Origin of the sequence: Proteus sp. G2609 (assembly GCF_963896135.1) — a bacterium.
Taxonomy (GTDB): Bacteria; Pseudomonadota; Gammaproteobacteria; order Enterobacterales; family Enterobacteriaceae; genus Proteus; species Proteus mirabilis.
Genome location: NZ_CAWQNB010000040.1, coordinates 230,687 through 423,464, shown reverse-complemented (window position 1 = coordinate 423,464; position 192,778 = coordinate 230,687). Strand labels below are relative to the sequence as shown.

The window sequence follows — 192,778 nt, the reverse complement described above, 5'->3', positions numbered from 1 at the left end:
TCGGCAAAAGGTACGACAGAACGGCATGGACGGAACGTAAAAGCTAAATCTGGTTTAAACCGCGCAATACTGGAGCAGGGCTGGTATGAAATGCGCCGTCAGCTTGAGTACAAGCAGCTCTGGCGAGGTGGTCAGGTACTGGCAATACCCCCTGCCTACACCAGTCAGAAGTGCGCTTACTGTGGTCATACAGCAAAGGAAAACCGCCAGTCACAAAGTCAATTCGAGTGCCTTGAATGTGGATATACAGCGAATGCTGATATCAACGGGGCACGTAACATTTTAGCGGCAGGACATGCCGTGCTTGCCTGTGGAGGGAGGGTGCAGTGAGACCGCCCGTCGAATCAGGAACCCGCCGAGGTGATTCAGACATCAGTCTGAACGCAGTAGGGATCCACGTCCTTTAGGGCGTGGAGGATGTCAATTATCTTAGGAGACATCTTGTTTCTCTATTACAGGAAGTCTCCACATAAATATCAACAGACAGGCTAAAATTATCAGCAATAAAATTCTCACCCACCACATTGAGACCAACCACAGCGAGATAGCAAAAGTTACTAAAATGACTAAAATAGCTTTCGGCTTAGCCCCCTTAGGCATGGCGCGATAAGTTTGCCAATAACGCAAATAACCACCAAACCAAGAGCGATATAGCAACCAGTGATGAAAGCGTGTTGATGAGCGAGAAAAACACCATGCAGCTAATAACAAAAATGGTGTAGTGGGTAACACGGGTAAAACAACACCTAATGTGGCTAATCCAACACATAACCACCCTGCTATAATCAATAATATCCGTTTCATGTTATGCTTTCCAAATTATGCTTGGTCGCTCTAGGGTAAAGAGTAAATAAAAAAGCTCCTCATTCTCAATAACAATTTTAAAACATAAGGCGGGTTTATGCACTGGATCACTGACTATTGGTGGGTTATTTTAATTCTTTTAGTTGGAATAATTATTAATGCCATAAAAGATATGAATAAAATAGATCCAAAACAGTTTCTAAAAAATAAACGGAAACTGCCTCCCCATCGCGATTTTAATGATAAATGGGATGATGAGGACGATTGGCCCAACAAAAATGACCAGAAGAAGTAGTCGTTAACCAATGTTGGTAAGCCTGTGCTAATTGCTCATCTTTTTCTGCCATCAGTTGTTGGCATTGCCGACGTAGTGTCGTGACAAGGGCTTTCTTGCCCGATAACGAAAATTGTTTTACACAGGCCTCTACAGATTGCTTATCAATAAAAAATGCCACTAATAACGGGTAGCGTGATCTATCACCTTGCAGAAAATAACCAACACTTTGATATACCGTTAATATAGAGCGATGGGCGAAAGCAAAACCTGCCATCATCAGCCAGTGATCTGCTTCACTGACGCTAGGCAATGCAGTAGCAAGAGAGATACCTGTTTGCTGAGTGATATAATCACTTTGTAATGCGAGTGCTTGTTGTGCAACTTGTAATAATTGCTGCCCCTGAGCACTGATTGGGTAAATAGCCATAGCAGTATAACAGCCACTACTGGCTTCTTTATGAACGCCTAATCTCACCAGATAAAAACCACATTGTTGCCAAAAATTGGCTAATGCGTCGGTATAGCCAAAACTGACAGAAAGGTAATCAATATTCTGTTTCTGGCACTGCTTAGCAATATCCGCAACTAATTTTGCAGCGACTTTTTGACGTCGATATGCTGGCAATACCGCAATTCGGCTGATGCGTAATGAAGTTAAACACATTGCCTCAATGGATAAGCCGTAAGTGACTAACGATTGGGCGACAAGATTACCTCTTGGTCGACGTATACCTCGCCAAACATCTTGTGCTAAGGCTTTCGCTAGTCCCCCTTCTTCAATACACCACACCGCCCCAACAAGATGCCGATGAATAAATGCAGACCAATAGTGCTGTTTTTGTCCATCGAATAAACGTCGAAGATCTAAAGGCGTGGTTCGATAATGAGCACTGGTTAAAAGTTGATAAAAATTGGCTCGTTGTTCACTATCGAAATGCTGGCATGAGGTGATCACCACCTCACCAGATTGGTTAGCATGATGAAAAGAAGGCTCATCAAGTAACAACAGTTGATTAAGCCAATTTTCGAGTGGATCGTCCTGCGCCCAGCGAATAGGTACGGTGAGTTGATAATTTTGTAACTTTGGAATGCTATCACCCAGTTTTAAAATAAAGCCGCGCCCTGTTCCTTCATAGCCTTGTACCGTGGTGGTCATTAACACTCGAGGAAAGTGCTGACAAAGTGTTATCAGTTGAGCAATGGGTATAGTCGCCGCTTCATCAATAATTAACCAATCTCGACACAAATGCTCTGTATGACAAAGGGCTAACAAATTATCCGGTGAGTAGAACTCGATAGTTTTATGTGTATGAGATAATAGCACTTCAATACTGTTTCTCGCAGGGGCACAAACCGTTACTGAGCCAGGCCATTGCTCTATCAACATTCCTGCTAACGCTGATTTTCCTCTGCCTCTTGGTGCCGTGATACTCCATACGCCGGATTTTGCCTGTAAAAGATGCGCTAATAACTGTCGCTGTTGTATGGTTGGCATCCCTTGAGGCAACCCCCACTGTTGGCCTGTATTTTTTATTTTAGGTAGAACAAGGGGCTGCGATGCTTGCCAAATAATGGCCTGTTTATCTGCTAGTGTAATTTTTGCTAACCAAGCCATAAAATGGGGAGTAGATATAACCCCTTGCGCATCATTCCAGCGCTGACTATCGTTATCAATATAATATTGCCACTGAACAATATCGGGTAAACATAAGATAAGCCAACTTCCTGCTTTCAACGTTCCCGTTAGCATCGCTAGTGCATCAGCATTAAAAGCATGGTTAGCGTCAAATACAGCGTGAAGATATTCACGGCCTAATAGTTGATGAGCATGTTCTGGTTTTATCGCCTCAGACATCTCTGAAGAGAGTATTAGCCAATCGCCTTTACACTGCTGTTGGATTGCTCGAAGTTGTTCCCTTTGCCATGTATAGCTCCCCGCTAGAAGGAGTAATCGCCGCTGGCCTAGTCGAGCGAAGGCTTGTTGATAGCGCAATAAATCTAAAGATGGCACTACTATGACTTACCTATCAATAACGAAAGGATCCCCGCAGCAATCAGTGGACCTACTGGAACCCCCCTAAATAGGGCGACACCAATAACGGTTCCTACGAGTAAACCCGCTACCGTTGACGGTTGGTTATTCATAAGTGACACCCCCCGTGCTCCTAACCAAGAGACGATGATACCAATTGCAATCGCTAGTAATGATTTCCAATTTAAAAAAGAATTGAAAACTTCTTGTGCGGAAATGCGGCCTGTGGCAATCGGTGTCATAACACCTACGGTGAGGATCAAGATCCCAATGGTCATACCGTATTTTTCGACTAACGGAAAATATTGGTTTAACGGTGTGATTTTAATAACCAATAAAAAGATCATTGCTAAAGTGACAGTCATATTATGACTAATAATGCCCAGGCCTGCGAGTACCAGCAAAATTAGCAATGAGGGATCAACATTACTCATCTATTTTTATAATCCTTCTCTTTCTCTGAATCATTCTAATATCATTTAAGCGTGAGATGGTATTAGTTCAATGACGAAGAAGCAAATGTATCACAAGATTTAATATCGCCACTATTGTAGCCGCGCATAAACCATGTCTTACGTTGTTCTGCAGTGCCGTGAGTAAAGCTATCCGGTACAGCGTAACCCTGTTGTTGGCGTTGCAGCCTATCATCACCGATAGCTTGTGCGGTTTTAATGGCCGTCAGTAAGTCCGCTTCATCAACACGGCCTTCACCGGCAATAAAGCGCCCCCACATACCCGCAAAACAATCAGCTTGCAGTTCTAGTCTTACTGATAAGCGATTTGCTTCCACTTTTGAACGCGCCATTTGCTGTTTTTCACGCATTTGTGTGGTGATACCGAGTAGATGCTGAACATGATGTCCCACTTCATGAGAAATCACATAACCTTGAGCAAACTCTCCACCTCCACCAAGGCTGTTTTTCATTTCATTATAAAAAGAGAGATCGAGATAAATTTTTTGATCTGCAGGGCAATAAAAAGGCCCCATCATTTTAGTGCCAGTACCGCATTGCGTTGTGGTACTGTTGGTATATAGCACTAATTTAGGATCACGATATTGTTCGCCGGCTTTGGCAAACATCCCTTGCCAAAAATCTTCCGTACTGGCTAATACAACACTGCTAAAATCTGCCGCTTCATTATAAAGAGCGGATTGTTGTTGGCTATTTTGTGTTGGTTGTGATGTTTGCCCTGTAAGCGAATTAAAATCAAACCCCATAAAGCTTGCGATCACCAAAATAATAATGATCACAAAGCCATATTTTGTACGTAATAATAGTGCAATTAATCCTAATGGGAGATTACCACCACCGGATGCAGAAGAAGGCTGCCCTCTTCTATCTTCAACATTATTGCTTCTTCGGCGATCATTCCAACGCATAACCCTTCCCCATTATGTAATTCACTTAATTTTAATTGCTAGGTCATTTTGATGACAACTTATCTTAGATAATAACAAAAATTATCTCATCGCTATTGCCTATTTTTTAAGAGCAAAATAATAGCACCCATTAGTCACTTTCAATTCATCTTAGTTAATTTTTCTTTATAGCATATTAAAAAGGTCAGTTTTTAAGCTGACCTTTTTCTTTTATGGATAATATTGCTGACGTAATCGATTGCGCGATTAGTCTAAAGAAACACCAATTCGACGTGCAACTTCTTCATAGGCTTCAATTAATCCACCTAAACTTTGACGGAAGCGATCTTTATCCATTTTATCTAAGGTGTTTTTATCCCATAAACGGCTACCATCTGGTGAGAATTCATCCCCCAGCACAACTTTACCGTTAAAGAGGCCAAACTCTAATTTAAAGTCAACGAGGATCAGACCGGCTTTATCAAACAGTTCACTGAGAACATCGTTTGCTTTATAACTAAGGCGTTTCATTTCTGCGAGGTTTTCTTTTGATACCCAACCAAAAGTTTCACAGTAAGATTCATTAACCATCGGATCATGACGGGCATCGTCTTTTAAGAAGAGATCAAAAATAGGTGGGTTTAAGACAGTACCTTCTTCAATACCTAAACGTTTAACCAGTGATCCAGCCGCTCGGTTACGAATAACACATTCAACAGGCACCATATCGAGTTTTTTTACTAGCACTTCATTATCAGAGAGCAAACGTTCCATCTGCGTTGGGATACCCGCTTCTTCCAATTTGTTCATAATGAAATAATTGAACTTATTGTTCACCATTCCTTTACGATCAAACTGTTCAATACGTTGGCCATCTAACGCTGATGTATCGTTTCTGAATTCAAGAATAAGATAATCAGAAGACTCAGTGGTATAAACCGTTTTCGCTTTACCACGATACAACTCAGCTTTTTTTTGCATCTGACACACTCCAAAGATGTGATAGGTTTAACAAGAAACTTGCTTTCCATACTCTACTCTAGATTGGATAAAAAAGCTTTTAAAACGTGGAGGGGATCACTAAAAAATATCACTGTCGACTATTTTTTAGCGGCTCTAATCAATAAGAGAAATAAGTGAATTGAGTGATAAAAAGGCCGCACATTTTCTGTACGGCCTGATATTTAATAGATAAAAAGAGCTTTTATTTTATTGGCTTACTAAAGGCCGCTTTCATTGCAGCAACCATCTGATCATTTTCAGACTGTGTAAGAGGTTTACCTTTATCACTGATAAATTGCAAACTACTGCGGTTATTTAAGTCACCAACTTGTAGTTTGTAATCCCCTTCATTAATTGTTGGTTTATCAACCCCTAACGTGCTCCAACTTGCACTACTTAAGCCTTTATAAGTCACTTCAATTGAACCTTTCGAACGAGTACGATCGCCCATTTTCATACCCACGCTTTCTAGCGCGATAGGTAATCTATCCCACACAACATCAAATGGTGCTCGAACAATAATGACAGGCAGTCCGGCATTATCACTTCCCGTTTGTACGTCGATAATACCTTGCAAATTACTCGTTGCGCTATTTTCACTTAAGTTACGCATGCGGTTTAAACCGTCAACCACTTCATTTAATAGTAAGGTGTTATAACGCTTCACTTCCATTGGATCGGAAATCTCGTTTTCACCTTGGCGTAACCCAGTATTCGTAATCGTTAATATCACAACATTACCTGACTGGCTTATCGCTAAATTATGGCGACTTTGGAAAGGCACATTTTCATCAGCACGAGTCCAAGTGATCCAATCGGTAACAATCTGTTTTTGTCCTGCATCACTTTTAGCCAGTGCCACACCTTTATCCGCTAAAACAGCAGAAACTTGCTCGTATAAGGTGGTATTTTCGGGCGTGTTGGGTAATAACAGTCGGCTATTATCCGCATTATTCTCACTACGTGAGCCACTTAATAAGTTTAAAGCCTGTGTTGGTGGGCGAATATCTAATGCTAAACCCACAGGCTCACTCTTTTTAGGCGTAGGAATATCATATTCCCCATTTTGCAAAGGCAACACCATACCCGCTGGGACAACTAAATTTTTTAGCGCTGCTGACTCTAAATACGACTCGTCACCACTGACTTGACGTTTATAGCGCTGATCACTGGAACAGGCTGCCAATAAAACCACCAGCGACAGACCCGCGACTTTCATAATCTTTGATTTATGCAATAGTGTTGCCATTAAAATTCCCTAAGTTTTACAGTATTCCCGCTGTTAACAGCGCTTTCTCTACGATATCCTGACCCGCTGATGTTAATGGAGTCATCGGTAAGCGCAATGTGGCGTCTTCAATCAATCCAATACGTTGACACGCCCATTTAGCTGGGATTGGGTTAGGTTCAACAAATAACTGATGATGTAAGTCCATCAGGCGTCGATTAAGTTCACGTGCTTTTGCAAACTCACCCGCTTTTGCCAATCGACATAATTCTACCATTTCTAACGCAGCAACGTTAGCAGTAACCGAAATAACACCATGACCGCCAAGTTGCATAAAGTCTAATGAGGATGCGTCATCTCCACTTAATAAGATAAAACTATCATCATTAACTAACTGTTGGATTTGACTAACACGACTTAAGTTCCCTGTCGCCTCTTTAATTGCCACAATATTATCCAACTGAGCTAAACGTGCAACTGTTACTGGCAATAAATCACATCCTGTACGGCCGGGCACATTATACAAGATTTGGGGTAAAGCCGTGCTTTCAGAAATCGCTTTAAAATGTTGATAAAGCCCTTCTTGGGAAGGTTTATTATAGTATGGAGTAACCGTTAAGCACCCTGCAATACCTTTATTTTCAAACTGTTGTGTAAACCAAATAGCTTCAGAAGTTGCATTAGCCCCCGTGCCTGCAATCACAGGAATACGACCATCAGCCATATCCAGAGTCATTAATACGACATCAACATGCTCATCATGGCTTAATGTTGCCGATTCTCCCGTTGTTCCCACAGAGACAATAGCATCTGTACCTGCTTTAACATGATAATCGACCAACTTGCGTAAACTAACTCGGTCAACATTGCCTTTCGCATCCATAGGGGTGACTAATGCCACCATACTGCCTGTAAAATCAAAATTGTTACTTACCATAATTCATTGCTCCGAGATAGACTTATACACAATGGTACTCATTCATTGCTCTATTGAAAACTACTTAACTCTAGGTTTCTAATGAAATTTGCTAATATTCTTTGATTTGAATTAAAGAGAGATAATAATGAAAGATAGTGCGCTTCTGATCTTGGCAGAAATCAAATTTTGTGTTTACCTGTTAGGAATAAACTGAAAGTCAAAAGGAAGCCTATTTTGCCTATACCTGATAAACATTTTCTCGTACTCACTGCATTAGGGACTGACCGTCCTGGTATCGTTGATACCATTACGCAATTAGTTAGCCAATGCGGGTGTAATATCGAAGACAGCCGGCTTGCGATGTTCGGTCAAGAATTTACGTTTATCATGCTACTTTCTGGTGGTTGGAATGCGATTGCCCAACTTGAAGCATTACTGCCGATAAAAAGTGCAGAACTTGATTTATTGACTGTGATGAAAAGAACTAAAATGGGTGCGCCAGTCTCTTACCCATCAACCATTACTGCAAAAGTAGATATAGAAGATGCCCCCGGCATTGTTGAACGTTTTACCAATTTATTTAGTCAACATCACTTTAATCTTGCAGAATTAGTTTCTAAAACTCATCCTTCTGAGGATGGTACTCCTGCTCGTTTAGAAATTCAGATCACGGCCCATAATCCGTTAGATGATCATGGTCTCGTTATTCATGAGAAATTCAATCAATTATGTACAGAGTTAAACGCTCAAGGCACAATAAGTATCGTAAATAGTCTGATGATGAAACAATAAAAGAATGGAGAATTAGGTAATGAACCCATTAAAAGCCGGTGATAAGGCACCTCAATTCAGTCTGCCTGATCAAGATGGAGAAATCATTAATCTGTCTGATTTTGCTGGCCAACGTGTGCTCGTTTATTTTTATCCAAAAGCGATGACACCAGGCTGTACAACGCAAGCTTGTGGCTTACGTGATGAGATGGATACACTAAAAAAAGCCAACGTCGAGGTATTGGGAATTAGTACTGATAAGTCAGAAAAACTTTCCCGTTTTGCCGAAAAAGAGATGTTAAACTTCACCTTACTTTCTGATGAAGATCATAAAGTTGCAGAGCAATTTGGCATTTGGGGTGAAAAACAATTTATGGGGAAAACTTACGATGGTATTCATCGTACAACGTTCCTAATTGATAAAAACGGTGTGATTGAACATGTGTTTGATAATTTTAAAACCAGCAATCACCACCAAGTGGTTATCGATTATTTAGCTGCACACCCATAGTTTATGATCACAGCTTAGTGCTGATAAATAAAACAGACAGCCATTAACTATCGCTGTCTGTTTTTTTATTATCAATAAGTTGATGATAAATCGCGTCTATGATTACTTTATTACTTTTTCTTTTCTAATGTTTCTAAAGGCGGCTCATTGGCAATTTCATCAGGCAGCGCATGTAATACTGCTTTGATTAACGTCGCTAAAGGAATGGCGAAAAACACCCCCCAAAAGCCCCACATACCACCAAATATAATCACAGATAAGATAATGACTAAGGGGTGCATATTGACAGCTTCAGAGAACAATATCGGTACTAATAAGTTGCTATCTAAACCTTGAACCACTAAGTAAGCGATAAATAGCGCCCAAAAATCAGAGCCTAATCCCCATTGAGAAAGTGCAATTACAATGACTGGAATAGTCGCGAGTACCGCCCCCACATAAGGCACTAAAACCGAAACGCCAACTAAAACCGCTAATAAGACTGAATAACGCAAATCAAAAAAAGCAAAGACAAAATAGGTAAATACACCAACAATCACCATTTCGGTAACCTTACCACGAATATAGTTGGTGATTTGCTGATTAACCTCAATCCACACTTGTGCTGCAAGAATTCTATTTTTGGGTAATACCCGACGGACAGCATTGAGCATTTGTTGCTTATCTTTTAATAAAAAGAACGTCATTAATGGCACAAGGATCAGATAAATAGAGAGCGTGATAACGCCGATTAAAGAGGCTAAAGAGACTTTTAACACTGACTCTGCCACCGTTGAAAATTTACTGCGCAAGTTTTCCGCCATCATATCCACGATGCCAACATCCATTAATGCGGGGAATCGCTCAGGTAATTCACGAGCAAATGCATTGAATTTATTGATCATATTAGGGATATCTGAAATTAACGTCATGGCTTGTTGCCATACCGTTGGCGCTAAAATCAAAATAACAATGGCACTAATACCTATAAATAGTGTCAGAACGATTGATACGGCCCAAATTCGTGCACATCCTAGCTTCTCAAGTAAGTGTGTTGGCCATTCCAGCAAATAAGCTAATACAATGGCGACTAATAATGGTGCAAGTATGCCACTGAAAAAGTAGATAATTGAAAAACCGGCAATTAAGATCACCACCAGCGCGATAACTTGGGGATCAGCAAATCGACGTTTATACCATTGAACAAGCAAGTCCAGCATGAAAATAGAGGTCCTTTATAATAATAAGTCAAATATATCTATATGTATTGATTTACATAATCAATAATCTTTTGACGGATTTTACGTTAGCTTTTGCTATGATACATCATTAATTATAAATTTTTCGTTAAGATAGCTATCAGGATGTTGTTGTATGAAACTCAGACTTAAAAAACCACTGGTCGCGCTTCTTGTTTCTACTTTGCTATCAACATCAGTGTTGCCTGCTCACGCTGCGATTGATATTGAAGATACCCTGCCCGATATGGGAACGACAGCAGGCTCAACATTGAGTATCAATCAAGAAATCGCTATGGGTGATTACTATACTCGCCAATTAAGAAATAGTGCACCATTAGTTTTTGACCCTCTACTTTCTAATTACATCAATAATTTAGGTCAAAGATTAGTCTCTAATGCCAGTTCGGTAAAAACCCCCTTTCACTTCTATTTAGTGAATAACCCCAATATTAATGCCTTTGCTTATTTTGGTGGCAATATCGTATTGCACTCAGCACTATTTAGATACAGTCGCAATGAAAGTGAATTAGCTTCTGTTATCGCCCACGAAATTTCTCACGTTACCCAACGTCATCTTGCAAGAATGTTAGAAGATCAGTCTAAAACCACGCCACTCGCCATGGCTGGAATATTAGGCTCTATTTTAATATTTATGGCTAACCCCAATGCCGGTTTAGCCACCTTTACGGGAAGTATGGCGGGGATGCAACAAAACATGATCACCTTCACGCAAATGAACGAACAAGAAGCTGATCGGATAGGAATACAAACTCTTTATCGTGCAGGGTTTGATCCACAAGGTATGCCTAATTTTATGCAGATCTTAGCAGACCAAGTGCGCTATAGTTCTAAGCCACCTGAAATGCTATTAACGCACCCCTTACCTGACAGCCGTTTATCTGATGCACGTAGCCGAGCAGCGCAATATGCTCCGCGCAAAGTGCCACAATCGGCTAATTTTCTCTATGCTAAAATGCGGGTATTGACCATGCTAGAGAAAAACCCCGCATCAAGTAACGCTTTGCAAACCACGCTGGATCAGTTTAGGCAAGGAACGGAATTAGAAAAATCAGCCGCTAATTATGCACAAGCCTTACTCTATTCTCGTGATCGTAAATTTAATGACGCGAGAAAAATACTCGCCCCTATGCTGGCAAAAGAGCCAAATAATATCTGGCTTATTGATGCCATTACCGATATTGACGTAGAGCAAAACCGTGCTGCGGAAGCGATAACACGTTTACAACAAGCGCTTAAGCAATCACCTAACAACAAAGTACTGACGGTTAATTTAGCTAATGCTTATATGCAAAATAAGCAATATAACGAAGCTAATCGATTATTATATCGCTATACCTTTGACAATCCTGACGATCCTATTGGTTGGCAATTGGTGGCTGAAAATGCGGCAAAACAAGGTAATCGAGCCCAAGAGCTTGCAGCTTACGCTGAAGATTTGGCATTACGAGGAGATTTTGAAACTGCCATTCGTTATCTTGGTGATGCGAGTCGTCAAGTAAAATTAGGCAGTAATGAGCAAGCTCGTTTTGATGCACGTATTGATCAATTGCGTAAACTTCAACATAAAGACAGTCAATTTAAATAAGGGATAATATGACCAACAAAGTAACGATTTATCATAATCCGCGCTGTTCTAAAAGCCGTGAAACCTTACATTTATTAGAAGAGATGCATATCACCCCTGACGTTATTCATTATTTAGATACGCCGCCTTCTGTCGATGAGTTAAAAGCATTACTCAAAGCGCTAGATTTTGACGATGCAAGAAAATTAATGCGCACCAAAGAAGAAATTTATAAAACCCTAAAGCTTGCTGATGAGAGCTCACAAGAAGCACTAATTCAGGCCATGCATAATCACCCTAAATTAATTGAACGTCCTATTGTGGTCGTTGGCAATAAAGCGCGTTTAGGTCGTCCACCTGAGCAAGTTACCGCCCTTTTTAAGTAGGCTAAATTGGCAATTGCCGACATTGACGGTATGGCGCATCACTAAAACGTAATCTGAGTGATTTCAGAGCATTGAGACGAGAAACCTTACGGCTGTTTTCAAAGATCGGTGATGCGCCCTAATAACTCATTATCTGCAGTGCGCTCAAAATGACAGAAAACCAACACGTTATACCTATTAACTTACTTCACTCCTCTTCATATCGATAACACAATTCTCTACTGCTTTATTATCACATCACAACGGTGTTACCGCCATCTGTATATTCTAAAGGTCACTAATGTTAATTTTCTGTTACAAACAATAAGGAAACACGATAGTTATTTCCATTAGTAGAATAAGGTAGTTTATTGCTTGCTTTCAAAATATTTCATCTTAATTTCATTTTTTTTATAGTGAATATTTTACCAAGATCAAAAATATCTATCACGATCACATTATCCTGTTACAAATAACAGCCAACAGAAAAAATTTATGAAACGTTTCATTTGTATTGTGACAAAAGTCTCTTTACACGAGTGAATTCCTACTTATTATGGTCTTCAGAAAATATGATGGCAGATTTGATTTGCGATACACTTCGAACCATTTTTATTTTCGTTATCATCCAATTCAGAAATTAATATTAGAGATACAATTTAAACAATACTGCAACATAGCAAAATACGTTAATTCGCCACTTCTTTTACACATGCCTACTCGCTATCTCACTAGAGATAGTGCGTTATATTTTTTTTAAAGTGTATAGATATCGGCAAACTAACTGAAAATATAGCCAACATATGGGCGACTAAAACTAATCAATCATCAAAATACCAGATGATTGCCAGGCTAATAGGAAATTTAATGAACATCGTACATAGACTCAAACTTGTTTCATTCCTCCAATTTTTTATTTGGGGCTCTTGGCTTGTTACGTTTGCTTCATATCTATTTGATAAATTACATTTTAAAGGTACTGACGTTGGGCTAATTTTTAGTGCTTTAGGATTAGCATCACTGATCGCACCGGTGATCATGGGATTTATTGCGGACAAGATAAATAACCGTAAGCTGGTCTTTATTACCCTGCATATTTTATCCGCGTTTGCTTTAGTACTGATGTCTCAAATGACCACAGTGACTACCCTCTTCTTTGCGACACTTCTGCATTTATTGTTCTTTATGCCAAGCATTTCTATGGCAAACAGTATTATTTTTGAGTTACTAGAGCAAAAACACCTAGAGCCAAATGACTATTTCCCCAAAATCCGTGTTTATGGCACCGTGGGTTTTATTGCTGCAATGTGGGTTATTAGCTTCTTAGGTTTCGGTAATAGCTACGATCAACTGTTTGTTGCTGCAATAGCCTCTATTATCTTAGCGGTATTTGCGATGTTTTTACCGGCGACAAAAGCGACAGATAAAACAGAAGCAAAAGAAGAAGTGGCCGCTTTTAGCTTATCGAATACCTTACAAGTGTTTAAAAAGAAAAATGTGGTTATTTTCCTTTTCTTTGCCACATTGTTAGGTTCAGTATTGCAAATTACCAATACATTTGGGGTTCCATTCTTACAAGATATGGCCAAAGCACCTAATGCTGATGACTCTTTCTTGGCTCATTATCCTTCTGTTTTCTTATCCATTTCTCAAATTTCTGAAGTGGTCTTTATTCTATTTTTACCCCTGCTATTAAAACGAGTTAGAATAGAAACTATCGTATTATTTAGTATGATTGCATGGATCTTACGTTTTGGTTTCTTCGCTTACGGTGACTATTCATCATTAGGCCAAATCGTTCTGTTGTTATCCATGATTGTCTATGGTTGTGCTTTCGATTTCTTTAATATCTCCGGCTCGCTATTCCTAGAAAAAGAGATCCCATTACAATATCGCTCTACCGCACAAGGTATGTTTATGACCTTAGTGAATGGTTTTGGTACTTATTTAGGTGCGATGCTAAGTGGCTGGGTTATTGATTTGTATACCACAGATGGTGTTATTGATTGGCAGTCATTCTGGTTGATCTTTACGGGTTACACTGTGGCTATCACCGCACTTTATCTGATTTACTTAGTGGTTCCGCAGAAGAAAACAAAAGTTGTAGAAGCACATTAATTATTTCCCCCATTCTTTATTTGTTGCACTCACCGCTTATCTTTCGAGATAAGCGGTTTTTTATTACTGGTTATCTATTGCATAATGCGTTGTTTTAAATAGCTTGCGATTAAAGCTTAAGAATATCTTTTACGAAAGGAATGGTCAGCTTACGTTGAGCCACAATAGAGGCGTGATCGAGTTCATCTAGCATTTCAAATAATGTGCGCATTTTTCTATCTAAGCGCTTTAATACAAAACGACCCACATCTTCGGGTAATTCAAATCCACGTAGTTTCGCTCTTAATTGTAGTGCTTGAATTTTTTCTTCATCGCTTAGCGGTTGTAAGCGATAAATTTGCCCCCAATCTAGGCGAGAAGCGAGATCAGGAAGTTGTAAATCAATTTGACGGGGAGGTCTATCCCCTGTGATTAATAGACAGGTGCGACCAAGTTCTAATACGCGATTATACAGATTAAACAGAGCAAGTTCCCACTCTTCATCACCCGCAATACATTGAACGTTATCGATACAAACTAATGAAAGATGCTCCATACCTTCAAGCACATCTGGTACGAAATAAGCCCGTTTATCAAGAGGAACATAACCAACTGCATCTCCGGCTAAAGAAAGCTCTGCACAAGCTGCATGCAACAAGTGGCTTTTTCCGCCCCCATCACGAGACCAGAAATAGATATAACTGCCATGTGATTGGTGAATAGCAGTTTGGATCGCAGCAACGAGTGATGCATTTTCCCCTGCGTAAAAGCTATCGAATGTCTCATCATCGGGCAGAGATAGTGGTAATGATAGCTGTGATGGCGTATTCAGAAGCACCTCACCTGAATAGTTTAATAAACGTCGTGATTCTAACACAAATTCTATCAATGACAGAATCAATATTAAAAAAGCAAGACGAGCTGCTTAAGATGACAGCAATAAATAGCGAAACTGTTTATTTTGACATCAATATAAGATCAGTTTAGCCATTCTATTTCACTATTTAAACGTTATCTTAGAGAGATCGTGACCTGATGGTTGCTGATAAATATCTAATTTAAAATACTTAGCACAAGCATTTATATACTCAAAAATTTCTGATTGTGTCTCTTCATATTCCACCCATGTGGTAGCACGAGTAAAACAATATAATTCAACGGGTAGTCCCATTGGTGTGGGGGGCATTGTTCTTATCACCAAATACATATCCGGCCTAACATCACCACGCATTTTGATCCAATTTAACATATACTTTCTAAAAAGTTGTAGATTGGTCACCCCGTTGGTTTCTAACCAAGTATTAATATCACCTATCTCTTCTTCTTTACCTTCTAACATCGCTTCAATGCTTTTTTTAAGTGGCGCAGTATTTTTTAGCTCCTGCACTAACTGTTCTGTAGCAAATGAAATAGAGGATTGATCAATATAGAAACTACGCTTGATACGACGGCCTCCTGAAGAGAACATCGGTTGCCAGTTAGTATATTTTTCGGTTAAAAAGTCCTTTGTGGGTATACGAGAAATCGTGTTATCCCAATTACGTACTGTAATTGTGTGCAGTGCAATATCAATCACTTCACCACTAATATTACTGCTGGGTAATTCAATCCAATCATATAGTTTTAACACTTTACCATTTGAGATCAGAATATTAGCGACGAATGAGATAAGGGTATGTTGGAAAACAAACATCAATACCGCAGCGATCGCACCAAAGCTGGAAATAATAATCAGTGGGGATTGTTCAGTAAATAGCGCGATAATAAGAATAAAGGCGATGATCCACACCACTATCTTAGCAATTTCAATATAACCTTTAATCGAATTGTTACGGTGCCACGATTTTTTAGCATGCCTGATATTAAAAATATCTAACGCGTTATTAAGAAGAGAAGCAATATTGATGACGATAAAAGCACGACAAACCGTTTCAAAGATAATATTCATCTGTGCTGAAAACGAAGGCAATAACTGGTTTATATAGAGAACCAGAGTGACTGCAACAATAGAGGCACTTTTTTTCGCAATATCTTCTATCGTCTCTTCATCTGAGAGTTCGGTGAATAAAAACAATAGACGCTTGGCTATACGACGAAAGATCATCTTTGCCAGAAACCACACCACCAGCAACGTGATCACTAAAAACAGCGTGGTGAAAATCTGCTTAGATACGATAAAATCGTATATATCAACAAGTTTTTCCATAACTAGCGTCGTCACCCTTTTAAAAGCTTTGTTACAACCTTAAAACAATTTTTAGCTCAATAATAGCTAAAAAGTATCGCTATCACTAAACCACTAATAATTTCATTGTCTCATTTATTTGCGTTAAATAAATATTATTATTAAGTTTATTTTCTTTTTCTAAGTTTTAAACGCTTTTTATAACAAAAGTGTTTTTGTTTATCTTATAAGAATAAAAAACAACCAATAAAAAAAGCAGTCTATGACTGCTTTTTAGTTCAATGACGAAATATTAGCGAAAAGAGCTCATCAATGATTACTTGGTGTTTGTATGTTTGTTAATTGACTCCAGAGTATCATCCACTAACTCAGTTTCTGGGCGAATAATACTCACCAGCTTAAACACTAAACTTAAAACAATACCGACTATCGTTGCTAAGGCCATGCCTTTTAGTTCAGCTGCGCCAATTTGAATTGATGCACCACTTACACCGACAATTAAAATGATCGCTGTTAATATCAAGTTTTGTGGTTTGTTATAATCAACTTTCGAATCTAATAATACGCGAATACCGGACGCCCCTATTACACCATACAGTAATAAAGAGACACCGCCCATTACCGGTACGGGAACCGCTGCAATCGCGGCTGCCAGTTTACCAACACAAGAAAGTAAGATAGCGATAATTGCTGCACCACCAATGACCCAAGTGCTATACACTTTAGTAATAGCCATAACACCGATATTTTCACCGTAAGTCGTGTTAGGTGTAGAGCCAAAAAATCCGGAGATAATGGTTGAAAAACCATTTGCAAACATAGAGCGATGTAAGCCTGGGTTTTTCATGAGATCACGTTGAACAATATTCGCGGTTACCACAAGGTGCCCTACGTGTTCGGCAATAACCACTAATGCCGCCGGCAAGATAATAAAAATAGCACTCCACTCAAAACGCGGCGAATAAAAGGTAGGCAGAGCAAACCAATTGGCTTCTTTAATCGGTGTCACATCAACAACGCCCATAAAGAAAGAGAGTGCGTAACCGACTAACACGCCAATAAGAATAGGAATAATAGCCAAAAATCCCCTAAACATCACTGAGCCTAAAATAGTCACACCCAGTGTCACCATAGAGATTATCAATGTTTGACTATCAACGGGATTATCTGCGCTAGGTAATAATCCAGCCATATTAGCGGCGGTTCCGGCCAACTCAAGACCTATTACGGCAACGATTGCGCCCATTGCCGCAGGAGGAAACATCACATTAATCCATCCGCGTCCGGCGATTTTCACAATGCCAGCAACAAGGCAAAATAGCACCCCACAGACAATAAACCCGCCCAATGCTAATTCATAGCCTAAAGGAAGTAGCAATAACACCGGAGAGATAAAGGCGAAACTTGAACCTAAATAAGCAGGAATACGACCTTTACAGATAAAGAGATAAAGCAGAGTACCGATACCGTTAAACAATAATATGGTGGCCGGATTAACCTTAAACAAAATCGGCACAAGTACAGTAGCACCAAACATGGCAAACAGATGTTGAAAACTCAATGGGATTGTTTGTAATAATGGTGGGCGCTCTTCTACCCCGATTGCACGACGAGTCATGCTTACGACCTCTCTTTAAAATAGATATAAATGGAATTTAAATTTCAGCGATAAAACAAACCAATAAGGGATCCAAAAAAAAGCCGACTATCAAAGTCGGCTTAATCATTATTTTGTACCAAATATCTTATCACCCGCATCACCAAGGCCTGGGACAATGTACCCATGCTCATTAAGATGCTTATCAATCGATGCAGTATATAACTCAACATCAGGATGAGCTTCTTCTAATGCTTTGATCCCCTCAGGCGCAGCCACTAACACTAAAACTTTAATTGAAGTACAGCCTGAATTTTTTAATAAATCAATTGTGGCAATCATAGAGCCACCAGTTGCTAACATTGGGTCAACAACAAGTGCCATACGTTCTTCAATATGAGAGGCTAGTTTCTGGAAGTAAGGGACGGGCTTTAAGGTTTCTTCATCGCGGTAAACACCAACTACACTGATCCGGGCGCTAGGAATATTTTCTAATACTCCATCCATCATCCCAAGACCGGCACGGAGGATAGGTACAACAGTAATTTTTTTTCCTTTAATCTGTTCTATCTCAACCGGGCCACACCAACCTTCAATTGTTACCGTCTCTGTTTCTAAATCGGCGGTAGCTTCATACGTCAGTAGACTGGAAACTTCTGAAGCCAATTCACGAAAGCGTTTAGTGCTTATATCATGATCTCGCATCAGCCCCAATTTATGTTGAATGAGTGGGTGTTTTACCTCAACGATCTTCATAATTTCTCCTAATGTACGACGCAGCCAGACAAAAAAATCGCGAGATTATACCGCTTTTTTAGTGACTTTCCATCGTTTTTCTATTGATATTGATCAATCGCACAGCTTTTAACCACACTAACATGAATAATTGTGATCTAAAAAGAAGATCCTCGCAAACGTTTGCTTTGCCTGTTAGAATAGCCACCGCACACATTTTTTCTTAACAGCAACTTGCCGTGAGGGCTAGACGTGACTAACAAATCCTCTCTCAGCTATAAAGATGCCGGTGTCGATATTGATGCAGGTAATGCTTTAGTCGATCGTATTAAAAGTGTAGTAAAAGAAACTCGCCGTCCTGAAGTTATGGGGGGTTTAGGTGGTTTTGGTGCATTATGCGCTATTCCCACTAAATACCGCGAACCTATTTTAGTGTCAGGCACTGACGGTGTCGGTACTAAACTTCGCCTTGCGATGGACTTAAATCGCCACGATGATATTGGTATCGATTTAGTCGCAATGTGTGTTAACGATTTAATCGTTCAAGGAGCTGAGCCTCTCTTCTTTCTTGACTACTATGCCACAGGCAAGTTAGATGTCGATACTGCCGCACGGGTTGTAACGGGTATCGCTGAAGGTTGTAAGCAATCCGGCTGTGCCTTAGTGGGTGGCGAAACAGCGGAAATGCCCGGCATGTATCATGGTAACGATTATGATATCGCCGGTTTTTGTGTTGGTGTCGTTGAGAAATCACAGATTATCGATGGTAGCAAAGTTAAAGCGGGTGATGCATTAATTGCTCTCGCTTCAAGTGGCCCTCATTCTAATGGCTATTCACTGATCAGAAAAATTCTTGAAGTCAGTGGTGCCTGTGCTGAAACTACCCCATTAGGTGATACATCACTGGCTGATAAACTCTTAGCGCCAACCCGTATTTATGTAAAATCACTCCTGTCATTAATTGAAAACGTTGATATTCACGCAGTGGCACATATTACTGGTGGTGGATTTTGGGAAAATATTCCGCGCGTGCTACCTGAAAATACGCAAGCTCGTATTAATAGCCAAAGTTGGCAGTGGCCTGAGGTCTTTAACTGGCTACAACAGGCAGGTAATGTCAGCACTCATGAAATGTATCGTACCTTTAACTGTGGTGTCGGCTTATTAATCGCCGTGAGCCAAGCTGATGTTGAAAAAACGCTATCACATCTTAATGCCTGTGGTGAAAAGGCATGGTTAATTGGTGATATTGCCCCGCAAGCAGCGGGTGATGCACAAGTGATTATCAATTAGTAAAAGTACCCCCATGAAAAATATTGTGGTCCTGATCTCAGGAAATGGTAGCAACCTACAGGCGATTATTGACGCCTGTAGGGCGCATAAAATCGCAGGCCAAGTTGTGGCTGTTTTCAGCAATAAAGCACAAGCTTATGGGCTTGAACGAGCGAGACAAGCGGATATCCCTGCTTACTTTATCGATCCGGCTGATTATCCTGATAGAGAAGCTTATGATAAAGCGTTAATCACTCAAATTGATGGCTATCAGCCTGATATTGTGGTTCTTGCTGGCTTTATGCGTATTTTATCGCCGTTATTTGTCAACCATTATCAGCATAAGCTATTAAATATTCATCCCTCTTTACTTCCCAAATATCCCGGTCTGCATACACATAAACAAGTTATTGAGAATAAAGATACTTTTCATGGTACTACCGTACACTTTGTCACGGAAGAATTAGACGGTGGCCCGATGATCATTCAAGCGCGTATTCCCGTCTCTCCTGATGATACCGAACAAAGTTTGCAAGCAAAAATACAAACACAAGAGTATCGCATTTATCCTCTCGCAATTAGTTGGTTAGCAGAAGAGAGATTAAAAATGATAGATAATCGGGCGCTACTTGATGGTAATGTTCTGTTTGACAATCTTGATTAACGGTTTCACTTAAGATAAAAAGTCACTTTGTGCTACACTGTAGCCCGCGGTGACTTTTATTGTGTCACCCTTTTCTCTTTTTATTCAATGCATTTTCACCGAGGTGCTTATGTCCGGTGGTAAGAAAGTTCCACCTATAAAATTACGTCCTCTCGAAAGAGAAGACCTTCCTTTTGTCCATAAACTTGATAATAATGCTAGCGTTATGCGCTACTGGTTTGAAGAGCCTTATGAAGCTTTTATTGAGTTAAGCGACCTATATGAAAAACATATTCACGACCAAAGCGAACGACGTTTTATTGCTGAAAGTGAAGGCACAAAAGTCGGTTTAGTTGAGCTGGTTGAAATTGATTATGTTCATCGTCGTGCTGAGTTTCAAATCATTATCGCCCCTGCTCATCAAGGCCATGGTTATGCAGCCCGCGCGGCAAAGTTAGCGATGGACTACGCTTTTTCTGTACTTAATTTATACAAACTCTATTTAATCGTCGATAAAGAGAATGCTAAAGCGATTCATATTTATGAAAAGCTTGGCTTTAAGAAAGAAGGTGATTTAATAGATGAGTTTTTTGTTAATGGCTCTTACCGTTCTGCGATTAGAATGTGTACATTCCAAGCCCCTTATTTTGAACAAAAAGCCAAAGCAGCAAGACCGGAAAATTTTGTTAAACCGGGTGCAACGATAAAACAATATGTCTGATTGATTCAGATAATAAGATTTAACTTTAACCCATGTTGGAGTTCAGATGTCCCAAGAACGACTCTATATTGATAAAGAGATCAGCTGGCTTGCGTTTAACGAGCGAGTATTGCAAGAGGCGGCAGATAAACGTAACCCGCTAATCGAAAGGGTCAGGTTTTTGGGGATCTATTCAAATAATCTTGATGAGTTTTATAAAGTTCGCTTTGCGGATGTAAAACGGCGTATTTTAATTAATGAGGAGCGCGGCTCACGCTCTGGCTCTAGTCACGCTCGTCATTTAATCAAAAAAATCCAATCTAAAGTTGCCAAAGCCGACCAAGAATTCGACGCACTGTATAACGACTTGCTTTTAGAAATGGCGCGTAATCAGATTTTTTTAATCAATGAACGGCAAATCTCACCTAACCAACAAATTTGGTTACGCCAATATTTTCGCCAAAACTTAAGAAAACATATCACGCCGATCCTTATCAACCCTGAAACTAATTTGGTTGAGTTTTTAAAAGATGATTACACATATTTAGCCGTTGAAATTGCTCAGGGGCAAACTATTCACTACGCTTTGTTAGAGATCCCCTCCGATAAAGTCCCTCGTTTTGTTATTTTGCCTACAGAACAAGGCCGAGGTAAGAAAAAGTCAATGATTTTGCTGGATAATATCTTACGCTATTGTCTTGATGAGATTTTTAAAGGCTTCTTTGACTATGATTCTTTAAATGCTTATTCCATGAAAATGACACGTGATGCTGAATATGATTTAGCCACTGAAATGGAATCCAGCTTATTAGAAATGATGTCATCTACCTTAAAACAGCGCCTTACCGCTGAGCCTGTTCGTTTTGTCTATCAACGTGATATGCCCGATGAAATGGTTGCTTTACTGCGTAGCAAATTAGGTTTATCTAATAATGACTCGGTCATTGCTGGTGGGCGTTATCACAACTTTAAAGACTTTATTAATTTTCCTAATGAGGGTAGTAAGTTTCTATTAAACAAACCTATTCCTCGTTTACGCCATGTTTGGTTTGATAATTTCCGTAATGGCTTTGATGCGATCCGTGAACGTGATGTGTTACTTTATTATCCTTATCATACCTTTGAGCATGTATTGGAATTATTACGCCAAGCGTCTTTTGATCCCAGTGTCATTTCGATAAAAATCAATATCTATCGCGTAGCAAAAGACTCTCGGATTATCGATTCGATGATCCACGCCGCCCACAATGGTAAGCGTGTCACTGTGGTCGTTGAATTACAAGCTCGCTTTGATGAAGCCGCGAATATACATTGGGCTAAACGCTTAACCGAAGCTGGCGTCCACGTTATCTTTTCAGCACCCGGCTTAAAAATTCATGCGAAATTATTTATTATTTCTCGTTTGGAAGAAGGTGAAATCATTCGCTATGCGCATATTGGTACTGGGAATTTTAATGAAAAAACCGCACGCCTTTATACCGATTATTCTCTGTTAACCGCGAATACAGAAATTAATAATGAAGTACGTCGAGTGTTCAATTTTATTGAAAACCCTTATCGTCCGGTGACTTTTGAACATTTAATGGTATCACCGCAAAACTCACGTATTTTGTTAAACCAGTTGATCACAAATGAAATTCACAATGCTCAAGCGGGGCACCCTGCGGGTATTACCTTAAAAGTTAACAATTTAGTCGATGAAGAGTTAGTTAATCGTCTTTATGATGCCTCACAAGCAGGTGTTAAAATCCGCCTATTAGTACGCGGTATGTGCTCTTTAGTCCCTAATCAGCCCGATTTTAGTGAAAATATTCAGGTCACCAGTATTGTTGACCGCTTTTTAGAGCATGATCGTGTTTATGTCTTTACCAATAAAGGGGATGAGAAAATTTTCCTATCATCCGCAGACTGGATGACTCGTAACCTTGATTATCGTATTGAAGTTGCCGTACCACTACTCGACCCTCAGCTAAAACAGCGTATTTTGGATATTCTTGAGATCCAGTTTAATGATACTGTAAAAGCACGATATTTAGATAAAGATCTAACAAATAGCTATGTTCCTCGAGGAAATAAACGTAAGATCCGCGCCCAACTTGCTGTATATGAATACCTTAAATCATTAGAACAACCAGGATCACGAGCGTAATCAATGCCTTTATTACAAGATGACTCTTCTTCACCACGTCCTTTAGAAATTGCGGCTATAGACCTTGGTTCTAATAGTTTTCATATGATCATAGCCCGTGTTGTCAATGGTGCCTTACAGGTATTAAGTCGTTTAAAACAACGGGTATATCTTGCCGATGGCCTTGATGATAATGATAAACTCAGTGAAGAAGCAATGTTGCGGGGGCTTTCTGCACTTTCCCTTTTTGCTGAAAGGTTACAGGGATTTCCAGCAGAAAATGTCACTGTGGTCGGTACACATACGTTACGGGTTGCTAGCAATGCCAAAGTCTTTTTGCAACGCGCAAAAGAGGTGATGCCCTATCCTATTGAAATTATTTCTGGTCACGAAGAAGCACGCCTGATCTTTATGGGCGTTGAGCATACGCAATCTGAAAAAGGGCGTAAGCTAGTGATTGATATTGGTGGAGGCTCTACCGAATTAGTGATCGGAGAAAATTTTGAACCCATCTTGATCGAAAGCCAGCGTATGGGGTGTGTCAGCTTTAGCCGTCAATTTTTCCCGAACCAAAAAATTAGCGAATCCGCTTTTCGTAAAGCTCGCGAAAAAGCAGCACGTAAAATGGAAAAAATTGCTTGGCAATATAAAATGACCGGCTGGGATGTCGCATTAGGCGCATCGGGTACTATCAAGGCTGCACATGAAATTTTGGTTGAATTTGGTGAAAAAGATGGTGTGATCACCCCTGAACGCCTATTAATGTTGACCAAACAGGTACTACGGTTTAAAAAATTTAAGGATATCACCCTACCGGGATTATCCGATGAACGTAAACACAGTTTTGTACCTGGTTTAGCCATTTTATGCGGTATTTTCGATACCCTAGGCTTAAAGGCTCTCCATTTATCTGATGGTGCATTACGTGAAGGTGTATTGTATGAAATGGAAGGCCGTTTTCGTCATCAAGATATTCGCCAGCGTACCGCCAAAAGCCTTGCTGAACACTATAATATCGATCGTGAACAAGCTAAGCGCGTCCTCACCACAATGCAATCACTGTATGCTCAGTGGGCGGAACAAAATCCTAAACTGGTTCGTCCTGATCTAGAAGCGATTTTAGTATGGGCGGTGATGTTGCATGAAGTGGGATTAAGTATCAATTTAAGTGGTTTGCATCGTCATTCTGCTTATATTCTTTCGAATACAGATTTACCCGGTTTTAATCAAGAACAACAACAATTATTAACTACATTAGTTCGTTATCATCGCAAAGCAATTAAGTTTGATGAGTTACCTAAATTTAATCTATATAAAAAGAAACAGTATTATCCATTAGTACAAATACTTAGGTTAGCAACACTACTTAATAATCAGCGTCAATCAACCACTAAACCGGTTTCTTTACGTTTAGTGACCGATGATAATCACTGGACACTCTATTTTCCTAAAAATTATCTTGCCGATAACACATTGATGGAATTGGATTTAGAAAAAGAACAGGAGCATTGGCAGGCCGTTCCGGGCTGGAAACTGGATATAAAAGAGGAATCTGCTTAACAATATGATATTATACAGAAAAAGACGCGGTATAATGCGTCTTTTGTTGCATTTATCATACAACAACTATCACATAACAACGTAAGGTTTGATTTGTGACGATAATATGAAAATACCCAATGTAATATTTTCAAGATCGCTATTTTTTTATATGGAGAAGACCGATAATCATCCTAAAATGGAATAATGAATACTAATGGTTATCTCCCTCGTAAGAATTAAAAAGGAATAACATGTCTCAATCAGCTATCAATAATGATACTGCGGCTGCCATCAATCCATATTCACAAAAAGTGGCACACCTGCGTCAGCAAATTCTGAACATCTTTCTTGAAGATGACCGTTTTGTTGAAACAGTGTTAGGTGAAGCAAGTGAAAGTGATAGGCTGAGCCACCATGAACTTCATGAAAAAATCACCACTGTTAGAGAATTACTACAAGATCTACACGCGGCAGATATTGCAGATATTCTTGAAGCCCTTCCCTATGATGAACGTTTAGCCCTATGGCATTTGGTTGATAATAATGAGCGTGGTGCGGTTTTAGTCGAAGCCTCTGTCGCCGTTTGGGACAGCCTAATTAAAGATATGACGGATCGTGAATTATTACGCTCAGTCGCTTCTTTGCATGTGGATGAACAGGCCTATATTGCGGAGCATTTACCCCGTGATACCATGCGTCGTCTTTTGACCTATTTAGAACCAAGTCTGCGTAATAGGATCAGAGAAGTCCTGCAATATCCGAAGGATAGTGTTGGACAGATGATGGATTTTGAGTTTGTCACCGTGCGTGGCAACGTAACATTAAAAACGGTTCAACGTTATTTACGCCAACGTGGCTCTATTCCTGAAGCCACGGATAAAATTTTCGTTATTGATAATGCCAATCATCTGTTAGGTGAATTACCCTTAACCACAGTATTAACCCAGTCGCCGGATAAACGGGTCTCTGATGTCATGAAAACCGATACTGTCAGCTTTATGCCCGAAGAGAAAGGCGAAGATGCAGCGGGTGCGTTCGAACGTTATGACTTAATTTCGGCTGCAGTTGTTGATAGTAATGGCCTGTTAATGGGACGTTTAACCGTTGAAGATATCGTCGATAATATGCATGAAGAGAGCGATACCAACATTCGTCGTATGGGGGGGTTAAGCCCAGAAGAGGATGTATTCGCCCCTGTCGGGCAAGCGGTTAAAACACGTTGGACATGGCTTGCTATCAACTTATGTACTGCTTTTGTCGCTTCTCGTGTTATTGGTGTGTTTGAGCATACCATTTCCCAATTAGTCGCCTTAGCAACTTTAATGCCCATTGTTGCAGGTATTGGGGGAAATACCGGTAACCAAACCATTACTATGATTGTGCGTGCATTAGCACTACATCAAATTCAGACTGGTAGTTTCTCGTTCTTAATTTTAAGAGAGTTAGGTGTTGCCCTTATCAACGGTATTGTTTGGGGGGGAATAATGGGAGTTGTAACTTACTTCCTTTATGGTGATATTGCGATGGGCGCCGTAATGACAATGGCCATGGTACTCAACCTGTTGATGGCTGCCATGATGGGGGTATTAATACCAATGACCATGATAAAACTGGGTAAAGATCCGGCCATTGGCTCAAGTGTGATGATCACCGCGATCACCGATACCGGTGGCTTCTTTATTTTCTTAGGCCTAGCCACTATTTTCTTAGTTTAACAAAACAGATAAAAACGCCACTGCAGAGTACATCACAGTGGCGTTTTTGTTTTTATAGATTTTTTAGGTTGTTGTTGAAAGAAAGTAATAGACCAGTAGTAATGCGACAACAAGCGATACCATAAACGTTCTTCTTACCGCAACACTGACTGATAAATTATCTTGTTGCAGACTCCCATACAGCGTTTTTTTTAGTAGCAGACTGCTGACTAAAGCGACAACAAGCACAGATGCAAATAGCACAATCGCGGTTAACAACACCGCACTTATCGAAATTGAATTCATCATTTCCCCCTGCTATATCCACCGACATCTGATGTAATTATAACCAGATAATGACGCTTTGAGATGATTTTTGCTGTTTTTCCCTATTTATCATTTAACTATTTAAAATCTATATTTTAAATAAAAATGCGTAACCATGCTTACAATAACCAAAGTTGTTGACATTTAATATCAATTACTTTCAATTTTAAGAAATTTAAAACCAATGAGTAACTGAGTTTATTTTAGATGAATACCCTAAAAATAATACCAATAACAGGTTATATTGCTACAAAACATCAATATTTATTAATTAATAATCTAATTATTATTTAATTAACAAGAAATAATAAATTAAAATAACGCTAATTTTATTATTTAATTCAATTTAGAAAAATTGAAATGATATTCAATAAATCGTTTTTTTAACCATAACTAATAAATGAAAATAACGGTAAGAACAAAACCTCTAATTTTATTAAAAAACTACACAAGAAAATAAAAACCGCCCTAAAAATCACAAAACAAACAAAACTTAGCATTAAAAACTACAGATGCTCACAATGACAACTTATCAGATTGTTTTATTTTATGCTCTTTACTTCATAAAGAGCTTCCTGATATAACTATTTACATCATTACAATATTATTCTTTCTTGTATAAAAGACGATAAATAACTTTTTAACGTTATTTATTGCCACCTTTGTGATCAACTTTTTTAAGAATTTTATTGATGGTTTGGTTATTTACTCTTTTTTATCACGATGATTAATATAGGTTGTTATTATGACATCACAATCACACTCCACTCAGCCGTTGAGTCAACCTACGGCAAGACCTTTAAACCGCAACGACTATAAAACGTTGGGTTTATCCTCACTAGGAGGAACATTGGAGTTCTATGATTTCGTGATCTTCGTGTTCTTTACGAAAACATTGAGCCATTTATTCTTTCCTGGTGATAACGCTTTTATCGCTCAGATGCAGACATTAGGTATTTTTGCTGCCGGTTATCTTGCTCGTCCTTTAGGTGGCATCATTATGGCTCACTATGGCGATATTATCGGCCGTAAACGTATGTTTACCTTAAGTATCTTTTTAATGGCTGTACCAACTTTGGTGATTGGCTTATTACCTACCTATGCCAGCATCGGTGTGGCTGCACCGTTATTACTGTTATTGATGCGTATTATGCAAGGGGCGGCTATCGGTGGTGAAATGCCCGGGGCTTGGGTATTTATTGCCGAACACACCCCGAAACAGCGTTATGGCTTAGGGGTGGGTACCTTAACATCCGGTATTACTGGTGGCATCTTATTAGGCTCTATCGTCGCTATTATTGTACAACGCAGCTATAGCGCTCAAGAAGTGAATGATTTTGCATGGCGAATTCCCTTTATTTTAGGTGGCATATTTGGCTTGATCTCGGTTTATTTACGTCGTTTTTTACAAGAAACACCTATCTTTAAAGAGATGGCGGCTAAAAAAGCCTTAGCACAAGAAATGCCGGTGGTTTCGGTTATCAAAAACCATAAACAAGCCTGTTTAATTACTGCAGCATTAACATGGTCTTTATCTACAGCTATTGTTGTTACTATTTTGATGACACCCAGTGTCATTGTTGAAGGGATCTACAAAATAGACAGAACAACATCGTTAGAAGCTAACTGTGTTGCCACTTTAACGCTGACCTTAGGATGTATCTTCTGGGGCTGGTTGGGGGATAAATTAGGAACCCGTGCATCCATGACCTTATCATGGGGTGGATTAATTGTTACTGCATTCCATTTTTATGGAAGCTTAGATGCCAATATGTCTGGTATCCAATTAGCATTTAACTATGGTTTGATGGGCTTTTTTGTCGGTGCAATTGCCACAACGCCAATTGTGAGTACTAGAGCATTTCCTCCTTCAATTCGTTTTTCTGGCCTCTCTTTTGCTTATAATATGGCCTATGCCGTATTTGGTGGCTTAACGCCAATGTTAACGGGTGCTTGGTTGGAAAAAACGGCAATGGCAGGAGCTTATTATGTTGCAGCTGTTTCTGCATTAGCCATTGTTATCGCATTCTTACCTTTAGCTTATAAAGGCTGGATCGCGGTAAACACCAGCTCACGGGAAAAAGAGATAGCATTGCAAGTTGATAAAGTCGCTAGTTAATCGTTGCTAGCAAGAAATATTTTACTCTCCTTAGAATTTATTATTCACAACAACACCACCCTAATAGGTGGTGTTGTTGCATCAATATAATTAATCTAATCACTGTAGTTTATCTGAATTTAATCTTGTTATATATCAATCAATTGATAAGATTGTAAAAAAGAAAATTTTCCGCAAAATTGGCCCTATCAAGACATTACAGGACTTGAGATCATTACTGAAACATTACATTTTAAGATCAACGATAATGAGTAGATTTTTATTAGTTTGAAATATGTTTTCCAAAAAGTTTAGCTTGATGAATAATTTCTTGCATTTGTTCACTCATGCGTCCATATTTTTTAAGCGCATCAATAACATTAATATCTTGTTCATCCTCAAAAAAATACATACTCGTTAAAAATGATACTTTTGTTGTTGAGCTTAAACTATCCAATAAAATTAAGATCTCATCTAATCCATCCACTAATCGATTACCATCAAATTGAAAAATAGGTAATCGATATTCTCCTCCCACTTTAACCGCTAATAGTTTATTAGCCTTTAACCGATTATTAATCGTTTGACGTTTTACTCCCAAAATAGCTGCAGCTTGGCTAGCTCTACATGTGCCTCCAAGCTCTTTTAGCCGTTCAGAAAACTTAATAGCGCCTTCGTTTAAACGGGCTATTTTACGTTGTTCTCTTGGTGAAATTGCAGACGAACGTATCAGTTGAGTTTCAAAAATTAACTGAGCCAATTCGTTATCACTCATTTTTAAAGCACTTGCTAAACTTTTCTTCTCTGCTAATTCATTAACCAATTCTTTTGTAAGAACAGTCATTCTTTCTAGAACAGCCACTCTCTCTACCGATAATTGTTGTGATGTTCGTTTTTGTATTACGCTGTTCATACCCACCTCTCTTTTACACTTTACTCATTATATAATGAGTAAAGTGTATAAAACAAGTATAAATAAAAAACAACATTATCAAGTACTATAGATATTTTTTGTTAAAATTAACTTTATTTTTAAATAGATATAAAAAAGGATGCCCTAGAGCATCCTTTTATTGTCTGACAATAAATTTCACATATTACTGTGTCATTTTACTCAGCATAGGGGCAGTAAATAGCATTAACAGTGCAATAACACCTGTTACGATACCTATTTGTAAAAATACACTGCTATAAATTTCTAATGAAGCGTGTGCATTTTGTACGTCTTCAGGAACGGCCATTAAGCTTGCCACTTTACCAGCAATAATTGCAGCTGCCGCAGATGTTAAGAACCATGCGCCCATAATAAAGCCCATTAAACGCTGTGGCACTAGTTGGGCCACCATCGCAAGACCTAATCCTGAGATCATCAGCTCACCAATACTTTGAAAGCCATAACTGGCAACAAGCCACCATGATGAAACGATACCAGCTTCATTTGCCATACTTGCACCCAATGGTAATACTAAGAATGCAGTTGCACTCAAAAACATTCCCACTGTGAATTTATAAGGCATGGGTAATTTATCACCCATAAAGTTATATATAGCAGCCAATAATGGACTAGCTAGCATGATCCAAAATGGGTTAAGTGATTGAAATTGCTCTGGCTCAACACTAAAGCCTAAAATAGCGTGTTCAACATTATGGATCGCAAAAAAGTTTAATGATGTTGGCATTTGATCATAAAGAACAAAAAATACCACGGCTTCCACCATCAGTAAGAAAGCGACGATCATTTTACGCCGTGCAACCCCTTTCATCATAAAAGTTTCACGGGCAAAAATCAGGATAATACCTAATGAAATAATCGCTAAAGACCATGTTGCCACTTCATTATTATGTAATAACCACGTTGATACCGCAGTTAAAGCAACAATCCCCAACAGCGTTAATAACAGTTTCAGGTAGTTTAGTGGCTCAAAGTCAGGCCTAGAGCCTTTATCTTTGATCCAACCGCGACATAGCATAAAGTTTGCCAGTGTGATCAACATCCCCACCACACTTAATGCGAAAGCGACATCCCAACCATAATTCGCCGCTAACCATGGTGTCGCTAACATGGATAAAAATGATCCCACATTAATCGACATATAGTACATGGTAAATGCACCATCTAATTGTGGATCATCTTTCTCATAACAGGTGGCTAATAAAGAGGAAGGGTTGGCTTTAAATAAACCATTACCCACCGCAATAGTGGCTAAACCCCAGTAAATCATATCTTTATCATGATCGGAGAAAGCAACCATGGCATAACCAATTGCCAGCACAATAGCCCCTAGGACAATAACCCTTTTTGTCCCGAGAATTTTATCGCCAAGCCAGCCACCAATTGCCACAAAGCCATAAACTAATGCGGTAAATGCGGCAAAAACAGTGATAGCTTCCGCCTCACTCATACCCAGCATTTTAACCAGATAAACGGCCATGATCCCTTGTAAGCCGTAATATCCAAAACGTTCCCATAATTCGATTGAGAAGATGAGATAAAATGCACGAGGCTGTTTAAACGCATTCAGACTCGGTTTCTGTTCATCTTCAGGTGTGTTTGCAGTTGACACTAAAAACCTCTAGTTATTCTATTATGCCCTTATTTTTGGGCTGCTTTTACCAAAAACATTGTGATTCAAGACAGAGTTAAAGCGCGGTGTTATTCATACTGAATTGTTATTCTTAACAAAGAGTTCAATACAGAGAAAAACAAGGTTGGCATTCTATCACCGGAAAGAATAATTATCTAAGAATTATAACTAACTATTGCGTTTTATCATAGTTGACGCCATTTGTACAAAATAGTTATGCGCTCAAAAAATCAACAAACAAAATAACTCACTGATTATTAATCATTTATTTTATGCTGGTTTATTCATCATCACTATATAAAAATAAAGTACGCCGAGATAGCTAGCTAGAAATCGTTTTTCTCTTTATAAAAAAGAGATAACTCCAGCATATTATTGCTAAGTGACAACAACTGATTAGAATATAATCAATAAACACATTCCTTGACTCAATTTTCATATTTCCTCCATTTTTACCCCTAAAGAAATAGGTAGAATGTCATAATTGATTGTGTCATTTCATTTTTTCTCAATTAGCGAGTTGTCAGTAGGATCACCAACGCAATGAATAACAACAAAAAGACCAAAAAAAGATTTTCTCTTATTATCACCCTGCTTATTGTTATCGCTGGCGCTATCGCCTATTGGCAATACTCTTCAAACAACAGCGCACCTTCTGTGAGTAAAGATACCCCTACTGCGAACACACCAAATAGAAGTACAGCTGGCTCAAGACGACCACCGATGCCACCTGTACAAGTGGCGACATCTGCACAAGAAGATGTGCCGCAATTTTTAACCGCTTTAGGCACAGTGAAAGCCGTCAATAGTGTGACCGTGACAAGCCGTGTGGAAGGGCAATTAATGGCGTTGCATTTCACCGAAGGCCAACAAGTGAATCAAGGCGATTTGTTAGCAGAAATCGACCCACGCCCTTTTGAAGTGCAATTAGCACAAGCTAAAGGGCAATTGGCAAAAGATCAGGCCACACTGGCGAATGCGCGCCTTGATTTAGCTCGCTACCAAAAACTGGCAAAGACCCATTTGGTTTCACAACAAGAATTAGACAACCAAGCGGCTTTAGTCAAACAATCTGAAGCCAGTATTAGTATCGATAAAGCAGCAATTAATAATGCACAATTACAATTAACCTATAGCAAAATAACGGCCCCTATTTCAGGACGGGTGGGATTAAAGCAGGTTGATGTCGGTAACTATATTTCTGGTGGCTCATCTACGCCAATTGTCGTTATTAACCAGATGGATCCTGTTGATGTCCTCTTTACATTACCAGAGCAAGATCTATCACAGGTTATCTTAGCCCGTAAAAATAGCCCTACATTACCTGTTATTGCATTAGACAGAAATAATAAAATTGAATTAGCACAAGGGGCACTATTTAGTATTGATAATCAAATTGATGCCACTACAGGGACTATCAAATTAAAAGCCCGTTTTCCTCAACAAGAAAGTACGCTATTTCCCAATCAATTTGTCAATATTCGTTTATATGTCACTACATTAGAAAAAGCGGTAGTGATCCCCAATGCAGCATTACAAATGGGAAATGAAGGACACTTTGTTTGGGTCGTTGATGAGGAAAATAAAGTCAGCAAACTCGCTGTTGAGGTTGCATCACAAAATGCAGATAAAGTTGTCATTGCCTCAGGGTTATCCGCTAATCAACGTGTTGTCACCGATGGTGTGGATAGATTAACGCAAGGTGCCAAAGTCGAGATTGTAACACCGCTGGCACCTAAAGCTAAAACCACAGATCCCGTTGTTGCGGAGAAAGCATAATGAGCGAAAAAATCCCCGCTACAGGTGGTGGGCCATCTCGTTTATTTATTTTACGTCCAGTGGCAACAACGCTGTTTATGGTCGCGATTTTATTAGCAGGAATTGTCGGTTATCGTATGCTGCCAGTGTCTGCATTACCTGAAGTTGATTATCCGACCATTCAAGTCGTCACACTCTATCCTGGGGCAAACCCCGAGGTGATGACCTCTGCGGTAACAGCACCGTTAGAGCGTCAATTTGGACAGATGTCAGGCTTAAAACAGATGTCCTCACAAAGTTCAGGTGGGGCATCAGTCATTACATTGATGTTCCAACTCACATTACCGTTAGATGTCGCAGAGCAAGAAGTACAAGCGGCCATTAATGCAGCAACTAACTTATTACCTACTGATTTACCTTATCCGCCCATTTACAGCAAAGTAAATCCGGCTGATCCGCCAGTGCTAACCTTAGCCGTCACCAGTTCTGTATTGCCGATGACACAGCTACAGGATATGGTAGAAACGCGAATATCGCAGAAAATATCGCAAGTTAACGGCGTTGGTTTAGTCTCTTTAGCCGGCGGACAACGCCCTGCTGTGCGCGTAAAATTGAATGCCCAAGCAGCCGCCTCTTATGGGTTAGATAGTGAAACAATCCGCGTGGCTATTAATAATGCCAATGTTAACTCTGCCAAAGGTAGCCTTGATGGCCCCACTCGCTCGGTAACGTTATCCGCCAACGATCAAATGAAATCATTAGATGATTATCGCAAACTGATTGTTAGCTATAAAAATGGTGCCCCCATCCGCCTTGCCGATATTGCCACCATTGAACAAGCCCCAGAAAATAACCAGCTTGGTGCTTGGGCCAATAATCAACAAGCCATTATTATCAATGTGCAACGCCAACCGGGTGTTAATGTTATTGAAACAACGGATAATATTCGTAATTTATTACCGGATTTAGTGTCTAATTTACCTAAGTCGGTAAATGTTGAGATCTTAACCGATAGAACCACAACCATTCGGGCATCAGTGAAAGATGTCCAGTTTGAACTGGGCTTGGCGATTGCACTTGTGGTCATGGTTATCTATCTATTTTTACGTAATGGTGTTGCCACTCTTATTCCTAGCATTGCCGTCCCCCTCTCCTTAGTGGGTACTTTTGCGGTGATGTATTTTTGCGGTTTTTCTGTCAATAACCTCACCTTAATGGCACTTACCATTGCGACAGGCTTTGTGGTTGATGACGCCATTGTGGTGATAGAAAATATCTCCCGTTATCTAGAGCGAGGAGATAAGCCGTTAACCGCAGCCTTAAAAGGGGCGGGAGAAATCGGCTTTACTATTATCTCACTGACTTTTTCTTTAATTGCCGTACTGATCCCGCTGTTATTTATGGGAGATATTGTTGGTCGTTTATTTAGAGAGTTTGCCATTACCTTAGCCGTGGCGATTTTAATTTCCGCGGTAGTCTCTTTAACCTTAACGCCGATGATGTGCGCGCGCTTACTTAAACCAGAAAGTCAAATTAAGCACAATCGTTTTGAAATGGCTTGTGAGCGCTTTTTTGAAAAGATGATCGCCGTGTATGCGGTTTGGTTAAAACGTGTATTAAATCATCAATGGATAACATTAGGTGTTGCCCTCAGTACATTAGCACTAACAGTTTTGCTCTATCTATTTATCCCTAAAGGCTTTTTCCCTTTACAAGATAATGGGTTACTACAAGGTACAATAGAAACCTCACAATCCATCTCTTATCAAGCGATGGTTGAAAAACAACAACAAGTGGTTGAGAAACTGATTGACGATCCGGCTGTTGAAAATATTGCGAGCTTTGTGGGTATCGATGGCAGTAATGCCACCCTCAATACAGGTCGCTTGCAAATTACCTTAAAACCCCTCGATCAACGTGATTCACGCATTGATGAAATTATTCCTCGTTTACAAGCACGAGTCGCGTCTATTGCAGGTATTACACTCTATTTACAACCCACACAAGACTTAACTATTGATACACAAGTTTCCCGTACTCAATATCAATTTACCTTACAAGCAACCTCCCTTGATGAGCTTGCCTATTGGGTGCCTAAATTATCACAGGCACTACAAGAGAGTCCGGAACTTACCGACATCAGCAGTGATTGGCAAGCTGATGGGATGATGGCCTATATCAATGTAGATAGAGATTCAGCCAGTCGCTTAGGGATCTCAATGAGTGCCATTGATAATGCGTTGTATAATGCCTTTGGACAGCGACTTATTTCAACGATTTACACCCAAGCAAATCAGTATCGTGTTGTCTTAGAACAGAATATGCACAATAGTGAAGGACTACAGGCACTTTCTGCAGTTCATTTAACCGGCAAAGAGGGTGCTATGGTGCCACTCTTATCTATTGCCTCTGTGGAGCAACGTCTCGCGCCTTTATCTATCAATCACCAAGAGCAATTTCCTGCTACCACATTCTCATTTAATGTCGCGAAAGACGCATCTCTTGAAGCTGCTGTTAATGCCGTTAAGCAAGCAGAAGAGCAAATTGCGATGCCAAAAGATATTACGACACAGTTTCAAGGGGCTACATTAGCTTTTGAAAGCGCCCTTTCGAGCACGCTGTGGCTTATCATTGCGGCCATCGTTGCTATGTATATTGTATTAGGCGTGTTATACGAAAGTTTTATTCACCCAATTACTATTTTATCTACCCTACCTACTGCGGGTGTCGGTGCTTTATTGGCACTGATGGCAGCCGGTAATGAGCTAGATATTATTGCGATTATTGGCATCATTTTGTTGATTGGTATTGTTAAGAAAAATGCCATCATGATGATCGATTTCGCCCTGGCCGCTGAAAGAGAACAAGGACTATCTCCTTACGAAGCAATTTATCAAGCTTGTCTGCTACGTTTTCGCCCTATTTTAATGACCACTATGGCTGCGTTATTAGGTGCATTGCCTTTAATGCTAAGCACTGGCGTAGGGGCTGAATTACGCCAACCATTAGGTGTATGTATGGTGGGGGGCTTAATTATGAGTCAAATACTCACCTTATTTACCACCCCTGTTATCTATTTGCTGTTTGATAAGTTATCACTTTACCTTAATCGCCATAAACGCGTTGAACATGATAATGGAGCGGTGTCATGAAGCTGTTTGCTCTATTTATTCAACGCCCTGTTGCTACCACACTACTTAGCCTAGCCATTTCTCTTTGTGGTGCGTTAGGTTTTATGTTGTTACCTGTCGCACCACTGCCACAAGTTGATTATCCGGTCATTAATATTTATGCCTCATTACCGGGGGCATCACCTGAAACGATGGCTTCTTCTGTTGCCACTCCCCTTGAACGCTCCTTAGGGCGTATTGCGGGGATTGATGAGATGACGTCAAGTAGTGCTTTAGGTAGTACCAGTATCACATTAGTTTTTGACTTAAATAAAGATATTAATACCGCAGCTAGAGATGTACAGGCTGCGTTAAATGCCTCACAAAGCCTATTACCTTCAGGTATGCCAAGTCGCCCGCGTTATTACAAATCAAATCCTTCTGATGCACCGATTATGATCTTAACGCTGACCTCTGAAACACAAAATACCGGTGAGCTTTATGATCTCGCATCAACACGCTTGGCACAAAAAATTTCGCAAATTGAAGGAGTAAGTGAAGTTTCCGTAGGGGGAGGTTCACTGCCGGCTGTGCGTGTTGCACTCAATCCTGATGCGCTATTTAATCAAAATGTCAGTCTTGATGATGTACGCAAAGCCATTAGTCAATCCAATGTAAGAAGACCACAAGGCTTTATTCATAATGATGAAAATCGTTGGCAGATACAAACTAACGATGAGTTAAGCAAAGCTCAAGATTATCGCCCAATTATTGTGCATTATAATCAAGATGCTATCGTACGTTTAAGTGATGTTGCCCAAGTGACAGACTCTGTACAAAACGCACGGGCGGCAGGAATGAGTGGTGGTGAACCGGCTATTTTACTGGTTATTCGCCGTGAAGCAGGCGCCAATATCATCGAAACTGTCAACCGCATTCGTGATGAACTCCCCGAATTACGTGAGCTACTCCCTGCCAGTGTCAATTTAAAGGTAGCTCAAGATAGAACCCCCACTATTCGTGCCTCGTTAGCAGAAGTTGAACGCGCATTAGCGATCGCCGTAGCACTGGTTATTTTAGTGGTATTCTTATTTCTACGTTCAGGGCGTGCTACCTTGATCCCCGCTGTTGCCGTACCTGTTTCATTAATTGGTACTTTTTCAGCCATGTATTTATGTGGCTTTAGCTTAAACAATCTATCATTAATGGCATTAACGGTTGCAACCGGCTTTGTCGTGGATGATGCGATTGTCGTACTCGAAAATATCTCTCGCCATATCGAAAATGGCTTAAAACCTAAACAAGCCGCCCTAAAAGGGGTTAGCGAAGTGGGCTTTACGGTACTTTCAATGAGTATTTCATTGGTGGCGGTATTTATTCCTCTCTTGTTAATGGATGGCCTTGTCGGACGACTTTTTAAAGAATTTGCCATTACCTTAACCACTGCGATTGGGATCTCTTTATTTGTCTCCTTAACATTAACCCCAATGATGTGTGCCCATTTATTAAAAGGCATAAAACCCAAAGCACAGTCACATTTACGCGGATTTGGTAAGTTAATTTTTCGCTTACAACAAGGTTACAGTGTCACACTACAAGCGGCATTACGGCATAAACGCTGGATCATGGCTATTTTTATTACCACCTTAGGACTGAATGCTTATTTATATATCAGTGCGCCGAAAACCTTCTTTCCAGATCAAGATACCGGTCGTTTAATGGGATTTGTACGTGCAGACCAAAGTATTTCATTCCAATCGATGAAAGAAAAAATGACCCGTTTTATGCAGGAGATTAATGCAGATAAAGATGTCGATAGCGTCACGGGATTTACGGGGGGAGGACGTATTAATAGTGGATTTATGTTTATTTCACTTAATCCGCTCTCAGAGCGCACAGATAGTGCAAATCAAGTGATCAATCGCCTTCGTATCAAACTGGCTAATGAACCCGGTGCAACACTATTTTTAATGCCTGTACAAGATGTACGTGCAGGAGGACGCCAAGCCAATGCCAGTTATCAGTTTACTTTACTCGCTGATGATTTAAGTGAATTACGTAAATGGGAGCCATTAATACGTAAAGCGTTAGGCGAATTACCTGAGCTGGTTGATGTCAACTCAGATAAAGAAGATAAAGGTGCCGAAATGGCACTCACTTATGATCGCGATACTATGTCGCAATTAGGCATTAATGTCAGTGATGCCAATAATTTATTAAATAACGCCTTTGGGCAGCGGCAGATCTCTACCATTTATGCCCCGCTAAATCAGTATAAAGTCGTGATGGAAGTGTCTGAACAATATACGCAAGATGTCTCTGCACTAGATAAAATGTATGTGATGAATACACAAGGTGAACGTATTCCATTATCTGCATTTGCCAGTTGGTATCCAGCTAATGCACCTTTAAGTGTTAATCACCAAGGGTTATCTGCCGCCTCTACCATCGCTTTTAATGTGCCAGAGGGCTATACCTTATCTGATGCTATTAACGCCATTGAGCGAACCATGACAGAGTTAGGTGTACCTAACACGGTACGAGGCACCTTTGCGGGTACAGCGCAAATTTTTCAAGAAACCATTAAGTCACAGCTTATCTTGATCTTAGCGGCTATTGTCACCGTCTATATTGTCCTTGGTGTGCTTTATGAGAGCTATATTCATCCATTGACTATTTTATCCACATTGCCTTCTGCCGGTGTTGGCGCATTATTAGCACTGCGCTTGTTTGATACCCCCTTTAGCTTAATTGCTCTTATTGGCATTATGTTGTTAATTGGTATTGTGAAGAAAAATGCCATTATTATGGTGGATTTTGCGATTACGGCTCAACGAGAAGGAAAACTATCCGCTCAAGAAGCGATTATTCAAGCCAGTTTATTGCGTTTCCGCCCTATTATTATGACTACCTTAGCCGCGCTCTTTGGCGCTTTACCTCTGATGCTAAGTAGTGGTGATGGTGCGGAATTAAGGCAGCCATTAGGCATTACCATTGTGGGTGGCTTGCTTATGAGCCAATTATTAACCCTGTATACCACTCCGATTATCTATCTGTTTTTTGATGGTGTTCGCCAACGTTGGCAACAGCGACGCCATAACAAAAAAGAGGCAAATGCATGAAACTAAGAAGTAAGCTATTTTTGGTGATCTTCGCGACTTGCATGATAGTGGTATTTGCTATGCATATCGGTATTCGTAGTAGCTTCCAGCAGGGGTTTATTGGCTATATCAAGAAGAACAGTGAACAGCGGGCAACCTTGTTAGCCGAAGCGTTAAGCGATCAATATCAATTAACCGGAGATTGGCGTTTTCTCAATCGAGACGATCGCTCTATTTATCAGATACTACGAACCATTGACCAAATAAGTCAAAGTGGTGAAGGCCCTGCCCCTCGAGGATGGCGTACTCAGTTTTGGATCGTCGATAAACAGATGAAACGCTTATTTGGCCATGATAATCAATTTCCCGCAGAAACCTTTAAAAAACCTATTACTTATCATGATGAAATTGTCGGCTGGGTGATTGTCAGTGCAGCGGACAAAATCAGCAACGAAGCAGATATTAGCTTTGATAAGCAACAGTTACGCACCAGTTGGATCATTGCCGGCTTAACGGTGCTTTTTGCGCTATTAATTACGTTAATACTGTCACGCAGCATGATCCGCCCAGTAAAGCGATTAGTGGAGGCAACCCATAAATTAGCCGCTGGCGATTTTGCTGTTCGCGTGACCCCAACCAATAAAGATGAAATCAGCCAGCTAGCAACGGATTTTAATCAACTTGCCAGTACACTGGAAAAAAATGAGCAAATTCGCCGTGATTATATGGCAGATATCTCCCATGAGTTACGTACGCCATTGGCTATCTTAAAAGGAGAGCTTGAAGCGTTACAAGATGGTGTAAGAAAGCCAACAGCAGAAACCTTAAATTCATTACTCTTTGAAGTAACAAATTTAACTAAACTGGTAAACGATCTACATCAGCTATCATTATCTGATAGAGGCTCTTTGACCTATCGTAAGGATTTTATTGATATTAATGAAATTATTTTGTTAGCTGTCGCCTCTTATCGGCATATTTATCAAGCCAAAGAGATTGCTTTACAGACTGATTTAGATGATAACGTCAAACTGATTGTACAAGCTGATCCGGATAGGTTGATTCAACTTTTTCATAATCTATTAGAAAACAGTGTTCGTTATACCAATTCTGGTGGTCAATTGCATATTAGTAGCAAAAGAGAACATAATAATGTGTTGATTGTGTGGGAAGATAGTGCCCCGGGGCTAGATAAAGCACAATATGAAGCGGTATTCCAGCGTTTTTATCGGGCCGAAAGCTCTCGTAATCGTTCCAGCGGTGGCTCTGGTTTGGGGCTTGCGATTTGCGAAAATATTGTCGAAGCTCATAATGGTAAAATTACGGCTATGCCATCCGCTATCGGTGGAGTAAAAATACTTATCGTATTACCTGTCTATTCTGAAGATAATTAAATTTTGCTCTATTGATTATACTGAATATTATTGTCCTAATTGATAACTATTGAGCCATATAGACAATGACCACGACCACATCTACATATTCAATTTTAATCGTTGAAGATGAGCCGAAATTGGCACAATTACTTATTGATTATCTTCAAGCATCTGATTATCAAACGCAGTGGCTGGCAGATGGTACTGAGGTTATACAACATATCAAACAATCTCATTACGATTTAGTCCTGCTTGATCTGATGCTACCGGGTAAAGATGGTATTACCCTATGCAAAGAGTTACGTCAGTTCTCCGATATTCCTATTATTATGGTCACCGCAAAAACAGAAGAAGTAGACCGACTATTAGGGTTGGAAATTGGTGCTGATGACTATATTTGCAAACCTTATAGCCCTCGGGAAGTGGTTGCCCGTGTAAAAACATTATTGCGTCGCTATTATCGGCCACAGGATATTGTGCAAAATAGCGCCTTAGTTATTATTGATGAGCAGGCTTACCAAATTCAATATCATAATAAAATTCTTGATTTAACTACCGCTGAATTTCGTCTTATTAAAGCATTAGCTACACAACCGGGCAAAGTGTTAAGCCGTGACCAGTTAATGGATCATCTGTATGATGATTATCGCATCGTAACCGACCGTACTATTGATAGCCATATAAAAAACTTACGGCGCAAACTTGAGCAACTTAACGATCAAATTGAATTTATTCGTTCAATTTATGGACAAGGCTATCGTTGGGAAACCGCAGCCTATCGTTTTCGATGATATTTTTTCAGGAATACATTGAACCTCGCTACAGTTAAGCGCTAGAATCCTCCCCTTTATGATATACCCTTACCTTTTGTGTAGGGGACTGACTTGAAATCAGAACCAGGAAATTAATCATGTTTACACCCGAATTGCTCTCTCCTGCAGGCTCATTAAAAAATATGCGCTATGCATTCGCTTATGGCGCAGACGCGGTCTATGCAGGTCAGCCTCGCTATAGTTTACGCGTACGTAATAATGAGTTTAACCACGAAAACCTTGCTAAAGGAATACAAGAAGCGCATGAATTAGGTAAACGCTTCTATGTTGTGGTTAACATCGCCCCCCATAATGCAAAATTAAAAACCTTTATCCGTGACTTAAAACCAGTTATTGATATGGGGCCTGATGCGCTGATTATGTCTGATCCGGGTTTGATCATGATGGTGCGTGAAGCTTTCCCTGATATGGATATCCACCTTTCAGTACAAGCTAACGCCGTTAACTGGGCTACCGTAAAATTCTGGCGTCAAATGGGCTTAACTCGCGTCATTCTTTCTCGTGAGCTATCTATTGACGAAATTGCAGAAATTCGTAAACAAGTCCCTGATATGGAGCTTGAAGTCTTCGTTCACGGGGCCTTGTGTATGGCTTATTCGGGTCGTTGCTTATTATCAGGCTATATCAATAAACGTGACCCAAACCAAGGTACATGCACAAATGCCTGCCGTTGGGAATACAAAGTTGAAGAAGGCAAAGAAGATGAAGTGGGGAATATTGTCGAGAAGTACCAACCTATCCCGGTAAAAAATGTTGAGCCAACGTTAGGTGTAGGTGCCCCCACTGATAAAGTGTTCTTAATTGAAGAAGCTAAACGTCCGGGTGAATATATGACTGCGTTCGAAGACGAACACGGTACTTATATTATGAACTCAAAAGATCTGCGCGCTATCGAACACGTTGAGCAGTTAACTAAGATGGGTGTACATTCACTGAAAATTGAAGGTCGTACTAAATCTTTCTATTATTGCGCACGCACAGCACAGATGTATCGCCGTGCTATTGATGATGCTGTTGCAGGTAAACCTTTCGATCCGACACTGCTGACAACGCTAGAAGGTTTGGCACACCGCGGTTATACCGAAGGTTTTTTACGTCGCCATACCCATGATGCCTACCAAACCTATGAATACGGCTATTCTGTATCAGATACACAACAGTTTGTAGGGGAATTTACAGGTAAACGTGTTAACGGTTTAGCTGAAGTGGATGTTAAAAATAAATTTATCTTAGGTGATAGCTTAGAGCTAATGACACCAACAGGAAATATTCAATTCACTTTAGATGCGTTATTTAATAAAAAACAACAGCCGACAGATGTTGCTCCGGGTAATGGCCATGTGGTTTATTTACCTGTTCCTGACGATGTTGATTTAAACTTTGCACTGCTTATTCGTAATCTGCCAGGAACGACAACCCGTCAACCTCATAAAATTGATGCGGTAGAAGTGAAGTAAATCATCATTATCTGATTTGATGTGGTCAATTTCAAAGATAGATCACATCAATACCTATTCATTTGCCGTATCATCTATTTCGAAAAATAAAGAACTAGAATGAATACAGTAAGACTAGGAACCACCTCCTTGGCAAATCCAATCTCCCTTGGATTTGCCTTTTCTTTTTTTATCCCCCGCTATTTTTATTATTATTTTTTGAGTAACGTAAATTGCTTTTGGCTTTGGTGATACTTTGTAAAAAAAATGGTAATTCGCCTAATATCCATTATCTTTAAATAAGTCATATTAATTAAGGAGTCATATTGATGGGCCAAATCAGTTTGCTGATTATCAATGGAAAAAACTCAGGCAATGAGGCTCTGCGACAAGCGGTTTATCAACAACGCAAGGAAGGTAATGATATCCAAGTCAGAGTGACATGGGAATCAAGTGATATTCAACGCTTTGTGCAAGAAGCACTACATATTCAAGCGCAAACCATTATCGCCGCAGGGGGTGATGGTACGATCAACAATGTCGCCTCTGAGCTGGTTCGTTTAGCCCCCTCTTCGCCCCCCGCGTTAGGCATTATCCCTTTAGGGACTGCAAATGATTTTGCCACCAGTGCACAAATCCCATTAGAGATGGACAAAGCGCTCAGTTTAGCGATTAAAGGTCGCGCCGTTCCTGTCGATATTATTAATGTGAACAAAACACATTACTTTATCAATATGGCCTCAGGTGGCTTTGGTACCAAGATCACCACTGAAACCCCTGAAGCACTAAAATCTGCCTTAGGTGGTGCTGCTTATTTTATTAATGGTTTATTGCGTATTGATACCTTAAAAGCGGATCAATGCACCGTTGAAGCTGAAAATTTTCATTGGAAAGGTGAAGCTTTAATTATCGGTATTGGTAATGGACGCCAAGCGGGAGGTGGACAACAACTTTGCCCCGAAGCACTGATTAATGACAATAAACTCAATATTACCCTTGTTGAAGCCCGTGAATTGCTTCCTTCTCTATTAACCAGTCTGTTCGATCGTAAGAAAAATGACAAAATTATTGAGCGAGAAAGTGATTGGGTCACTATTAGTGCGGCTCATGAAATGGTATTTAATTTAGATGGTGAACCCCTTTTAGGGGATAAATTTGAATTTATTGTACTACCTGAAGCGATCCACTGCCGGTTACCGCCCCAATGTGACTTGTTATCTTAATGTAGATAAATGACAATCACTATCATCTCATCGTGAACTGGAGTAAGTAATGACTGATATAGTAAGTTTGTTAGGTGCTGATGCTAACTCATTATTGGAACATCGCTGCCAAACCATCCCAAGCGAAAATCTCTACCTGCCAGGTTCTGACTTTGTTGATCGTGTGATGATTGATAACAATCGCCCTAATACCGTATTGCGTTCTATGCAAACCCTGTTTAACCATGGTCGTTTAGCAGGAACCGGTTATCTTTCTATTTTACCTGTCGATCAGGGTGTTGAACACTCTGCCGCTGCCTCATTTGCCGCGAACCCACTCTATTTTGATCCCAAAAATATTGTTGAGCTTGCCATTGAAGCCGGATGTAACTGTGTTGCTTCCACCTATGGTGTTCTGGCTTCTGTTTCTCGTCGTTATGCACACAAAATCCCATTTTTGGTAAAACTTAATCATAACGAAACATTAAGCTATCCAACTCAATACGACCAAACGCTGTATGCCAGTGTTGAACAAGCCTTTGAAATGGGGGCTGTTGCTGTAGGTGCGACTATCTATTTTGGTTCTCCAGAAAGCCGCCGCCAAATCGAAGAGATCTCGATGGCATTTGAACGTGCCCATGAATTAGGCATGGTTACCGTATTATGGGCATATTTACGTAATCCAGCCTTTAAGAAAGATGGGGTTGATTACCATGCAAGTGCTGATTTAACGGGTCAAGCCAACCATTTAGCATCAACCATTGGTGCCGATATTGTTAAACAGAAAATGGCTGAAAATAACGGTGGCTTTAAAGCGATTGGTTTTGGTCATACTGATGAGCGTGTTTACACTAAACTGACGAGCGAAAACCCCATTGATTTAGTGCGTTACCAATTAGCTAACTGCTATATGGGACGTGCAGGATTAATTAACTCAGGTGGAGCATCGGGTAATAACGATCTTGCTGATGCAGTACGTACTGCAGTCATTAATAAACGTGCTGGGGGCATGGGGCTTATCTTAGGTCGTAAAGCCTTTAAGAAATCCATGAAAGACGGTGTTGCTCTAATAAATGCCGTACAAGATGTCTATTTAGATAAATCTGTGACTATTGCTTAATTTTTACGATTAAATTACGCATTGAAGCCCCTTTAATAGGGGCTTTTTGATATCACCACCAGCGATGAAAATGATGTACAGGGCCGAAACCTTGTCCCACCTCTAAACTGTCTGCCTGTTCTAACGCTTGCTGTAAATAGGCTTTTGCTTGTTTAACACAACTTTGCCAATCAGAAACTTGAGGACGAATAGCAGCTAAAGCGGCTGAAAGTGTGCATCCCGTACCGTGAGTGTTTTTTGTATTGATGCGCGGTGAAGTAAATCGCCATTGCCCATCTTGGGTCAATAACCAATCAGGACTTTCTTTCTCGCTTAAATGGCCCCCTTTCATCAATACCGCCTGACAACCTTGATGAAGTAATGCCTCACCTTGTTGTTTCATAGTTGTTTCATCTGTCGCGATATCACAACCTAATAGTGCTGCCGCCTCAGGCAGATTTGGCGTGATCAAATCAACGCGGGGTAATAACTGAGTGAACATTTTATCGATAGCATCAGGTTGTAACAGTGGATCGCCACTTTTGGCAAGCATAACAGTATCAAGTACGACAAAAGGAATGGGATATTGCTGCAGTTTATCGCAAACGACATCAATAATACTGGCATTAGAAAGCATACCAATTTTAGCGCTATCTATTCTGACATCAGAAAGTACCGCATCTAATTGTGCTGCGACAAAATCAGGGGATAAATCATAGACAGAGTGTACACCACAGGTATTTTGCGCTACCAGTGCAGTCATGACTGTTGTGCCATATACACCCAGTGCGGAAAATGTTTTCAGATCAGCCTGTATCCCCGCCCCACCACTCGGATCGGTGCCGGCGATAGACAATGCGTTATATCTCACTGATTAACTCCTCCTTTACCAGTTACAGAAAAGTCGGGCTCTGTTAATCAGCACAGTGACCTTGACTTCCCTACGCTGGCATTATCCAGATCAGGTTATACGGGTTCATCTCAGCCAATAGGCGCCCCGAGCCAAAGCTTATATGATATAAGCCACAAGAGTATCGCATGCAGAAGATAAAGAAGCTAGATAATGACAACCTTTATCAGCTCACTTAACGTGCTTTAAGTTAACTTTTCTATTTTAGAAGATAAATTAATCTAGCTTGTCTATAATAGAGGCAGGATCGATGATTTATATTTTATTAGCTATCAATCTTGAATATATATTCTCATCATAAGACAATGATAAGCATAAAATAAAATATTTTGCTCGTTTTAACGACAATCGATATATAATCTGCTAAATGAGGTATTTATAATGCATTTCTTGACCACCACTGATATGCGGAGGGGCTAAATGAAAAATGAACCATCGCAACAACAAAATGGACAATCAATGCCTTATCTTATTCCTGATGCAGATTTTAATGCGAAATTAAAACTACCAGCCAAAAATATTGAACATACAATACAATTTATAACCCAAGGGGTAAAAGATATTTCTTTAGACGGTTTTGAAATTCCTACGGGCTATCGGTTAGTTAAAGCTGTTCATAGAGATCAATATAGACTTATTACTACTAATAAAGAAAGCGAAACAGCCTATTTAGTTGAACTAAGATTTCGACAAGATATCGTTTATGGACAAACAACATGTACTCAAATAAAAGTATGGCGTTCTCGCCTTCCTAAACATCGCAATGTAATAAGAGATTTACCCCGCACTTTCTTTTATAACCTATTAAAAGTACACAATATTGTTGTGACTGATGAGGAACAAACCTCTGATGGTAAAGGTTTTTGGATTGATATGATTTTATGGGCTTTTAGTGAAGGATATTATATTTATGCTTCAGATGGCACTGAAATGGATCGACCATTACATTTAATTGATAGTGTGGAAGACTTTTATAATAAATGGGATGCGTTTTGCTGGGGAAAAGATCGCGATATTCATACTAATCGACTATTAGTTATTAGTAAAGAACCGTTATCTCAATAATTAAACGATTTTTTCTTAAAATCTGTGGGTTTTCCCCTCGTTACTCACAACTCACAGATTTACTCCTTCTTTAGGGGTGCTATAGTGAAGTGATCACTTTATCCAGCAGCCATAAAACTTAAACACTTTATAAACACATCTTCGTTTTTTGCTTTTTTTATTTAACTCTCATTATTAATTACTCTATTATCCTGCTTTTTTGCAATTTTGCCCATATAACAAACACTATTCATTATTAACGTTATATTAATATTTCAATATGCGATAAAAAAACCGATGGATATGTAATCGTTATATTATGTTATAATGTTTTTTAGATAATATTTAATCGTTATTATCTTGCTTAGTTTGTTTTATTCTAAAATCTAATAAATTATGTATCATTATTAAGCTTAATAAATCCTCAATTATATTAACTAATACTATAAATAATTATCTTTTAAATGGGAGCAACTGAGATACATCTCTTTGTAACCATTTGAAATTAAATATAATGTTATTAAAATAGTTCAATTTCGGATAGCTCTTATCTGAATATTTCACTAATTAAATAACACTATGACACAAATTTTTTTAACATTACCAGAACCACCGCAATGCCGTATTCGGAGTTATATATGTCATCTACCTATTTTCACTCTAGCCTATTAGCAGCTACACTGTTTTCAGTTACGTTAACAGCACCTGCTTTTGCTTCTGAAAATACGCAAAACACACCTCAGACTATTACGACAAAAAAACCTCAGCCAGCAGAGAACACTTTCTCAGAAAAAAATGAGGAAAGCTATTGGGGAAAATTTAAACGTAATCTTACCCAAACTTGGGATAATGACCAATATAACTACTATTTACCGGTATGGACTTGGCATAACCGTTTTACTTACGATAAAGAAAAAACCAATCGTTATAACGAAACGCCTTGGGGATTTGGTATGGGTAAATATCGTTATGATAATGAGGGTGATTGGCATGGCTTATATGCTATGGCCTTTATGGATTCCAATAATCGTGTACAACCTATTATGGGCTATGGTTTTGAAAAAATGTGGTATCCCGGTGGAGATAGAGAGGGTTTTCGCATGGGGGCGGGCTTTACCTTAAGTGTGACTGCTCGTCATGAGTATAACTATATTCCGATGCCATTACCTCTACCGCTAGTGTCAGTCGGTTATGGACACTTATCATTACAGGCGACTTATGTACCAGGAACCTATAATAACGGTAATGTTTTATTTGCTTGGTTACGTTGGCAGTGATCGATTGCCCTAATAAAAAAATAAAGTGACCCTTTTTAGAGTCACTTTTTTAATATCGCGTTTTTCTTATATTTCACTTAGGCTAACTTAGCCAAGATAATTTAACTATCTTGCCTTGCTTGTATGGCTGTCAGCGATTTTTTAGTTCTTGAGATCTTAAAACCTATCCAGAGCAAGCCTACCCAAAATGGCATCAAAATAACGGAAATATTAATTTTTGGCATCATTAGAATAATGACCAAAATCATACATAAAAAGGCTAAACACAGATAGTTACCATAAGGATACCAAAGTGCTTTAAATGAAGGCTCTACACCCTCTTTAATTTTAGCTGCTCGGAATTTTAAGTTTGCTAAACAGATCATGATCCAGTTAAGCACTAATGTTGTTACCACTAATGCCATTAATAGCTCTAAAGCTTGATCAGGGAGTAAATAGTTAACCAAAATCCCGAGTGATGTGGCTATCGCAGATAACCCCAAAGAAATAACAGGTACACCACGTTTATTAACCTTAGATAATGAATGCGGTGCATTGCCTTGTTTGGCTAAACCGTACAGCATCCGGCTATTAGAATAAACGCCACTGTTATAGACAGATAATGCCGCGGTTAAAACCACCGCATTTAAAATATGGGCAACAACAAAATTATCTAAATTATGGAAAATAAGTACGAAAGGACTTTCTCCTTTCACCACTTGGGTCCAAGGATAAAGAGAAAGCAGTACAATCAATGAACCAATATAGAAAATCAAAATTCGATAAACAACTTGGTTAGTTGCTTTGGGAATACTTACTTTAGGATTTTCTGCTTCTGCGGCCGTGATCCCTACCAGCTCAAGTCCCCCAAATGAGAACATCACAATAGCTAATGCAGACATAAACCCAGTAAAGCCATGAGGGAAAAAACCTAGCTCCCATAAATTGCTCACAGAAGCTTGCGGACCACCATTACCACTGACCAATAAATAGCTACCAAATAAAATCATACCAACGATCGCCAAAACTTTTATAATGGCAAACCAAAACTCGGTTTCACCATACATTCTGACATTAATTAGGTTAATTAAATTAATAGCAACAAAAAACACCGCTACCGAAACCCACACCGGAATATCAGGTAACCAATAATTAATATATTTTCCTGCGGCGGTTAATTCAGCCATACCGACAAGAATAAACATAACCCAGTAGTTCCAACCTGATAAAAAGCCAGCAAATGGCCCCCAATACTTATTGGCAAAGTGACTAAATGAACCCGCAACCGGCTCTTCGGCAACCATTTCACCAAGTTGGCGCATGATCATAAACGCAATAAAACCACCAATCGCATAGCCTAATATAACTGATGGCCCAGTCATATTAATGGTTTGCGCGATACCAAGAAACAGACCAGCGCCGACAGCCCCACCCAGCGCAATCAGCTGGATATGTCGATTTTTAAGACCGCGCTTTAATTCTGCTTGTTGCGACTCTTTCGCCATACATCCTCTTTTCTTCATCTATCAGGTAAAAGTGTAAATCAATGTTTACGATTTTGTTTATTTCAAGCCACCATTAAAACACTAATCTGACTTGAATAACAAATACATTTTGTGATAGAGGGGAAAAAGCATAGAAAGCGGGTTTTTTACGGCTGCTTAGAGGGGAATAAGATGGTAAAGCGACAGATACCTTGCTGAAAATCTTCGCCTTGATCGCAAAAATTATCTAACGCCACAAGGTACAACCCCAAGCTGATAGCTAATATAATTATTAAGCTAATAATTATTTTCTTTGCGTTCAAATTAAAATCCTTTAAATACATTTTGTTAATAGTACTTATTACAAAATAGGCATTCGCTTTAATACGATAACAACGCCTATCACTGTTGTTATAAAATTCGCAATAAGTTATCTCTAAGATTAAATTTAGCATAGTTTTCATAAAGAAAGTTAAATGCTTCCTCGACAGAAAACAGATAATTGGCACTATTTTTTCTTAATTGTACGCAAAATAGGCATTTTTATTTTAATTACACATTTTGCCAACACATAGAAACAGCAATCAACTAATATGGATTTCTCTGTTTGCCACTTTTTGTATAATATTAAGGAGTTAATTTTGTTTTTTACCTTAACTTCATCGATAGAATGGAACTGTAATGCCACAAGATAATCATCTCGCATTAGTTTGCGCGCTAAGTAAATGGATTGAGGAGCATTTAGGTCGCGTAATACACCTTGAAGAGCTAGCGGCTTACTCCGGCTATTCCCTTTGGCATATGCAGAAAATTTTTAAAGAAGTCACGGGCACCTCTTTAGGAAAGTATATTCGCCAACGCCGTTTAGCGGGGGCTATCCATCTTTTACGCACCAGTGACCGCTCAATATTTGATATTGCATTAGATTTCGGCTTTGGCTCGCAATCACACTTTACTTATATGTTTCGTAAAGAGTATGGCATCACTCCATTTGACTTTAGGCAAAATCAAAATATCGAGTTAGAGACAAAACAGCCCTTACATTTGCAATCACTTTGTTGTGATTAGACTGACTTTTATGTGGCATAGAGATATTCTCTTTCGTGTCACATAAATAAAGCCCCAGTTATGTGATGATAATGCCTCGCCCTTACCAACCATTAACTGCTTTACTTTAATATGGGGATGATAATGAGTATTAAGCTTATCGTTATTGATTTAGATGGAACGTTACTAAACGAACAACATGAGATCACACCTGAAGTACATCAAGCGATCCAACATGCTAAAAATTCTGGAGTGCATATTGTTCTTGCATCTGGGCGATCTTTTAACGGCATCTCTCCCTATTTAAAAGCACTTAATCTTGATACATCTGATAACTTTTGCATTAGCAATAATGGTAGCCAAATTCACCAAGCAGAAAATGGTGAAATTATCACCGAAGACTTGCTCAATTTTGAAGATTACCTCTATTTTGAAGATCTCTCCCGTGAGATAGGTGTTCACTTTCATGTTTTAAGTGATAATAAAATTTATACCACCAATCGCCATATTAGCCATTTTACTTGTCGTGAAGCATTCTTAACGTGGACACCTCTCTATTATCGCCCCTTAAGCGAAATGCAAAGAGATATGCGCTTTAGTAAATTTATGATCGTTGGTACACCTACGGTATTAGATAACGCAATGCAATATTTACCTGCTAATATCTATCAACAATACAGCATATTACGTAGCGCTCCTTATTTTATTGAGATATTAAATACCGATGTCAATAAAGGAAACGCGGTACAAAAAATAGCAGAACATTTAAAAATCACTCCAGAGAAAATAATGTGTATTGGCGATCAAGATAATGATTTAGCGATGTTACAGTACGCAGGATTGGGTGTTGCGATGGGAAACGCCCCTGAAGAGATCAAAAAAGTGGCGAAATTTATTACATTATCTAATAAAGAACACGGTGTTGCCGTCGCTATCAATAAATTTATTTAAACACGATATTTTTTGTGTTTTATCACTAATGTCTACAAAATTATATAGCAATTGTGATCCTAGCTAGAGGATCACACTGCTTGCCCCCCTGCTTTATAGCCATTTATTATGCTCCTTTTCCTGCTGGATCAGGATTAAACACCTATTTCTTCTTACATCTCCGTCAGAATTTGTTACTATCAATTCTCTTTTCGTTATTCAAACACTATTTTTACAAGATAATTACCTAGTAATTAGGCTAAATATAGAATAACAAGTATAAATTATTAATATATTCTCTCTCAGACAGGTAGTATTAGTTATGCTTTCAACAAAAGACATGCTAGTCCTTGGAATGATGGTTTTTGCTCTTTTCCTTGGCGCTGGTAATATTATTTTCCCTCCAATGGCAGGTTTCCAATCTGGAAACCAATGGTTTAGTACGTCATTAGGATTTTTGGTTACGGGTGTCTTACTCCCTTTTTTAACCTTAGTCACCGTAGCTATTCGTGGACGTGGTGAACGCCTTTCTATCGACTTGCCATCATGGTTTGCGGTGTTATTTTGGATTGCACTTTACCTGATTGTCGGTTCTACCTTTGCAATGCCTCGGGTCACGAACACCGCCTATGAGATGGGATTTTTACCTCTTGGTCTTATTGAAAAAAATACTACGACCCATCTGACTTTCGCATTAATATTTAACCTATTAAGTATGTTCTTTATGCTTAAACAAGGTACGATGATCAGTGCCATCGGTAAATTCATGACCCCAGCGCTCTTAATACTCCTGGTTGTCGTTGGTATTGCTGTGGTGGCTAAACCGCTTTCCCCTATTGAAGAGCCTACCGGCCTTTATGCGGTAAATGGCTTCTTCTCCGGTATTATTGACGGTTATCAAACCATGGATGTGCTATCTGCTATGGCTTTTGGCGGGATCGTCGCTCGTGCGTTATATACCAAAGGGATCACCAATCCTAAACAAATTGGTTTTATCACCATAAAAGCGGGGATGATTTCGGTTTTACTCTTAGCCGCCCTTTATTTATGTTTATTCTATTTAGGTGCCACAAGTCACGCGGTATCTGTTTTTGCTGATCCGGCACTAAATGCCACTAACGGTGGTCAAATTTTCTCACGCTACGTAGACGCTTTATTTGGCTCTGTCGGTACTTGGTTGATGGGCGGGATTGTTTTATTAGCCAGTATGACAACCTTAGTCGGGGTTACTAGTGCTGCAGCAGACTACTTTGCGACATTCCATCATCGTTTAGGCTATCGCTTCTGGGTTGTAGTATTTACACTGTTAACGACGTTAGTCTCTACTTTTGGTCTTGATACCTTATTACGTGTCACTATTCCTGCATTATTAATGATTTATCCAACATCAGTGACACTAGTCTTACTACAATTTGTTCGCCATAAACTAAAATCACCGCGTTTTACTTACCGCTTTACAATCTGTGTCATTGTTTTAATGAGCCTACTTGACACATTAAAACAGTTAAAATGGCTAAATGGAGATTTATTACAACTATTTAGTTACATTCCACTGTCTGAGTATGGCCTAGGTTGGTTATTACCGGGTATTATTGCATTCGCAATTTCATTACTAATTAGTCTCAGTTTTAAAGAAACCGACACAGAAATTGCTACACCTAATACAGTAAAATAAATCTATTATTGCAAATAGCCCCAAAGTAAATAGTCACTTTGGGGCTAGTTTTTATCCTTAATAACTATCAATTATCTGAATGTTTTATTGGCTCAGTTGATGGCTGTATCCACTTAGTTCGATATTTATCAATTAACGCCATTAAAATAGCTTCTGACTGCGCATCAGGAATACCTTTAATATCACTTGGTCTAAAATGCATTTGAAATGCGCTAACCACTTTTTGCGTTTCAGGATCTAATATCCCTGTTGTTGGTGTTTGATAACCATACTTCGCTAACAAGGTTTGAAAATTAGCAATATCAACAGGCTCCGATGCAGCTCTTCCCGCTAAATAGAAAGTGACTGTTTCATCATCTGGCCAAGCGCCTATTCCTTGTTTCGCTAATTCAGCCCATGGGAAAAGTGGTCCCGGATCAACTTTACGTTGTGGTGCAATATCACTATGCCCGACTACATTTTGAGGTTCAATACCATAGCGTTGAATAATATCTTTCATCATCATAGTAATGGTTGAGAGTTGTTCTGCGGTATAAGGTAACCACTCTCTTAATGTACCCTGATCTTTATAACCATAATTCACTATCTCAATACCAATTGAACCATCATTCAAACCTGCACTATTTCCCCACTGACTTAGCCCTGCATGCCATGCTCTTTTATCTTCACTCACTAAAGCAAACACAACCGGCTTACCATCAACATAATTTGGTTTGGTAGGAATTAAATAATGACTGCTTACATTTCCCGAAGTTAACGTTTTTAACGATTCTTTATCGTCAACGGCGGTGTAGTGCATAACTAAAAATTTTACGCGATTATCTTGCCCAGGGTTATTGGGAACAACTTGTGCAAAATAATCCCCCCTATCAATAAGCTGAGGTTGCTGAACACAACCTGAAAGCAACCCCAAAGTAACAAGTAAAAAGAGACTGTAGCGACTAAAGATCATTATCCATCCTGAATACATTAGACTATAAATTTAAGGCTAAATTGTAGACAAAAAACCCATATTAAAAAATATGGGTTTTGTATTTTGGTTTTTTTTTAATAATTTTTTAATGAATACCGTACTTGCTCAATTATTGCCTCACCTTTTCACAGCGGACTAACGGCTCATTAGGTAAAGGCTCTTTATCCCAAATACCTTGCTCTATATCATTTTGTAATTCAGGGTATTGGCGAATATTGAAAGTGGGTAATACACCAGCTTGTCGCTGTTGGTTATAATCTTTAATTAACTTCAAAGCGACGCCTGAAAGTAAAATAATGGCAATTAAGTTAGTGACAGCCATCAATCCCATCGAGAGATCAGCCATTTTCCACACTAACGGCATTTCAGCCAAAGCGCCAAACATCACCATCGCCAGTACGGCTGATCTGAGTAAGAATAGCCCTGTCATATGATTGCGGCCTAAAAAAATCATATTACTTTCAGCATAGGCATAATTTGCAATAATCGATGTAAAGGCAAAGAAAAAAATCGCAACAGCAATAAAAGTACTCCCCCAACCACCGACAGTTGACGATAATGCTAGCTGGGTTAACTGAATACCATTAATACCATCTTGATAATTATCTAACACACCTGAAGATAAAATAATCACTGCAGTCGCACTACAAATCACCAAGGTATCCATAAATACCCCTAACATCTGAATATAACCTTGCGATGCTGGATGAGGTGGGTAAGGTGTTGCAGAAGCGGCGGCATTAGGTGCAGATCCCATACCTGCTTCATTAGAAAATAGGCCGCGTTGAATACCTTGGGTCATCGCTTGACTAATACCATAGCCAATTGCCCCTGCTGCGGCTTCCTGTAAACCAAATGCGCTTTTAAAAATTAGCATAAACACTTCAGGTAAACGTTCAAAATGATCTGCAACGACCCAAAATGCTAATAATAAATAGGCTATAGCCATAATGGGAACAACCAGCTCAGCAACACGCGCAATCCAACGTAGACCGCCAAAAATAATAAAGCCGCTCATCACCACCAGTCCAATACCAACATATAATGGATCGAAATTAAATGCTGATGCAGCAGCTTGCGCTATTGAGTTAGCTTGTACCGCATTAAAAACAAGTCCGAAGGCAATGATGAGGAAAATGGCGAATAATACGCCCATCCAACGCATATTGAGGCCTTTTGTCATATAATAAGCAGGGCCACCGCGATAGTTACCTTCATCATCTTTAGTTTTATACAACTGTGCTAATGTACTTTCTATTAAGGAAGTCGCCATACCTATAATTGCAACTACCCACATCCAAAAAATGGCCCCAGGGCCACCTGCGGTCAGCGCAATTGCTACACCGGTTAAGTTACCTGTTCCAACACGTGCAGCTAAACTGGTACATAAAGCTTGGAATGAAGAGATACCTGATTTATCTGACTTATGACTATTTTTTAAAATAGAAAACATATGACCAAAATGGCGGATTTGAATAAATCCTGTTCGAATAGTGAAATAAATACCCACACCAAGGAGTAAGTAAATAAGTACATATCCCCATAAAATGTTATTTGCAAAGTTAATTAGCCCTGTCAAATTAATCCCCTTATGTAATAACGTATATAACCTATCCTTACATCGCTATTGAAATAAAAAACAGATAAACACCTATAATTGAACCAATAAATGGCTTATGTATGTCTTTATCTCATATCAAAAATGATTGTCTAAAAAGCGACTTAAATGTAACACAAGATTATACGATATGTATATTTTTTGTTTATTTTTTTATTATTTAATCATTCTATTTAATTATCTTATTAACTAGAAACTTTAGCATAACAAAATAAAAAACCTATAAATATCATTTAGATAAATAATTAAAACATTCTATATTATATAATAAAATAAATTTACTGATCTACAAAATATTGTTAATTGATTATTTAACAACATGCTAAAAGATGAAAAAAACACCAATAAGAATTGATTGCCAAATATACAATTTTCATTTTAAAGTGAGATTTAAATCAAATAAGTGGATTTATTAATTAAATATTCTCTTAGTAGTAATGCTAATAAGAATTTGAAAAGCGCATTAGCATTATAAGAAATGCATAGTGAAAAAATAATATAACTTTAACGAACGAAATTATTATTTTTTAACAAAATATTAATAACTTTACTTTAGGGACAGGACTATTACGAACTCTATTAATAAAAAATGTTTTAAAGTACTCCTTTTTTCTTCTCTATCTTCTTTGTTTTTACTTAAATTTTATTTTACTTATTTCCATTTTCTGCTTATTTATTATCGCCTTTTCCCTTTTGTTTCCATAACAATTTAATGTTGATTATTTTTTGATTAATAAAAAAATCAATATTCACGTAAATTTACTTATTAACCATTTAGTTAATTTTATTTATAATACATTTTTCCCTGGTGTTGTATTATTTTTTGCCCTGTTTCCCCAACAGGGCTTTTTTTTATCCTTATTTTTCATTCTGTTAGTGATTACTCAATCGTTTTTATAAAAATTAACTTAAAAAACAAAACATAAAATAGACAATATTAACATTTTATTAAAATTTAATTATTACTTTATCTATAATGTGAAAATAATTGATATAAATAAAATTGATCTAGATCAAATACAAAACTCGTCAAAATTGGTTACTGACTCAGAGAAACATTAAAAAAACTAATTTTAAATATAATTAATTCAATATAATAAACATGTTACCTTAGCTAGCCAAAAAATGTACCAGTAGAATAATTTATTTAAAGACAATATTATTTACTACTAATAACTATTAGTAATAAAGTTTTTTATCCATTATCTATACAATTGCTTTCTATTTCTTTTTTTAAAATTTTTTAAAATAATTTCTTTTAGTTACTTGCATTACTCATCGCTCTCTTTTACTTTACTCTCATATAACAAGGGAGAAAGTACGATGGGTTATAACCTTGCTGAACTTACACAAGAAGAAAAAGATAAAATTAATGTCAACCTAGCCGCTTCAGGGGTTGCCTTTAAAGAGCGTTATAATATGCCAGTAGTGGCTGATGCGATAGCAAGAGAGCAACCTCAAGCTTTACAAAGCTATTTTCAAGAAAGAGTGACCTTTTATCGAGCACGAAGCCAACACTATTCTCGCTTACCTTTTGAGTCGAAATAAATACCGTGCTCAGTATTAAAAAAAGAGATAAACATTTACGTTTATCTCTTTTTTATTTTCAAGTAATGATATAAAAATGGGCGAAAAATCGCTATTTCTTATCAGTTAAATGATACTATTTACTTGATATATAGGTGATTTTATTATCATCACAATTAACTTCAACATTGTAACGTAGATCGGTACGAGCACCTCTTACATCCAAGATAACATGATAGCTATTATCTCTTTTGATAACATCGTTCGCATTAATATTCGCCACAGGTTTTGGTCCTAGCGCTTTTTTATCATCCTGCCAGCGAGGTAATCGATTGAGTAAATAATCATTTTTCACTCTAGTGGCAAGTTGTTCTTTATCAAGATTAACACAACTAGCAAAAGGGGCTGAGCGCACAACATTATTATCATTATTCACATTTGTGACACTTTCTGCAGAGGCTCCAAAAGAAACCGCAAGAAAAAGACCTGCACCAAGTATCCCTGTTTGACCAACTAATTTGCTTAATTTCATAATAACCTCCCGAAAATATCCCTTAAAGCAGGACGAGTTTCTATTAAGCATAGCATAAGCAAAACAGGGTATTTGTGACATTTGTTAAAAAAATGTTTTAATCATTGTCATCGTCAAACACAATAGAGACTGATTCACGAGTCGTGTGTTTTTCTCTTAATTCTTGAGCGACCAATTGGATCGCCTCACCACTACTCATACCTTCGGACATCAGATGTTGAATTTTTTCTACTGCTTTTTGTTGTTCTTCATGTGTTAATGTAGGCATTCCTAGAAACATAATGTTACTCTTATCTTAATCGATTTCTATGTTGGTCTTTACAATAATGCAATCACTGAACTAATGATTGATAGTGTAAATGATACAGAATACTTGTTTAAATGGTCATAAAATGGATATGCAATTACAGCAACGTGAATTAACTTATACCCCTGATTTAGCATTACGGGTATTTGCACCTATCGCCTCTTTGTCTTGGTCTAGTTTACTGCATTCAGGTTTTGCCGAACATCACCATAATCGTTTTGATATTGTTGTATCCGATCCTGCTATTACCTTAGAAACACGCAAACAAATTACCACTATTAAAGAGAAAACCGGTCGAGTCAAACGCTCTAAAAAAGATCCCTTTACGCTTATCCAAACAGCATTAGACGCTTTTAATTTTCATCCAGTCAGTGATGAAACGCTTCCTTTTCTAGGTGGCGCATTAGGTATATGGAGTTACGATTTAGGTCGTCGCATTGAAATATTACCAGAATTAGCAAAAAATGAACTTAATTTCGCTGATATGACTATCGGTATTTATGATTGGGCACTAATTGTTGACCATCAACTGAAAAAAGCCACATTAATAAGCTACCAAGATATTGACGCACGTCTCCAATGGCTAGCAAAGCACGCTGATAATAACACAATAGAAAAAAAAGAACCTTTTGTCTTAACTTCTCCATGGCAATCAAACATGAGTAGTGATGAATACAATGAAAAAATTGCTAAAATTCATCAATACTTACTTTCAGGGGATTGCTATCAAGTCAATTTAGCGCAACGTTTTTGTGCTAATTATAGCGGTGATGAATGGAATGCATTTTTAACACTAAATCAAGCGAATAAAGCGCCATTTTCTGCTTTTATGCATTTACCTCATCATTTTGTTATGAGTATTTCTCCTGAACGTTTTATTCATTTAAGTGATCATAAAATTGAAACACGTCCAATAAAGGGTACCCTTCCCCGTAAAGCGCATCCTGATGAAGATGATGAACAAGCACAATTGTTGGCAAATTCTCGTAAAGATCGTGCTGAAAACCTAATGATTGTCGATTTAATGCGCAATGATATTGGTAAAGTTGCCACAACAGGATCAGTTAAAGTACCTGAATTATTCGTTGTTGAACGCTTTCCCGCCGTGCACCACTTAGTCAGCACCATTACCGCTGAACTTCCAGAAAATTTAAACGCAACTGACTTATTACGTGCTGCCTTCCCCGGTGGTTCAATTACTGGTGCACCTAAAATTAGAGCAATGGAGATTATCGAAGAACTAGAGCCACATCGTCGCCATGGATATTGTGGTGCCATTGGCTATATTAGTTTTTGTGGTACGATGGATACTAATATCTCAATTAGAACCCTACTGACGGAAAAAAATAAAATTTACTGTTGGGCGGGGGGTGGAATTGTCGCTGATAGCGTTGCCGAACAAGAGTACCAAGAAACCTTTGATAAACTTGGTCAAATATTAACTGTTTTAAGTGAAGTTTCTCCCGATGACACTTATTGATACCTTTATCAATCGCTTTCAACTTACTTTACCCGAGCCGGTAAATCAGCCTATTGATGCTAAAAAATCGGCAGCGGTTTTACTGCCGATTATCAATAAGCCTAATCCAACGATCCTCTTAACAGAGCGCGCATCAACGTTGCGCTCTCATGCCGGACAAGTTGCGCTCCCCGGAGGGAAACGCGATCCACAAGATAAAAGCCTCATTGAAACGGCATTACGTGAAGCCCATGAAGAGGTCGATATTCCGCCCAGTATGGTTTCTGTGATCGGCCAATTAGCCCCATTACGCAGTTCAGAAGGTTATTTAGTGACCCCCATTGTCGGGGTGATCCCCCCCAATTTATCTTTACGGCATAATCCCACAGAAGTCGCTTCTGTCTTTGAAATGCCATTAAGTTATGTACTCAATACTCAGCGCTATTTACCGTTAGATTTTCGTCGTGCCGGTAAAATGCATCGCATCTATTTTTACCCTTATGAAGGGCATTTGGTGTGGGGACTAACCGCAGCTATTTTACATAACCTCGCGTTGCATATTACTTAATTTATTATTTTATTACCCTACGCTATCTTTTTATCGTCACCACTACAACTGTACTTAGCTATTTTAAAAAAATGTTGTAAACTAGACTATTAACGGGACGATATAATCGTAAAAACGCTCCCCTTACTATAAATAACTATATTTTTATTATTTTTTTAACCCTCACTCTTATTAAGGAGTCTGACGTGATTAGCGTTTTCGACATGTTTAAAGTGGGCATTGGGCCATCTAGCTCTCACACCGTAGGCCCCATGAAAGCGGGGAAAGAATTTGTCGATGATTTAGTCAGCCAGGATCTGATTGCGTCTGTCACTCGCGTAGCTGTTGATGTATACGGCTCATTGTCATTGACAGGCAAAGGTCACCACACTGATATCGCAATTATTATGGGCTTAGCAGGTAATGCACCCGCTACTGTCGATATTGACAGCATTCCCGGTTTTATTCGTGAAGTTGAAGAAACTGGCCGTTTACCATTAGCAAATGGATTAAAAGTTGTCGATTTTCCAGCTGAAAGTATGCATTTTAGCAATGATAATCTTTCATTACATGAAAATGGCATGACAATTCATGCCTTTGCAGGTGACAAAGAAATTTATCGTAAAACCTACTACTCTATTGGTGGTGGATTTATTGTTGATGAAGAAAACTTCGGCAAATCTGTGCTTGACAGCCAACCTGTTTCTTATCCTTATGCAAGCGCTGAAGAGTTATTAAAACATTGTAAAGAAACCGGATTATCAATCTCTAGCTTAATGATGAAAAATGAGCTAGATCTTCATACTCAAGCCGAAATTAGTGCCTATTTTGCTGATGTTTATAAAACCATGCAAGAGTGTATCGAGCATGGTTTAAATACCGAAGGCGTATTACCGGGACCACTTCGTGTTCCTCGCCGTGCTGCGTCACTAAATCGTTTATTAACTTCCAGTAATAGCCTGTCTAACGATCCGATGAAAGTCGTTGATCTTATCAATATGTTTGCACTGGCAGTGAATGAAGAAAATGCCGCAGGTGGACGAGTGGTCACCGCACCAACGAATGGCGCATGTGGTATTGTTCCAGCTGTATTGGCTTATTACGATCGCTGTATTGAAAAGGTCACGCCTGAAATTTATACCCGTTATTTCTTAGCCTCAGGGGCGATTGGTATTCTTTACAAAATGAATGCTTCTATTTCTGGCGCTGAAGTGGGTTGCCAAGGCGAAGTGGGCGTTGCTTGCTCAATGGCTGCCGCAGGACTTGCTGAATTACTCGGTGCTAGCCCTGAACAAGTCTGTGTTGCTGCTGAAATCGGTATGGAGCATAACTTAGGTTTAACTTGCGATCCTGTTGCAGGACAAGTACAAGTTCCTTGTATTGAACGTAATGCAATTGCCTCTGTTAAAGCGGTAAATGCTGCTCGTATGGCATTACGTCGTACCAGTGAACCACGAGTTTCACTTGATAAAGTGATTGAAACCATGTACGAAACAGGTAAAGACATGAACGCAAAATATCGCGAAACCTCTCGTGGTGGATTAGCAATAAAAGTTCAATGTGACTAATTAGCCTGATTTTATTTCTAAAGTCCATTTATAATAAATGGACTTTTTTTATTTAAATAATAGTTAAATCGATTAAAAATAATAACCCTATAAATAACACCTATATTATTTATCTATAAATTACTTATCTATTTTAAAATGTCAGTTAATAACTATATACCTACCAAATATAGGTTTATTTAACTTTCATTTAATTTATTCTCATTTTTATAACTTATAATTTATGTGTGTATTAATTTTTTATTTTATCTAAAAAATAAGATAAAAATAAATAAACACATTGTTTATTATATGGTTAATATTTCATCATATTGAATTTTATCATTTTTTTAACATGATAATAATATAAAAAATATATTTTCAAACGAAAAAATAATAATGATAATTATTATCAATATCATCTTTTAAATATATGAAATAATATGTTGCCTTTCATAAATAATATGATATCTTCTGCATCAAGTCATTGGGGAGTAGCCTGTCTTAAAATAAATCTCATTATTTTAAGAAGTCTGTATCAACATACTCGCTTATTTTTATTTAGCGTGGTACAGACGCCATTATTTGGTTGGCAAGACCATAGACACATAATTGTACTTCTTTGGTTGGGGGTCAATTGTGTGTATATGGAAACACTCCAACCGAGGCTATTGTTATGAGTTTTTACGCCACAATTATTCTCGCCCTTGCTCTTTCTATGGACGCATTTGCCGTCGCTGTCTGTAAAGGCGCCACCTTACATAAACCTCATTTTCGTGAAGCCCTCCGCACCGGTTTTATCTTTGGTATTATTGAAGCAAGCACCCCGATTATTGGTTGGGCATTAGGTTTATATACCAGTCAATATATTATTCAGTGGGATCACTGGGTCGCCTTTGGTTTATTGGTTATCTTGGGTGGACGAATGATTTATCAGAGTTTAAAGCGTGGTGATGATTGCATTTGTGAAGAGGCTCCTCAACGTCACGGTTCACTCTCTTTAATTGCGACAGGTATTGCCACCAGCCTTGATGCGATGGCAATTGGTGTCGGCTTAGCCTTTCTACAAGTCGATATTGTCCATACCGCGATGACCATCGGTATGATGACCATGATTATGGCAACACTGGGTATGCTGATCGGTCGCTATATTGGCCCTGTGCTTGGCAAAAAAGCTGAAATTATCGGGGGTATGGTGTTGATTGCTATCGGCTTTAATATTCTTTTTGAACATCTTGATCTGTTTATGTACGCACATTAAGTCGTCATAATATGAAAAAGCTTAGGTATGAACACAACCTAAGCTTTTTTATTCTAAACACGTTGATAAACACGAATTAAAAAATCAGTTTCACAAGCAAATTGCTCTGTTTTATCTAATGTCTCTTTTACCTCTTCACTCGCACGCCAAGCAAAAGGCGTCATTTGTAATAAATCAACCGCTTGTTTACCTGTTAACGCCATATTATAAGCAACTTTATGCTGTGCTATTAGCTTGAACCCAGCAAATATTTCATCTTTTAGTGGATGAAGATGCACTGTTGAATAAATCAACGCTTTAAGTTGATAAAGATGGCGCGGTGCGGGTGTCACCGTAATAATATATCCACCTTGAGCAATAACTCGTGTTAATTCGCCGGCATTGCAAGGGGCATAAATACGTACCACTGCATTTAATGACGCATCACAAAAAGGCAGACGTTGGCTGGACGCAACACAAAACTGAATAGGGGCATAGCGTTTTGCTGCATATTTAATGGCAACCTTCGCCACATCTAAGCCATAGACTTGTGGATTTTTTGACTTTAGTTGTTGATATATCTGATAGGTATAATACCCTTCTCCACAACCAATATCTAACACCTGAGGATTATCTTCCGGTAAATGTTCAGCCACTAATTGAGCCACTTTGTCTCGCATTGGTTGATAAAAGCCCGCATCTAAAAAATCACGCCGAGCACTAATCATCTCTGCACTATCCCCCGGCTCTTTAGAACGTTTAAATTGTACCGGGAGTAAATTAACATACCCCTCTTTAGCACAATCAAATTGATGGTGATTGTCACAAACCCAACTATGGGCTTTAAGAGCAAGTGGCTGGGAGCAAAGTGGACATTGATAAGACATAATATTTTTACATATTCCAAAATAAAATTGGGAGAGATAATAACATATCTCCCCCAATCATGCGGAAAACCTTAATGCACAGAGACTATTCAATGCATTGTTGACATATTGTTATTCGGTTAGCTTCGTTTTAATTTTTCGGTATTTGCAATAAATAACGCGATAACGAGCAATAAAATGGCGCCGGACTGAATCAAAGTATCTACCGAGTCTTTATGTTCAACAATAATCAGACGCACAATAGCTGTAATACCTATATAAATAAAATACCTTAAAGGAAAATGACCACCGGATAAAAAATATTTTACAATCAATGCGATAAACTCAAAATAGAGGAAGTAGATCAAAATTCCTTCTAATAACTGATAAGAAGATTCTTCAGCAGCTAAGTTAAATAATAAAGAGGCGATAACATAAGTTTCTTTGATCAAAAAACTGACTAATACGATGGCTAGAATAAGTAATCCGCAATTCAGCACCCATTGTAATATTGTTGCAATACATTTTAATAATTCTTCGCTTGATTTTCTCATAGCTTTATAACCTAAGGTTATCATTTATTGATAACAAATAATGATAGTAAACTACCTGTCGTTAACTTGGCACAAGTTTAATAGAACAATCTTTTTTCCACACCTATTTTTTATCTTTTAGGGCTAAAAACCCCAAAATAATGGCGCCATAATCGCAATATTCATCTTTAAATTTCAGCTTAGCCACTAAATTACCTATACTACTCGAGTGAAAAGGTTAATTTTTTACAGAAGGTAAATTATGGCTAAAACAATACTGGTAGCAATTGACTTATTAGAAGATGATAGAATTCACCGTATGGTTAAAGATATTCAATTTCTAGCAAGAAAAGCTGATCACTATTTTCATTTTGTCACAGTCATGCCTAATTTACGTTCTCTTGAAGCTTATGGGCTTGATTGTGATAGCCCTTCAGTTATAGAGAAAAAACATCAAGCCGTTATTTTGTTAACTGAAAAACTAGCACACTGTGTGCAACAACAATTCCAATTACCTAAAGAGCAGTACCAATGCCATGCCCTTATAGGGACACCAAATTATAATATTCTCGAACTCGCCAATAAGATGGATGTAGACACTATTGTCATTGGCTCTAGCTCTCGTAATAGACATAATATATTGCTTGGCTCTACTGCAGATTATATTGTTAACAACACCAATTGTTCTGTTTTAGTGATCCGTTGATAATTGACGATACATTGTTAATAAAAAATGCTAGGATTAAAATCAAAAACCTTTTTTTAATCCCACACTAAAATCAACCATCCCATTTTTGATTAACATATTGATGTATCATTTAAAAAATAATCTTTGCCCTGTATTAAAATCTTTGGCATTAAGATAGCTACGGCCAAGCGCACCGGTACAATGGCAACCATAAACCTCAACATGGTGACCTATTGCTTTTTTCGCTCTTTTTAACGCCGCCAGTGAGGCACAGCGAAGATGTAGCCCTCCGACAATAGCTTGGATCTTGTCATTTCCTGTTATTTTTTTCGCATGGCGAATAATCGCATCAATACCAGAATGGCTACATCCTGTAATAATCACCAGTCCTTGCTGACCTTGCCAAATTAGAAAACTATCATCAAGTACATAATCATCCGTTTCGCTACTTTCACTGACAATAACGCCATAACGTTTATGTATTTGACGCTCTGTCACTTGACCAGAATAGATAAATCTTTTATCGATAGCTTTAGGTGTCACTGTTAACTGAAATGAAAACTGCTGTTCTAGCTGCTGTCGGTTAAAAAATGGAGTAAGGCGCTTAAATTTAATAGACTGGCGCCCCATAAAAAGTGCTGAATAACGTACTGAAAATAAATCAGGATGGGCAATAATATGTGGCTTAGTAATAAAGAAATCTTCATTTAAATGAGTTAATCCACCAAAATGATCATAGTGCCCATGGGAAATAACAATTGTCGTTAATGACGTCAAATCAATCGCCATTTTTTTAGCATTATTGATAAAAGTGAGATCTTTACCAGTATCAAATAAAATTTTACTTTCGCTTTCAGTGTCTTCTAATAGCAGTGAAAGGCCTGGATAATGGCTAAGGGCGGGATCGCTTGTCTTATTTTCTAGTAGTGCCGTAATAGTAAGCATAAATTTTAATTATTATCTTATAGGGGATAATGCATGATAATTAAAAACAGCTAGAGTGCCAAATTAAAAAAGCAGTTGATGAGACGCCATCAACCGCTTAATGGTATTGCTAATAAAATAAAGAGTCGGCTATCTTGCTACCATCACTGAACGTTTCGCATAACGGGTAATATCTGCCGCTGTTGAGCCTAAATGATAGCTGTCTGCTTCAGGATTATGTGAGCTAACAACAATTAAATCAGCATTAACCTGATCGGCTATCTGCAATATGCCATCCCGTGGTTTACCAATACAGATATGCGTTTCAATACGATCTTCCGGTAAATCAAATCGAGCAATAATTTTTTTTAACTCTTTTTCTGCTGATTTTTTTAAACATACTTGGTCAAGTTGATCGCCATTCATCACTAAGCGATAATAAGAAGATTGTGGCAACTTTGGTAAAACATACAAAAAATGGACATAGGGATCTTCTCTTTTGGCAATGTTCTCCACTAATGTAATGGCTTTATTTAGTAAGTTATCTTCATCGATATCAATGGGAACCAAAATAGTCTTATACATATCGCCTCCTATTATTTTTTAATTGTAGGATAGTCTATTTTGAAAAAAATACCGGATATAGTTAACATATTTAAGAAATAGATTAATAATAATAGATATGTATAATTTACATGCACTTAAAGTTTTTTAATTAAATTATACTTAGAGAAAATAAAATTTATTTTAAAATAATACATTGCTTTAAATTTTCAATTAAAAAAATAAAATAATAAATTTATATTCAAAATATTCTGACTAATGGTTTAACTCAAATTAAAATATAACCCTATCGAAAAAGATAGGGTTATATTTATCCAATGACCATCAATTCAACTAAAAAAGATTAATTTTTTAATTGTGCTTTTTGTTTACGCTTTTTCACAAAATGATACCCTATTCCTAAAGCAATAAACCAAATGGGCGTTACCATCAGTGCTTGACGGGTATCATGTTCAAATGCCAATAACACGACCATAAACACAAAAAATGCTAAGCATAGCCATGACATCACTATCCCTAATGGCATTTTATAAATAGATTGTTGATGTAATTGAGGACGTTTCTTACGATATGCTAAATAGCAGCATAAGATCATACTCCAAATAAACATAAATAATAACGCAGAGACCGTTGTTACTAACGTAAATACCCGCATCACATCTGGAATAAAATAAATTAGCACAATACCGCAAGATAAACAGAGACTCGTAAAGAGTAAACCATTGGCAGGTACTGAACGTTTTGATAGCTGGCTAAACTGTTTTGGTGCCTCCCCCTCTTTCGATAAACCAAATAGCATACGACTGGTTGAGAAGATACCACTATTTGCTGAAGAGGCGGCTGCCGTTAATACCACAAAGTTAACTAAACTGGCTGCGGCTGGAATACCAATCATGACAAAGAGTTCTACAAACGGGCTTTTGTCTGCCAAAATCGAACGCCACGGCGTTACTGACATAATAATCGCCAAAGCCAAAACATAAAAAGTAATAATACGAATAGGAATAGCGTTAATCGCCTTAGGTAATGATTTCTCAGGATCACGTGTTTCAGCCGCTGCTGTACCTACTAGTTCAATCCCCACAAAGGCAAAGATAGCAATTTGAAAACCAGCAAAAAATCCGCTGATCCCTTTAGGGAACATACCGCCATCATTCCAGATATTTTCAATAGTTGCCGTGTGGCCGGCTGGAGATTGAAAATTTATGCTAATCAATACGATACCAACAATAATTAAAGAGACAATAGCGGTGATTTTGATCATCGAAAACCAAAATTCCATTTCCCCAAATAATTTTACTGTGGCTAAATTCAAAATAAGTAGTGTCAGCACACAAATAAAAGACGTTCCCCATTCAGGAAAATTGGGCGCCCAATAACTAATATAGGAGGTAATGGCAACAATATCAGCGATACCGGTGATAACCCAGCAAAACCAATAACTCCATCCAACAAAAAAGCCAGCCCAAGGCCCTAATAAATCCCCGGCAAAATCGCTAAATGATTTATATTCTAAATTTGATAATAATAGCTCTCCCATTGCTCGCATAACAAAGAACAGGACAAAGCCGATTATCATGTAAACAAAAATAATCGATGGCCCAGCTAGCGAAATGGTTTTCCCAGAACCCATAAATAAACCAGTACCGATAGCACCACCAATAGCGATTAATTGGATATGACGATTGGTTAGCCCGCGTTGTAGAGTGGCATTTTTCACTCTAACGGGCTGAGTAACTTCTGTTTGCTCTTCCATACAATACCTGAAATGTTTTCATATTTTTGATGTTGTTACGCCACTTTTTTATTTTTTCGCCGTGGCTAAGTTTGCGAAATTATTGTGACACAAATCTCAGAATAAGTAATGAAAAGATCACTTTTAGTAAAATGAGTGACGATTTGATAACCAAATAATATCCTTTCTTCATTTTAATAGACGATATTTTATACATTTGGAAAAAATTTCAAATTAAGGGTTGACCCGCCCTTAAGAGAGGAGAATAATTAGCGCATCGGGTTGTTAGCTCAGTTGGTAGAGCAGTTGACTCTTAATCAATTGGTCGGGGGTTCGAGCCCCCCACAACCCACCAAATTTACGCTGAGTAATCAGGCAGATAGGCCACTTAGAGATAAGTGGCTTTTTTGTTTCTATCGCTGAGTGTCGCAAAAGTGTCTAAACATATAATGATTATCACGCTCATTAATTGCGTTATATAGCTGACTAACATTTAACCTATAAATTGTAACTGTAAAATAAGTGTCTTACAAAATATTAAACCAATAATAATATTAGTATCAGTATTATTGACTAATAACAGTATCAATGAAATTTGATGGGTTAAATATCGCTTTGATTAAGCAATCTTAATGCTATTAATATCATGCTAAACAAAACTCTTTAATGGTTAATATTTACTGTTATTTTGCCAAAAAAATACCACCTATATTTTTATATAGATGGTATTTCATTAAATAAAATCTCACTGCTTATTAATAATTAAGTGTTACGATATTCCGCTTCTGCTTCATCAAAACGTTGTTGATTTTCTGCCGTTGGTGACTTACCCATTAAACTGACAATAACAATGGCTATGGATGCGAAAATAAAGCCCGGAATAATTTCATAAAGACCGAACCATTTATATTGCATCCATACCAGTACCGTTAATGCACCAATTAACATTCCCGCAAAAGCACCATTACGAGTCATACGTTTCCAAGTGACAGAGATAAGGATCACCGGACCAAATGCAGCACCAAATCCTGCCCAAGCATTACTCACCAAATCAAGTACTTTATTTTCTGGATCACGGGCTAAATAAATAGCGATAACCGCAACTAATAACACCATGCCACGACCAACCCAAACTAGCTCTTTTTGACTGGCATTTTTACGAATAAAAGGCTTATATAAATCTTCAGTTAATGCACTGGCGCAGACTAATAATTGGCAGCTTAACGTACTCATTACCGCAGCTAAAATCGCAGATAACAAAATACCAGCTATCCACGGGTTAAAAAGTAACGAAGCTAATTCCATAAAGATACGCTCATTTTTAGCCATAACCGGACCTGCAACGGCCGGATTAACTTCAAAATAAGCAATACCAAAGAAGCCCACCGCCACCGTTCCGCCTAAACAGAGGATCATCCAAGTCATACCAATACGACGCGCTTTACGAATAGTTTGATTTGAATCTGCAGCCATAAAACGCGCGAGAATATGAGGCTGTCCAAAATAACCTAATCCCCAAGCTAATAATGAAACAATAGCAATAAAATCAAGCCCTTTAAACATATCAAGATAAGCCGGATCTTTCGCTTTAATGATCTCTATAGAGGTGTCAATTCCACCAATTGAGAAAATAACAATAATTGGTGTCAGAATAAGTGCGAAAATCATTAATGTGGCTTGTACCGTATCCGTCCAACTTACCGCTAAAAAACCACCTAGGAAAGTATATGCAATGGTTGCTAGTGCACCATAGATCATCGCTTCATGATAAGGAATGCCAAAGGTAGACTCAAAAAGCATACCTCCTGCGACGACACCTGATGCACAATAAATAGTGAAGAAAATAAGAATAACTAACGCAGAAATAATGCGTAGCATTTTGCTTTTGTCATCAAAGCGAGAAGTTAAATAGTCTGGTAAAGTCAGTGCATTATTGTTTTTTTCTGTTTGTAAACGTAAGCGCCCTGCAACTAAACGCCAGTTAAGCCATGCACCTAAACATAAACCAATGGCTATCCAACTTTCGGAGATCCCCGCAAAAAAAACCACACCTGGTAACCCCATTAATAGCCAGCCACTCATATCAGAAGCGCCCGCAGAAAGTGCCGTTACTACACTACCAAGCCTTCGGCCCCCTAAAATATAATCATCAAAATTTTTTGTTGATCGATACGCTAGATAGCCGATAAAAAGCATCCCCAATATATAGATCGTAAAGGTAATTAGCATTGGCGAATTTAGAGCCATAATCGCAGTTCTCCATATATCTGTTACGATCAATTGCTATGCTTTCAACTTATGCAGGAACGTTGCACTTCGTTGCACACCAATGACCTTATCAGTTTTTATTTAAAATAATTTCTTACTGTAACAAATAAAACATTCATATCAATCCTAGAATAGGTTATAAGCATTTAACAAGAAATTAACGTATTGGTGTTTAATTTTTGTATGTAACTTCACACTATTTGCTTCTGTTGAAAGAGATTAATATTATCTCTTCATTGAAGAAAAACATATAACCAAATGAATTATAAGTATTATTTATTTATCCATCTAAGATAATATTTTTTAACCATTTATAAAACCTGACAACTTTCACATTATTTATAAATTTATTGTTAACAATGTTGCACAAAGTTGCAACATGGCTGATATTAAGAAAAATAACTGGTCAATGTGCCGTATAAGTAAGATGCACGATATGAGGAGCACTGCATGAGTAGCACAACAATGGGTGTTAGACTTGATGAAGAAACCCGTAATAGATTAAAAGATGCTGCACAAAAATTAGATAGAACATCTCATTGGCTAATTAAACAAGCCATCTTCAATTATCTTGAACAAATTGAAAATGATCAGCTCACCCTAACCCCTATCACACAGGCTGAGCAAGATATTGAAGAAAGCACTGATCCCCTAACGGCACATTATCAACCGTTTTTAGAATTTGCAGAGCAGATCCACCCACAATCGGTGTTACGCTCGGCAATTACTTCTGCTTATCGTATACCTGAAACACAAGCAGTGCCTATGCTACTACAGCAGGCAACGTTACCTGAACATGAGGCTCAAGCCACGCATAAACTGGCTTACTCCATTGCAGAAAAATTACGCAAACAAAAACAGGGTGTTGGACGCTCAGGTCTGGTACAAGGCTTACTGCAAGAGTTTTCTCTCTCTTCCCAAGAGGGGGTTGCCTTAATGTGTTTAGCCGAAGCTTTATTGCGTATTCCTGATAAAGCAACCCGTGATGCCCTGATCCGAGATAAAATTAGCCATGGCAATTGGCGCTCGCATTTAGGGCAAAGCCAATCTATGTTTGTCAATGCCGCCACTTGGGGTCTACTGTTTACAGGCAAACTCGTCTCTACCCATAACGAAGAGAAATTATCTAATTCTCTAAATCGCATTTTAACTAAAAGTGGTGAACCTTTAGTGCGTAAAGGCGTTGATATGGCGATGCGGTTAATGGGGGAACAATTTGTCACTGGTGAAACTATCTCCCAAGCGTTAGCCAATGCACGCAAACTTGAAGAAAAAGGCTTTAGATATTCCTATGATATGCTAGGAGAAGCGGCCTTAACGGAAAAAGATGCGCAAGACTATTTAGTCTCTTATCAACAAGCCATCCATGCCATTGGTAAAGCCTCTAATGGACGAGGTATTTATGAAGGACCGGGGATCTCCATTAAACTTTCAGCGTTACATCCCCGTTATAGTCGAGCTCAATATGATAGAGTGATGTCGGAGCTTTACCCTCGCTTACTCTCTTTAACGCTACAAGCCAAGCAATATGATATTGGTATTAATATTGATGCAGAAGAAGCGGATAGACTGGAAATATCCCTCGATTTATTAGAAAAACTCTGCTTCGAGCCTGAATTAGCGGGTTGGAATGGTATAGGATTTGTTATTCAGGCCTATCAGAAACGCTGCCCTTTAGTGATTGATTATATTATTGATTTAGCTCGCCGCAGTCGTCGCCGTTTAATGATCCGTTTAGTAAAAGGGGCTTATTGGGATAGTGAGATTAAACGCGCGCAAATGGATGGACTGGAAGATTACCCTGTTTATACCCGTAAAGTGTATACTGATGTCTCTTACCTTGCGTGTGCGAAAAAACTGCTTGCTTCACCGAATTATATTTATCCGCAATTTGCCACGCATAATGCCCATACTTTATCAGCCATTTATCATCTAGCGGGTCAAAATTACTATCCTGGTCAATATGAATTCCAATGCTTACACGGTATGGGTGAACCCCTCTATGCACAAGTTGTGGGTAAAATTGCTGATGGTAAACTTGGTCGCCCTTGTCGTATCTATGCGCCAGTAGGTACTCATGAAACCCTACTGGCTTACCTTGTGCGTCGATTATTAGAAAATGGTGCAAATACCTCGTTTGTAAATCGTATCGCTGACACCACCATCTCCTTAGATGAATTAGTTGCCGATCCGGTTAAAGAGATCAATAAAATTGCGCAAGCTGAAGGACAAATCGGACTTTCACATCCTAAAATCCCGCTCCCAATGCAGCTTTATGGTGATGAGCGTAAAAATTCACCGGGGATTGATATGTCTAATGAGCATCGTTTAGCCTCATTATCCAGTGCATTACTGACCTCTGCGATGGAAAAAATTCACAGCCATCCGCTCATTGGTGGTGAGTGTAATAGTGCAGAAGAAGTGATTGCACCACAATCTATACTCAATCCGGCAAATCACACCGATGTCGTCGGTACAGTACGTGAAACAACGGCCGCCGAAGCTAATTTTGCTTTAGATATTGCCCAAGAAAATGGTGAAATTTGGTTTGCAACCCCACCTGCGGAAAGAGCGGCATTTTTAGTCCGCACGGCTGAGCTGATGGAACAGCAAATGGGCCCATTAATGGGGGTCTTAGTAAGAGAAGCGGGCAAAACCTATAGTAATGCTATTGCAGAAGTGCGTGAGGCGATTGATTTTCTTTATTATTACTCAGCACAAGTGGCAAATGATTTTGATAATAATACCCATCGTCCTTTAGGCCCTGTTGTCTGTATTAGTCCTTGGAACTTCCCATTAGCCATCTTTAGTGGACAAATTGCAGCGGCGTTAGCGGCAGGTAATACCGTACTGGCCAAACCTGCGGAGCAAACCCCTCTGATTGCTTTTAAAGCCGTAGAACTATTTTATCAAGCAGGAGTACCTCGCAGTGCATTACAACTCTTACCGGGTCAAGGGGAGACTATTGGTGCACAATTAGTGGCTGATGAACGCGTGCGTGGTGTGATGTTTACAGGCTCTACCGAAGTTGCCCACATTTTGCAAAAAACCTTAGCGGGCAGACTCGATAGCGAAGGTCGCCCTGTTCCTTTAATTGCTGAAACAGGTGGCTTAAACGCTATGATTGTCGACTCTTCTGCCTTAACGGAACAAGTGGTCACTGACGTTATGGCCTCTGCTTATGATAGTGCGGGTCAACGTTGTTCTGCTTTGCGTATTCTCTGTATTCAAGAAGAGGTGGCTGATAGCACGATTGAAATGTTAAAAGGCGCAATGGCTCAAGCGATAATAGGTGATCCAAGTCTCTTATCAACAGATATTGGCCCTGTAATTGATAAAGAGGCAAAAGCGGGTATTGAAAAACATATTCAAACTATGCGCACAGCGGGTTTTGACGTTTATCAAGCAACCTATAATCAACTTACTAAACAGGCTGAAAATAACAGTACTTTTGTTCCTCCTACCTTAATTGAGTTAGATAAAATTAGCTCACTTAAAAAAGAGATTTTTGGCCCTGTACTGCACGTCGTACGTTACTCAAGCCAAGATCTGCCTGCTTTATTAGATGAAATTAATGCGACTGGATATGGATTAACGATGGGGGTTCATACCCGTATTGATGAAACTATCGCTTATGTAGCGACTCATGCAAAAGTAGGAAATTTATATGTGAACCGCAATATGGTAGGTGCTGTTGTCGGGGTACAACCTTTTGGTGGTGAAGGCTTATCAGGTACGGGGCCAAAAGCTGGAGGCCCTGCTTATCTGTATCGTTTATTATCAAAACGTCCTGAAAATGCCATAACACAAACCTTAGCACGTCAAGATGAAACATTACCCCTTGATGCCTCTATGCGACAAAAGTTATTACAAACCTATCATCACTATATGACGTGGTTAGCAAATAAAACGGAACCTGCACATTATCAGGCGCTAGAAGAATACGCCAATGCATCACAAGCCGGGACATTGCGCGTATTGCCGGGGCCTACTGGCGAGCGTAATACCTATCAATTAGTCCCTTGTGGCAAGGTGCTTTGTCTCTCAGATAATGAGCAAGATATATTTACTCAGTTAGCGGGAGTCTTTGCATCAGGATGCCATGCTATTGTCCATAATGCTGTTTTCTCCCAAAAAACCTATCGTGAATTGCCTGATATGATCAGAAAAGCAATCACACTCACGGACAACTGGCAAGATGAGTCACTAAGCATTAATGCCGTTATTTATCATGGTGATAGTGATCAGTTAAAAGAGACTTGTCAGCAAATTGCACAACGTAAAGGGGCTATTATTTCAGTACAAGGCTTCTCACGTGGTGAGACAGCATTGTTATTAGAGCGTTTATTGCATGAACGAGCATTAAGCGTCAATACCGCCGCTGCCGGAGGCAATGCCAGCTTAATGACGATTAGTTAAACCCAACGTTCTCTTTCTCACTTTATTTTTGAGACCACCTTTAACTTACTTATCTATTAAAGGTGGTTTTTTTATTTCTGGAACAAAAAATAAAAAGGAGCAACATAATGTTACCCCTTTTTTTAGGTCTCTCTTGAATGCGATTAGTGACCACTACTCATCGAGGTTGGCGCTTGGCACCAATCAAGATATTGCTCATACTTACGTAGGGCAATGTTGTAGTTACTAAATGCGGAGGGAGTGAGCTTTTTACTCAAGTCTGACTGAATTTTCTCTGTCGTAAATTCTTGACGAGGAAAATTAGTGGAAGTCAGCAATTCATCGAGTCGACGTAAACGAACCACATACCCACGAACAGTACTGTGGCTCATCTCCGTTTGTTCGAACAAATACTGCTTAAAAGACATAATGTCAAAGTAATCAGTTTCACTATTACAGTAAATCTCACTACAAAAACGGCACAGCGCAGAAAACTTTCCTTGCAAGGTTTCCCATGTTTCATCATCAATTAAATCTGTCATTTCAGAAATGGCTTCTTTATTGATAACTTGGCGATTGAATACGAGAGAAATCCGATCAAGCGCCTTATGGCAATGCAAACAATGAGTTTGGCTGTGTTTATAGTCTTTAATGTAACGGCTTAGCGGCCGTTTCTTTTGTGTTGAAACAGACATAAGAGATAAAGCCCTGTGTTGTAGTCTTAATAAATAAAAACAAAAATAAGCAAAACTTCTATTTCTCTGGGTTTAAGCGTGCTCGCAGCCTTTTGATTGCTTGGCTGTGTAGCTGACTTACGCGGGATTCCCCGACATTAAGCACTGCGCCTATTTCTTTCAAATTAAGTTCTTCCTGATAATACAGGGTAAGAACCATTTTTTCCCTTTCGGGAAGCAATTCTATCGCGTCTATGACTCTTTGGCGAATATCACTTTCCAATAACATTTGTAAAGGATTGTCATCGTGATCTTCGTCTTGAGACGGTTCACAGCTTTCACCGTAAATTTCATGCCATTCGTCATAAGAGAACAACTGGCTGTTATTTGTATCCAATAGGATCTGCCGGTATTCTGCTAACTCAATCTGCAAATGATCAGCAACTTCCTGTTCTGATGGTGGTCGTCCTAGATCCTGCTCTAACTGATGAATGGATTGTGTCACTTCTCTTGCATTACGGCGCACACTGCGGGGCGCCCAATCACGACTTCGTAGCTCATCTAACATAGAGCCTCGAATACGTTGCACAGCATAAGTAGTAAAGGCGGCACCTTGCATTGAGTCATAACGCTCAACGGCATTCAGTAGGCCAATCCCCCCTGCTTGCAAAAGATCATCCAATTCAACACTCGCAGGTAACTTGACCTGTAATCGTAATGCTTCATGGCGAACCAAAGGGACATATCGCTCCCAGAGGCTATTTTTGTCCATCACGCCTTCGGCGGTATACAAATCACTCACAACAAAAGACACCTTTGGATAAAAGACCGGAAACCATTATCCGACGAAATAGTGTTAGCAATCGGCTGAACAGTGAAGCAAAAGCCCCTCTTTTTCACCTATGCTAAATTTTCAGCGAAAATTGGGTTTTCATTGATAATTTAATTTGTTATTGCATTACAAGTACATACTGTACCTTAAGATGGGTCATACTAATCCGCAGAAAAACCGTTAAATAAATTGATATTTTGTCTTATTGAAAGAAATGTATTCATCAAATATGTATTTTGTTGATAAAAAAATAACATATAAATCATATTACTTATCTTTTATCTATTTTTTATCTACAACCTATCGATGGAAATACTTATCCATGATTAATAAAAAAAACGATTGTTTTGATGAAAAAACACCCACAGCAAAAATAGCTGTGGGTGGGATCTGAAGATGAGTTTAATGAAGGATTAACGTAACAGAGACAGAACAGTTTGTGGTACTTGGTTTGCTTGAGCAAGCACAGCAGTACCTGCTTGTTGCAAGATTTGGTTTTTACTCATATTGGACACTTCTGTCGCATAGTCAGCATCTAAGATACGGCTACGTGAAGCAGATAAGTTATTAACAGTGTTGTTTAAGTTATTGATAGTAGATTGGAAACGGTTTTGAATTGCACCTAATTTAGAGCGGCTTTCATCAACCTTACTAATTGCGTTATCTAAAGTTGCTAAAGCGTCATCCTTAACATTTAAAACTTTAACATCTTTACCTGCATCTGCTGTAAATTTAGTGGTTTTACTACCAGTAAACTCAACTTCACCAGTAGTAGTACCTGATTTTAATGTAAAGTCTGATTTGCTTACTATGTAGTCGTCGCTACCATCATTTAAGACAACTTTATCAGAAGAAACCTTACCATCTACTTTATACTCTTTTACTGAAATACCAGTCACGTATTTTTTACCGCCCGAAATGCCCAGAGCGTTTGCATCGATAGCATCACCTGCTGCTGTAACCCCTTTTTTCTCTGTTTTAGCATCAAACAGTTTATCACTAGCCACACCTAATGTGTCGTTATCAATTTTATCTAAATTGAATTCAATCACTTCATTGTCATTAGTACCCACTTGAATGGTCATTTTTGACTTTTCACCACTCAACACTTTTACACCGTTAAACTGAGTTTGTTCTGAAACACGATTGATTTCATCTAAACGTTGATTAACTTCGTTTTGGATAGAGTTGATATCTGAGTTAGAGTTAGTCCCGTTTTTCGCTTGAACGGTTAATTCACGAATACGTTGTAAGTTATTGTTGATTTCGTTCAATGCACCTTCAGTGGTTTGAGACACTGAAATACCATCATTCGCATTACGAGATGCTTGAGTTAAACCGTTAATATTTGAAGTGAAACGGTTAGCAATAGCTTGACCTGCCGCATCGTCTTTCGCGCTGTTAATACGCATACCTGAAGATAAACGTTCAATCGCATTACCTAGCGCACTTTGTGAACGATTTAGATTATTTTGAGTGACTAAAGACAGATAATTAGTATTAATAACTTGTGCCATACAATATTCCTTCAATTTTATTTGAAAATTTTTAATAAATAGGTTTGTTATTACACTCCTGTAATAACGTTGCCTAAACACTATCGTCATTAAATCGAAGGTATTTATGTGTTTTCGCGTCGCGAAAATAGTAAAAAAAGCCAATTAATTAATTTATAAGAGATAATGACTAGCAGAAAAAACAAAAATAGATGGGGAGAAAAAAATAAACTAAAACAGAGTGAGTTTAAATATAAAATAAAATAACAAAAAAGACCCTCAGATGAGGGCCTTTGATATAGAAAGGTATCTTTTGTGTCAGGGTACGAATTAACGTAACAGAGACAGAACAGTTTGTGGTACTTGGTTTGCTTGAGCAAGTACTGAAGTACCCGCTTGTTGCAAGATTTGACCACGGCTCATGTTAGAAACTTCTGTTGCATAGTCAGCATCTAAGATACGGCTACGTGAAGCAGATAAGTTGTTAACAGTGTTGTTTAGGTTGTTGATAGTAGATTCAAAACGGTTTTGAATCGCACCTAATTTAGAACGGCTTTCATCAATGGTGTTGATAGCTTTGTCTAAAGTTGCTAAAGCGTCATCTTTAACGTTTAAAGTTTTAACGTCTTTACCTGCAACAGCAGTAAATTCGTTACCAGCAACAGCTGAACCTGCTTTTAAGTTGATTTGTGTAGCAGTAGTACCATCAGCTTCAAAATCTGAAGCAGAAACTAAGTAGCTTTTACCACCTTCAGTTGCAACGAATTTACCATCAACAACTTTGCCATCTTCTTCGTATTTTTTAACTGTTAAACCAGCTTTTAGAGTAGTACCACCAGCAACACCTAAATCAGCAATAACAGCATCATCAGCACTTGCTTTCTTCTCACCTTTAGAAACGGTAGCTTCAGTGAACAGTTTATCGCTAGCAACACCTAATGTATCGTTATCAACTTTATCTAAGTTAAATTTGATAGTTTCATTATCGTTAGTACCAACTTGGATAACCATTTCTGATTTCTCACCGCTCAGTACTTTAACGCCGTTAAACTGAGTTTGTTCAGAAATACGGTTGATTTCGTCTAAACGTTCTTTCACTTCGTTTTGGATAGAAGTGATATCTGAATTAGAGTTAGTACCGTTTTTCGCTTGAACAGTTAACTCACGGATACGTTGTAAGTTATTGTTGATTTCGTTCAATGCACCTTCAGTTGTTTGAGCGATAGAGATACCATCGTTCGCATTACGTGAAGCTTGAGTTAAACCATTTACGTTTGAAGTGAAACGGTTAGCAATTGCTTGACCCGCTGCATCGTCTTTTGCACTGTTGATACGTAGACCAGAAGACAGACGCTCGATTGCACTTCCTAAAGTTCCCTGAGATTTGTTCAGGTTGTTTTGAGTTACCAGGGATAGATAGTTGGTATTAATGACTTGTGCCATAGCTAGATTCCTTTAAAATCAAGTCGATAAAATAAAAGTTTGCCTATTCATTTACGGTGTCAATCACCGGCAACAAGTTTATCGGCACCCCAGATACAACCTTTAACTTTTCCAACAAATTTTTCTGTCATTTTTTATAGAATCGCCATTAACCAAATGATATATAAAGAAATTAATTTATTATTTTTTTATATTATTTTTATCAATTCTCGCCATGAACCATTTTTCTTAATGCAAAATTCGACTTTAGTATTCAATGACAATAAAAGGCTTCTATATGGAGGTCTGTTTCCCTCATCAAAAATAGTAAATAGACGTAAACTTTTCGCCAATTCTTCCGATAACGCTGTGTAGGGATTATTTTACGAACACAGAAAGGAGACCAGTATGGCTGGTATTAGTGCACTAGGAGTAGGCGCCAAGATGCCGCTTGGCGAAACATTGATGCAATTAGAGGCTGCGGAAAATAAACGCCTTGAACCTTTAGACAAACAGATGAAAAGCTACGATGCACAAATTACTGCATATGGAAAAATTCGTAGCCAATTAGATAAATTACAGAAAGCATCTGAAGAATTAAAAAAATTCGATAAAATCGTCGCCACCAAAGTTGATGATGAGTTTGATGCCTTTAAAGTAACCACTGATGGTAAAGCAAGCATTGGTAATTATACGGTCTCTGTAACAGAGCTTGCCCATGCTCAAACACTGAAATCAAAAGCCGTCAGTGATATCAAAGATCCTATTGGTGAAACATTAGGTGAAGGCAAAACACGGACTTTAGTGATCACCCAAAAAGGTGAAAAAGAGCCTTTAAAAATAGAGTTAACAGACAGCCAAACTTCTATTATTGAATTACGTGATGCTATCAATAAAAAAGAAGGCAACGTTTCTGCCACTATTGTAAAAGCTCAAGATGGCGTTAACCATTTAGTTCTGACTTCTCGTAAAGAAGGTACAGATTCTCAAATGGAAATCACTGTTGAAGGTGATAGTAAGCTTAACGATTTTATTAGCTACTCAACTAAAACAAACAGTGGTGCAATGACAGAGATCGTTAAAGCAAATAATGCAAAGTTAACGATTAATGGGATTGAAATTGAACGTCAAACTAATGAAATTAAAGATGCGCCTGAAGGGATCACGTTAAATCTTAAGAAAAAAACCAATGATAATAAAGATGGCGTAGATAAGCCTGAAATTATTGCGGTTGCGCGTGATATTGAGCCAATGAAAAAGGCCATAAAAGCCTGGACAGACGCCTATAATGAATTAAATAAAACCTATAAAGATTTCACCAAGTACACCCAAGTTGAAAAAGGTGAAGATGCCTCTAAAGACAATGGTGTGTTATTAGGTGATACCACTAGCCGGATGATTATGTCTGAGCTAAAAAGCTTTATCACTCGTTCTCAATCTTCATCTGAGATTGATACCCTTAATAAAATGGGCATTAAATTTAAAGTTGATGGCACATTAGAAGTTGATGATAAAAAACTCGATAAAGCATTAAAAGAAAAACCCGCTAACGTCAAAGAGTTTTTTATGGGGGATGGTAAAGAAACAGGTTTTGGTACTCAAACCTATAATTACCTGAAAAAAACGCTGCAATCAAACGACGGAACACTTGATATTGCCACTGATGGTGTTAAAAAACGTAAAAAATCGTTAGATAACCAAATTAAAAATACCAAACGTACTATTGAAGCGACGATGGAACGTTATAAAAAACAGTTTCAATTATTAGATAAAATGGTCAACTCCATGACTAACTCAAGTGCATCAATTGAACGTTTATTACGTTAATTTTTAAGTAGGATATTAGGATATTATGTATCAACAATCAGCCAGTAAAATGTATGCTCAAATTGATGTTGAAAGTGAGATTTTAAATGCTTCACCTTACCAGCTGATCCAAATCCTATTTAATGGGGCGCTAAGCGCCCTTCGCCGTGCATTAATATTAATGGAACAAGGAAATATCGCCGGTAAAGGAGAAAATATTTCTAAAGCCATTAACATTATTGGCAACGGCTTAAAACAGGGGCTGGATAAAGAAAAAGGGGAGGAGCTTGCTGAAAATTTAGCATTACTTTACGACTATATGATCACTCAACTACTCGATGCCAATTTAAAAAATAATCCAGAAAAAATTCATGAAGTCATCAAGTTATTAACTGAAATTTCTGATGCTTGGCAACAAATTGGCACACAGATTAATTCTTATTAAAAAGCGTGGACAGCAAATATGGATATAATGGCAGCTTACGAGCAGGTTTTGAAATTAAGTGAGCAAATGTTAACGCTTGCCAAAAATCAGCAGTGGGATCAGCTGATAGAAATGGAAATGGATTATTTAAAAAGTGTAGAAATTATCACTAAGATGATAAAACCCACTGAGGGTGAGCTGATAATACAACAGCAGCTCACCAATATGTTAAAGAAAATACTCGAAAATGAAAATGAGACGCGAAATTTATTACGAGCAAGATTAGATAAGCTCGCTGTTTTAATAAGACAGACTGAACAAGAGCAGAGGGTACAAAATAGCTATGGTCAGTTTTCAGAGCATAGTTATTATCCTGATCTCAATCTAAAATAACTTTCCTCTGCGCCAAAAGCGGTTTTATTAGCTAATGGCGTCTTTATTTACCGAGTTATATCTTGCTATACGATATTATTTGTTATCGGTAACGTTGTAGCAATTAAACGATATGATATAAAAATAACATGATAAAAACTCAATTTATTACACTATATCATTAGACTATCGCTATCATCACCTACTCTTCCCCATCTATTTGTTCTCCATTTACTGATATCATCACCGATAAATAAAAATCGCCTACACATGGCAGGCGATAAACTTACTGTTTCAAATAGATAATAAATGATTTATTTGATCACATCGTAGAGTTGAGGGTTTGCAAAATAGTCTGCGGTTAATGCCATAGAAGGCTCATATTGTGCCCCATATATATCAGAGAATGCTTTACCCTCTTTACCTAATGAAACTTTACGTTCATCATCACCGCTACTTTCATATATGGAATAAGTTTTACGGCGCATAGCAATATATTTATCCGCATCATTTTTAATATCAGTATGATGCTCAAATATCTCCTTATCAGTTAATTCTAGCTTGTTCGCTAATTGACATCCCCAACGTGTTAAACATCTTTCTGCAAAATGTCGCACAATTAACCCCGGTGAAAATAGTGCATTTTTACCTTCACTACCATCAATAGCAGCATTGCCTACTAAGGTCGCATGACGTCCAGAAAGCGGGAAAATATGCATTTTCGTCTCAGCAGTCACCGTTGGAATAACGCAAGCAAATCCTTTTGAACGTTCATCAATGGCATAAAATCCGACATATTCCTTAACATTACTACCTAGTGTCACCTTTTCTGGTTGGAAATTAAGTGGCCCTGGAACTGGGTCAATAGCAAAAATATTGACTGGAATATCTTTTAATAGGGGATCTTTTAACATGGCATTGGCAAGCATATGACAGGTGATGCCACCACGGCTCCAACCAATTAAATTCACTTGGGTGGGAATGATGCCATCTTTGCGAAAGGTACGAATAATTTGTTGCTGAAGTTGTTGTTGAGTGACATAGCGGTCACCATAATTATATTTACGCCATAAAAAAGAGCCGGTCACTTCAACATCTTCAATGGGAATACCCGCTTTTTTCAGTTGATTATATTGTTGTTCTGTTAACTTTTCACGTTGCCAGTCAAAGTTGCCTTTCATTAAGCACAGTGCATGTTCAACATTTTCTTCCCATCCACTGCCAAATAAAGAGCCTTTTAAATCTGAATAATTAGGGCTTTCAACCCATAAATCATCTTCTTGCAAATTACCGCTACCTGGGCCATCTACAATAAACCACTGAGCAAATTCGCGATCTTGATTATTATGCGCCAAGGTGGAAACAAGCTCACCTTGCCAATAAACAGGATTATTATGATTATTATTATCAAAAGATGAAGCGCCGGTACCACATAAATAAACGGTTAATACTGTCATAATTAAAAATTCCTTGTATGTTTTACTAAAAAATCAAAATATGATCTCTATTTCCTTGTATCGAGCTATTCCTTAGCTCAAGTAAACTTTAACGACGACACTTTTTTTATTCAAATATAAAAAAGTCATTATCACAGTTCAGATCACATAATTAATAACTATTTAAGTTAAGTCGTATATTAATTGTTGTATAGCCATCTTAATTAAACTAATGCTATTCATTATCTGCTTTTTTAGCGAAAAAATTACTCTGATAATAGACACAATACCGAATCTTTCACTAAGTTAAGAGACTAAATCTTAATAGATTTATTATTTATTGTGATAGCGAATTGGGATAGTGAAGAGAGTGATTAAAAATAAATCATTAACGAAGTGTTTATTTTTCTTCTTACCGTTGAAGTTGAGATAAAAACAAAAAATCTCGCTAATGATCTTAACGAGATTTTGATTAATTGATACGCTTATAAACGATTAAATGCCACAACTCTCACCGCAGGAATATCAGCTTGAGCCCCTTGTGCAACTTCCTGACATGCTTTTTCTAACGCAATATGGGGTGTGATCCCACTCTCAGTTTCTACTATTTTATGCCCGGCGTAGGTATCACCATTTCTGGAACGCACTTTATACGCAATAAACCAATATTCCATATCATCACCGTTTACGTTATTAATCATAAAATTACCATAACGGTTTATGACTGACGTTAATGTGATAATAATCAATAATTTTCAGTTTTTTCGTATCAGGTTGATAAAAATGATAACAGCGTACAGATCTAGCGATTAGCGTCCATTTCAGTTTGTATCATTTTCTTAATTTTTATGGCTTTTTCAAAATGATCTAATTTATGCGTCATTATCCACCAAGTTGCCGCTTCCATTAATAATTCAGGATCATCATTTTTATTAGCAAAAAAAGCATAAAAAGAGAGGCCTACCCCTTCTCCCTTTTGCGCTATTTTTGTATCACATACTTGGATGATTTTTTGCTGCAACATTCTGCGCATCGTTTGTGTCACTCAGTGCGTTGTTAGTTAGTACAGCTTACATAGGAAATGTTGTCTTGTGAATACGAAAATGACGGAAAGGATTTTATTAAAAATGAGTGTTTTAAAGTTGATTAATTTAATTATATTTATATAAAAATATAAAATAATCTAAATAAGAGTATCTAATTACAAATCTTGTTTAATTAATATAAAATCCACATTTACCTATCAGGATTAAAACACTATTTTTAATTATCTCTTTTAGAGAATATCGGATAGTAAAATAAACTCACTTTAAGAAAGTCTAAATTAGATATATTAAAAAACATATTTATTTAACATTAAATAAATGAATAAAAGGTGTATTATATAATATTGTTTTGTTATTTATCCTCTAAAAAAGAATAAAGGAATAATGATATGAAAAAAGTATTACTCAGTCTTGCTATGCTGAGTATAATATCAACGCCGGTATTGGCTAAAACGCCTGTGGCTAACTTAAAAATCAATGGTGATATTAAGCCACCTACTTGTACTATTAATGGTGGCGATGCTGATTTAGTCTATAATTTAGGGAATATTTCACCGTCCGTGATACCTAACGATATGACCTATAATCAACTTCCATCTATTTCAAATACACTGACAGTGACATGTGACACATCAACTTTTTTAACTTTTAGAGCAACTGACGGCTATCCTAATTCCTTTATCCAAACTCCCGATATGAATATCAATTTTAGAGCACACGCTTTTAATTTAGTGGATAGTGCCGATACATCTAAAACCGTAGGTGGAATTACATACCGGTGGAAAGATGTAACAGTTGATGGAAAAGATGCTTATCTTTCACGAGCTAATGATGGTGATTCCGGTTATGATAATGGTAAGTGGTCTAATGAGTCCCAAATAGTAAAAGGTGCTACCGTTGGATGGACAGCAGAACAGCAACAATATGTCTCGCCTGATAAGCTTAACTTATTATCTGGAAAGGCTTTTAAAGCTACATTCTATAATGAAAATAAAATAGTGTATAATGTTGCGCTAACTTATTTGCACTCAAAAAAAATGTTAACTGAAGATGGTACTGATCTTACAATGGGTCTTGATTATACAGGCCAAGTGATCCTCACTTTTAACTTTGGGGTCTAATTTTAACATATTGATAATCACATTATAATTAACCTTTATATTGTGATTATCTTTTACGTTAAAAAATAAAGAGGCCTAATTTATATAATTAATCAATTATCAATTTCTGCTGCGCTATTGATGCCCTTATTTTCTTCCTCTTCTTTTTGTCTGGGTTCCTCTTTCACCTTCTGTGCTTGTAGTAGCATAAGTAAATTGGTCCCCCATTCAGAGATAATATTATCACTTCATCAACAGATGGGGGACCCATCAGCAAAAATGGTACAGGATAATATGATGCTTAGATGCATGAATACGAGCAAAACCCAATATTGCTATTAAGCCAAACATTGAATGCTCCTATCCCCTATATGTCCCCATCGAGCCACAACAAAGATAATATTCTTTTATCTCAATGAGTTAATTTTATCACACCTGCATTGACATAATCTCTTGATAAGCGGCGACCAGCTTATTACGCACTTGTACGCCCATTTGTAATGAGATGCTGGATTTTTGCATATCCACCATCACATCATTTAATTCAACACCGGGCGTACCTAACGTAAATGCTTGTACTTTGTTGGTTGCATTAACACGAGTTTCGTTAATTTTACCTACTGCTTGAACCAACTGAGTTGCAAATCCTGCCTGTACTGGCTGGGGTTTGGCAATATTGGATGCTTGTAAAGTTTGAATTTGCATTTTATCCAGAACACTTTCAATAGCTGGAATTGACATATAAACCTCTGCGTTAATCATCTAATTCAATTTTTGAATCAATGTCATAGTAAGTAGGTGAACCAACACGCTTACCGAGTAATACCCTAACACAAGGGCTTCATTCCAAAGCGAGTAATTAACGCAAAAGTTAAAGGCTAATTACGCCATTAAATGAAACGCAAAAGGCCAATAATGAGACACCTGAGAGTAGGTTTATTTATTTGCGTAAGGGGAGTCTGTTTTGTTACGCCACGCTTTTAGTATTCATCCCGAACTACAAGGCAAGGATTGTCTATGAATGCCGAAAAAACCGACGTTGTGAACCAGAAAAAAGGTTTTAACGCCATTATTAACCGGATAAAAGCCGATCCGAAAATTCCGCTTATTATTGCGGGATCGGCGGCGATTGCCATTTTTGTTGCTGCTTTTTTATGGCTACAAAGCCCTGATTATAAAGTGCTTTATAGTAATCTTAGCGATAAAGATGGTGGCGAAATTGTCACACTGTTAACACAAATGAATGTACCCTATCGCCTATCACAAAATGGTTCTGCGATTATGGTACCTGACAATCAGGTTCATGAATTACGCCTGAAACTCGCACAAGCGGGGCTTCCAAAAGGTGGAGCTGCCGGTTTTGAACTACTTGATAAAGAAAAGTTTGGGATCAGCCAGTTCAGTGAACAGATTAACTATCAACGTGCACTTGAAGGGGAGCTTGCTCGTACCATCGAAACCTTAGGTCCAGTGCAAAATGCTCGTGTTCATTTAGCATTGCCTAAACCCTCTCTTTTTGTTCGTGAGCAAAAATCACCTTCTGCTTCTGTAACAGTAGGTCTGCTACAAGGTAGAGCCTTGGACGAAGGTCAAATTAATGCCATCGTACATATTGTAGCAAGTAGTGTTGCAGGTATGCCCGATAGTAATGTGACCATTGTTGATCAAAGCGGTAAGTTATTAACACAGCCCGATGCTTTAGGTCGTGATCTTAATTCTATTCAACTCAAATATGTCCAAGAGTTGGAAAGTCGCTACCAGCAACGTATTGAAACACTATTAGGCCCTATTGTTGGACGTGGTAATGTTCATGCGCAGGTCACCGCTCAAGTTGATTTTTCTCATACAGAAGAAACCGCTGAAGAGTACAAGCCTAATCAGCCCCCTAACCAAGCTGCAGTACGCTCAAAACAAGTGAGCCAAAGTGAGCAAAATGGAGGCATGTTAGCTGGCGGTGTGCCCGGTGCGTTATCTAATCAACCTGTTGCACCACCGCAAGCGCCAATTGAAAAAGCCAAAGACACGGCGGCTGATGAGAAAGCAACATCAACCAATGCTAATCGTTCAATGACGCGTAATCCAAACAGCAATAGCCGTTTAGATGAAACAACCAACTATGAAGTAGATCGTCGTATTCGTCATGTTAAACGACCTGTTGGCAATATTGAGCGCCTTTCTGTTGCGGTAATCGTCAATTACAAAACCGTAGAAGACAAGAAAAAAGCAACAGAAGGTGAAGAGCCTATTGTCGAAAATAAACAAGTTCCGTTAACCGATGAACAGCTTCAACAAATTGAAAGTTTAGTACGTGAAGCGATGGGTTATTCCCAAGAGCGCGGTGACTCTTTAAGTGTGGTTAATTCTCAATTTAACGATACCGAAGAGCCAGTGATTAGCGTTCCTATGTGGGAAAATCCACAAATATTGGCTAAAGCATTAGATTTAGGCCGCTGGTTATTGCTTGTTATCATCGCGTGGATCTTATGGCGTAAATTAGTGAAACCTCAACTTGAAAAACGCCGTGAAGCAGAAGTCGCCGCACAAAAAGCGATTTTGAAAACCAAGCTTGAAGTGACAGATGATGTCAACGAAGCCGAATTAGATGAAGAATCAAGACGTAAACAAGCACGTCAACGTGTTAGTGCCGAATTACAAAGCCAACGTATTCGAGAGATGGCAGAAAAAGATCCTCGTGTTGTAGCCATGGTAATTCGTCAATGGATGAGTAAAGAACAATGAGTAATGACTTAACTGGAACCGAAAAAAGCGCCGTTATGTTACTGACATTGGGTGAAGATCGCGCAGCAGAAGTATTTAAACATCTAACGACACGTGAAGTGCAACAACTGAGTATTGCGATGTCTTCTATGCGTCAGATCTCCAATCAACAACTCATTGATGTGATGGCAAGCTTCGAAGAAGATGCTGTTCAGTATGCAGCATTAAATGTGAATGCTAATGATTATTTACGCTCTGTACTTGTTAAAGCCTTAGGTGAAGAGCGTGCTAATAATCTGCTCGATGAGATCTCAGAAACCCGTGAAACCACAACAGGTATTGAGACACTTAACTTTATGGAGCCACAAATGGCTGCCGATATTATCCGTGATGAACATCCACAGATTATCGCCACCATTTTAGTTCACTTAAAACGTGGTCAAGCTGCTGATATTCTTGCTCTGTTTGATGAAAAATTACGTAATGACGTTATGTTACGTATCGCAACATTCGGTGGTGTTCAGCCATCAGCCTTAGCTGAATTAACAGAAGTACTGAACAATTTACTTGATGGTCAAAATCTCAAACGTAGCAAAATGGGTGGTGTTCGTACTGCAGCTGAAATTATCAACTTGATGAAAAGTCAGCAAGAAGAAAATGTTATCACCGCAGTACGCGACTACGACGGCGAATTGGCACAGAAAATTATCGACGAAATGTTCCTGTTCGAAAACCTTATCGATATCGACAACCGTTCAATTCAGCGCATTCTACAGGAAGTGGAATCCGAATCCTTGGTTGTGGCATTAAAAGGTTGCGATCAAGAACTACGCGATCATTTCCTCAACAATATGTCACAGCGTGCTGCTGAAATTATGCGTGATGACTTGGCGTCTCGTGGACCTGTTCGCATGTCTCAAGTGGAAGCTGAGCAAAAAGCAATTCTGCTTATTGTACGTCGCTTAGCTGAGAGCGGTGAAGTTGTTCTTCATGGAGGAGACGATACCTATGTCTGATAAAAATACTGATACAAACTGGAAGCCTTGGGTTCCAAAAGAACTTATTGACTGGGAATTAAAAGTCAAGGAAGACACTGAATTAGACGAGAAGGAAGACGAAAATCAAGAAAAAGAAGTCGTTCAGCAACAGAAAGTCCTCGAGCAAATTAATATGCTTGATGACATGAAAGAAAAGGCTCAAAAACTGGGCCATGCTGAAGGCTTTGAGGCAGGGAAAAACCAGGGTTATCAGGAAGGCTATCAGGCAGGATTACAATCGGGTATCGAAGAAGGTATCCGTCAAGGCATTGCTAAACAAGAACCTTTTATTAATGAATGGCAAGGCTTATTAGCTGAATTTAGGCATTCATTAAATGGTTTAGATAGTGTTATTGCCTCACGATTAATGCAGATAGCACTCACAGCGGCCAAAGAAGTACTTGGACAACCTGCGGTCTGTGATGGCTCTGCATTACTTGCTCAAATTACACTAATGTTGCAACAAGAGCAGATGTTTGCAGGGGATCCACAGCTACGGATTAACCCTAAACATATCCCTCTGATTGAAAAGGAATTAGGCGATTCTCTTACCGCCCACGGTTGGAAAGTGGTGGCTGATAATAGTATCCATGTAGGGGGATGCCGTGTTGTAACCAATGATGGTGATCTTGATTCCACAATTGCGACACGTTGGCATGAATTGTGTCGTCTTGCTGCACCGGAGGCGTTGTAATGACCGCAAGATTGGGGCGTTGGTTAGAAAAGCTCAATGAAGCAGAATCTCGTTTAAATAAAATTCCACGCATTCGCCAATATGGTCGCTTAACCCGTGCTACAGGCTTAGTCATGGAAGCTAAGGGGCTAGTTATGCCCCTTGGCTCAACCTGCTTAATAGAACGTACCATTGGTAAAACGGTTGAAGAAGTTGAAAGTGAAGTCGTCGGATTTAACGGTAGCCAAATGTTACTCATGCCACTACAAGAAGTGGAAGGATTAACCCCAGGTGCTCGAGTCTACGCTCAATCGATCCCCGGTCGTGAAGGCGAAGGCCGACAATTGCCTCTTGGAGATGCTCTATTAGGCCGCGTACTTGATGGCTCAGGTGATCCCCTAGATGGTTTACCGCCGCCAGATACCAGTTATCGAGCACCACTGATTACGCCACCTATCAACCCATTACAACGAACCCCCATTACAGATGTACTTGATGTGGGTGTACGTGCCATCAATGCACTACTTACGGTCGGTCGTGGCCAACGTATGGGACTCTTTGCCGGCTCGGGTGTCGGGAAAAGTGTTCTATTAGGTATGATGGCGCGTTTTACTCAAGCCGACGTCATTGTCGTGGGGCTTATTGGTGAGCGTGGTCGTGAAGTTAAAGACTTCATAGAGAATATCCTAGGTAAAGAAGGATTAGCACGCTCGGTGGTAGTAGCAGCACCTGCTGATGTTTCGCCACTCTTACGAATGCAAGGTGCTTCTTATGCAACCCGTATTGCCGAAGATTTTCGTGATCGCGGTAAACATGTTTTATTAATTATGGATTCGTTAACTCGCTATAGCATGGCGCAGCGTGAAATTGCCTTAGCCGTTGGTGAACCGCCGGCGACAAAAGGTTATCCCCCTTCTGTATTTGCAAAATTACCCGCACTTGTTGAGCGTGCCGGTAATGGCGTTGATGGTGGTGGCTCCATTACTGCTTTCTATACCGTGTTAACAGAAGGTGATGATCAGCAAGATCCAATCGCTGATTCTGCCCGTGCTATTTTGGATGGCCATATCGTGCTTTCGCGTTCACTGGCGGAATCGGGTCACTACCCTGCTATTGATATTGAAGCGTCCATTAGCCGTGCGATGACCTCACTGATTGATAAAACACATTATCGCCGAGTACAAGTATTTAAGCAGCTATTATCCAGTTATCAGCGCAATCGCGACTTAATTAATGTAGGGGCTTATGCCGCAGGCAGTGATCCTATGCTGGATAAGGCGATTGCCCTTTATCCATCATTAGCAAAATTCTTACAACAAGATATTCAAGAGCAATGTAGCTATCAACATGCTTGTGAACAACTTAATCAACTGATCACACTAGATTCATTCTGAACATAATCAGGAAAAGTAAAGAGGGTTCCAATGCGGGAGCAGTCACCTTTAGTGACACTGAGGGAACTGGCACAGACAGCGGCAGAACAAGCCGCTGTCCAACTAGCCCAAGTCCGCCAGAGTCATCAACAGATGGAACAGCAACTCAATATGTTGATCGGGTATCAGGATGAATACCGTATTCGTCTCAACCAGACGTTAAATGTGGGAGGCATGTCATCAGCATCATGGCAAAACTATCAACAATTTCTCAAAACACTTGAATTAACTATCGAGCAACATAAACAGCAACTTCGTCATTGGCAAGCGCAACTCGACCTTGCAACGGAACATTGGCGAGAAAAACAGCAACGACTCAATGCGTTTGAGACATTGGAGCAACGCGCTGAAGATAGCCGTAAGCGACAACTTGATCGTATTGAGCAGAAACAAATGGATGAGTACGCACAGCGTAGTACTTTACGGAGAACAACTTGATGGAGATAACGCTTCTGACCATGGATGTCACAGCAACCTCTCCGGGAACGACATCCGCTACAACAAGTCAACCCGGTGATAATGCGTCGACATTTGCACAACTTCTGAGTACTCAACCTCAGAATACACCCAGTGATAAAAAAAACGCCTCTATTTCAGGCCATTCCTCAAAAGAGAATAAGGCGCACAATCACACTGAAAAAAATAAAGACCAACAAAATGATGACGATATTAATACTATTGTCACTGAATATGCGGCATTAGAGGCGCCAGCAACGAAAAATACCCATCTTGCCCTCTCGTTACCTGATAATGAGCAATTTAGCTCAATTCTTGAAAATAAAACGGCCTCTTCATTAATGTCCGCAGAAGAATTAGCGGCAGAGCTTCCTGTACAACTTGCCGGACTTGCAGGGTTAAAATCTACATCGCTTTCAGCCAACCAAGCTCATCAGCCACATTTATTGGGAACCTCGTTAAAGCATGCTGGGAATGGAAACGAGTTATCTCACCTTATGGCAGAAAATGCCCGTGCTGAACGTGATCTTGTCGATAAATGGCAACAATTCAATACACAAGCTAACGCAGATGACAAATCATTACTTGCTCAATTACGCCCTGAAACAGCGTCATTAACCCAACTTGCAACACATGAAGCTCGCCATTTAACGAATGGGCATTCAGCAAAGAAAGTTGATAACGCTTCACTGTTATCTTCCGTGGCAGAAAAAGCGGATGGATTGTTAGCCGATGACAAAGCATCAGCCAATACAAAATTAGCCGATAATCTGGCAAACCAAATAATCGGTAATAACCGTATTGCTGAACGCGATCTACACAATAGATTATCGACCTCTTCGGTGTTTGCCTCTTCATCAGTAGCAAGTCATACGCAACCGTCATCAATGATGCAAGCGCAAATGCACTTTCCTTCGATGCCTACCCCGATGTTAAATGCACAAATAGGCACACCGGAATGGCAACAGCAACTCAATCAGCAAATTGTGATGTTTAGTCGTAATGGTTTACAAAAAGCTGAGCTACGTTTACATCCCGAAGAGTTGGGTTCATTACATATTCGCATGAAAATTGAAGATGGACAGGCTCAATTACATCTTGCCTCTCAAAATGGACAAGTGCGTACTGTGTTAGAAAATTCCCTGCATCATTTGCGTCAAGCGCTCTCTGAAAATGGGATACAACTCACACAAAGTCAAGTGTCTAGCGACAGTCATGACGGTTGGCAACAACAAAATATGTCAGATTCCTCTCAATTTAGTGGAAATGGTGCCGATAATCATCAAAGAAGCGAGGGTAATTCTATGCAATTAGCCTCAGAAACGGCACAAAAGATAACCCTTACGCCTCAAGAGTTAGCCTCTGCTCGTGGTGGTGTCGATATTTTTGCCTAATACAAATGTATTGGGAGGACACACTATGTCAATAAACGTAAGAGTTAATGGTTTTTTCCCTATCTGTTTCTGCCATTAAAAAACAGAAATAGCGGGATAATTAAGGTTGATTTAGATGGATATGGAAGTCCACAAAAGTGAACACGTATCCACTACAAAACAGGAATTTAACTGTCCATGTCTAATTACAGCAATGAACGTAAAAGCTATAGCTTAATTCTGATCATCCTATTATTGGTGATCGCCATTATTGCAGCGGCATTCGGTGGATATAGTTGGTGGGCATTGAAGCATGCTAAATCAGGTACTACGGGCACTAGTCAGCAAAAAGTTATACCGGCCCCCGTTTTTATGTCATTAGAGCCTTTTACCATCAATCTGATTGATGAAGAAGAACATTTAGATCGCGTACTCTACATAGGGATCACGTTACGCTTACATGATGAGAATACACGTAAGCGCTTACATGATTATTTACCCGAAGTTCGTAGTCGCTTGCTACTACTTCTTTCTCGTCAACACGCTAATAAAATTGCAACAGATGCGGGGAAACAACAACTCATGACAGAAATAAAAGAAACGCTGAGACCGACTCTTGTACCGGGTGAATCTGAACAGATCCTCTCCGATGTACTGTTTACCACGTTTATTCTGCGATAATCATTATGAGCGATAATATCCTTTCACAGGCAGAGATAGATGCTCTGCTGAATGATGACACATCAGGTGACGACGCCCAAAAAAGCGCGAACAGGGAACCTGCGATAGCGAAGGATCCGAATGAACCGGATATTCAGCCTTATGACCCGAACACGCAACGTCGTGTCGTTCGAGAACGGTTACAGTCGTTAGAAATTATTAACGAACGTTTTGCGCGTCAATTCCGTATGGGGCTGTTTAATATGCTTCGCCGAAGCCCTGATATCACGGTTGGTGGCATAAAAATTCATCCTTATCATGACTTTGCCCGTAACCTACCTGTACCAACTAATCTAAATTTGGTGCATTTAAAACCGTTACGCGGCACAGCATTATTTACCTTTGAGCCGAATCTGGTTTATATCGCGGTTGATAACCTGTTTGGTGGCGATGGGCGTTTTCCAATTCCCGTTGAAGGACGCGAATTCACCAATACAGAGCAGCGTATTATCAACAAAATGTTAAAACTGGCACTTGATGCCTATCGTGATGCTTGGGACTCCATCTTCAAAATTCAAGTTGAATATGTTCGTTCTGAGATGCAGGTAAAATTTACCAATATCACCTCATCACCAAATGACATTGTGGTGACGACACCTTTTCAAGTAGAAATTGGCTCTATGGTAGGGGAATTTAGTATCTGTATTCCTTTTGCCATGATTGAACCGCTACGTGAACGGCTAATCAATCCACCAATTGAAAACCTTCGCCAAGAAGATAGCGTTTGGTTAGACAGTTTAGTAAACCAAGTTAAGCACTCAGAGCTTGAGTTGGTTGCTAACTTTACTGACATTCCGCTGCGTTTATCAAAAGTCCTTACCCTGAAAAAAGGGGATGTGCTCCCTATTGATAAACCAGAAAGATTGATTGCACATGTTGATGGTGTGCCGGTATTAACAAGTCAATACGGTACAGTCCATGGGCAATACGCCCTTCGTGTTGAACATTTAATTAACCCTGTTTTAAACGCTCTGGATGAGGAACAAACCAATGAGTGATGAAAATCGCCCAACTGATAATTCACAATCGGCTGAGGATATGTGGGCTGATGCAATGGAACAGCAAACTGGCAAAAGCCAAGATAATAGTTCCGACGTATTCGAACATCTGTTACCTGAAGATGATACGCTTAATCATCTATCTGATATCAATTTGATTATGGATATTCCTGTCAAATTGACAGTAGAGTTAGGGCGTACCAAAATGACGATTAAAAAACTCCTAAGCCTATCACAAGGCTCTGTAGTGTCATTAGATGGGCTTGCGGGTGAACCCCTTGATATTCTTATCAATGGCTACTTAATCGCCCAAGGAGAAGTCGTGGTCGTTTCTGATAAATATGGTATTCGCATTACCGATATCATCACTCCTTCAGAACGTATGCGCCGTCTGAGTCGTTGATCTATGGAACAGATCCCTTCCTTTTCCAGCCAAGGTGCGGTTAATACTGCCGCACCCGCCACAACGCAAGTTATCCAAACACCGGCGCAACCTTTACCCGTTGGACAAAGCCTTGTGCAAGTCAGCACCGCGCTTGCGGGTATTATTGTACTGATTATTGTTGCAATGTGGCTTTTCCGCCGTTTTGGCTTTGCTCGCGGTACATTTAAAGCTAATCAAGCCCAACTCACGGTTAAAGCGAGCTGTTCATTAGGTACCAAAGAGCGTGTTGTCGTTGTTGAAATCGAGCAGGAATGGCTTGTATTAGGGGTTACGGCATCGCAGATTAATCTGTTACACACCTTACCCATTCCTAATCATGCCTCGCAGGAAGCGCCTATACCACCTTCTTCACCGTTATTTATTCAATTATTACAAAAAACGCTAAAGCGAGATAAAGGCAACTCATAATGCATCAGTGTGTCTCTTATTTTAACGCATTAAAGCGCTGGCCTCTCTTCGCTAGTGTCCTTATTTTGTCACTATTGCCAAGCCATGCGTTTGCTCAATTCCCCAGTGTTATTTCACACCCATTACCGGGAGGTGGCCAAAGCTGGTCATTGCCAGTACAAACACTGATTTTTATCACAGCCCTAGGTTTTATTCCCGCCGTATTACTGATGATGACGAGTTTTACTCGGATTATCATTGTGCTGGGTTTATTACGTAATGCGTTAGGGACACCTTCTGCTCCCCCTAACCAAGTGGTACTGGGTCTTGCGCTATTTATGACATTTTTTATTATGGCACCGGTGTTTGATAAAATTTATCAAGATGCTTATCTCCCTTTTAGTGAAGATAAAATTACTTTTGAACAAGCACTCGATAATGGCTCACAACCACTGCGCCAGTTTATGATGCAACAAACGCGCGAAACCGATCTTGCACTCTTTGCTCGTCTTGCTGATGCCCCCGCATTTGAAACACGCGATAGCGTACCCATGCGAATTTTAGTACCTGCTTATATTACCAGTGAGCTAAAAACCGCTTTTCAAATTGGTTTTATGATTTTTATCCCTTTTCTCATCATAGACTTAGTAGTTGCCAGCGTCTTGATGGCACTCGGTATGATGATGGTGCCACCCGCCACCGTTTCACTGCCTTTTAAACTCATGTTATTTGTATTAGTCGATGGCTGGCAGTTAATACTTGGCTCATTGGCTCAAAGCTTTTTTAACTAGCAAAGAGGTTCTTTATGACGCCTGAATCTGTTTTAGCATTAGGAACGGAAGCGATGAAAATTGCCTTATCCCTTGCTGGACCTCTATTATTGTCTGCACTGGTTACCGGTTTAGTAATAAGCATGCTGCAAGCAGCAACACAAATAAACGAAATGACACTGTCGTTTATTCCTAAGATCCTTGCTGTATTAGCGGCTATTTTAGTCGCAGGCCCGTGGATGCTCAGTTTGTTATTAGACTATATGCATAACTTATTTACTGGCATTCCAGGAATGATTGGCTAATAACAATGATAACCTTGACCAGTGAAATACTTAATGGCTACATCAGTGATTTTTTCTGGCCATTTGTGCGTATTTTGGCACTCTTTAGTACCGCGCCTTTGTTTAGTGAAAAACAGACACCTAAAAAATTTCGTATTGGACTCGCCTTTTTAACCACGGCGTTAATTGCACCAGGACTACCGCAAAGTCAAGTACCTCTCTTTTCTATCATGGCTTTTTGGGTACTGATCCAACAAATTTTAATTGGCACAATTTTAGGCTTATCTATGCAGTTAGCTTTTGCTTCTGTACGTCATGCAGGAGAAGTGATTGGTTTACAGATGGGGCTGTCATTTGCGACTTTCGTCGATCCTTCAGGTGGCCCGAATATGCCTATTCTTGCTCGTATCTTTAACATGTTAACCATGTTGCTTTTTATGGTGTTTGATGGGCATTTATGGCTGTTATCGGTATTAGCAGATACTTTCTATGTTGTTCCTATTGGAAATCAGACCTTTAATTCATTGGGTATCCTTACTTTAGTACAAAGTGGTGGCACTATATTTATTAACGGGATGATGTTAGCCATGCCATTAATTACTCTACTATTAGTGCTCAACCTTTCATTAGGTATTTTAAACCGTATGACACCACAGCTTTCTGTTTTTGTGGTCGGTTTCCCTCTTACCCTCACGATCGGTATGTTGGCGTTATCACTGATTATGCCGGCATTACCTGTGTTTACTGAGCGTGTCTTTAGCGATACATTCAATCGTATTACCTTAATATTGCAGCAATTAGTTTCTTGAAAAACCTGATGATTGAGATTGTGTTATCTATTTTTCCATTGGCTAATTAAATCTGCTTTTTGTCACTTGTTTTGTTTATTCCACAATTAATATATCATTTGCTATAAACCAGTGATGAATAAAGTCAGCTAGATAACTTAATATTCGTGCTAAAGGATCAGCACGGGCACTTACTGCTACTGCGACTAAAGTCATGCATAAACCTTGTACTGACTTCATTCGTTACAGATAAAAAAATCCCCTGATAAATATCAGGGGATAATCGCTTATTTTATAGAATAAGATGCTATTTACTATTGCGACTAAATTAACGATACATCTTAAACATCGACATCTCTTTCATGTCATTAAAGACTTTATAAGATGCCTGTAATACCGACTCTTCTTGATAATAATCTGAAATTGCTTGTGTCCAATCTAAGTCACGTAACTCACTTAAGCGTTTAGCATTTCTTAATGAGGTATCTGCACCTAAATCATCTAAATTATCAAGTTCTTGAAGCTGTAAACCTAATTTAGCTTCCACACTAGAAATATTATTTAATGTGGCGCGATTAACACGGTTAGCCGTATTAATCTTATCTAATGCAGCATCACGATCAGCTTGTGGTTTTCCAACTAGAGGTTCACGTAGTGCACTGATGGCCTCATCTAAGGCATTAAAAATATCTGGCTCTGTGCCTTTTCCTCCCGATGATTGTAACGTTTCTATCCCTGTAAAGTTGGATACCATTTCAATATTGCTATCAACTTTTTGAGTAATTTGCTTGTCTCCACCTTGATAGGTGATTTTACCCGTTTTGTCTGCAACAAAAGGTGGTTTATCTGTTTGGAAACCAGCAAAAACATAACGTCCAACACCATCTTTCGTATTGCCAATCCCCACTAACTGATCTTTTAAACCACTTAATTGTTCCGCAAGAGAGGCACGATCTTCATCACTTAATGCGCCATCATTACCGGCAGCCACTAATGTTTCTTGAATTTTTGTGGTGATATTGACCATTTGGCTTGAAAGGCTCATTTGCAATGACATGCTGTTTTTAGCAAATCCACGTGCTGTCGCGTATTGCTGATTACGCGCTTCAGATTGCTTAACCATTACCGCTTGTGAGGCCGCCATCGGATCATCAGAAGGTTTTTCAACACGTCGACCACTGGAAATTTTATTCCCTTCTGTCATCCATCTACTTTGCGAGCTAGTAATATTATCCACTCGCTGAGTGTAAATTTGATTTGAACTTAAACGCACGATTTATTCCTTAATCAAAGAGGGTTTATAAGACCTGCATAATCGCATCAAACATGGTATTTGCAGTTTGAATAACTTTTGCATTTGCCATGTAATACTCTTGGATACGATACATTTCGCCGTATTCTTCATCCAAGTTGACCCCTGAAACCGATTGTTGCTGTGTTAAAATACTGCTGGTGATCGCATTTTGCGCATCATAATCAACTTGCGCAGTATTCACTTTATTACCCACCATACTTATTAGTGAGCCATAACCACCAGCAATTGTTGCTTTACCATCGATAAGTTTTTCATCGGGTAATTCGAACAATTTTTTCATGTTCTCATTATCACTAGGTCCAGAGTCTTTTGTACCCGCGGCAGCTATTTTGCTTGGATCGCTGATTGCAACACTCATTCCTGCAATCACGTTGCCTACAGATTGAACAACGATAGAATCGCCCTCTTGTGCAGCTCCATTGACTTTGATGCTCATTCCTTCGAATTCTAATTCACCCGTTGTTGCATTAGGTGTTGCTGTAAATTTACGATTCCCCGGCTCTACAGTGACATTCCATTTACCACCTTCATACTTAACCGTATAATCCGCAGCTTTAACTTCTCTTGTGTCAGTGTATTTGACATCAAAAGTCGCATCACCTTTGTTCTTACCATTAGGCATGGTATGTGCCCCACCTAGGTTGAAGAACTTATCACCTTTATCGCCGTTTAAATCAAAACCTTGCTCATGTTGTTTATTAAATTGATCGCCCAACACTAAAGCTAATTGGTTTAATTGATTTCGGCTTGCATCTAATACTTCATTACGGCTACGGTAAGCGCCACCTAATTCACCGCCATTAATACGTTTAGCATCAACCTCACGAACTTCATCAATACCGTTGCTATAACCAACAACAAGGCGTTCACTGTTTTTATTGGAAGGAATAGCAGAGACTTCATAAGAGCGCGTCCCCGCAACAAGAGGAAGACCATTGGCAAAGCTGACATTAACAAACCCGCCATCTTGTTGGGTCACCTGTACATCAACTAGCGTATTTAGCTCTTGAATTAAACGGTCGCGTTGGTCGAGCAGATCATTAGGCTCGGCACCATTAAAACCTTGTGAGCGGCTAATTTCTTGATTTAATTTAGCTATCTGCTTGGAATATTCATTAATATTCTTAGTGGTATTAGTGACTTGGCTATTAATGTCTTTTTCGAGATCGCGTAATGATTGATCCGCTTTGTTAAACATATTCACCATTGCTTCCGCTTTACCCAGTATGGTGGTACGAGCTGGGTTATCTTCCGCATTGTTCGTTACATTAGGTAAGCTGGTAAAGAAGTCATCAATTGCACTGGAAACATCATTGCCTTTATCCGCTAATAAATTATTTATTTGCGAGATATTTTTGTTATAGCTATTTAAAGCACTCTGTTTTGTTACCGCACGATTCATTTGCCCCGCAAGGAACTCATTATATTCGCGATGAATACGACTCACATTAACACCATTTCCAATATAACCATTACTGGTCATCGTGCCACCGTTTTCATTAAATACGGTCATTTGACGGTTATACCAATTTACTTTTTGGTTAGCGATATTATTACTAATTGTGCTCATCGCAGCTTGTGCTGCATTAAGCCCGCTCATCGCTGTATTAATTAAATTGTTGGACATTTGTCTATCCTTTTACGTTTAGTCATCTCCTGTATGTTCGGAGCATAACTAGGCAATTGATATGGATGCTCTGCTATTTGTTATCGGTTATTCCCCCCTAAACTTGAGGGGAGAATAGTTAAAAGAGTTCACTTAAATCATGGGTATAAGTTTTCGCAACTTGCTCACCCTGTCCCTTTAATTGCCCTATAATAGAAACAAGTTTTTTGGCATACCCCGGATCGGTCGCATAACCGGCTTCTTGAATATGAAAAGCTGCCTGTTCTGGTGTTTTGGCTTGCGGTACTTTGGCATAGCGCGGGCTTTCCGTAAGCAATCTTAGATAATCTTGGATAGCCTCCACATAAGAGCCGTAGACACGGAAATTATCACGCATCTTGATCGATTTACCGTCAATCACTTCCGTTGTCATAATATTAGTGACAGGCCCTTTCCAATAACGCCCCGCTTTAATACCAAACAGGTTGTAGCTCGGTTTTCCATCACCCGTTAAAATTTCTCGTTTACCCCAGCCAGATTCTAGTGCCGCTTGTGCTACAACTAAAAGATGATGAATACCTGTACCTTGTGTCGCTTGTTTAGCAGGCCCTAACAATTTAGCGGCAAAAGAAGCGCTACTTTCAGACAGTCCTTTTAACTTGCCTACCGTACTTTCAACTGCATTTTGTAACGGTTGCATCGCACGATAGAGCTGGCCTAATGCTTGTGTTGGCATTGATTGAAAAATATCACTGCTGTCTAATGGCATCGGCGTTTTACCGGCCAGTTCGCTCGGTTCCATCGTTACTTTAGCTGACAGTTGTTTTTCAATCATGTCAGCAAACCCCAAGCCTTTTTTGGATAAATCTTGAGCAATTTGCTGATCATAAAGAGAGGTGTACATTTTAGTGCTTTCTGAATTGAACATACTCTCTTGTGGAATAGCTTCACGCATACTTTTTAACATCATTTGCACAAAAACCCCCTCAAGTTGCTGCGCCACTTGGCGCAGCCCTTGCTGATCGGCATTTTGTCCAACCTGATATTTAAGTTTATTCAATGCGTTACTATCATATGCTGGCGTTGAAATATTCGGCATTGAAGAAAGCAGAGATAACTCTTTCATCAGATAATCTCCAATCTCGCCCGTAAACAACCCGCACTTTCCATCGCTTGTAATATCGACATGAGATCTGTTGGGGTCGCACCTAGCGCATTGAGTGAACGGATCACTTCATTGAGGCTAGCACTGGCGTTGACTTTTTGTAATGAACCACCCTTTTCATTGACATTAACACTCGTATTACGTGACACAACCGTACTGCCACCTGCAAAGGGAGTATTCGGTTGACTCACATTCACTTGGCTATCTACCGTAACAGATAAGTTGCCTTGTGCGATGGCACAGCTACCTAATACCACATTACGGTTCATTACAACGGAACCTGTTCTTGCATTGATAATCACTTTAGCATCAGCAATAACTCGTTTTACCTCAAGGTTTTGCACATCTGCTAAGAAACGAACTTGTTCACTTTTACCAAGAGGTACACGTAATTGCACCGTACGGGCATCAAGAGGAAGAGCTGTTCCTACCCCTCGTAGTTTATTAATCGCATCAGCAATACTTTGTGCTAGCGTGAAGTTTTCTTCGTTAAGCTGTAAGTTTAATAATCCCGTCTGACCAAACTGAGAAGGTAACTCACGCTCAATAATGGCACCGTTACTAATACGTCCACCCGCTAACTGATTGACTTTTACGCTACTGCCTCCCGCAGAAGCACCAGAGCCACCGACAACAATGTTCCCTTGGGCTACCGCATAAACCTGACTATCTACCCCTTTAAGTGGGGTCATCAGTAACGTACCACCTCGTAAACTTTTGGCATTACCTAATGAAGAAACAACCACATCGATAGATTGCCCAGTACGACCAAAAGGAGGTAGTTTTGCTGTCACCATCACTGCCGCGACGTTTTTTAACTGCATATTGGTGCCCGCAGGTACGGTGATCCCCAATTGTGAGAGCATGTTATTTAGACTTTGCGTGGTAAAAGGTGTTTGCATGGTTTGGTCACCCGTACCATCGAGGCCGACAACCAAACCATAACCAATCAGCGCATTTTCTCTTACCCCTTCAACCGAAGTAAGATCTCTGATCCGTTCGGCATGGGCAGAAAAGCCGACACATGTCATCACGATAAAGAAAAGGCTAATCGCTAATTTTTTCATCTAGATCCTACTCGTTAAAAAGGTGATACATTTAAGAAGAAACGTTGTAGCCATCCCATGGATTGCGCTTCATTAATATAACCGTCTCCGATATATTCAATACGCGCATCAGCAACTTGGGTTGAATTGACCGTGTTTGAGCCACTGATAGTGCGCGGATTCACAACGCCTGAAAATCGAATAAATTCAGTGCCTTGGTTTATCGCAATTTGTTTTTCACCTACAACGTGTAGATTGCCATTTGCCAATAACTGATCAACCGTTACCGTAATGGTGCCTTTAAAGGTGTTATTCGCATTAGCACCACCTTTACCACCGAACTCACTGTTTCCTTCCATGCCCATATCAGTACGGCTATTCCCTAATAATCCTTCTAAGAACCTTGGTGTAATAGAAGCAAGGAAACCAGCTTTACCATTGCGACTGGCATTCGCCGACGAGTTTTTACTGGCACTGACATTTTCTTGCAAGGTGATAGTCAATGTATCGCCAATATTTCGCGGTCGCCTATCTTCAAATAATGGCTGATAACCAAAATAAACCGGCTGGGTAGCCTGAAAAATAGAGCCATTAGGTGCTGGTGTGGTAGGCGCAGTAGGTATTGCCGTGGTGTGTCCTTCAACCAATGGTTTTTTCGGTATCTGAGCGCACCCTGCTAGTGTCAGTACCAACAGGGCGGTACCTAAACGTTGATGACGACGCCATCTGACACTAAGCTTGCTTGCCCCAGAATTGTCAGTAATGACCTTTGTATCCATCTTCGATACTCTTTTAGTAATACGCCTGACAGAAATTCTGTCAGGCTAATGAATCAACGAAATTAGAGTTGCGTGAGTTTCTGTAACATCTGATCAGAAGTTGAAATCGCTTTACTATTAATTTCATAAGCACGCTGAGTTTGGATCATATTGACCAATTCTTCCGCGACATTAACGTTAGAGGTTTCAACATATCCCTGATATAACAAGCCCGCACCGTTAATACCCGGCGCATTTTCAGTGGGTGCTCCGGAGCTGGCTGTTTCTAAGTACAGATTTTCCCCAACACTTTCTAACCCGCTATCATTAATAAATGTGGTGAGTGTTAATTGCCCTACTTGTTGAGGTGCAGGCGATCCTTCAATCTCCACACTGACAATACCATCACGACCTACCATCACCTTTTTAGCGGTTTCTGGCAAAATAATCGCTGGGACGATTTGAAAGCCACTGGAGGTCACTAATTGCCCATTTTGGTCCATTTGAAAAGAGCCATCACGAGTATAAGCATCCGTACCATCAGGTAATTGAACATGGAAAAAACCTTGCCCTTTGATAGCAACATCACGCGTACCATTAGTTTGGGCTAAATTACCTTGGCTATGTAAACGCTCTGTCGCCACTGGGCGAACACCAGTACCAATTTGTAAACCAGAAGGCGCATTCGTCTGCTCGGATGTCATCGCTCCCGGTTGACGAATAGTTTGATAGAGTAAATCCTCAAAAACCGCACGTTGGCGTTTAAAACCATTTGTGCTGACGTTTGCGAGGTTGTTGGAAATCACATCCATGTTAGTTTGTTGTGCATCCAACCCTGTTTTAGCAATCCATAAAGAACGGATCATGGTTTTCCCCTTACACTATTTAACTCATTGATAGCAATTGGTTAGCGCGTTGCGCATTATCATCTGCACTGTGGATCACCTTCATTTGCATTTCGAAACGGCGGGCATTGGCAATCATATCGACCATGGCTTCAGCAGGATTGACGTTGCTACCTTCTAATACACCAGCAAGGACTTTGACGTTATCGTCCGCAGGTAACGTTTCACCCACTCGTGCTGTACCTTGAGGTGATAGGTGAAATAGACCATCATCGCCTCGTACCAAATCATTTTGTTCTGGCTTCACCATTTTTAGGCGACCAATTTGCCCTAGCATTTTCGGTGGATCGGTAGGGACATGAGCCGTGACAATGCCGTTATTAGCAATGCTAATTTCCGCTTGTGGTGGCACTTCAATTGCGCCATTATCGCCCATCAAAAGACGCCCTTGTACCATCAACATGCCATCAGCGTTACGCTCAATATTGCCGTTTCGGGTATACGCTTGCGTACCATCTTCAAGTTGAACAGCCAAATAGCCATTATCACTTAAAGCAACGTCCATCGGTCTGCCGGTGTAATTCATCGTTCCCTGACGCTGATCACTACCGGGCGTTGACGCGACGGTAAGTGTACGCGTCGGTAAGGTTTCGCCATTGATAGGTACGGCTCGCATCGCACTAAGTTGCGCTTTAAACCCTGGTGTTGATGCATTTGCTAAATTGTTCGCCACGACAGCTTGGTTTTCCATTGAGTGTCTGGCACCGCCCATCGCGGTATAAATCACATGATCCATAACAGATGATTTCCTGCGTTATTAGCGCATGCTAACTAGTGTTTGCAGGATCTGATCCTGAGTTTTGATAGTCTGCGCATTAGATTGATAGTTACGTTGAGCAACAATCATGTTAACTAACTCTTGGCTCATATCTACGTTAGAGGCTTCTAAGGCATTGTTGGTTAATTTACCGAATACGCCAGAGCCTGCCACACCAACAATGGGTGAGCCTGAACCATTGGTTTCAGACCACATATTGTCACCTTGTGAACTTAAGCCACCAGGATTGGCAAAGTTAGCTAATGCGATTTGACCAACCACTTGGCTTTGTTGGTTTGAGTAGGTCGCCATAATGGAACCATCTGGCTCAATACGGAAATTGGTAAATTCCCCTGCTTGGTAACCATTTTGCGCGAGTTTAGAGACACTTGATTCAGCGACTTTTTGCTGCGTACTACCACTAAAGTTCATTTCCATATCCATGGGTTGTGAACCTTTATAAGCAACGGTAGTAAAGTTTTTCAGCTTAGGTGCTGTTTCATCTAATACCCCGTTATCCTTATAAACTAATTTACCCAGATCTTGTGCTGGCTCACCTGTTGTGGTGTCTTGAGCATAAACACTCCATTCGTTATCTTTGGTTTTAACAAAGAATAAGTTCAGGTTATGTTCATTACCTAAGCTATCGTAGGTTGTCACGTTAGTACTAAAGTTATAAGAATCGTTATCTTTGGGATCAAATTTATGTGTTGTTTGATCGATAGCCTCTTCAGCTGAATTCAAGTTAACCGTCATATCCATTTTATCGGTTGCACTTGCATTCATCATATCGGTAGGAATAATGATAGGCGTTGGTGTTGCCCCTTTTTGTACTACATTTTTACCGTCTACGTTTTGTACTGGATAACCTGTAATACGCATGCCTTGCATATTAGTGAGATAGCCGTTTTTATCTTTGCCAAATTCACCATTACGTGAATAGAAAACGCCACCGTTACTATCTTCAATACGGAAGAAACCACCACCAGAAATCGCCACATCGGTTGGGCGGTTAGTAGTAGTGATACTACCATCTTTAAAGTTTTGGCTAATGCCTGATACTTTTACACCAAGCCCTGCACCAGAGCCGGCAAAAACATCGGCAAAAGAGACTGTTGCCCCCTTAAAACCGTAGGTTGCAGAGTTTGAGATATTATTACCAATAGTATCTAAATTAGCGGCTGCTGCATTTAAACCACTGACTGCTTGAGAAAAGGACATGCGCCCTCCATTATTGAATTAATGTTGATTAAAAAACTTTACGAATTTCGTCCAATGAAACGATGACACCGAGGCCAACATCAAGATGAGGTTTTCCCTCTTTCATAGAAACGGAATTGACTACCGCACTTTTAAGTGTTTTTACTGGGACTTGCGCATCATTAAATGTGGCGTTCACTGTAAATTTATAATTTCCAGTAGGAACTGTATTACCATCATCATCAATGCAATCCCAAAAGAAGTGATAAACATCCGGCAGAAGTTTTGAATTCATTTCGATCGTGCGAACTTTAGCCCCACTGCTATCAGTAATATTGACTGTAAGCGTATCTATTGGACTAAAGGATTCAAAACCAAAGGCGCTGGCGAAGATATTTTCATTATCAGGATCTGGCGTATCAGCAGATCTTAATAACGGATCTAATTTAGTATCAGGCGTTTTATCTGTATCGATATCTGTATCAGAGCCAGCGTTTTCACCATTATTACTCTTATCAACGTAGATATCATTACCGGCAATCATCACCATATGATTAACCAATGAGGTCGCACGTAATGCCTGACTTTGGTCAATTTGCCCAACAATAGTATTGACTGTTTTATTTAGCGTCTCTATCCCTTCAACCGTAGAAATCTGTGCTAACTGTGACGTTAACTCATTATTCTGCATTGGATTGGTGGGATCTTGGTTTTGCATCTGCGTGATAAGCAACGTCAGGAAATTACCTTTAATATCATCACTCCCCCCTTTTTTAGTGTGGTAGGATGAAGGCGCTTCCCCGATAATGGTATTATCAGTAGGTTCATTCATTGAGGCAGAAATACCCACAATTTATTCTCCCTATTGACCTATCATTAGCGTTTTTTGCATCAGCGATTTCGCTGTATTCATCACTTCAACGTTAGCCTGATAACTTCTTGACGCCGAAATGGTGTTGATCATTTCACCGACTACATCGACATTAGGCTTACGCACATAGCCTTTTTCATCTGCAAATGGATTTCCTGGCTGGTATTCCATACGAAAGGGGGTCGGATCATCCACCACTTGCGTAACATGAACACCACCAATATCTTGGCCTGCCGGCGCATTCACTTGGAAAACCACTTGTTTTGCTCGGTAAGGTTCACCATCAGGCCCCACAACGCTATCTACGTTGGCCATATTACTTGCACTGACGTTTAAACGTTGTGATTGTGCTGAAAGTGCAGAACCTGAAATATCGAAAATACTAAATAAAGACATACTCTTTATCCTTGTTGCAATACAGCCATCATGCTTTTAACTTGAGAGTTAATAAATGTCACATCTGCCTGATATTTAACGCTATTATCGGCAAAATTACTCCGTTCCATATCCATATCGACCGTGTTACCATCCATCGATGTTTGATGAGGAACCCGATAAAGCAAATCAGCCTCTAAGCGATAACCCGGCTTAATAGGAATATGGCGTTCTGATGTCATTGTCAGTTGCAATCCATGACTACCAGTACGCCCGTTTTCCATGGTTTTTTTCAACTCAGCCGCGAAATCAATATCCCGAGCTTGGAAGCCTGGCGTATCAGCATTAGCAATATTTGCCGCCAAAATTTCTTGGCGTTTATTACGTAGTGAAAGCGCTTCTTGTTGAAAATGAAACGTATTTTCTAATTTATCGAGCATCTTCTATCCTTGGTGGCTAAGCCACTCACCTCAGCTGATAAAACAATTTCAGTTAACAGAATAAACGCTCAAAAAAAAGATGATTGGAGGAATAGGGGTAAATTGAATTGCTATTTATGCGTTTAAGGTATGTGAAGAGGATGTACACTATTTTGGCTAAATAAGTTTAACCACACCATTAGCATAAACTTTATAAGGTGATACAAACTATGTCTGTTAGAACGTTTATCGGTGTTATTTCTTTTTTCTTTATAGTAAATAGCGGTATAGCCAATCCCCTACCCGAAGCGCTACAGCAATTTTTCCAAACGCGCCACCACAAAGACGATAAAGTCACCGTAACCGTTTTAACCCCAGAAGATAAATGGCCACATTGCCAACAACAAGAAATCCTACAGCATGCAGGCTCTCGCAATTGGGGACGTCTTTCCATCCCCATTCAGTGCGATAATCAACGTCGTTTTATACAAGTAGATGTGAATGTTTATGGACAATATTTAGTCGCTAAAAAAGAGATTAATCGTGATGATGTAATAACAACATCTTCGATTAAGATCATAAAAGGAGATTTAGAAAAGCTACCTTATGACGTGTTAAGAGATGCTGTTTTTATTAAAAATGCCATTGCTATGCGCCATATTGCGACCGGAAAACCGATAACATCAACCATGGTTCGTCGCCCTTGGGCCATTTTAGCGGGGCAGACTGTAACGGTTTTTGCACAAGGTGATCACTTTCAAATCCGTTATGAAGGAAAAGCGATTAACAATGCCGTTGCCAATGAAAGTATTCGTATACGGGTCAAATCAGGACAAATTATTACTGGTGAAGCGCTGGAAAATGGCTCTGTACGTATCCCCTTGTAATACATTACAGATAACAATTAAAGGTAACGATAAGCAGAATAAGCCTATATTAAATGACTTGTTAACCGTTTTAATGATAACAAGGCAAGGTAAACTCTCTTGCACTATAAGTTGAATAAAAACGCTGCTTGTAGACTAGTGCTAATGAGTACGCTACAGCTTGAAGTATGACGAGAAAATACTCTAAATAATTCAAGTTGTAGCTAGGCGGCAAGCGAATGAGTTGCTAAGAGCATACTAATGAGTGTCGCCAACAACGCTACAGCTTGAAGTATGACGAAAAAATACTCTAAATAATTCAAGTTATAACTAGGCGGCAAGCGAATGAGTTGCTAAGAGCATACTAATGAGTGTCGCCAACAACGCTACAGCTTGAAGTATGACGAGAAAATACTCTAAATAATTCAAGTTGTAGCTAGGCGGCTAGCGAATGAGTCGCTAGGAGCATACATAAGTATGTGACTAGTGCGAATGAGTGACGCCAACAACGCTACAGCTTGAAGTATGACGAGTAAGATAACATTAAAGTTTATATCTACACTGCCGATATAAAACTACAAGATGATAGGCGAAAACACATAGGTTGTTTACAATGGCTTCATCTGACGATTAATTGATGCCTAACAAAGGATTTTCCTATGAGTATTGAACGCACAAATCCACTTATCCCAATCACGGCCATTTCTCAGCGTAACCTTAATGAAGGTGCCCAAGAAGCACGAAAAACCGGTAATGCGCAAACAAAAGCAATGGCGGGTGATACTTCTGTGAAACTAAGTGAAGCACAGAAAAAATTAGTTCAACCTAGCAATCAAGACATCAATGTCGAGAAAGTTGCCCGTTTAAAAGCAGCGATTGCCGATGGAACATTAACAATGGATAGCAGCAAAATTGCGGAAGCACTTTTCCGAGAAGCTGCTGAAAGCATAACTAAATAATATTAAAGATTATGATGGAAGAACTCCGCCAGACCTTAGATCTTCAGTTATCACAGCTCAATACCATTGCGGGTATTTTACGTGCTGAGCAACAGTTATTATGTGCAGGAAGTATTGATATCAATAAGCTGCATGAACTAACTGAACAGAAGAATTTTGTATTAACAGCTCTAGGTCATACCGATCAAAAACGTCAAATACTCAGTAAACAAGTTGGTATTGATAGACCCTATCAAGGACAGCCTTTTTTAGCTGATTTATGGGGACAACTGGTTGATCTAACGGAAGAGTTAAAACATCTTAATCAACATAATGGCTTATTGTTAGAGCAACATATTACTCGCAATAGTGAAACGCTGCATTTTCTACAGAAAAATCATAGCCCAACACTTTATGGTGCAGATGGACAAGCACAACGTTCAATATTAGCTGGGCGAAAAATACAAATATAATTTTCTTTTATAATTAAAGAATAATCCCTGTATTATCTCAATATAATACAGGGAGTGTTTTATTTAATATATTGATTTATATGTAACAACCTTCAGATAAAGATTGAATTAGCGTTAGGATTTAAATCGATAGTAATAATTAAAATAGCCTTATTTGTATTCAGTATAATCTATAATAGTTGATCTACCTAATTTATATTTTGTTCCCCCCTCTAATCTTAATCCCTCTGTTCCTATTAACAAGTTTTTACCTTCAATATCAACTTTATCATCATTTAATTGTAATATAACATGACCATCCCCCTGGATTTTACCACCAAGAAATATACTATCCTCAGCGAGGATATGAAAAACACTATTATACGACAATGATATATTACCTATTCCTAGGGTTCCTATGGTTCCTACTCTTCCATATAAATAACTATCATCAATATTAAATGTTCTATCTAAAAGCAACGTATCCGCTTTCATAAATAGAATACTATCTTTAACATTAAATGATGAATTATTAAGACCAGAAGAATATTGATAAACCATTACTTTTGATTGTTTCGTCCCATCATAAGCTGTTCTATATAAATTATCATCTTGATTTATATCTATGTTTCCTGCATTAATTAAGCTATAAGACTCATGATTTAGTGACAAAGTATTTATATTACCATTATTATAAACGTTACCCTGTTTTGATTTTATTATTAAATATCGACTATTTATTCCTGCCTCTGTCCTTAACAAAAAATAGCTGTATTTATTATAATCATTTTTAGCTCCAAGATTAAACTCACTTAACCCCATATCAAAACGAATATATTCAGCATTTAAATCACCGTCAATCAAGTCTACATTATTAGAGATAATATTTATCATTCCAGATGAAATATCTTTATAATTGCGATTAATATGACTATGTTCATTTTTATCTAATATATCTCTCATATTAAAAACAATACTAGAACCTATATCTGCTATAGTGAATGTCTTAGAAAATTTCCCTGTACTGCTACCTGCAATTAGTTTAATATCATTAATTCCAGAGAAAGAACAATCACGACAAAAAATTCCATTAGGATTAGCTATAACTACTGTTGCCTTTTTTCCTTGTAACTCAAGCTCACCTCTTAGAGTTGAAAACTCTTTAGAAACAACCTCATTAATAATTAATTCTGCTTCAGCATTATTTTTTAATGATAAACCAAAATCACCAACATCAAGACGATCATAATAGATATGGGCGGTCCCATCTTGATTAGTATTTATCACTTCAATTTGTGTTTTCCATGTATCATCATTAATGGATACTTTTGCATCTGATAATGAATCAGCATGTAAAATAACATCTTGATGAGCATAACAAGATAATGAAATAAATACAGATAACAGTGAGACAGTAAATAGAGCGTTTTTTTTCATGGTTATTTCCTTTGGTTTTAAAACTGATTATCATAATTAGCACAAGGAACAATTAATTTTAAAAAAAATCCATATAAAAAACATATAGACAAAGCATTAAAAAAACATATAAATAATATATTAACGATTAAGTATTTATATTAAAAAATACAAATAATATCTTTAAATATTAATAATAAGATATATAAACAGCCCTATTACCAAACAAGCTATTAATATTTAATTTTCTTTCTATTATTCTATAAGCTTCTTTATCAAAATAAATCTCACCATATCCATGCTTAATATTAATTTTATTTAAAAATATACTCTATATATAGAACAATTACTTATATTCTTCTTATTTAAACTAAAAAAAAACCACTAAATGATGATTTAGTGGTTTTAGTAGATTTTTATCAATGATTAATAATTAATGATTTTGTCCACCAATCATTGATGTCATACGAATATGACGACCTTCGCTAATTTCCATATTTGATAATACCGCTAACTGTGGCAAGCTACGGCGTAAAAAGCGTGATAACAGCGAACGTAGTGCATGGTTAACCAAGAGTACTGGCACGCCCCCTGACATCTCTTGACGGCGTACCGCATCTAAGGCTTGTTGTTCAATGTTTTCAGCAAGGCCAGGCTCTAATCCCCCCCCACTTTGCATCGCTTGTAATAATAGACGCTCTAGTCCGGCATCTAATCCGATAACTTGTATCTCTTCTTTATCACCAAACCAGTGTTGTGTTATTGCCCTGCGTAATGCAACACGAACTACCGCCGTTAATTCTGCCGGATCTTTTTGCTCAGGTGCATGCTCTGCAAGTGCTTCTAATATGGTTCTCATATCGCGAATAGGCACTTGCTCTGCCAACAGATTTTGCAATACTTTATGTAACACCGTTAATGACAGCATATCGGGGATCATATTTTCCGTCATTTTCGGTAGTTCTTTGCTTACCCTGTCAAATAGCATTTGCGCTTCTTGGCGACCAAATAACTCTGCTGCGTATTGGTTAAGTACATGATTAAAATGTGTTGCAATCACTGTACTTGCTGCCACAACCGTATAGCCTTGTACTTGTGCTTGCTCTCTTAAACTGTCATCAATCCATACTGCAGGTAAACCAAATGCCGGCTCTTGAGTGTTATCACCTTCTAGCGTTCCGACTGCATTACCGGGGTTTATGGCCAACCAACGCCCAGGATGAGCCTCGCCATGGCCGATTTCTACCCCTTTCATTAAAATGCGGTAGGAGGAAGGTTTTACTTCCATATTATCGCGAATATGTACAACGGGAGGCAAATACCCCATTTCTTGTGCAAATTTTTTGCGAATACCACTAATTCGACCTAATAATTCACCATTTTGGCGATTGTCGACCATGGGAATAAGACGATAACCCACTTCCATTGACAGCGGATCTTCTAATTGCACATCTTCCCAAGAGGCTTCAACAACCCGATTTTGTTTTTCAACTTGTTCCAACTCTTTTTGTTGTTGCACTTGAGGACTGCTATGGCGTTTTAAGATATACCATCCTAATCCTGCTAATGCTGCCGTAAAGAAGAGGAAAACAAAGTTTGGCATACCTGGTACTAACCCCAGCAATCCTAAAACACCCGCAGTTAGCATCAGTACACGAGGGTTATCAAAGAGTTGCGTCACCATTTGTTGACCGACGTCTTCATCGGTTGCAACGCGAGTAACAATAACACCCGCCGCTGTTGATATAATCAGTGCTGGTATTTGTGCCACCAGCCCATCACCGATGGTTAATAAGGTATAAGTGCTTGCCGCATCGTTAAGTGCCATATTATGTTGTGCAACACCGACCACTAAACCACCAACGACGTTTATTACCAAGATCATTAAGCCGGCAATCGCATCCCCTCGGACGAATTTACTTGCACCATCCATAGATCCATAAAAGTCAGACTCAAGCGAGACTTCTTTACGACGTTTTTTAGCTTCTTCTTCGTTTATGATCCCAGCATTTAAATCAGCATCGATAGCCATCTGCTTACCCGGCATCCCATCTAATACAAAGCGTGCGCCTACTTCAGCAATACGCCCTGCACCTTTGGTGATAACCATAAAGTTAATCAGAATAAGAATGATAAAGACAACGATACCGATAGCAAAATTGCCACCTACGAGGAAATGACCAAAAGCTTCAACAACACGCCCTGCAGCCGCTGAACCTGTATGTCCTTCCATCAAGATAATACGTGTTGATGCAACGTTAAGCGATAAGCGTAACAATGTAGTGAACAGAAGTATTGTAGGAAAGGCAGCAAAGTCCAATGTGCGCCTAGTAAACATGGCCACTAATAGCACCATGATAGAAAGGGCAATATTAAAGGTAAACAATAAGTCCAATAGAAAAGGTGGCAATGGCAGTACCATCATTGACAGTATAAGCAAAATAAGTACTGGCCCTGCCAGTATCTGCCACTGAGAACTTTTCCAATTTCCCGGCAAGCGGAGTAATGAGGCCAAATTAGCCATGACGATTATCTTCTCCAGCAAAGTCCAGTGCGGGAGGCACTGGCAAGTTCATAGGTTGTTTAGGTTTTAAACCACCTTCGGTTTTCCATCGTCTCAGTTGATAGACCCAAGCTAAAACTTCTGCAACAGCGGCATAGAGTGTTGCAGGAATAGCCTGTCCTATCTCACTGTGACGATATAACGCCCTAGCAAGCGGCGGCGCTTCTAGAAGCGGAATTCGATGTTCAGCACCAATTTCTTTAATTTTTAAGGCAATGGCGCCCGCCCCTTTAGCAAGTACTTTCGGGGCAACCATTTTGTCGTTATATTGCAAAGCAACCGCGTAATGCGTTGGGTTAGTGACAATGACATCTGCTTTTGGCACATCTGCCATCATTCGTCGACGCGACATCTCGTGCTGTTGTTGGCGAATACGCGCCTTTAATTGCGGATCACCCTCTTGTTGTTTAAATTCATCTTTAATTTCTTGGCGTGTCATGCGTAACTTTTTCAAATGGCTACGAATTTGAAAAATAATATCGAATGCCACCATTGGGATAAGCATAAAAACCGCAATATAGACCGCAAAAATAAGCAGTTGCATCGCATTAGCTAAAGCACTTAAAGGAGGAAGAGTGATCAAATGAAGAATATCATTCCAGTTGTGCCATAAGAAAACTGTTGCGGCTAAGCCGACAAAGAGTGATTTTAAAATCGCTTTAAATAATTCAGCTAACGCATTCATTGAAAAAATACGTTTTAAGCCAGAAATAGGGTTCCATTTTTTCGGATCAAACTTGATAGACTTGCTACTAAAATTAATCCCCCCCAATACGGCTGAACCACCAATTGCCACTAAGACCAAGCCTAGAAACACTGGCGATAACGCAAATACAGCCTGTTTCATTAAACTGGCAAAACGGGGGATCAATAAATTCTCGTTGCCGATTATGTGGTGATTAAAAGTAAAACCTTCCGTTAACATGGCATAAAGCTCACGAGTGATAAAACGCCCACTCATCCACAGTAGACTGACGCCCCCTAAAATCATTAATACGGACGAAAGCTCTTTGGAACGAACAATTTGCCCATCCTTTTTCGCTTTTTCCCGTTTATGGGGAGTGGGTTCTTCTGTCTTTTCGAGATCGCTATCTTCAGCCACAGTCTGTCCGATTTAGATAATTAGATTAAAGCCTGAATGAAATGTCTCTTAGCATGACAAATTCAGAAGAAATTGATGGGTTGAACAATCGCAAATTTACGGGGCTTTTTGGGCTATGGATAAGAAATAGTCATTTAGGATGAATAAATGACTATATCTTCAATCTAGATATATTTAAATAGAATTTTTTAAAGGTTTACGATATGCTTTTAGTAAGTATTGATGGACTTGTTTAGTTCATATGTTTTTATAAGGAGATTCCTTTGGCTTATCCAACATATTTAGCATTAAAAGGTAAAAATCAAGGGCTAATTTCAGCAGGTTGTTCAACTCAAGACTCTATAGGTAATCTTTACCAAATAGGCCATGAAAACGAAATACAGGTTATTGGGTTACATGGAGGAGCATTTAGAGAACAGAACGCATTATATAAACCTATCGTATTTACAAAACCTATCGATAAATCATCTCCTCTTTTGTCTGTTGCTCTAGATAATAATGAGATCTTAGAAGCTTATTTTACATTTTATCGTACAAGTCAAAGCGGGCAGTTTGAAAAATATTATGAGATTAAACTTACAGGAGTATCCCTGATTGAGATCTCAGACATATTTCCAGATTCAATAAAAGATAATGAATCAATGCCATATCAACGTATACAAATGAAATATGAGTCAATATCACGAAACCATTTAATCGCAAACACATCAAGTTATAGTATTAATAGTGAAATAGTTCAATAGTATAATTTCTGACTTTAATTTAAAATCATAAGCCACCCGTAAAAAGGTGGTTTGTTTTTAGACTAAACAATACTTATTTTTCTTCATTTAAGTAAAGTATCTTTGCTATTTTAATTTACTCTTTGGAAAAGGATACATATTATTTATTAATGAACTTATCTGAGATTAAATTCCATATTTTCCTCTGATATAATTTAATGAAGAAAGATCTAAAAACATACGCATATTATTTCAAATGAGATATCAACTATATTATACTAATAAAGTATATTACTTACACATCGTCTTTGAAACAACATATTCACTTGGTGCAAACATGGATGATTTATCGCAAGAATAATAACCTTTATCTACCAAATCCATTTGAATATAAAAAGAAAAAAACAAACTAAAAAAAACACCAAAGATAGCAATACCTGCTAAATAATTAGCTGATTTTATTATTTTTTTTGTTGGAGTTTTCTTATATGCCAAGATAATCCCAAAATATGAAAAATAGAGAATGATAGGACTTCCAAAACCAAATAACCCTGTTAAAAATGAGAAAAATATTCTATCTTTCATTAAGAAATAATCTAGATAATTAGCTATTGATACATATAGACCATATATAGCCAATAGAAATAATATGATAGATGAACTTATTAAGTTTATTGGGTTTACTTTAACCACGACTGAAGGCTCTCCAATTATTAAATATAATCTGAGGACTTCTTGTTTCAGTTTTAGCCCTACGGTGATATTTTAAATCTCTTATAATAGATTCACTTATACCGAATTTATCGTCTAATTTATATAATGCATAGGAAATTAATGCTCCTATAATAAAGACTCCTATAGCAACAGCTATGACACTAACACCTGCGGCTAGCAATCCCGTTACTATAGATCCTGTAGCTATAGTAGTTATATGAGTTGCGATAGCCAATTTAGCAATATCCATTGTTACATTGACAAAGAAATTAATCAATGTATTTTCATCTTTAAATATTAATTCCACGGCCCGATAAGCAAGAGAAAAAACAATAGCAAATCGAGTAGCACCGATAGATATATCATTCATACCTTGAGTTCCAACTCCCATATACAATATACGAGGATTGTTTGCCAAATATCTAGTGCCATTCAAGAAAGCTCTAACACCAGCATGACCAGATAGTCTAATATAGACATTACCATTTGGAGCAACATATTCTGTTGCTCGGATATTAACATTACGGAATTCATTTATTATTCTTTGTACACGATATGCCTCATAAATATTCCCGGAAAAATTAGAAATAAAATCAGTTATACCAAAGAGCGTATCTTTAGGTGACTTAAATGATGTAGGAGAAAACTCATTATTCAAAATATACTCTGCTTCCTCAATGGTAATAATTGCAGCAACGTTATCATCATTCTTTTCACTATTTATTATACTTTTAATCCTACTATAGTTAGCATATTTATATTCCTTATCCCAATCAATCACTGTTGTATCATATATATATCCCATATTATTTAACTCTCTATAAATTTAAGATTTAAAAACTCTATTGACAAAAAAACTTTATCTTTTCTTATCAAAACTCTATTTATATTGAAAAAACAACCATCTACTTTATATAACATTTAAAACTATAAATAATTTCATTATCCTACTTAATTTAGTATAACTACACTATCATTTTCATTCAATAATAAATACAAAGCTACTACTAATAACTATAGTAAAACCTAATCAGCTAATAGTAAAAATAATTATATTAGAATTAAAAATTACTTTACTTTATGAGATATTAGTCACAAAACTAAAATTATCTTCATAGGTATTCATAAAGCTATTATTGTTTTCATTTAAACCAATATCAATTATGTCAAAGAATAATTCTATGGTGAATATAAGGTAAAAGCGTGTATTTCTCACCATCAAACAAAAGCCGCTTAGATAAAGCGGCTTACATTTTCTTCAATAGCCTGCGCTATTAACCTGTTTTTTGGTTGTTTTTTATCCATAAAATAGAACATCCTCAAAGAGCAGAGATAGAGCGAATGCCTCCTGCAAGCCAGTTATGTCCTTATCGCCCTAAACTCACCAATAGATTAGAAACCTAAACTTTCCAGTAAATCATCAACCTGATCTTGATTCTTAATCACACCAGCATTGTTTTTATTGACTTGTGGGCCATTTAATAATGAATCAGTCTCTTTTTTCGCATTGGATTTTTCAAGTTGCTCTGGTGGCAGATTTTCCATTAATACCATAACAAGTTGTTTTTCAATTTCTTGAACCACACTCATCATACGTTTAATCACTTGGCCTGTTAAATCTTGGAAATCTTGCGCCATCATAATTTCAAGTAATTGGCTATTGGTAAAAGCCGCACTTTCAGGGATATCCCGCAAATAATTGCGGGTATCCGTTACAAGAGAGCGTACATCTTTGAGATCTTCTGGATGCTCAAACCATTGATCCCAGCGTTCAGTTAACTTAGTTGCATGACTACTTAACTCATCCTGTTTTGGTTGCGCAGCTTCCACACAATTTAATGTACGCTCAGCTGCCTGAGCGGTCATTTGAGCAACATAGTCCAATCTTTCCCTTGCATCAGGAATGGCTTCTGCTGCTTCTGCTATTGCTTTATCCAATCCTAATTCTCGCAAACTGTCGCGTAACATACGCGTCAATTGTCCGATCCGACTGATAATATCTGACGTTATTTCGACATTATCTTTCGGCATAATTGGATCCCCACTCATTGCGACTCCTTAGATGCCCAGTTTTTCAAAAATTTTATTGAGTTTTTCTTCAAGAATGGCTGCAGTAAAAGGTTTAACAACATATCCACTTGCTCCTGATTGCGCAGCAGCAATAATATTTTCTTTTTTCGCTTCGGCGGTCACCATCAGAACGGGAAGCGTTGCAAGCCCTGTGTCACTACGAATATTCTTCAGCAACTCTAACCCATCCATATTGGGCATATTCCAATCGGTGATAACAAAATCATATGCCGAACTCTGTAACTTGGCTAACGCGTCAGCACCATCTTCTGCTTCTTCTACGTTCATAAATCCTAACTCCTTTAGTAAATTACGAACGATGCGGCGCATTGTTGAAAAATCATCAACCACTAAAAATCTCAGATCCTTACTTGCCATTGAAAACTCCTTCAAAATATATTGGCAAATTACTGTGTTGCTGTTTAAACTGAACTTAATCAGATACGCAATGATTGTGTTGTGCTGATTTTCATCAGCACGGCTTTACTCATTGAGCTTATACTTTTTACCTCATCTACGGCTCCCAATTCGACCGCGGAACGAGGCATCCCAAAGACGACGCAACTTGCTTCATCTTGTGCAAATGTGTAGCTACCTGCACGACGCATTGCTAATAAACCTGTAGCACCATCACTGCCCATCCCTGTTAAAATGACACCAATAGCATTACGTCCCGCATATTTAGCAACCGAATTAAATAGCACATCAACAGAAGGTCGATGCCGATTTACCGCAGGATCTTTATTTATATGGATCTGGTAATTAGCACCATTACGACGAAGCTCCATATGATAATCACCCGGTGCGATGTAGGCGTGTCCAGGTAAAACCCGTTCTCCATCTTCAGCTTCTTTCACACTGATTTGGCATAAACGGTTTAACCGCTCTGCAAATGAATGAGTAAACCCCGCCGGCATATGTTGGGTTATTAATACTGCAGGGCTGGTAATAGGTAATGGCTCTAAAAAATGACGAATGGCCTCCGTGCCCCCTGTTGAAGCACCAACAGCGATTAACTTTTCACTCGAAATCATGGGAGTAAATGATAACGACTTAGACGGTAATGTTTTCGTTTCATGACGACTAATTCTTGCCTGAGCCGCTGCTCGGATTTTTTCTGCAATAAGTTCACTGTAGGCCAACATTCCTTCACGTAGACCTAACTGAGGTTTAGTGACAAAATCAACTGCCCCCAGTTCTAATGCTTTTAATGTCACTTCTGAACCTTTGGCTGTGAGTGATGAAACCATCACCACTGGCATAGGGCGTAAGCGCATTAATTTTTCCAAAAAATCAATACCATCCATGCGTGGCATTTCAACATCTAACGTCAATACCTGTGGATTAAACTTTTTTATTAAGTCACGAGCGACTATCGGATCTGGCGCACAATCAACGACCTCCATATCATGATGACTATTAATTATTTCTCGCATGATCTGGCGCATTAACGCCGAATCATCAACACAGAGTACCGTTATTTTATTCATAACCTCTCCTTGCTGGTGTCAGCCCGTAAACCGTATGCCCCTGCAAGTAAAAATCCTTGCTTAGTTGGCTCACATTTTCAGAATGCCCTACAAACAGCATTCCATCGGGTTTAAGCAATGGTATAAATCGATGAAGTAAGCTTTGCTGTGTCGTTTTATCAAAATAAATCATGACATTACGACAAAAAATCGCATCAAATGGCCCTTCCAATTTCCACTGCTTATCAAGTAAATTCAAATACTGAAAAGTGACCATTTCACTTACTTGTGGTCTAATTTTCACGTATCCGGCAAAATCACCAACACCTTTGAGAAAATATTTTTTCAAATATTCTTCGTTTAACGTTTTTAACTCTTCCAGTCGATAAACACCTTTACGGGCTTTTTCCAACACATTAGTGTCGATATCGCTGGCAATAATTTTTGTTTTATAGGGGTTATCCCCAAAAACATCGCGCAAAGTCATCGCTATTGAATAAGGCTCTTCTCCAGTAGATGCGGCAGCACACCATACTCGGTAAACTCCTCCTGCCCTGTTTTTGGCGTGTTTAGCCAAAATAGGAAAGTGATGTGCTTCCCTAAAAAATGCAGTTAAGTTTGTGGTTAACGCATTAATAAACTCTTGCCATTCAGGGTTGCATACATCACTTTTTAGAAACGCAAGATAGTCACCAAAGTTATTCATCCGTAATTCACGTAACCTCCTCGTGAGACGGTTATAAACCATTTCCCGTTTGTTGTTAGTCAGCACAATACCTGCTTTTTGATAAATCAATTGGCAGATTGATTGAAACTGATCATCGGACAACATAAACCGTTCAGAAAAAAAATCTAACGGTTGAGCAGCGATATCTGGCAATTCTTCAGTAACATTACGTTTCATTATTTTTTAATGGGTCTTTTTAAAAAATGATTTTTTATCTGCTTTCTTCAACCCATTACCTTCTAAGGAGTGAGAAGATCCGTCTTCATCCGTGTCAGGCAATTCGAATGCCGATACAGCATTAACCAGGTTGTTAGCCTGATCTTCTAATGCTGTGGCAGCAGATGCTGATTGCTCCACCAAAGCAGCGTTTTGTTGTGTCACCTGATCCATCTGACTAACAGCATCAGCAACTTGGTGAATACCTCTACTTTGTTCGTCTGAAGCCGAGGCAATTTCGGCCATTAACTCAGTGACTTTATTTACAGATGTGACAAGCTCCTCCATCGTTTGCCCCGCATCATTTACTAATCGAGATCCCTGAGAGACTCGAGATACAGACTCGTCAATAAGTGTTTTAATTTCTTTAGCCGCTTCAGCACTACGCTGAGCAAGATTACGCACCTCTCCTGCAACAACTGAGAAACCGCGTCCTTGTTCACCCGCTCGCGCCGCTTCTACCGCAGCATTAAGCGCTAAGATATTGGTTTGAAAGGCAATACCATCAATGACACTAATAATAGCGCCTATCTTTTGAGAACTTTGAGTAATAGCATCCATCATTTCAACCACACTGTGAGTAATTTCACCGCCTCGTAGTGCAGTTTCAGATGCAGATTCCGCCAACTTACTCGCTTGTAACGCGTTATCCGCATTTTGTTTAACTGTCGCCGTTAATTGCTCCATACTCGCAGCCGTCTCTTCCAAAGAAGCAGCTTGTTGTTCTGTGCGCGAGGATAAATCGGTATTACCTTTGGAAATTTCTTGAATACCCGAATACATCGCCTGACTGTTATCACGAACAATACGAATAGAGCGCGCCAACTCGCCACGCATCTCACGTAACCGTCTAAAAATGTCACCTATTTCGTCATCAGTAAAAACCAGAATTTCACGATTTAATTTGCCTGTTGCGACATCATTAAAGTAACGGCTTAAACTTGCGAAAGGTTTAATAATATTAAAACTTAACCAGCGATGAGAGGCGATTGACACCACAATTACCATGGTGATTGCGCCAATAAACATTAAAATAGCGATAGTATAAAAATGATGTCCTTGTTCTATCGAATCAGCCACTTCGTGTTGAACGTAATTCATATAGGTATTAAATGAATTTTCCATTGCAGTTTGATAGCGTTCCGTTGGTTGATCTAAAAACCCTTGAAAATCGCCTTTTTTTAACATGCCATGTAATTCAATTAGTGCACTATAAAGAACGTGATAATCATTTTTTACGGTATTAAAAATCTCTTTTTCTTCTTGTGAAATAACCTCTTGATTAATATCTGTAAGGAAATTTTGAAAATGAGTATTTGCTGTTTCCAAACGTGATAATGCGATTGATTCAATAGATTGGATATAATCTGTTGACTGTTCAGTTTTCATTCCTATCGCAACGCGATTTATTGCATTACGTGCTTGTACTAAAGATACCCAACTTAATCCTAATTCATCTCGCTTAGCAGTATCTAAATCAATTCTAGTGATCTGATTGTTGTTTAAATGAATAATTCCCAGTGAGATCCCACTGGAAATAACTTGCATCACACAAAACATCATCAGTAATAAATAGAGACTGGTGGATATCTTTAATTTACGAAACCTAAACATGCCTTCACCTCGTTATAAGCGGTAGCAAATCACTACCGCTTGTCAGCCACTTGTTGTTGTTAGAAAGTTTCCCAGTTAGCGGGATCTTCAACACTGCTGCTCTTTTTCTTTTCTGAGGTTCCTGGTTTTATAAGTGGAGCAGCGGCTTGTACTACAGGGAGTGCATCCAATTCCTTTTTCTCTAATGCTTTTTCTTCCTGACCCGGTAATTTGAAGATGGAAACTAAGCGGGTTAATGCAACTGCTTGATCTTCAAGACCCGCAGCAGCGGCGGCAGATTGTTCTACTAAAGAGGCGTTTTGCTGAGTAACACGATCCATTTCAGAAACCGCAAGACCCACTTGTGAAATTCCTCGACTTTGTTCATCCGATGCCGAGGCAATTTCCCCCATAATATCGGTAACACGTGTCACAGATTCGACAATACGAGTCATGGTTTCCCCTGCACTTTCAACTAATACCGATCCGGTTTCAGTGCGACTAACAGAGTCTTCAATCAACGTTTTTATTTCTTTAGCAGCTTCTGCACTTCTCTGTGCAAGATTACGGACTTCGCCGGCAACTACCGCAAATCCGCGACCATGCTCACCGGCTCTCGCAGCTTCAACAGCCGCATTCAACGCCAAAATATTGGTTTGAAATGCGATACCATCAATCACTGCTGTAATATCGGTGATTTTTTGAGAACTTCCGGCTATGTCGTGCATCGTTTGCACCACATTAGCCACAACTTTTCCACCTTGGCGGGCAATATCTGAGGCATCATTGGCAAGGTTACTTGCTTGGCGTGCGTTATCAGCATTTTGTTTTACTGTCGCCGTTAACTGCTCCATACTCGCAGCTGTCTCTTCTAATGAAGCAACTTGCTCCTCAGTACGTGAGGATAAATCATTATTACCTGCGGCAATTTCACTGGTGCTGTTATAGATATTCTCAGTACTTTGATAAACACCACGAACAGTATGTATAAGCTCTTGTTGCATGTGCTTTAAGCCACTTGCTAATAAGCTCATTTCATTACGTCCATGCACCTTGATATCGGGACGTAGATCCCCTTCAGAAAATGCTTTAATATTTAATAACAATGAATTAAGTGGTCGAATTAATGCATTGCGTAGTGCAAACCAACAAATGATGAGTGCTGTAACAACAATAATGGCTAATATCACCATCGTGATAATAGAACGCTGATGAGAAGCTTCTAATGCACTATTTAATTGATTATTAAACTTCTCATTACGCATAACATAAGCAAGATACTCTTTATAAAAACCATCTTGATAAGAAGTCGTTGGTTGTTCGAAAAAATCTTTTAAGTTTTTATCTTGCAGTAAAATTTCTAACTGATTTAATGCAGAAAAATACTCAATAAAACGCCCTTTTAAATTGCGTATTTCTTCTTCTGAATGAATTTGATAAGCATTTATATGCTGTTCAAACTCTTTAAATTTATCATCGGCCCGAGACATATTTTTACGTGCCAGACCAGTTAAATATTCTACAGACAACGAGCTATCAACATTCAGATCTTTATCCTGTAACAGATAGCTTATAGCTGCACGATTGATATTGTTACGCGCTTGCAATAAGTTTGCCCAGCTTTCATCTAAACGTTCACGCTGTTTTTGTATTGTGAGAGTTTTATCCAGATCTTGTCTTGTTTCACTGAGATTTGAGTAAAAAACACCCCCGGAGATAAACTGCAAAACACCAAACAACAGAAGAATGGATAACAACCCAGTCACTATTTTCATTCGGCTAAACATGAGTTTCCCTTTTTATAATAGATGGTATGACCAAGTTATCGGCAGACTTAAGAGAAACTTTATAGGTTTTATCCTATATAGATACTATTTTCTATTTACAATAAATAAATTAAATATCAATAAGTTATATTTTAAATTCTCATTTTAAAAACCTGCTAGGCATAATGCTCATTCATCTTTTAGTTAATACATTTAAAAAAAATAACTTAACTAAAATTAAAAGTACTCTTTCTGCTTTAATTTCACTTAATTAATATTAAAGCCCCAAGAAATAACAAATAATTGAAAAAACTATTCCGGCAAGATAGCCGGAATAGTATTAAAGAATAAGATTAATAGGCTAAACTTTATTTAGCCATAATTGTTGCGCTATCAACTAATTCCATTTCTTCGCTATTGAGTAACTTTTCAATATCAACCAAAATTAACATTCTTTCATCTAAAGTACCCAATCCTGTTAAATATTCTGTTGACATTGTTACCGCAAATTCAGGCGCAGGACAGATTTGTTCAGGTTTTAAAGTTAATACATCAGAAACACCATCAACAACAATGCCGACAATACGGTTGAGTAAATTAACCACGATCACCACTGTGTTGTCATTATAGGTAACATTTTCTTGTGAAAATTTAATTCGTAGATCAACGATAGGTACAATAACCCCCCGTAAATTGGTCACACCTTTAATAAAACTAGGTGCATTCGCAATACGAGTGACTTGGTCATAGCCCCGAATTTCTTGTACTTTTAGAATATCAATGCCATATTCTTCGTTGCCCAACGTAAAAATTAGAAATCCTTGTCCAACAGTTTCACCGGATAATTTCTCGAAATGTTCCGCAGCCATAATCTTATTTTATCCTCACTATTAAATAACTGTATGCGCAGTTGTATTCTTTTTCTTTTCTGTCATTTGAGAATGACTTAAACGTTGTAATTCTGGAACATCAAGAATTAAAGCAACACTACCATCGCCCATGATTGTGGCAGCAGAAATACCCGGTACTTTTCGGTAATTGCTTTCTATATTTTTAACAACCACTTGATGTTGACCAACTAACTTATCGACCAATAAAGCATAACGGCGCCCTGCACTTTGTACGATAACCGCAATCGCTTGAGTAATATCGGTTTGCGCACCTTCAATATTAAAAGTACGGTGTAATTCAATAAGCGGTAAATATTCACCTCTTACTTGCAATAATTTTTCATCTCCTGCTAAAGGATAAATATCCTCCTCTTCAGGTTGTAATGAGCTAACCACTGTTCCTAATGGTAAAATAAATACTTCATCATTCACTTTTACTGACATGCCATCTAAAATGGCCAAGGTGAGTGGCAGCAAGATGCGAATGCGTGTGCCTTTTCCAACTTCAAAACTAATTTGAATTTGCCCACCCATTTCTTGGATATTTCGTTTTACAACATCCATACCCACACCACGTCCAGAAACATCGGTGACAACCTCAGCGGTAGAGAAACCTGGCGCAAATATCAACATCGCAACTTCTTCATTGCTCATATTTTCAGAAACAGCTAAGCCCGATGATATCGCCTTTTTCAAAATACGCTCACGATTTAATCCGGCACCATCATCTGTCACTTCAATACAAATATTGCCACCTTGATGCTCTGCTGAAAGCGTTAATTGACCCGCCTCTGGTTTGCCCGCCGCAATGCGATCGGCAGGCATTTCAATACCATGATCAAGACTATTACGGACTAAGTGAGTTAAAGGATCGATGATTTTCTCAATTAAACTCTTATCAAGCTCAGTTGAACTACCAATCATATTTAACTCAACTTTTTTATGCATTTTGCCAGCTAAATCACGAACGACCCGCGGAAAACGACTAAAAACATATTCCATCGGCATCATACGGATAGACATCACTGACTCTTGCAGATCACGAGAGTTACGCTGTAGCTGTGCAATACAACTGAGTAGATCACTATGAATAGATGGCTCAAGCGTGTCACTATGTTGCGCTAACATAGACTGAGTGATCACCAATTCCCCGACCAAGTTAATCAGTTGGTCCACCTTTTCAACCGCAACGCGAATACTGGTTGATTCCGTTTTGGCCTGAGCAACAACAGGTTTTCGCGCAGGGGCTGGTGTCGCAGTTGGTGGCAAGGTTGTAGCAACTTTAGTCACTTCATCTGCTTGACTATTTTTATTCAACTCAGCAACGTTTTTTTCTATCGTAGCTGGCTGCTCTGTTTGAGCAGCAGGCTGGATACTTTCTGTCACAGATGCGGGTAAGTGTTCGGCTTGCTCTTGCGTTTTATCTGTAGACTTTACCTTTTCCTCAGTAGCAGCAACGTTAGCAAAGGAAATCTGTTCTGGTTCAATCACAAAACATAATACCGCACTGATATCTTCTTGAGTTGCTGTAGTTTTTAATACCGCTTCCAACCCATGGTGCTGTTTTTCAACCTGACTGACTTCACCGAGATGCTTTAATTCATCTAGCATTAAATCAATATCGGTCTCTTTTAAATCAGATAAAATAATATGATGCTGATAAAGACCGTCAGTATTTGGTGTATTAGCCGTTGCTAGCGGTTGATTTTCTTTACTAAGCTCATCGTCAGTATGATGCACTGCAGAAACAGGAGTGATGTTCTCCGTTGGGGCATTACTTTCAGCTAAAGATACTGAGTCATTCCCCTCACCTAATTGAGTTGATTGTTCCTCTTTGACTTCTAGAGCTAACTGACGCAACTTCTCACAAATATAGTTAAATGTTTCCTCGTCTGGCTCTTGTGAGTTTTTATGTGCATCCAATTGCTGTTGCATAATATCTTTCGCTTCCAGAAACAGGTTAATAATGTCATCGGTAAGTACCATTTCATGGCGTCTTGCACTATCGAGCAAGTTTTCCAGCACATGAGTGGTCTGCTGAAGTTTAACGAAGCCAAATGTTGCGGCCCCTCCTTTTATGGAGTGCGCACTACGAAAAATAGCATTTAACTGCTCTTGATCTGGATTTTGCGGATCAAGTAACAGTAAATGCTGTTCCATATCAGCTAACAACTCATCTGCTTCATCAAAAAATGTTTGATAAAACTCGGTAATATCCATCGTTACTCATTCACCTTTACGCGATTACATACAAACTAAGGAGTTGTTTCCTGTTTTGTCGTAATATTTGTCGATTGTGATGGCAAACTTTCCCCAGAAACTCCTGTTTCAACATTTTCCTTTTTTGATTCGGGAAGCTTAGATGTAGAAGAAGACACAGACGAATTCGTCTGTGTATTTTCTCCGTTTTCTTGTGGGGTTTCTTGCCCTGAAAGCAGAGGTTTAATTTCTGATGCCTCTTTTATTGCTGGTGCAACCCGCTCATTTTCATGTACGATTTTCTTTTCTTCCTGCTTAGTTAAAACTAATATACTGATCCTTCTATTCGCCGGAGCAAAACCATCCTCTTTTACTAAGTGAACAGTTGATGCCATACCTACAACCCGTAGTACTTTCCATTCTGCAAGCCCTGCACCAATAAGTTCTCGACGAGATGCATTGGCTCGATCCGTTGATAACTCCCAGTTACTGTATTTGAGTGCACCACTCGCATAAGGAATATCATCGGTATGACCTGATAAACTGATTTTATAAGGCGAGTCATTTAGTATTGGCGCTATCGCAGTTAAAATATCTTTCATATAAGGTTCAACAGTGGCACTACCAACTTTAAACATTGGCCGGCTTTCTTTATCTATAATTTGGATACGTAAGCCTTCGTCCATCATGTCGATTAATAAATGAGGTTTTAAATCTTTTAAGCGAGGATCTTGTAAAATAACTTGCTCTAAATTCTCTTTCAGTTTACGGAATTGCTGTTTTTCATTGAGCTGTTTATCTTCGACACCTTTTGGCAGTACATCACCTTCGTTATACACAGGATCACGTCCTCCCCCTGGTATCGGGTTTGTCACGTCTCCACTAACGCGGCCTTTTTCAATGGCAACTTTTAGAGGTGTGCGAAAATATTCAGCAACACGAGTTAACTCTTGAGGACTAGCGATAGAAAGTAACCACATCACCAGAAAGAAAGCCATCATGGCAGTCATAAAGTCAGCGTAAGCTATCTTCCACGCACCATGTTGTGCGTTGTGCTGTTTTTTCCCTCGCTTTTTAACTCTGATTATCTGTGAATTACTTTTCATAATTACTCTTCTTTCATTGCATCAGGATTTGCCTGCATCGGTGTCCGTACCTGACGTACATGTTCTTCCAATTCAATAAATGAAGGTCTGTCTGCCAGAAAGAGGGTCTTACGACCAAACTCAACCGCTATCTGTGGTGCATATCCATTCATGCTAGATAACAGGGTGGTCTTGATGCACTCCATCATTTTCATTTGTTGACTAGAGCGTTGTCTGATACGAGAGGCTAATGGTGAAACAAAGCCATAAGCTAATAAAATACCTAAGAAAGTACCTACCATTGCGTGACCAATAAGTGCCCCCATTTCCCCAGCAGGTCTATCGGCAGCACCTAGCGCATTAACCACCCCCATAACCGCGGCCACAATACCAAATGCGGGTAATGAATCGCCCATCGTAGAGAGCCCCGCCGCAGGTACTTCACTTTCTTCTTCAAAAGTGGCAATTTCTTCGTCCATTAGCGCTTCAATTTCATAAGGATTCATATTCCCCGTCACCATCAAACGCATATAATCAGTAATAAAACTGAGCATATAAACGTCTTTCATAATGCGAGGATATTGGGAAAAAATGTCACTTTGTTGTGGATTTTCAATATCTCTCTCTAATGCCAACATGCCGTTTTGGCGCGCTTTAGACAGCAAACGAAACATTAATGCCATTAGATCCATATACATCGCTTTATTGTAGTTAGTGTTACGAAGTAATTTCGGTAGGATTTTTACCGTTGATACGATCGCACGACCATTATTACCTACAACAAAAGCACCGATACCGGCACCAAAAATAATTAAAAATTCAGCGGGTTGATATAATGCGCCTAGATGTCCACCTACGAGGGTAAACCCTCCGAGGACAGCACAAATCACCACGATATATCCTAAGAGTACTAACACGCGATATCCCTTTAGCTAATTTCGTTATAGAGAGAATGGCGAACATAACCGCAAGGAGATAGGAGGGGAAGAGGAAACAACTCAGGTTATAGAGTCTTTAATCTATAACCTGATATTTAACTTTCAATCTCGAATCACATTGCAAACTGTTCAAGACCATCCAACAGTTGTAAGTTAATATCGGCAGGATTGGCGGAAAGTTTACGTTTTTTTATTGCCCGAGATGGAGGCTGACAAAGACTACAAACATAATTACTTGCAGGCTGATGTGCGTGTGTAATAAATGAACCATTACATTTGGTACATACAGAAAGTTGTAACATACCACTTTCAACAAAACGAACTAATGTCCATGCTCGTGTTAGTGCTAAAATAGGTTCTTGATCTTTAACGGGCGGACATTGTTCTAAATATAAACGATAGGCTTTTACAACAGCTTCAACACCTACACTCCCCCCGCTTTTTAATAAAAAGCGGTAAGCATTATAAAACATTGAAGAATGGATATTTTGTTCCCATGTCATAAACCAATCTGTTGAAAAAGGTAGCATACCTTTAGGAGGAGGGCTTCCTCTTAATTCTTTGTATAATTTAATTAAACGCCCTCGACTTAATTGCGTTTCGCTTTCAAGCATTTGTAAGCGAGCACCTAAGGTGATTAATTCCATTGCTAGGCGAATATCTTTCGCCTCTCGGACGATACTTTTCTCACTCATTGTTATGCCCGTTTCTTTGTAGCAGAGGTATCATGTTCCGATAGTTGACGGAACAAGTTAGAAGAAAGAAGGATACCAGTATGAATTTGTTGCAAATCATCCACTCTGGATTCTTTAGTGAGTTGTTCTATTGTTTCGCTGTCTTCAAACCGGAAATTACAGATTAGTTGGTTTGTTTCAGCCAACTTAACCAATTGAGGCAATGTTAGCTCTTTTAGTGCATCAGCCATAGAGTCGCTGATACCCAGTCTAAACATTGCGGAAGCCTTTTCTTGGTTAATTAACCTCTGCGCCAAAAGCAAATACGATAAATTTATGTCATAAATATGCTTAAGCAATTCAACCGTACTCATCTCTTTACATCCCGTCCGATTATATTGAACAAAGAGGATCTTGTTTAAAGTAAGATCCCGAGGAAATTAATATAAATGTATATTGAATTTCCAGGCCCCATTTTATGAATATGACTCGTAGTAACACTACCTTGTATTACTTGATTACGATCATTTCAAAAAGTAGCGAGAAAAACATTTAAATTAAAAAGGATTTTAAATGCTCGCCAATATATCACGTTAAGAATAATCCTAACGAGATAACTTTACTCCTTAATGATTAAGTTATTCAACGGATAAAGTAGTCTAATTTAAATACTATGTGAGTTACATCACAAAAAGATAATCATTATTATGGAATTAGTTCATTAACTATTCAAGTAATATTAGTAATAAAACTTGCTGAGAATTAATAAGCGAATCTACCCAAATTAAAATATTAATGATAATTTTTTATTTTATACGATCTATTAAACTTATAAACCTAAAAATACAGCATAAAAAATTGACAAATCTAAAATTGAAGTTTTTTTCGATCACAGTAACATATATTGCCATAGCTCCTCCTCATCTTTGTCTGAACAAAGCACTTGTGTTTAATAAATATTTCTATAGATATAGTTTTTTTAGTCATTTACCGAAAACACCATAAATGATCACTTTTTATTTACAATTGGCATAAAAAACAACCAATCATAATTAATTTGAGTTATCTAATTTTATAAATTAATTAAATAAAAAAAATTACACTTAAAATTCATAAAGATAAAACATAACACTCTTACATTAGCAGGATAAGTTATACAAAATTAAATTCCTAGTTATGCATCTTACCTTATAAATTATTGAATATTTATTTCTATCACATAAAAGTTTTATTAATAAATAATTAAAAATTACTAATCAATAACTAAAAGTGCAAAATAATAAAGCTATATAACTCTTCATACGTGTTTCACTGAACAAAGATTAATCAATATAAAAAAACATGACAATACAGGTAAGATTTATTTATGGTTTTTACGTAACAATCAAATTACTTACCAAGTTTTTTTAGAAAAATAAATATAAATCCATAGGAGAAAAAACCTCATTTAAAAATATAAAGTAATAATAATAACTTTATTTACCCAATTAAATTCGATAAAAAAAATATATAATATTTGACTTATACTTAATATAAACAAAAATAATTTATTTTTTATATTTCAGCCATTACATTTATATAAAAAAATAAAAACACATATAAATAAAAAAAACAGGCTATTATTTAAATAACATAGTATCAATAAGTAAAAAAACAGATTGATTTTATTAAAATAATAAATAATTAATTTATTATAAATAATCAGTGTGATTTTTTTATTTCTTATCCGTTATTCTGATAAAAATAGACTACAAATGAAATAACTATTTCATTTTCAGCAAAAAAGTTTTACCGATCTCTTCTTTCAAAATGATTGAGACATAGAAAATTTAGAATGGAAATTCCAACTTACTCATTTGCAATTTGATCAATCCCTATCCTGCTTTAACGCTCACCACCTAAATATTAACATTTGTATAAATCATTTATCCAATGTCAATATTAACAACTATTTTTGATCAAAATAACCTCTTATTGCCTACTCAATCATCATCATTAATAAACTGTAAAATAGCAAATGTTACTTTTTTTATATATGACAGATAAGATAGCTTAATTTACGACCAAAAATAATACGTTTTTTATTTTTATTTGTCTTTTTTTTAAGCATGTTTTCCGATGGTTTGAGAAGAGTAGCCTTAGCCATTTCTTAGCGCTAATCAGCTAATATCAATGCTTAACAAAAGAGAAGATGGGTTCTTCTAAGAAAGGTATTGATAAAAAGACTGCTTTTTTAAACAAAAAAGCAAACTTATTTTTATCATTTTTATTTATTGTGATATTGATTATCATCAACATTACTCAAATAAAGAGTAGAATTGGTAGGAAATAACTTTTTGACAGACAACACACAATAAGCAGATTGATATAACAAATTTATTCAAAATAGTTATTTATCACTATTTTTTATCATAAAAACAAATAACCTCAGTTACGCAACTCATTACTCAACGATCTCATTTTTATGTAACAAATAAGATAAAAATATTGTTAGCCATCTTTCTGTCACCATCAACTATAATTATTTACGTAACAACGCCCAATAACATGAGCAATAGTTTAGAAGTCGATTAGCCTTTTATCGACCATGTTCTTTTTGATTCTCGCTAACCTTTAGTATTTTCTTTTCCCCGTACTTTTACTTAATCTTTTTAATCATTTTTGTATCATGATATAATACGAAAAATAAGCCTCTAATTATTTCTAATAGAAATTACAATGGTGCATTTATTTCGTTATTCGATAATTTTTTTCTTCTATAAGTCAGACTCATCTTCTTGATAAAGATATAAATAATGTAATATTGAAATAGATATTTTATACAATAAATAGATTAGTATGTTTTTTCAACCAGTATAATAAGATTACTTATTGGTAGCATTTCCCCTACAGCTTGTTTACAAAAAAGAATTTATATCCTAATGATATGTATCAACAATCAACACTTCCCCCCATTCATCAGCTTTACTGTAGCCCCCTGCGGTGTCATCTACACAACTTTTCTCCTCCCCTGACTTGCTTTAAGTGCACTTTTATCAAAAATATTTCTCAAAAAGCAGTAGGTTAACGATCGTCAAATAAAGAATAATGATAAATAATTCATCGAATATATTGAAATTGTTTGAGAATATCATCGAGTGATATGTACGACACCAAAGTTTTCAATAGAGGCATGTAAGTAAATGCATCTTGTCTTAAGCCCTTTAGTAACGATTTTGTGTGCTAGGACAATTAATAGACTCATCAAATGGGTTTTTAGTAGGAAAGCCACTCTACCAACTCGGCTTAACATAATTTTAAAATGCGTTTTTTGATTTAAAATAAGTTTCCATTGATAAATGGTTTTTTATTATAGATAACTTTATTCTTTCATCTAAACAAAGATTGATGATACATGTTATCGTTCTTATTCAGCCATAAACATAGTTTCACAATGAATAATTACACATATGAAATAGGTTACCTTTAACCACCAGTATTAATACTTAGTTAATTTTCTATTATTTATAATGCTAAACTGTATTAAATAGCGTTTAAAATAAGCTAAATTCCCTCGTTTTCAGTTATTGTTTTATATTCTACTTTTGTTGATATTATCCCCACTATTCTTATAAAACACATTAACAAGCTCTATTGCTGTGGGGATAACCTCTATTTATACTCACAAAGTATTATATTTTATATCCATAAAGTATTAAGCAGGATGCTCAGAAGCAATTTTCCAATTAATTGCACTGACACTTTTTTCTAAACTTATCCTGCAAACAATGGCTTCTATCTCTTTTTGCTCAGCTGGGGTAGCCAACACTTCAGCACAAACTTCTAATTGACTAGGCATTGGTGTATCTGCGCTACTTAATGATTGCAATCTGACGTGTAAACCGTTTATGGCTTGCAAAATAAGTGTTCTTACCAAAACTTCATCGTGGGTATCACAAACAATACGAATAGAATAGCGTTGTTCAATATCTGTCGCTTGATATTGCGGTTGGGCATTTATTCGTTGAGCCGCTTCCCGTAATAGAATATTGGCACAAAGAATAAGCAATGTCGCTACGGTAGCAAGTGGATAGAGTCCAAGTCCACATAACACACCAATGCCCGCAGAGCACCAAAGTGTCGCCGCGGTATTAAGACCTCGAATATTCATTCCTTCGCGCATAATCACCCCTGCGCCTAAAAAACCAATACCAGAAACCACTTGTGCAGCAATCCGTCCTGGACTATCGGGAGAAGTTTCAATGGAGCTTAAGATAAATACCGCAGCACCGGTCGCCACTAAAGCATTGGTGCGAAGTCCTGCCATTCTTTGACGCCATTGTCTTTCGGCACCAATCAAAGCACCAAGACACATTGCAACAACCAAATTTAAGATATAAGGAGTCATAGCCATTTTAATTTCCTCCATAAACAATGGCTAAAAAAACACGCCGTTATACGGCGAATGAAGTAATACAACAACGGATCTTTGGCTACAGCACTCTAGGAGGAGGAAATAAGGAGAAAAAAACATAGCACATAAAATCACCTCTTAGTAATAAGAGCATCTCAAGGTTAGTGCGATTCTATGTAAAACGAGGTTCAAGAAGTGCACTGCCCACCGGTAGGTAAGCAGTTTTAGCGGAGAAAACGGCTTACCAATTTGTTTTTTGCATTAATTTACTACTTTGCGTATCCATCTGTTTTCTCTTCGTCAAAATTTGGCTGGTAGTATAAATAGGCCATTGCACAATGTAAATGAACGCTTCCTAAACCAATCATTTTTGTTGTACTGGTCGAACAAAAGTGCCTTCACCACCTTCTTTTTCATTAAAAAACCAAATACCATTCGGATATTCAGGCAGTGAAACCAAGTACATAATGCCTTCATTAAATTCTTCAATCAGTAAAATGGTTCCTTGACGATCTTCACAGCCATCCGTTTTTACTACAACATGATCATTAACGTTCATTTTTACTCCTGATAAAAATTCTCATTATCTTCTTTTTATTTTACCCATAAAGAAAAAGCCTGCCACCAGAAGGTGACAGGCTTGAAGAAAATTTTTAAAAGGCTTTTATTACAGAGCTGTTACGTTAGCAGCTGCTGGACCTTTTGCACCGTTTTCAATTGTGAATTCTACGTTCTGACCTTCAGCCAGAGTTTTGAAACCGTTACCTTGAATGGCAGAAAAGTGAACGAATACGTCTTTGCTTCCGTCTGCTGGAGTAATAAAACCAAAGCCTTTAGACTCGTTGAACCACTTAACTTGACCTTTCATTTTGTCAGACATGTGACTTTCCTATATATCAATAAAACGTTGCCTTCTCGGCATCTACTGGCCTGAACTACCTATAACTTATGGGCACACATGAAGAAAACGGTCAAAAAGCGATGCTGTTTAAAACTCATTAACTTAGAATGTCAATCATAAATCAGGTCTGTATTTAGGCCTTACTCATTAACGCATGAGACAGGGTTAATAGCAATAGTTTTATGCATTGAAAGATTAAAAAAATGCAAATTGCACATAAAAAATACAAATTCGCCTCTATTTTTGTCACTGTGTATAAAATTTATTTGATATTTTATAGCAATTATTAACAGCAAGTAGGAATAGTCTTAATAGACTAACAATAACAGTTAAGCGTCGAATTTAAAAAAACTGTTCTATCTGCTGATCCTGTCTCCATGATAATCTATTCTTAAGAAACAAATTTGCAACATTCATCTTTTAAGGTATTTACAATGAATGTATTAAAAGACATTTTAGAGCGTGATTTAGCACGTATTAATGCCGCAGAAAAGCGTGATGGCAAACCACACTTTAATAGCCAATTTTTAAAAAATCATATTTGGCTTTGCGTCAGTATGGTGTTGTCATATTTATTACTGGCCGCTTTGCTTATTTACTCTCCTTACTTTGGGGTCATTTCGCTGACTCTTTTCACTTTGATGTTTATTGTGATGGCAGGAATACTGCTATTTGATATCAAACCTATTTATAAGTTTGATGATATCGGCGTTCTTGACCTTAGAGTTTGCTATAACGGCGAATGGTATACTTTTGAAAAATTATCTGATGAAGCGATTAATGAGATACGCCAGCACCCGGCTATCCCAGCGCAAATAAAAGAAGACATCAATGACATTATACGCACAAAACAAGAGATACACTTTTATGACGTGTATTTAATCGCATTCGATCCCATCACCAAACCGATTTCGTCAGAAAAATTATCACCCCAAGTCTAATACTATGAGAAATTCTCCGTGTTATTGCACACAACACGGAGAACCTTAACCATTTTTTAGCCATATTGTCCATAAACCAATCAAACAGTTAATTAATCTATTTTTTAACGTTGACACCCTGATATATCATCGCTATTATGCGCCTCGTTCTCAAGAGAACACAATTCCTCCATAGTTCAGTCGGTAGAACGGCGGACTGTTAATCCGTATGTCACTGGTTCGAGTCCAGTTGGAGGAGCCAAATTTAGAGAAGCTCGCTTTATGCGGGCTTTTTGCTTTTCTAAATAAACTAGTCTCTACTAGCCTTTCATGCTCATCAGCGATATCTATATATAACTATTTATTTTTTATACTTTTTTATCAAAAAAACAACAAAACGGTGCACTCTTGAGCAAACAAACATTTTTTTTGTTTTTTTGCTTTACAAGGGAAAAGAGGATAGCTATTATTCGCCTCGTTCTCACGAGAACACGCTTCCTCCATAGTTCAGTCGGTAGAACGGCGGACTGTTAATCCGTATGTCACTGGTTCGAGTCCAGTTGGAGGAGCCAAATTTAGAAAAGCCCGCTTATGCGGGCTTTTTGCATTTTTAATGCCCATTATTTCTTTTCTTATTTATCACTTTTATTCATTGTCTAATTTTAAGACACTGCTGCAAAATGATCTTTAAGTGACTCTTTTCTTACTCATGATATGGCAAAATGTGGCTTTTTAGGGCGGTAAGAATATCAACACAGTATATATACTGTGCCGAAATCGGTATAATTTTAGATAAAACACATAAATCAGTTATTTTTTAACCACTTAAGCTATTATTTTATTTTTTTTACTTTACAACTGCCCTCTCTCTCGCTATTATTCACCTCGTTCTCAAGGGAACACAATTCCTCCATAGTTCAGTCGGTAGAACGGCGGACTGTTAATCCGTATGTCACTGGTTCGAGTCCAGTTGGAGGAGCCAAATTTAGAGAAGCCCGCTTTATGCGGGCTTTTTGCTTTTTAGCCGATAACATCTCACACTGAGCATACTGAAAAATAAATTTTTCTCTGTTTCACCCTATAAATCCCGGCATCTTTTTCATTATCTTGTTCATTATTCGCTGATAATTGATGCAACTTGCTGTTTATCTATCCATTTAAACAAATATCTACGATTGGCCTTTGACATCTCAATTTTACCACTATATGATACACGCCACTTAATGATGTTCCTCCATAGTTCAGTCGGTAGAACGGCGGACTGTTAATCCGTATGTCACTGGTTCGAGTCCAGTTGGAGGAGCCATTTCTATTAGTATTACCCTCGTAACTATTTGATTTTATTCTCTGTTTTCCCTCACACACAATAAAAAAATACCATTAAAAGGTAGCTATTTAATCGTTTTCGTATTACTATTCATTTCCGGCTTGACTATCCAGTCCAATCCAATCGTTGATCTTTCGATTTTCCTAAGACACACGGAGCCGGTATATGACCACTGCACAACCTATCACCCTCACTATTCGCCGTCCTGATGATTGGCATGTTCACTTTCGTGATGATGACATGCTAAAAACCGTTGTTCCTTATACCAGTCGTTATTTTGGCAGAGCTATCGTAATGCCAAATCTTGTTCCCCCGATCACCACCATTGAAGCCGCCCGTCGTTATCGTGATCGCATAAAAGCAGCTATTCCAAGTGGCGATAAATTCGAACCATTAATGACCTGCTATTTAACGGATAGCACTCTGCCATCAGAAGTTGAACAAGGTTTTTTACAAGGCGTATTTACTGCTTGTAAACTTTATCCTGCCAATGCGACGACAAATTCTAGCCATGGTGTTTCCGATATCAATAAAATCTATCCTATTCTTAGTGTGATGGAAAAAATAGGTATGCCATTGCTTATTCATGGGGAAGTTACTGCATCAGATATCGATATTTTTGATAGAGAAGCTCGTTTTATTGATAACGTGATGGCTCCCGTTCGCAAACAATTTCCTGCCTTAAAAATTGTTTTTGAACATATCACCACCAAAGAAGCGGCACAGTATGTCTTAGAGGGAAATGAATTTCTTGGTGCAACTATTACACCACAACACTTAATGTTTAACCGTAATCATATGCTTGTCGGTGGTGTGAAACCGCACTTGTACTGTTTACCTATCCTTAAGCGTAATGTACACCAAGAGGCATTAAGGCAAGCCGTTGCATCAGGCCATTCGCGTTTCTTCTTAGGTACTGACTCCGCGCCTCATTTACAACATCGCAAAGAATCATCTTGTGGATGCGCTGGCGTGTTTAACGCCCCCACCGCTTTAGCAGCTTATGCTAGCGTATTTAAAGAGCTCAATGCCCTTTCTCACTTTGAAGCCTTCTGTTCACTCAATGGCCCACGTTTTTATGGTTTACCGGTTAATGAAGGCACTATTACCTTAACGGAAAAATCCGTTACTGCACCTGCAGAAATTATGAGTGGTGATGAAGCATTAATCCCCTTCTTAGCAAATGAAGATATTCATTGGGATATTAGTGTCAATTAATCAATTAGTGACTTGATATCTTCTTTTTATGCACCATATAACCCCTTATCTGGGATAGTTATGGTGCATATTTTTTGCTATTCCTCATTGCACTTTTCCATTTTCCATCAAAATTTAGCTTTTTTATTGCGCCAAATTTCGTATACTGGAAAGTAACCACTTAGTGGGGGCTTCTCTCTTAGTCAAAACCGGTTGTATGATTAGGAGGTATTATGAGTAGAAAAAATGAAGTTATTCAAACACATCCTGTTGTAGGCTGGGATATTAGCACTGTAGATATCTATGATGCGATGATGCTACGTTTACATTATCTTCCTGAAAACGAACACCATCCAGACAATGCAGTGGTTGATAAAACACTTTGGCTTACTACTGATGTAGCAAAACAGTTGATTTATATTCTTCAAGCAGGTATTGATAAAATTGAATCATCTGAAGATTTTGTATCAGACAACACCAAGCATTGATAAAAAGATAAGTTCGAGAAAAGCATTAAGACACCAAGCAGGAGTACTTTCGTACTCCTGTCTCGTTTTTATTGTTATAATCACCTTTCATTTTTATTTCGTTTATCCCTAGCATTTTAATTTTTCATACTGTTTTTTTATTAGTTATTATTATAAATTAATTTATATTTAATTAAGTTATTATAATTTTCTTTTTATTCGATATATCTTTCACAAAATGATATATAACCCGAATTGACATAAAACTATGTTATCTTTATTTTAATAACTTGAAAATAGATATCACAAGGAAGTTATTAGTGAAAATATTAATTATTGATGAGTGTTACTTTACTCGTAATGGTATTCGGCATTTCTTCTTAAAAAAAAATGTAAGGCATGAAATTATTGATATGTCTTCTATTGAAGAAGCTAATCATTATATTAATAACTCTATGCCTGATATTATTTTTATTGATCTCACTAAATATTGTCGTGAAGTGGCACATTGCCAGCACTTACAATATTTCTTTTCACTGACTCAAGAGTGTCGTTTATACCTCTATATTGATGCCAACTATCCGGACAAAGATAGACCTATCGCCTTGACAAATAACTGTTTTATCCTTGCCAAACGGGTGCTACCTTGGGTATTAGAGAGAACATCAACATTAACTTCTCGTTGCCAAGTTTTTTTCCCCACTTATAAACATTCTCTTTGCTCAATATTTAGCATACAAGAACAAAAAATCATAAATTACTGGATGGGAGAGTTGCCTAACTATCAAATTGCCAAAAAATTAAAAATTAGCAATAGCACCGTTTATTCGCATAAAAGACATATTACTGAAAAAATAAATGTAAAAAATAGAATTGAACTCTTCTTTATATATAATATATTAAAATATATCTATGAGAAATAAATACAAACTTATCGTTTAATGATTGATATATTTTATGGAATAAAATTACGAAGCTAATAGTTTAATTAATTGGAGGAATAACAAATTCCTATTACTTAACATTGAACGCTATAATAGGATTATAAATATGGGTGAATATATCAAAAATTAAAAATATTTAATCACCTAAGAGCAATGTTTTATAACATAAAAAATCTTCTTCATATTCAATATGACACTAAACATATTAATAAGCACAATATGTCATAGAATGACTCACTTCACTCTTACAGCTATCCTAGAGTGAAGTGAGCACCAATAGAGTCATCAACAACAAAAAGGCACTATTGCTACATACTATTAGGCGATACGCTCAATCTTTGCCGGTAATCCTTGACGTACAGAGGCACCAGAAACCCAATCTAACCAAGTATTCGTTATTTCTCGTGTTGGATCAGCAAAGCCTAAGTCGTTTAAGTTAATACCACTACCTATTGCTTTATCCATAGCTAATGGTTGCCCATCTAAATAGTGTTGACGTGAGCCTAGCTCTTTATGCCCATAACCATGTTCAATCGCTAACACTCCAGGCATAACCCCCTCTAATAAACTAATTTCAGCCTCAACCTCTCCACCAGGGGTCACTATGCGCACTTTATCACCATGCTTGATCCCCCATTTTTCACCATCTAGCGGATTAATCGCGACTAAATTGCTTGGTTTTACCATTCTTAAACGTTGGATCATGCCCGTTGAGCTACTTACCACATGAGATTTAAAGGACATTAGTTTTAATGGCCATTGCTCTTGTGGAAAATGTTGATGTATATCGCTACCGTCAGATAAACGCGGTGGATAATAAGTTGGGCAACCACTATATCGCTCACCGGTAATAGCATGATGATTCTTCGCTACATTTTCATTCCAGATCTGTAATGGTTTCTTCCATTGCGGGCCTGTCGCATCACCATTCCATGCTTTATCATAAGGGGCAAAACGACCACCACGAGTATAAATATTCGCCACCCTTAGAACTTCTTCTTCTTTTAAAGTGGCAGTAATAGCAGGAAGAATACGATCGACACCACTTAATAAAATATCTTCATGGCTGGCAGGTGCTACAGGCTGCTCGCCCATAAAGGCAATATTAGCCGCTACACGCAGATAATAATCTTCAGCACGATTAATTGCGTGGAAATGCCCATCTTTATCTTCTAGCGCATTTTCACCAAAGCCGGGTAAGTCTAATGCTTTAGCAACCGCAATGCAGAAAGCCTCCATTGATATAGGTTGACCATCGGCTGTTTTCGCCACACGGGGCTCTACAATCGGCCAACGTGCCGTACTGGCTTTGACTTGTACACCAGACCACGGCGCACTAAATCCCCAACTTTCAAAGTTATGCGTATCAGGCACAATATAGTCCGCCAGTGCAGTGGTCTCATTCATAAAAGCATCGATACCAATAATCAATGGTAGATGCTGTGGATCTTTAAGACGCGCTTCCATAACTTGGCGAATACCTGCAATACCGTATAGCGGGTTCGTCATATTGGTTATCCATGCTTTTAATGAATAAGGATAACCCGCTAATGCCGACCCCAGTTGCTCTGTTAATTGCCCTGCGGCAAACGGATACCACGGTGCTTTAGCAGGATAAGGAGACTCCCCTTTTGCGATCCGTTCACGGTATTCATCAGATTGTTCATAGGCCGCTTTACTGCGCGATAGCACCATTCCTTTAGGCTTAATTTTGCCTTTAAAACTATCCATGTTGTAACGAGGGCCATCTATCGCACCATTAAATTTACCTCCACCGACAGATACCCCCCCTTTCAGGTTTAGATTTCCAATTAAAGCGTTTAGCATGATGACACTCCACGCCGTATAGAAACCATTTCCCCCCATCATGCCACCATGTGAGATAACCGCAGCTTTTCGTCCGTAGTCAGTAAATTCACGCGCTAAGGCAATAATAGTGCTTTCAGGTACTTTACAACGTTCACTATACTCCGCCAATGACATGCGACTTGCAGCTTCAGTTAATAATTGGAAACTTGATTTTACTGTAACCTCAATACCTGTTTTTAATGTCACTTTTTGAGTAACAAAAAGCTGTGCTCTGTCTACTTGCGTCGCTGCTGTAAGCTGTCCATTAAGGGCTATAACCATATTTTGCGCTTCGCCATCGGCAATATCCTCAAGATGCGCGGCGGTTAACATCTGCCCTGACAGTGGATGATTTTCATCACTAATGACTAAATGTGTCGCATTAGTCCAGCTTCGCTCTCCAACATTATTCATCGACACTTCACTGGGCACCGATAAATACTCAGCATTATAGCGTTTGTTTTCAATGATCCAGCGGATCATCCCCATCACCAAAGCAGCATCTGTTCCCGGTTGTACGGGTACCCAATGGCCATGATCATTCGCTAACGTGGTGGTTAATGGCAAAGCAGGTGCCACAACTACATAGTTAAACGAACCACGAATACGCGCATTCGCTAATTGGCGACCTTGACGTTTAAATGGATTACCTGATTGCGCAGGTGAGGTACCTAAAAATAGTGCAAATTCAACATGATCCCAATCAGGCTTCACATGAGCGTTTTTATCCAGATCATTCATTAATGCACCGGAGCCGGCACGATACGCTAATCCACAATAAGAGCCATGAGCACCAAAATTTTTACTACCAAAGGCATTTTGTGCAAAGCGACGAATAAAGCTATCTCGGCCATCATCCCCAGCATTAGTAACTAATAACTGATTTGCTTTAGGTCCTAGGGCTGGCTGTTTAGGATCAATGGGTGTTGCTAAATCGCGGATAGCACGTAAGCCATCAACATGCCCTTCACCAAATAAATCGCCCCCCTCAACCACTTCTTTGATCAGTTGCTCAAAGCTAATTCGTTGCCATTTCCCCTCACCTCGTTTACCCACTCGTTTCATGGGTTCAAGAATACGAGTAGGACTATCGAGGCTTTCCATCATTGTCGCACCACGAGCACAAGCCGTAGAGCGGTTAGCTAAACCACTTTCGCCCCCCATTTTTTCAAAGGCTTCTTTTATTGGCATGTTATAACCAAAATGGATATCCTGAGATAATGGGTGATAAGGATTTCCTGCAATACGTAATACTTGATTATTGTTACGATCGACTCTCGCACGCACACCGCACTGAGTCCAACAACCAAAGCATTGAGTCATACAAACTGCTTGATTGGTATTAGGTTGCCAATTCGCTTTCGCCGTGATTTTACCTTCTGGTAATAAAGAGTTACCGTTGATCCTATCCAAAGTAACCTTACCAGAAGTCCCATCAACGAGACCGTCGACAGCACGCTTAGCAACATCGCGATAACTGGCAGCAAATGCGGCAATACCACCGATAACCAATCCACCTTTAAGCCATTGACGTCTTGTAAACTTAGCCATGCTGTACTCTCCTGACAACCCAACGAATACTTTCTCTGAATATAATGGTTAACGCTATCCAAAGCCCAAATGTTCCAACAATCGCTAATAATCCATCATTACCCAGCGGGAACTGATAAGGATTGGTAATAATGTTATATTTGGGAATATATTGGCTTCCCATTAACATTAGCCAACGTAATACCCACGCCAATCCCATTGAAATAAAAGCCATTACGGTAATAAATGCCACTGAGCGTGCCTGTTTTGCCATTAATCCGCCCATAGCAACAGACACTATCCATAAGGCAATAACCCCTATCGCACTCCACCAGCCTAAACTTCCTATTGCCAATTGTTGCCTAATGGCTTGTCCTGAAATAGTATCCCCCGCAATCCAAAAACCTGTACATACAGCAAGTAACATTAAAGATCCGATAAACCACATAGCCAGTTCACGCTGATACACAGGCTCTCGTCGCGTACCTAATGCTAATAGCGTAGGCAATACTTGCATGGCACTAAAAAACAGTAATATCGGCAGCCAGTAGGTATAAAGCACCGGTCTTGCTTTTAAAATAGAAGCTTCACGGCCGGTATAGAGCAATAAACCTATCGAGGTTAAGGCGCAGGCTAAAGCAACCCAACGCGTTAACTTATATTCACGTTTCCACACTAAACGCACGACCATGGCAATAAAGTACAAAATACTAAATGCAGAGAAGAGTGGCAGTAATAGTGATCCCCATGCCATCCACGACCAAGGTGTTGGATAAGCATAAAAATGCCAAACACGTGCGGTTTGATGGAGATCAGCGGTTAATGCTAAAGGGGCGGTGATCCCCGCCGTAACAGCAATAAAAACCGCAACAGCTTCTAAACGAGGATTACCTGTACGCCCTTTCCAGCATTGCCAGCATGCATAAAGTGTTGCGCAACACGCAATGCCGATAAAAAAGAAATATTGTACTGCCCAAGGTAACCAAAAGTATTCTTGGGGGATCGCTATCACTTCTTGAATTTGCGAAACGGATGAAATCATGAGTGAACCTCCTGCCATAATGCGGGTTGCCCTTGTCCAACTAATGGCTGCACAAATGCATCATCTAAACCAAGATAAAAAACTTGTGGCAAGGTGCCACTTTCTGGTTTAAGTACTTTTAATTCATGTTCATACTCGCGGATCATTTTACTTATTGTGCTGTGTGGATCTTTCATATCACCGATAATACGAGCGCCCCCCACACAAGATTCAACACAGGCAGGTAATAACCCAACTTCTAGGCGATGAGCACAAAAAGTACATTTATCGGCTGTCTGAGTGGAATGGTTGATAAAACGGGCATCATAAGGACATGCTTGCACACAATAAGCACAGCCTACACAACGTTCATTATCAATCACGACGATCCCGTCTTTGCGTTGAAATGTTGCTTGAACAGGACAAACAGGTACACACGGAGGCTCGTCACAATGGTTACATAATCTAGGGAGTAAGACGTTCGTTATTCCCTCTTGCCCCTTGATAGCAACTTGATATTGGTTTACTGTCGTCCTAAATTGTCCTTGTGGCGTTTGGTTTTCAATCGTACAGCTCACTGTACAAGATTGACACCCAACACAACGACGCAGATCGATCAGCATGCCATAACGTTTATCCTCTGAGCCTTCACGGCGCTCTGGGGATAGTTTAATGCCCGCTTGAGAGAGAGGAACCAGTGAAGCACCTGCGGTAAGGACCCCTAATTGTTGTAAGAATTTTCGTTTACCAAGATCCATATTTGTCTCCAGTATCACTCAGTAAATACCTGCCACATTGAGCGAAGGGAATAGAAAATAAGTATTTATGGCATTGTAAAAATTACTGAGTCCTCCACCTATTGTGGTTTACCACATACTCGGTGCGAACTTGATCCAAAACAATATTTAACATTAGATAGTTATGACGATAAAACAGACAATTGGGATAAAAAAAATCGCTAGTTTGAGCTTATTACTGCTCTTTTTTCTACTCTCTTCTTCTGCGGTTGCCAAAGAGTGGACTATTGGTGTGTTAGCGTTGCGAGGCGACGCCTCAACACAAAGACATTGGCAACCGCTTATCGATACCTTAGATCAACAAATACCCACAGATAGCTTTCTGCTGTTACCACTTAACTTGTCAGAAATGAAGCAAGCAGTGGCAGACAAGAGAGTAGATTTTTTATTGACGAATCCAGCGCAATTTGTCCAGCTTGATAGTGCATATCCGCTACGTTGGTTACTCTCTTTACGCTCGGGTTATGAGCCGGATAACACAACAAGAAATGTGATTGGTAGCCTTATTTTGGTGCGCAAAGACAGCGCAATCACATCGATTCATGAATTAGTCGGAAAGCGTGTTGGCGCCATTGCACCAGATGCCTTTGGTGGATATCTGTTAGGTTACAAAGCACTGCGTGAAGAAGGGATTGATCCTGAACAGGATTTTACATTACGTTTTAGTGGTTTTCCGGCTGATGCGTTACTTTACTTATTACGTGATGGCGATATTAATGCAGCGATCATCCCAGTTTGCTTATTAGAAAATATGGATAACGAAGGTCTTATTAATAAAGAAGATTATCGTCCATTATTAAATTATTCTACCAATACTTCTTGTTTAACCAGTACTCCGCTCTATCCTAATTGGTCATTTGCTACATTAGATACTGTTCCTGACACATTAGTGGATAAAGTGACACGAACATTACTCAATGATGAAAGCGACGCCATGAAATGGGGGGCACCCGCTTCTCATTCTCAAGTGGAAAATTTACTCCGAGAAGTCAACCAACACCCAAGGCAGCGACAACTTTGGCAAGATGCGAAAATTTGGGCTATCCAGCACCGTTTTATTATCGGATTATCATTGGGTGCCATTATCTTACTGGTTTTCAACCAAATCTGGATTAGTTATTTGGTCAGAAGACGTAGCCATCAATTAGAACAAGCGCATATCCATTTAAGAGAGCAAAAAGAGGCATTAGAACAAGCTCAGCGTTTAAATATTTTAGGTGAAATGGCGTCAGGCTTTGCTCATGAGCTTAATCAACCTCTTTCTGCGATCAAAAGTTATGCCCAAGGTAGTGCGATCCGTCTAGAAAAAGAGAACAAAAATCATCCATTACTCCCCGCTTTACGACAGATAGACCAACAAGCCCAACGTGGCGCAGATATTATTCGCAATCTACGTTTATGGGTAGGTAAGCAATCAGCAAATAGTGATACAGTGCCACTGTCAGAACAAAATATTGCCCAATGTATTGAACATATTTGGCGGTTATTACGTATTGATGAAAAATATCCACAAGTGACTCTGATCACTAAGATTGATAAACATGATACCCTATACTTACCTGAAACATTATTAGAGCAAATATTATCTAATTTGATCACCAATAGCCTACAGGCGGGTACTAAAGTGCTACAGATAAGCACCCATAAAGCACCTGATAGGTTGTTAATTGTGATCAAAGATGATGCGGGAGGAATGAGCCATAGCCAGCTTGAACAACCTTTCTCCCCTTTTCAAACCACCAAAACAGAAGGTCTTGGTTTAGGTTTGGTGATTTGCCAACGCTTATTAAATTCACAAGGTGCTGATATTCACATAGAAAATCAAAAAGATAAGCAAAATAATGTTGGATTAAAAATCACCCTTATTTTCCCCAATAACAATAATTAGAGGAAGAAAAATGCCAACAATTCATCTGGTTGATGACGATCTCGCCGTCACCGATGCTTGCCAATTTCTATTAGAAAGCTTAGGTTATGCGGCGCAGGTTTGGAATGACAGCGAATATTTTCTCCATAATATTGACCTTTATCAGCAAGGGGTTGTGCTGTTAGACATGAGAATGCCTAAAGCAGATGGTAGACAAGTACATCAATATTTAATTGAAAAACACAGTACGCTAGCAGTGATTTTCTTAACGGGTCATGGTGATATTCCGATGGCGGTTGAAGAAATAAAAAAAGGTGCCATTGATTTTTTACAAAAACCCGTTGATAGCAATGCATTACTCTCTGCACTGAAATCCGCCTTTACTGAAACTGCAACACGCTTTACGGCTGATGATATCCGTCGCCGTTATGCCTCACTGACACCAAGAGAAAAAGATATTGCATATTATGTTATTCAAGGCCTAATGAATCGAGAAATTGCTGAAACTGCCTGTGTTTCTATCAGAACAGTTGAGGTACATCGAGCAAAAGTAATGGATAAAATGGCCGTTAAAAATATCGCAGAATTAGTTACCGCATTACAAGGAATTGATATTGTAGCGCCAAATTTATGACAAAATTTCTGATCTGCGGTAAAAAGTGTCACAATATAGAATATTCATTGGAAAAATAGTAAATAGATAGGCTTATGATAAAGTCACCTCCATTTAAAACATCATTTTTACAGCCCAAATATTGGCTGACATGGTTGGGGATAGGATTACTCTATCTTCTCGTTCTGCTCCCTTATCCCGTTATCTACTGGTTGGGTACACGGCTAGGTCGTTTATCTAAAGTCTTTTTAAAAAAACGTGTACAAATAGCAGAACGTAATCTTGAGCTATGTTTTCCTGACATGCCTAAAAATGAACGTGAAGCGTTAGTGAATAAAAACTTCGAATCCGTAGGTATGGGGCTATTTGAAACAGGAATGGCTTGGTTTTGGCCTGATTGGCGTGTGAAACGTTGGTTTAAAATCAGTGGTAGAGAAAATATTCAAAAAGTACAAGAAACTGGCCAAGGTATTATTGTCGTTGGTATACACTTTTTAACTCTAGAGTTAGGTGCACGTATATTTGGCATGCTAAACCCCGGTATTGGTGTGTATCGCCCTAATGACAATCCAGTTATGGACTGGTTACAAACTTGGGGTCGTTTGCGTTCTAACAAATTTATGTTAGATAGAAAAGATGTCAAAGGTATGATCCGCAATTTAAAAGCAGGAGAGATCCTCTGGTATGCCCCTGACCACGATTACGGCCCACGAAAGAGTGTCTTTGCCCCACTTTTTGCCGTAGATAAAGCAGCGACAACAACAGGAACCTATATTCTAGTCAAAACCAGTCATCCGGCTTTGATCCCGTTTACACCAAAGCGCTTACCTGAAGCAAAAGGTTATGAACTGATTATTTCACCTGCCGTAGCTGATTTTCCCATCGATAGTGAAGAAAACACCGCTATCGCAATGAATAAAGTGGTCGAACAAGAAATTTTACGTGCTCCTGATCAATATATGTGGTTACACCGTCGTTTTAAAACCCGCCCACCTGGAGAAGCTTCTTTATATAATGAGATAAAGAAAGTACACTAGTCCCCATCAGTGACTGTTTTAATAAAAAAACAGTCACTGACAAACAGATTGACTCTCTTAACCAAGATTAAAATACAAGACTAAAATAATAAAATTAGCCATACTCACTACTATTATTTCCTGCAAATAAACACATTATAAAGCACTACCTATCGTTGTTATTTTGTATTATGGCGATATTCTTATTTAAGAATAGATAACCAACATTGAGATAAAAAAGACAACGCAAACACCATTATTCTCACTTTATGTGCTTCGTTTACATTCTTAGATAAAGGAGTGACATGAACCTAAAGCCCCGCAACAATTCTTGGAAACGAAATCTCTACATTGTCTGGTTTGGTTGTTTTTTAACGGGTGCCGGCTTTAGCTTGATTATGCCTTTTCTACCATTGTATGTAGAAGAGCTTGGCATAAAAGATCATGAGTCCTTAAACCTATGGACTGGTGTTGCTTTTAGTATTACTTTTCTCTTTTCTGCCATAGCGGCACCTTTTTGGGGAAAATTGTCAGATAGAAAAGGACGCAAATTAATGCTATTACGTTCTGCCTTAGGTATGGCGATCGTCATGGTACTCATTGGTTTTGCTCAAAATATTTGGCAACTGTTAATTTTACGCGCTTTATTAGGGGTATTAGGGGGGTTTGTGCCTAATGCTAATGCTCTTATCGCCACACAGGTGCCCGTTAAAAAAAGTGGTTGGGCATTAGGAACTCTTTCTACGGGTGCGGTAAGTGGTGCATTAATTGGGCCATTAATTGGTGGAATACTTGCCGATCTCTACGGTTTACGTCCGGTTTTCTTTATTACAGCCGCGGTTTTATTTATCTGTTTTATAGTGACCCTATTTTTTGTTAGCGAAAATTTTACCCCTGTTTCTAAAAAAGATGCATTATCCACCCAGCAAGTTTTTTCATCACTCAAAAATAAAAGATTAGTCATTTGCCTGTTTTTCACCACCATGATTATCCAAGTGGCAACAGGCTCTGTTACGCCTATTTTAACACTTTATATCCGTGATCTAGCCGGCTCTATCAGTAATCTTGCCTTTATTAGTGGTGTGATTGCATCTGTTCCCGGTATTGCCGCTTTAATTAGTGCCCCTCGTTTTGGCAAATTAGGTGATCGCATAGGCCCAGATAAGGTGCTTATTTTCACATTGGGTTTATCTATTTTTATGCTTATTCCGATGGCACTCGTCAGTAATTATTGGGAACTAGGCGCATTACGTTTTTTATTGGGTGCGGTAAACGCTGCCATGTTACCTGCGGTACAAACGCTTATTTTATACAATATTACGCCTGCAATTGCTGGTCGAATTTTCAGCTATAATCAAGCCTTACGAGATGTAGGAAATGTTACTGGACCGTTAATGGGCGCGTTTGTTGCGGCCAATTATGGATTTAAAGCTGTTTTTTATTTCACCGCTGCGGTGGTATTTTTTAATCTTATTTACTCATGGATAAGCTTTCGTACCCCGCAAAGAAAATAGTCAAAAAATCCACCAATAGATTTAGTTAATAGTTTTTTTTCAATAAAAAATTACACTTTCTCTCTTAAAGGTCTAATTGTTAATTTTTTTATTTTATTTTTCATAATTTATTGTTTAATAAGAAAAATATTTACACACCACGTTTACACCTCTTTACTTTTTCTTGTCCTTTTTTTTCAAAAAATTGCAAGGTTAACTATTGCAAAATGAGATTTTTATCGACTTTTGCACTAAAAAATGGTTTATAAAGTATTAAATATGCTTTTAGTCACTGAAGTTCACTAAAAGTGTGTTAAAAATATATTAATTAAATGTAGTAGCAATTGATAACAGAATGAAATAATTCTGTATTGCCTTCTACTGATATTTTGTTCTTTTTACTTGCAAACGACCTGCAAAGGTTTTTTTTGGGAATTTAAGATGCAATCTACTCACTCAAAATCAAGCCGAACCTTTTTTGGCCATCCATACCCTTTAAGCTCTCTGTTCTTCACAGAAATGTGGGAGAGATTTTCTTTCTACGGTATTCGCCCATTATTAATCCTATTTATGGCTGCAACCGTTTATGAAGGTGGTATGGATATTCCTCGAGAGCAGGCATCTGCTATTGTGGGAATTTTTGCTGGTGGTGTTTATTTAACATCATTGCCAGGAGGTTGGCTGGCTGATAATTGGTTGGGACAACGTCTTGCGGTTTGGTATGGCTCTATCTTTATTGCATTAGGGCACCTTTCTATCGCACTTTCAGCGTTTTGGTCTCAGAACCTATTTTTTATCGGCTTATTGCTTATCGTATTAGGTACAGGCCTATTTAAAACCTGTGTCACTGTTATGGTGGGAACCCTGTATAAAAAAGATGATACACGCCGCGATGGTGGTTTCTCCTTGTTTTATATGGGGATCAATATGGGCTCATTTATCGCACCACTGATCACCGGCTTCTTAGTCCGTGATTATGGCTGGCATTGGGGCTTTGGTATTGGTGGTATTGGTATGCTAGTTGCACTACTGATCTTCCGCTTTTATGCCGTACCGACAATGCGTCGCTTTGATAAAGAAGTTGGCTTAGATTCAAGTTGGGATCGCCCTACTGTTGTGCGTCGTAATGTCGGACAATGGGTATTAGCACTTGCTGTGATATTAATTGCCATTGTTGGTTTAATTATTTCAGGCACTATTCCATTTAATCCGGTTATTGTTGCCAATTTTATGGTTTATGTGATCTCCGGCAGTGTTATCGCCTACTTTATCTATTTATTCCTATTTGCAGGATTAAGTAGTAGTGACCGTTCTCGCCTGTTTGTTTGCTTCCTATTATTAGTTTCAGCGGCACTGTTCTGGTCTGCATTCGAACAAAAACCAACCTCATTTAACTTATTTGCTAACGACTATACTGATCTAAATTTTATGGGCTTTGAGATCCCTGCGGTTTGGTTCCAGTCCGTCAATGCGCTATTTATTATTATTCTTGCCCCTGTATTTAGCTGGTTATGGCCAATGCTAGCACGCAACAATATGAATTTAAGTAGCATGAGCAAATTTGTGATTGGTATTTTATTCGCTGCAGGTGGCTTTACCGTCATGATGTACGCCTCTGAAAGCGTGCTTGCAACAGGCAGCGGTGTTTCACCATTATGGTTAATTTCCAGTATTTTATTGCTGACCCTAGGTGAATTATGTTTAAGCCCTATAGGACTTGCGACGATGACCATTTTAGCGCCAGCAAGAATGCGTGGACAGGTTATGGGTTTATGGTTCTGTGCGAGTGCATTAGGTAACTTAGCCGCAGGTTTAATGGGTGGAAATATTCGTCCTGATAAACTTGATGTTATGCCTGATTTCTTCTCTCACGTCTCTATAGCATTGGTTATTTGTGCTGTTGTTCTTGCAGCATTAATTATTCCTGTGCGTAAACTGTTACAAAGTGCAGATGATAAAGAGAATGCGCAAGCATAATGAGTTTTAGGTAACATTTTTTACCCTATAACTCAACTACGCTCCTCAAATTAGACACTTCTACTCTAATTTGGGGAGTTTTTTTATAAAAATAAAATATAAATGCAAAGTTCTATATAGAGATACACCACAGATATTAGAAATAAAGAAAAGAGGTCTCACAGACTATATCCTGAAAGTGACAATAAAAAATGATATCATAGAAGCAAAATTTACGAGATAATGCTTCAATAGAAAATTTTCGTTCTGCTTAAAATGGAGTCTTTTAATTAAATAAATTAAAAATTTTAACTTTTAAAGACTATTCAATAAGATAGGACAAGCCATATGCTAAATACAAAAGAAAAAAACATATTGAGAAATATAGAAAAAAGTGTTTTATGTAGGAATATAAAATTTAATATAAAGTGTAATTTACAAACTACTTTCTTTACAATAGTTTTCTCTCTTTTCTTTATTTTTAGTAAAAGTATAACTCTTACACTACAAAGTAAAATATCAATTAGCTTATTAATCGTTCTATTTGTATATTTATTTGGATCATGGCATTCATTCCGAAATATAAAGCTAGCAACAAAATTGACAATTATATATATAAAAATAAAATTAAAAAAACTCGTTAATAATCTTAGTTCTTCATGAAAATTAAATTAACCCTGTACAGATAAAACTTTCCTCATCGAGTTGAACTAACGTTTACTAAGAGTTTGCTACCTCCTACTTCTTATTTTTACTTCCAGCCACTTTTTATCACTCTTTTGCTCTGCTAAATTGTTTCTTCTTCCTCTTTCCGATTAAGGTACTTTATGAACACGCTTCCCATTTATTATGTTAACGCTTTTACTTCAACACCTTTTTCCGGAAATCCGGCTGCGGTTATTTTGTTAGATAAATGGCTACCCGATGACACACTACTTAAATTAGCCAATGAAATTGGTTTACCAGAAACGGCTTTTTTAGTTGCCAATCATATTCGCTGGTTTACGCCTAAAGTAGAAGTTCCCCTATGTGGGCATGCGACTTTAGCCACAGCTTTTGTATTAAAAACGATTAACAAAGCACCTGCGACAAGCTTTAAATTCCATTCTCTGTCTGGAGAGCTCACGGTATCTTGTCACTCTTCAAGTTTTACTCTCGATTTTCCTCAAGTACCTGCATCATTAAATCCAACCATAAAACCGTCATTAGAAACGGCACTAAACATAGATATTGAAGAAGTTTGGCAATCTCACGACAGATATACCTGCTTTGTGGCTGATCCTAACAAGGTTATTGATTATCAACCTGACTTTAATGCTATAACACAACTACCACTTCCCGGTGTAATATTGACGGCGAAAGGTCATGCGCCTTTTGATTTTATTTCACGCTTTTTTGCACCACGTAAAGGAGTTAATGAAGATCCAGTAACTGGCACTTCACATTGTGTATTAGCACCAATTTGGGCAAAAAAATTAAACAAAGATAAATTAAATGCCAGACAAGTTTCCGCGAGGGGAGGCAATATACAGTGTGAACTCAAACAAGAGCGCTTATTGCTTACTGGTGATGCTGTACTATTTTTAACCGGTGAAATAACCTTTTAAAATTAAAGAGGAATATCATCTATTCCTCTCCTTTGCTTTCATTTTTCTCTATTTTATACTTTAGGATCATCCCTACTGTATAGAAAGATAAGGTTTTATTATGTCCACAACGGATTTATCTCTAGAGTTGCAAGATAAAATTAAACGCTCAATCACCCGCGTCTCTAAAGTTATTTTTCCAACCACCACCAATCATCACTCCACACTCTTTGGCGGAACGGCATTAGCATGGATGGATGAAGTCTCTTTTATTACCGCTACGCGCTTTTGCCGTAAACGTTTAGTGACAGTTTCTACAGAGAAAATTAATTTTAATCACCCTATTCCCTCTGGCACCATTATTGAATTAGTTGGTGAGGTAATACGTGTCGGGCGTACCAGTCTAACGGTAAATGTTTCTATTTTTCTCGAAGATATGTATGCTGAAGGACGAGAAGAAGTGATCCACGGCCAATTTAATTTTGTTGCCGTTGATGAGCATGGTAAGCCAACCCCTTTATTCGATAAACCATCGCTTTTATAACCGCTAATCTGTCGTTTTATTCTTCAAATTAAAAACGACAGATTTTATTATGCTGTGGGTTAATTAATATCGTCCGATTTTATTTGATCAGATAAATCTTTGTGGATACTTTTCAATCACATGAAAATATCAAATAAAATCAATGGGTAAATTGATTACTCACATGTAAAGCAAGAGTTATCCACAGTTAATGTGGATAACAAGAAAGACGTTGCAACAACTTTAGCCGTTAAATAACACAAATTTTTATCACTTCAAATTCAATTTGGCATACAGTCAACTTTGCCCCCGTGATTGCACTTTCAGCCATCACTATCTCTGTTGATGATTGATAACGGCGACACACCTCTAGAGCTAATTCAATACTGGGCTCAATTAATAAAATAGCACCGATATTTTCAACCGTCGTCGGAAAATCACTCTCTGAGGAGATGGTATAGAGTAAAGATTGCTGATCTTGGGCAATTTGTTGCGCTTTATCTGTTGCGGCTTGATTAACTCTTTGTTGTTTAGCGGAGTCACCGCCACCAGAATGCAGGTAGATCATCGCTTCCTCATAAAAATATCAATAATAATTAATTTTTGCTATGTAAAAAACCATCAATATCTGTCGATATAAAGGCCGTTTATATGTAATTAGATAACACAATGATAATCAACAAAAAGCCTTTAATAACAATATTATTAAAGGCTTTAGTTCTATTTCATATCTTGGTTATATTGCGTATGAGCAGTTAACAGCTTATCAATTGAAGCTTGGCATAAATAAGGTTTTAATGCGGCAAACTTTTTCTCTGGCCAACTATAAATATTTAAAGATAAAAGTTGTTCTATCACTTTTGGTTCAAAGCGGTATTTAACATGCTTAGCCGGTATTCCACCAACGATACTATAAGGAGCAACATCTTTTGTCACTACACTATTTGCTGCGATAATAGCCCCTTCACCAATAGTAACGCCAGGCATAATCATGGCCCGCATACCTATCCATACACCATCGTGAATATAAGTATCACCTTTACCAATATAGGCTTCTTTAATATTGTCTAAAAATGGATAAAGAGAAAACCAATCCATACGATGAGTATGATTGCCCCCCATCAAAATAACCGCTTCAGCACCAATACAAACATAGTCACCGATATATAATTTATCGATTTCCCATAAGGGTTCCCACTGAAGGCTAATTTCATCGCCATAAAGGTAACGCACTACAGATGCTTCAAAGCCATTATCCCAACAATCACTGTAATAGCTATGCTGACCTTTAATAATAATATTCTTATTTTTTACTGTTTCGTGTAAATATTCGACACGTGACCAATGTTTCGTGTTCATACTATGACTCGCTATAAATTAATGAGCCATCAAAGAATGCTGTATTCTTTGATGATGTGTCCGCATTCCAAAACACATCATGACTAAGCAATCCGTGGTTGTAACAATAACGGATTTTGAACCTTATCCATTCCTTACACTCCTTCACCATTATTATGAATATCTATAATAATGTGACATAGAAAAACCACAAAGTTGCAACTTGTTAACTATTTTTCCAGCAACTCTGTGGTTTTAAAAATACATTATCTTCTAGCTATCAACTATGCTATTTAAAAAAATCTTTACTACCATGTGGCGCACAACGCAAATATTGCGGAGCGACTTTAATAGTCTGCTTTAACTTTTCAGCCGCATGCCAAGGCCAACGAGGATCATAAAGTATTCCTCTGCCTAATGCGATAAAATCAGCTTGTTCAGTCAGTAAAATAGCTTCTGCTTGCTCTGGCTCTGTAATTAATCCAACCGCAATCACGGGTAATTGTGTTTCATTATAGATGGCTTGAGCAAAAGGAACCTGATAATTAGGTCCTAGCTTGATGGCTTGTTTGTCTGATAAGCCACCGGAAGAAACATGAATATAGTGGCAACCGAGATCTTCAAGATGTTGAGTTAATGCAATAGAACTTTCCAGATCCCATCCTCCCTCAACCCAATCAGTCGCCGATATTCTTACTCCCACACACATTTTGTCAGAGACTGCTTTTTTGACTGCAGTAAAAACATCAATTAACAAGCGGCTACGATTATTAAAATCACCGCCATACTGATCGGTGCGATGGTTTGATAATGGTGATAAGAATTCATGCAGTAAATAACCATGAGCACCATGTATCTCAATAACATCAATACCTGCTGACTCAGCTCTTTTAGCTGCTTCAACAAATGCGTTTTTTATCTTTTCAATCTCATCAATTGTTAATGCTTGAGGCTGATGATATTGACCAAAAGCAATACTAGAAGGTGCTACTTTTTGCCAGCCATTCTCATCATCAGGAGCCAATGATTTTCCACCTTCCCATGGCAACGATGTTGATGCTTTTCGCCCCGCATGAGCCAACTGTATACCTATTTTAGCATTAGTATGCTGTTTTATATCGCTAATAAGCTGTTTTAATGCGCGACCATGTTCCTCAGACCATAATCCGAGATCTTTATAGCTAATTCTACCTCGAGGCTCTACCGCCGTCGCTTCTATAATCACTAAAGCGGCACCTGATAATGCTAATTGCCCATAGTGCATTGTATGCCAAGATGTGGGTATTCCATCTTGCGCAGAATATTGGCACATTGGTGCAACAATAATACGGTTGTCTAATTGATGAGGTCCTAATTTATTAGGCGTAAATAACAAACTCATGCAAAGCCTCCTGCTATATAAGCAATGAGACAAAAATCATTTTTATCTTATGGTTACGATTAAAAATAATTATTTGCCCTCTATCTAGTTTTAAATGAACCATCACTATAACTTAATAAGGCTAACGCATTAAATGACATAACGCGATAACCTATCTCACAGAGTGCTAAGAAAAACAGACTTCAATGGCTGATCCTAATACAACATCTAATAAAATAGCGGTATTAGATGCCATATTAGGTTATAACGCATTATAGGATATGAAATATTAATGTGGTTTTACTAATAAGAGTGATAGCTTTCTTGCAAAGGGTAAAACGAATAAAACGGTTGGAAACGCAATCATCCAAGATACCCCCCATGAAGAGAACCAAGGTGCAAACATAAGGCTATTTAAGCCCATTGTTTTTGCTGTACTAATAAAAGAAACAATGCCACACATCACAAAAGATAGGAAAAACGGAACCAGAAAAATCATGGCTCTTGGTGGCAATTTAGGTATACCCAAAATATTATTTTTATCTTGAAAAAACATAGAAAAGACCCCAATAAAAACGTGTACTACGGCATATAACCGCCAATACAACAGGCGAATACCCATAAAGGTAAAAAAATTAAGTTATATGCGTTGATTAACGTAAACGCTTACGAGTCTTGTAGACTAGACCGATGCTAGTATATAAATGAAAGTATTTTTGTCAAGTAAACTATTATCATTATCATTTGATAAAAACAATAGAATTCATGAATAACTTAAGTGAATCTTTATCTTTCAACAGAACTACACCAAGGGTATAACATTATTACTCATATTTTGAGTTAATTTTTACCCAATACATTTTATCGGTGAAATGCTCCCTGAGGAGGGGAGCATTTCTGACACAGAACGATTTAATTAATATTAAAAGTGATCATCTAATTGCATATTAATTCCTTTTAATAACAGTGTTTATTCCAATTAAATTGCATAATTTTATTTAGAATATTGAAATGCATAGGGTAAATAAATTAATTAACTCTGATACAACACACTTATCTTACTATATTGTTTTTTATCTAATAGTAAGAAAAGATCGCCTCTTATCTCATATTCAATATGATAAAATTATATTTTCGATATTATCCATTTTCATACAACATATTTATTATCTGCTTATTTATAATTAATGCCTTTATTTTCTATTATTAATAGAATTAATATTATCAATTTACGTTAATGCATTACTTTCTATGAGTTAACTCTTTGGTTATATTGAAATTTAAAATAATACAGTTCGGCAATAAATGTCATCATCATCATAAAAGCAAGTATTTATTTATCACCTCTACAAAAGATTCATGTAGAAAGTGATTATTTTATTACTTAAACACCTTACTTTCAGTAAAAATACATATTTAATAATATATTATCTAATATTAAGAGTTGATTAATCACACTTAGCTTTATCTTTTATTATATTGCTCAAACTTTATTTGCCTTTTATACTTTCTTAAAGCATATTTTGATAGGTGTTATTATGAATATTTTATTAGTTGAAGACGATCTGCAATTGGGAAAGGCGCTCTGTCGTGGTTTAGAAATTGCTGGTTTTCAGCCCTGCTGGGTAAGATTGCTTGCGGATGCACGTGTTCAATTAAACCAAAAAGCCTTTGATTTAATGTTGCTTGATCTAGGTCTTCCTGATGGTGATGGTCAAGATGAACTTATCGCACTAAGAAAAAGTGGTGAAAAAATACCCATTATTATTTTGACGGCTCGTACTCAAATAGATAACTTAGTACAAACATTAGATTCAGGTGCCGACGATTTCTTACCAAAACCTTTTGCTATGCCTGAATTAATTTCTCGTGTAAAAGCCGTAAGTCGCCGTATGGCCGGTTTCTCTTCACAGATTTGGTCTATTGGTGATTTACAGCTTAATCCCTCGAATCATCAAGTCACTTTAAATGGTGAACTATTGTTATTATCAGGTAAAGAGTACCAGTTATTATATGAGCTGATGCGCAATACAGATAATGTAGTACGTAAATCTGATTTAGAACAACGCTTATTTGGCTTAGATGACAAAATTGAAAGTAACTCACTTGAAGTTCATATGCACAACTTACGTCGTAAAATAGGCAAAGAGCGTATTATTACGGTTCGCGGTATCGGTTATCTCTTAAAAAAAGAAGTGAACTAAATGAAGATCCGCTCTTTCTTTATTTATACTATCTTTCTACAAACGATATCTATCGTGATGCTATGGGGCGTTTGGTTAGCTTGGATAGAATTTGATTATCTTGCTGACTTTGAAACTATCTACAATAAGCAACAAGAAATTATTGCTGAAGGATTTGCCAATACACTCGAAACGGTTTCCTCTCAACCCGAGACAGTAAAACAGATAGCTCACCATTTACAAAACATGTATATCGATACCATGCTTAATGGTGAGGATGATGATTTACACTATTTACCTTGGTTTATTGTCTTAAATAAAGATAATGATCTGATTTATACCAATAGACCGGAACTTTCTCTGCCTAAACGGGTACTGTCGCTTGCCTCTGAAAAAATCTCTGTGGCTGGGGAGAAATGGTATTTATCTTATAGTTGGGGAAAACAACATAAAATTAAAGTTTTTATTGGTGAATCCGTCGAAGATAGAGGACATGTCATTGGTAACCCTATTTCCGGTACTTTTGTGCCCTTCCTATTTATTTTAGCAACGGTGATCTTGGCTATCTTAATTACTGCTTATTTTAGTTTGCGCCCTTTAAGACAAGCCGCAGAGCTGATTTCTAACCGAAAACCTCGTAATTTAACGCCAATTAATGTCGGACAACAATTTAAAGAGATCCGCCCTATCTTTAAAGAGCTTAACCAATTAATGGCAAGAATAGATGCGGCTAATATTAGAGAAAAACAATTTATGGCTGATGCGGCTCATGAGCTAAGAACCCCAATTGCCGCAGTGATTGCCCAATTACACATTCTCTCTTTAGTCGATGAAAAGCAGGAGCGAGAAGAAATTATTGAAGATATGAAACAATCTCTGGATAGAGCCGCCGCACTTTCCCACCAGCTTATTGATTTAGCAAGATTAGAGTGTGACGATTTCCCTATAAAAATAGAATCCTTTGATGTTTATAATATTATTGGTAATGCTATTGCTCAGCGCGTGCCCTATGCCTTAACAAAAAATATTGAGCTATCTTTAAATGAAGGTATGTCACTTAAAATAGAAACAGATAAACAAGCACTACTGTCTATTTTTAATAACTTATTGGATAATGCAATCAAATATTGCCCCAATAATAGTCAAGTCGAAGTGACTATTGAACATAAAGATAACCATCATCTCAATATTATTCTGCGTGATAATGGACCAGGAATTGCACCAGAGTATATTAGCTCACTATTTTCCCGTTTTTATCGTGTTCCGGGATCACAAGGGACGGGCAGTGGTTTAGGCTTATCTATTGCACAAAATCTCGCTGAAAAAATTCAAGCAACCATTTCCATTACTGAAGGGCTACACAATAAAGGTATTGGTTTTATTATTACCTTACCGTTAAAAATTAAACCACTAGATAACGAGTAAATATATTATAGGAGGCCTTTGCCTCCTATAATTTTAGTTAAAACTATTAGTTATGCTTATCCCCACAAAGTGGCTATCCAACGTAGCATCGCGGTAATAATAGCAGCACTTAATACCACCAAAATAAAAGGTTTCTTTTTCCAAGTTAAAACGCCTGCAACACCCACACCAATAATCTTGGCAATATCAGCGAGTTGGTCACCATCAAAAAAAGTAGATGTCATTGCAACCGAAAATAAGATCACGATTGCTGAAAGTGAAAACATTTCTTTGACCCGCTCAGACATCCCCGTTTTATTATTTAATAAGATACCGGAGATGCGCATGGCATAAGTTCCTACGGCTAAAATAGCGATACCTGCGATAAGTGAAGTTGTTGAGATCATATTTTTCTCACCACAAATAAAACGCCTAACAAGGATAATAAAACCGGTATTCCCGCAGGGAGAAACAGTGTCGTTGCTAAGGCAATCACACTACCAATAATAGCGGCTTTTCGTGTTAATTTATTTTTCAATGCCGGTAAACTTAGTGCCAAAATAATCGCTGGGAACATCGCATCTAAACCAAGCATTTTTATATCAACAATAAAAGAGCCTAAATAAACACCTAGCATAGTACCTAACGGCCACATCAGTAAAATGCCTAATCCACAAGCCCAAAATGCTAATCTATTTTGCTCAGCAGTCGATTGAGATAACCCAAAAACCACACTTTCATCATTTAATACATGAAAGCCTAATAGTGATTTAATCCCTTTTCCGGGTAACTCTTTCACCGCCATACTAAAAGGGATGTGCCTTGCATTGACCATTAAGCCAGCGAGTGCCGCATAGATGGCGCTTCCTCCCATCGCAACCACTCCGATAAATAGAAATTCAGAAGCCCCTGCTAAAACAAAAATCGATAACGAAAGGGGTACCCAAAAATCGAAACCTTGAGTATGTGCTAAAGCACCATAAGATATTCCAACGATCCCATCCGCTAATGAAACAAGCAGAATATCTCTAAGTACGTTATTATCTAGACGACTGTTAATATGCATAAAAAAACGTATTATTTATTGAACGATTTGTTCATTATGTTGAACGATGTATTTTTTTGCAAGCTGATTTTTGAAGGAAACTATGATGTCATCACCTTCGGCACCCATTGAAATTATTTCTCAATCCATTGCTAGAGAAAGAAAAAAAGCAGGTCTTTCACTTGCAGAAATCGCAAGGCGAGCGGGGATCGCAAAGTCAACGTTATCTCAATTAGAAGCGGGACAAGGTAATCCAAGTATCGAAACTTTATGGGCTATTTGCGTCGCACTCAATATTCCGTTTTCACAACTGATTTCCTCACCTAAACCAGAAGTTAAAGTGATCCGCAAAGGTGATGGATTTAAAATTAGTGCAGAAAAGGCCTATTACCATGCCTTTTTATTGTCATCTTGCCCCAATGGCGCGAAGCGCGATATTTATACGGTTATTGCTCAACCGGGTAAAGATAGAGTGTCAGATCCTCATAGTAAAAATGTCACAGAACATATTCTTATAATTAGCGGTCGTGCCATTGTCGGTACTTTAGATAATCAACAAGAGTTATCTCCCGGTGACTATATTTGTTACCCTGGTGACGTTACTCATGTGCTACGTGCATTAGAGCCAGATACTACCGCTGTCATGATCATTGAACATCACAATTAGTGACAATGGTATTATCGCACTGATTTTTCGGATAAAGTCAAAATCAGTGCGATAAAAATTTACTATGGTTTAACACCGGCTTTCTCAAGATAAATCTCTCTTAAGCGTTGTGATAACGCCCCTACCTTACCTTGATTTATTTTTTCATTATCAATGGAGATCACCGGCCAAATTAAGGTCGTCGCTGAACTAATAAAAGCCTCTTTGGCTTGTTTCGCTTCTTCGAGTGTAAATAAACGCTCAATGATGGTGAGTTTTTGCTCTTTGGCTAACTGAATAATCGCTTGTCGCGTGATCCCCGGTAAAATATCTTGGCTTAATGGGCGAGTGATAATTTCATCTTGCTGATTAACAATAAAGAAATTGCTTGAACTCCCTTCGGTGATATAGCCCTCTTTGATAAAAATAGCATCATCAGCACCTTGCTGATGCGCATGATGTTTAGCTAAACATGCAGCAAGTAATGCCACCGTTTTAATATCACAGCGTTGCCAACGAATATCCTCAACACTTACGACAGAAATTCCTTTGCTTGCATTAGGATGATTTACCACCGTTGAGTGTTGAACAAATAGCACCAATGTAGGAACGACTGATGAAGACGGGAAATCAAAAAAACGTGATGAATCGGCGCCACGAGTGACTTGTAAATAGATAAGTCCTTCATGCAGATGGTTCTTATCTATCAATTGCTCGTGGATCTCTTTTAATTGCTCTTTGGTTAATGAAAAAGGCATTGATAATGCTTTGCACGAGCGCTGTAAACGTTGAAAATGCCCTTCAAAATCAATTAATTGTCCGTTAATAACGGCGGTAACTTCATAAACGGCATCAGCAAATAAGAAACCTCGATCAAAAACAGAGATATTAGCTTGTTCTTTAGGTACAAATTGGTTATTTAAATACACAATCTCAGACATTTTACCTCCGTGATAAATTGTATTAACCTTGATAACTTTTCACCACACTACTCTTTCACATTACTATTTCAAATGCTACTGACTTTCTAATACAAATCTTTAATGACCTTTTTCTTTAAAGAATTCCTGTTATATAGCTAAAAATTGCTATAATTTGCGATAAGGATTACAAATTAAGAGGTTGTTATGTTAGACATTAATAAAAATAATTTATCTCAGCTAACAGAGAAACTCGTTAAAAAGCAGTGTACTTTAATGAGTATCATTGCCATGCTGGGATTACTTGCGGGTATTATCTGTATTATTAACCCTTTTTCTTCAGGGGTCGTGGTCAGTGTTTTCCTCGGTGTGGTGTTTTTTGCTTGTGCAATAACCAGCATAATGGCGGCCTTTAATAGCCGGATCTCTTCTGGTTGGTCGATGTTAATTACTTTACTTGCTGGTTTTATCTATCTATTTTTAGGTTATATTTTTATTACCGATCCTTTAAATGGCATGTTAAGCCTTGCATTTATTATCGGTTATTTATTTATCTTTGCAGGAATACTCCGCTTAGTCCTCGGCTTTAAGCAAATTAAAGATAGCTTTTATGGCTGGTTTAATATTTTAGTGGGCTTTTTAGATCTTGTTTTAGCCTATTTCTTACTAGCTTTTGGCCCTGAAACTTCTATAACACTGGTGATGGCATTGATTGGTATACAACTTATTTTAAGTTCTATAACTATTCTATCAATAGCCAGTGCAATCAAGCGGATGACTCGTTAATTGCGTCTTAGTTTATAAGCTGTAGTTGAATGTTAGAGCCACTTAATGTGGCTCTAAAAGTAGCGGTGTATATATTTTATCCCAATTCGACAAAGCCAACCGAGACTACTTGTCAAATGCCCTTCCTTTTACTTCCTCATTTCTCTACTGCAATAGTTAGTTTAAAAAGACAATATCGCGAAAGGCGCAATAGAAAAAGTCAACTAAGCGCTATAAGCAGAAAAATAATTTTAAAACAATAAGATAGATATAAATTCAAACGTTCTTAAGCTATGGTTACCAACAAAAAATGCTTTCAATATAAAAAATAATTTAAAATTTAAAATATTTTTGTATAAAGCTATTGACTGTTATGAAAATGTGATTAGAATCAGTATCAGAAAATATTTGTGACGAGAATCACATTTTATTAATAGGATACTTAATATGAAATCAATGACTTCTTTTATTACTCATCTGCACCAAGTTGTTGTTAAATTATCTTCAACTCGTTTATTGTAATTCTTTGTATTAAAAAGAATAACTAAGCATAAAGCCAGAAAATGCACTCTATATCGCAAGAGGCACTATCTGGCTTTTATTTTCTATCCCTTTGATTTTTTCTTATCTTACTCTTCGCGCATCTTTAGTAACAAAAATTTCACTTGTTTGAACTAAAATCCCTCTTCTTGTACCCTAGTATTAAATCACCTTTTATGATGAGGATAGTTTATGCAGCAGCAACTGCTTACATGGATACGTCAGTTTAATGAAGAGTACGCTCAAATCACTTCTCTGTTACTTGTTTTATTGATCATTTTTGTTGTTGCTCTTGTTCTCCACTTTATTTTGCACAAACTTGTGCTACCTAAACTTTCAAAAGCTATCAGTAAATACGATCAAAAGTGGCAACTCTCTTTTGAAATTAATAAGTTATTCAGTCGATTTGCCTTTCTTATCCAAGGTGTAGTCATTAATATTCAAGCCTTATTATGGATGGGACCCGGTAAGACACAGGAGATATTAACCACTACAGCTCAAGCATGGTGTTTACTTTTCGGTTTATTGATGATTTTCTCAATTATGGATCTCTGTTTGCAGATCATGAGAAATTCCCCTTCTTTTGGCCGATTACCCCTTAGAGGTATTTTCCAAAGTTTAAAATTAGTCGCCAGCGTGCTGATTGGTATCATGATTGTTTCATTACTGATCGGTAAATCACCGCTTATTTTATTAAGTGGTTTAGGTGCCATGACTGCGGTGTTGATGTTGGTATTTAAAGATCCAATTATGGGACTTGTTGCCGGTATTCAACTCTCCGCCAATAATATGATTAGCTTGGGTGATTGGTTAGAAATGCCTAAATATGGTGCTGATGGTGCCGTAGTGGATATTAGCCTCACCACAGTAAAAGTACGTAATTGGGATAATACCGTTACGACCATTCCTACTTATTCTTTAATTTCTGATTCGTTTAAAAACTGGCAAGCGATGACACAATCAGGTGGGCGTCGAATTAAGCGCAGTTTATCTCTTGATATCAATAGTATTTACTTTTTAGATCAAGAGAATATTGATAAATTAGAAAAGGCACAGCTTCTTGAACCTTATATAAAAAGCAAAGTAGGTGAAATCTCCAGCTATAACGCTAGCCTTTGTCATGAGCATCAAATGCCACTTAATCAACGTGGTATGACGAATGTCGGTACATTTCGCGCTTACGTGGAAGCTTATCTAAAAAATCATCCGAAGATCCATAAACAGATGACCATTATGGTAAGACAGCTTGCCCCAACCTCTGAAGGGTTACCTATCGAAATTTATGCCTTTACCAATACAACCGTGTGGGTAGAGTATGAAGCTATTCAGTCCGATATTTTTGATCATATATTCGCTATTCTTCCTCAGTTTGGTTTACGAATACACCAATCACCAACAGGTAGCGATGTTAGAGCATTAAAATTCCCTACCAATATCGACACACCATAGCCCTAGCGTTCATTATTTAAAAGGGAGATTAATTCTCCCTTTTTTCTATTAAATAGATTAACAAATATTTATAATTATCGACTTTGTTATCATATTAACAATCTTGTTTTAGCCTATTTTTTTAAAATCGATATGTTATTTTTTATATATCGAATCACTGTTTCCACCTATATATTTGATATTTTATTTACCACTAAAGTGGTATTAACCGCAAAATGTAACCAATTGTTTAATAATTATTTTTTTAGATAACCTTATTAACATTTTTTATATTGATATAAATCATTATAGGTATAGGTGTAATAACTTAACATAGATATACAACTTTATTTGTTGTGAAAAATGTTAGGGTAATGTCAATGTCAAAAATTAAAAATAATGTTTCTATCACTGAAATGAGCCGGCGTGGCTTCATTCAGTCTGCAGCTGTTCTTTCTGGCGCTGCTGCTGTAGCTGGAACGGTATCATTACCTTTCTCTGCTAATGCTCAAACACCCCAGGGTATTCGTCCTGATGAGACGTCTGAAACCATCAAATACAGTGCATGCTTAGTGAACTGTGGTAGTCGTTGCCCATTAAAAGTTCATGTTAAAGATGGCGTGATCCGCCGTATTTCCAATGAAACCATGTTTGATGACTCAACCTTTGGTCTTCATCAGATCCGTCCTTGCTTACGTGGACGTTCCGTTCGTTGGAAAACTTATAATCCAGACCGTTTAAAATACCCCATGAAACGTGTCGGTAAACGTGGTGAAGGGAAATTCGAGCGTATCTCTTGGGATGAAGCGACTTCGATTATCGCGGATAAGCTAAAATATACTATAGATACCTATGGTAATGAGGCTATTTATTACCAATATGGTACTGGATCTACCGGGGCGAATTTACATGGTAGAACGGCCTGTAAACGTCTATTAAGTACAGTCGGTGGCTTCTTAAGTGACTACGGTACTTACTCTTATTCACAATTAACCGGCATCGTCCCTTATGTGTATGGTGATATGCTGGAATCTCTGTTAACAGAAATCGAAAACTCAGATCTGGTTGTGATGTTTGGTCATAATCTTGCTGAAACTCGTATGTCTGGCGGTGGTCAGTTCTATGAAACACTGAATGCGTTAGATAAGAGTAAAAGTAAAGTAATTATTATCGACCCGCGTCGTACTGATAGTGTCACAACATTAGGTGCAGAGTGGATCCCTATCTATCCGGGTACTGATGCTGCATTAGTGGCTGCGTTAGGTTATGTGATGATCCAAGAGGGCATCACTGATGAGGCATTTTTACGTGAATATTGCATCGGTTGGGATAAACAAACTCTGCCAGCCTCAGCACCTGAAAATGGCTCTTACAAAGACTATATTCTCGGTAATGGTCCTGATGGGATTGCTAAAACCCCTGAGTGGGCAAGTCAATTAACCGGAATTTCCGTTGCGCGTATTATTCAATTGGCACGTGAAATTGGTAATGCCAGAGCGGCGTGGATCTCCCAAGGCTGGGGTATTCAGCGTACCAGTAATGGTGAACAAGCTTGCCGTGCAATTATGATGTTGCCATTAATGTCTGGTCATATTGGTCGTCCTGGTACTAATACCGGATGTTGGGGCGGTAGCATTGAATACCCTGTCGCAAGTTTTGCCATACCAAATCCAGTAAAAACCCAGATCCCAACGTTTATGTGGTCTGAAGCGGTTGCTCGTGGTGAAGAATTAACCAGTAAAAATGCCGGTGTCAGAAATAAAGATAAGCTGGATACGGGCATTAAATTTATGTGGTGTTACTCCAGTAATGTGATTGGTAACCAGCATGCTGATCTCAATAAAACACATGAATTACTGCAAGATGAATCAAAATGTGAATTTATTTTAGTGTGGGATAACCACATGACACCATCAGCAAAATATGCCGATATTTTACTGCCTGATGTCACTACTGTGGAAACTAACGATCTTATCAATAACTCTTATGCAAGTGGTGCGTATCATTATATGGTGCGTTTACAAAATGCTATTGAGCCGTTATGGGAAAATCGTCCTAACTATGATGTATTGGCAGATATCGCTGAAAAATTAGGTGTTAAAGAGAAATTTACTGAAGGTAGAACCTACCAAGAGTGGATTGAGTATTGCTATAACCAAGTAAAAGCAAATAACCCAGCGCTTCCTTCTTTTGCTGAAACTAACGATATGGGGATTGTGGATAGAAAACTTCCTCCTCGTAGCGCTTATGTTGCATTAGAAGCATTTCGCCAAGATCCTATCGCCAACCCACTAAAAACAGCATCAGGTAAAATTGAAATCTATTCTGAGAAATTAATGCAAGACACTGAAGGTTGGATCTTACCAGAAGGTGATCGTATTCCTGCAATTCCAGAATATTGTAAAAATGAAGAAGGTGTTGAAAACGTTACCTTAAAAGAGAAGTTCCCACTGCAAATGACGGGCTTCCACGATAAAGGTCATGTCCACTCTACCTATTTTAACGTCGCAATGTTACGTGAAGCTATTCCTCATCAATTTTGGTTAAACCCCGTTGATGCGGCACAGCGTGGATTAAAATCTGGCGATATTGCTGAGATTTATAACGAACGTGGTCGCTTGCATATTCGTGTCAAAGTGACAGATCGTGTATTACCTGGTGTGATTGCAGTACCACAAGGTGCATGGCGTTCACTTGATACAACAGGTGTAGATACCGGTGGATGTATTAATACATTAACAAGCTGGCACCCATCGCCATTTGCTAAAGGAAATCCACAACATACTAACCTTGTTGAAGTGAAACGTGCATAAGGAGTTAACTCATGAAGCAATATGGTTTTTATTTTGACTCCACTAAATGCACTGGCTGTAAAACCTGTCAAGTCAGTTGCAAGGACGAAAAAGATTTAGATTTAGGCCCTAAATTCCGTCGTGTTTATGAATATGGCGGTGGTAGCTGGGCAAAACAAGACGGTATCTGGACACAAAATATTTATAGTTATTATTTATCAATTTCTTGTAACCACTGCTCTAACCCTACTTGCGTGGCAGGTTGCCCTACTGGCGCGATGCATAAACGTGAAGAAGACGGTTTAGTGGTTGTTAATCAAGATGTTTGTGTTGGATGCCGTTATTGTGAATTACGCTGCCCTTATGGCGCACCACAGTTTGATGAAAAGAAAAAATTGATGTCAAAATGTGATGGTTGCTATGAGCGGGTCGCCCAAGGTATGAAACCGGTCTGTGTTGAATCTTGTCCACAACGTGCACTGGATTTTGATGATATTGAAGTGATCAGAGCGAAACATGGTACAGAGTGTGGTATCGCACCAATGCCAGATCCAAGCTTAACTAACCCAAATATCGTGATAAAAGCACATAAAGATGCAAAACCTTCTGGTGATAAAACCGGCTCAGTTCAAAATGCGGCGGAGGTATAAACCATGCATGAACTTCCTCTTGTCTTTTTTACTGTTTTAGGCTCTAGCGCAGCAGGTCTGTTTCTGATCGCTTATATCAGTAAAAAGTTAGGTCAAATTGATGAACAACAACTGCGTAATGCCAATATTCTTGCTCTGATATTAATGCTTGTGGGCTTAGGTATTGGTGGATTACACGTAGGTCAGCCACTACGCTTTTTCAATATGTTATTAGGCGTGGGCCGTTCTCCAATGAGTAACGAAGCTTTTCTAAGTGGTGTATTTACTGGTTTTGCTTTTGCAACAGTGGCACTCACTATTATGAAAAAATGGCGGGGATTACGTGAAATTTGTAATCTATTTACCGTTATTTTTGGTTTAGCTTTTGTTTGGTCAATTCCGCAAGTTTACCATATTCCAACAATAGCTAACTGGAATACAGATTACACCACGTTACAGTTTTGGATGACGCTATTAATTGGCGGTGGGGTACTTGCGATGGTCAGTGGTGCAAGACGTTTAGGGGCATTGTCCTTTATTATCGGTGCCATAATTACCTTTGCCGCACGCTCCGGTTATGTCAGTTTCCTAAGCTTTAATGGCCCAGAATTAAGTGCTGAGCAATCACTGTTTTGGGGTTTCCAATTAGCAGTATTAGCATTAGGTATTGTGGTTGTCGGGTTTAGTGCATTAAAAGCGCAAACCTCAAAAGTGACCTTAGCCACTTGTGCCGCAGCGGTCGTAATTGCTGAATTATCCGGTCGCATTGCCTTTTATAACTTATGGCATATAACCATGTAATATGGGTTTTCTGTGCGATGACGCTTTATCATTATTGATTTATCATCATAAGCATAGTCATCGGCAAGAAACGAAAAACAAAATGCATATCTTTTTAGATATGCATTTTTTCTTTTTAGAATGAGGAGCCGGGTTGTTGTAAAAACGCTAACTCTTCTGCTGTGGAAGTACGGCCTAAAATTTCATTACGATGAGGATAACGACCATATGTATCGATAATCTCTTTATGGCGTAATTCATATTGATACGTGTCGTCATCATTTAATTGTGAAAACAGCGCAATAGCATCTTGATGGATTTTTTGTGATTCTGAATGCATAAATGGCATGATCAGAAATTTGCGTTTTACTGGTGTTAGGGTGAGATATTCGGGTAACCGAATGGCTTCTTGAGCAAGAATTAACGCCATATTATCTTGGGCGAAAGCCTTTGGTGTATCACGCCAAATATTACGTGAAAACTGGTCTAGAATAATAATTTCCCCTAACCGCCCTTCAATGCTCTCGCGCCAAGAGGCAAGCTCTGCACGACTTGCGCTAATACATAGCTCACCAAATCTATCCTTAATTTCTTTATCAAAAGCGCTATCCTTTTGAAACCACTGTTTTGGGGTACATTCTTCAAACCAAAAGGTTAATACGGGTTGGTAAGGAACCATAGCGATAACCACCTTATATAAATTGATAAGAAATATTATCTCTAAAGTATACTGATTTTTAACCTATGAATAGTATGAAAAAGGTTACAGGGATCGAGCTTCTTTAAAAAAACAAAAAAATAAATCCTCTTTAAAGGCAACAAGAGGATTTTAATCACGTCCTAGTTAACACTTAGCTCCTTTAAGTGTTACCCATCCATGAGCAAGTTATACTCTAAACAATGTTGTTAATGATATATGTAACTTAGTAATCAATATAATAAGGATGTTGTTACTATAATCCCCTTTGGGATCGTTAATAGAATAGGTAAAAGCCTAAAAGGGATAAAGCTTAAAAAATAGTGTTAGGGTATTAAAAAGACTTACAGTAGCAAAGACTGCGGCAAAACAAGAAAAGTTGTTATAAGCTTGTTGGATGTTACTTAAGTAAAATATGCGATCAATAATGAAATAAATGCTAAAAAAACACCAATTGCTAATGACATTTGTTGAAATTTTTTTCTTCTTAGTCTGTTTCTTTAACAAAATTAGCGTACAATTACTGCAATTTTTTTACTGAAGATCGACTATGTCTGTTATTGCAACTATTGGAATAGGCTACCTAATTGGGGCTGTACTCTCTTTTATTATCACCTTCTTTTTAACCAAAGATCCCAGTTTGGCTATGCGCCTGCTGAGTGCTTTTCTTATCGCAATAACATGGCCATTGAGTTTTCCAATGGCCATTATATTTTCTATTTTTGGTTGATTAAATTAAAATAAGATGGTTGATATAGAATATTTTTATTTAATCACTTTATTGAGAGGCTCTTAAAAATTAAGAACTATTCTAAAAACTGAAATGTATTTCACTCAATATATTAGTCTTTCACTAATCTATTAGCGTGTTTCTAGCCTAAACTATCAATGATTTTTTATAAAACAAAAAATAAGCTCAGCATCACCTTCATCAAGGTTTTCAATATAGCCACTTTCAACAAAGCCTAATTGAATAAGTAAATTTTGCATGGGTACATTAGATTGATTGGTTGAAGTAAACAATTTTTCTGTCGCTATTTTTTGCTGAAAATAAGTAATTAGTTTTTTGCCATAACCTTTTCCCCTATGCTCTTTAGCTATCATCACTAATTCAATAAATTGCTGACCAAAAAAATGGCGATGGACAACACCATAACCAATAATTTCACTTTTCACCTCTAGCAGATAAATGGCCTGATTAGTTAACCATACGTCGATCTCATCAATACGAGAAGGATTTTGTTGAGCATAGGAATCAAGCTTAACAAGTATGGATAAATGTCGGTTGCTAGCGAGGGTAATTTTCATAGTATATTTTATTAGAGTAATTTTAGATAAAATATAATAATACAATTATTAGTAATAACAATATAAATTAAAATAAACGACATCAAATTAATAAATTAAAGCCACCAGAGAGGTTCAGGTGGCTTTCTATATAATAATTACTACTCAGGTTTTTGTGGCCATTCAATATCAGGTGCTAATGATATATTAATCTTGGTTAACTCATACCGATAACGTTGCCATTTATCCAGTCGTCTAATATCTTTATCATCAATATATCCGCCATTTAAGGCGTCAGCCATTGGAGCAATAATATTTGTTACTTCATTGATTAACTTCATTTTACATTGCTCTGCAATACTTGATAACTCCAACTGCGCTAATGGTGGAATATCAATCCATGCAGAACGATATAATTAATCACAGTAATTATTTTCGATACCATATTTCTGTTATTCTGGCATAGTAGCCATCAATTATTTTAATCGTTGTTTTATTTGTTTCATACGTGAATTGCCAGTGTGCGAATGATGAGCCTTTATTTGAATCAAACTTCATTTCAGTTGTACCATTTATTAATGGACAACATAACGCTTGCTGAACTGCTCGCATGCCTGATGATGTCCAATCCTCACCTGCTCTGACTATATTTATTATTTGACCTCGCAAATCAAAAGGAACTGTAATAGTTGAGCCTACATCCCAACGACCTTTAATATTATTAATCCCCATATTTTGTTTTAATTGATACCTGCTATCACTTTCCGCTTTAGTATAACTACTCCCAATAACTGCATAATTCCCTTTGGGTTGATAATTCCCCTTAGGCTGATATTTACCATCTGACTCTGATTTAGAATAACTATAACCTGTCGCTAAATAATTGCCTTTAGGTTGATATTTATTATCAGATTCCGTTTTAGTATAGGATGCACCCACTAATGCATAATTCCCTTTGGGTTGATAATTCCCTTTTGGCTGAAAAGCATCAGTAGCGGCTTTTTGGCTAATAACATGAGCCGTTGAGGTTCCGGTCGCTTGAGCAATATTACCTTTATCAAATTTTTTATTAAGCTCATTTTTTAAATTGGTATTGGTGGCATAATCTCCTGATGCTTGATAATTGCCTTTAGGTTGATATTTCCCATCAGACTCCGCTTTGGTATAGCTATCGCCTTTATTCGCATAATTTCCCGCAGGAGCATAATTGCCTTTGGGCTGATATTTAGTATCAGATTCCGCTTTTGCATAGCTATAACCTTCCGCTTGATATTTACCCACCGGCTGAAAACGCTTATCAGCCTCGGCTTTGTTATAAGCACCCACTTCATTCGCGGTGATATCAGCTTTTAGCTCAGCCCATGCATTACCGGCAATAGGCTCAATATTATTATTCTCAATTTTAGACTGCCATACCTTATTGTTATGATAAACCACACTACGAATGGCATAGGGCTTGCCCACTTCTGACCATTTAGCAAAACCTTGTAATTGCATTTCACCAATAGACTCGGTGATATCGTGAAATAGGCTGTTCATTTTTTCACGTTCAATATCTTTTGCCGCCGGATCAGTGACTTGGTCACGCTCATAATCATAACCGTAACCTTGAGTATAAGATACTGAGCCATCTGTTTGGATCTCAACAGGCACAACTGTTTTATCCCCTTGCGTGGCAAAGGGGATTTTAAATATTTTAGTCATAGGATTTATTCTCCGAAATTACTCTTTAAGAAATTTTTACGATATGAACCATAACCAAATGCTTTTTTAGTTATGATGCGATATTTGACGCCTACGCCAGAAGGACGTGGCATTAAATCGAAGTTTTCTAATAATAAACGTAAGCGTTCATCGGGATTAAAATTAAAAACGTAATACATATACGTCATATCAAAGGGATCAAGTACAAATACTTTACTTTCACCTCGCCAGAAAAAACGTTTTAAAAATTGATTAATATTGGTGACCGTCGGACTTTGGGTGAGATTGAAATAACGCATTCTTATCAACATTCTTTTTTGATCTAACGTCAGTGATAAGGTGTAATCGGTATTGCGTCGAAAATTTGCGTTAAAATTAGCTTTCTTTTTACCAAAGCCAAAACCTATTTTTGTTTTCTCACTTGGGGAAATATCAATGCCTAAAGGCACATCTAAAATACGCGCCCAGACTGCTAACCCAAAGTCGTTGGCGGTATCAATATTAAATATATCGCGATACCAATTTTGCCAAAATAACACGGTGGATTGGTGAAAATAGTCTGCCTTAAAATGAGCCAGTGATTTTAATTTATCGGCATTTTCATATTGCCAAAGTATCGCTTGTAGAAGATCGGAATGATAATCAAACTGTTGAATATTCATACCATCACCACTTGTATCGCCCCTTTAGGTAAGCGGGCAATTTGATTAATGGCAATGGGAATTAATGCTACATGCCAATTTTTTCCATCTGTTGATAACTCAACTTTTGTGACAAATAAATGTGGCTCCACAGCATTGACGGCAGCGGAAATCTCAAAAGGAGAGACATCTCGCCCTACCACCAGCCCATTATCCCCCTCTATCTCTCCATGACTCCATTTTTCTAGTGCATCAGGAATAATGGTTTGTGCATCAAAAGAGGATTTTTTAACGGTAACTTTGCAAAAAATCGCCACTTCTTTTGGTCGTGAAAATTTAATCGGATATGCTTGACCACTTGCTGGCTCTAAGAGATTTATTTCAATATCACCATTAAACGCCGCACCTATTGTTTTCGTTCTTAATAAAACATTGGCAATTTCATGGCTGTCTCCCCCTTCAACACAGACATAAATGCTATGTGGCAATAAGGAAATACCATCGATAGTTAATGTTTTATCAGTGAAGTTTTCTCGAAAAGAGAGAGAGTTAACCCCGGCTAATTCATAGAGGGACGATGTAATAGCTTGGGCAACACTGATGGTATTTTTAGCGAGAGTCTGTTTACGCCGACGCCTGGCTTTAATATCAGATTCTGCATAACGGCCAATAATAGCGTGCGTGGTATTATTGACTTTTTCCCAGCCTAATACCGAACTTGCCACTTTATTTAATTGCCCAATACCACAAGTGATAGGCCCGTACTCTTTAGCGCGCATATCCCCAGTTATTTTTCCAGTGTCTGCGATAATAAGAGAGGTTAATGTTTCAAATACTGCGCCATTTATCGTTAGAGCTTGTGAACCTTTAGGGATAATGGTGCCGGGCACTCCCATAAATTCCACATTACTTAAATAGGAGTGTGTGGCATTAATACGCTCTCCTCCCATTAACGCCCATATTGCATCAAGAAAAATACCCCCAGCAATATCGGGATTAATTTGATTAGCAAGTTCGGCATTATTACGCACAATGGCATCGCGATTTTCAATTTCCATTGTTGCCAAAACCCCTTGGGGCGTTTCTGGCGATAAATTGATTGATTGCCCAAAGACAGTGCGAAATTCGTCTTCTACCTCCTTTCGTAGCGCTGCCGTATCAGGAACAATAACGCCTTTATTATTAATATATCGATAATCAGCCATGTAATGTAAATCCTCCATATATCGTGCGTATATCCGCCTGATATTTCAGTACGCCATTATCTAAAAAGGCATTAAAATGGCTGATAGCCACAACTTCCTCGATTTCAGCCAGACGTTGTCGAAAAGCCATTTCAAATAAAGGAATATCAACTTGACGGCTAAATGTTGCTGACCAATAAGGAATACCTTTATCTTTTTTATGCAACATCTCACCACGAACCGCTTTAATAAAATGCTGACAAAGGTTTTTTACTGCTTCATCGTTATCACAAATTTGCAGATCACCTTTAGCATCAATCACCAGATCATTATGCTGGTTTATAGCAAATGTCCTCATATTGGACTCCCTGTGTTATCTTTGCCTGCTTGTACGCCACTATGGCGATGGGTTGAACCGATATCTTTCCCGTTGTGACGCATCACGCCCCCTTGAGAATCACTATTTCCATTTACCGCATAATTACCATTTACTGTGACATTGCCGGTAAATATCGTTTCTGGAGCATTGATTTCATACTTGGGGGTTTCTAGTACAACTTTATCGTTATGAAGAGAAAAGCAGACAGAGCCATCCATTGACTGAATAACCAAAGCATCAATATTTTTTCCGTCGATCACCCAACCTTTTAAGGTGTCAGGAAAAAACATCGCATCACTAAAGGTATGTAATCGGGTGGTATTAGGTCTATCCTCTAGACCACCGCGTTGAAAAATAAGACTAATATCACGATCATTAGCTTTTAACCAACCAAAATCTCCCGCTTTAATCGGGGCTCTAATAAAAAAACCTCCGCCACCAAAGCGAAATACGGGAATATTTGCAACGGGTGCTCGTGAAATAGTTTGATTATCCGTGGTTAACATCATCACCAGTGGTTTGATCACGGCTCGATTGCTTTTTTCATCATAATCAATGACTGTTGCGGGCAACATATCATCCGTATTCATCATCAAATGGCGAAATGCGGACGAGAAAGCCCCTGCCAGTGAACCAACACTCGCAATATCGTTATTGGGTTTACTCATAATTAAGCTCGTTTACAAATTGCGGTATAGTTGAAATCAGCCTCATGTGAGGCAACACTAAACGCCAATTGCTCAATGATATAATCACCATTTAATGAAGGGTTTAATTTACTCTCAAGGCGAAGCATTCCACCAAGCTCAGAGGTGCTATCAATCAAGTAACTTACGGTTAACCCACTTTCTGTCGCTTTGGGAATGCCAATCATGCCTGAATTCATATTTAAAATACGCAAACGGCTTTTTAGTGCTTTGTCGTCATCTTTTACAAATAACGTATCATCATCAATAAAGGCTTTAACGTCCCCAGCTTCCTGTAAACGTTCTATTTGATGCAATGCTGAGCCACAATAATACCAATTAGCAATATTCTTATCGGTAGCTTGAAAATCTAGTTTCACCCCACAATCATCAGCAATAGCCAAGGCTATTTCACTCAGCCTGCGCATTGTGCCGCCACTGGAAGAAATAATTTTTCCCGCGCTTTGATGACTGGTTTTTGCCGATAAAGTTAACGTCACATCAGGAGGTGAATCTATTTCAGCACTGACAATATCGCCAATAAATAAAGAGAGTAATCCGGTATTAACTCGGCCGACCTCCAAATAGAGTCGTCGCGTTTGCTTATTGTTATTATAGGGACTGGTTTCTGTCAGCAGATAATCTCTTGTTTGTGCATTTAGCCCTGAGATAGTGACATTACATTCATTTTGTAATGGATTGGCATACTTTGTTCCACTGGCTGAAATACGTAATCCCTCATACCATTGAAGCCGTTCTCCGACTTCAATTCCGAGCCTTATTCGTCGAAGATCCATCTTCCTCACTCCAATACACTAATGATTGCGTCTTGGTAAATTCCTCATACCAAGGTAATGCATCATGCTCTGTTAAAAACATTAAATTAATTCCCTGATTTAAATAGCGATAAGGAATTATCGGTGTATTAGCAACAAGGCGCATTCCTGTAATAAGTATTTCGCCTTCTCGCTCGATATCACAAAACATGGTTTGATTAGCCACTTTAAGCGTTAATTGCCAATTCACACCGGCTATTGCTACAGAAAATCGTTGATTAGGAATGGCTTGTAATGGTATTTCTTGCATTTTTTCTACCTCCTAGCCCTCTTTTTTTCCTATTGGCATGGATTTTTTACTTTTCACATTTCCTCGATTAATCGTTGAGGATTGCTTAGGTTTTTTAGTCGATTTAGCTGATTTTTTATTGTATTCAGGCTCAATGCTTTTCCATTCAATAAACTTCAGTTTTAACTCAATAGCGTCTACTTTTGACGGATCTTCATCATGGCTAAGACTTTCTAATAGCATTGGTTGATAGGTACTAACACGTGTTTGAATACCCACTAACGTATTTTCGTCATATAACTGTTTTATAGTGGCATAAGCATTGGCAATATCGCCCGTTAACAATAAGCTGATACTGATACTGATGGGGTTGATCACCACATGGTCACTGCGGCTTTCCCCATTTTCTACCGTAAATGTAATCGCTTGGTGGCTATCGTCTATGGTGACTTGAGTTGGGTTAACACTATCAAACAATGTGGTAAAAGAGGCTAAATCAAAAATTCTAACTTCCGTTATCATAATTACACCCTCCAGCCACTAGAGTGATTCTGCGATATATTTTTAGCTTCTTGCTCTGTATAAGACTTCTTGATTTCTTTAACCACCTCCGCACCATTTGTGGCTTGAGTTTCAATTTTGATCTCACCAATTTGCACATTACTTTCATTTTTAATGCTTGATTGATTACTGATCATTTGACTGGTCATCGGGTTTAAACTGTTATTTGACGATATTGCTAATCCGTTATTTAACGATTTAACCTCCTGCATAGGACTATAATATCGTGTCGCTGTTTGAGATTGTGGCAAGATATAGTCAAGCTCACCCTCATTTGTTAATCGCCGCTCTACCTTTTGCACCACACGAATTTCTTTTTCTTCGTCGTCCATACCGAAAAAGCTTTTGGCTGATTGCCATATATCTTGTATTAGGTTGATTTTTTCATCGACAAAATCCAATATCTTTTCAACACAGCCCCACATCCATTCAAATAGGCTCACCACTGAATCAGAAACAAAAATAAAGATATCAATAATGGATTGCCCCCAAGCAATAAGATTATTAATCCCTATTTCTAGAGTCTGTATAAATTGGTTAAATGAGTTAGATATTAGATCCCATGCAGCAATAACAAAATCAGCAACAACAGTGACAGCCTCTTTTAAATATTCAAAGAATGATTGCCATGCCTGCCATATCGTCATGATCACACTTTTTAATACTGGGTATTTTTCTAATATACGGCCGATCATGGAATCGTTACCGTTAATAAAATTCATAATATCGTCATAGACGAGTTTAAAGGCGACACCTAATAAACCAATCACCGTTGCAATAGCAATAATAGGTAATGCCATGGCAAGTGTCGATGCGGCAGCAGAGATCATGACGGGTAAATAATAAATAGCAACAGCGGCGCCGATGGCGGAGAAAAAGCTAATCACAATATCTTTATTTTTCACACAAAAATCGACTAATTTATCAAACCATTCCATGCCTTTTGCCAGCGTAGGAATAATCATATCTAAAAAGTTATTTTTGAATTGTGCCGCTAATTGACTAAATTTATGTATTGTGGCATTGAGTTGGATCGCACTTTCAATACTGTCGTCGTTAATACCTGAGAATTGTTTTTGTACCCCCATCGTACGCTCTAGCTCTTGACGACCTTTCATCATTAATTCAATGGTTTTATCATCAACAACACCTAATTTTTCCAGCTCTTTTTGGGCATCATCAAAACTTATATTTTTAACGTTATCAGCGACCTGTAAAAGCTGCTCTATGGGATCTTGCGTATCATCAAACGCATTTGCCATAGCGGCTAAATCCGCTTGAGCAGCTTCTTTCGTGCCACCAATTGCAGCCATCGCACCTGAAAAAGCGTCAATATCAATCGCCGCAACACCCATTTTTTTACTGAGTTTATCTAATGATTCGATTTCTTGAGAACGTTCAAGTGACGCAGAAAATACCTTTTGTAACGTCCCCATAATATCCGTAGCACCTATGGCGTTTAGGATAAAATCTTTCATTTTATCGACGGTTTGCTGATAACTTTTCCCGGTTTCATCAACACTACTGCTTAATCGACGTTGAGCTTGAGCTTCTTCTATTGCCGCTTTAATACCTTGGGTTTGCATGGTGCTGATAAATTGATCGTAATCAGCACCTAGATTTTTAATGACTTCATCAATAACTAATTTATTTTCTTTATTTTTCTTTTCTGCCTCAGTTAATAAAGTTAATTCATTATTTAATGAAGCAAGCTGATCTTCCATTGCCTGATATTCAGCATTTAAATTCGCAAGATGACTTGCATCACTATCCACATCATTGCTGAGCAAATTTCTCGTGTAATTTAATACTGACATCGCTTCTTTTAGAGCGTCAATGCTTGACGTAATTGAATGGATCTTCTCTTGTGTTTCACCACTATTTATTTCAATATTTATGGGCTCATCAAGCGATAAACTCGTCAGCCCCATTAAGATATTTTGCAAAAAAGTATCAAATTCTTGAGTACTACTAAGTGCCGTTTTAACGATTTGTTGTATCGAATTTTCAACAGTTTCAGAGGCTTGAATAATTTCTTGGTTGTCCACCGAAAGGTTTATTTCAGGCTCCAGTGATAATTCGTTAAAACTGGCGGCTATTTCTTGAACAAAGGCAAAAAAGCGATTAATACCTGCTGATGCGCCCTGCTCTATTTTCTTCATTTCCTCAAGAATTTCGTTGGTCGATTTCCTGATATTATTTAATGCGTTATCAGATACCTCCGCGTCTAACGTCAGTACCTGACTAAATACGGGTAATAGCGACATTATCTCTCCTTGGACGCCGCTAGCGCCTCGTTATAACGATTGGTAATCGCAATTTCCCACAGATCAAAAGCTTCCTCTAAATCTATGGTTGTTTTGAGTTCTGTGAAAGAGGCGAAGCCGGCTGAGATGATGACGGCAAAGAAGCCATCAGCGTTTTTATAATCGACGGGAGAGAACCGCTGAGCTTGCCTAATAGGTATTGAAGGAAATTTTGGCTCCCGCCGTTGCCGAAAAAACTGGTGTTGTACTTTAACATTTCTAATTCAAGACGAATTAACGCTTCCCCATCAGGGACGTGATTATCAATTAATGTACTGGTTTTTAAATAAATTTCTTGGCCTTCTTTTTCTACAGCAACATACGCCATCATCTTTAACATGGCCTCTTTACTGACTTCATAATCACCGATTTTAGGGGCATTTGATAATGGGTATTTAGCCAAGATCTCTCGTCCAATTGTGGCGGGTAACCGGCTAATAATAAAGGTATGCTGTTGACGATCACTATCAATCACCGTGATCTCTTTTGGCTTAATCAACATATAAAAACTCCATAAAAAAAGGCGACCGAAGTCGCCATGATAAAAAGTAAGATTAGTATTTAACGCGCTCTAACACGGTCAAAATCTTGGAAAATAAAAGTGTACTGCTTAGATTTAAGGCGTCCTGCCCCTGCGACTGAATTACCTCGGCAACCGTCAGTAATACGTCCATTACGTGCCGTGGTAATAGAGCCATCGCCATAAGAAGCGACTAAAGTAATCACATCACTGGCAGGACGTCGCCCCCGTCTTGCCGTATTAGCATCAAACAAAATAGCTAGATTTTCGTCTTCTTCACTTCCCGCTAACACATTAATGGTGACCGTTTGAGGTGTTGGTGAAGACCAACTGACCAAATTACCATTAATATCTACCGCTGTTTGTGTAATATTAACTGTCGGTAAATCTAAAGGATCACCTTCATCAGAAAAGGTGGTGATCGGGATACCCGCTGGAAATGTTTTACTTGCTTGAATAATAAGGCTTAAGCCTGTTGCTGAAATATCGTTCATTGTTTGTTCCTTAAACTAAATTATGTGAGCCTTCAACTTTACGAACCCAATCGCCTTTACCGTAAATCAATACATATTTCATGGTGTATTCCGGTAAATTCCCTGGCCCTGTTTGTTCAACGATTTCAGCGTTGTACCAATAACCTTTGTTTTGTACATCGTGCCACGCTAAATCATCACCTGCCGCATCTGTAATTGCGATTTTTTGTACTTCTGTTAATGCTTTACCCGTTTGAATAGTGCCGTTATTTAACGCCTTTGTTACTGCCCCAGCAATGATCATCATCGCTCTTGCTTCACCATCTTTATTCGCAGGAATACCGCGCGTTGACAGTAGTAAACTAAGCCACTGCTGTGCAATATACGCTTTTAGCCATTGCTCATTGGCATGTACGCTCATATCTACTGGATTAGCACCATTACCACATAAAAAGCCACGTTGATAGAAACTGATCTCAGAGCCAGATACCGCCGTTTCACCATAATAGTTCACGCGCAATTTATCTAAGCGATCGGCCGCCATATCTGTGGTAACTTGCGATGGGAATGTAATACCAAATTGTCGATACATGTAATTGGTGGTGGCATTAGTACGCTCAAAATCTGTTGCTGCCATAATTGCCATAGGCAACGCTTGCACAAAAAAGTTTTCCTCGGTTTTTAAATTCAACCCTGTCGATGCGGTATTCATTAATGCCTTGCTGTACATTTCAGCTTGTTGATCTGGCACCGATAAATAAAGTTGGTATTTGACATTTTCACCTGCTACGTATTCAGCCAGTTCCACACTTTGCTCAATAGATAGTTCGGTTAAAAATGTTGCACTACCAAATGAGTCAGAAATAGCTTCTGCAGCCATAAATGCTTCAAGGGCAGTCTGTGATGCATTACCCTCAGAAGTTTGTCCCTGACTTAACCCTAAGGCATCAGCAAGAGGTGAGTTGTTGACGCTAATCTGCGCTTTTTCTTGCACACCGCCGCTGATTAAGAAAGCACTATCCATAGCATTAAAAGTCACATAACAACTGGCAAATTGTGGCTCACTTTCAGCATTGAGTTTTGCTTGAATTAAAGATGCAATATCACTATAGGACGTCACGTCTTGAAGAGAGAGCTTGCTGATTTTTTTGGTCACATCGCCAATCACCAGCGTTAACTCACCCTCTTCAATCAGCTTTAATTTATCCAGTGTGGCAACCGGCCCACCAAAGAGTGTTGGCGCTCGTCCCATTGGTTCATAAGAGGCAATTTGTAGCTCTTTAGGCTTGCTGACGGGAGCCGGACTCACATAACTAAAATATTGGCGGGCAAATTGCGCTTCTGGAGAATCAGCTCCCAGAAACGCATCAACTTGACCAGAAGTAAATTCGAGTACTTTCCCTGCTGGAATTTTAGGGTTTGTTGAAAAAATACGTGCGGTCAGTTTACGCATTGGTGCAGTAGAGACACCAATCACCGCACTCGCAATATCAACATAGCGTGTTTGTTTAATAGACATATTTATCCTTAAATACGAGATAGATTAGATATAAGTAAATGTGTAGCTGCAGTGTTTAGAGATAATGAGCAGGGAAAAGTGACATTAAAATCAAATGAAGGATTATGTTCATAGCTATTTCCTTCATTAATTATTGGCGCACGCCTAATTTCTGTCGCACGTTGTATTCCTATTCCTTTTTTTCTCATTGATTCAATAAAAGGCAGCGAATGAATGATCATTCGCGTTGTTCTAATTAAATCACCTGCAGTAAAATCAGATTGTTTTTTTGTAAAGCTCTGAACTTGATAAGTTAACTCAACAAGTTGTTGTTCAGTGTGATTGGCATTATTACCTTGAACATCATAACTTCTTTTCTGCCAACCTTGGCTCACCTCCTTAATAGGAAAAAACATAATAATATTATTATCAGTGATTTCTTCCGGTTGATATCCTGTAATAACTTCAGCATTGATATCTGTTTTTATTAATTGTTTTATTAATTGCTCTCGAATAGCTTTATTAATATCATTATCATTCATTTCATCTCCTTTATTTTACACTCCTTTTTAATCACTTTAATTAATACACTCTTGGCGAATATAATCTTGTAGACCTAAGATGATGGACTCTGACTGAGCAATTCTTTCTCTGAGTATCCAATAATTTCGGATAGCGGCGTCAGTAGGTCTGGCGCGGGTTGCATCATCCACGCGGGGGGTGGAATTGGCGTCGTTTGTTGCACAACTGGCTCTGATGTACACCCGCTCAGGATCACGCTCAGCATAACTACGCAACCGGTCAATTTCGCTCTTGGCACTGGCTAACTCCTGTAAACGTTGAGTATCCATTTGATATAATTGCTTTATTCTTAATTGATAGTTTTTGTTTTCTACAATCTGTTGCGTCAGTGTTTCATTAATTTTCACATATTTTTGTTTTAATATTTTATTTCTATCAATAACCCAAAAAAGTCCAGCAATTAAACATAACATAATGATTATTATGATTTTTGTAAGATTGTTCATAATAACAACCAAGCATCTTCAAATACTTTTTTTGCATAGGGTTGATAACCCAGTTCAATATTAATAATGGCTATAGATAAAGATATACAAACATTTTTTATTTGGGTATCAATAGGTTTATTACTTTCAATCCCTATTTCTTTTGATACGCGCTCAATATAACCTAATGTATTATTCTCATTAGGTGGTGCATAGCGATAAATAATAGTTTTAATTGTATTTAAACCATATTTTTTTTGATAGGTTTGAATTAATTTATAAATTGCTCTGATGCCATATTCTGGTGAAATAAATTGACAAAAATCTTTATCTGTTTGCGTGCTTGCTAATCCTTGCCATTTTGCACCATGGCGTATATTACCTGGGTTATTATTACGTTCACCCCGCGCTATTTTAGCCATTTTTAACTCCTATTTTTCCTTATAAGAAGTTTGCTTACAGGTTCAATGCCTACATAGCCAATAAAGACACTGGCTAAGTAAGCAAATTGATGATTAATACTAAATAAAAGGAGAATATCTTTGATAAACCAAGCAAACATTGCACACATCAGTCCATCTAAAAAAGTTTTTTTCCATCCTCCTGCGTTATATAAACTTCGAAGAATAGCCATTCCGCCAGCGAGTAAGGCTGATATACCTTGCTCTTTCATTGAATAAAGAACAATGCATATTTGTTCCCATAGATCTGGATTTTCTTTCATTATTTCTTATGGCTTACCTCCAATCAGAGGAAATGTCATTAATAATATATTCATTCTTCATATCTAATTTTAATCACAACGCTAATATGAATATATTGACGATTTTATTTATCTAATAAATGTAGATAAAAGCGTAGTATAAAAAATGCCATAACATAAACCTATTGGCAGTGAGATCGATTAACTCGCCAAGCTTATATAATGGTCAGTGTGATAGTGATAAATATTGAAAACAAAAAAGCCCCACTTCAAAAGTGAGGCTTCTTAGATTTTGCTGAGAGCTTGTTAGATACAAATCTCTCACTGTGGAGTTATAGTATGCTTATTTTTCCTTTAAGTCAACAATATTTTTTCATAAAAATAAATAAAAATAGAAAATTATTATTTTATAGTAACTTCTTGTAGAAATTTATCTGATAAAGACTCTTCTTTAAAGCATTCCGCCACTAAAAAATCAAATAGCGGTTTATAATGACTATAAGCAGCCGTTTTTGAAATACTCACCACATGTTGCAATTGTTGTAAGACTTCGCTGAATTTAAGGCGAGGATAACCGCGTCCAGCACATTGGCGACAAGGTTTAAATACGGCAACTCCTTGTAATTCAGTCTGTTTTTTATCAATAATTTTTCCACGTCCATGGCAACGGCATGCTAAACGAATTTCCGCTTTACCTTTGCATGTAGGGCAAATAACGCGTGTTACTTCCCTTACCTCTCGAAAAGAAGGTTTATTTGATGAGGTTGTTTTTAGATGAGGTTTGGCATTTTGAGTAACCTGCCGGGTTGTTTTTCGACCATGGCATTTGGTGGTAAAAACTTCAACTTCGATAAAGCCATCATCACAATCAGGACATGCTCTCTTGCTGGCTGCACTTCTGGCATAATCCTGAAAAGCATATTCAGCGATAATATGTAAAACTTTAGCTTTATCATGTTCAGCTAACTTATCAATCATCTTATATTGGTTAACTTGAGTTAATGCACATTGATACAGGCTTTCTATCGCTTCTTCGGGACGGTTAATGTGGTGTTTCGCTAAAAATAGCTCTATTCCCATTCGCCCTTTACGTGTCGCTAAGCTTATTGAAGCCATTACATCCGTAATGGATAATGAATCAACAGCTTTAGGCGTTCTAACATCACTTAATACAACACTTTTTGGAGAAAAATACTTAGGTAAGTCAGCTAATCTCATACAATATTCCCTTTGATTTACTGTCACGACTTATTTGCTTATCCATATCCCACAACAAGTTAGGGGCACTTACATGCCTGCTTAAATCACCATTAGCGTATTGATGCACTCAATGCTATTTTATACTCAACCTATCCGTTATGGTTAATTTAGTTAATAAATCATGTTTAACATACTTTTATTAACTGTTAGTTAATGCTAGTATGTAACTAAAGTCACGTCAAGATAGAAAAGGAAATTAACTAGTGGTTAAAAATGACTATAAGTTAGCATTCACAAAAAGACTACAAGAAGCCTGCCTAGACTCCGGGATTGCGGGTAGAGGGTTAGGTAAAAGAATTACAGAGGCATTGGCTAAACAAGGAATAAAAGTCAGTGCGCCCGCGGTCTGGAAATGGTTAAATGGTGAATCCGTTCCTGACTCAACAAATATTTTAGCCTTAAGTCAGTGGCTCGATGTTCGAGCTGAATGGTTAGAATATGGCAGAGGCGCCAAGAAAAATGATGGCATTTCAGTTAATGAAATAATGCCTGTTAATGATTGGGATAATAGTACTCCTATAGAGCGAGATGAAGTGGAGATCCCATTTTATTCAACAATTGAATTGGCCGCAGGTTTTGGCAGTTGTACCACTGATAATCAAAAGGTGGAATTATTGAGATTCTCTCGTTCTACATTTAATCAATATGGTGTACAGCCAAGTGATGCTGTTGCTTTTAAAGTGCATGGCGATAGTATGTCACCAGTTATTCCTGACAGCTCTATTGTAACCATCAGTACAGGGCATACTAAGATTATTGATGGTGGTATTTACGCTATTCAGCAAGGTGACTTGTTAAGAGTTAAAATCTTGCACCGCCTACCCAATAATAAAATCATTATTCGTAGCTATAATACGATTGATTATCCTGATGAAGAATCAACCTTAGAAGAAGTAAAAATCTTAGGGCGTGTTTTTAATTGGTCGGTGATGGGCTGGTGATCGCTTTAGGAAAAGTGAATGAAAAAGTGAATAGTGCTAACACTAGGCTTACTGATATTCACCGTTAAGCCTAATGTTAGCTTTTTTAAATACAATAGCTCACAAGATCAATAATCCTAGACCACGTTTTACTTCATCAAGCTTTTGTTGAGTCACTTCTTTCGCTTTATCACTCCCTTCTTTGATCACTTGTAATAAATAAGCTTTATCATTAATAAGTTGCGCTCTTTTTTCACGTATTGGTTGCAGAAGCTCTTGTAAGATATCATTAAGCATAGCTTTGCATTTCATATCACCAAGTCCTCCTCTTTGGTAATGAGCCTTCATTGCTGTCACCATGGCTTTATCTTGGCAAAAAGCATCTAAATAGGTGAACACCACATTACCTTCAATATGACCTGGTGATGCAACATCAATATGTTGCGGATCGGTATACATCGAATAAACCGCTTTTTTAATTTCATCGGCTGTGGATGATAAATTAATCGTATTACCTAAGGATTTAGACATTTTCCCACTACCATCTGTACCAGGTAAACGACCGACTTGCCCTACCACGACCTTACAGCTTGTCAATACTGGTTGTCCTATTAAGCTATTTATTTTGGTGACGATTTCATTGGTTTGCTCAATCATAGGTAATTGATCTTCGCCTGCGGGCACAATATCTGCACTAAATGCAGTAATATCCGCCGCTTGACTGACAGGATAGGTTAAAAATCCCGCCGGCAATGAACGAGAAAGATTTTTTTGCAAAATCTCATGTTTTACTGTTGGATTACGCTCTAAGCGAGATACTGTGACAATATTTAAATACAGCATAGTCAGTTCTGATAAAGCTGGTAGTGCGGATTGTAAGCATAATGTGGAAAGTTTCGGATCAATACCAACAGCTAAATAATCAGCCACCACATCAAAAAGAAATTTACTGACCTTTTCAGGTGTTGAGCCATTATCGGTTAACCCTTGCATATCAGCCATTAAGATATATTGTGTCGCTTTCTTCTGAAATTCGACACGTTGCTGAAGAGAGCCAATATAATGACCAAGATGTAAAGGTCCAGTGATCCGATCCCCTGTTAAAACTATCGATTTATTTTCAGTGAGATATTTGTTCATTGCATTTCCTTAGTTGGGATAAATACCGCCAGAGAAATGCCATAAACAACATCACCGCGCTCTGGCGGCAATAGTGTTATTTATATAAATAAAAGATAAATAGGACTAGGTGCCGCTTAAATAAAGCGCCACCAATTTTGAATTGATCTTAATGAGCGAGGTCTTGTATTCACAATCTTTCCTTATTAACTTATTTAGTTGTATAGCAGTTTTATCTATAAGTCAATCAAGGAAAATTATCCTAAGATCATCATTATCCCAACAAGTGGAGATAAGAAAAAACCCGTTACCTCTTACGAGATAACGGGTTCTTATATGGTGCCGGCTACCGGAGTCGAACTGGTGACCTACTGATTACAAGTCAGTTGCTCTACCAACTGAGCTAAGCCGGCGAATTCTGGCGGAAGGATAGAGATTCGAACTCTAGGATGGTTTCCCATCGGCGGTTTTCAAGACCGCTGCCTTCAGCCACTCGGCCATCCTTCCATGGCGCGCAATTATGCCTATCTCTGAGCTTGCTGTCTAGTCCTGATGATAAAAAAAATGTTTTTTTTATTTGTTTGCTTAAACTTCAGTCGAATTTTGCCTAAAAAACGATAACTTATTAATTTAGTGGTTAAATTTTGTGAGTTTTTTGCTTTGTGATAATGGTGCTTTACAGATAAAAGCGATGATAAAGGCGAGAAAAAGATAAGAAAAAACCCGCTATCTCTTACGAGATAACGGGCTCTTATATGGTGCCGGCTACCGGAGTCGAACTGGTGACCTACTGATTACAAGTCAGTTGCTCTACCAACTGAGCTAAGCCGGCGAATTCTGGCGGAAGGATAGAGATTCGAACTCTAGGATGGTTTCCCATCGGCGGTTTTCAAGACCGCTGCCTTCAGCCACTCGGCCATCCTTCCATAGCGCGAAATTATGCCTATCTCTGAGCTTGCTGTCTAGCATTCAGCGTAAAAAAAATGACTTTTTTTGTTTATTTGCTCAAACTTCACCCGAATATCCCTTTTAAAGTAATAACCTGTTAATATAATGACTTAATACTGATGGTTGTTTAGCCAATTTTTTCTTTTTTTATTGACTTCATTTCTTAAAGGCTCGCAAACTGAATGCGCACACTGACCCAATTAAAGCCAAATACATTAACTCGCTTATATGCTCTGTTTCTTCTGTTTATGGCCATATCCCTTTTTCTATATGCTTATAGCTATTTTGATACTTGGCTAGAAAGTAAAAAAAATGCCATTAACAACACGACTAATAAGTTTGCATCTCAAGTTGAAGATTACCGCTATCACGCTAACCAACTATTCCAGTTATCAAACAAAATTAATGATCCAACCCTCTTTCTGCCTTTAAAAATCAATCCGGTCAAACTACGCTCTGATGTTTATTGGCTTGAAGGACGCGATCAAACCGTTGACGCTATTGTTTTTGGTAAATCGAATGAACAAACCTTTCAGTTAGCCGGTTATTTTGCAAACGCGTTAGAAATTATTTGGGGGGTACGTAATAACTATAGCTCTCTCTATTACCTTAATGGTAAAGGCAATGATCTTATCCTTAATTACTACCCACTCAATACTAAAACCAGAATTGCGCTATAAAGAAAGCTATTTAACACTAACCGCTGAAAACAAACGTTCTGAGCTATTAATGCAATCAACGGCATTAGATGAAAAAGAGAGCCTTTCTCCCATTAGGAAAATGCCGACAGAAAATATTTATTACTATACCTACCGCACCATGTTTAATGTGCCAGGGCAACTGACCAGTGTTATTGCCTTTGATTTACCCATAAATAATTTTCTACCTGCTGAGCTATCACCTCAATATTTAAGATTATTACCCACAGGACAGCAGAGTGTTTATGATAAAAACAATATTGAGGTATCAACGGATGGGACTTCACTCATCTTCTCACAGCCCATCGCAGGAATACCCTACTCTTTATCTTATGAGTATCCACTAAAATCGATTTTCAATGAGATTGTGTATAAAAATATCTGGTTACTTATCAGCCTACTCATTTTTATCTCGATTTCAGTGTTTGGCCATATCTATATTCGTAATAAATATGTATTCCCTTATATTTCGATGACGCGTAATCTTCGCATCAAAGAAGAGATGACTAACGATATCATTTCTAATCTTCCGATTGGTCTATTGGTGTATAATTTTTCATCAAACCACAAAATTATTAGTAATAGCCACGCAGAGAAACTATTACCTCATATCGATTTATCTAAGATCCGCCAGATGGCGATTGAACATAATGGTTTAATCCAAACGGCCATTGATAACGAAATTTATGAGATCCGCACCAGTAGCAACAGCAATATCGATAATACTGCTCTATTCATTTTTCTGAATAAAGACAACGAAGCATTAATCAATAAGAAATTACAGCTAGCACAACAAGAATATGAAAAAAATACGATTGCACGCCGCAAGATCTTATCCAATATGTCGTTAGAACTCATACGACCAATTAAAGATATTAATGAGATGGTATATCAATTTAAAGATCTACTTCCTAACGATACTCACCAACAATTACTGAGTCTGCTATTAGAAAAAACGAATTATATTTCTGAGTGGATAGAAAACATTACGCTAATTAATAAGTTAGAAAATCAAGAATGGAAAATACATCAAGATGAATTTGAACTTTCAACGCTAGTTGAATCTATTCTAATAACCGCATCACCATTTATGATAAGAAAGGGATTAACACTTTATTTCCATAATAATATTAAACCTAGTTTACTTTTATTTAATGATGGCCCAGCATTAAGTAAGATTATTTTATCATTGATTAATTATGCCATTAGTACGACTAATTATGGAAAAATAACCGTCAATCTAAATTTAGAAAAAAATAATGATAAAGAAGAAATAGTAATTGATATTATTGATAGTGGCAGTGGGTTAACAGCTCAAGATCTGGCTAATATTAAATATCCATTTTTAGGTCAAGCTATGGGTGATAAATATTATTCCAACTCGGGTATTATTTTTTATTTATGTCATTTGTTGTGTAACAAAATACAAGGCACTTTGACCATTACAAGCCAAGAAAGTATTGGCTCTCATTTCCGTATCGTACTTCCATACCAGCATATAGATACAGAAGAGCGCTCTTTTGACATATTATTAGAGGGTATAACTGCAAAACTCGCCATAAAAAACCCTGAAATAGAAAAAATAATCTGCCAACAGCTTGATAAATATGGCGCTACATACTTTGATAAAAATAAAGAGAATCTTTACTCAGAATACGATATCATACTTAGAGACACTCCGGATAATAATCCTGAATCAGCAACAGTATTATTAGTTAGCTC

General features: G+C 38.3%; 176 protein-coding genes, 9 tRNA genes and 2 riboswitches (1 of these 187 only partly in view). Of the genes, 83 read left to right on the top strand and 102 right to left on the bottom strand.

Features of this window, described 5'->3' with window-relative positions:
• The coding region (locus tag AACV01_RS15270; protein WP_161683180.1) for an RNA-guided endonuclease InsQ/TnpB family protein at positions 1–330 on the top strand (330 nt) is incomplete at its 5' end.
• A 99-nt stretch (positions 331–429) separates the two neighbouring features.
• Here AACV01_RS15270 and AACV01_RS15265 read toward each other — a convergent pair.
• On the bottom strand, positions 430–804 hold the full coding sequence (locus tag AACV01_RS15265; protein WP_017628038.1) for a DUF454 family protein: 375 nt from the start codon (positions 802–804) through the stop codon (positions 430–432).
• Positions 805–901: 97 nt separating this feature from the next.
• Between AACV01_RS15265 and AACV01_RS15260 the strand changes: the two genes are divergently transcribed.
• A complete protein-coding gene (locus tag AACV01_RS15260) occupies positions 902–1,099 on the top strand; it encodes a YpfN family protein (protein WP_004243408.1) in 198 nt (65 codons plus the stop codon).
• Here the strand turns inward: AACV01_RS15260 and AACV01_RS15255 are convergent.
• The 6 genes from AACV01_RS15255 to dapA all read right to left on the bottom strand — a co-directional run bounded on the left by AACV01_RS15255 (position 1,041) and on the right by dapA (position 7,640).
• Positions 1,041–3,092, bottom strand: coding sequence for a GNAT family N-acetyltransferase (locus tag AACV01_RS15255; protein WP_161683178.1), 2,052 nt, complete (start codon positions 3,090–3,092; stop codon positions 1,041–1,043). The genes AACV01_RS15260 and AACV01_RS15255 overlap by 59 nt on opposite strands.
• Before the next feature lie 2 nt (positions 3,093–3,094).
• Positions 3,095–3,547 (bottom strand): DUF441 domain-containing protein, encoded by a 453-nt coding sequence (locus AACV01_RS15250; RefSeq protein ID WP_004243411.1) that lies wholly within the window; start codon positions 3,545–3,547, stop codon positions 3,095–3,097.
• A gap of 62 nt (positions 3,548–3,609) precedes the next feature.
• On the bottom strand, positions 3,610–4,494 hold the full coding sequence (gene ypfJ / locus AACV01_RS15245) for a KPN_02809 family neutral zinc metallopeptidase (protein ID WP_004243412.1): 885 nt from the start codon (positions 4,492–4,494) through the stop codon (positions 3,610–3,612).
• Positions 4,495–4,740: 246 nt separating this feature from the next.
• Positions 4,741–5,454 (bottom strand): phosphoribosylaminoimidazolesuccinocarboxamide synthase, encoded by a 714-nt coding sequence (gene purC / locus AACV01_RS15240; RefSeq protein WP_004243413.1) that lies wholly within the window; start codon positions 5,452–5,454, stop codon positions 4,741–4,743.
• 223 nt (positions 5,455–5,677) lie between these two features.
• Entirely contained in the window at positions 5,678–6,724 is a 1,047-nt protein-coding gene (gene bamC / locus AACV01_RS15235; RefSeq protein ID WP_004243414.1) for an outer membrane protein assembly factor BamC, read from the bottom strand.
• A 16-nt stretch (positions 6,725–6,740) separates the two neighbouring features.
• The gene (gene dapA, locus AACV01_RS15230) at positions 6,741–7,640 is read right to left on the bottom strand and encodes a 4-hydroxy-tetrahydrodipicolinate synthase (protein ID WP_004243415.1); all 900 of its coding nucleotides are present in this window, start codon (positions 7,638–7,640) and stop codon (positions 6,741–6,743) included.
• Between the two features lie 216 nt (positions 7,641–7,856).
• On the opposite strand from dapA, the gene AACV01_RS15225 reads away from it, so the two are divergent.
• Positions 7,857–8,414, top strand: coding sequence for a glycine cleavage system transcriptional repressor (locus tag AACV01_RS15225; protein WP_004248283.1), 558 nt, complete (start codon positions 7,857–7,859; stop codon positions 8,412–8,414).
• Positions 8,415–8,433: 19 nt separating this feature from the next.
• On the top strand, positions 8,434–8,904 hold the full coding sequence (gene bcp, locus AACV01_RS15220) for a thioredoxin-dependent thiol peroxidase (RefSeq protein ID WP_004243417.1): 471 nt from the start codon (positions 8,434–8,436) through the stop codon (positions 8,902–8,904).
• 110 nt (positions 8,905–9,014) lie between these two features.
• Here the strand turns inward: bcp and AACV01_RS15215 are convergent, their stop codons facing one another.
• Positions 9,015–10,103 (bottom strand): AI-2E family transporter, encoded by a 1,089-nt coding sequence (locus AACV01_RS15215; protein WP_004243419.1) that lies wholly within the window; start codon positions 10,101–10,103, stop codon positions 9,015–9,017.
• Positions 10,104–10,257: 154 nt separating this feature from the next.
• Between AACV01_RS15215 and AACV01_RS15210 the strand changes: the two genes are divergently transcribed.
• The 3 genes from AACV01_RS15210 to AACV01_RS15200 all read left to right on the top strand — a co-directional run bounded on the left by AACV01_RS15210 (position 10,258) and on the right by AACV01_RS15200 (position 14,192).
• Positions 10,258–11,730 carry a beta-barrel assembly-enhancing protease gene (locus AACV01_RS15210; protein ID WP_004248284.1) on the top strand — a complete coding sequence of 491 codons (1,473 nt, stop codon included), beginning with the start codon at positions 10,258–10,260 and terminating at the stop codon, positions 11,728–11,730.
• An 8-nt stretch (positions 11,731–11,738) separates the two neighbouring features.
• Entirely contained in the window at positions 11,739–12,095 is a 357-nt protein-coding gene (gene arsC / locus AACV01_RS15205; protein ID WP_004243423.1) for an arsenate reductase (glutaredoxin), read from the top strand.
• A gap of 846 nt (positions 12,096–12,941) precedes the next feature.
• On the top strand, positions 12,942–14,192 hold the full coding sequence (locus tag AACV01_RS15200) for an MFS transporter (protein ID WP_012368036.1): 1,251 nt from the start codon (positions 12,942–12,944) through the stop codon (positions 14,190–14,192).
• A 109-nt stretch (positions 14,193–14,301) separates the two neighbouring features.
• Here AACV01_RS15200 and hda read toward each other — a convergent pair whose 3' ends face one another.
• From hda to upp, 4 genes are all read right to left on the bottom strand, one after another.
• Positions 14,302–15,009, bottom strand: coding sequence for a DnaA inactivator Hda (gene hda, locus AACV01_RS15195; protein ID WP_036896130.1), 708 nt, complete (start codon positions 15,007–15,009; stop codon positions 14,302–14,304).
• Between the two features lie 162 nt (positions 15,010–15,171).
• On the bottom strand, positions 15,172–16,377 hold the full coding sequence (locus tag AACV01_RS15190; RefSeq protein ID WP_004243426.1) for a mechanosensitive ion channel family protein: 1,206 nt from the start codon (positions 16,375–16,377) through the stop codon (positions 15,172–15,174).
• A 295-nt stretch (positions 16,378–16,672) separates the two neighbouring features.
• Entirely contained in the window at positions 16,673–17,974 is a 1,302-nt protein-coding gene (uraA, locus tag AACV01_RS15185; RefSeq protein ID WP_020945844.1) for a uracil permease, read from the bottom strand.
• Positions 17,975–18,082: 108 nt separating this feature from the next.
• Complete coding sequence (upp, locus tag AACV01_RS15180) at positions 18,083–18,709, bottom strand: uracil phosphoribosyltransferase (protein ID WP_004248287.1); 627 nt, start codon at positions 18,707–18,709, stop codon at positions 18,083–18,085.
• Between the two features lie 231 nt (positions 18,710–18,940).
• Between upp and purM the strand changes: the two genes are divergently transcribed.
• The 6 genes from purM (at position 18,941) to mgtE (ending at position 26,688) form a co-directional block, all read left to right on the top strand.
• Positions 18,941–19,981 (top strand): phosphoribosylformylglycinamidine cyclo-ligase, encoded by a 1,041-nt coding sequence (purM, locus tag AACV01_RS15175; protein ID WP_004248288.1) that lies wholly within the window; start codon positions 18,941–18,943, stop codon positions 19,979–19,981.
• 13 nt (positions 19,982–19,994) lie between these two features.
• Positions 19,995–20,624, top strand: a complete 630-nt coding sequence (purN, locus tag AACV01_RS15170; RefSeq protein ID WP_004243435.1) for a phosphoribosylglycinamide formyltransferase — start codon at positions 19,995–19,997, stop codon at positions 20,622–20,624.
• A 109-nt stretch (positions 20,625–20,733) separates the two neighbouring features.
• A complete protein-coding gene (speG, locus tag AACV01_RS15165; protein WP_004243436.1) occupies positions 20,734–21,324 on the top strand; it encodes a spermidine N1-acetyltransferase in 591 nt (196 codons plus the stop codon).
• A 46-nt stretch (positions 21,325–21,370) separates the two neighbouring features.
• On the top strand, positions 21,371–23,452 hold the full coding sequence (gene ppk1 / locus AACV01_RS15160) for a polyphosphate kinase 1 (protein ID WP_004243437.1): 2,082 nt from the start codon (positions 21,371–21,373) through the stop codon (positions 23,450–23,452).
• A 3-nt stretch (positions 23,453–23,455) separates the two neighbouring features.
• Positions 23,456–24,991: an exopolyphosphatase gene (gene ppx, locus AACV01_RS15155; RefSeq protein ID WP_004243438.1), complete on the top strand. Its 1,536-nt coding sequence runs from the start codon at positions 23,456–23,458 to the stop codon at positions 24,989–24,991.
• A gap of 233 nt (positions 24,992–25,224) precedes the next feature.
• The gene (mgtE, locus tag AACV01_RS15150) at positions 25,225–26,688 is read left to right on the top strand and encodes a magnesium transporter (protein WP_004243440.1); all 1,464 of its coding nucleotides are present in this window, start codon (positions 25,225–25,227) and stop codon (positions 26,686–26,688) included.
• Between the two features lie 63 nt (positions 26,689–26,751).
• Here mgtE and AACV01_RS15145 read toward each other — a convergent pair whose 3' ends face one another.
• Positions 26,752–26,973 (bottom strand): hypothetical protein, encoded by a 222-nt coding sequence (locus AACV01_RS15145; RefSeq protein WP_046334590.1) that lies wholly within the window; start codon positions 26,971–26,973, stop codon positions 26,752–26,754.
• A gap of 766 nt (positions 26,974–27,739) precedes the next feature.
• Between AACV01_RS15145 and AACV01_RS15140 the strand changes: the two genes are divergently transcribed.
• Positions 27,740–29,113, top strand: coding sequence for an MFS transporter (locus AACV01_RS15140; protein WP_004248292.1), 1,374 nt, complete (start codon positions 27,740–27,742; stop codon positions 29,111–29,113).
• A 262-nt stretch (positions 29,114–29,375) separates the two neighbouring features.
• Here AACV01_RS15140 and AACV01_RS15135 read toward each other — a convergent pair whose 3' ends face one another.
• Complete coding sequence (locus tag AACV01_RS15135; protein ID WP_004248294.1) at positions 29,376–30,005, bottom strand: helix-turn-helix domain-containing protein; 630 nt, start codon at positions 30,003–30,005, stop codon at positions 29,376–29,378.
• Between the two features lie 184 nt (positions 30,006–30,189).
• A complete protein-coding gene (gene dtpA, locus AACV01_RS15130) occupies positions 30,190–31,656 on the bottom strand; it encodes a dipeptide/tripeptide permease DtpA (protein ID WP_161683176.1) in 1,467 nt (488 codons plus the stop codon).
• Between the two features lie 564 nt (positions 31,657–32,220).
• Between dtpA and AACV01_RS15125 the strand changes: the two genes are divergently transcribed.
• The 8 genes from AACV01_RS15125 to fbaB all read left to right on the top strand — a co-directional run bounded on the left by AACV01_RS15125 (position 32,221) and on the right by fbaB (position 45,613).
• Positions 32,221–33,456, top strand: a complete 1,236-nt coding sequence (locus AACV01_RS15125; RefSeq protein WP_060554718.1) for an MdtA/MuxA family multidrug efflux RND transporter periplasmic adaptor subunit — start codon at positions 32,221–32,223, stop codon at positions 33,454–33,456.
• A complete protein-coding gene (locus AACV01_RS15120) occupies positions 33,456–36,587 on the top strand; it encodes an MdtB/MuxB family multidrug efflux RND transporter permease subunit (protein WP_004243446.1) in 3,132 nt (1,043 codons plus the stop codon). Before AACV01_RS15125 ends, AACV01_RS15120 begins: the two co-directional genes overlap by 1 nt.
• Complete coding sequence (mdtC, locus tag AACV01_RS15115; protein WP_004243447.1) at positions 36,584–39,667, top strand: multidrug efflux RND transporter permease subunit MdtC; 3,084 nt, start codon at positions 36,584–36,586, stop codon at positions 39,665–39,667. The genes AACV01_RS15120 and mdtC overlap by 4 nt, the downstream gene beginning before the upstream one ends.
• Complete coding sequence (gene baeS / locus AACV01_RS15110) at positions 39,664–41,040, top strand: two-component system sensor histidine kinase BaeS (protein WP_004243448.1); 1,377 nt, start codon at positions 39,664–39,666, stop codon at positions 41,038–41,040. Before mdtC ends, baeS begins: the two co-directional genes overlap by 4 nt.
• Positions 41,041–41,105: 65 nt before the next feature.
• Positions 41,106–41,813, top strand: a complete 708-nt coding sequence (gene baeR / locus AACV01_RS15105) for a two-component system response regulator BaeR (protein WP_004243449.1) — start codon at positions 41,106–41,108, stop codon at positions 41,811–41,813.
• Between the two features lie 119 nt (positions 41,814–41,932).
• Positions 41,933–43,312, top strand: a complete 1,380-nt coding sequence (trhP, locus tag AACV01_RS15100; RefSeq protein ID WP_004243450.1) for a prephenate-dependent tRNA uridine(34) hydroxylase TrhP — start codon at positions 41,933–41,935, stop codon at positions 43,310–43,312.
• Positions 43,313–43,620: 308 nt separating this feature from the next.
• Positions 43,621–44,514, top strand: coding sequence for a lipid kinase YegS (gene yegS / locus AACV01_RS15095; protein WP_004243451.1), 894 nt, complete (start codon positions 43,621–43,623; stop codon positions 44,512–44,514).
• Positions 44,515–44,563: 49 nt separating this feature from the next.
• Entirely contained in the window at positions 44,564–45,613 is a 1,050-nt protein-coding gene (gene fbaB / locus AACV01_RS15090) for a class I fructose-bisphosphate aldolase (protein WP_004243453.1), read from the top strand.
• A 52-nt stretch (positions 45,614–45,665) separates the two neighbouring features.
• Here the strand turns inward: fbaB and thiD are convergent, their stop codons facing one another.
• A complete protein-coding gene (gene thiD / locus AACV01_RS15085) occupies positions 45,666–46,463 on the bottom strand; it encodes a bifunctional hydroxymethylpyrimidine kinase/phosphomethylpyrimidine kinase (RefSeq protein ID WP_060554719.1) in 798 nt (265 codons plus the stop codon).
• Between the two features lie 50 nt (positions 46,464–46,513).
• Positions 46,514–46,602, bottom strand: a riboswitch (TPP riboswitch).
• Positions 46,603–46,922: 320 nt separating this feature from the next.
• Here thiD and AACV01_RS15080 point away from each other — a divergent pair.
• Positions 46,923–47,567: a hypothetical protein gene (locus AACV01_RS15080; RefSeq protein ID WP_161683174.1), complete on the top strand. Its 645-nt coding sequence runs from the start codon at positions 46,923–46,925 to the stop codon at positions 47,565–47,567.
• Between the two features lie 617 nt (positions 47,568–48,184).
• Positions 48,185–48,823 (top strand): lipid IV(A) palmitoyltransferase PagP, encoded by a 639-nt coding sequence (gene pagP / locus AACV01_RS15075; RefSeq protein WP_004243456.1) that lies wholly within the window; start codon positions 48,185–48,187, stop codon positions 48,821–48,823.
• Between the two features lie 101 nt (positions 48,824–48,924).
• Here the strand turns inward: pagP and AACV01_RS15070 are convergent, their stop codons facing one another.
• Both AACV01_RS15070 and mgrB read right to left on the bottom strand, forming a co-directional pair.
• A complete protein-coding gene (locus tag AACV01_RS15070) occupies positions 48,925–50,307 on the bottom strand; it encodes an amino acid permease (RefSeq protein WP_046334586.1) in 1,383 nt (460 codons plus the stop codon).
• Positions 50,308–50,453: 146 nt separating this feature from the next.
• Positions 50,454–50,630 carry a PhoP/PhoQ regulator MgrB gene (gene mgrB / locus AACV01_RS15065; RefSeq protein WP_109024017.1) on the bottom strand — a complete coding sequence of 59 codons (177 nt, stop codon included), beginning with the start codon at positions 50,628–50,630 and terminating at the stop codon, positions 50,454–50,456.
• A gap of 337 nt (positions 50,631–50,967) precedes the next feature.
• Here mgrB and AACV01_RS15060 point away from each other — a divergent pair, with 337 nt between their 5' ends.
• The 3 genes from AACV01_RS15060 (at position 50,968) to brnQ (ending at position 53,938) form a co-directional block, all read left to right on the top strand.
• Positions 50,968–51,354: a helix-turn-helix domain-containing protein gene (locus AACV01_RS15060; RefSeq protein ID WP_004243460.1), complete on the top strand. Its 387-nt coding sequence runs from the start codon at positions 50,968–50,970 to the stop codon at positions 51,352–51,354.
• Between the two features lie 123 nt (positions 51,355–51,477).
• A complete protein-coding gene (yidA, locus tag AACV01_RS15055) occupies positions 51,478–52,284 on the top strand; it encodes a sugar-phosphatase (protein ID WP_004248301.1) in 807 nt (268 codons plus the stop codon).
• A 301-nt stretch (positions 52,285–52,585) separates the two neighbouring features.
• Complete coding sequence (gene brnQ, locus AACV01_RS15050) at positions 52,586–53,938, top strand: branched-chain amino acid transport system II carrier protein (protein WP_004243464.1); 1,353 nt, start codon at positions 52,586–52,588, stop codon at positions 53,936–53,938.
• A 67-nt stretch (positions 53,939–54,005) separates the two neighbouring features.
• On the opposite strand, the gene AACV01_RS15045 is transcribed toward brnQ, so the two are convergent.
• Both AACV01_RS15045 and AACV01_RS15040 read right to left on the bottom strand, forming a co-directional pair.
• On the bottom strand, positions 54,006–54,890 hold the full coding sequence (locus AACV01_RS15045) for a peptidoglycan recognition protein family protein (RefSeq protein ID WP_017628032.1): 885 nt from the start codon (positions 54,888–54,890) through the stop codon (positions 54,006–54,008).
• A gap of 130 nt (positions 54,891–55,020) precedes the next feature.
• Positions 55,021–56,490, bottom strand: coding sequence for an alanine/glycine:cation symporter family protein (locus AACV01_RS15040; protein WP_004243466.1), 1,470 nt, complete (start codon positions 56,488–56,490; stop codon positions 55,021–55,023).
• A 1,362-nt stretch (positions 56,491–57,852) separates the two neighbouring features.
• Between AACV01_RS15040 and AACV01_RS15035 the strand changes: the two genes are divergently transcribed.
• Positions 57,853–58,077, top strand: a complete 225-nt coding sequence (locus AACV01_RS15035; protein ID WP_004243467.1) for a DNA polymerase III subunit theta — start codon at positions 57,853–57,855, stop codon at positions 58,075–58,077.
• Between the two features lie 115 nt (positions 58,078–58,192).
• On the opposite strand, the gene yebF is transcribed toward AACV01_RS15035, so the two are convergent.
• Together yebF and AACV01_RS15025 are read right to left on the bottom strand one after the other, a co-directional pair.
• Positions 58,193–58,588, bottom strand: coding sequence for a protein YebF (yebF, locus tag AACV01_RS15030; protein WP_046334232.1), 396 nt, complete (start codon positions 58,586–58,588; stop codon positions 58,193–58,195).
• Positions 58,589–58,685: 97 nt separating this feature from the next.
• Positions 58,686–58,868 carry a YoaH family protein gene (locus AACV01_RS15025; RefSeq protein ID WP_004243469.1) on the bottom strand — a complete coding sequence of 61 codons (183 nt, stop codon included), beginning with the start codon at positions 58,866–58,868 and terminating at the stop codon, positions 58,686–58,688.
• 112 nt (positions 58,869–58,980) lie between these two features.
• Here AACV01_RS15025 and pabB point away from each other — a divergent pair, with 112 nt between their 5' ends.
• The 4 genes from pabB (at position 58,981) to mntP (ending at position 63,709) form a co-directional block, all read left to right on the top strand.
• On the top strand, positions 58,981–60,375 hold the full coding sequence (gene pabB, locus AACV01_RS15020; RefSeq protein ID WP_161683172.1) for an aminodeoxychorismate synthase component 1: 1,395 nt from the start codon (positions 58,981–58,983) through the stop codon (positions 60,373–60,375).
• Positions 60,362–60,922: a CoA pyrophosphatase gene (locus AACV01_RS15015; protein WP_004243472.1), complete on the top strand. Its 561-nt coding sequence runs from the start codon at positions 60,362–60,364 to the stop codon at positions 60,920–60,922. Before pabB ends, AACV01_RS15015 begins: the two co-directional genes overlap by 14 nt.
• A gap of 185 nt (positions 60,923–61,107) precedes the next feature.
• Positions 61,108–62,469, top strand: a complete 1,362-nt coding sequence (locus AACV01_RS15010) for an L-serine ammonia-lyase (RefSeq protein WP_004248310.1) — start codon at positions 61,108–61,110, stop codon at positions 62,467–62,469.
• 456 nt (positions 62,470–62,925) lie between these two features.
• Positions 62,926–63,064, top strand: a riboswitch (yybP-ykoY riboswitch).
• A 60-nt stretch (positions 63,065–63,124) separates the two neighbouring features.
• Positions 63,125–63,709: a manganese efflux pump MntP gene (gene mntP / locus AACV01_RS15005; RefSeq protein WP_004248311.1), complete on the top strand. Its 585-nt coding sequence runs from the start codon at positions 63,125–63,127 to the stop codon at positions 63,707–63,709.
• A gap of 53 nt (positions 63,710–63,762) precedes the next feature.
• On the opposite strand, the gene rlmA is transcribed toward mntP, so the two are convergent.
• Both rlmA and psiE read right to left on the bottom strand, forming a co-directional pair.
• Positions 63,763–64,575 carry a 23S rRNA (guanine(745)-N(1))-methyltransferase gene (gene rlmA / locus AACV01_RS15000; protein ID WP_161683170.1) on the bottom strand — a complete coding sequence of 271 codons (813 nt, stop codon included), beginning with the start codon at positions 64,573–64,575 and terminating at the stop codon, positions 63,763–63,765.
• 119 nt (positions 64,576–64,694) lie between these two features.
• Positions 64,695–65,108, bottom strand: a complete 414-nt coding sequence (psiE, locus tag AACV01_RS14995) for a phosphate-starvation-inducible protein PsiE (protein WP_004248313.1) — start codon at positions 65,106–65,108, stop codon at positions 64,695–64,697.
• 241 nt (positions 65,109–65,349) lie between these two features.
• Here psiE and AACV01_RS14990 point away from each other — a divergent pair, with 241 nt between their 5' ends.
• Positions 65,350–65,793, top strand: coding sequence for a universal stress protein (locus AACV01_RS14990; protein WP_004243477.1), 444 nt, complete (start codon positions 65,350–65,352; stop codon positions 65,791–65,793).
• Positions 65,794–65,901: 108 nt separating this feature from the next.
• Here the strand turns inward: AACV01_RS14990 and AACV01_RS14985 are convergent, their stop codons facing one another.
• The 3 genes from AACV01_RS14985 to cycA form a co-directional block, all read right to left on the bottom strand.
• On the bottom strand, positions 65,902–66,720 hold the full coding sequence (locus AACV01_RS14985; RefSeq protein ID WP_012368048.1) for an MBL fold metallo-hydrolase: 819 nt from the start codon (positions 66,718–66,720) through the stop codon (positions 65,902–65,904).
• Positions 66,721–66,849: 129 nt separating this feature from the next.
• On the bottom strand, positions 66,850–67,284 hold the full coding sequence (locus tag AACV01_RS14980) for a universal stress protein (protein WP_004243479.1): 435 nt from the start codon (positions 67,282–67,284) through the stop codon (positions 66,850–66,852).
• Positions 67,285–67,606: 322 nt separating this feature from the next.
• Positions 67,607–69,019, bottom strand: coding sequence for a D-serine/D-alanine/glycine transporter (gene cycA / locus AACV01_RS14975; RefSeq protein ID WP_004243480.1), 1,413 nt, complete (start codon positions 69,017–69,019; stop codon positions 67,607–67,609).
• A gap of 258 nt (positions 69,020–69,277) precedes the next feature.
• On the opposite strand from cycA, the gene AACV01_RS14970 reads away from it, so the two are divergent.
• Positions 69,278–69,353 (top strand) — tRNA-Lys (locus tag AACV01_RS14970).
• Positions 69,354–69,760: 407 nt separating this feature from the next.
• On the opposite strand, the gene putP is transcribed toward AACV01_RS14970, so the two are convergent.
• Positions 69,761–71,245, bottom strand: a complete 1,485-nt coding sequence (gene putP / locus AACV01_RS14965) for a sodium/proline symporter PutP (RefSeq protein ID WP_004248317.1) — start codon at positions 71,243–71,245, stop codon at positions 69,761–69,763.
• Between the two features lie 471 nt (positions 71,246–71,716).
• Here putP and putA point away from each other — a divergent pair, with 471 nt between their 5' ends.
• The gene (gene putA / locus AACV01_RS14960; protein ID WP_107336934.1) at positions 71,717–75,685 is read left to right on the top strand and encodes a trifunctional transcriptional regulator/proline dehydrogenase/L-glutamate gamma-semialdehyde dehydrogenase; all 3,969 of its coding nucleotides are present in this window, start codon (positions 71,717–71,719) and stop codon (positions 75,683–75,685) included.
• Positions 75,686–75,828: 143 nt separating this feature from the next.
• Here the strand turns inward: putA and fliZ are convergent, their stop codons facing one another.
• From fliZ to AACV01_RS14940, 4 genes are all read right to left on the bottom strand, one after another.
• Positions 75,829–76,359, bottom strand: coding sequence for a flagella biosynthesis regulatory protein FliZ (gene fliZ, locus AACV01_RS14955; RefSeq protein ID WP_161683168.1), 531 nt, complete (start codon positions 76,357–76,359; stop codon positions 75,829–75,831).
• 58 nt (positions 76,360–76,417) lie between these two features.
• A complete protein-coding gene (locus AACV01_RS14950; protein ID WP_004248319.1) occupies positions 76,418–77,140 on the bottom strand; it encodes an RNA polymerase sigma factor FliA in 723 nt (240 codons plus the stop codon).
• 443 nt (positions 77,141–77,583) lie between these two features.
• Positions 77,584–78,687 (bottom strand): FliC/FljB family flagellin, encoded by a 1,104-nt coding sequence (locus AACV01_RS14945; RefSeq protein ID WP_113976887.1) that lies wholly within the window; start codon positions 78,685–78,687, stop codon positions 77,584–77,586.
• 309 nt (positions 78,688–78,996) lie between these two features.
• Positions 78,997–80,109, bottom strand: coding sequence for a FliC/FljB family flagellin (locus tag AACV01_RS14940; protein WP_049197457.1), 1,113 nt, complete (start codon positions 80,107–80,109; stop codon positions 78,997–78,999).
• Between the two features lie 387 nt (positions 80,110–80,496).
• Between AACV01_RS14940 and fliD the strand changes: the two genes are divergently transcribed.
• Genes fliD through fliT form a run of 3 tightly spaced genes read left to right on the top strand, consistent with a single transcriptional unit; the run spans position 80,497 to position 82,711 of the window.
• Positions 80,497–81,915: a flagellar filament capping protein FliD gene (gene fliD / locus AACV01_RS14935; RefSeq protein ID WP_161683166.1), complete on the top strand. Its 1,419-nt coding sequence runs from the start codon at positions 80,497–80,499 to the stop codon at positions 81,913–81,915.
• A gap of 25 nt (positions 81,916–81,940) precedes the next feature.
• Positions 81,941–82,339 carry a flagellar export chaperone FliS gene (gene fliS, locus AACV01_RS14930; RefSeq protein ID WP_004243499.1) on the top strand — a complete coding sequence of 133 codons (399 nt, stop codon included), beginning with the start codon at positions 81,941–81,943 and terminating at the stop codon, positions 82,337–82,339.
• Positions 82,340–82,357: 18 nt separating this feature from the next.
• The gene (gene fliT, locus AACV01_RS14925; protein ID WP_004243500.1) at positions 82,358–82,711 is read left to right on the top strand and encodes a flagellar protein FliT; all 354 of its coding nucleotides are present in this window, start codon (positions 82,358–82,360) and stop codon (positions 82,709–82,711) included.
• Between the two features lie 293 nt (positions 82,712–83,004).
• Here the strand turns inward: fliT and AACV01_RS14920 are convergent, their stop codons facing one another.
• From AACV01_RS14920 to AACV01_RS14910, 3 genes are all read right to left on the bottom strand, one after another.
• A complete protein-coding gene (locus AACV01_RS14920) occupies positions 83,005–84,147 on the bottom strand; it encodes a hypothetical protein (protein WP_046334239.1) in 1,143 nt (380 codons plus the stop codon).
• Positions 84,148–84,611: 464 nt separating this feature from the next.
• A complete protein-coding gene (locus tag AACV01_RS14915) occupies positions 84,612–84,827 on the bottom strand; it encodes a hypothetical protein (RefSeq protein ID WP_004243502.1) in 216 nt (71 codons plus the stop codon).
• 101 nt (positions 84,828–84,928) lie between these two features.
• Complete coding sequence (locus tag AACV01_RS14910) at positions 84,929–85,159, bottom strand: DUF6500 family protein (RefSeq protein ID WP_036895222.1); 231 nt, start codon at positions 85,157–85,159, stop codon at positions 84,929–84,931.
• A 402-nt stretch (positions 85,160–85,561) separates the two neighbouring features.
• Between AACV01_RS14910 and AACV01_RS14905 the strand changes: the two genes are divergently transcribed.
• Positions 85,562–86,293: a fimbrial protein gene (locus AACV01_RS14905; RefSeq protein ID WP_104836527.1), complete on the top strand. Its 732-nt coding sequence runs from the start codon at positions 85,562–85,564 to the stop codon at positions 86,291–86,293.
• A 408-nt stretch (positions 86,294–86,701) separates the two neighbouring features.
• Here the strand turns inward: AACV01_RS14905 and fliE are convergent, their stop codons facing one another.
• Entirely contained in the window at positions 86,702–87,013 is a 312-nt protein-coding gene (gene fliE / locus AACV01_RS14900; RefSeq protein WP_004248328.1) for a flagellar hook-basal body complex protein FliE, read from the bottom strand.
• 276 nt (positions 87,014–87,289) lie between these two features.
• Between fliE and fliF the strand changes: the two genes are divergently transcribed.
• The 13 genes from fliF to fliR all read left to right on the top strand — a co-directional run bounded on the left by fliF (position 87,290) and on the right by fliR (position 98,375).
• Entirely contained in the window at positions 87,290–89,011 is a 1,722-nt protein-coding gene (gene fliF, locus AACV01_RS14895) for a flagellar basal-body MS-ring/collar protein FliF (protein WP_161683164.1), read from the top strand.
• Positions 89,008–90,006 carry a flagellar motor switch protein FliG gene (gene fliG, locus AACV01_RS14890; protein WP_004243510.1) on the top strand — a complete coding sequence of 333 codons (999 nt, stop codon included), beginning with the start codon at positions 89,008–89,010 and terminating at the stop codon, positions 90,004–90,006. Before fliF ends, fliG begins: the two co-directional genes overlap by 4 nt.
• Positions 89,999–90,721 (top strand): flagellar assembly protein FliH, encoded by a 723-nt coding sequence (gene fliH, locus AACV01_RS14885; RefSeq protein ID WP_036918548.1) that lies wholly within the window; start codon positions 89,999–90,001, stop codon positions 90,719–90,721. The genes fliG and fliH overlap by 8 nt, the downstream gene beginning before the upstream one ends.
• The gene (gene fliI / locus AACV01_RS14880; RefSeq protein ID WP_046334241.1) at positions 90,721–92,094 is read left to right on the top strand and encodes a flagellar protein export ATPase FliI; all 1,374 of its coding nucleotides are present in this window, start codon (positions 90,721–90,723) and stop codon (positions 92,092–92,094) included. The genes fliH and fliI overlap by 1 nt, the downstream gene beginning before the upstream one ends.
• Positions 92,095–92,124: 30 nt before the next feature.
• The gene (gene fliJ / locus AACV01_RS14875) at positions 92,125–92,571 is read left to right on the top strand and encodes a flagellar export protein FliJ (RefSeq protein ID WP_020945872.1); all 447 of its coding nucleotides are present in this window, start codon (positions 92,125–92,127) and stop codon (positions 92,569–92,571) included.
• Positions 92,571–93,983 carry a flagellar hook-length control protein FliK gene (locus AACV01_RS14870; protein ID WP_161683162.1) on the top strand — a complete coding sequence of 471 codons (1,413 nt, stop codon included), beginning with the start codon at positions 92,571–92,573 and terminating at the stop codon, positions 93,981–93,983. Before fliJ ends, AACV01_RS14870 begins: the two co-directional genes overlap by 1 nt.
• Positions 93,984–94,160: 177 nt before the next feature.
• The gene (fliL, locus tag AACV01_RS14865; protein ID WP_004243519.1) at positions 94,161–94,643 is read left to right on the top strand and encodes a flagellar basal body-associated protein FliL; all 483 of its coding nucleotides are present in this window, start codon (positions 94,161–94,163) and stop codon (positions 94,641–94,643) included.
• 5 nt (positions 94,644–94,648) lie between these two features.
• Positions 94,649–95,680, top strand: a complete 1,032-nt coding sequence (fliM, locus tag AACV01_RS14860; RefSeq protein ID WP_004243520.1) for a flagellar motor switch protein FliM — start codon at positions 94,649–94,651, stop codon at positions 95,678–95,680.
• Positions 95,673–96,083 carry a flagellar motor switch protein FliN gene (fliN, locus tag AACV01_RS14855; protein WP_004243521.1) on the top strand — a complete coding sequence of 137 codons (411 nt, stop codon included), beginning with the start codon at positions 95,673–95,675 and terminating at the stop codon, positions 96,081–96,083. Before fliM ends, fliN begins: the two co-directional genes overlap by 8 nt.
• Before the next feature lie 3 nt (positions 96,084–96,086).
• Positions 96,087–96,533 (top strand): flagellar biosynthetic protein FliO, encoded by a 447-nt coding sequence (gene fliO, locus AACV01_RS14850; protein ID WP_060554755.1) that lies wholly within the window; start codon positions 96,087–96,089, stop codon positions 96,531–96,533.
• Positions 96,533–97,303, top strand: a complete 771-nt coding sequence (fliP, locus tag AACV01_RS14845) for a flagellar type III secretion system pore protein FliP (protein WP_004248331.1) — start codon at positions 96,533–96,535, stop codon at positions 97,301–97,303. The genes fliO and fliP overlap by 1 nt, the downstream gene beginning before the upstream one ends.
• A 14-nt stretch (positions 97,304–97,317) precedes the next feature.
• Entirely contained in the window at positions 97,318–97,587 is a 270-nt protein-coding gene (fliQ, locus tag AACV01_RS14840) for a flagellar biosynthesis protein FliQ (protein WP_004243524.1), read from the top strand.
• Positions 97,588–97,592: 5 nt separating this feature from the next.
• A complete protein-coding gene (gene fliR / locus AACV01_RS14835; protein WP_004243525.1) occupies positions 97,593–98,375 on the top strand; it encodes a flagellar biosynthetic protein FliR in 783 nt (260 codons plus the stop codon).
• 307 nt (positions 98,376–98,682) lie between these two features.
• Here fliR and flgL read toward each other — a convergent pair whose 3' ends face one another.
• The 11 genes from flgL to flgB all read right to left on the bottom strand — a co-directional run bounded on the left by flgL (position 98,683) and on the right by flgB (position 108,792).
• Positions 98,683–99,627: a flagellar hook-associated protein FlgL gene (gene flgL / locus AACV01_RS14830; RefSeq protein ID WP_004243527.1), complete on the bottom strand. Its 945-nt coding sequence runs from the start codon at positions 99,625–99,627 to the stop codon at positions 98,683–98,685.
• Between the two features lie 25 nt (positions 99,628–99,652).
• Positions 99,653–101,296: a flagellar hook-associated protein FlgK gene (flgK, locus tag AACV01_RS14825; RefSeq protein WP_004243528.1), complete on the bottom strand. Its 1,644-nt coding sequence runs from the start codon at positions 101,294–101,296 to the stop codon at positions 99,653–99,655.
• 118 nt (positions 101,297–101,414) lie between these two features.
• Complete coding sequence (flgJ, locus tag AACV01_RS14820; protein WP_020945877.1) at positions 101,415–102,401, bottom strand: flagellar assembly peptidoglycan hydrolase FlgJ; 987 nt, start codon at positions 102,399–102,401, stop codon at positions 101,415–101,417.
• The gene (locus AACV01_RS14815; protein ID WP_161683160.1) at positions 102,401–103,507 is read right to left on the bottom strand and encodes a flagellar basal body P-ring protein FlgI; all 1,107 of its coding nucleotides are present in this window, start codon (positions 103,505–103,507) and stop codon (positions 102,401–102,403) included. The genes flgJ and AACV01_RS14815 overlap by 1 nt, the downstream gene beginning before the upstream one ends.
• A 14-nt stretch (positions 103,508–103,521) precedes the next feature.
• Positions 103,522–104,265, bottom strand: coding sequence for a flagellar basal body L-ring protein FlgH (locus tag AACV01_RS14810; protein ID WP_004243532.1), 744 nt, complete (start codon positions 104,263–104,265; stop codon positions 103,522–103,524).
• 62 nt (positions 104,266–104,327) lie between these two features.
• The gene (gene flgG, locus AACV01_RS14805; RefSeq protein WP_004243533.1) at positions 104,328–105,110 is read right to left on the bottom strand and encodes a flagellar basal-body rod protein FlgG; all 783 of its coding nucleotides are present in this window, start codon (positions 105,108–105,110) and stop codon (positions 104,328–104,330) included.
• Between the two features lie 19 nt (positions 105,111–105,129).
• Positions 105,130–105,885, bottom strand: a complete 756-nt coding sequence (locus AACV01_RS14800; protein ID WP_004248338.1) for a flagellar basal body rod protein FlgF — start codon at positions 105,883–105,885, stop codon at positions 105,130–105,132.
• A gap of 21 nt (positions 105,886–105,906) precedes the next feature.
• On the bottom strand, positions 105,907–107,127 hold the full coding sequence (gene flgE / locus AACV01_RS14795; RefSeq protein ID WP_004243535.1) for a flagellar hook protein FlgE: 1,221 nt from the start codon (positions 107,125–107,127) through the stop codon (positions 105,907–105,909).
• A gap of 28 nt (positions 107,128–107,155) precedes the next feature.
• Positions 107,156–107,956, bottom strand: coding sequence for a flagellar hook assembly protein FlgD (locus tag AACV01_RS14790; RefSeq protein ID WP_046334247.1), 801 nt, complete (start codon positions 107,954–107,956; stop codon positions 107,156–107,158).
• 12 nt (positions 107,957–107,968) lie between these two features.
• Positions 107,969–108,373: a flagellar basal body rod protein FlgC gene (gene flgC, locus AACV01_RS14785; protein ID WP_004243537.1), complete on the bottom strand. Its 405-nt coding sequence runs from the start codon at positions 108,371–108,373 to the stop codon at positions 107,969–107,971.
• A 5-nt stretch (positions 108,374–108,378) separates the two neighbouring features.
• Entirely contained in the window at positions 108,379–108,792 is a 414-nt protein-coding gene (gene flgB, locus AACV01_RS14780) for a flagellar basal body rod protein FlgB (RefSeq protein WP_004243538.1), read from the bottom strand.
• Positions 108,793–109,001: 209 nt separating this feature from the next.
• Here flgB and flgA point away from each other — a divergent pair, with 209 nt between their 5' ends.
• From flgA to AACV01_RS14765, 3 genes are all read left to right on the top strand, one after another.
• The gene (flgA, locus tag AACV01_RS14775) at positions 109,002–109,658 is read left to right on the top strand and encodes a flagellar basal body P-ring formation chaperone FlgA (RefSeq protein WP_020945880.1); all 657 of its coding nucleotides are present in this window, start codon (positions 109,002–109,004) and stop codon (positions 109,656–109,658) included.
• A 638-nt stretch (positions 109,659–110,296) separates the two neighbouring features.
• Positions 110,297–110,596: a flagellar biosynthesis anti-sigma factor FlgM gene (gene flgM, locus AACV01_RS14770; protein ID WP_004243540.1), complete on the top strand. Its 300-nt coding sequence runs from the start codon at positions 110,297–110,299 to the stop codon at positions 110,594–110,596.
• Positions 110,597–110,610: 14 nt separating this feature from the next.
• Positions 110,611–111,048 carry a flagella synthesis protein FlgN gene (locus tag AACV01_RS14765; RefSeq protein ID WP_223805438.1) on the top strand — a complete coding sequence of 146 codons (438 nt, stop codon included), beginning with the start codon at positions 110,611–110,613 and terminating at the stop codon, positions 111,046–111,048.
• A gap of 150 nt (positions 111,049–111,198) precedes the next feature.
• Here AACV01_RS14765 and AACV01_RS14760 read toward each other — a convergent pair whose 3' ends face one another.
• From AACV01_RS14760 to flhB, 3 genes are all read right to left on the bottom strand, one after another.
• On the bottom strand, positions 111,199–112,464 hold the full coding sequence (locus AACV01_RS14760) for a two-partner secretion domain-containing protein (protein WP_161683158.1): 1,266 nt from the start codon (positions 112,462–112,464) through the stop codon (positions 111,199–111,201).
• 412 nt (positions 112,465–112,876) lie between these two features.
• Positions 112,877–114,967 carry a flagellar biosynthesis protein FlhA gene (flhA, locus tag AACV01_RS14755; RefSeq protein WP_004248346.1) on the bottom strand — a complete coding sequence of 697 codons (2,091 nt, stop codon included), beginning with the start codon at positions 114,965–114,967 and terminating at the stop codon, positions 112,877–112,879.
• Positions 114,960–116,108, bottom strand: a complete 1,149-nt coding sequence (gene flhB / locus AACV01_RS14750) for a flagellar biosynthesis protein FlhB (RefSeq protein ID WP_004243547.1) — start codon at positions 116,106–116,108, stop codon at positions 114,960–114,962. Before flhB ends, flhA begins: the two co-directional genes overlap by 8 nt.
• Before the next feature lie 263 nt (positions 116,109–116,371).
• On the opposite strand from flhB, the gene AACV01_RS14745 reads away from it, so the two are divergent.
• Positions 116,372–116,851 carry an Hcp family type VI secretion system effector gene (locus tag AACV01_RS14745; RefSeq protein WP_161683156.1) on the top strand — a complete coding sequence of 160 codons (480 nt, stop codon included), beginning with the start codon at positions 116,372–116,374 and terminating at the stop codon, positions 116,849–116,851.
• A gap of 270 nt (positions 116,852–117,121) precedes the next feature.
• Here the strand turns inward: AACV01_RS14745 and AACV01_RS14740 are convergent, their stop codons facing one another.
• The 17 genes from AACV01_RS14740 to cspE all read right to left on the bottom strand — a co-directional run bounded on the left by AACV01_RS14740 (position 117,122) and on the right by cspE (position 136,444).
• Positions 117,122–117,523 (bottom strand): DUF1240 domain-containing protein, encoded by a 402-nt coding sequence (locus AACV01_RS14740; protein ID WP_242503531.1) that lies wholly within the window; start codon positions 117,521–117,523, stop codon positions 117,122–117,124.
• The gene (locus AACV01_RS14735) at positions 117,516–118,349 is read right to left on the bottom strand and encodes a hypothetical protein (RefSeq protein WP_161683154.1); all 834 of its coding nucleotides are present in this window, start codon (positions 118,347–118,349) and stop codon (positions 117,516–117,518) included. Before AACV01_RS14735 ends, AACV01_RS14740 begins: the two co-directional genes overlap by 8 nt.
• Before the next feature lie 587 nt (positions 118,350–118,936).
• A complete protein-coding gene (gene cheZ / locus AACV01_RS14730) occupies positions 118,937–119,593 on the bottom strand; it encodes a protein phosphatase CheZ (protein WP_004248348.1) in 657 nt (218 codons plus the stop codon).
• Between the two features lie 9 nt (positions 119,594–119,602).
• Complete coding sequence (gene cheY / locus AACV01_RS14725) at positions 119,603–119,992, bottom strand: chemotaxis response regulator CheY (protein WP_161683152.1); 390 nt, start codon at positions 119,990–119,992, stop codon at positions 119,603–119,605.
• A 59-nt stretch (positions 119,993–120,051) separates the two neighbouring features.
• Positions 120,052–121,104: a protein-glutamate methylesterase/protein-glutamine glutaminase gene (locus tag AACV01_RS14720; protein ID WP_004243552.1), complete on the bottom strand. Its 1,053-nt coding sequence runs from the start codon at positions 121,102–121,104 to the stop codon at positions 120,052–120,054.
• On the bottom strand, positions 121,097–121,987 hold the full coding sequence (cheR, locus tag AACV01_RS14715) for a protein-glutamate O-methyltransferase CheR (RefSeq protein ID WP_004243555.1): 891 nt from the start codon (positions 121,985–121,987) through the stop codon (positions 121,097–121,099). The genes AACV01_RS14720 and cheR overlap by 8 nt, the downstream gene beginning before the upstream one ends.
• 6 nt (positions 121,988–121,993) lie before the next feature.
• Entirely contained in the window at positions 121,994–123,640 is a 1,647-nt protein-coding gene (locus tag AACV01_RS14710) for a methyl-accepting chemotaxis protein (RefSeq protein ID WP_041701179.1), read from the bottom strand.
• 59 nt (positions 123,641–123,699) lie between these two features.
• On the bottom strand, positions 123,700–125,406 hold the full coding sequence (locus AACV01_RS14705; RefSeq protein WP_046334251.1) for a methyl-accepting chemotaxis protein: 1,707 nt from the start codon (positions 125,404–125,406) through the stop codon (positions 123,700–123,702).
• Positions 125,407–125,753: 347 nt separating this feature from the next.
• Positions 125,754–126,254: a chemotaxis protein CheW gene (gene cheW, locus AACV01_RS14700; RefSeq protein WP_004243558.1), complete on the bottom strand. Its 501-nt coding sequence runs from the start codon at positions 126,252–126,254 to the stop codon at positions 125,754–125,756.
• A gap of 21 nt (positions 126,255–126,275) precedes the next feature.
• A complete protein-coding gene (gene cheA, locus AACV01_RS14695; RefSeq protein ID WP_442956620.1) occupies positions 126,276–128,435 on the bottom strand; it encodes a chemotaxis protein CheA in 2,160 nt (719 codons plus the stop codon).
• A 95-nt stretch (positions 128,436–128,530) separates the two neighbouring features.
• Positions 128,531–129,580, bottom strand: coding sequence for a flagellar motor protein MotB (gene motB, locus AACV01_RS14690; RefSeq protein ID WP_004243565.1), 1,050 nt, complete (start codon positions 129,578–129,580; stop codon positions 128,531–128,533).
• Between the two features lie 2 nt (positions 129,581–129,582).
• Positions 129,583–130,476 carry a flagellar motor stator protein MotA gene (gene motA / locus AACV01_RS14685; protein ID WP_004243566.1) on the bottom strand — a complete coding sequence of 298 codons (894 nt, stop codon included), beginning with the start codon at positions 130,474–130,476 and terminating at the stop codon, positions 129,583–129,585.
• A 134-nt stretch (positions 130,477–130,610) separates the two neighbouring features.
• Complete coding sequence (gene flhC, locus AACV01_RS14680; protein WP_004243567.1) at positions 130,611–131,192, bottom strand: flagellar transcriptional regulator FlhC; 582 nt, start codon at positions 131,190–131,192, stop codon at positions 130,611–130,613.
• 2 nt (positions 131,193–131,194) lie between these two features.
• Entirely contained in the window at positions 131,195–131,545 is a 351-nt protein-coding gene (flhD, locus tag AACV01_RS14675; RefSeq protein WP_004243568.1) for a flagellar transcriptional regulator FlhD, read from the bottom strand.
• A gap of 3,320 nt (positions 131,546–134,865) precedes the next feature.
• Positions 134,866–135,564 carry an MgtC family protein gene (locus AACV01_RS14670; protein ID WP_004248352.1) on the bottom strand — a complete coding sequence of 233 codons (699 nt, stop codon included), beginning with the start codon at positions 135,562–135,564 and terminating at the stop codon, positions 134,866–134,868.
• Between the two features lie 364 nt (positions 135,565–135,928).
• A complete protein-coding gene (gene dsrB / locus AACV01_RS14665; protein ID WP_004243572.1) occupies positions 135,929–136,123 on the bottom strand; it encodes a protein DsrB in 195 nt (64 codons plus the stop codon).
• 108 nt (positions 136,124–136,231) lie between these two features.
• Complete coding sequence (gene cspE / locus AACV01_RS14660; RefSeq protein WP_004243573.1) at positions 136,232–136,444, bottom strand: transcription antiterminator/RNA stability regulator CspE; 213 nt, start codon at positions 136,442–136,444, stop codon at positions 136,232–136,234.
• A gap of 455 nt (positions 136,445–136,899) precedes the next feature.
• On the opposite strand from cspE, the gene AACV01_RS14655 reads away from it, so the two are divergent.
• The 8 genes from AACV01_RS14655 to AACV01_RS14620 all read left to right on the top strand — a co-directional run bounded on the left by AACV01_RS14655 (position 136,900) and on the right by AACV01_RS14620 (position 141,299).
• Positions 136,900–137,406: a YlaC family protein gene (locus tag AACV01_RS14655; RefSeq protein ID WP_004243574.1), complete on the top strand. Its 507-nt coding sequence runs from the start codon at positions 136,900–136,902 to the stop codon at positions 137,404–137,406.
• A 165-nt stretch (positions 137,407–137,571) separates the two neighbouring features.
• A tRNA-Asn gene (locus AACV01_RS14650) sits at positions 137,572–137,647 on the top strand.
• 234 nt (positions 137,648–137,881) lie between these two features.
• Positions 137,882–137,957 (top strand) — tRNA-Asn (locus AACV01_RS14645).
• Positions 137,958–138,291: 334 nt separating this feature from the next.
• A tRNA-Asn gene (locus AACV01_RS14640) sits at positions 138,292–138,367 on the top strand.
• Between the two features lie 248 nt (positions 138,368–138,615).
• Positions 138,616–138,691: transfer RNA gene (locus AACV01_RS14635), tRNA-Asn, on the top strand.
• A gap of 186 nt (positions 138,692–138,877) precedes the next feature.
• Entirely contained in the window at positions 138,878–139,930 is a 1,053-nt protein-coding gene (gene pyrC / locus AACV01_RS14630; protein WP_004243575.1) for a dihydroorotase, read from the top strand.
• 212 nt (positions 139,931–140,142) lie between these two features.
• Positions 140,143–140,397: a biofilm formation regulator BssS gene (bssS, locus tag AACV01_RS14625; RefSeq protein WP_004248355.1), complete on the top strand. Its 255-nt coding sequence runs from the start codon at positions 140,143–140,145 to the stop codon at positions 140,395–140,397.
• Positions 140,398–140,696: 299 nt separating this feature from the next.
• Positions 140,697–141,299 carry a response regulator transcription factor gene (locus AACV01_RS14620; RefSeq protein WP_004243578.1) on the top strand — a complete coding sequence of 201 codons (603 nt, stop codon included), beginning with the start codon at positions 140,697–140,699 and terminating at the stop codon, positions 141,297–141,299.
• A gap of 339 nt (positions 141,300–141,638) precedes the next feature.
• Here AACV01_RS14620 and ttrA read toward each other — a convergent pair whose 3' ends face one another.
• Genes ttrA through ttrB form a run of 3 tightly spaced genes read right to left on the bottom strand, consistent with a single transcriptional unit; the run spans position 141,639 to position 146,477 of the window.
• A complete protein-coding gene (gene ttrA / locus AACV01_RS14615) occupies positions 141,639–144,719 on the bottom strand; it encodes a tetrathionate reductase subunit TtrA (RefSeq protein WP_161683148.1) in 3,081 nt (1,026 codons plus the stop codon).
• Positions 144,712–145,740 carry a tetrathionate reductase subunit TtrC gene (ttrC, locus tag AACV01_RS14610; protein WP_004243580.1) on the bottom strand — a complete coding sequence of 343 codons (1,029 nt, stop codon included), beginning with the start codon at positions 145,738–145,740 and terminating at the stop codon, positions 144,712–144,714. Before ttrC ends, ttrA begins: the two co-directional genes overlap by 8 nt.
• A complete protein-coding gene (gene ttrB, locus AACV01_RS14605; RefSeq protein ID WP_161683146.1) occupies positions 145,737–146,477 on the bottom strand; it encodes a tetrathionate reductase subunit TtrB in 741 nt (246 codons plus the stop codon). The genes ttrC and ttrB overlap by 4 nt, the downstream gene beginning before the upstream one ends.
• A gap of 163 nt (positions 146,478–146,640) precedes the next feature.
• Between ttrB and ttrS the strand changes: the two genes are divergently transcribed.
• From ttrS to AACV01_RS14570, 7 genes are all read left to right on the top strand, one after another.
• Positions 146,641–148,404, top strand: coding sequence for a tetrathionate respiration histidine kinase TtrS (ttrS, locus tag AACV01_RS14600; RefSeq protein WP_161683144.1), 1,764 nt, complete (start codon positions 146,641–146,643; stop codon positions 148,402–148,404).
• A 10-nt stretch (positions 148,405–148,414) separates the two neighbouring features.
• Positions 148,415–149,017 (top strand): tetrathionate respiration response regulator TtrR, encoded by a 603-nt coding sequence (gene ttrR / locus AACV01_RS14595; RefSeq protein ID WP_004243584.1) that lies wholly within the window; start codon positions 148,415–148,417, stop codon positions 149,015–149,017.
• Positions 149,018–149,091: 74 nt separating this feature from the next.
• Entirely contained in the window at positions 149,092–150,033 is a 942-nt protein-coding gene (locus tag AACV01_RS14590) for a Kdo(2)-lipid IV(A) acyltransferase (protein ID WP_004243585.1), read from the top strand.
• Positions 150,034–150,317: 284 nt separating this feature from the next.
• A complete protein-coding gene (mdtG, locus tag AACV01_RS14585) occupies positions 150,318–151,526 on the top strand; it encodes a multidrug efflux MFS transporter MdtG (RefSeq protein ID WP_161683142.1) in 1,209 nt (402 codons plus the stop codon).
• Positions 151,527–151,946: 420 nt separating this feature from the next.
• Positions 151,947–153,482, top strand: coding sequence for a peptide MFS transporter (locus AACV01_RS14580; protein WP_004250754.1), 1,536 nt, complete (start codon positions 151,947–151,949; stop codon positions 153,480–153,482).
• An 806-nt stretch (positions 153,483–154,288) separates the two neighbouring features.
• Positions 154,289–155,068: a PhzF family phenazine biosynthesis protein gene (locus AACV01_RS14575; RefSeq protein ID WP_036895248.1), complete on the top strand. Its 780-nt coding sequence runs from the start codon at positions 154,289–154,291 to the stop codon at positions 155,066–155,068.
• Positions 155,069–155,168: 100 nt separating this feature from the next.
• Positions 155,169–155,591 carry an acyl-CoA thioesterase gene (locus tag AACV01_RS14570; protein WP_036971143.1) on the top strand — a complete coding sequence of 141 codons (423 nt, stop codon included), beginning with the start codon at positions 155,169–155,171 and terminating at the stop codon, positions 155,589–155,591.
• A gap of 229 nt (positions 155,592–155,820) precedes the next feature.
• Here AACV01_RS14570 and AACV01_RS14565 read toward each other — a convergent pair whose 3' ends face one another.
• The 4 genes from AACV01_RS14565 to AACV01_RS14550 form a co-directional block, all read right to left on the bottom strand.
• Positions 155,821–156,138, bottom strand: a complete 318-nt coding sequence (locus tag AACV01_RS14565; protein ID WP_004243593.1) for a hypothetical protein — start codon at positions 156,136–156,138, stop codon at positions 155,821–155,823.
• Positions 156,139–156,290: 152 nt separating this feature from the next.
• A complete protein-coding gene (locus AACV01_RS14560) occupies positions 156,291–156,929 on the bottom strand; it encodes a CatB-related O-acetyltransferase (RefSeq protein WP_020945898.1) in 639 nt (212 codons plus the stop codon).
• Positions 156,930–157,197: 268 nt separating this feature from the next.
• Positions 157,198–158,289: an NADH:flavin oxidoreductase/NADH oxidase gene (locus tag AACV01_RS14555; protein ID WP_012368075.1), complete on the bottom strand. Its 1,092-nt coding sequence runs from the start codon at positions 158,287–158,289 to the stop codon at positions 157,198–157,200.
• Positions 158,290–158,557: 268 nt separating this feature from the next.
• Positions 158,558–158,824, bottom strand: coding sequence for a DUF2798 domain-containing protein (locus AACV01_RS14550; RefSeq protein WP_012368076.1), 267 nt, complete (start codon positions 158,822–158,824; stop codon positions 158,558–158,560).
• 982 nt (positions 158,825–159,806) lie between these two features.
• On the opposite strand from AACV01_RS14550, the gene AACV01_RS14545 reads away from it, so the two are divergent.
• Entirely contained in the window at positions 159,807–160,472 is a 666-nt protein-coding gene (locus AACV01_RS14545; protein ID WP_004243597.1) for a response regulator, read from the top strand.
• Positions 160,473–161,876, top strand: a complete 1,404-nt coding sequence (locus AACV01_RS14540; protein ID WP_020945901.1) for an ATP-binding protein — start codon at positions 160,473–160,475, stop codon at positions 161,874–161,876.
• Positions 161,877–161,932: 56 nt separating this feature from the next.
• On the opposite strand, the gene AACV01_RS14535 is transcribed toward AACV01_RS14540, so the two are convergent.
• Complete coding sequence (locus AACV01_RS14535; protein ID WP_004250741.1) at positions 161,933–162,262, bottom strand: AzlD domain-containing protein; 330 nt, start codon at positions 162,260–162,262, stop codon at positions 161,933–161,935.
• Positions 162,259–162,921, bottom strand: coding sequence for an AzlC family ABC transporter permease (locus tag AACV01_RS14530; protein ID WP_012368078.1), 663 nt, complete (start codon positions 162,919–162,921; stop codon positions 162,259–162,261). The genes AACV01_RS14535 and AACV01_RS14530 overlap by 4 nt, the downstream gene beginning before the upstream one ends.
• Positions 162,922–163,006: 85 nt before the next feature.
• Here AACV01_RS14530 and AACV01_RS14525 point away from each other — a divergent pair, with 85 nt between their 5' ends.
• The gene (locus AACV01_RS14525) at positions 163,007–163,567 is read left to right on the top strand and encodes a helix-turn-helix domain-containing protein (RefSeq protein WP_004250737.1); all 561 of its coding nucleotides are present in this window, start codon (positions 163,007–163,009) and stop codon (positions 163,565–163,567) included.
• Positions 163,568–163,629: 62 nt separating this feature from the next.
• Here AACV01_RS14525 and AACV01_RS14520 read toward each other — a convergent pair whose 3' ends face one another.
• Positions 163,630–164,487, bottom strand: coding sequence for a D-amino-acid transaminase (locus tag AACV01_RS14520; protein ID WP_104836534.1), 858 nt, complete (start codon positions 164,485–164,487; stop codon positions 163,630–163,632).
• Positions 164,488–164,673: 186 nt separating this feature from the next.
• Between AACV01_RS14520 and AACV01_RS14515 the strand changes: the two genes are divergently transcribed.
• The 5 genes from AACV01_RS14515 to AACV01_RS14495 all read left to right on the top strand — a co-directional run bounded on the left by AACV01_RS14515 (position 164,674) and on the right by AACV01_RS14495 (position 171,421).
• The gene (locus AACV01_RS14515) at positions 164,674–165,252 is read left to right on the top strand and encodes an HdeD family acid-resistance protein (RefSeq protein WP_004243604.1); all 579 of its coding nucleotides are present in this window, start codon (positions 164,674–164,676) and stop codon (positions 165,250–165,252) included.
• A 711-nt stretch (positions 165,253–165,963) separates the two neighbouring features.
• Positions 165,964–167,220 (top strand): mechanosensitive ion channel family protein, encoded by a 1,257-nt coding sequence (locus AACV01_RS14510; RefSeq protein ID WP_004250735.1) that lies wholly within the window; start codon positions 165,964–165,966, stop codon positions 167,218–167,220.
• A gap of 353 nt (positions 167,221–167,573) precedes the next feature.
• Entirely contained in the window at positions 167,574–170,012 is a 2,439-nt protein-coding gene (locus AACV01_RS14505) for a DMSO/selenate family reductase complex A subunit (protein WP_012368081.1), read from the top strand.
• A gap of 11 nt (positions 170,013–170,023) precedes the next feature.
• Complete coding sequence (locus AACV01_RS14500; protein WP_004243609.1) at positions 170,024–170,641, top strand: DMSO/selenate family reductase complex B subunit; 618 nt, start codon at positions 170,024–170,026, stop codon at positions 170,639–170,641.
• A 3-nt stretch (positions 170,642–170,644) separates the two neighbouring features.
• Positions 170,645–171,421: a dimethyl sulfoxide reductase anchor subunit family protein gene (locus AACV01_RS14495; RefSeq protein WP_004243611.1), complete on the top strand. Its 777-nt coding sequence runs from the start codon at positions 170,645–170,647 to the stop codon at positions 171,419–171,421.
• A 115-nt stretch (positions 171,422–171,536) separates the two neighbouring features.
• Here AACV01_RS14495 and AACV01_RS14490 read toward each other — a convergent pair whose 3' ends face one another.
• Complete coding sequence (locus tag AACV01_RS14490) at positions 171,537–172,079, bottom strand: DUF924 family protein (RefSeq protein ID WP_104836535.1); 543 nt, start codon at positions 172,077–172,079, stop codon at positions 171,537–171,539.
• Positions 172,080–172,647: 568 nt separating this feature from the next.
• Between AACV01_RS14490 and AACV01_RS14485 the strand changes: the two genes are divergently transcribed.
• A complete protein-coding gene (locus AACV01_RS14485) occupies positions 172,648–172,827 on the top strand; it encodes a GhoT/OrtT family toxin (RefSeq protein ID WP_017628013.1) in 180 nt (59 codons plus the stop codon).
• A 155-nt stretch (positions 172,828–172,982) separates the two neighbouring features.
• Here the strand turns inward: AACV01_RS14485 and AACV01_RS14480 are convergent, their stop codons facing one another.
• The 19 genes from AACV01_RS14480 to AACV01_RS14390 form a co-directional block, all read right to left on the bottom strand.
• Positions 172,983–173,405: a GNAT family N-acetyltransferase gene (locus tag AACV01_RS14480; protein WP_161683140.1), complete on the bottom strand. Its 423-nt coding sequence runs from the start codon at positions 173,403–173,405 to the stop codon at positions 172,983–172,985.
• Positions 173,406–173,545: 140 nt separating this feature from the next.
• Positions 173,546–173,782 (bottom strand): tail fiber assembly protein, encoded by a 237-nt coding sequence (locus AACV01_RS14475; protein ID WP_112843325.1) that lies wholly within the window; start codon positions 173,780–173,782, stop codon positions 173,546–173,548.
• 31 nt (positions 173,783–173,813) lie between these two features.
• Positions 173,814–175,088, bottom strand: coding sequence for a hypothetical protein (locus AACV01_RS14470; RefSeq protein ID WP_237585037.1), 1,275 nt, complete (start codon positions 175,086–175,088; stop codon positions 173,814–173,816).
• A gap of 5 nt (positions 175,089–175,093) precedes the next feature.
• Entirely contained in the window at positions 175,094–175,750 is a 657-nt protein-coding gene (locus AACV01_RS14465) for a DUF2612 domain-containing protein (protein ID WP_004243615.1), read from the bottom strand.
• Positions 175,747–176,934 (bottom strand): baseplate J/gp47 family protein, encoded by a 1,188-nt coding sequence (locus AACV01_RS14460; protein WP_046334423.1) that lies wholly within the window; start codon positions 176,932–176,934, stop codon positions 175,747–175,749. The genes AACV01_RS14465 and AACV01_RS14460 overlap by 4 nt, the downstream gene beginning before the upstream one ends.
• Entirely contained in the window at positions 176,927–177,271 is a 345-nt protein-coding gene (locus AACV01_RS14455; protein ID WP_004243617.1) for a hypothetical protein, read from the bottom strand. The genes AACV01_RS14460 and AACV01_RS14455 overlap by 8 nt, the downstream gene beginning before the upstream one ends.
• On the bottom strand, positions 177,268–177,960 hold the full coding sequence (locus tag AACV01_RS14450; protein WP_012368086.1) for a Gp138 family membrane-puncturing spike protein: 693 nt from the start codon (positions 177,958–177,960) through the stop codon (positions 177,268–177,270). Before AACV01_RS14450 ends, AACV01_RS14455 begins: the two co-directional genes overlap by 4 nt.
• A 2-nt stretch (positions 177,961–177,962) precedes the next feature.
• A complete protein-coding gene (locus AACV01_RS14445) occupies positions 177,963–178,775 on the bottom strand; it encodes a baseplate hub protein (protein WP_004243622.1) in 813 nt (270 codons plus the stop codon).
• Positions 178,744–179,064 (bottom strand): phage baseplate plug family protein, encoded by a 321-nt coding sequence (locus AACV01_RS14440; protein WP_004243623.1) that lies wholly within the window; start codon positions 179,062–179,064, stop codon positions 178,744–178,746. The genes AACV01_RS14445 and AACV01_RS14440 overlap by 32 nt, the downstream gene beginning before the upstream one ends.
• A 12-nt stretch (positions 179,065–179,076) precedes the next feature.
• The gene (locus AACV01_RS14435) at positions 179,077–179,565 is read right to left on the bottom strand and encodes a phage baseplate protein (RefSeq protein ID WP_004243624.1); all 489 of its coding nucleotides are present in this window, start codon (positions 179,563–179,565) and stop codon (positions 179,077–179,079) included.
• Positions 179,566–179,567: 2 nt separating this feature from the next.
• Complete coding sequence (locus tag AACV01_RS14430; RefSeq protein ID WP_161683138.1) at positions 179,568–181,871, bottom strand: hypothetical protein; 2,304 nt, start codon at positions 181,869–181,871, stop codon at positions 179,568–179,570.
• Positions 181,872–181,953: 82 nt separating this feature from the next.
• Complete coding sequence (locus AACV01_RS14425) at positions 181,954–182,412, bottom strand: hypothetical protein (RefSeq protein WP_004243627.1); 459 nt, start codon at positions 182,410–182,412, stop codon at positions 181,954–181,956.
• Positions 182,413–182,471: 59 nt separating this feature from the next.
• Entirely contained in the window at positions 182,472–182,924 is a 453-nt protein-coding gene (locus AACV01_RS14420) for a phage tail fiber protein (RefSeq protein ID WP_012368088.1), read from the bottom strand.
• A gap of 10 nt (positions 182,925–182,934) precedes the next feature.
• Positions 182,935–184,422 (bottom strand): DUF3383 domain-containing protein, encoded by a 1,488-nt coding sequence (locus AACV01_RS14415; RefSeq protein WP_012368089.1) that lies wholly within the window; start codon positions 184,420–184,422, stop codon positions 182,935–182,937.
• An 8-nt stretch (positions 184,423–184,430) separates the two neighbouring features.
• Positions 184,431–184,943 carry a phage gateway protein gene (locus tag AACV01_RS14410; RefSeq protein WP_012368090.1) on the bottom strand — a complete coding sequence of 171 codons (513 nt, stop codon included), beginning with the start codon at positions 184,941–184,943 and terminating at the stop codon, positions 184,431–184,433.
• Positions 184,944–184,979: 36 nt separating this feature from the next.
• Complete coding sequence (locus AACV01_RS14405) at positions 184,980–185,429, bottom strand: lysis system i-spanin subunit Rz (protein ID WP_012368091.1); 450 nt, start codon at positions 185,427–185,429, stop codon at positions 184,980–184,982.
• Positions 185,426–185,830 carry a hypothetical protein gene (locus AACV01_RS14400; RefSeq protein WP_012368092.1) on the bottom strand — a complete coding sequence of 135 codons (405 nt, stop codon included), beginning with the start codon at positions 185,828–185,830 and terminating at the stop codon, positions 185,426–185,428. The genes AACV01_RS14405 and AACV01_RS14400 overlap by 4 nt, the downstream gene beginning before the upstream one ends.
• 2 nt (positions 185,831–185,832) lie before the next feature.
• Positions 185,833–186,132 (bottom strand): phage holin, lambda family, encoded by a 300-nt coding sequence (locus tag AACV01_RS14395; RefSeq protein ID WP_004248367.1) that lies wholly within the window; start codon positions 186,130–186,132, stop codon positions 185,833–185,835.
• A 381-nt stretch (positions 186,133–186,513) separates the two neighbouring features.
• Positions 186,514–187,329: an antitermination protein Q gene (locus AACV01_RS14390; protein WP_012368093.1), complete on the bottom strand. Its 816-nt coding sequence runs from the start codon at positions 187,327–187,329 to the stop codon at positions 186,514–186,516.
• Between the two features lie 245 nt (positions 187,330–187,574).
• Here AACV01_RS14390 and AACV01_RS14385 point away from each other — a divergent pair, with 245 nt between their 5' ends.
• On the top strand, positions 187,575–188,312 hold the full coding sequence (locus AACV01_RS14385; RefSeq protein ID WP_004248370.1) for a LexA family transcriptional regulator: 738 nt from the start codon (positions 187,575–187,577) through the stop codon (positions 188,310–188,312).
• A gap of 99 nt (positions 188,313–188,411) precedes the next feature.
• Here the strand turns inward: AACV01_RS14385 and trpS are convergent, their stop codons facing one another.
• From trpS to AACV01_RS14360, 5 genes are all read right to left on the bottom strand, one after another.
• Positions 188,412–189,431, bottom strand: a complete 1,020-nt coding sequence (gene trpS / locus AACV01_RS14380) for a tryptophan--tRNA ligase (protein WP_012368094.1) — start codon at positions 189,429–189,431, stop codon at positions 188,412–188,414.
• 316 nt (positions 189,432–189,747) lie between these two features.
• A tRNA-Thr gene (locus AACV01_RS14375) sits at positions 189,748–189,823 on the bottom strand.
• A 6-nt stretch (positions 189,824–189,829) separates the two neighbouring features.
• Positions 189,830–189,917: transfer RNA gene (locus AACV01_RS14370), tRNA-Ser, on the bottom strand.
• 249 nt (positions 189,918–190,166) lie between these two features.
• Positions 190,167–190,242, bottom strand: a tRNA-Thr gene (locus AACV01_RS14365).
• A gap of 6 nt (positions 190,243–190,248) precedes the next feature.
• A tRNA-Ser gene (locus AACV01_RS14360) sits at positions 190,249–190,336 on the bottom strand.
• Positions 190,337–190,540: 204 nt separating this feature from the next.
• Between AACV01_RS14360 and AACV01_RS14355 the strand changes: the two genes are divergently transcribed.
• Together AACV01_RS14355 and rcsD are read left to right on the top strand one after the other, a co-directional pair.
• Entirely contained in the window at positions 190,541–191,038 is a 498-nt protein-coding gene (locus tag AACV01_RS14355) for a hypothetical protein (protein WP_237585036.1), read from the top strand.
• Positions 190,983–192,778: the 5' portion of a phosphotransferase RcsD gene (gene rcsD, locus AACV01_RS14350; protein ID WP_237585035.1), read on the top strand. Its footprint extends 457 nt past the window's final position; the window shows 1,796 of its 2,253 coding nt (coding positions 1–1,796); the start codon lies at positions 190,983–190,985; the stop codon falls past the right edge of the window. The genes AACV01_RS14355 and rcsD overlap by 56 nt, the downstream gene beginning before the upstream one ends.

What these genes read in the sequence shown, in the direction of transcription:
- AACV01_RS15265 (WP_017628038.1), bottom strand. Translation starts at nt 804, where the DNA reads ATGAAACGGATATTATTGATTATAGCAGGGTGGTTATGTGTTGGATTA.
- AACV01_RS15260 (WP_004243408.1), top strand. Translation starts at nt 902, where the DNA reads ATGCACTGGATCACTGACTATTGGTGGGTTATTTTAATTCTTTTAGTT.
- AACV01_RS15250 (WP_004243411.1), bottom strand. Translation starts at nt 3,547, where the DNA reads ATGAGTAATGTTGATCCCTCATTGCTAATTTTGCTGGTACTCGCAGGC.
- ypfJ (WP_004243412.1), bottom strand. Translation starts at nt 4,494, where the DNA reads ATGCGTTGGAATGATCGCCGAAGAAGCAATAATGTTGAAGATAGAAGA.
- purC (WP_004243413.1), bottom strand. Translation starts at nt 5,454, where the DNA reads ATGCAAAAAAAAGCTGAGTTGTATCGTGGTAAAGCGAAAACGGTTTAT.
- bamC (WP_004243414.1), bottom strand. Translation starts at nt 6,724, where the DNA reads ATGGCAACACTATTGCATAAATCAAAGATTATGAAAGTCGCGGGTCTG.
- dapA (WP_004243415.1), bottom strand. Translation starts at nt 7,640, where the DNA reads ATGGTAAGTAACAATTTTGATTTTACAGGCAGTATGGTGGCATTAGTC.
- bcp (WP_004243417.1), top strand. Translation starts at nt 8,434, where the DNA reads ATGAACCCATTAAAAGCCGGTGATAAGGCACCTCAATTCAGTCTGCCT.
- AACV01_RS15215 (WP_004243419.1), bottom strand. Translation starts at nt 10,103, where the DNA reads ATGCTGGACTTGCTTGTTCAATGGTATAAACGTCGATTTGCTGATCCC.
- AACV01_RS15210 (WP_004248284.1), top strand. Translation starts at nt 10,258, where the DNA reads ATGAAACTCAGACTTAAAAAACCACTGGTCGCGCTTCTTGTTTCTACT.
- arsC (WP_004243423.1), top strand. Translation starts at nt 11,739, where the DNA reads ATGACCAACAAAGTAACGATTTATCATAATCCGCGCTGTTCTAAAAGC.
- AACV01_RS15200 (WP_012368036.1), top strand. Translation starts at nt 12,942, where the DNA reads ATGAACATCGTACATAGACTCAAACTTGTTTCATTCCTCCAATTTTTT.
- AACV01_RS15190 (WP_004243426.1), bottom strand. Translation starts at nt 16,377, where the DNA reads ATGGAAAAACTTGTTGATATATACGATTTTATCGTATCTAAGCAGATT.
- uraA (WP_020945844.1), bottom strand. Translation starts at nt 17,974, where the DNA reads ATGACTCGTCGTGCAATCGGGGTAGAAGAGCGCCCACCATTATTACAA.
- upp (WP_004248287.1), bottom strand. Translation starts at nt 18,709, where the DNA reads ATGAAGATCGTTGAGGTAAAACACCCACTCATTCAACATAAATTGGGG.
- purN (WP_004243435.1), top strand. Translation starts at nt 19,995, where the DNA reads ATGAAAAATATTGTGGTCCTGATCTCAGGAAATGGTAGCAACCTACAG.
- speG (WP_004243436.1), top strand. Translation starts at nt 20,734, where the DNA reads ATGTCCGGTGGTAAGAAAGTTCCACCTATAAAATTACGTCCTCTCGAA.
- ppk1 (WP_004243437.1), top strand. Translation starts at nt 21,371, where the DNA reads ATGTCCCAAGAACGACTCTATATTGATAAAGAGATCAGCTGGCTTGCG.
- ppx (WP_004243438.1), top strand. Translation starts at nt 23,456, where the DNA reads ATGCCTTTATTACAAGATGACTCTTCTTCACCACGTCCTTTAGAAATT.
- mgtE (WP_004243440.1), top strand. Translation starts at nt 25,225, where the DNA reads ATGTCTCAATCAGCTATCAATAATGATACTGCGGCTGCCATCAATCCA.
- AACV01_RS15145 (WP_046334590.1), bottom strand. Translation starts at nt 26,973, where the DNA reads ATGAATTCAATTTCGATAAGTGCGGTGTTGTTAACCGCGATTGTGCTA.
- AACV01_RS15140 (WP_004248292.1), top strand. Translation starts at nt 27,740, where the DNA reads ATGACATCACAATCACACTCCACTCAGCCGTTGAGTCAACCTACGGCA.
- AACV01_RS15135 (WP_004248294.1), bottom strand. Translation starts at nt 30,005, where the DNA reads ATGAACAGCGTAATACAAAAACGAACATCACAACAATTATCGGTAGAG.
- AACV01_RS15125 (WP_060554718.1), top strand. Translation starts at nt 32,221, where the DNA reads ATGAATAACAACAAAAAGACCAAAAAAAGATTTTCTCTTATTATCACC.
- AACV01_RS15120 (WP_004243446.1), top strand. Translation starts at nt 33,456, where the DNA reads ATGAGCGAAAAAATCCCCGCTACAGGTGGTGGGCCATCTCGTTTATTT.
- mdtC (WP_004243447.1), top strand. Translation starts at nt 36,584, where the DNA reads ATGAAGCTGTTTGCTCTATTTATTCAACGCCCTGTTGCTACCACACTA.
- baeS (WP_004243448.1), top strand. Translation starts at nt 39,664, where the DNA reads ATGAAACTAAGAAGTAAGCTATTTTTGGTGATCTTCGCGACTTGCATG.
- baeR (WP_004243449.1), top strand. Translation starts at nt 41,106, where the DNA reads ATGACCACGACCACATCTACATATTCAATTTTAATCGTTGAAGATGAG.
- trhP (WP_004243450.1), top strand. Translation starts at nt 41,933, where the DNA reads ATGTTTACACCCGAATTGCTCTCTCCTGCAGGCTCATTAAAAAATATG.
- yegS (WP_004243451.1), top strand. Translation starts at nt 43,621, where the DNA reads ATGGGCCAAATCAGTTTGCTGATTATCAATGGAAAAAACTCAGGCAAT.
- fbaB (WP_004243453.1), top strand. Translation starts at nt 44,564, where the DNA reads ATGACTGATATAGTAAGTTTGTTAGGTGCTGATGCTAACTCATTATTG.
- AACV01_RS15080 (WP_161683174.1), top strand. Translation starts at nt 46,923, where the DNA reads ATGAAAAATGAACCATCGCAACAACAAAATGGACAATCAATGCCTTAT.
- pagP (WP_004243456.1), top strand. Translation starts at nt 48,185, where the DNA reads ATGTCATCTACCTATTTTCACTCTAGCCTATTAGCAGCTACACTGTTT.
- AACV01_RS15070 (WP_046334586.1), bottom strand. Translation starts at nt 50,307, where the DNA reads ATGGCGAAAGAGTCGCAACAAGCAGAATTAAAGCGCGGTCTTAAAAAT.
- mgrB (WP_109024017.1), bottom strand. Translation starts at nt 50,630, where the DNA reads ATGTATTTAAAGGATTTTAATTTGAACGCAAAGAAAATAATTATTAGC.
- AACV01_RS15060 (WP_004243460.1), top strand. Translation starts at nt 50,968, where the DNA reads ATGCCACAAGATAATCATCTCGCATTAGTTTGCGCGCTAAGTAAATGG.
- yidA (WP_004248301.1), top strand. Translation starts at nt 51,478, where the DNA reads ATGAGTATTAAGCTTATCGTTATTGATTTAGATGGAACGTTACTAAAC.
- brnQ (WP_004243464.1), top strand. Translation starts at nt 52,586, where the DNA reads ATGCTTTCAACAAAAGACATGCTAGTCCTTGGAATGATGGTTTTTGCT.
- AACV01_RS15045 (WP_017628032.1), bottom strand. Translation starts at nt 54,890, where the DNA reads ATGATCTTTAGTCGCTACAGTCTCTTTTTACTTGTTACTTTGGGGTTG.
- AACV01_RS15035 (WP_004243467.1), top strand. Translation starts at nt 57,853, where the DNA reads ATGGGTTATAACCTTGCTGAACTTACACAAGAAGAAAAAGATAAAATT.
- yebF (WP_046334232.1), bottom strand. Translation starts at nt 58,588, where the DNA reads ATGAAATTAAGCAAATTAGTTGGTCAAACAGGGATACTTGGTGCAGGT.
- AACV01_RS15025 (WP_004243469.1), bottom strand. Translation starts at nt 58,868, where the DNA reads ATGTTTCTAGGAATGCCTACATTAACACATGAAGAACAACAAAAAGCA.
- pabB (WP_161683172.1), top strand. Translation starts at nt 58,981, where the DNA reads ATGGATATGCAATTACAGCAACGTGAATTAACTTATACCCCTGATTTA.
- AACV01_RS15015 (WP_004243472.1), top strand. Translation starts at nt 60,362, where the DNA reads ATGACACTTATTGATACCTTTATCAATCGCTTTCAACTTACTTTACCC.
- mntP (WP_004248311.1), top strand. Translation starts at nt 63,125, where the DNA reads ATGAGTTTTTACGCCACAATTATTCTCGCCCTTGCTCTTTCTATGGAC.
- rlmA (WP_161683170.1), bottom strand. Translation starts at nt 64,575, where the DNA reads ATGTCTTATCAATGTCCACTTTGCTCCCAGCCACTTGCTCTTAAAGCC.
- psiE (WP_004248313.1), bottom strand. Translation starts at nt 65,108, where the DNA reads ATGAGAAAATCAAGCGAAGAATTATTAAAATGTATTGCAACAATATTA.
- AACV01_RS14990 (WP_004243477.1), top strand. Translation starts at nt 65,350, where the DNA reads ATGGCTAAAACAATACTGGTAGCAATTGACTTATTAGAAGATGATAGA.
- AACV01_RS14985 (WP_012368048.1), bottom strand. Translation starts at nt 66,720, where the DNA reads ATGCTTACTATTACGGCACTACTAGAAAATAAGACAAGCGATCCCGCC.
- AACV01_RS14980 (WP_004243479.1), bottom strand. Translation starts at nt 67,284, where the DNA reads ATGTATAAGACTATTTTGGTTCCCATTGATATCGATGAAGATAACTTA.
- cycA (WP_004243480.1), bottom strand. Translation starts at nt 69,019, where the DNA reads ATGGAAGAGCAAACAGAAGTTACTCAGCCCGTTAGAGTGAAAAATGCC.
- putP (WP_004248317.1), bottom strand. Translation starts at nt 71,245, where the DNA reads ATGGCTCTAAATTCGCCAATGCTAATTACCTTTACGATCTATATATTG.
- putA (WP_107336934.1), top strand. Translation starts at nt 71,717, where the DNA reads ATGAGTAGCACAACAATGGGTGTTAGACTTGATGAAGAAACCCGTAAT.
- fliZ (WP_161683168.1), bottom strand. Translation starts at nt 76,359, where the DNA reads ATGTCTGTTTCAACACAAAAGAAACGGCCGCTAAGCCGTTACATTAAA.
- AACV01_RS14945 (WP_113976887.1), bottom strand. Translation starts at nt 78,687, where the DNA reads ATGGCACAAGTTATTAATACTAATTATCTGTCTTTAGTCACTCAAAAT.
- AACV01_RS14940 (WP_049197457.1), bottom strand. Translation starts at nt 80,109, where the DNA reads ATGGCACAAGTCATTAATACCAACTATCTATCCCTGGTAACTCAAAAC.
- fliD (WP_161683166.1), top strand. Translation starts at nt 80,497, where the DNA reads ATGGCTGGTATTAGTGCACTAGGAGTAGGCGCCAAGATGCCGCTTGGC.
- fliS (WP_004243499.1), top strand. Translation starts at nt 81,941, where the DNA reads ATGTATCAACAATCAGCCAGTAAAATGTATGCTCAAATTGATGTTGAA.
- fliT (WP_004243500.1), top strand. Translation starts at nt 82,358, where the DNA reads ATGGATATAATGGCAGCTTACGAGCAGGTTTTGAAATTAAGTGAGCAA.
- AACV01_RS14920 (WP_046334239.1), bottom strand. Translation starts at nt 84,147, where the DNA reads ATGACAGTATTAACCGTTTATTTATGTGGTACCGGCGCTTCATCTTTT.
- AACV01_RS14915 (WP_004243502.1), bottom strand. Translation starts at nt 84,827, where the DNA reads ATGATTAATAACGTAAACGGTGATGATATGGAATATTGGTTTATTGCG.
- AACV01_RS14910 (WP_036895222.1), bottom strand. Translation starts at nt 85,159, where the DNA reads ATGCGCAGAATGTTGCAGCAAAAAATCATCCAAGTATGTGATACAAAA.
- AACV01_RS14905 (WP_104836527.1), top strand. Translation starts at nt 85,562, where the DNA reads ATGAAAAAAGTATTACTCAGTCTTGCTATGCTGAGTATAATATCAACG.
- fliE (WP_004248328.1), bottom strand. Translation starts at nt 87,013, where the DNA reads ATGTCAATTCCAGCTATTGAAAGTGTTCTGGATAAAATGCAAATTCAA.
- fliF (WP_161683164.1), top strand. Translation starts at nt 87,290, where the DNA reads ATGAATGCCGAAAAAACCGACGTTGTGAACCAGAAAAAAGGTTTTAAC.
- fliG (WP_004243510.1), top strand. Translation starts at nt 89,008, where the DNA reads ATGAGTAATGACTTAACTGGAACCGAAAAAAGCGCCGTTATGTTACTG.
- fliH (WP_036918548.1), top strand. Translation starts at nt 89,999, where the DNA reads ATGTCTGATAAAAATACTGATACAAACTGGAAGCCTTGGGTTCCAAAA.
- fliI (WP_046334241.1), top strand. Translation starts at nt 90,721, where the DNA reads ATGACCGCAAGATTGGGGCGTTGGTTAGAAAAGCTCAATGAAGCAGAA.
- fliJ (WP_020945872.1), top strand. Translation starts at nt 92,125, where the DNA reads ATGCGGGAGCAGTCACCTTTAGTGACACTGAGGGAACTGGCACAGACA.
- AACV01_RS14870 (WP_161683162.1), top strand. Translation starts at nt 92,571, where the DNA reads ATGGAGATAACGCTTCTGACCATGGATGTCACAGCAACCTCTCCGGGA.
- fliL (WP_004243519.1), top strand. Translation starts at nt 94,161, where the DNA reads ATGTCTAATTACAGCAATGAACGTAAAAGCTATAGCTTAATTCTGATC.
- fliM (WP_004243520.1), top strand. Translation starts at nt 94,649, where the DNA reads ATGAGCGATAATATCCTTTCACAGGCAGAGATAGATGCTCTGCTGAAT.
- fliN (WP_004243521.1), top strand. Translation starts at nt 95,673, where the DNA reads ATGAGTGATGAAAATCGCCCAACTGATAATTCACAATCGGCTGAGGAT.
- fliO (WP_060554755.1), top strand. Translation starts at nt 96,087, where the DNA reads ATGGAACAGATCCCTTCCTTTTCCAGCCAAGGTGCGGTTAATACTGCC.
- fliP (WP_004248331.1), top strand. Translation starts at nt 96,533, where the DNA reads ATGCATCAGTGTGTCTCTTATTTTAACGCATTAAAGCGCTGGCCTCTC.
- fliQ (WP_004243524.1), top strand. Translation starts at nt 97,318, where the DNA reads ATGACGCCTGAATCTGTTTTAGCATTAGGAACGGAAGCGATGAAAATT.
- fliR (WP_004243525.1), top strand. Translation starts at nt 97,593, where the DNA reads ATGATAACCTTGACCAGTGAAATACTTAATGGCTACATCAGTGATTTT.
- flgK (WP_004243528.1), bottom strand. Translation starts at nt 101,296, where the DNA reads ATGTCCAACAATTTAATTAATACAGCGATGAGCGGGCTTAATGCAGCA.
- flgJ (WP_020945877.1), bottom strand. Translation starts at nt 102,401, where the DNA reads ATGAAAGAGTTATCTCTGCTTTCTTCAATGCCGAATATTTCAACGCCA.
- AACV01_RS14815 (WP_161683160.1), bottom strand. Translation starts at nt 103,507, where the DNA reads ATGAAAAAATTAGCGATTAGCCTTTTCTTTATCGTGATGACATGTGTC.
- AACV01_RS14810 (WP_004243532.1), bottom strand. Translation starts at nt 104,265, where the DNA reads ATGGATACAAAGGTCATTACTGACAATTCTGGGGCAAGCAAGCTTAGT.
- flgG (WP_004243533.1), bottom strand. Translation starts at nt 105,110, where the DNA reads ATGATCCGTTCTTTATGGATTGCTAAAACAGGGTTGGATGCACAACAA.
- AACV01_RS14800 (WP_004248338.1), bottom strand. Translation starts at nt 105,885, where the DNA reads ATGGATCATGTGATTTATACCGCGATGGGCGGTGCCAGACACTCAATG.
- flgE (WP_004243535.1), bottom strand. Translation starts at nt 107,127, where the DNA reads ATGTCCTTTTCTCAAGCAGTCAGTGGTTTAAATGCAGCAGCCGCTAAT.
- flgC (WP_004243537.1), bottom strand. Translation starts at nt 108,373, where the DNA reads ATGTCTTTATTTAGTATTTTCGATATTTCAGGTTCTGCACTTTCAGCA.
- flgB (WP_004243538.1), bottom strand. Translation starts at nt 108,792, where the DNA reads ATGCTCGATAAATTAGAAAATACGTTTCATTTTCAACAAGAAGCGCTT.
- flgA (WP_020945880.1), top strand. Translation starts at nt 109,002, where the DNA reads ATGTCTGTTAGAACGTTTATCGGTGTTATTTCTTTTTTCTTTATAGTA.
- flgM (WP_004243540.1), top strand. Translation starts at nt 110,297, where the DNA reads ATGAGTATTGAACGCACAAATCCACTTATCCCAATCACGGCCATTTCT.
- AACV01_RS14765 (WP_223805438.1), top strand. Translation starts at nt 110,611, where the DNA reads ATGGAAGAACTCCGCCAGACCTTAGATCTTCAGTTATCACAGCTCAAT.
- AACV01_RS14760 (WP_161683158.1), bottom strand. Translation starts at nt 112,464, where the DNA reads ATGAAAAAAAACGCTCTATTTACTGTCTCACTGTTATCTGTATTTATT.
- flhA (WP_004248346.1), bottom strand. Translation starts at nt 114,967, where the DNA reads ATGGCTAATTTGGCCTCATTACTCCGCTTGCCGGGAAATTGGAAAAGT.
- AACV01_RS14735 (WP_161683154.1), bottom strand. Translation starts at nt 118,349, where the DNA reads ATGGGATATATATATGATACAACAGTGATTGATTGGGATAAGGAATAT.
- cheZ (WP_004248348.1), bottom strand. Translation starts at nt 119,593, where the DNA reads ATGAGTGGGGATCCAATTATGCCGAAAGATAATGTCGAAATAACGTCA.
- cheY (WP_161683152.1), bottom strand. Translation starts at nt 119,992, where the DNA reads ATGGCAAGTAAGGATCTGAGATTTTTAGTGGTTGATGATTTTTCAACA.
- AACV01_RS14720 (WP_004243552.1), bottom strand. Translation starts at nt 121,104, where the DNA reads ATGAATAAAATAACGGTACTCTGTGTTGATGATTCGGCGTTAATGCGC.
- cheR (WP_004243555.1), bottom strand. Translation starts at nt 121,987, where the DNA reads ATGAAACGTAATGTTACTGAAGAATTGCCAGATATCGCTGCTCAACCG.
- AACV01_RS14710 (WP_041701179.1), bottom strand. Translation starts at nt 123,640, where the DNA reads ATGTTTAGGTTTCGTAAATTAAAGATATCCACCAGTCTCTATTTATTA.
- AACV01_RS14705 (WP_046334251.1), bottom strand. Translation starts at nt 125,406, where the DNA reads ATGTTTAGCCGAATGAAAATAGTGACTGGGTTGTTATCCATTCTTCTG.
- cheW (WP_004243558.1), bottom strand. Translation starts at nt 126,254, where the DNA reads ATGGCTGCGGAACATTTCGAGAAATTATCCGGTGAAACTGTTGGACAA.
- cheA (WP_442956620.1), bottom strand. Translation starts at nt 128,435, where the DNA reads ATGGAACAGCATTTACTGTTACTTGATCCGCAAAATCCAGATCAAGAG.
- motB (WP_004243565.1), bottom strand. Translation starts at nt 129,580, where the DNA reads ATGAAAAGTAATTCACAGATAATCAGAGTTAAAAAGCGAGGGAAAAAA.
- flhC (WP_004243567.1), bottom strand. Translation starts at nt 131,192, where the DNA reads ATGAGTGAGAAAAGTATCGTCCGAGAGGCGAAAGATATTCGCCTAGCA.
- flhD (WP_004243568.1), bottom strand. Translation starts at nt 131,545, where the DNA reads ATGAGTACGGTTGAATTGCTTAAGCATATTTATGACATAAATTTATCG.
- AACV01_RS14670 (WP_004248352.1), bottom strand. Translation starts at nt 135,564, where the DNA reads ATGGCTATGACTCCTTATATCTTAAATTTGGTTGTTGCAATGTGTCTT.
- dsrB (WP_004243572.1), bottom strand. Translation starts at nt 136,123, where the DNA reads ATGAACGTTAATGATCATGTTGTAGTAAAAACGGATGGCTGTGAAGAT.
- cspE (WP_004243573.1), bottom strand. Translation starts at nt 136,444, where the DNA reads ATGTCTGACAAAATGAAAGGTCAAGTTAAGTGGTTCAACGAGTCTAAA.
- AACV01_RS14655 (WP_004243574.1), top strand. Translation starts at nt 136,900, where the DNA reads ATGAATGTATTAAAAGACATTTTAGAGCGTGATTTAGCACGTATTAAT.
- pyrC (WP_004243575.1), top strand. Translation starts at nt 138,878, where the DNA reads ATGACCACTGCACAACCTATCACCCTCACTATTCGCCGTCCTGATGAT.
- bssS (WP_004248355.1), top strand. Translation starts at nt 140,143, where the DNA reads ATGAGTAGAAAAAATGAAGTTATTCAAACACATCCTGTTGTAGGCTGG.
- ttrA (WP_161683148.1), bottom strand. Translation starts at nt 144,719, where the DNA reads ATGGCTAAGTTTACAAGACGTCAATGGCTTAAAGGTGGATTGGTTATC.
- ttrC (WP_004243580.1), bottom strand. Translation starts at nt 145,740, where the DNA reads ATGATTTCATCCGTTTCGCAAATTCAAGAAGTGATAGCGATCCCCCAA.
- ttrB (WP_161683146.1), bottom strand. Translation starts at nt 146,477, where the DNA reads ATGGATCTTGGTAAACGAAAATTCTTACAACAATTAGGGGTCCTTACC.
- ttrS (WP_161683144.1), top strand. Translation starts at nt 146,641, where the DNA reads ATGACGATAAAACAGACAATTGGGATAAAAAAAATCGCTAGTTTGAGC.
- ttrR (WP_004243584.1), top strand. Translation starts at nt 148,415, where the DNA reads ATGCCAACAATTCATCTGGTTGATGACGATCTCGCCGTCACCGATGCT.
- AACV01_RS14590 (WP_004243585.1), top strand. Translation starts at nt 149,092, where the DNA reads ATGATAAAGTCACCTCCATTTAAAACATCATTTTTACAGCCCAAATAT.
- mdtG (WP_161683142.1), top strand. Translation starts at nt 150,318, where the DNA reads ATGAACCTAAAGCCCCGCAACAATTCTTGGAAACGAAATCTCTACATT.
- AACV01_RS14580 (WP_004250754.1), top strand. Translation starts at nt 151,947, where the DNA reads ATGCAATCTACTCACTCAAAATCAAGCCGAACCTTTTTTGGCCATCCA.
- AACV01_RS14575 (WP_036895248.1), top strand. Translation starts at nt 154,289, where the DNA reads ATGAACACGCTTCCCATTTATTATGTTAACGCTTTTACTTCAACACCT.
- AACV01_RS14570 (WP_036971143.1), top strand. Translation starts at nt 155,169, where the DNA reads ATGTCCACAACGGATTTATCTCTAGAGTTGCAAGATAAAATTAAACGC.
- AACV01_RS14565 (WP_004243593.1), bottom strand. Translation starts at nt 156,138, where the DNA reads ATGATCTACCTGCATTCTGGTGGCGGTGACTCCGCTAAACAACAAAGA.
- AACV01_RS14560 (WP_020945898.1), bottom strand. Translation starts at nt 156,929, where the DNA reads ATGAACACGAAACATTGGTCACGTGTCGAATATTTACACGAAACAGTA.
- AACV01_RS14555 (WP_012368075.1), bottom strand. Translation starts at nt 158,289, where the DNA reads ATGAGTTTGTTATTTACGCCTAATAAATTAGGACCTCATCAATTAGAC.
- AACV01_RS14550 (WP_012368076.1), bottom strand. Translation starts at nt 158,824, where the DNA reads ATGTTTTTTCAAGATAAAAATAATATTTTGGGTATACCTAAATTGCCA.
- AACV01_RS14545 (WP_004243597.1), top strand. Translation starts at nt 159,807, where the DNA reads ATGAATATTTTATTAGTTGAAGACGATCTGCAATTGGGAAAGGCGCTC.
- AACV01_RS14540 (WP_020945901.1), top strand. Translation starts at nt 160,473, where the DNA reads ATGAAGATCCGCTCTTTCTTTATTTATACTATCTTTCTACAAACGATA.
- AACV01_RS14535 (WP_004250741.1), bottom strand. Translation starts at nt 162,262, where the DNA reads ATGATCTCAACAACTTCACTTATCGCAGGTATCGCTATTTTAGCCGTA.
- AACV01_RS14530 (WP_012368078.1), bottom strand. Translation starts at nt 162,921, where the DNA reads ATGCATATTAACAGTCGTCTAGATAATAACGTACTTAGAGATATTCTG.
- AACV01_RS14525 (WP_004250737.1), top strand. Translation starts at nt 163,007, where the DNA reads ATGTCATCACCTTCGGCACCCATTGAAATTATTTCTCAATCCATTGCT.
- AACV01_RS14520 (WP_104836534.1), bottom strand. Translation starts at nt 164,487, where the DNA reads ATGTCTGAGATTGTGTATTTAAATAACCAATTTGTACCTAAAGAACAA.
- AACV01_RS14515 (WP_004243604.1), top strand. Translation starts at nt 164,674, where the DNA reads ATGTTAGACATTAATAAAAATAATTTATCTCAGCTAACAGAGAAACTC.
- AACV01_RS14510 (WP_004250735.1), top strand. Translation starts at nt 165,964, where the DNA reads ATGCAGCAGCAACTGCTTACATGGATACGTCAGTTTAATGAAGAGTAC.
- AACV01_RS14505 (WP_012368081.1), top strand. Translation starts at nt 167,574, where the DNA reads ATGTCAATGTCAAAAATTAAAAATAATGTTTCTATCACTGAAATGAGC.
- AACV01_RS14500 (WP_004243609.1), top strand. Translation starts at nt 170,024, where the DNA reads ATGAAGCAATATGGTTTTTATTTTGACTCCACTAAATGCACTGGCTGT.
- AACV01_RS14495 (WP_004243611.1), top strand. Translation starts at nt 170,645, where the DNA reads ATGCATGAACTTCCTCTTGTCTTTTTTACTGTTTTAGGCTCTAGCGCA.
- AACV01_RS14490 (WP_104836535.1), bottom strand. Translation starts at nt 172,079, where the DNA reads ATGGTTCCTTACCAACCCGTATTAACCTTTTGGTTTGAAGAATGTACC.
- AACV01_RS14485 (WP_017628013.1), top strand. Translation starts at nt 172,648, where the DNA reads ATGTCTGTTATTGCAACTATTGGAATAGGCTACCTAATTGGGGCTGTA.
- AACV01_RS14480 (WP_161683140.1), bottom strand. Translation starts at nt 173,405, where the DNA reads ATGAAAATTACCCTCGCTAGCAACCGACATTTATCCATACTTGTTAAG.
- AACV01_RS14470 (WP_237585037.1), bottom strand. Translation starts at nt 175,088, where the DNA reads ATGACTAAAATATTTAAAATCCCCTTTGCCACGCAAGGGGATAAAACA.
- AACV01_RS14465 (WP_004243615.1), bottom strand. Translation starts at nt 175,750, where the DNA reads ATGAATATTCAACAGTTTGATTATCATTCCGATCTTCTACAAGCGATA.
- AACV01_RS14460 (WP_046334423.1), bottom strand. Translation starts at nt 176,934, where the DNA reads ATGGCTGATTATCGATATATTAATAATAAAGGCGTTATTGTTCCTGAT.
- AACV01_RS14455 (WP_004243617.1), bottom strand. Translation starts at nt 177,271, where the DNA reads ATGAGGACATTTGCTATAAACCAGCATAATGATCTGGTGATTGATGCT.
- AACV01_RS14450 (WP_012368086.1), bottom strand. Translation starts at nt 177,960, where the DNA reads ATGAGTAAACCCAATAACGATATTGCGAGTGTTGGTTCACTGGCAGGG.
- AACV01_RS14445 (WP_004243622.1), bottom strand. Translation starts at nt 178,775, where the DNA reads ATGGATCTTCGACGAATAAGGCTCGGAATTGAAGTCGGAGAACGGCTT.
- AACV01_RS14440 (WP_004243623.1), bottom strand. Translation starts at nt 179,064, where the DNA reads ATGCAAGAAATACCATTACAAGCCATTCCTAATCAACGATTTTCTGTA.
- AACV01_RS14435 (WP_004243624.1), bottom strand. Translation starts at nt 179,565, where the DNA reads ATGATAACGGAAGTTAGAATTTTTGATTTAGCCTCTTTTACCACATTG.
- AACV01_RS14430 (WP_161683138.1), bottom strand. Translation starts at nt 181,871, where the DNA reads ATGTCGCTATTACCCGTATTTAGTCAGGTACTGACGTTAGACGCGGAG.
- AACV01_RS14425 (WP_004243627.1), bottom strand. Translation starts at nt 182,412, where the DNA reads ATGTTGATTAAGCCAAAAGAGATCACGGTGATTGATAGTGATCGTCAA.
- AACV01_RS14420 (WP_012368088.1), bottom strand. Translation starts at nt 182,924, where the DNA reads ATGAACGATATTTCAGCAACAGGCTTAAGCCTTATTATTCAAGCAAGT.
- AACV01_RS14415 (WP_012368089.1), bottom strand. Translation starts at nt 184,422, where the DNA reads ATGTCTATTAAACAAACACGCTATGTTGATATTGCGAGTGCGGTGATT.
- AACV01_RS14410 (WP_012368090.1), bottom strand. Translation starts at nt 184,943, where the DNA reads ATGAATGATAATGATATTAATAAAGCTATTCGAGAGCAATTAATAAAA.
- AACV01_RS14405 (WP_012368091.1), bottom strand. Translation starts at nt 185,429, where the DNA reads ATGAACAATCTTACAAAAATCATAATAATCATTATGTTATGTTTAATT.
- AACV01_RS14400 (WP_012368092.1), bottom strand. Translation starts at nt 185,830, where the DNA reads ATGGCTAAAATAGCGCGGGGTGAACGTAATAATAACCCAGGTAATATA.
- AACV01_RS14395 (WP_004248367.1), bottom strand. Translation starts at nt 186,132, where the DNA reads ATGAAAGAAAATCCAGATCTATGGGAACAAATATGCATTGTTCTTTAT.
- AACV01_RS14390 (WP_012368093.1), bottom strand. Translation starts at nt 187,329, where the DNA reads ATGAGATTAGCTGACTTACCTAAGTATTTTTCTCCAAAAAGTGTTGTA.
- trpS (WP_012368094.1), bottom strand. Translation starts at nt 189,431, where the DNA reads ATGAACAAATATCTCACTGAAAATAAATCGATAGTTTTAACAGGGGAT.
- AACV01_RS14355 (WP_237585036.1), top strand. Translation starts at nt 190,541, where the DNA reads ATGCGCACACTGACCCAATTAAAGCCAAATACATTAACTCGCTTATAT.